This window comes from Buchnera aphidicola (Sarucallis kahawaluokalani) (assembly GCF_005080725.1).
GTDB classification, from domain to species: domain Bacteria; phylum Pseudomonadota; class Gammaproteobacteria; order Enterobacterales; family Enterobacteriaceae; genus Buchnera_L; species Buchnera_L aphidicola_AF.
The window spans coordinates 258,289-428,356 of record NZ_CP032999.1; the positions used below are offsets into that span (position 1 = coordinate 258,289).

Below are 170,068 nucleotides of genomic sequence, written 5' to 3' on the forward strand. Positions count from 1 at the left end.
CATAATTAAATCTAAATTACGCAAACCAACATCAAAGTCAATAACTATAGTTTTTTTTCCACATTGAGCAAGACCAGTTGCAATAGCTGCACTGGATGTAGTTTTTCCTACTCCTCCTTTACCAGATGTAATTACAATAATACGAGCCATATATCTATTTCCATCGTTTAAAAATTTATATCAACAAATGAGCATATACAACATGATTTTTCAAAAAAATATGTACACCATTTCCTAATAAATCATCAGATATTTGATCAAATAACAAATATTCTCCAGCAATAGAAACAATTTCAGCAAAAAATTTTGTACAAAAAATATTTCTTGTTTTATCTCCATGAACACCAGCTAAAGCACGTCCTCGCATAGCACCATAAACATGAATATTACCTCCAGCAATTAATTCTGCTCCTGTACTTACATTATTAATAACAATCAAATCTGAATGATTAACATAAATTTTTTGACCCGAACGTACTGGAGTAGTAATAATTTTTGATTGTAATTTTTTATATTTTAACGAATTATTTTTATCTATATAATTTATATTATTTAAAAAATTTTTTCCTTCTGGAAAAATTGGAAAACCAGATCGCATAATTATTTTTTTTAAAATAGAATCAATATATCCGGAAATTCCAATAATTCTTAAACCAGTCGATCTAATTGCGTATTGCATATCATTCCAATTTACTGATGAATTTAAAAAAGACACATTTAATATAATAGAAGCATTTTTAAAAAATTCAGGTGCTGATTGGATTTTTTTATATATTGCTTTTTTTACAACATCTATAGTATTATTTTTAATGTATAAAACTAAAAATGTAAATACACTTCCTCTAAATTCTATTGGATAATTTTCTAACATATAATTCAGTTGATTTCAAATATTTATACTAAGGTGTAATAAAAAAATATAAATATATTATTATAATTTATTAACTAATGTCTTATTCAAAATAAATAAAATATAAAATATATTTAATTAGTTCGAGAAAATATAATCATTATATAATACTTGTAATTTTTAATGAAATTTTTGGCAGAAAAGATTTTTATTTACTATGTAAGATCATTTCAGTGAAAAATATTTTTGTAATAAAAATATTCAGAATTACATTTAAAGATTTTTATTAAAAAATTTTTATGTTATTATTAAAATTAAATTTATAGAAGCATATAATACAATAAAAAAAAATATATATTTATTTAAAATTAATTATTTTTGATATTTATTATAAAAACGTCAATGCATAGAATATATATTTATAATATTTTTAAAAATAAAATAATTATGCGATATCTTATAAAAAATTTTTTTTAATAATATATTTATCTTAATAGAAATATAAATTTATAAAATATATTTTCTTAATATTTTTATATCTATAAAAATAATATCAAATTTATTATTAAAATTATAATACATTTAAAAAATCATTTTAAATTAAAAGTTTTTTCAAATACCAATAAAAGTATTTTTAATAAAAATTTATTTTTTAATATATTGATTTTATCGTATAGTTTTAAAAAACATTAATAGAATTAAATAATATGAAAATATTTTATAAAGATTGATACATAAAATTATACCTTACATAATAAAATTATATTAATTATTTTATATAAATCATGTATATAAAATAGTTCAAAATATTATGTATGTGTTACTAAAATTGATACACATATATTATTACCCAGAGCGGGAATCGAACCCGCAAAGCTGTTAAGCCGAGGGATTTTAAGTCCCTTGTGTTTACCTATTTCACCATCCGGGCAAAAATAAAATAAAAAAGGCGCGTTCTGGAATTGAACCAGATTATACGGATTTGCAGTCCGCCACATAAGCCAATCTGTCAACGCGCCAAAAGATTTTTATTAAATAATCTATATATCGTATACTTCGTATTAATTAATTATATTTTAATTAATTCATCTTATATATTATCATAACATAAAATATTATCAAAATAAATAAATAAAAACTTTACATATAATATTATTTATATTAGTATATAATAAAAATTATATTGATATAAATAAAAAAGTTTTTATATACATATCAGGAGGAGTGGCCGAGTGGTTTAAGGCAGCGGTCTTGAAAACCGCCGATGAGTAATACTCATCCGAGAGTTCGAATCCCTCCTCCTCCACAGATCTTTACATATTACATTAATAATTAAAAAAATTTATATAAGAATTATATTTATAAAAATATATTATCTATGATAAAATGCTCACATCATAATTAATGATATGTTTTTAAATATATTATTATATTATAAAATAAAAGTTTTTTAATCGAATCCCAAATATAAATAATACTAAAAAATATATTACCCAAGAAAACATAAATATTATCAATAAACTAAAAATTTTCCACCAAATAGTACCAATATTCCAGTTCGGAAATAATACGAAAAAAGTAATTAATACAATAAACATCACTAATGACGAAAATATTACTTTAAATAGAAAAACTGGCCAATCAGACTGTAATTTAAATAAGCCCTTGCGATGTAAATTCCAATACAATAAAATACAATTTAACCAAGCTGAAAAACTAATAGATAATGATAAACCTAAGTTACCAAGTTTCATAAATAAAAAAAATAAATTAATACCTTGTGTAAATATTATTGTTATTAATGAAATAACCATAGGTGTTTTCATATCTTGACGTGCATAAAATGCAGGAGATAGAATTTTTACTAAAATCAAACCCAATAATCCTATGGAGTATCCTACCAAAGATCTTTCTGTCATCATGGTATCAAATTTTGTAAATTTCCCATATTGAAATAATACTGTAATTAACGGGTGAGATAAAACATATAAAATAATTGAACTAGGTAATCCTACCATCACACTAATTCGAATACCCCAATTAATTAATTGACAAAATTGATTATATTTATTATTAACAATACTTTTTGTTAGAGAAGATAATAAGATAGTACCAAGTGAGATTCCTAATATTCCTACTGGAAATTCAATTAATCTATCTGCATAATACATCCAGGATACTGAACCTGAAATAAATAAAGATGATAATACGCTATTAATTAATAAAGAAATATGATTAGCTGAAATTCCTAAAATACCAATACCAATTTTCTTTAATAAGTTTGATATTTTTAATATTTTAAAATTTATTTGTGGTAAAACAAACATATTAATTTTTTTTAAAAACAAAAATTGGTATAAAAATTGCAATATACCGCCAAAAATTACAGACCAGGATAAAGCAAAAATTGGAGTATAAAAATATTTTGTAAAAAACAATGAAAATATTATCATACTACTATTTAATAAAATTGGTGAGCATACTGGAATAACAAAAAAATTCCAAATATTTAAAACAGCTGTCGTTAAAGATGATAACGAGATAAAAAAAATATAAGGAAAAGTTATTCTTAATAATTCTACAGTTAACTCAAATAATTTTTTTTTTTTTAAAAATCCAGGAACAATAATACAAATAATATAAGGAGCGCAATATATACCTATAATAGTTAAAAAAAACAATACTAAAATCATAAAACCTAAAATAGAAGAAAAAAACTTTCGGGTGAAATAAATATTTTTTTTTTTATATTGAATAAGAATAGGAATAATAATTTGTAAAAACGCTCCTTCTGCAAAAATTCTTCTTAATAAATTAGGTACTTTAAAAGCTATAAAAAATGCATCCGTTGATACAGATACTCCAAATGTATAAGCAATAATAAAATCACGAATAAAACTTAATATTCTTGAAAAGAAAGTCACTAAACTAATATTAATAAACGATTTTAAGAGATTCATATGTTAATAAAATTTTTAGATGAACGTAAAATTTAAAAATAAAGAGTTATCCCCTAAAATATATTATTATTTCACAACATCAAATAGAATAATTAATTTTTTAGATATGACAATATAAACTGTATAAAAATCTTACATTCATATATTTAATAAATATCTATATATAACAAATTTTATGACAACGCACAAAATTAAATTGAGTTAAATATCAAGGTATATGTAATGTAACATTTAAATATTATAAATCATTATTCAAATGATTTAATTTTAATGTTGCTAATTTATATATTTCAATATATTATATTTTACAAGATAATAAAATAAAATTACAATTTAACAATTAAGTATGAAATGTATAAGAAATAATATATAATAAAATATAAATATTAGAAAAGAATAAATTTAAAAATATATTTCAAAAAATGATATAATAGTTATAAAATTATTTTTATTAAATAATATCTTTGATAAAATTCATTTTATTATAACTAAAGCGTTTATTTTAACATAAAATTAGTAAATGATCAAGAAAAATAAAATTAAAAATATTAACTATAATACATTTGAAAAATGTAATACTATAAAAGGTACGTAAATGAATATTATTAATAGTATTAATATTAAAAAAATGTCTACTATTTATTTTAAAAATAAAAATATCATATCTCATTTAAAAAATACAATACAAAAAAAAAAAAATATTCAAGTATCAAATAAAAATATCTATGATCAAAAAATACAAAAAATAAAAAAAAACAATATATCTAAAAAAACAATAGATCAAGTCAGTCTAGAAAATAATCTAATTAATATTAATAATTCAACAATTTATAATATCAATGAAGAAAATTCTAATTTTTTAAATCTATCAGAATTAATTGGACATAATGTACTAATCCCTGGGTCTAAAATTACTTATATTAAAAATACCAATATAATATATGGTTATTTCTTACCTAAATATACAACATCGTTATTAATACAAATTAAAGATCAAAATCATCATTTAATTTTTTCGAATTTAATTAATACACAAAAACCTGGAAATTATACATATTACTGGAATGGAGAAGTTAATAATATATGTAATTTAAACTCAGGTTTATATGAACTTTCAATCCAAGCTGAAAACGAAAATGGACCATTTTATGTACAACCTTTAGTTCATGGTATCGTGAAAAGTATTGATTATGATCCGAATGCTAATGCATATAAAATTAATTTAGGTATTACTGGAAAAGTTGATATAAAAGATATTAAAAGAATATTTTAAAATATATAATCAAATAAGTGTTTTATTATCTTTTAATATAAAATTTAAAAAATTATTTTAAAAGATTTAATAAAATTATATAAAAAAATTTATTTAAAATATAAAAATCACTTTCAAAATTAATATATTCTTAAAAATAATTTTAATATTTAAAAAAAATATAAACATATTAATATACTAAAAAAAAATATATAATCTTTTTTATATCATATACAATTAAATACTTAAAAATTCGGAATATAATGCATAAAAAAAATATCTTCAATATAAAAATTACTTATGATGATCAAAAACAAAGAATAGATAACTTTGTACGTAAAAAATTTCATAAAATCCCGAAAAACGCATTATATAAAATGCTTAGAACAGGTGATATAAAAATTAATACAAAAAAAATTCAACCAGATTATAAGTTAGAAGTAGGAGATACTTTATCATATTATAAAACAATTAAATTAAAAAATAACAATAAAAATATTTTATTAAATAATACAATGAAGAAAAAATTTTTATCTTACATTTTATTTGAAGATAATCATTTGTTGATTCTTAATAAACCAACTGGCATACCAGTACATGGTGGCAGTGGGTTAAAATTTGGAATTATAGAAATATTTAGATTACTATACTCACATTCTCATTTTTTAGAACTAATACATCGAATAGATCGAAATACTTCTGGTATATTAATGCTAGCAAAAAAAAAATCTACTCTAAAAAATATACATCAGCAATTTAGAGAAAATAAAATTTTTAAAAGTTATACTGCAATTTTACATGGCATTCTAGATTATAATATAAAACACGTGTCTGTACCGATTTATAAAAATATGAAAAATGGAAAAAAAATCATTACAGTTAATCCATTAGGTAAACAATCTACTAGTACTTTTAAATTTAAAAAAAAAATTAATCAACATACCTTAGTAGAAATTATTCCTCGCACTGGTAGGACACACCAAATACGAGTACATGCTGCACATATCGGGCACCCAATTGTTTTTGATGATATATATGGTCATTGCAAATTAGATAATAATATTCAAGTGAAAAAAAAATATAAACAAATTTTATTACATGCATCTAAAATTATTTTTTATCATCCTGATAATAATAAAAAATACCACATTTATGCACCTTTAGAAGACAAATTTATAAAATTTTTTCAAAACATATAATTAAAATATATTCATATATTCCTTAAGGAGTTTTCTATATGGCAGTTCAAAAAAGTAAACCAACACGATCAAAAAGAGGTATGCGTAGATCTCATAGTAAATTAACACCAGTTATTCTATCGCAAGATAAATTTAGTAAAGAAATACATATTCGACATTGTATTACAAAAAAACTTTTTTATAAAGGTCAATTAATTATAAAAAAGAACCACAACAAATAAATATATCAATATTTGATGTAAGTAAAATAATTTTAAGTAAATATATTTAATAAATTACAATATAAAAATTATTTTTACAATATTAAGGTGAAAATTATCTTCTTGAAAATAGCAATGATTTTTCCGGGACAAAGTATACAAAATATTAACCAAATATTACATTTAAATAAATATAATCATGTTATTAAAAATACATTTGATGAAGCATCAGAATATTTACATTACAATATTTGGAAAAATATACAAAAAAAAAAATATATAATTAAAAAACAAGGGTATGCACAACCAATTTTAATTACTATCGCAGTAGCAATTTATAGATTTTGGAAAAAAATCAGCGGAAAAAATCCTCATATTGTATCAGGACATAGTTTAGGAGAATATTCTGCTTTAATATGTAGTGATGCAATAAAATTCTCAGAAGGACTTTTATTAGTGCAACGAAGAGAACATATGATGAAAAAAAATTCTTCATCATTAGAAATACAAATGCAAGCTATTATTGGATTATCAAAAAATATCATTGTAGAAATATTAAAAAAAAATCATTTAATTAAATTTATTAGTATTGCAAGTATAAATTCAAAAAATCAAGTCATTATTTCAGGATATAAAAAACCTGTAGAAAAAATCAATATAACATTAGAAGCACTTGGAGCAATAATTATCCCACTAAAAATTGATGTTGCGGCACATTGTTTTATTATGAAAAAAATTTATAGAAAATTTTCTAAACAAATAAAAAAAATTTTGATTAAAAAAACTAAATATCCAGTAATTAATAGTACAATCATAAAAAAACAAAATAAAAGCGATACTATTCAAAAAAATTTTATTAAACAACTTTCTCATCCAGTACAGTGGGAAAAAACAATGCATATAATTACATTAACATCGGATATTATTTTAGAAATTAGTACAAATAACGTCTTAAAAAAAATATGTAAAGATAATAATTATATTAATATTATATCAATCAATAATTTTAAAAATATTAAATTAACATTAAATTTATTAAAATGAAAATTATACAACCAAATAAACAAATTGCTTTAGTTACTGGTGCGAATAGAGGTCTTGGAAAAAAAATTGCAAAAGTATTATCTCAAAATAACATTTTGGTTATCGGAACTGCAACAAGTATACAGGGAAAAAAAATTATTGATCAAGAATTAAAAAATCATGGATTTGGTATTGTGTTAAATCTTAATAATTTATTTCAAGTGTCACAAATTATAAAAAATATTTATCATACATTTCAACGTATTGATATACTTATTAATAATGCTGCTATTAAAAAAGACCAATTATTAATTAATACAAACTTAGAAAATTGGATGTATACGTTACAAATTAATTTAACTGCTGTATTTTATATTACAAAACTTACTGTAAAAAAAATGATTAAAAAAAAATATGGGCGTATTATTACAATAGGATCAGTAATTGGAAATATAGGAAATATTGGACAGGTAAGCTATGCAACATCAAAATCTGGATTGATTGGATTTAATAAAACACTTGCATTAGAAGTTGCTACTCACGGTATTACCTCAAATATTATTGCACCAGGTGTAATTAAATCAGGAATGTTTAAAACAATGAAAAAATCTCACCAGGAAAAATATTTATCTAAAATTCCTATGAAACGTTTTGGTACACCTCAAGACATTGCATCTGCAGTGCTATTTTTAATTTCAAAAAATACATCTTATATCACCGGACAAACAATTCACATTAATGGTGGTATCTATATGAATTAACATAGATAACACATTACATATATTATTTAAATAAATATATAAAAATATGAAAAATATGAAAAATATTCAAAATCAAATAAAAAAAATTATTTCAAAAATAATGGATATCAAAAAAGAAGAAATTACGGAAACAGCAAATATATTTACAGATTTACAAGTTGATTCATTAGATATTATTGAAATTGCAATGGCTATAGAAGAAAAATTTAATATAGAAATACCAGATACAGTACTAGAAAAATTTAATACTATTACATTTATTGTAGAATATATTCAAAAAAATAAAAAATAAATATTTATGACAAACAATACAGAAAATATATTTCATAAAAAAGGAAAACTTATTATTGTAGAAGGTATTGATGGTGCAGGAAAAACTGATGCTTGTCAAATTATTAAAAAAATCTTAAAAAAATATAAAATAAAAAACACAATGATACGTGAACCGGGAGGAACTCCATTATCTGAAAAATTAAGAAATATTATTAAAAATTATAATCCATATGAAATTATAAATACAAAAACAATACTTTTACTCATGTATGCTGCACGTATGCAAGTAATACAAAATATAATTAAACCAGCTTTGAATAATAGCATCTGGATTATATCAGATAGATATGATTTATCATCATTTGCTTATCAAGGAGGAGGTTATAATATTAGTCAAGATATTATTATGATTTTAAGTAAAATTGTAGTACAATCGTACATACCAGACCTTACAATATATTTAGATATAATACCAAAACACGCACTACAACGAATCAATCTCCGTGGAAAATTAGATAATATTGAAAAAAACAATTTACTTTTTTTTGAACGTACAAGAAATGTATATTTAAAATATATTAAAAAAAATAAAAATAGTTTTACTGTCAATGCTAATCTAAAAATAGATATTGTACACAAAGAAATAAAAAATAAACTAAAAAAATGGTTAAAAAATGCAAAATAAATCATATCCATGGTTAAATTCAATTTATACAGAAATAATTAATAATTATAAAAAAAAAAAACTACATCATACAATTTTAATTGAATCATATAATATTAATAATACATATAAAATCATTTGGGCAATAAGCAAATGGATATTTTGTAAAAATAAATATCATATTAAAAATTGTGGAAAATGCACAGGATGTATTTTAATAAAACAAAAAAATCATCCTGATTTTTATATATTACATCCTAACAACACTAGTAAAATAATAGAAATTGAACAAATTAGAAATATATTGTACGCGATACAAAGCACATCACAATACAATAATGCTAAAGTTATATGGATTCCAAATTATAAAACATTAACAATTTTTAGTATCAATGCATTGTTAAAAGTTATTGAAGAACCGCCGAAAAATACATTTTTCTTTATTGGAAATACTTTTTATAAAAAAGTACATCTTACTTTTCAAAGTAGATGTTTATTGTATAAAATCAATATACCTACCACAAAAGTAGGATTATTTTGGATACAAAAAAATACAAAATTTAGTAAACAAAAATGCTTAATTGCGTTACATATTAATAATAATGATCCAGAATTAGCTAAAAAATTGTTAGAAAAATATTGGAAACAACGCAATCAATTATATCAAAATATTCAAATGGCTACTATAAAAAATAACTTTTTAATATTACTACCACAAATAAATACAAAAAATATTTTAAATAAAATTTATTGGATAATTGTATTATTATTAGACAGTTTGAAATTTAAAAAAAATATTTCATATCTAATGAATACGGATTACATAAATTTAATTCGTAAAATATCCAAAAAATATTCATTTGATAATTTACATAATATATTAAAATCTTGGATTATATGTAGATATTTATTAAGAAAAATAGAAAACATTGATAGTGAATTATTAATACTTAAACAATTACTAAAATGGCAAATTTTAAATTAAAAAATCAAAAAGAGAATATATGATGTATTTAATTGACTCACATTGTCATCTTAATATTATTAAAAATCAAAATAAAAATATTCATCATATATTAAAAAAAGCATATCAAAACTCTGTAAAATTAATTTTAAACATTGCAATATCAATTGACGATTATATAACATCTTATCAAGATTTTAAATATAATAAAAATATTTTATATAGCTGTGGTATTCACCCTTTACATACAAGTTTAAATGATAAAAATAATATTTCGGAATTAGAAAAATTAATTTCTTCTCAAAAACAAATTATTGCACTTGGTGAAACTGGTCTTGATTTTTTAAAAAAAGAAAACAAAAAAAATATCCAAATAGATAAATTTCAACAGCATATTTATTTAAGTATCAAGCATAAAAAACCAATTATCATACATACAAGAAATGCAGAATACGATACAATTAATATTTTGTCTAATAAAAATTTTCTATCCTGTAATGGGATCATACATTCTTTTACTGGTAGCATCAATCTAGCTAGAAAATTATTAAATTTAGGATTTTATATTTCTTTTTCAGGAATTATCACATTTAAAAATGCGTTGTATTTAAAAGAGATCATACAATTTATTCCAATAAATCGCATACTCATTGAAACTGATTCTCCTTATATATCTCCAGAACCATTTCGGGGAAAATATAATCAACCAGCTAATTTATTATATATTGCAAAACATTTAGCAAAAATAAAAAATATTAGTTTAATTGAAATATCTAGAATATTAAAAAAAAACTTTTTTCAATTATTTGATATATCAAAAAATCATACAAATTAATTTCAATAAAAAATTTATGTAGGAAATATGAAATATGTTAACAAATATGTTTGCAAATCTGCAAAAATTAGGAAAATCCCTAATGTTACCAGTATCAGTATTACCCATTGCTGGAATTTTTTTAGGTATAGGTACAGCAAATTTTCATATTATACCATCGGTAATATCAAATATTATGGTAGAGGCAGGAGGTGCAGTATTTAAAAATATACCATTAATTTTTTCTATAGGTATTGCTTTAGGCTTCACAAATAATGATGGTGTTGCAGCATTAGCTGCAGTCATTGGTCATGAAATTATGATTAAAACTACCACTATTGTTATTCCTATCATATTAAAAAATGAAATCATTTGTAAAAATCATCAATATTATTGTGATATCGGTGTTTTAGGGGGTATTTTTTCTGGTATAATTACAGCATATTTATTTAATAAATTTTCAAGAATTGAATTACCAGAATATTTAGGTTTTTTTTCTGGAAAAAGATTTATTCCTATGATTTCTGGATTATGTGCGATATTATTTGGATGTATATTATCTTTAATATGGCCACCAATTAGTCAAATTATTAAAATGTTTTCACAATGGGCTGCTTATCAAAATCCTATGCTAGCTTTTGCTATATATGGTTTTGTAGAAAGAATTTTAGTACCATTCGGTTTACATCATATTTGGAATGTTCCATTTCAAATGCAAATAGGTGAATATACTAATTCGTTAGGACAGGTATTTCATGGAGATATCGCAAGATATATGGCTGGTGATCGCACTGCCGGAAAATTAGCAGGAGGATTTTTATTTAAAATGTATGGATTGCCAGGAGCAGCTTTTGCTATATGGAATTGTGCACATAAAAAAAATCGTTCTAAAGTCGGAGGTATGATGATTTCTGCGGCTTTAACAGCATTTTTAACAGGAATTACAGAACCAATTGAATTTGCATTTTTACTTACTGCGCCTATCTTATATTTTATACATGCAATTTTAGCTGGTTTAGCTTTCCCTGTATGTATTTTTTTTGGAATGAATGCTGGAACTAGTTTTTCTCACGGGTTAATTGATTTTATTATCTTAAGTGCAAACGGAAAATCTATATGGTTATTCCCTATAGTAGGTACCGTATATGGAATAATATATTATGTGATATTTTATACTTTAATAAAATATTTTAATTTTATGACACCAGGTAGAGAAAATATTCAAAATAATATCACTATAAAGAATCCAAAAGAATTAGCACCGATATTAATTCAAGCTTTAGGTGGTGCAAAAAATATTCAACATTTAGATGCTTGTATAACAAGAATTAGAATCACTGTATATACAGTTGATGTAATAAATCAAGTACAAATTAAAAAATTAGGTGCATCTGGAATTATTATTTCAGGTTTAGGAGTACAAATAATATTTGGCACTAAATCAGATAATATAAAAAGTGCAATGGATGATTATATTAAAAATAATACTCAAAATAATAAATCATTTTAAATAACATTATATCCTACTACTATTATGCATAAATAAAAAAATAACATAATAGTAGAAAATATTGATATATGCTTTACATAAATATTATGCTAATCTTCTTAAGTAATTACATTATGAAAAAATAAAATATTTTAATAAAAATTATACATTTTTTAATAAAAAACCATACTATTAAATATGAAAAACAATTCAAATATCGAATGTAATAAATAAATTTCAAAAAATTATATTTTTATAAATTGATTTTTTTTAAATGATTAATTAAAAATTAAGGTAATTTTTTTATAAAAATAATTAAAATATTTATTAAAATATTTTTTAAAATTATATCTTTAAAAATTTTTATAAAATAATATACTACAATCTATATCATATAATCAAAATTAAATTTTATCATTTTGTAGAAATATATAATAATTATCAATCTAGAAAACATTTATAATAATGTATATTATGTATTATTATATTATGAAAGTTTATAAATATAAAAAATACTGATATCATACAGTAAATTAATAAATATTCAAAATAATTATCAAAATAAAAATACCTTTACTAAAAACATTCCAATTAATAAATTATTACAATAACCACAATTTACTTGATTGTTCTTACAAGACATATAAATTGTTTATTTGATATTACTTGATTATTAATAATTTGTATTATATATATAAAATGAATCTATCAACATATTCATATCGATAATAATAAAAATACTATATTATAAGACGTTATATATAAACTTATAGATACTTTTATATATTAAATTCTTTAATAAAAAAAATCTTTTTATGTCTTAAAAAATCTAATAGTTCATATTAAATCATATAAAAATTGTTTCAAAATATCTTTTAACATAACGCATGATTTACAGTACGAGGAAATGGAATTAAATCTCTTACATTACGAACACCTGTAATATATGAAAGTAATCTTTCAAAACCTAACCCAAAACCAGCATGAGGTACACTACCATAACGACGTAAATCAAGATACCAATCATAATTTTTTATATCTAATCCTGCTTCTAAAATACGGTTTTTTAATAATGCTTGTCGTTCTTCACGTTCTGATCCTCCAATAACTTCACCAATATTAGGTACTAAAAAATCCATTGCAGCAACAGTATTATTATCATGATTCATGCGCATATAAAATGCCTTTAAATGTTTAGGATAATTTGTAATAAATACCGGTGCACAAAAATATTTATCAACGAGATATTTTTCATGTTCTAAAAATAAATCTGCACCAAAACTTACTGCATGTTTAAAATTAATTTTTGCCGTTAATAAAATATCAATAGCATCCGAATATTCAATTTGTATAATTTTAGTATTTATAAACTGCTCTAATCTATAAAAAATATTCCTATCTCCTTGATTATAAAAAAACTCTATATCTAAAATATGGTATTGTAAAATATATTGAATAATATATTTTATAATATCTGTCGATAATTGTATAATATCTTGTAAATTTAAAAATGCACCCTCTATTTCTAACATCCAGAATTCTGCCAAATGACGTGTAGTATTAGAATTTTCGGCTCTAAAAGTTGGTCCAAATGTATAAACTTTTGTCATAGCACAAGCATACGCTTCTGCTGTTAATTGTCCAGATACTGTTAAAAAAGTTTCTTTTCCAAAAAAATCATCTTTAAAAACATTTATTCCCTTTTGTAAAAAGTTATTTTTATTGTTAATACTTAACATCGATACCCGAAACATTTCACCCGCTCCCTCTGAATTTAAACCGGTAATAATCGGAGTCGGAATCCAATAATAATGAAAATTATTCAAAAAAGTATGAATAGCATAAAACATGCCATTTCGAATTCGTGTAATTGCACTAAAAAGATTAGTACGTGATCTAAGGTGTGGTATAGATCGCAAATATTCACAAGTATGCTTTTTAGATGCAATAGGATAATTACCTGGACAATCTACCCAGCCAATCACTTGAATTTTATTAATTTTAATTTCATATTTTTGATTACCATTCATAGACCATATTACCATACCTTCAATACGTATTGAACAACCATTTGTTAATTTCAGTATTTCAGATTCATAGTTTAAAATATTATTTGTAATCACCCCTTGAATAGTTCTTAAACATGAACCATCATAAATATCAATAAAAGAAATTCCACATTTTGAATGTCTACGATTACGAACCCATCCAAATAAAACTACATTTTTATTGATTAAATTATATTGTGTATATATATCATAAATCGATATTTTTTTCATATAGTATATTACCTATTAAACTTGTATGATAAAATATTTTTAAAATCTCAAAATTAATTAAAAAATATATTATATGTTAAATAAATTATTATAGAAATATTCTAAAAATGAGTTTTATTAATTATTATAATTATTTCACGATAGAATATACTGGATGTTTTGTATCAAATTTTTTGCAATTTATCGAACAATATTTATTATATTTAATTTGACATACTGTACATTGAATAAATAAATCATGACATGTATCACGACGACAATTAATATAATCATCACAATCGATTTGACAAGTTTTACATTTTCCTAAAATATGCTTAGAGACTCGTTCCGACATTCTATGATCAAAAACAAAATTTTTTCCTTTAAATTTTATTGGAAAATTATTTTTCTGAGACTCATTAACATAATTTAAAATACCTCCTTGGATATGATAAACATTTTTAAAATTATGATATTTTAACCACGATGTAGCTTTTTCACAACGAATACCTCCGGTACAATATAAAACAAGTGTTTTCTCTTTGTATTTTTTTAAAAAACCCACTATACCTTTTAATTGATCCCTAAAAGTAGATCCAGGTACATGTACGGCATGTTCAAAATGACCAATAACGAATTCATAATCATTTCTCATATCAATAAAAACTACATTAGGATCATATAACATCTGATTTACATTTTTGATTTGCACATAAATACCAGTATCATGATGATCAAAATTTTTATTTAATAATCCATCAGAAACAATTTGTTTACGTACTTTAACTTGCAGCATCCAAAAAGATTGCTTTGTGTTTAATCCTGAATTAATATGAATATTTTTAAATTTTTTATTTATTTTATTTAAAAATTTTTTTAAACAAGAAATTTTATTATGTAAAATATTAATTTGTGCGTTAATCCCTTCTTTTGCAATATACACTCTACCAAAGATATTTAATTTTACAAAACTTGTATATATCATATCTCTAAAAATATACGGATTACGTATGTTAAAATATTTATAAAAAGAAAGTGTAATACGATGTTCATTTTTTTTTAGGATAGATAACTTCAATTTTTTTCTTGAATAAATATTATGTAGTATTGACATATAATATTTTGTTCCAAAATATATGTGATATAAAAAGATATAATATAATATTTATAATAATATATTTTTAAAAACTTATTAATGCATATAAAATATTATTACTATAATAATTCATTTTTATACATAGTTAATTTTTTTAATTTCTCTTTTTTAGCACGAATTACTTTTTTAGGTGCATTTTGTAAAAATTTTTTGTTAGATAAAGTCTTCTTTAAATTAAGAATTTTTTCATTTAATTTGTTTATTTTGTATACTTTCTTTTCAGAATTAATCAAATTGAATATTTTTATATTAAAAACAACAAATACCGTATGATGATTAATAATTTCTATAATTGCATTATCTGGAATGTGATTACCATTCGTAAAATTAATCTCTTCTAATATGCCTATTTTCTTTATCAAATTATAATTTAAAAATATGATTTTCTTGTATTCTATATCAAATTCAACAATAAATAAACGAAATAAAATATTACGATAATTTTTTAATTTAGAACGAATGTTTCTTAAAAATAAAACTATTTTTTGTAACCACTGCATTATTTCAATAATTTGATTTGATTGATTTTTAATATTAAACTTAGGAAATTTCTGTAACATAATAGTTTTAGTAGTAATATTAAAAAATTTTTTTAATTTTTTCCAAATATATTCTGTAATAAAAGGAATTACTGGATGAGATAAACGCAAAAATATCTCAAATATATAAATTAATGTAAATTTCATACTTTGTACTTCTTGTAAAGAACTCATCTTTAATGTTAACTTAAAAATCTCTAAATACCAATTACAAAATTTATTCCAAAAAAAATCATATAATATATTGATTGCAATGTCGAATCGATATGAATCCAAAGCAGTTCGATAAATTTTAATAGTATTATTTAATTCTAAAGATATCCAATTATTAAAAAAATACAAAGAATTATTATCACAATATAAAATAATATCTTCCAATTTAACATTTAAAAAAATTAATCGACTAGCATTCCAAATTTTATTACAAAAATTTCTATACCCTTGTAATTGTTTCTTATCTAAAATAATATCACGCGTTATAGAAGAAAATGAAGCTAACGTTATACGTAATACATCAGCACCAAATCCTTGAAAACCTTGAGGAAAAATTTTTCTAAAATTATCAGGAATTTTATCTACATTAATTGATTGTGCATCATTTAAAACACATGTATTTAATGTATTAAACCCAGAAATTCCATCTATAATATGTAATGGATCCAATACATTTCCATGGGATTTAGACATTTTTTTTCCTGATATATCTTTAATTAAACCAGTAATATATACATGCTTAAAAGGAACTTGAGGTATACCTATATCATCTTTGATACAATACAAAGTCATCATAATCATACGCGCTACCCAAAAAAATATAATATCAAATCCACTAACTAATACATTTGTTGGGTGAAATAATTGAATTAATTTATGACTTCTAGGCCAGTCTAATGATAAAAAACTCCATAAACTAGATGAAAACCATGTATCTAGCACATCTGATTCTTGAGTAAGATATACTTTATTAGATATATTATATTTTTTACGAATTTCAATTTCATTATTTCCAACATAAATATTACCTAATATATCATACCATACAGGAATACGATGCCCCCACCATAACTGTCTGGAAATACACCAATCTTGAATATTATGCATCCATGATAAATATAAATTTTTATATTGTTTGGGATAAAAAATGATTTTATTTTCTTGTACTACTTGAATAGCTATTTTCGATAATTTCTTAGTACGTAGATACCATTGATTAGTTAAAATACATTCAACTTCAGAACCGCTTCTATCTCCATATAAACGAGTAATATTAGAGTGAATCATAGAAACTAATAATTTATTTTGATTTAAAATACTAAATATTTTCTTTTTTGCTTCTGATCGTGTTAAACCTTGAAATTGAACAGGGACATCTGTATTATAAATATTTGTTTTATTACCATAAATATCATATATATCAAATGTATTAGATATTTTACAATCTTCTGTAAAAATATTAATCATAGGTATTTTATGTCGTATAGCAAAATTATAATCATTAAAGTCATGAGCAGGAGTAATTTTCACACAACCTGTACCCTTATTCATATCGACAAAATTATCACTAATAATAGGAATAATTCTATTTACAATAGGTACAGTTACAAACGATCCTACCAAAGATGTATATCTTGTGTCTTTAGGATGTACTGCAATAGCTGTATCACCGAATAAAGTTTCTGGACGGGTAGTTGAAATAACTAGATATGTATTGTGATTAATTTTTCCTTTTGCATCTGATAAAAAATATTTAATATTCCAGATATCACCTTTGACTGTACGATGCTCAATTTCTAAATCAGATAACACTGTTTTTAGTTTTATATCCCAGTAAGATAATTTTTTATTGCGATAAATAAAATCATTGTTATATAAATCTATAAAAACTTTTCTTACACCTTCTTGTGAAATATCATCTAATGTAAATCGTAATCTGCTCCAATCAACAGAACTACCTAATCTCTTTATTTGCGAAAAGATATTATGATCATTTTTATTTTTCCATTCCAAACATTTTTCTATAAAATTCTTTCTACCAAATTTTTTTAAATTACAATTATATTTTAATTTAATTTGTTTAGCAACTAACATTTGCGTTGCAATACCAGCATGATCAACACCCATTTGCCATAAAGTATTATATCCTTGCATACGATGATAACGAATTAAAATATCCATAATTGTTTGTTGAAATGCATGCCCTATATGTAGATTACCTGTAATATTAGGAGGTGGCATAACAATACAAAAATTTTTTGCATTAATATTTTTTTTAGGGATAAAAAATCCATTTTTTTCCCAAAACGTATATAATTTTTCTTCTATATCTTTTGGGTTATATTTTTTTTTCATATTAAAAATCTCATAAAAATTTTATTATCATATAAAATAAAAAAAATATTTATTAAAAAAAATTAATATAATTACATTAAATGTAATAATTTAATTATTATTCTATTCTCATTCTAAAAAATTTAATATGTATTATAATATAACTTATAATAATATTTTTAATAATATAAATAATTAAGAAAATAAATTTATTATTATAAAAATATAAAATTTCATTGAAAAATTAATATACTATAAAATATAATAATGTATACATTCCAATACATCAAAATTAAAATATAAATTATATTATTTTATAAGATGTAAAAAAAATTAAAAATATTATTAAATAACATTTAAAATATATACCAAGAATAAAATATACTTCGGAGGTTGATAAAAACTTATATATAATACAAAAATAATATTACTATCAAAATCAAATGTAATATCTTTAAAAAATGTTATTATATTTATAATATATCATGTAATAAAATTATTATTAAATATTAATTTAAAAAATCATTTCTATTATTTTTTATCATGTATACATAAATACTAAATTATTAACATATTTTCAAAATAATATGAATAGCTTATATAAAAAAAGTCTGTTAAAGATTACAGATTTTACAAAAGATGAAATAAAAAAAATTATTTCTTTATCTAAAATTTTAAAAAAAAATAGAAAAAATAAAAAAGAAGTAAAATATTTAAAAAATAAAAATATTGCTTTAATTTTTGAACAAGAATCAACTAGAACAAGGTGTGCATTTGAAATTGCAGCTTATGAACAAGGTGCAAATATTAGTTATCTTACATCTCATAATATACATTTGGGATATAAAGAATCTATTATTGATACAATTAAGGTATTAGAAAGATTGTATGATGGTATCGGATATAGAGGTATAAGCCATCAAACTATCAAAGTATTATCTCATAATTCAAACGTTCCTATTTGGAACGGTCTAACAAAAAAATATCATCCTACACAATTATTAGCAGATTTATTAACAATTGAGGAATACATACCCAATAAAAAAATATCTGAAATAAAATTAGCATATGTAGGTGATGCTTCTAATAATATTGCAAATACATTACTAGAATTATCATTTCTTATTGGATTTACATTACATATTGTAGCTCCAAAAAAATATTGGCCAAAATTAAATATTATGCAAAAAATATATCAAACGAACAAAAAAAAATTTTTATGTACAGAAGATATTAAAATGGGTGTACAAAATGTTGATTTTATATATACTGATGTATGGGTTTCCATGGGCGAAGAAAAAAGCGAATGGGATAAAAAAATTTCATTATTAAAAAAATATCAAGTAAATCAAAAAATGTTATCATATACTAAAAATGATGATATCAAAGTATTACATTGTTTACCAGCGATACATGATAAAAATACTAAAATAGGAAAAAAAATCTCAAAATTATATAATTTACACGAAGGTATTGAAATTACAAATGATATTTTTAATGCGAACAGTGAAATTATTTTTGATCAATCAGAAAATAAATTACATACTCTTAAAGCTTTAATGGTAGCAACTTTAAAAAAAGATATTTTTAAAATATAAAATAATTAAATCATGATATTAATCTTAGAAATAGCTTTCAATAATTTGTACTAAAAATCAATATTAAAATATTTCTAATAAATATGATATTTTTATACAATATATTATATAAGAATATTACTTTAAATAATATGACGAATATAATAAAATAAATATAATTATTAAACATAATATTATAAAATAAGATTTATAGATTATATGAAAATCATTTCAAACATGAAATGATATAATCAAAATATATAAAAATATCAAGATAAATAAAAAATATAAAAATAAATATAAAATTGTATTGAAAATTCATTAAAAATATGCCACACAGTGGCATAGAATGCTAAACATATTTTATACATTTATCAAAACTATTATATTATAGATAATTTACATTATCTTTTAATATAAAAATTTATCAAAACTCTTTATATTAACCTAAAATAAATTTATTTTTTATGCTGAAATAATGTAATTTTCATAGGTTTGTTCAAAACTCGTGTATGTAATAAGTGCTTAAAAACATCTTTTGATAAACTACTCGATAATTCTACAGTAGAATATTTAAGATAAATTTTTACATTACCAATCTTATAACTACTAATACGTCCTTCATTAGCAATCGCTCCAACAATATGTCTAACTTCAACACCATCATGATGTCCAACTTCGATACGATATAAATACATATTATCTTTAATTTTATTCCCTCTAAATGAAGATGTTATTATTTTTTTTTTATGATTTTTTATACTTGATCTACAATTTACAGAATTATTAATTTTAAAAAATAATGGGCGTCCTCCTTGAGCAATTTTCAATAATGCAGCAGATAACATATATATATCATATTTATTATCTATACTCCATTTTTTTAATAACGTACAATATTGATCTAAATCTTTACTTTCTAATTCTATTAATAATTTTTTATAAAATTTATTTATTCTATATTGACTTAATAATTTTATATTTGGTAATTCTACTTGTAATATAGGTTGCTTTATGTAACGTTCAATATTTTTTAATAATCTACGTTCATGATGTTCTACAAATAATAATGCACGTCCCATACGACCAGCACGACCTGTACGGCCAATACGATGTACATAAGATTCAACATCCATAGGAATATCATAGTTAATTACTAAATTAATTCTTTCTACATCCAATCCACGTGCAGCAACATCCGTTGCAATTAAAATATCTAACCTTCCATCTTTTAATCGCTCTAAAGTTTTTTCTCTGAGATTTTGATTCATATCACCATTTAAAGCAGAACTATTATATCCAAAACGTTCTAAAACTTCTGCAATTTCTAAAGTAGCACTTTTAGTACGTACAAAAATAATCGTAGCAGAAGAATCTTCTAATTCTAAAAATCGTATCAATCCGTCAGTTTTTTTTCCACGAACAATCCAATAACTTTGTTTAATATTTGGTTGTGTAGTAATACTAGATTTAATTTTTATTTCTTTAGGTAAAACCATGAATTTTCGAGCAATATTTTTAATAGCTTTAGGCATAGTTGCAGAAAATAATGCTGTTTGGTGTTTTTTTGGAATGTTCAGCATAATATTTTCAACATCTTCAATAAATCCCATCCTTAACATTTCATCCGCTTCGTCTAAAACTAAAGATCTCAAATGTGATAAATTTAAAGTACTTCTCTTTAAATGATCTAATAATCTCCCTGGTGTACCTACAATCACTTGTGGGCCTGTTCTTAATATTTTTAGTTGTATATCATACCTTTGACCACCATATAGTGCTAATACTTTAACATGGACCATATATTTTGAAAAAGATACAAACGCTTTTGCAACTTGTACAGCTAATTCTCTTGTAGGTGTTAATACTAATATTTGCGGACGTTTTAAGTTTATGGTAATATTATTCAATAACGGCAATGCAAACGCAGCAGTTTTTCCACTTCCAGTTTGTGCCATACCTAAAACATCCTTACCAAGCAAAAGATAGGGAATACACAATTTTTGAATAGGAGATGGTTGTATATATTTCATATCATTTAATGCTTTTATAATTGGAATATTTAAACCAAAATTTAAAAATGAATCATTATTTTGAATCATGTAATATACATACCTTATAAAATTTTAATAACATAATTTATATTAATAAATATAAAAACATTTTTATATATTAAAAAAAATTACACATGTATTTCATATAATTAATATAAAAATGTATTTTTTAATAATATATAAAAATCATATTTTTTAGAATTTTTGTTGTGCAGCTTTAATACTTAATCTTAATCTACCTTGTCGATCTACTTCTAGTACTTTTACTAAAACCTTTTGTTCAATACTTAAATAATCTGTTACCTTATCCACTCTTTTATTGGCTATTTGAGAAATATGTACTAAACCTTCTTTTCCAATACCAATGGACACAAATGCTCCAAATTCGGTAATACGTACAACTTTTCCACTATATATTTTTCCCGATTGAATTTCAGAAGTGATTTCCTGAATACGTTTAATGGCATTTTTTGCTTGTTTTTCAATAGTAGAAGAAATTTTAATAATACCATTATCTTGGATTTCAATAGTTGTACCTGTTTCTTCTGTTAGCATTCTAATAATTGAACCACCTTTTCCAATAACATCTTTAATTTTTTCAGGATTAATTTTCATAGTATGAATCCTAGGAGCAAATTCAGAAATTTTACTTCTTGGAATACTAATAGATTGTTTCATGATATTTAAAATATGTATTCTTCCTTTATTAGCTTGAAATAAAACATCATTTAAAATATCATATGTAATTCCTGTTGTTTTCATATCCATTTGTAATGCAGTAATACCAACCTCTGTCCCAGAAACTTTAAAATCCATATCACCTAAATAATCTTCATCACCTAAAATATCTGATAAAACAATATACCGATCTTTTTCTTGTATTAATCCCATCGCTATGCCTGAAACAGCTGATCGTATCGGAATACCAGCATCCATTAATGCTAAAGAGGCTCCACATACTGAAGCCATAGAAGATGATCCATTAGATTCTGTAATTTCAGAAACGATCCGAATTGTATATGGAAATTTTTCTACTTTTGGCATTACAGCTAACATACTACGTTTTGCTAACTTACCATGACCAATTTCTCTTCTTTTTGGAGATCCAACTATTCCAATTTCACCTACAGAATAAGGCGGAAAATTATAATGAAATAAAAAATTATCTATTCTATCTCCTAATAATTCATCTAAATTTTGCGCATCTCGTGTAGTACCTAAAGTTACAGATACTAAAGATTGTGTATCCCCTCTTGTAAACAACGCGGAGCCATGCACTCTAGGTAAAATACCAGTTCTAATATCTAAATCCCGAATCATATCGTGTTTTCTTCCATCAATTCGACATTCTTCATCTAAAATTCTACGACGAACAATCTTTTTTTCAATATGATATAAAATATTTTCCACTTCAGATATAATAAAAATAATACCTAGAGATACTAATTTCTGTAAAACATGATAACGAATGATCTCTAATCTATTACGTCTTTGTTTTTTATGAAAAATTTGATATGTTTGCAAAATATCAAATTTGCAAAATTTCAAAATATAATTAAATAATTCATGTTTTTCAATATCTTGAATTACAAAATCCCATGGCGTAATATTAACATCATTTGCAAATAAACAAATATTTTCAATCAATTTTTGTTGTTGTTGATGTCCAAATAAAATAGCATGTAATACCTGTTCCTCGTTCAATAAATTTACTTCTGCTTCCACCATTAAAATAGCATCTTTTGTTCCTGAAACAATTAGATCGAGTGTTGTATTCTTCATATCATCTATAGTAGGATTTAAAACATATTGATTGTTAATATATCCTACTCTTGCTGCCCCAATCGGTCCAAAAAATGGAATACCAGATAATTTTAATGCTGTTGATGCTCCAATAATTGCAACAATATCAGGATTAATTTGTGGATTCACCGATACTACTGTTGCAGTAATTTGTACTTCATGAAAAAATCCCTTTGGAAATAACGGTCGGATTGGACGATCAATTAGTCGTGCAGTTAATATTTCACTTTCACTAGGTCGTCCTTCTCTTCGGAAAAAACCTCCTGGTATGCGACCAGCAGCATATGTACGTTCTTGATAATTTACATTGAGTGGTAAAAACTTTTGATTTAAAGAATTTTTTTTATTTCCTACTACAGTTACAAATACAGTCGTATCGTCCATAGTAATCATAACCGAAGATGTTGCTTGTCTGGCTATCATACCTGTTTCTAAAGTAATAGTATGTTTACCATACTGAAATTTTCTAATAGTAGAATTTAACAAAGTAACAATCCTTATTTTTTATATCGAAATATTTAAAAACGCATAAAAAGAGCAGTAGCTCTTTTTATGAAATAATGTAATTATTTTGTATTTATTATTATCAAAATATTTTTTATAATTCAGTGTTTTTAATGACGTAATTCTAATTTTTTTAAAATATTATTATATCGAATAGTATTAGTATTTTTCAAATAATTCAATAATTTTCTTCTTTGAGATACTATTTTTAACAAACCTCTCTTACTAGAAAAATCTTTTTGGTGTATATCAAAATGTTTTTTTAAAAAATTAATTCGTGCGCTTAACATAGCAATTTGTACTTCTGATAACCCTGTATTTTTGATATTAGTACTATATGTTAATATAATTTTTTTTTTAAGGTTTTTCATAAATCTTTATTTCCTTTATTTTATTAAATACCGTATAAAAATATACTTTATGAAATATTTAATAATCTACATGAAATACATTTTCCTGTTTGATCTATTCTTCCTATAACAAATATTGTACTTTTATGGTAAAAAGTTATTCTAAAAATTTGAGAAATATTTATATTAAAAAAATAATTTATATTTTTGATATGTTTTATAATAATATTATTCGTACATATTACTTCAGGTAATTGAAAAAACAATTGCTTGAAAGGAATCAAATATTCATAAAATTTATAAAAATATGCATTTTTATAATATTTTTGAAATAAATAATTTAAATGTTTAAAAGTAATAGCATGCATGATACTATAATTGTGTACTTTTAATCTTCGTAATTCAACAATATGTGCACCACAACCTAATAATTCTCCTAAATCGTTTATGATAGAACGAATATAGGTACCTTTGGAACATACAATTTCTAACTTAATAAATTGATTATTATATTTTATACAATTTAATTGATTAATTTGAATACTACGTATCATCTTTGGTACAGACACATTTCTTCTAGCATAGGTATACAAAGGACGACCTTTATATTTGACAGCAGAATAACTAGGTATAACTTGAGTATTTTTATATCGCAATATATGCAATACTTTTAATAATTCTAATTTTGAAAAATTCACTTTTCTAGATTTTAATACTATACCTTCAGAATCATAAGTAGTAGTAGTTTCACCTAATTTAGCTACAGTATAATATTTTTTTTTAGAATTTGAAAAATATTCTGAAATTTTTGTACTTTCACCAAAAAAAATAGGTAGTAATCCTGTAGCTAGTGGATCTAAAGTACCAACATAACCTGCTTTTTTAATACAAAACATGTGTTTTATTTTTTGTAATACCTGGTTTGATGAAATACCTGAAGGCTTATCAAGTAATAACATACCATGAATATTTTGGATGATCATGATTAAATTTATATTTAATAAATATTTTATATAATTTATATTTTTTTGAGCAAAGTAGAAATTTTTATACCTTCTATTAAAGAAGTATCACTATAAAAAATTAATTCTGGTATTTTACGTAATTTTACTAATTTGCATAAAATACTACGAATATATCCAGATGATTTCTGTAAAACATCTAAAATTACCTGTGTATTACTAACTTGAATATTATTTTTTAAAAATTCATTGCAATTTATATAACTAACAAAAATTTTTGCACAGGATAAATCTTTCGACACCTGCACCATGGATACTGTAATAAAAAAACTAATTCTTGGATCGTGAAAATAATTTTGAAAAATCTTTGATATTGCCTTTTTTAATTCTTCAGATACACGTATCGACCGATACGAACGTTTTCTAGAACATCTATGCAATAATTTCATATGTCAATATATCAATAATAATTTTTATAATATTTAATGTACATGTTTTATTTTTATTACTTTAAAAGATTGTATAACATCACCAATAGAAATATTATTATAATTCTTTATAGCAATACCACATTCTTTTCCAGAACTTACTTCTTGTACATCTTCTTTAAAACGACGTAAAGAATCTAATTCACCTTTATATATTATTTGACTATTTCTTAAAATATGAATAGAGTATTTTCTCTTAATAATACCACTTGTAACCATACAACCAGCAACAAAAATAGATTTTCCTGGATTAAAAATATCTCTAATTTCTGCAGATCCTTTAATTAATGTTTTATATTGTGGAGTCATCATATTAGAAACCATTAATTTTATCGCATCAATTAAGTGATATATTACGGAATAATAGTATACTTCTACACGTTCTGTTTTTAACAATCGTTTAGCTAATACATTTGTATGTACATTAAATCCAATAATAATTGCATGCGTTGCAACCGCTAAAGAAACATCAGTTTCTGTAATATTACCCACATTAGAACTAACAATTTTAATATTAACTTTTTCATTAGATAGATAAAAAATAGCATTAGAAATCGCTTCTAAAGATCCTTTAACATCAGTTTTTAAGATAATGTGTAATATAGAGATATTGTTTTTATTTAACTGATTAAACATATTGTTTATATTTAATTCTTTTGGATCTAATAATTTATTATCTCGATATTTATTTTTACGATATAAAGCAATTTCACGAGCTTTTTTTTCACTGGACACAACATAAAAAACATCTCCACTCATTGGTATTCCAGATAATCCGGATATTTCTATAGGAATAGATGGACCAGAAGATTTAACTTTATTTCCAGAAGAATCTTTCATAGTACGTACTTTACCATAATGTAATCCACATAATATAATATCACCTTTTTTTAATTGACCAGATCGAATTAAAATAGTTAACATTGGTCCACAATGTTTATCAAGACGTGCTTCAACCACTACACCACTAGCTAAACCTGATGATACAGCTGATAACTCTAATATTTCAGATTGTAATAATATTGCATTTAATAAATTATCAATTCCTTCACCGGTAACACATGAAATATTAACAAAAATATTTTCACCTCCCCATTCCTCTGGCAAAATATCATGTTCTGCTAATTCTTTTTTAATTTTTTCAATATTTACTTCTTTTTTATCAATTTTATTAATTGCAACTAATATAGGAACTTTTGCTAATTTTGCATGTTGTATTGCTTCTATAGTTTGTGGTTTTACCCCATCATCTCCTGCTACAACTAATACAACAATATCAGTAATTTGCGCTCCTCTAGCTCGCATGGATGTAAATGCAGCATGTCCTGGTGTATCTAAAAAAGTAATAGTTCCATATTTGGTAGTTACATAATAAGCTCCAATATGTTGTGTAATTCCTCCAAATTCATTATTAACCACTCTTGTAGAACGAATATAATCTAATAAAGAAGTTTTACCATGATCAACATGTCCCATGATTGTAACAACAGGTGGTCTAGATTTTTTAACATAATTTTTATGGATAACTTGATGCTCTTGAAGTATCGATTCTTCTAAAGAATTATCTTTTATTAAAATTGCTTTATGACCCATTTCTTCTATAATAATTTGTGCAGTTTCTTGATCAATGATTTGATCTATTGTAACCGTATAACCCATTTCTACAATTTTTTTAACTAACTCAGCACTTTTTATTGCCATCTTATTCGACAATTCTGATATTGAAATCTGTTTATTAATTACAATATTTTTAGTAATAGATTGTTTTGGTTTAATAAAATTTTGATTTAAAAAAGTAAATTTTTTATTTTTTAAGAATTTCTTTTGATTTTTATTTTTAATGTTGTTTTTTTTGTAACGAAAGTTATTATATTTAATAGATTTATTTGCATCATCTAGTACACGTAAATTAGAATTTTTTTGTATATTATTTAAAGAAGAAAATTTTTGTATTGTTAATTGATTTGATAAATTAATTTTATTTTTTTTTGGCATGATAGTAATATTTTTTTTAGTATTTATAATAGTTTTATTCTTAATATTTTTGTTATCTAATTTTACAAACATATTTTTATTGTTTAAAACATTATTTTTAGAAGATTTATCATATTTAGAATGTAATAATCTATTACTTCCATCAGAAATAACTTGATAGCCGGATTGGTTGACATTATCCTGATGAAAATCTTTTTGTTGCAATTTATTTTTTTTAGATTGATCTTTTATAGTTTTCATTGCTCTATTAATTACATTAGATATTTTTTTTTTTTGAATCATGGATAATGACAGTTCATTTCTCGAAGATAAATAATGTAATAACAACTTTTTTTCCTGAAGACTGACATAATCATTTTTTTTTTTTATGACACCGAGATAAGCAAATTTTTTGATTAATTCAGAAATAGTAATATTCATTTCACATGATAAAGATTGTACAGTAATACTACTCATATAATTCCTTATAGTATACATCAATTTATATATTAAAAAATATAATAAAAAATCTCATAACAAAAATATTTCAATAAAATAGTAATACAAAAAAAATTTATTATACATATTTAAAGTAAATAAAATTTCATAATTTAAATTATTATATATATAACACTAAAAAATCCTATCAAAAAAACTACCATGACCTGTAATTAATGAATATGTTAAACAATTATCCGCCTGTTCTTGTACAGCATGTATAATCTTAAAATTCATTCCTTGAATTTTCATTAATACATGACATGGTGTACATACTAATTCTGGTAAAGAAGAAAAACCAGAGTATATTAAAATATTAATAATTCTATTATTTAAATTTAAAAATTTATTAAACAAAGCACGAATTTTATTAATCTCAGATTGACTCCTATTTTGCAAATCATTAATTGTCATAATATTTAACTCCCAACCACATAATTGTGCTGCAAGTCTAATATTTTGCCCGTTTCTACCAATAGCCTGCGCTAAATTTTTAGATTTAATTATAATATCCATAGCATGTACATTTTTATGTATAATAACAGAGACTACACGTACTGGAGCCATAGCATTGATGACAAATTGAGCTGGATCGTTACTCCATAAAATTACATCTATTCTTTCTCCACTCATTTCTTTAGATACAGATTGTACCCTTGCTCCCCGCATACCAACACATGCACCAACTGGGTCTATTATTTTATCGGTAGTTTTAACAGCCACTTTAGAACGTATTCCTGGTTCTCTAGCAATAGCCTGAATAATAATTAATTTTCGGTTAATCTCTGGTACTTCAATCCGAAATAATTCGATTAACATTTCAGCTCGGGATCGACTTAAAAACAATTGGACACCGTTTGCATTAGATCTAATTTCATATAACACTCCTCGCACACGGTCTCCAATTGCCCAATTTTCTTTTGGTAATAAATCTCTTTTTAAAAAAATTGCTTCAATAGAATTACCCACATCTAGAATCATAAAATCATGATTAATTTTTTTTACTGTACCTTGAATAATTTTACCCTTATAATCATGAAATTTATTTGATATCATACATCGCTCTACTTCTCTTACTTTATTAATAATAATTTGCTTAGCTTCTTGAGTAGAAATTCTATCAAAATCAATTGATTTAATTTTATTTTCTATAAACTCACTAATTTGTACAAATTGATTATTATAACGTGCTTCTTGTAAAGTAATTTCTCGTTCTGGATTAATAACGTAATCTACTATCATCCATCTACGAAATGTATTAATATCACCATTATTACGATCAATACTCACCCTAACATCAATATCATGTATATATTGTTTTTTAGTTGCTATAGTTAATGCAGTTTCCAACGCTTCAAATATTTTTTCACGGGGTAATGATTTTTCGCGTGATACTAATTGTACTACGGATAAAATTTCTCTACTCATTATATAAACCTCAAGATATACAATATTTTATAAAAATTTTTAGGTAAATTGTATTTATAAAATATTGTATTATACTCTTGTTAGTATCTCAAATATTATATGATTTAACGATTATTCAGAATTAATATATATATATCAACATGAAAAATTTTTCATATTTAATATACTAATTTTTAAATACAATATATAAAAATCATACCGAGAGTGGGATTTGAACCCACATGCTACAATTATAGCACTACCCCCTCAAGATAGCGTGTCTACCAATTTCACCATCTCGGCTTCACAAAATACATATAATTGTTATTATATCATACAAAAATTTTTCAATATATTATATGTTATATATTAGAAAATGTTATATATGAACAACGCATAAAATAATACTTAATATAAAAAATAATATAATAAAAATTTTAATAAATGTATTTAATATAGAATCACGATAAAAAAAATTTAGAATATTAAATTTCGTATTATATTTACTAAAATAGTATGAATGATTATAACTCACAGGATTTAACATAATTAAGATAACCAACGACAAACAAACAAAAATAAAAATAAATAAATATAATTGATACATTTTTGTAATTTTTCCCTAATGAAATAAAAATATATAAAAATGTAAAATAATATTTTTAAACTAAATTATTTACCTACTATTACTAATATTCAAAAAAAAAAAAAAAAAATAATAGTAGGTATTAATATAATCATAAAAAAATAAATATATGAATATATATTAAAAATTATTATAAAAATATTATTAAAAATATGTTGCAAATAATCACTAAACAATTTAATCAGTCTGGTCCCAATTAATAGGTGTACGTACTCTTTTTCTATTCATTAAATCATCAATTTGCATAGCATCTATTGTTTCATATTTCATTAATGCATCTTTCATAGCATGTAAAATATCTAAATTATCTTGTAATATTTTTTTTGCACGATTATAATTTTTATCAATCAATAATTTAATTTCTTGATCAATGATACTCGCTGTAAAATCAGAAATATGCCTTGCTTTGGGTAGTATGTTATTAAAAACCATATCATTATCATCATTATCCGTATATAATAATGGACCCAATTTTTCTGAAAATCCCCATTTTGTTACCATATTACGAGCTAATTTTGTCGCTATTTTAATGTCATTAACAGATCCCGTAGAAACTTTTTCTGTACCATAAATAATTTCTTCAGCTAATCGTCCACCATATAATGTTGAGATTTGACTTTCTATTTTTTCTCTACTTAAACTGATAACATCAGATTCAGGCAAAAAAAATGTTATTCCTAAAGCGCGTCCTCTAGGAACAATAGTAACTTTATGAGCAGGATCATGTTCGGGGACTAATCTCCCAATAATAACATGACCAGATTCATGATATGCTGTCAATTCTTTTTGTATTTCAGTCATTATCATAGAACGTCTTTCGGTACCAATTAACATTTTATCTTTTGCGTACTCAAAATGTAACATAGACACAACTTTTTGGTTAAAACGTGCAGCGTATAATGTAGATTCATTCACTAAATTTGCTAAATCTGCTCCAGAAAAACCGGGAGTACCACGAGCAATAACCATAATATCAACATCAGAAGATAAAGGAACATTTTTTGTATGTACTTTCAAAATTTTCTCTCTACCTCGAATATCAGGTAAAGATACTATTACTTGCCTATCAAAACGACCAGGTCTTAATAACGCCGGATCCAAAACATCGGGACGATTAGTGGCAGCAATTAATATAATACCTTCATTTCCTTCAAAACCATCCATCTCTACTAACATTTGATTTAATGTTTGCTCTCTTTCATCGTTCCCCCCACCAAACGCGCTGCCACGTTGTCGACCAACAGCATCAATTTCATCAATAAAAATTATACAGGGAGCAATTTTTCTTGCATGATTAAATACATCACGCACACGAGAGGCACCAACACCAACAAACATTTCAACAAAATCTGATCCAGATAATGTTAAAAATGATACCCTAGCTTCTCCTGCAATAGCTTTTGCAAGTAATGTTTTTCCAGTACCAGGAGGACCAACCATTAATATTCCTTTCGGGATTTTCCCGCCTAATTTTTGAAATTTCTTTGGTTCTTTTAAGTATTCTACTAATTCACGCACTTCTTCTTTAGCTTCATCACAACCAGCTACGTCTGAAAAAGTAATTTTAATATTTTTATCAGCAAATATACGAGTCTTACTTTTACCAAATGAACTGATCCCTCTACCAACATTATTTTTTACTTGACGCATAAAATATAACCAGACGCCTATTAATAATAACGTTGGAAACCAAGAGATAAATATAGAAAATAATATACTTGGCTGTTTTGGAGGTACGCCAGAAATAATAACATTCTTGGATAATAATTTATTTAATAATTTTGGATCATGTATAGGAATATACGTTGTATATCTACTATTATCTTTTTTAACTACACTAATATAATTCCCATTAATACGAACTTTCTTGATTTCATTTTTATTAATTACGGATAAAAAAGTAGTATAATCAATACTATGTGTTTTATTGATATTAATATTTAATCCAATTAATACACCAATACAACAAATGAATATTACTAACCAAAATAATAAACTCTTAAATATATCTCGCAAGATATTAACCTCATTACAATTGCAATTATTTTAAAAAAAACGAGTACATATTATTTTTTAAAATCCCGTGCTAAAATAAAAACTTCACGAGAACAATCACGCGAAGCATTCGGTTTACAGATTTTTATAATATTAAAAAAAACACTTAATTGTTTTAAAAAATCTTCAAAACCAATTCCCTGAAATACTTTTACTAAAAAAGTTCCACCTTTATGTAAAGTACGTATTGCTATGTTCATTGCTAATTGAGACAAAGCAATTGACTTAGGTATATCTATGGAAGATATACCAGTAATATTTGGTGACATATCCGACATAACTAAATTTATTTTTTTATAATTTTTTTTATCTAATAATTTTTTAAATATTTTTTTATCCGCAACATTGCCTTGTAAAAAATATACACCAGGAATAGAATGCATAAAATTAATGTCACATGCTATAATATATCCATTATTTCCAATAATATTTTTAGAATATTTGGACCAACTACCAGGAGCAGCACCTAAATCAATAACACACATACTACGAGTAAATAAATTATACTTTACATGTATATCATGTAATTTAAACCATGCACGAGAACGTAAATTATTGCGACGTGCAAGTTGTACAAACTGATCTTTAGAATTTCTAAACAGCCAACGTTTAGAACTTGAGGAATATCTTTTTTTCATATAAATAATTTTATGTAATATTTCTAATGATGTTATACCAAAATAAAAAAGAAAAATTATAATTTGTTCATATCATGTTTATAATAATCAAATATATTTTATATTTAATATTTCATATTTCATTTTACCAGAAGGAGTATTTACAATAACAACATCCGACACTTTATGACCAATTAAACTTCTTGCAATAGGTGAATTAACTGAAATTAAACCATTCTTAAAATTCGATTCATCATCACCAACAATACAAAAAACAAATTTTTGCTTTGATTTTAGATTTAATACACTTACAGTAGATCCAAAAACTACTGTCCCATTAAATTTAATATTTTTAATATCAATAACTTGAGCATGATATAATTTAGATTCAATCTCTTTAATACGTTTTTCACAAAATGCTTGTTCTTCTCTAGCTGCATGATATTCAGCATTTTCTTTTAAATCACCATGTTTTCTTGACTCTGCAATAGCATAAATAATTTTTGGACGAACAACATTTTTCAAATGTTTTAACTCTGCATGAAGTTTCTCAATTCCTTGTACTGTCATCGGAATTTTATTCATAAAATATATTTCCTTATAAATAATTTGATAATAAAAACCTATATAATAAATAAAATTAATAGTATATAAATAATTTTAAATCAGATATCGTGTTAAAATAAAACATCAACATTAATTACTTAATACAATAAGCACATGAACATAGATACTTTAAAATTACATCTTCAAAAACATGTACAACTCAAAGAATTGTATTTAACAGGTGATAAAAATTATATACATATCATTGCAGTAGGAGAAATATTTAATCATCTTACAAATCTTGAAAGACAAAAAATTATATACCAGCCATTAACATGTTATATTATAAAAAAAAAAATTCATGCTATTACCATAGACACATTTACACCGGAAGAATGGTATAAATCCAAAAAAAATAAAAAAAATGATACTACAAACATATAATATGTCATTTTATATAAAATTCTAAACTGAATAAATAAAATAATTCTAATAAAATATTATTTTTCATAAAGATAATATATTTTATGACTAAACATGTATAAATTTTTATATAGTATTGACATGATTTATATGATACAAAAATATTCATTTAATATTATTTTAATCATACAATAAAATTATTTAAAATATTTCTTATCCAGAATACTATTTAATAAAAATATTTTCAATTTACAAAAGGAATTTTTTATGTACGCAATTTTTGAGTATGGAGGTAAACAATATCAAGCACAACCAGGAAAAACAATACGATTAGAAAAAATTGAATGTGCAATAGGAAAAAATTTCAATATAAATAATATACTAATGATAGTAAAAAATAAAAAAGTAACCATTGGAACACCAAATATCTCAAAAAGTAGTATTATCGGAACAATTGTACAACATGGAAGAAAAAAAAAAATAAAAATTATAAAATTTAAAAGACGAAAACACTATAAAAAACAACAAGGACACCGTCAATATTTTACAGATATTAAAATTATTGATATTATTACTAAAAATTAAGAAATTCTAATAAGGTAAAATATGGCACAAAAAAAAGCAGGTGGTTCTACTAGAAATGGACGAGATTCACAGTCCAAAAGACTTGGAGTAAAAAAATTTGGGGGAGAGTATGCTTCTGCGGGATCAATCTTAATACGACAACGGGGTACAAAATTTCATCCGGGAAACAACACGAAATTAGGGAAAGATTATACAATATTTGCGCTTAAACATGGAATAGTACAATTTAAAATCGCAGGCAAAAAAAATAAAAAATTTATTAGTATTATTTCTAAAGATAATACAAATTGATAAAATATGATATTAAAATACTCCTTTATTAAAAATAAATAAAGGGGGGAGAACAGTCTAAACAATTATAATTAAAAAAAATAGTTTTTAAGAGATATTCGAAATGAAATTTATTGATCAAATAGAAATACAAGTAACAGCAGGTAATGGAGGAGATGGCTGTATACATTTTAGAAGAGAAAAATTTGAGCCAAAAGGAGGGCCAGATGGCGGAAATGGCGGAAATGGAGGAAATATATGGATTCAAACACACCAGAATATAAATACATTAATCGATTATAGATTTAAAAAAAGTATTTTTGCTGAAAATGGACAATCGGGACAATCGAAAAATAAATCGGGAAAAAAAGGATCCGATAAAATCATATATGTTCCATGTGGAACACGCGTTATTAATAACCTGACAAATGAAATTATCGCTGATTTAATTTATATCAATCAAAAAATACTTATTGCAAAAGGAGGGAAAAAAGGTGTAGGTAACACAAGATTTAAATCATCGGTGAATAGAACACCATATTACAAAACAAAAGGTACTACGGGAGAGACATTATATCTTAAATTAGAACTCATATTAATTGCAGATGTTGGAATAATCGGTATACCTAATTCTGGAAAATCAACTTTGGTAAGATCAATTACAAAAGCAAAACCAAAAATTGATACATATCCCTTTACTACACTTATACCTACGCTAGGTACTGTTACATTTGATAATAAAGATAGTTTTATTGTAGCAGATATTCCAGGTTTAATTCACGGAGCATCAAAAGGTATTGGTTTAGGAATAAAATTTTTACAACACATAAAAAGATGCCAAATATTACTACAGCTAATTGATTTTACAGATAATATACCTCAGATTATACAAAATATACATATAATAGAAACAGAATTAAAACAATATAGTAATAATATATTTAATAAACCAATATGGTTCATTTTCAATAAAATCGACAAATATAATACAAAAGATATAATAAAAAAAATTTTTTCCATAAAAAATAAAATTCAAATTAAAAGAAAAATATTTTTTATTTCCGCTAAAAAAAAAATCGGAACCAAGAAATTATGCAAATTATTATTGAAATATTTAAAAAAAAAATAAATCTAGCCAAATAAAAATAATATTTTTAATCAAACAATAAATCAAAATTTATAAATATAAAATCCGGATATCTATTCCGGATTTCAAAATATTAAAATATAAAAATAATAAAAAATTTTATCGTTTAGAAAATTGAGGTTTTTTTCTTGCTTTTCTTAATCCAACTTTCTTTCTTTCAACCTGACGTGAATCACGTGTTAAAAAACCAGAATCTCGTAATACTTTTCTAAAAATTTCGTCGTATTCAATTAAACCACGCGTAATACCTTGCCTAATTGCTCCGGCTTGACCAGACACTCCTCCACCTTTTACAGTAATATAAAAATTAAACTTATTTAACATATTTGTCACTTGTAAAGGTTGTAAAACTACCATACGAGCAGTTTCAAGAGGAAAATATTTCAATAAATCTTTTTTATTAATAATAATATTACCAGTGCCAAATTTAAAAAAAACACGCGCCGAGGAACTTTTTCGACGGCCGGTAGCATAATTTTGATAATTATTCATAATTAATGTCTCCTATTTATAAATTTAAAAATTTTGGTTGTTGCGCACTATGATTATGTGTGTTGTGGGCATAAATTTTTAATTTTTTTAACATTGAATTTCCTAAGATACCTTTAGGTAACATACCTTTTACAGCAATTTTAATAACTTTTGTTGGATTTTTTAATAACATATCTTGAAAAGAAAATTTTTTAATTCCACCAATATAACCAGTATGTCTATAATATATTTTTTGAATTTTTTTATTTCCAGTTACAATAACATCTTTTGCATTTAAAACAATAATAAAATCTCCAATATCTATATGAGGTGTATATTCAATTTTATGTTTACCTCGTAAATAATGTGCTATTTTTGATGCAAATCTACCTAATATTTGATTTTTAGCATCTACATAGTACCAATTCTTCTTAACAAAATTAGCATTAACTATAGGACTTTTCATATCTTTCCTTATACGTGAGGTACTATTAACAAACGAAATATATTAATATATTTTCAAAAAATAAAATATGTTATAATAATTTTACAATATGTAAAAATGTTACAAAAAAAACTGATAATCAATATTTTAAAATATGTAAAAAAATAAAAAAATACGATTTAATTACATGTATAAAAATATAATATAATTAATTAAAAAATATTTGGTATATGTATTATGCAAACAAAAAAAATATTATTAAAATTACGACATCAAATAAATGAAATTGATGAATTAATACTTCAATTATTATCTAAAAGAAGAAAAGTAGCAATAAAAATTGGAAAAAAAAAAATAATCAATAACCTTCCAATTAAAGACAAGATTAGAGAAAAGGAATTACTCAAAGAACTCTATCAAATTGGAAAAATGTATCAACTTCCTAAAGAATATATAAAACAAATATTTTATATTATTGTCACAGATTCTGTAATAATTCAAAATATAGTAAAAAAAAAATCAATACAACATCAAAATATACCAAAAAAAATATTTTGTTGTCTTGGTCCTTGTGGATCATACTCATATATTATAAGTATGAAATTTTTAAAAAAATATCAAAAAAATTATATTTTACATCAATATCATAATTTCCGAGACATGTTTTCTTCTCTTGAGAAAAAAAAATCTGAATATGCAATTGTTCCCATAGAAAATAGTTCTTCGGGATTTATTCATGAAGTATATAATTTATTATGTCAAAAAAAATTTAATATTGTAGGTGAATGTTATTTACCAATTCAGCATTGTTTGTTAGTAAAAAAAAATACTCAGATAGAAAATATTAAAAATGTTTATAGCCATCACCAAGCATTGCAACAATGTAGTAAATTTATTAAAAAATTTAACAAATGGAATCTTCGGTATACAAAAAGTACTGCTGAAGCCATGCAAATGATCTCTAATCATCATACAAATGATACTGCTGCAATTGGTGATCAATGTAATGCAAAAATTTATCAATTAAATATAATATTTAAAAAAATATCTAATTGTACTAATAATACTACAAGATTTTTAATATTATCTACAAAAAAAACTACTCTATTAAACCTTTCATGTAATAAAACAACATTACTTTTAAAAACCCAAGAAATTCTATTATTTCAAATTATTATGATATTATATATCCAAAAAATATCTGTCGTACAATTACAATCTGAATTATATAATAAAAAAAATTTTAAAGAAAAAATATACTTAGAAATTAACGAAAACATTGAACAAAAAAATGTTCAAAAAATATTAACACTACTACAAAAAAAAAATATATCAGTAAAAATTTTAGGGTGTTATCCTGTATATAACATATCATAATCTATTGAAGGAAAAATAATAAATAATCATAGTATTAATATTATCTACAAATTTAATAATATAATTCATTGAGATAATAATTATGTTTACTAACCTTGCAAAAAAATTTATATCAATTATTACAGATATTTCCGGATATGGAAGAATTACAGAAAAAAAATTACATGATATGTTAAAAAAAATTCGCATTACTTTATTAGAAGCTGACGTAGCATTAGCAGTAATCAACAAAATTATTAATCAAATTAAGACATCGATCATCGGAAAAAATATTAACCTACACTTGACTCCAGGACAAGAATTTATAAAAATATTAAAACAAGAATTAATATTCATTTTAAGTAATAACTATAATTGCATAAATTTACCTAAAAAACAACTCAGTATAATTTTAATCGTTGGGTTACAAGGATCAGGTAAAACAAGTGTAGTTGGAAAATTAGGTCATTTTATATCTTTAAAATATAAAAAAAATGTTTTAGTTGCATCTACTGATATTTATCGACCAGCTGCTATGGAACAATTAAAAACCATAGCAAAAAAAGCAAATATTCAATATTATAACGATAATCATATTAATGATCCATTAAAAATTTGCAATAATTCTATAAAAAAAGCAAAAAAATCATACGATGTACTAATATTAGATACTGCTGGTCGGGTACATACTGATGAATATATGATGCAAGAAATTCATCAAATACAAAAAATAACCAATCCAAACGAAACGTTATTTGTAATTGATTCCATGATGGGACAAGACGCAATTAATGCAGCAAAAACATTTAATCAATATTTAAATATTTCTGGATTAATACTGACAAAAATTGATAGTGATACTAGAGGAGGAGCTGCATTATCTGCAGGTTATATTACAAAAAAACCAGTGAAATTTATTAGTATTGGAGAAAAAATAAAATCATTTATTATATTTAACCCAGAAAAAATTGTTTCAAAAATATTAGGTATGGAAGATATTATTACAATCATTGAAGATGTAGATAAAAAGATATCTAATCAAAAAAAAAATACACTAATTAAAAATAAAACATTTGATTTAAATAACTTTAAATCACAAATTCAAAAAATAAAAAATATAGGAAGTATAAATAAATTTATATCTAATATACCTATAAAAAATTTAAATTATAAGAGTAATAAAAAACATGAAAAAAAAATAAAATGTATTACAGCTATTATCGAATCAATGACACCTAATGAAAGAAAAAATCCAAAAATAATAAAAAATTCAAGAAAAAAAAGAATTTCAAAAGGATCAGGAACAACTATTCAAGAAATTAATCAATTATTAAAAGAATTTTATGCCTTAAAAAAAATTATGAAAAAAATCAAAACAAACAAAACAAACAACTTATTTAAATATTTCAAAAATATTTTACCGAATATATTTTAATCATATTCATAATATATTTTAATATAAAATGTTTTATAATATTACAGAGGATTATATGGTAAAAATTAGATTATCTTTACAGGGTTCTAAAAAAAACCCATTTTATAAAATTATCGTAGCTGATAGTAAATGCCCTAGAGATGGAAAATTTATCGAAAAAATTGGTTTTTTTACTCCAAAAAAAAAAAATAAACAACAAAAAATATCTGTAGATTATCAACGAATAAATTACTGGATTAAACAAGGTGCACAATTAACTAAAACAATACAACAGTTAATAAAAAAACATAAAAAAATAGATATATAAAATACACTCACCATTTAACATATTAAATAAAATGGATAATTTATTAATTATTGGAAAAATTGGTTCTGTACATGGTATTCTCGGTTGGAATAAAATTTTTTCTTATACTGAAAAAAAAAAAGAAATTTTAAAATATCAACCTTGGTATATAAAACAAAACAATACATGGACAAAACATTTTTTAGAGTGTAAAAAAGTATACAATACAAAAATTATTGTTAAACTCAAAAATATTAACGATAGAAATACAGCTAAAATACTTACCAATAGTATGATTGCTATTCAAAAAAAACAATTACCTAAATTAACAGAATACGAATACTATTGGCATCATATTGTCCAGTGTAAAGTATTTAACAAAAAAAATATATATATTGGATTAGTAATTAAAATTATAAGAACAAAAAAAAATGACATATTAGTTATTCAAAAACCCAGCATAAAAAATCAAGAAATTTTAATTCCTTTTATAGAAAAAATTTTTATTAAAAAAATTAATATAAATATGCAAACTATTTTATTAAATATATAAATATAAAAAATTATGAATTTATATAACATAAATATAGGATAAAAATGTGGATCGGTGTTATTACTATATTTCCCAACATGTTTCATAATATCATAAATTATGGTGTTATTAAAAAAGCACTTCAAAAAAAAATCATTTCTATTAATATCTGGAATTTAAGAGATTTTTCTAAAAAAAAAAATAAAAAAATCGATGATCATCCTTATGGAGGAGGACCAGGTATGGTTATAAGTGCACAACCATTAAAATCTGCAATTCAAACAGCAAAAAAATTTTCTCCCAAAGATACTATTGTAATTTACTTATCTCCTCAGGGTAAAAAAGTTAATCAAAATATAATAAATAAAATAGCTAAACATATTGGTATAATACTAATTTGCGGTAGATATGAAGGAATAGATGAACGTATTATAAAAAATTATATTAATGAAGAATGGTCGATTGGAGATTATATTGTTTCAGGTGGAGAATTACCTGCAATGATTATCATCGATGCAATTACTAGATTGGTACCTGGATTATTAAATATATATTCTATACAGGAAGAATCATTTCATACAGGACTATTAGATCATCCTCATTATACACGCCCTGCAGATTTCGAAGGTCATACTGTTCCAAATGTACTATTATCGGGTAATCATAAATCTATAAAAAAATGGAAAACAAAGTATGCATTACAAAACACTTTGTTGAAAAGACCAGATTTATTGCAAAAAATTCATTTATCAAACGAACAAAAAAAAATTTTAAAGAAAATTAAAAAAAATAATTTATTTTGATCAATTAAATGGAATTCATTGTATGAAACCGAAAATTATTCAAAAAATTGAAAAAAAACACATAAAAAAAAATCTACCTACCTTTAGACCTGGAGATTCTGTTGAAGTTCAAATATGGGTAATAGAATCTACTAAAAAAAGATTACAATCTTTTGAAGGAATTGTTATTGCTATACGAAACAAGCAATTACAATCATCATTTATTGTTAGAAAGATATCTTATGGAGAGGGAACTGAACGTATATTCCAAATACATTCTAAAATTATTGAAAAAATTATAGTTAAAAAAAAAGGAATAGTAAGAAAATCAAAGTTATATTATTTGAGAAATAAAATCGGTAAATCTGCTCGTATTAAAGAAAAAATATAAAACATGTACATGCCTTACAAATAGCAGTCATATTATATTGACTGCAAAATTAATCAATATAAAACAAATACAATAATAAATATTTTAATAAAATTAAAAAATACATAAAAAACTTATTGCAAAACAGAAAATATTTTTCATTTATTAAATGAATATATATATAAAATTTTTATATGCTTTTATTTTTAAATATTACTTTTATTTATTAATATTAATTCTAAAACATAAACAGGTTTCAAAAATAAAATCAATTATTATATTTAATATATAAAGAAAAATATTTGTATAGTATTAATTATAATATAATTTAATATGAAACATAGAAGAATATAATTCATGTATTTACATAAAAATTTTAATAACTGTATTTGAAAAAATAATATTTATTAAAAATTATAAAATAAATTCCATAATTGTAACAATGAAACATAAGAAAAATAATATGGCTGACTATAAAATTTTATTACTTAATGGACCTAATTTAAACTTATTAGGAAATCGCGAACCAAATATATATGGTAAAGTTACTTTAGATACATTATTAGATCAATTAAAAAAAAAAGCTAAAAAAATAAAAACAAATATTACACATATCCAATCAAATCATGAACATATTTTAATTGAAGCAATACACCAATCAATAAAATATGATTACATTATAATCAATCCAGGTGCATTTACACACACTAGCATTGCCCTCAGAGATGCATTTTTATCAATTAAAAAACCATTTATAGAAGTACATATTTCAAACATTTATGCTCGTGAAAAATTTAGAAAACATTCTTGGTTATCTGATATCTCAAATGGGGTCATTTCTGGATTGGGAACAGAAGGATATTATTGTGCTTTAATTACTATTGTAAAAAGATTAAATCAAATGCATATATCCTAAAAATATATAATATAATATTATATATATAATAATTGTAATAAAATCATTAATAGATCTTAAATTAAATATAATTATTACATACATCTAATTAAATTACGTAATAATTATATTTTTAAATATAAATTTCAAATTATTACAAATAATTCATCAAATAAATCATATCTTTAGGTAAAGGTATATAACAATCTACTAAAATATTTGTAATAGGATGTAAAAATTTAATATGACTGGCATGTAACGCTTGACGATCTAATAAATTCATTTGATAAGCACATTTTGTAATATTTTTTGGAAAACTACATCCTAATTTATATACTGGATCTCCTAAAATAGGATGTTTAATGTGCAACATATGTACACGAATTTGATGCGTCCGACCCGTCTCTAATTTTAATCGTACATGAGTAGATGCATGAAATTTTTGAATAATTTTAAAATGTGTAATTGATGGTTTACCATTTTTATTACTCATCATACATACTCTTTTTTTTTTATTTCTACTAATTGGAATAGAAACTGTACCACCAGATACTACATTTCCAATAACAAATGCATCATATTCACGAATAATATTTCTATACTTTATTAAATTAACTAACTTAAAGTAAGTAAAAATATTTTTTGCAATAATCATTAAACCAGTTGTATTTTTATCCAATCGATGCACTATACCTGATCTTGGAATATTGATTAAGTATTTTTTTTTTAAAGATAAAATATCCATTAAAGTACCATTAATATTACCAGATCCAGGATGTACAACTAATCCAGCAGGTTTATTAATTATCAATATATATTTATCTTCATATACAATCTTTATAACATGATCGAATATGGAAAATATTTTATCCTTTTTTTTCCCTGACACAAATATTTTTCCTTATAATACTATAATAATATAAAATTAATGTACTTATTTAATAAAATCGATAAAATATTTTATAAAACATAAAAATATACTCATTAAGTATACTAAAACTAAAAATATATTTTTTAATGAATATAATATAATTCATTGATATAACTGACTAAAAAATTCATATAAATTAATAATTTTTGATATTATAAACTACGATGTGTATCATATTTATAGGAATCAAATGAAATATACAACAAAAATAATTCGAAAAATGTTTTTAAATTTTTTTAAAAATAATCAGCATAATACTCTTCCTAGTAGTTCTTTAATACCAGATACAACTTCTAATTTGTTATTTACTAATGCAGGCATGAATCAATTTCAAGATATTTTTTTAGGAAAAAAAAAACATCCATATTCACGAATAACAACCATACAAAAATGTTTACGTACAGGAGGTAAACATAACGATTTTGATCAAGTTGGATATAGCGAGTATCATCATACTTTTTTTGAAATGTTAGGTAATTTTAGCTTTGGAGGATACTGCAAAAAAGAAGCAATTTCATATGCATGGAAATTATTAACTCATCCAAAATGGTTTAATATACCAAAAAAAAAATTATTTGTTACAGTATACTATGAAGATTATGAATCATATAACATATGGAATCAACATATAAAACTATCTAAAAAGAATATTATTAAAATTTACGATAAAAATAATCAAACATACGAATCTGATAATTTCTGGCAGATGGGAAATACAGGTCCTTGTGGACCCTGTACAGAAATTTTTTTTAAGAAAAAAAAAAATAATGGAAATTATGATTTAAATGATAAAACACAATGTATAGAAATTTGGAATATTGTTTTTATACAATTTAATAAAATTACAAAAAACAAAATTATACCTCTAGAAAATATTTCCATAGATACTGGAATGGGACTAGAAAGAATTGCATCTATTTTACAAAACGTTTCTTCAAACTACAAAATCGATATTTTTAAAGAAATTATTAATTATATCTGTGAAAAAAATAATTTAAAATTCACTAATCATCCATCCTTAAATATCATGGCTGATCATGTAAGAGCTGCAGTATTTATTATTTATGAAAAAATTACTCCTTCCAATGAAGGTAGAGGATATATCCTGCGTAGAATTATTCGTAGAGCATTACTACACAGTAATAAATTAGGTATTCAAAATAATTTTTTACATAAATTAGTAAACATTGTTATACAAACTGCACACGAAAAAAAAAAAGATTTACAAATACAAAAAAAATATATTATGCATATATTACAAGAGGAAGAAAACCAGTTTAATACAACATTAAATAATGGAATAAATTTTTTAAAAAAAAAAATAAATAATTTAAAAGAAAAATATCTTGATCCTAAAATAATATTTTATCTTTATGATACATTAGGATTTCCGATCGATTTAACCCAAGATATATGTAAAGAACATCATATCTTAATTGATCAACATCAATTAAAAAATTTTATTCAAGAAATAAAACAAAAACGTAAAGAAGAAAATAAAAAATATACTCTGAAAAATATTATTTATACAAATTGTAAATCAAAATTTTGTGGTTACAAAAAATATAAAATAACAACAACTGTAAAAAAAATTTTTATTAACGGCGAAGAAAAAAAAAAAATATTACCTTTTGAGGAAGGAGTATTTATATTACATGAAACTCCATTTTTTGGAGAATCAGGTGGTCAAATTGGTGATACAGGTATCATCTATAATAATGAAAATATTTTCCAAGTAAAAAATACACAAAATTTCTCTGATACAATAGGACATATCGGTAAATTATCTTCTGGTAAGATATATGTTAATGATATTGTCACAGCTGAAATTGATATAAAAAAAAGGCTATATATCAAAAATAATCATACTACAACGCATTTATTGCATGCAACTCTCAAAAAAATACTTACATATCCCATTCAACAAAAAGGATCATTTATTGACTCAAAATATTTAAGATTTGATTTTACATATCCATACAAAATTCTACCGTCAATGATTGAAAAAATAGAAATTTTATTAAATCAATATATTCAAGAAAATATTCCAATTCAAGTTAAAGATATAAATTTTGACATAGCAAAAAAAAATTACATTTTTTTGCATAATAAAACTTATCCACCAATTGTTAGAACTATAACCATCAAGAATATTTCAAAAGAAATTTGTAAAGGGACACATGTTAAACAAACTGGAACAATAGGTATAGCACGTATCAGATTATATAAAAATATTTCTACTGGAATCAAACGTATTGAAGTGATAACTGGAATACACGCAATAAAAAAAATACAAGAACAAAATAAAAAAATGCAAAAAATACAATACATTTTAAAAACTGATAACAGCACATTAATTCCAAAAATACAGAAAATAATACAATATTATGAACAACTTAAAAAAAAATACCATCATCTTAATAAGATATTAATTCAAAACGAAATAAAAAAAATTATTGAAAAATTAAAGATAATCCAAAATAATAATTACATCATACAAAAAGTCAATGTTTTAGATAACAAATCATTGAAAATACTAATTAATCATATTAAATCAAAAATAGATTCTGGAATTATTATTTTATTTTATAAAAATTATGAAAAATATGTATTGATGATTAATATCACAGAAAATTTACTGCAAAAAATTCAAGCTACAAAAATTATTACACTATTAAAAAAATATACAAATACTGTAGGAGGAGGAAATTCTGAAATGGCACAGTGTATCATGCAAAATATAACTAACATAAAAAATATTATGAAACATATTGAATCTTGGATCATAAACAAAATTAAAAAGTGAAATATTCATCATTGCATAAGATATATCTATACATTATAAATATATGTAGTAATGAACACACATTCTAATAGGTATTAAAGCATAAAATTTTCAGGGATTAGAAAATGCTGATTTTAACTCGTAGAGTTGGAGAAACATTAATTATTGGAGATCATATTACCATTACTATCTTAGGAGTCAAAGGTAACCAAGTTAGAATTGGAATCAATGCACCAAAAAAAATATCAATACATCGTGAAGAAATATACCAAAAAATAAAATCTAAAAATATTTTTAATAAATTTAAATTATTAGAATTATTTTAATATGCAACAAATTAATATATAAATATTTTAATAAAAAAATGTAATATATAATAAAATTATATTAAAATGTTTTCTTTATCAATATACAAAATATATTACAATAAAAATACATTTGACTAAATATTTAAAAAAAAGTATTATGAAAAGTAGTAAGTAAATTATAGGTGAGATGGCCGAGTGGCTTAAGGCGTTCCCCTGCTAAGGGAATATATAGTTTTTCTGTATCGAGGGTTCGAATCCCTCTCTCGCCGAATAAAATATTTAAAAGCATCCGTAGCTCAGTCGGATAGAGCACTCAGCTACGAACTGAGAGGTCGGAGGTTCGAATCCTTTCGGATGCAAATTAATTTATTATTCATATAATACAATATATTAGGTAAATACAAATTATTTTTAAAATTCATAAATATTTATTGATAATATAAAATTTTAATATTATTTAAAAATTTTAATACCAGATTTAGTTCCCACTAATAATAAATTAGGTTTTTGTATGGAAAATAATCCAACAGTAACGATTCCAGGTATAGAATTAAATGTTTTTTCTACATTGATTGGACAATTTAAATTTAAACCATATACATCAATGATTATATTTCCTTGATCAGTTACAAAACCTTCACGATATCTGGGTTTACCGCCAAAATCGGTCATTTTTTTTGAAATATAAGAATAAGCAATTGGAACGACTTCGATAGGTAAAGGAAATACACCAAGTGTTTGCACTAATTTAGATTCATCTATAATACAAATAAATTTTTCTGACATTGCCGATATAATTTTTTCTTTAGTTAATGCCCCGCCACCGCCTTTAATCATTTCTAAAGAAAAATTTACTTCATCTGCACTATCTATATAGATTATTGGTTTAGTGATAGTATTTAATTCTAAAACAGTAATTCCATATTTTTTTAACATTATCGTTGTATGATATGAACTAGATACTGCACCGAAAAAATTCTTTTTTTTTTCAACTATTGCTTTAATAAAATGTATTACAGTTGATCCAGAACCAAATCCAACAATCGCATTATACGGAATATAATCTAGCACAGCTAGAGAAACTTGCTTTTTTAACTGATCATGTTTCATACATAAAAAAAATCATTTTCAAAGAAAAATAATATTCAATAGAAAGATAAATATACTAAAAAGTACTGTATTAAACAACGCTGATAATAATTTAATTGTAGTGTTGTTATAAAAAACTGGGGTACCTGGATTCGAACCAGGGATGCCGGTATCAAAAACCGATGCCTTTCCACTTGGCTATACCCCAAAATTAAAATACGGGAGGCGAGATTTGAACTCGCATACCTTAAGGCGCCAGATCCTAAATCTGGTGCGTCTACCCATTTCGCCACTCCCGTATAATAATAGCTACGAAGGGAATCGAACCCCTGACCTCAGCGTTATGAGTGCTGCGCTCTAACCAACTGAGCTACGTAGCCTTATTTTGAATTATACTATTTAATACGATTTTGTCAACAAATTGTTAAATAACGAAAAATAAGATATAATTAATTTAAAAAAATATAACAAATAAAATATTTACATCGCGATGAAAATTTCTCATTAAGGTTAAAATGATAATATCAAATAAAAAAACCAGTTTTATACATAAAATCATTGATAATTTTATTATACGAAATACAAAAAAAAAAATATGTACAAGATTTCCTCCAGACCCAAATGGATACTTACACATTGGACATGCTAAGTCATTATTCATAAATTTTGAAATTTCTGAAAAATATAACGGTCAATGTAATTTAAGATTCGATGATACTAATCCGGATAATAATCATCAAAAATATATTTCTGTAATTCAAAAAGATATTAAATGGTTAGGTTTTCGTTGGACAAAAAAAACTAAATATGCATCCATGTATTTTCAAAAAATATATGAATTTGCTATAGAACTTATTAAAAAAAAATTAGCATATGTAGATAAATTAAAAAAAAATGATATCCGAAAATACCGAGGTACATTAAATACTCCTGGGATAAATAGCCCATATAGAAATCAAACAATTGAAGAAAATATGTTATTATTTCAAAATATGAAATTAGGAAATTTTCCAGAAGGACAAGTATGTTTGCGTGCTAAAATTGATATGCAATCTCCATGTATTATTATGCGAGATCCAATATTGTATAGAATAAAATTTTCTAAACATCATCGAACGAAAAATCAATGGTGTATTTACCCTACATATGATTTTGCTCACTGTATTTCTGATGCCATAGAAGGTATTACACATTCACTATGTACACTAGAATTTCAAGATAATAAACAATTATATAATTGGATCATGAAAAATATTACTATTCATCATCAACCAAAACAATATGAATACGCAAGATTAAATATAGAATATTTTGTACTTTCCAAAAGAAAATTAAATACATTAATTCAAAAAAAAATTATTAAACAGTGGAATGATCCCAGACTACCTACACTTTCTGGTTTAAAAAGAAGAGGTTACACTGCATCTGCAATACGTAATTTTTGCAATAACCTTGGAATTACGAAAAAAAATAACTTAGTAGAAATTTCATCCTTAGAATCATGTATTAGAAAAGAATTAAATCTTACAGCATGTCGTACTATGGCAATAATAGAACCAATCGAAATTATAATATGCAATATTCCTATCAACTATCAACAAGAGATAAAAATATTCAATCATCCAAACAATCATGATATGGGTGAAAAAAATATTATCTTTTCTAAAGAACTATATATCGAAAAAGAAGATTTTCAAGAAAATATCAAAAAAAGATATCAAAAATTAACTCTAGGTCAAACAGTAAAATTAAAATATTCTTATATCATTACAGCACACTCCATTAAAAAAAATAAGGATAATAGTATTAATAAAATATTTTGTACTATACATATTAAGAATAAAAATCAAAAATATAAAATTATTCACTGGCTATCAAAAAAACATGCTCAAAGATCTGAATTTAGAATCTACAATCACCTTTTTACAACAAAAAATCCAAGTTCTAAAAAAAATTTATTATCTTATATTAATAATAAATCTTTAATTAAGAAATATGGTTTTATTAATAAATATATTGTATACAATTCCAAAAAAAATACATACCAATTTGAAAGACAAGGGTATTTTATCATTGATAATATATTATCAACAAAAAAAAATATTATATTTAATCAAATTATTTCTCTAAAACAAAACTGGAAAAATAAAATTTAATAAAAGTAATATTATTTTACATTTATTATAAAGTTATTATAATAAAAAATTATTTTACAAAGTTATCACTAATAATTATACGGAATGAATATGTCTACAATACAAAAAATATTTTCTAGAGAAATTATAGATTCTAGAGGTAATCCAACTATAGAAGCAGAAGTACATTTAAAAGATAATTCTGTTGGTATATTTTCATGTCCTTCAGGTGCTTCAACAGGTTCTGAAGAAGCATTAGAACTTAGAGATAATGATAAAGGTAGATTTTTAGGAAGAGGTGTATCAAAAGCTGTAAACATAATAAATACAATCATTCACAATACTTTAAAAGGGGAAAAGGCATCTCATCAAGATAATATTGATCAAATAATGATCAAATTGGATGGTACTAAAAATAAAAAACGATTAGGAGCTAATACTATTTTATCAGTTTCTATGGCTACAGCAAAAGCTGTTGCACAATCCCAAGGTATACCCTTTTATGAATATATTGCACAATTAAATAACACACCAGGAAATTTTTCTATGCCATTACCTATGATAAATATCCTCAATGGTGGTAGTCATGCTAATAATAATATAGATATACAAGAATTTATGATACAACCTATAACAGCCACTTCGATCAAAGAAGCAATTAGAATGGGATGTGAAATATTTCATAATCTAGGGCAGATTATTAAAAGAAATAATATGAACGTAGCAGTTGGAGATGAAGGAGGTTATGCACCCAACTTGAAAAATAATGAATCTGCACTGATGCTCATTAAATCAGCAATAGAAAAATCAAACTATACACTTGGAAAAGATATCACATTAGCAATAGATTGTGCCGCATCTGAATTATATGATGTACATACTCAATTATATCACTTAAAAGGTGAAAACAAAAAATTTACATCTAAACAATTTAGTCATTTCTTACAAGAATTAACATTAAAATATCCAATTGCATCTATTGAAGATGGTCAAAGTGAATTAGATTGGAATGGATTTGCATACCAAACAAATTTATTAGGAAAAAAAATACAAATCGTAGGAGATGATTTATTTGTAACTAACCCTAATAAATTAAAAAAAGGAATTCAAAAAAAAATAGCAAATGCTATTTTAATTAAATTAAATCAAATTGGTACATTAACAGAAACACTACAAGCAATAAAAATAGCAAAAAAATATGGATATAATACAATAATATCACATAGATCAGGTGAAACTGAAGATAATTCTATTGCTGATTTAGCTGTAGGAACAAAAGCAGGACAAATTAAAACAGGATCTATGAGTCGATCTGAACGTCTAACAAAATATAATCAATTAATTAGAATTGAAGAAAAACTAGGTAATAAAATTGCACCATTTTATGGAATAAAAGAATTAAGACAATATTATAATTATTCATGATATATAAAATCACATAACATGTATAAAAAAAAAATTGTTATCTTAATCGACGGAAATTCTTATCTTTATAGAATATATTATGCAAAATATAAAAAAATAAAAGAAAATATACTTTGCACAAAAGTTATATATAGTATGTTATATATTTTAAAAAACATATTTTTAACATATAAACCAAATAACTTAATTGTAGTTTTTGATAGTAAAAGTAAAAATTTTAGAAAAAAAATATTCAATGAATATAAAGCAAATAGAACTAGTATGCCTAATTTATTAAAATTAATTTCTTCAAAATTTAAAAAAATTTTAATTAATATAGGCATACCAATTATCAGTATACCTACATTTGAAGCAGATGATGTTATTGGAACTTTATCAAAAGATGCAGAAAAAAATAAAGAATTTGTACTAATTGCAACATGTGATAAAGATTTAGCACAACTAGTAAATAAAAATATTTATATTTTAAATCATTTAAATAATAAAATTTTTAATATTCAAAAAATCAAAAAAAAATATGGTGTTACACCAGATTTAATAATTGATTTTTTAGCATTAACAGGTGATCAATCAGATAATATTCCAGGAGTAAAAGGTATTGGAAAAAAAACAGCTATAATATTAATAAATAAAATCGGTGGTATAAATAAAATTTACAAAAATATTTCAAATATTGTAAATTATAACATAAAAGGTCAAAAAAATATTATCAAAAAGTTAATAAAAGGAAAAAAAATGGCTTTCTTATCATATCAACTATCAAAAATTAAATCTAATATCATCTTAAAACAAAAATATAAAACGATAAATTTATTATCAATATTTTGTCCTTGCAAATCATATAATATTCAATATATTCACATAATATATAAACTTAAAAATATTATTCTTAAAAATACAGAAAAATATTACAAATAAGAATTATCAAAATAATATATTTTTAAAAAATTACGTACTTATAAAACCAAAAATCAATAATTTTTAATACATTTATTAAACCAATACATTTCACAGAAGAAAATAAAATAATTTTTATATTTTTAGAAAAATAAAATAATTGTTTTTTTAATAGTTTTATTTGTCTATTTTGACATGAAACATTCATTTTATCACACTTCGTTAATAAAATAACAATATTTATACATTGTTTACAATATCTTAAAAATTTAATATCTGTATCACGTAATAATCTTCTAATATCAATTAATAAAAATATACCTTTTAAACAACTACGGTATTTAATATAATTAAATACTAACGAATAATTTTTTTGTTTATTTTTATGTACCTTGGAATATCCATAACCAGGTAAATCTACGATACGCAAATTCTCATTCACTGAAAAAAAGTTAATTAAACTCGTCCTACCGGGATATTTACTAAATCGGGATAATTTTTTATTACGTGTTAAACAATTTATCAAAGTAGATTTTCCAGAATTAGAATAACCAATTAATGCAATTTCAATACCACAATCTTTAACATCCATACACTTTGCATATATTGAACTAGTTAAAAAATGCGTCATATGAAAATTAATAATCATAAATAAAATCTCTTATAATCATATAAAATATATATAATAAATATATTAAAAATAAACATACTATTATAAATAGTATCTTTGATGTCATTTATTATAATCTATGAATTTAATACAGGGAATCCAATGACGACTATACAAATTAGAAATATCGCTATCATTGCACATATTGATCATGGAAAAACAACTCTACTAGATCAAATATTAGAACAATCAGGTTCTTTAAATCAGTATAAAGAAAAATGTAATAGAATTATGGATTCAAATATCTTAGAAAAAGAACGAGGGATAACAATATTTTCTAAAAATACTGCTATTCAATGGAATAACTACAAAATTAATATTATCGATACTCCAGGACATGCAGATTTTGGAGGAGAAGTTGAACGCATACTATCTATGGTAGATTCTGTATTATTAATTGTTGACGCTGTAGATGGACCTATGCCTCAAACACGATTTGTTACAAAAAAGGCTTTTGAATATAATCTTAATCCAATTGTTGTTATTAATAAAATTGATAGAAACAATGCTCGTCCCGAATGGGTTATAGAAAAAATTTTTGATTTATTTATTAATTTGAATGCTACAGATAAACAACTAGATTTTCCTGTAATTTACACTTCAGCTATATCTGGAAAATCGGGTAGTGATTTAGATCACATAAAAAACGATATGTCAGCATTATTGCAAGCAATTATTAAATATACACCACCACCGAAAGTCAATCCAAATAATAACCTAAAGATACAAATTTCACAATTAAGTTATGACAATTATTTAGGTAATATAGGAATTGGGAAAATACAACAAGGATCTATTCATGTTAATCAAAAAGTATCAATTATTGATCATATGAAAAATATAAAATATGGACGAATTGGAAAAATTTTAAAATATTTAGGTTTAGAAAAAATTGAAACAAAAAATGCATTAGCTGGTGAAATTGTTGCTATTACAGGACTACCTGAATTAAAAATTTCTGATACAATTTGTGATCTTAAAAATATTCAAGCATTACCCCCAATAAAAATTGAACCTCCAACAGTTAACATATTACTTGCTGTAAATACATCCCCATTTTGTGGGAAAGAAGGAAAATATGTTACTGCAAATAACATTTATAATAGATTAAAAAAAGAAAGAATACATGATATTGCATTATGCATCAAACATACTAAGAATTCCAATACATTTTCTGTATCAGGAAGAGGAGAATTACATTTATCTATACTTATAGAAAATATGCGTAGAGAAGGATTTGAATTAGAAGTATCACGACCTAAAGTAATTTTAAAAAATAAAAATAATGTCCAAACAGAACCTTTTGAAAGCGTTATTATAGAAATTGAAGAACGTCACCAAGGTATCGTAATGGAATATATGGGACAAAAAAAAGCTAAAATGATAAATATATATTCAAATATCTCTGGTAGAATTCAACTGGAATATATTACTTCAAGTCGTTCATTAATTGGATTTCGTAATACGTTTATGAATATTACATCAGGCACTGGAATTATCTATTCTTCGTTTTTACATTATGATATAGCACAAAAAGATCAATTCAATCAAAGAAAAAATGGTGTTTTAATTTCTAATGCAACAGGTTTAGCATCAGGATTTGCATTATATAATCTACAAGATCGGGGAAAATTATTTATAGAACATGCTAATAAAGTCTATAAAGGACAAATTATTGGTATTCATAATCGTACAAATGATTTAACTGTAAACTGCCTCACCGGAAAAAAACTAACAAATATGAGAGCATCGGGTACTGATGATGCAATTACTTTAATTCCAGTTATAAAAATGACTCTAGAAAAAGCATTAGGATTTATCAATGACGATGAATTAATTGAAGTAACACCAAAATCTATACGTATCCGAAAAAAATTTCTTGAAGAAAATGATAGAAAAGTTGAACAACGTAAATTAAATAAAAAATAATCAAATAATAATTTTCGATATAAAAATAACTTATAAATATATTTTTTTTATATTATATAAGAACGAAAAATAGAGAAAGAGCTGGATTGATCCACTGCAAGACGGAATTTATTATTTTGAACATATTTACAATGTAGAATACATTGTATTAAAAATATATCATCTTGAATACACATTGCAAATAATACATTACCAATTTTTCTCCAAATATATCCATCATATATCTCTAATACAGAAAAATAATGCATAGAAATATTTGTTGTACCAACTAAACAATATAATTTTTTATTATTTATGTTTTTAAAATACATTTTAGAAATTATTTCTTGACCACAATAACAACCTTTCTGCAAATTAATACCATCTAAAAAATCTAAATTTATTTCCTTTGGAAAAAATTTCTGAAATGCAGGTTTTTCAAGTATTGGTACACCATCAATGATATCTAAATATAACCAATAATTTTTTACCATTAATATTCTATTATGTAGTAATATTTTTTTTAAATATAAAAACTGTTTCTTGTCGATCATCAATAAAAAACGTTCAATGGGAGATCCCAACCATAATATACAAGCATTGTTATGAAATACAACTGATGTTATACAATTAGGTATATTATTAAAATATGATAATAAAAATTCTTTAGCATGCTTTCCTATAATTCCCAATAAAAAATAATTATCTAATTTTTTAATTTTTATTTTTGAAAATATAGTATATTTCTTTAATGCAAATAATTGAATATCACAAATACTACTGCGTTGTATATAAAAACAATTATCTTGATTATGAAATAATCTTAATACGCCATTTACTTTACCATTTGCATTACAATTCGCACATAAAATATGCTTTTCATATTGTAAATTGAATAAATCAATAGTTACATGATTTTGTAAATACTGTTTATGTTCTATATCTGATACTTTAATAATAGACCACTCATTTAAATCTTCAACAACAAAATTATTTTGTACAAACTTATTCATATATAAAAATTTCATATACGTTCACTTTAAAATTACAATATCAATAATATATTTTATTATAACAAATAAATTTATTTCATATTTTGGTAAATATAACAAATATCATGTTAAATTTTTATAATTTAAATATAATACATATAATCAAAATAAATCAAATTATAACAAAAATAAGGTTCAAAAACAATTTATAATGAAAAAATTATGTTATAAAAAAATTAATCAAATAGATCAAAAAATAAAAAATTTAAAAAATATGATATATTGTCAATATGAAAAAGTATTATATATAATAAAAAATAATAAAAAAAAAAATAATACAAAATCGGAAACATCTTGCACAAGTCAAATTATAAAAGTTAAAGAAAATATATTAAATATACAAGAATTATTAAAATTATCTGTTGAAACAAATGATAATAGTCTTTTAAATGAATTACAAAAAGAGTTATACAAAATCCAAAAAAAAATTATAAATATAAAATATAATAATATTTTTCGAAAAAAATATGATAACTGTAATTGTTATATTGACATACAATCCGGATCAGGTGGAATAGATGCGCAGGACTGGTCAAAAATGTTATTACGTATGTATTTGAAATGGTTACACAAAAAAAAATTCAAGATAAAAATTATTCAAGAATCCTTTGGAGAAATTGCAGGTATTAAATCAGCTACTATACATGTAATTGGAAAATATGCATTTGGATGGTTAAGAACTGAAACAGGAATTCATAGATTAGTACGAAAAAGTCCTTTTGACTCAGGCCACCGACGCCATACTTCATTCAGTTCTATATTTATATACCCTGAAGTAGACAATACCAGTACAATTAAAATTAATCCCACTGATCTTAGAATTGATGTATATCGTGCTTCAGGAGCAGGAGGACAACATGTTAATAGAACAGAATCAGCCGTTCGTATTACACATTTACCAACATCTACAGTTACGCAATGTCAGAATGAACGGTCACAACATAAAAACAAAGAACACGCGTTAAAACAAATGAAATGTAAATTACATAATCTTGAAATAAAAAAAAAACAAAATGAAAAAAAAATTATCGAAGATAGTAAATCCCCTATTGGATGGGGCAATCAAATTCGATCATATATTTTAGATCATTCGCGGATTAAAGATAATAGAACAGGTATTGAAACTCGAGATATTCAATCAGTACTTAATGGAAATCTTGATATTTTTATTAAAAAAAGTTTAAATATAGGATTGTAGAAATAATATTATGATAATAAAAAAAGATATAAACAAAAAAATGAACTTACATAGTGAATATCAAATTAGAAAAAAAAAATTAATTAATCTTTTGACAACAGGATTTAATTTTCCTAACCAATTTAAACCAAATACTACTTTAAAACAAATAAATAAAAAATATTTGAATTATACACGAAAAGAATTATTCAAAATACATATTAATATCAAAATCGCAGGCCGGATTATAAAAAAACGAATTATGGGAAAAGCTGCATTTATTATTATTAAAGAAATGAATTCAGAAATTCAAATTTATGTTACAGAACAAAAAATATCCTCGGATTTCTATCAACACCAATTTAAAACATGGGATATTGGAGATATTATAGCAATAATAGGTAAAATTTTTAAAACAAAAACTGGGCAATTATCCGTATATTGTGAACAAACTATACTCTTAGTAAAATCATTAAGACCATTACCAGAAAAATTTCATGGTTTAACAGATCAAGAAATTCGTTATCGCAAAAGATATTTAGATTTATTGTCTAATAAAAATAGTATGGAAAATTTTATCAAAAGATCAAAAATTTTAAAAATAATTCGTAACTTTATGCACTTAAAAAAATTTATAGAAGTTGAAACACCAATGATGCAAAACGTACCAGGAGGTGCTACTGCTCGACCATTTATCACAAATCATAACACATTAGATATTCAAATGTATTTGCGTATTTCACCAGAATTATATTTAAAAAAATTAATTATTGGAGGATTTACAAAAATATATGAAATTAATAGAAATTTTCGTAACGAAGGTATTTCATATAAACATAATCCAGAATTTACTATGATGGAAATGTATATTGCTTACGCTGACCATAATGACTTAATGCAATTTATTATTATATTTTTACAACACATAGTACACCAACTTACTGGAAAAAACATTATTCAATACCAAGAACACATATTAAATATTAATACACCATTTCAAAAATTGACTATACAAGAAGCAATAGTATGCTATAATCCAAGTATTTATATAGATGATCTTAAAAATATTCAAAAAATAAAAAAAATTGCTCAATTATATAATATACCTATCCAAGAAAATTGGAATATTAATAAAATAATAATGAAAATTTTTGAAAATACTACAGAAAATAAATTAATTCAACCAACATTTATTACAGAATATCCTACTGAAATTTCACCATTAGCACGTCGAAATGATAAAAACAAAAAAATCTCTGAACGATTTGAATTTTTTATGGGAGGAATAGAAATAGGTAACGGATTTTCTGAATTAAATAACCCGAATGATCAAAAAAAACGTTTCTTAAAACAATACAACGAACAAAAGAAAATAAAAAATAATATATCTTTATACGATGCAGAATATGTTGAAGCTTTAGAATATGGCATGCCACCTACCGCAGGATTGGGTATTGGCATTGATCGTTTAATAATGCTTTTAACTAATCAAAACAACATTCGGGATGTAATATTATTTCCAACATTACGTCCAATAAAATAATATCAATGGTGTAAATATGAAAAATTTTTTTGAAAAAACAAAATTATTTAATAAAAATACTATACTAAAAATATTGAAAGAATATAGTGGACCAATCTGGATATATCAAGATGATATAATAAAAAAAAAAATTCATCAATTAAAAAAATTCGATATTATTAGATTTGCACAAAAATCATGCTCAAATATTCACATATTAAAACGAATGAGAAAATTAAATATTAAAATTGATGCTGTCTCAATAGGAGAATTAACACGTGCACTTGTAGCAGGATTTAAACCAGAAAATGATGAAATTGTTTTTACGTCTGATATTATGAATAAAGAAACATTACAAAAAATCATAACTAATAAAATTACAGTTAATGCGGGATCATTAAACATGCTTGAACAGTTAGGTAAATATTCTCCAGGACATCGAATATGGATACGTATTAATCCTAAATTTGGGCATGGACATAACCAAAAAACAAATACAGGAGGTGAAAATAGTAAACACGGTATATGGAATCCTGAGTTAGCTATACCTATCATTAAAAAATATAAACTCAATTTAATAGGTTTACATATGCATATAGGATCAGGTGTAGATTATATACACTTAAAAAAAGTGTGCGATGCTATGGTAAATCAAGCACTGTACTTAAATCAAGATATTCAATATATTTCTGCAGGAGGAGGATTATCTATTCCGTATAAAACAACAGATATACCAATTAACACTGAAAACTACTTTACATTATGGAATAATGCTAGAAATATTATTTCTAAGCATTTTAAACATAAAATTCAATTAGAAATTGAACCTGGTCGTTTTCTAGTAGGAGAATCTGGTATTTTAATAACTAAAATCCATGAAATAAAAAAAGTTGGACAAAAAATATTTACTTTAATAGATGCAGGATTTAATGATTTTATGCGACCAGTTTTATACGGTAGTTATCATGACATATCTATTATACCGATTGATAATAGATCGCTCCATACTAATAAATATATAAAAACAATCATAGGAGGTCCATTATGTGAATCAGGAGATGTATTCACACAAGACGAAAATGGAAAATTATTAGAAATACGACTACCAGAGATTAAAATTGGTGATTATCTTATTTTTCATAATACAGGTGCTTACGGTTCTTCTATGTCATCAAATTATAATAGTAGACCATTAATACCAGAAATATTAATTAAAAATAACATACCTAAAATCATCCGGAGACGACAAACAATAGAAGAATTATTAAAATTGGAACTTGAAATAAAATAAAAATATACTATGAAGAATAGTAAATTAAAAATTAATTTATAAATTAATAATTTATATAAAATCACCTAAATAATTATATTACTATAAAATACGAAAAATGAATATAGAAAATAAAAAATTTTATATAAAAACATGGGGTTGTCAAATGAATGAATATGATTCATTAACAATTTCTAGTACAATAAAAAAACATACATCATATATTGAAACAAAAAATTTTATTGAAGCAGAAATCTTAATTTTAAACACCTGTTCTATCAGAGAAAAAGCACAAGAAAAATTATTTCACCAATTAGGAAGATGGAAAAAATTAAAAAAAAAAAATAAAAACATAATTATTGCTGTAGGAGGATGTGTTGCTAATCAAGAAGGATCTAAAATACTAAAACGAGCAAAATTTGTAGATATTATTTTTGGTACACAAACATTACATCGTTTACCAGAGATGATTGTAGAAAAAATAAAAAATAAAAAATTTATTATTGATATTAGTTTTCCAAAACTAGAAAAATTTAAAAAAATTGTACCACCTAAATTTAATTCTTATTCTGCTTCAATATCTATCATGGAAGGATGTAATAAATATTGTTCATTTTGTATAGTACCGTATACAAGAGGAAAAGAAATAAGTAGACCATTTTATGATATTATAAATAACATTTTATATTTAGCAAAACATGGAATTAAAGAAATCCAACTACTAGGACAAAACGTTAATTCTTATAAAAGTACCGGAAATAATAATACAAAACATACATTTTCAGAACTACTAAAAAAAATTTCTTCTATTCCTATGATAGAAAGAATTAGATTTATTACTAGTAATCCTATGGATTTTACTGATGATATTATAAAAATATATGCAGAAACTCCAAAGTTAGTTAGTTTCTTGCATTTACCAATACAAAGTGGATCAAATAGAATTTTAAAATTAATGAAGCGCCCATATTCTGTTGAAGAATATAAAACTATTATTAATAAACTGAAAACAGTAAGGCCAAATATACAAATTAGTTCTGATTTTATTGTAGGTTTTCCAGGGGAAACAGAAAATGATTTTTCAGAAACCATGAAAATTATTTCTGAAATTAATTTTGATATGAGTTTTAGCTTTATATATTCCCCTAGACCAGGTACTCCAGCAGCAAAATTAAAAGATAATGTTAATATATCAGAAAAAAAAAACAGATTACAAACACTACAAAAAAAAATTAAAGAACAAATATCATATTGGAATAAAAAAATAATACACAGTCAACAAAAAATTTTAGTAGAAAAATCTCTTCCAAACACAAAAAATCAATTTCTTGGAACCACAGAAAATAATAGAAAAGTCATATTCAATAGTCAAAATGATGTATTAGGTAAAATTATCACAGTGAAAATTATTAAAAAAAAAAATAATTTTTTTGAAGGTATACAACAAATAATGTAATTTTAATATATGAAAAATATTACGCTGAATATAAAAAATAAAATTTATACGAATGTTTTTATCCCAAAAAAAAAAAAAATTCAAAAATGGATAAAAAAAATATTAAATAAAAAATTCGAAATTACCATTTGTATTGTAGATATTCAAAAAATTCAAGAAATAAATTTTATGTATCGAAAAAAATATCAACCAACTAATATATTATCTTTCTTATATCAAAAAAAATATAAAAATCATTTTTTATTAGGCGAATTAGTCATCTGTGAACAAATTATCACAGACGAGGCATATCTCCAGAAAAAATCTATAGAAGCACACTGGGCGCACATTATTATTCATGGAACACTACATTTGATAGGATATCATCATAAAAATAAAAAACAAAATAATATTATGCAAAAAATAGAAATTAATATAATGAAACAATTAGGTTATAACAACCCATATAAAAATTAAAAAATTATAGTGTATATAAAAATTTTAAACATATCAAATTATGAAATATAAATCATACAAATAATTTATTAAAATAATATAATTTAAAAAAAATATAAATAAAATAATCTCATTATATTAAATAATTCTTTCTGATAATTTACCTAAATCAAAAATATAAAATAAGATGTTATATTAAAAATAAAGAAATTATATTAAAAAAACCTATAATAATCAAATTATACTATTATCATAAAATCATTTATTATAAATATTTACTTTATATGAAAAAAATATATCAACCAAAAATATTAGAACCAATAGTACAAAAACACTGGGATCAAAATAAAACTTTTCAAGTTACCGAAAAAATTAATCAGAAAAAATATTATTGTTTATCTATGTTACCTTACCCTTCCGGGAAATTACATATGGGACATGTGCGCAATTATACAATAAGTGATGTAATTGCACGATACCAAAGAATGCTTGGAAAAAATGTATTACATCCCATGGGATGGGATGCTTTTGGGTTACCTGCAGAAGAAGCAGCAATAAGAAATAATACTATACCATCGCAATGGACTTTTAATAATATTAAATATATGAAAAACCAATTAAAAAAATTAGGTTTTAGTTATGATTGGACACGCGAAATTAATACATGTGATTCAAAATATTATCATTGGGAACAATGGTTTTTCAAAAAATTATATTCGTTAAATTTAGTATATAAAAAAACTGCTCTTATTAACTGGTGTAAAAGAGATAAAACAGTATTAGCAAATGAACAGGTTATTAATGGAACATGCTGGAGATGTCAAACAAAAATTACTCAAAAAGTAATACCACAATGGTTTATTAAAATTACCGAATATGCTGAAACTTTATTACAAGATTTAAAATTACTAAAAAAATGGCCAAAAAAAATCATAAAAATGCAAAAAAATTGGATTGGTCAATATTCAGGATTTAAAATTATATTGAATTTATATAATTCCAAAAAAAAAATAACAACATATACTACAAGACTAGATTTATTCTTTGGAGTAACATATATTGCAATATCTCCGCTACATAAATTAATAAAAAAAGAACTAACATCTTACGAAAGAAAAAAAATTATTCAAAACAATTACACCTTACATAATAATAAAGATAAAATAAAATATATAGGAAAACAAACATCAAGATATGCTGTACATCCCATAACAAAAAAAAAAATCCCAATATGGATTACTAATTATGTAAATATAGAATATAATATAAATAGTAAAATATGTTGTCCAGCACATAATCGTTATGATTGGGAGTTTGCAAAAAAATACAACATAAAAAAAAAATATGTCATATTTACACGCAAAACAAAAAAATCAATTAACACAAGTAATCCTATAGAAGAGCTAGGTAATCTATACAATTCATACGAATTTAATGGATTAAGTAGCCCAATCGCTACAAAAAAAATATTTAATATATTAAAACAAACTATTATCATTGAAAATATATATATATATCGATTACAAGATTGGAGTATATCACGTCAAAGATATTGGGGCACACCAATTCCAGTAGCATATAATAATAAAAAAATTACTCTAATACCAGATAATAAATTACCAGTATTATTACCTCCAATTAAAACAATAAATGACCTGCAAAATATTAATATAATATATAAAGAATGGTCAAAAACTAATATTAATGATACCTTTGCAAAAAAAGAAACAGATACATTCGACACTTTTATTGAATCGTCCTGGTATCACATACGATATACTGATCCAAATTATCCAGGTATGATTAATAAAAAAGCAGCAAATTACTGGTTACCAGTCGACCAATATATCGGAGGTATTGAACACGCTACAATGCATTTAATATACTTTCGTTTTTTTCATAAAGTATTATATCAATTAAAAATGGTGAATTCTCCAGAACCTGCTAAAAAATTATTATGTCAAGGAATGGTATTATCTGATACTTTTTACTATATCAATCCTAAAGGACAAAAAGAATGGATTCACCCGAAAAATATAATAATAAAAAAAAACAAACTAGGAAAAATCAAAAAAATTATTACAAAAGATAAGAAAGAAATTCAATATGCGGGAATGATGAAGATGTCTAAATCCAAAAATAATGGTATTGACCCCGAAGAGATGATTAAAAAATACGGATCTGACACTATTAGATTATTTATTATGTTTGCTGCGCCAGTACAATCAGATATAGAATGGAATGAATCAGGTGTAAAAGGTATGTATCGTTTTCTGCAAAAAATTTGGAATATGGTATACAAATACATCAATAATATTTATCAGAAACAGATCAAAAAAACATGCATCATCGCAGAAATTTTATCAATTGTACATAAAACCATTTTAAAAGTTTCAGAAGATATTCACCACCGGCAATCATTTAATACAGCAATATCTGAAATTATGAAATTTACCAACTACATAAATACTGTTTTTAATAAAACAGATATCAAAAAAAAAGAAATGAAAAATATATTAAATACTATTATTAAGATGTTACATCCATTCACACCACATATTACTTTTACTTTATGGAAAATATTAAATAATAATACTAATATTGATAATGAATCATGGCCAAAATATAATAAAAATCTTATTATTAATAATAATGTTAAATTCATTATTCAAATTAATGGAAAAAAAAAAGATATTTTAACAATACCATATGATACAACACAATATACAATACTTAAAATCATAAAAAAAGATTCAAAAATTTCAAAAATTATAAAAAATCAACTCATTAAAAAAACTATTTTCATATCCAATAAACTAATTAACCTGGTAATATAAAATATTATGGCTAATTACATTGAATATGATATGATTAAAAAAATATCAATTAAAAAACAAAATTGCTATTTCATAATAGAAGAAGACTTTTTTTTATCCAATGAAATTCAAAAAATAATACTCACACAATACAAAAAAGAAACATATCATATAATTAAAATACATATCAAATTACATGTTGATTGGAATATGGTATATCATGAATATCAACAAACAGAATTATTTTTTAAAAAAAAAGTACTAATTATTACTATTGATAAAAATAAATGTAATCATGAAACGATTTTTCATATAAAAAATATCATTCAACAAAAAAATAAAGAAATAATATTTATATTACATTATATAAATTTTTCCTATAAACACGATATAATTTTTTTTAAAAATATTATTGGATCAAATCAAATAATTATCAACTGTCGATATCTTAATATTAAAAAAACAAAATTATGGATTCAAAAAATAATATTAAATATGAAAATTAATTTAACAGAAGATATTATTGATTTATTATCAAATTTTTACGAAAAAAATTTACTAATGTTATTTAAAATGTTACAAGTATTAAAAATAATTAATACAAATAAAAATCTAACAAAAAAATATATAAAAAATATTTCAGTGAATCATATACAATTTAATATAAATCACTGGATATATGAATTATTTTCAAATCATAAACTACAAGCAATAAAAATATTAAATTATTTTAAAAAAAATAAATATAAAATACTATATTTATTACAAGCTATAAAAATTAATTTAATATATTTAATTCATATGAAATTAAATTACATTGATCAAAATTATTTCCATAAACATCAAAAAAAAATTATATTTTTTGAAAAAAAATTAAAATATAAAATACACATCAAACATATTAACTATAAAAAAATATATAAAATCATAAATTTTTTACAAAAAATAGATATATATTATAAAACCTTTCATCATCAATTATTATGGGAAAAACTTAAAATATTAATTATTATATTTTAATAATTCATACAAAATATCATATAAAAATATTTATGGCTCTTACAATATTAAATCTTACACAATTTAAATGTCCTGATACAATTTTTATGTTAAAAAAAAACATAAGAAATTTAAATAATAAAAATATTATATTAATTCTTACATGCGATATTTCTACAAAATGGGAAATACCACTATTTTGTAAATTTATGAAATATCAATTAATCACCAAAGAAATTACTTATCAACCATACAAATTTTTAATTAAAAAAAATAAAAAATAATATTTTTTATTATATTTAAGTATTTAAAATAATCATTAATGTTCTACGTAATGGTTCTGCTGCGCCCCATAATAATTGATCACCAACGGTAAAAATAGATAATAAATTTGAATCTATATTTAATTTTCTAATTCTACCAACAGCAATATTCAATGTTCCTGTTACAGCATACGGAGTTAATAAATTAATAGTTGATTCAAAATCATTGGGAATAATTTTTACCCAACTATTTTGTTCTTGGATAATATTAATAATATTATTATACGATAAATCTTTTTTTAATTTTATAGTAAATGACTGACTATGACACCGAAACGCACCAATTCTTACACAAGTACCATCAATTGGAATCATTTGATTTTTTTGTAATATTTTATTAGCTTCTGCTTGCACTTTCCATTCTTCTTTTGTTTGATAATTTTTCATACCATAATCAATCCACGGTAATACATTACCTGCTAAAGGCGCACGAAATTCTTTTTTAGGAAAACATTTATCGTAAATAGATTGTGACATTTTCTTCTCAATATCTATAATAGATTTTTCTATATTATTACAATCATTTTTAACTATATTATATAAATAACCCATTTGTTTTATTAATTCTAAAATATGTTTAGAACCTGCTCCAGATGCAGCTTGATATGTAGAAAATAATATCCAATCAATTAAATTATTAAAAAATAATCCACCTAAAGCCATTAACATTAAACTAACAGTACAATTACCACCAACAAAAGTTTTAATACCAGACTGAATAGCAAAATATATATCTTGTAAATTAATCGGATCTAACACAATTAACGCATTCTCATGCATTCTTAAAACAGAAGCTGCATCTATCCAATATCCATTCCAACCAGACTGACGTAATTTATTATATACATGATTAGTATACTCTCCACCTTGACATGATAAAATGATATTCATATTTTTTAAACAATCGATATTATATGCATCTTGTAAAATGTTTTCACCTTGAATATTTGGACCACTTGTACCTATTTCTGATGTTGAAAAAAAAATAGGATGCATTTTTTTAAAATCACCTTCATCAAGCATTCTTTGCATCAATACAGAACCAACCATACCTCTCCATCCGATAAAACCAACATTCATTTTCATAATATTATACTCGCAACAATGAAATTAATCGTATTATATCAAAACATCATATATTTATTTTTTTTATTATTTAAATAATAAATAATATATTTATATTATACATAAACAAATAATTTCAGAAAATTATTTTCTATAATATAAAAAATATTATTTCAATAATATCATTTACTTAACACCATAATAAATAATCATATAATACAGTAGAAATTTATTTGAAGATAAAAATTATAAATAATATACTTAACTTTTCATAAATATAAAAAAGGAAATATAATGAATGAAATGATTTCAACTACTATACTTTTAATATTAATTATGGACCCATTGGGCAATCTACCAATTGTTATGTCAATTTTAAAAAATTTGACACCAAAAAGACGTATTTTTGTACTATTGAGAGAAATGGTTATTGCTTTATCGATCATGTTTTTCTTTTTATTAGCCGGAGAAAAAACTTTATCAATACTTGATTTAAAAGCAGAAACAGTATCAATTGCAGGAGGAATTATTTTATTTTTAATAGCAATAAAAATGATTTTTCCAGATGATCAAACAAATGATAAAAAAAACGATTTAACAGAACCATTTTTAGTACCTTTAGCTATACCTTTAGTAGCTGGACCATCATTATTAGCAACATTAATGTTATTATCTCATCAATATTCAAACCAGTTATTATCGCTATCATTATCGCTATTTATTGCCTGGAGTACAACTGTAATCATTCTCGCATTATCAGATATATTTTTAAAATGTTTAGGTCCAAAAGGGGTAAATGCATTAGAAAGATTAATGGGATTAATATTAATTATGTTATCAACACAAATGTTTCTAGATGGAATTACAACATGGTGTAAACTATAAATTTAAAAGATCACAATCAATAATACATTGCAAATATTATAGTTTATATAAAACATGATTTTTTAAAAATATATTAATTAAATATACTATATAAAAAATGAAAACTTAATATATAAAAAATAAAAATTTTTATCACATAAAATATTTCTAATAATTTATAAAAAATGAGTATTCTATGCATAGCATACATAATAAAAATATTATTCATATGACAGATTTAGATTTAAATAAAAAAAAAGTATTAATCAGAGTTGATTTTAATGTTCCTATCAAAAATAACCAAATATTATCAGATGATCGTATCCAAGCAAGTATTCCAACAATTAATTTTGCATTAAAAAAAAATGCTAAAGTTATTTTAATGTCACATATTGGTAGACCAAAGGAAGGTCAAATCAACCATAATTTATCCATTACACCCATTGTAAAATATTTAAAAAAAATATTTCATAAATATAATGTATATTTTAGTAAAAGTTTACAACACGTACCAATTAAACCGGGTGAATTATTAATATTAGAAAATGTTCGATTTAATATTGGGGAAAAAACTAATGATAGTCAACTATCTAAAAAATATGCAGAATTATGCGACATATTTGTTATGGATGCATTTGGTAGTGCTCACAGGAAAGAAGCTTCTACTTATGGAGTAGGGTTATATGCTAAAATAGCATGCGCTGGACCTTTATTAGTATCTGAAATTAATGCCTTAACAAAAGCTTTACAAAATCCCCAACGACCCATGGTTTCTATTGTAGGAGGCGCAAAAATATCTACAAAATTTCAATTATTAAAAAAATTATCTATGATTTCAGATATTGTAATCGTTGGAGGAGGTATTGCAAATACATTTTTAGCTATTGATTACAATATTGGAAAATCTCTACATGAAAAAAAATTTATTCCATTGGCTAAAAAATTACGCGCGAGAAATAATATATTAATACCAGTTGATTCAAGAATAGGCACAGAATTTTCAGATAAAAGTATTGCTATAAATAAAAAACCATCTGAAATTAAAGAAAACGAAGAAATTATGGATATTGGTAACAAAAGTATTAAAAAAATCACTCAAGTGATTCAAACAGCAAAAACTATTTTATGGAATGGACCAATGGGTGTATTTGAATTTAAAAATTTTTCTATAGGAACAAGAAAATTAGCAAAAAGTATTGCTATTAGTAAAGCATTCTCCATAGCAGGTGGAGGAGAAACAATTAACGTCATCAATATGTTTGATATTAAAAATAATATATCTTATATCTCAACAGGAGGAGGTGCCTTTTTAGAATTTGCAGAAGGTACAAAACTACCTGCAATACATATGTTAGAATTATCAAAAAAAAAACATAATATAAATAATACAATCTAAAAATATTAAAATAAAATAAAAATTTATAAAAAGGAAAAGTATGTTAAATAATATTAAACCGGGAGTAATTTTTGGAAAAGATATACATAAAATATTTAAATTAGCAAAAAAAAAAAAATTTGCAATACCAGCCATTAATTGCACTAATATATATACTATTAACGTAGTACTAGAAACTGCTGCTAAAATGAAATCTCCAGTTATAATTCAATTCTCTTACAGTGGATCTATGTTTATAGCAGGAGAAAATATACATAGTATATCAAATATTCAAAAATCAGTTTTAGGTGCCATTTCTGCAGCAAAACACGTACATTTAGTATCAAAATATTATGATATACCAGTAATATTAAGTACCGATCATTGCCACATCGATATATTACCTTGGATTGATCATCTCATTCATCATAGTGAAAAAAATTTCAAACAAACAGGACATCCAATTTTTTCTTCTCATATGCTGGATTTATCAAAAGAAAGTATCGAAAAAAATATAAAAATATGCAAAAAATACCTACATAAGATGCAAAAAATAAATATATTTTTAGAGATTGAATTAGGTTGTACAGGAGGTGAAGAAGATGGTATCGATAATAGTAATATAAATACCGAATTATTATACACTCACCCTAAAGACGTAAATTATGCATATAAAAAACTGATTAATATTAGTCCCGATTTCACTATAGCAGCAGCATTTGGTAATGTTCATGGAGTATATCAACCGGGAAATGTACATTTAAAACCTAAAATTTTATATAACACACAGAATTATATCAGAAAAAAAAACAATCTTAAATCTAAAAAACCAATTAATTTCGTATTTCATGGAGGATCTGGGTCATCTGTAAAAAATATTGCCGAAGCTATTGAATATGGAGTAGTTAAAATGAATGTTGATACTGATATACAATGGGCATCCTGGAAAGGTATTTTAGAATATTATAAAAAAAATCGGTTATATTTACAAACACAATTAGGTAATCCTAAGGGATTACATCATCCAAATAAAAAATATTATGATCCAAGAAAGTGGATAAAAGAATCAAAACTTTCTATATCTAAACAACTAATCCAAATATTTAAAACATTAAACGCATATAACTTATGGTAAATATATATTCTGAAAAATAAATTAGTCTTTAGGAGTAAAACATGCAAGAATGTAACGTAATTAATAATATGAATTATATAAGTCACTGGATTATACTACATCAAAAAATATTAATACAATATATTATTAATATAATATCAGCGATTATTATTATGTTAACTGGTATTTTTACTTCTAAAGTCATTGCTAAAACATTTAAAAAAATCTTATATCATCGAAAAATCGATACTACAATATCAGATTTTCTTACTATCATTACACGATATATTGTCATCACTATTAGTACAATTATTGCTTTAGGTAGATTAGGAGTACAAACAACATCAGTTATAGCTATTTTAGGCGCTGCTGGTATGGCAATTGGATTAGCATTACAAGGTTCTTTATCGAATTTTGCAGCAGGAGTTTTGTTAATTATATTCAGCCCACTACGCGTAGGAGAATATGTAGTTTGTAAAAATGTTGCGGGTACTGTATTAAATATACACGTATTTTATACTACATTAAAAACATTAGATGGAAAAATTATCGTTGTTCCAAATGGTAAAATTACATCTAATAATATTATAAATTATTCTAGAGAACCATGTCGAAGAAATGAATTCATAATTAATGTTACCAATAATACTAATGTTGATTTAGTAATTAAAGTTTTAAAAGATGTAATGTATAATGAACCTAGAGTTTTAAAAAATAAAGATATCATAGTTGGACTCAATAAATTAGAACCGTACTCGATGAATTTTATTGCTCGCTGTTGGAGTAATACAAATATTTTAAATACAGTATATTGGGATCTAATGGTACAATTCAAAAAAGCGTTAGATGATAATAAAATAAAATCACCTTGTAAGAAATTAAAAATATATATTAAAAAAACTAATTATGTTACATAAAATTAAATAACCAATTGTTTATACCTTTGCGGGAGCTGGACTTGAACCAGCGACCTTCGGGTTATGAGCCCGACGAGCTACCATACTGCTCCACCCCGCTACTTTTTATATTGTATACTATAACAATATAAAAATCAATATTAAAATACAAAAATATTATATATTATAATTATCAATAAAAATCAAACGAAAAATATTATGAACAACAATACAAACAACAATAAAGAAAATAAAATAAAAATCATTCAAAGTGATATCATTTCTAAAGATGCAAAAATAGCGATTATAGTACCTCGGTTTAATAATTTTATCAATATAAATCTATTAAATGGTGCTATTGATATCTTAAATAGAATGGGTCAGGTAAAAAATGAAAATATTACAATTATAAAAATTCCTGGATCATATGAAATCCCAATTATTGCAAATATTCTTACACATAAGTGTAAATACCATGGTATCATTGCGTTGGGAACAATTATAAAAGGAGAAACAATTCATTTTCATACCCTTTCATCTGATATTACTACAAAAATATCTAATATTAGTATAAAAACAAACATACCCATTGCATTAGGAATTCTAATGACAGAAAATATTGAACAAGCAATACATCGATCAGGAGCAAAATTGGGTAATAAAGGCAGCGAAGCTGCATTAACAATATTAGAAATGATTAATGTGATAAAAAATATTACGAAATAATAAATTTTTTATATATCAAATGTAATATTATAAACAATTAAATTTCATTTTAAAATATAACATACAACAACGAATGAATGAATTTGTAAAAAATAATATACAATACTTGAAAGATCAGTATTATATGAATAAAGCAATTCAATTAGCTAAAAAAGGAATGTATACCGCACGTCCTAATCCCATAGTGGGATGTATCATTACTAAAAAAAATAGAATCGTAGGTACTGGATGGCATCAAAAATCAGGTGAATATCATGCAGAAGTATATGCTATTAATATGGCAGGATTATTATCAAAAAATGCTACAGCATATATTTCCTTAGAACCTTGTAATCACTTTGGTAAAACACCTCCGTGTTGTGATTTAATTATTTCATCTGGAATTAAAAGAGTAGTTGTTGCCATTTTAGATCCAAACCCAATTATGTCTGGTAAAAGCATTGAATATTTAAAATCAGCAGGAATATCAGTAACAATTGGAATCATGTCAGAAGAAGCTAAGAAAATTAATTTAGGATTCTTTAAGAGAATGACAACAGGAATTCCATGGATACAATTAAAAATGGCAATTTCTATTGATGGAAAAATAGCTATGGAAAGTGGAGAAAGCAAATGGATTACTGGAATCCATGCAAGAAAAGATACACATCAATTTCGTGCATTAAGCTCAGCTATTTTAAGTACTAGTAAAACTATTTTAAATGATAATCCCACACTAACTGTAAGATATTGCATTGAAAAATTTCATCAAAAAAAATACGTACAACCCGTCAGAATAATTATCGATAGCAAAAACCAAATACAACCAAAACATAAAATTATAAAAGATGATACAAGTGAAATATGGCTAATTAAATTACATCAAGACCAAAACATTTGGCCTAAACATGTTAAACAAATTATAATATCAAAATACAAAAAAAATATTAATTTAAAAGAACTTTTTAAATTATTAGGTGTATATCAAATAAATACAGTATTTGTAGAATGCGGTGCACATTTATTTAGTAGTATGATTCAATTAAAATTAGTTGATGAAATAATTTTATATATTGCACCAAAAATGCTAGGAAATGTAGCACAACCATTATATTATGAATTACAGAAATTTACTTTAGATAAAGTAAAAAAATTTATTTTTACACATATTAAAAAAATTGGATCCGATATACGTATAATATTAAAACCAATATTTTAATATATACAATTTTAAAATGTTTGTATACAATTAAAATGTAAAGAATAAAACAATTAATCCAGGATAATAAAGATGACCCCTAAATTTAGAAAACGTACAAGAAAATATGTAATACAGGCTCTTTATACCTGGGAAATTTCAAGAAGTAGTATTTCAAATATCAAAAAACAATATCTAGAAAAAATTAACATACAAAAAATAGATATTGAATATTTTAATAGTGTTATTACAAATATAATTAATAATTATAAAGAATTAGATATTCTAATAAAATCATGTCTCCATAGAAAATTACAAGAAATAGGACAAATTGAAAAAGCAATATTAAGATTATCTTTTTATGAATTATATAATAGAACAGATATTCCATATAAAGTATCAATTAATGAAAGTATTGAATTAGCTAAATTGTTTGGTACAGACAATAGTTATAAATTTATTAATGGTGTATTGCAAAATGCAGCTAATAAAATTCATAACAAAACATCATAAAAATATTATTCTGGTATTTTAATATAATAAAAATACATCAGTTTCAATAAATAACATATAACAATAAAAATTATAATTTAATACTTATAAATTTTAATAATATTTAATACAAAGAATCATCATATAACAATCAATCTTTTTTAAAAATAATATTAAAACTCTCATAATATTACTTTATGAAAAATATAATATATTTAAATCAATTATAGAATATATTTATCATCTGATAAAAAATATATAATAAAAATTTTTATCACAAGATGTACCAAATTCATTTTTATATCACTAAGTTTCATATTTTCATATTAAATATATATATTTTATAAAAATATATCATATAAAATCAAATATTTAAGAAATCTTATATAAATTATGCTCATACTTATAAAGTAATCTTATTAACACTAAAAATATTATTAATAAAATATCTCAATTATAAAATCATCATCTTTCATTAGTAAATATAATAATAAATAATACCAGAATTAAAAATTAACTAATATGATTTTGTAAAAACATAAATAATAACATTATCAATGATAATTGATACAAAATAAAAGATAACTATGGAATATAATATACAAATTATCTTACTAAATAAAATATTTCATTTATGGAAAAATATATCTTTCAATTATAATAAAATTAATACTTAATAAAATATTTTCCTCACATCATTAATATTCGTTTTTAAATTCATATATTTTTGATATAATTAATAATTATTTTCTACATAAATATATAAAAATTTATCATTATAAATATTTCAAATAACTCATCGCTTATATTTTTATTTACCTAACATTCTCTGCGTATTAAAAAATACACTCATAGAAGTAAATATCATACAAAAATCTTATACAATACAAAATAATATGAAAAAACAAACATGGAATATAAAAATTGCCCAGGATATTGCAAAAAAAGAATCCATTACCTTAACACCTGACCATTGGGAAGTTATTTATTTTATTAGAAAATGCTATACAGAATTTCATGTTATCCCACCTAACAGAATGTTGTTAAAGTTAATGAAAAATTTTTTTACAATTGAAAAATGTAATAATAAATATTTATTATCTTTATTCCCAAAAGGTATACGACAACAAGCAAATAAAATTGCAGGATTACCAAAATCTAAAATATGTTTATAAAAAAATATAATTTATAATAAATGAAAAATTTATAACAAAAATAACTATAATAGACCAAAAAAATAATAATTTTAAAAAAAATAAATTATTCGAAAAAAGATAATATATGTAGGATATTATCATCCAGAATAAAGAACTTATAAAAAATAATATAAAATATACGATATTAATGTAATTTAAGATGTAAAAAAATAAAATCACTACCATAAAAATCATAATATAGTAAAATATATTTTTTAGAGTAGTAATTTTTCCGTTTTTTATAACAATAGTTGGTATTTTAGCAATTTTATAATCATTGTGATGTATGATAAAAATAGTATAAGAATGTGGAATCTGCCAGATAAAATATAAAAAAAATAATAGTATTGCCTTAAAATCAATATAATTAGTTACTGAACAATACCCAATTAATGGAGGCATAGCTCCTGCAATACTACCTGTTATAATATCATAAATTGAAATACGTTTCATATATGTATATATTATTACGTAAAATATAAATCCTATAGTAGCTAAAAAAGCTGATAATATGTTTACAAAAAAAACAAATGTTACTATACTTAATAAAAATAATAAACATGCTACTATTTTAGCATATATAATGAAATGCTTTTTATGTATTAAAATTCTATCTTTAGTACGAAACATTTTATGATCAATGCTAATATCAATAATATTATTAAATATACAACCAGAAGCAATCATCATTGCTGTCCCTAACAATACACATAATAAAAAAATAAAACTAAATTTTTTTTTTACAGCAAAAAAAAAACTTCCAATTACTGCAATTAAATTGACTAAAATAATCCTTGGTTTTATTAATTGAAAAATTTTTTTCATTATGTAATATGATGACTATGGTAATAAAAATGATGATTCAAATTGCACATAATCCATATTGAACCTGAAATAATAATCAAAATAATTAAGAATGTGAAAAGTAAAAAAATAAAATTCCAATAATTTTTCGAAGAGTAACTCAAATGTAAAAAAATTTTTAAATGTACAACACACTGTATGACAGCACAAAATATTATTATCATTAATGCAACATATACTTTAAAAATATGCGAAAATACTATAAAAAAGGGTATTGTTGTTAAAAAAATAGAAAATAAAAATCCAAAAAAATATAATTTTATTTCTTTTAAAAAACAGCTTAACGATAAAGTAGAATTATTCATAATATATTTCCAGATAAATATACTATAGTAAAAATACAAATCCAAATTATATCTAAAAAATGCCAGAATAAACTAAAACATAAAATGTTCACATAAAATTTATTACTTGTACGCAACTTATTTGCTTGAAATAACAATCCTATTATCCAAAACAAACCACATGCAATGTGTATACCATGCATACCAATTAATGTAAAAAAAGAAGAAAAGAATCCATTTTTTTGCGGTGTATATCCCAAGTTTACTAAATTAAAAAATTCATTTAATTCGAAATATAAAAATAAGCTACCCATCAAAAAAGTTAATATCAAAAATATATATGTAAATAATATTTTTTGATATTTTACACTAAGAACTACTACTCCGCAAAAAATAGAACTAATTAATAAAATAATTGTTTCTAAAAAAACTATTTTTAAGTCAAAAATATTATGATTGATCTTAACATTAATGCGTACAACACAATACACTGCAAACATAGTTGCAAATAATATACAATCACTCATTAAATATAACCAAAATCCAAACGTATTATTACTTTGTAAAACATTACACTTATCTAAAATGTTTTTATGCTTATGTATCATATGATGCATTATTTATTTTCCTTTCAAGATTAAAATAATGTATTTTGTTCTATATTTTGCACTTCAATATGTGTAATATAATAATGATCAATATAAAAACTATATACAAAAAAAACTAATATGCTCAAAATAGAAAAAAATATACACATCCACCAAATATGCCAAACCATAGAAAAACCAATAAAAAAAGAAAAAATACCTAATAAAATTCCCAAAGAAGTATTTTTTGGCATATGAATATCTTTATATACATTATTTTTATATAACACGCCTTTTTGTTTATTATACCAAAAATCATCTATGCTACTTACATTTGGAATGCATGCAAAATTATAAATCGGTGGAGGAGATGTAGTACTCCATTCTAATGTTCTTCCATCCCATGGATCACCAGTGTCATCATAATTCAATCTTCTATTTTTAATAGAGATATATAATTGTATCATTTGACATAATATGCCCAATGAAATGAATCCTACACCAATCATAGATATAGACAACATAAAATGAAATTTATAAGTAATATTTTGACTAATCCTACGTGTCATACCCATTAAACCTAAATAATATAAAGGCATAAAAGTAACAAAAAATCCTATTATCCAGAAAAAAAAAGATAATTTCCCCCATTTTTCATTTAATATAAAACCAAATAATTTTGGAAACCAATATGTAATACCTGCAAAACATCCAAAAACAACACCTCCAATAATAACAGTATGAAAATGTGCTACTAAAAATAAACTATTGTGTAAAATAAAATCAATAGCAGGTATCGATAAAATCACTCCAGCCATACCACCAATTGTAAAAGTAATTAAAAATCCAATAGTCCACAACATAGCAGAATGAATACGAATTCTTCCTTGATACATTGTAAAAAGCCAATTAAATATTTTTACACCTGTTGGAATTGCAATAATCATAGTAGTAATTCCAAAAAAAGCATTTACATTTGCACCAGAACCCATAGTAAAAAAATGATGTAACCATACTACGAAAGATAATATCGTAATAGAAATCGTTGCCCATACAAGAGATACATAACCAAATAATCTTTTTTTAGAAAAAGTAGATACTACCTCGGAAAATACACCAAATGCAGGTAAAATTAAAATATATACTTCAGGATGTCCCCAAATCCAAATTAAATTAATATACATCATAGCATTTCCGCCAAAACTATTAGTAAAAAAATGAAATCCACAATAACGATCTAAACTTAATAATATTAATGTCATTGTAAAAACAGGAAACGCAGAAATAATTAAAATATTTGAACACAGTGCAGTCCATACAAACACTGGCATTTTAAATAAATTCATACCAGGAGCACGCATTTTTAAAATTGTAACAATAAAATTTACTCCACTTAACGTAGTACCAATTCCAGCAATTTGTAAACTCCAAATCCAGTAATCTACACCCACTCCTGAACTATACTGCATTTCAGATAAAGGAGGATATGCTAACCATCCTGTTTGTGCAAATTCCCCAATAACCAAAGATACATTTACTAACATTGCACCACTGACAGTTAACCAAAAACTTAAATTATTTAAAAATGGAAATGCTACGTCTCTGGCACCAATCTGTAAAGGTACTGCTAAATTCATTAATGAAGTAATTAAAGGCATAGCAACAAAAAAAATCATAATTACACCATGTACAGTAAAAATCTGATCGTAATGATGTGGTGTTAAAAAACCTGTACTTTTATTCGAAACATAAAATTGTTGCAAACGCATCATACAAGCATCAATAAATCCTCTAAATAACATCACAAATGCTAAAATTAAGTACATAACTGATATTTTTTTATGATCAACAGAAGTAAACCATTGCGACCATAAGTATTTCCATTGTTTCAAGTAAGTGATTACAGATACTATCATCAAAATAACAAAAGAAATGATAGCAAACGTTACCATAATAATAGGTTCATTATACGGAATACTATTAATAGTTAATTTTCCAAACATTTTATTTCCTCTAATATAACTTGAATGCATTTTTCATAGTAATTAATAAATAATTAAGATAACATTCTATACATCACTCTGTTAAATAAATTAGGGTACACAGAAGAAAAATACTTCACTGAATGCAATAAACTTGGTTGTGCTATTAACTGAAACTTATGAAAAGTATTTAATTTTTCAGGAACATGTTGTACTCGTTTCACCCATTTATGAAAAATATAATTATTTGGCACAACAATCGTATTAAATTTCATATTTGAAAATCCTTGACCATTATAATTTGAGGACAAACCGTGGTAAACACCAGGAAACTTTGCCATCAAATTTAATACACTATTCATTTTCGGCATAGCATAAATCTGACTTCCTAATTTTGGAATAAAAAACGCACTCATTACAGAACTAGAAGTAATATTAAAATGAATTGGAGTATTATTTGGTATGACAATCTCATTCATAGTAGCAATATGTGCTTCAGGGTATACAAATAACCAATTCCAATCTAATGCAATTACATTAATAATTACAGGTTTACGTACCGATATTATCTTTTTTCTTGGATCTAATCCATTAGATGTTTGCCAAGCTAAAGCTGCAAGAAAACAAACAATCATCACAGGAATAAACCAAACCATTAATTCAACTTTTGTAGAATAAGACCAGTTAGGAGTATAAGTACTCATCTTAACATGACGATATTTATATACAAAAAATAAAGTCATCAGAATTACAGGTATTACTAATGTTAACATAGCAACAAAAGCAATGAATATCAATTGATACTGTTTTATTGCTACAATACCTGCAGGATGAAAAATAGTTCTATGACAACCAACTAATAAAAATATTCCTAACATTAATATAACCTTTTCAAAAATATTTCTGTTATTCATGCAATTTATATAATCCTCAATAACATTTTATTATTTAATCAAATATTGATGTAATCTATTATTAATATAATATATTATAGAAAGTAATATAAAATCATTACTGATAAAATATATTAAGAAAATAATGAATTATTATTTTAAATATTATAGGAATAGAATAATTATGTTATCCAAAATAAAAAAATACTTTAATACTGAAATTGTTAAAATATATGATAATAGTATGTATCATAAAAATAATAATTCTAAAAAACATCTAACAATACTAATTGTTAGTAACGCCTTTGTTCAAAAAAGTATTCTAAATCGACACCGACAAGTATATCAAGCTTTGTCAAAAGAAATAAATAATACAATTTATGCACTTTCTATACATACGTATACTTTCCATGAATGGAAAAAAAATAATATAATAAATATCAAAAAAAATATATGTAAATTTATGTAATATTTTACAATGATATTACTGCAAAATACATTATACTACAATGTACTAATCAGTATAAATACCAATTTTAAATATATTACAATTATTTAATACGATTCAAAAATACATATTGAAAAATATTTTTATTAAAATTTATTTTAATACTATATTAATCAAGATAGGAAAAACCATGAAATTTTTTTTAAACAAAAATAACGATTTTGAGCAAGAATTAAAAATTAAAGTCCCAAATACAGAAATAAATATAGTACGTAAAAAGGTAATTGTAAATATTAAAAAAAAAATAAATATACCTGGGTTCAGGAAAAATAAAATTCCAATTGAAATAATACAACAAAAATATAACAATCATATAGAAAACAAGACTATTCAAAATACTATATATAATAATTTAAAAAAAATTCTTTTAAAAAAAAAAATACATATTATCAATGAACCAAAAATTATTATCCATCAATATCCAAAAAATACTGATTTAATTTACTCAGTATATTTCCAGTCTATTCCAGAAATTAATTTAAATACATTTAAAACATTGCACATCCAAAAAAAAACAATTATCATAGATGATTTAGATGTTACAAATTATATTAATCAAAATCAAAATCAAAAAATTAATTGGAAAAAAAACTACAATCAAATTCAAGACAATGATAAAGTAACTATATATTATCAAATTGAATCTAATAATACATTTAAAAATACAAAAATCAACAAGTTAACATTTACAATAAAAAAAAAAGAAATTATTACACAAATAGAAAAACAATTAATAAATAAACAATTAAATAATATCATTATTGTGCAAATAAAAATACCAGCACAACATCCCGACATAAGATACAAAAACAAAACATTAAAAATAAAAATTCACATTGGGAAAGTATTAACGCCTTACATAACATACTCAAAAAATACATTTAATAATGTATTAGAAAAAAAAAAAAAATTATATAATGAGAATTTAAAAAATACTATAAAAAACAAATTAAAACAATATGCTCTTAGATTAGAATATACAGAATTAAAAAAACAAATTATACAAAACATTAAAAAAAATCACATCATTAATATACCAGATATTTTTTTACAAGAAAAAATAAAAAAAATGCAAGATATATATATAAAACAATATATACAAAAATCAAAAAATATATTTTATCCAAAATATTATAAAAACCTTACAAAAAAAATTATCAATGATCTTCAAATTGAATTAATTATAAAATCTATTACACATCAAAAAAACATTCGTGTAACAGAAAAAGAAATAGACCAATACATTCAATGGGAAAAAAAAAATAATTTACAATTTCAAAAAATTATGCAAATACCACAACACAAAAAAAATATACTGAACTACATACATAACATTATTTTAGAAAAAAAAATCATTCATAATTTATCATCTTATTTTACAATCCAACACAAAACATATAATTTAAGAGATATAATAATACAAAAAAAAATACAAAAGAACATATAAAATATTTAAATAATCTTGAAAATATTCAAAACAGGAAAAATAATGTTTAAAAATAAAAAAAAAAATATTTTTAATAAAAATTTAATACCTATGGTTGTTGAAAAAAATAATACCGGAGAAAGATCGTATGATATATATTCTCGGCTTTTAAAGGAGAGAATTATTTTTATTACAGGTAAAATTGAAGATTATATGTCTAATACTATTATTGCACAAATGCTATTTCTAGAATCAGAAAATCCAAAAAAAGATATTTTTTTATATATTAACTCTCCAGGAGGGATAGTTACATCTGGTATGTCTATTTATGATACAATGCAATTTATTGAACCAGATATTAATACAATTTGTATTGGACAAGCATGTTCAATGGCAGCAATACTTTTATGTGCAGGAACAAAAAATAAAAGATTCTGTTTAAAACACTCAAGAATAATGATCCATCAACCTATCGGTGGTTATCAAGGGCAAGCATCAGATATTATGATACATACTCAAGAAATTATTAAAACAAAAAATATAATTAATAAAATTTTGTCTTTACATACAGGACAAAAAATTACAACAATAGAAAAAGATACTGAAAGAGATTGTTTTTTTAATGCAAAAGAATCAAAAAAATATGGATTAATTGATAAAATATTATATTATCGTAAGGAAAAAAATTCTGTATAACATATCAATTGATGTAAAATTACGTGATAAAAAAATTTGCATAATACCCACAATTTTAGATGCTGTACTATTTGATATTATAATCATCGCAATATAGGAGAAATATATCTAATATGAAAAATCATGAAAATATACAATTCAAATTAACACCAAAAAAAATAAAAAAAGAATTAGATCAATATATAGTAGGACAAAATTTTGCAAAAAAAATATTATCAGTAGCAGTTTATAATCATTACAAGCGTATTTTATATGAAAATTATCCAACAAATACAGAAAAAATTGAAATTAAAAAAAGCAACATATTAATGATTGGTCCTACTGGATGCGGAAAAACATTATTAGCTGAAACATTAGCAAAAATTCTCAATATTCCATTTGTGATTGCTGATGCAACTACATTAACCGAAGCAGGATATGTAGGTGATGATGTTGAAAATATTTTACAAAAATTATTACAAAAATGTCAATATGAAATAATTAAAGCCGAAACAGGAATTATATACATTGATGAAATTGATAAAATTGCTAAAAAATCAAATAATATTTCAATCACACGAGATGTTTCAGGTGAAGGAGTACAGCAGGCGTTACTAAAAATTATTGAAGGTACAATTGCTTCTGTACCACCACAAGGTGGAAGAAAACATCCCAATCAAAATTGTATACAAATTGATACGTCAAAAATATTATTTATTTGCAGTGGAACATTTGATGGATTAGAAAATATTATTCATAATAGGTACAAAAAAAAAAAAAATATTGGTTTTAATAAAAATATTAATGTTACACATGCATATCAACACAAAAAAAATATTTTACAATATATCGAATCAAAAGATTTAATAAAATTTGGTTTAATTCCGGAATTTATCGGTCGTCTACCAATTATCACAACTTTGAATGCACTTGATCAAAATATGTTAACTGATATTTTGTTTATACCAAAAAATGCATTACTAAAACAATACCAAAAGTTATTTCATTTAGAAAATGTTATATTGCATTTTGAACAAAGTGCAATTATAGAAATTGCAAATCAGGCATTAAAAAAAAAAACTGGAGCAAGAGGACTACGAACAATTTTAGAAAACCTTCTATTAGATACAATGTATAATATTCCTTCAATAGATAATGTACATAAAGTCATAATTAATAAATCAGTGGCACAAAAAAAAATTAAACCAATTATGATATATCATAAAAAATAAGAAACAAAATTTAAATTTATTTAACTATAATGAGAATATTTTATCATAAATTTCAAAAATTATTAAAAATTAAAAAATATAAGAATTGTAATCTATTGATGAAAATACTAAAAATAATTATAACAAATTAAGAGAATTATATGAATTCTGAATGTTCTAAGAATATCGTTCTTCCTATATTACCATTAAGAGATATAGTAATATATCCAAATATAATTATACCATTATTTGTAGGACGTAAAAAATCTATTAAATGTATTAAATTTTCTATGAAAAATGATAAAAAAATTATATTAGTAACCCAAAAAATATCAAAAATAGAAAATCCAAATTCTGATGAATTATTTAAAATAGGTACAATAGCAACAATCTTACAAATATTTAAATTGCCTGATGGAACAATAAAAATTTTAGTAAAAGGATTAGAGCGTGGTAAAATAAATAAAATATATAATGATAATAAATTCTTAACAGCAGAAACTGAAATCATTCATTCTTATGAAACAAACAAAAAAGACATCACAATTTGTATGAAAATGGCAGTAGAAAAATTTGAAAAATATTTAAAATTCAATAAAAATATTCCAATTGAAATACTAAAATCTTTATACGATATACATAACTCATCAAAACTATCAGATATTATATCATCGCATATCACACTAAAATTATACGATCAACAAAAAATTTTAGAGATGTTAAACATTAATACAAGATTAGAATATTTAATTCAAACAATGATATCAGAAATCAACTTATTTAAATTAGAAAAGAAAATAAGACATCGTATACAAAATAATATTGAACGTAATCAAAAAGAATATTATTTAAATGAACAAATCAAAGCTATTCAAAAAGAATTAGGTGAAATAGACGGTACTACTAACGAATATGATATTTTAAAAAATAAAATTCAAAAATTAAAAGTACCAAAAAATATAAAAAATAAAGCATTAACAGAATTAAAACGATTAAAAACGATGTCAACAATTTCAGCCGAAGCATCAGTCATACGGAATTATATTGATTGGATTATTCAAGTACCTTGGTCTAATAAAAGTAAAATTAAAAAAAATATTACTCAAGCTAAAATAACTTTAGATAATGATCATTATGGTTTAAAAAAAGTAAAAGATAGAATATTAGAATATTTAGCAGTACAGTCTAGAACAAAAAAAATTAAAGGACCAATTTTATGTTTAGTAGGTCCTCCAGGAGTAGGAAAAACATCGCTAGGAAAATCTATCGCGCGATCTACAGGAAGAAAATATATCAGAATGGCTCTTGGAGGTATACGTGATGAAGCAGAAATTAGAGGACATCGCAGAACTTACATTGGGGCACTACCTGGACGTATCATCCAAAATATGGCTAAGGTAGGGGTAAAAAATCCATTATTTTTATTAGATGAAATTGATAAAATATCACATGATATACGAGTAGACCCTATTGCAGCATTATTAGAAGTATTAGATCCAGAACAAAATACAAATTTTAATGACCATTATTTAGAACTAGATTATGATCTATCACATGTTATGTTTATTGCAACTGCAAACTCAACAAATATTCCAGCGCCATTATTAGATAGAATGGAAATAATTTACTTATCTAGTTATACTGAAGATGAAAAATTTCATATTGCAAAAAAATATTTAAAACCTAAACAAATTCAAAGAAATGCATTACAAGAAAATGAAATAAAAATTTCAGATAATGCTATTAAAGATATTATTCTTTATTATACACGAGAAGCTGGAGTTCGTGGACTTGATAAATCTATTGCTAAAATATGCAGAAAAGTAGTAAAAAAAATCATCACACATCATACAGTTAAAAGTATCACAGTCAATCAAAAAAATTTAAAAAAATATTTAGGAATAAAAAAATTTCATTACGGAAAAATAAAAAAAAAAAATCAAATTGGGCAAGTTAATGGATTAGCTTGGACAGAAGTAGGAGGAGATTTATTAACAATCGAAACAGCTTGTGTACCTGGAAAAGGAAAATTAATATATACAGGATCATTAGGTGAAGTAATGCAAGAATCGATACAAACAGCACTAACTTTTGTTCGTTCGGAAGCAAAAAAATTAAATATTACAAAAAATTTTCACGAAAAATATGATATACACGTACACATGCCAGAAGGTGCAACACCGAAAGATGGACCAAGCGCAGGTATTGCAATTTGCACTTCTATAGTATCAATGCTAACAAATAATCCTGTGCGATCAGATATTGCAATGACCGGAGAAATTACACTCAATGGAAATATATTAATTATTGGAGGATTAAAAGAAAAAATACTTGCAGCACATAGAGGAAAAATCAAACATATTATTATCCCTTACCAAAATAAATATAACCTAGAGGAAATACCAAAAAACATATTATCAAATTTAAATATACATCCGGTTAAAAAAATCCAAGATGTATTACGGTTATCATTAAGCAATAAACCATATGCTATATAAAATATATTTTTGACATAATATTTAGCTGGAAAATATAACTTACATCCAGCCTAAATAACATTTAATATATAATATAAATTATAATCTCCTGAATAAATAAAAATATAAATCATTATTTATAAAATCATTAATCATAATTTTAAATAAAATATTAAATAATATTTCATAATAACATATGAATAAAACTCAAACTAAATTTAATAAATAGGATTTCTGTGAAATTATTTCATAAACTGCGTTGGTATTTTTTACAAGAATGGAAAAAATATTTAGGATCAACAATATTGTTAATTTTTATAGCAATTTTACAACTCATACCACCAAAAATAGTAGGAGTATTAATAGATTCTATAATAATAAAAAAGAAATATGAAAACAAATTATTTTATTGGATTATTTTAATATTTTTAATATCTTTTGTCATATATATTCTCAGATATATCTGGAGAATATTACTGTTCAGCGCAGCTTACAAATTAGCAATTATTTTAAGAGTAAAAATATATCATGCTTTGAGTACAAAAAATACCAACTTTTATCTTCAATATCGTACAGGTGATTTAATGGCGCGATCCACGAATGATATTGATAAAATAGTTTTTGCGGCGGGAGAAGGAGTACTTACATTAGTTGATGCAATTATTACTAGTAGTTCTGTATTAACTATGATGATCGTTTATATTAGTTGGAAATTAACAATAATATCATTAATTCCAATGCCGATTATGACAATTATTCTCACTCAGCATGGAAAAAAATTATACAATATATTTCAGCAAGCACAACAAACATTCTCTAATTTAAATAATCATATACAAGAAAGTATAAAAAATATTTACATGATTAAAAATTTTGGATTAGAAAAATATATAATGAAAAAATTTAAACAAATTAACAAAGATAATACCATAAAAAATGTTAAAGTATCTAAAATAGATGCAAAATTTGACCCAATCATTTATTATACAATTACTTTTTCGAATATGCTTGCCATTTGTAGCGGTAGTTATTTCATTTGGAATAATTACTTATCCATTGGAACACTTACTAGTTTTATCATGTATTTAGGATTAATGACTTGGCCAATGCTTGCTTTTGCATGGATGTTTAATATTATGGAAAGAGGTCATGCCGCTTGGAACCGCATCCAAGAAATTATAAAAAAAGATCTTACTATACAAAATAGTAAATCTTTCCTGTTATTATCTAATAATAAGAAATTAAAAATTCAAATAAAAGAATTTAAATATCCAAATACTATTACTCCAGTATTATATAATATTTTTATTAATATTAAATTTAATGAAGTCATAGGACTTTGTGGTCCAACTGGTAGTGGAAAAAGTACATTACTTAATTTAATTCAAAGAAATTTTGATATTTCAAAAGGAGATATTTTATACAATAATATATCAATTAAAAAAATTAATTTATTCCATTGGAGAAAAAAAATAACATATGTTAATCAGAATATATTTTTATTCTCAGATACCATCAGTAACAATATTGCTTTTGGAAATATCAATGCTACACAAAAGAATATAGAAAATGTAGCGAAATTATCAAATATTCATCATGATATTTTACAATTTCCTCATGGATATCAAACCAAATTTGGAAGAAATGGTATCATGTTATCTGGAGGACAAAAACAAAGAATAGCAATTGCTAGAGCTTTATTAATGAAGTCGGAAATTTTGATATTAGATAATGTATTATCTGCAATGGATATACTAACTCAACATCAAATCCTGAAAAATATATTATCCTGGGGGAAAAACAAACACACAATTATTCTTGTTACACATGAGTTACATATTATGAAAAAATTAAATAATATACTTATTATTCAAAAAGGTAAAATTACAGATCACGGTAAACATAATCAACTGATAAAATACAATAATTGGTATAGTCAATTATACCAACAACAAAAAAAAATTATCAAAATATAATTAATTCAAATAAGGGAAATATATGGCTGATTTTTTACAAGGTTGGCCAACATTAAAACGTTTATTGAAATATAGTCTAAATTATAAAAAAACAATCAGTATAGCATTTTTAATATTATGTATTGCTTCTTACTTAGAAGTATTAGCACCAATATTAGTCAGTTATTTTATTAATAATATCCTTACAAAACATAAATTTAATAAAACAATCATCATAATAATTCTTTTTATGTATTTAACTACACAAATACTATCAACAATATTAAATTACTTACAAGTAATATTATTTAATAACATAGCAATTCAAGTTATACAACAACTAAGAATAGAAATATTCTCCACAATATTAAAACAAAAATTGAAATTTTTTAAAAATCAACCAATTGGAAAAATTGTTTCTATCGTTACGAACGATACAGAAGTCATTAAATTACTGTATGATACAGTATTAACTACAATATTTAAAAACACTGTATTGATATGTATTATACTATCTACAATATTTATTGTACAATGGAAAATGGCAATAATTGTTGCTACAATGTTCCCATGTATAATATTCATTATAATACTTTATCAATACTATAGTATACCTATAATTAGAAAAATGAGAATATATCTTGCTAATATCAATCATACATTTTATGAAATTATTAATGGTATCGCTACTATCCAACAATTTTCACAAGAACATCGTTTTCAAACATACATTCAAAAAATTAGCCAATTACACTATCAAACTAAAATACAAATTTTGAAAATTGATAGTGCTCTTTTACGTCCGTTGATTAGTTTATTATTTGCAATGGTATTATGTGGTTTAATGATATTATTCATATTTTCACCAATTAATACAATTACTATAGGTGCTATATATGCTTTTATTAGTTATTTAAACCGATTAAACGAACCGTTGATTACAATAGCTACACAACAATCAATATTACAGCAAGCTATAGTTGCTGGCGAAAGAATTTTTAAAATTATCGATTCTAAAAAAAAACAAAAATATGGAAACGATACAAAACCTATTCAAACAGGTACAATAAATATTAAAAATGTTAGCTTTCAATATAAAAAAAAAGGGCCAAAAATACTTCATAATATTAATTTAAATATTGTATCCAACAGTTTTATTGCTATTATAGGAAAAACTGGCAGTGGAAAAAGTACATTAATAAATTTACTTATGGGTCACTATACTCCCACTACGGGTAATATTTATATTGATAATCGTTTATTATCTGCATTAAATTATCCAGTACTGCGTAATGGAATATATATGGTACAACAAGAACCAACCATATTTATAGGCACTATTAAAGAAAATATTACCTTAGGAAAAAAAATTTCTACAAAAAAAGTATGGGATGTTTTAAAAAAAGTACAATTATACTATTTTATACAATCCTTGCCTAAAAAAATCAATTTTAAATTAAACGAAAAAGGAGATAATTTATCGATTGGACAAAAGCAATTATTGTCTATAGCGCGAATTTTAATCTTAAAACCAAAAATACTAATATTGGATGAAGCAACAGCAAATATAGATACTACAACAGAGAAAATCATTCAAAAAACTTTAAATCAAATTAATAAAACAACAACTATTATTGTTATTGCACATCGATTATCAACAATTATTCAATCAGATAATATAGTTATTTTAAAAAATGGTAAAATTGTAGAAACTGGAAATCATAAAAAATTAATAAAAAATAAAGGAATATATTACAATATGTGTCATATTAAATGATTTAATATTACAAGAGTTGCTAGCTCCACAATACCTGCTTTTATTTAATTTAGCTGCTTCCTTCCGGACCTGACTAGTTATTTAAACTATGACAGTATTGGAGCTAACAAATTTAATACATTATAAAAATTACTTTATATATCATTATAATCATACATAAAAATAAAAAAAAATACAATATTATCCTGATTATAAATCCTCAAAATACAAATTATTTAAAAATTTATAATATAATACCTTAAAATATTAAAAATAAAAAAGCGATGAATTACAAAATTTTAGCAAGGAAATGGAGACCAAAAAATTTTTCTGAAGTTATTGGTCAACCCCACATTATACAAACTATTAAAAATAGTTTTCTATTAAATAAAATACATCAATCATGGATTTTTTATGGTACACATGGTACCGGAAAAACAACTATAGCTCGATTGTTATCACAAGTTTTAAACTGTACAAACAAAAAGGAAATTTATCAAGCATGTCATACATGTACAAATTGTAAAGATATAGAAAATAAATGTTTTCCTGATTTATTTGAAATAGATGCTGCTTCTAAAACTAAAATAGAAGATATTAAAGAATTATTAGATACAATAAAATATATTCCTATACAAGGAAAATTTAAAATTTATTTAATTGATGAAGTACATATGCTGTCTAAATATAGCTTTAATGCACTATTAAAAATTTTAGAAGAACCACCAAAATATGCAAAATTTATTTTAATTACTACTGAAATTCAAAAAATACCAAAAACTATTATATCAAGATGTATTTTTTTACACTTTAAGTTAATCAATAATATAGAAATTGAAAAATATTTAAATAAAATATTAAAATTAGAAAAAATTATTTTTGAACCATCAGCTTTAAAAATTCTTGCTACATATGCTAATGGCAGTATACGAGATGTATTAAATTTAACTGAACAAATGATATTATTTAGTAATCAAAATATTACAAAACAAAAAACATTAAATATGTTAGGAATGTTAGATAAAAATCAAGTATTAAAAATTATAATCTCTATTCTACAAAAAGATTCTTTAAAATTAATTAAATTATTACAAAAAATTTATAATACAAACATATCATTAGAACAAATTTTTACCAAAATATTAAAAATATTGTATGATATTATTATATTACAAAAAATACCAGAATATTATAATATAGATAGATCATCTGAATATTATAATACAATATTCAAAATATCTCAGAACGTCAATTATGAAGAATTAAAAAAATATTATAAAATAATTTTATACGGAAAAAAAAAAATACATCTTTTTCCTAATATGCGTATTGGAATAGAACTTACTTTATTACATCTATTACATATAGTACATGATAAAATTGATTTTGTAAAATATTAAAGTATAGTAAAATGATAAATAAAAATGTATTTTTAATTCGCATTAATAAATATTTATATGAGGTTACAATATATGTTTGATGCAAACAACATTAATAATTTTATGAAACAAGCAAAAGAAATACAAGAAAAAATGAAAAACGTACAAAAATCAATTAATATTATGAAAATAACAGGAGAATCTGGAGCAGGACTAGTACAAATTACGCTCAATGGTAAATATCATTGTATAAAAGTAAAAATTGACAATAGCTTATTAAAAAAATCCGAAAAAAATATACTAGAAGATTTAATAACAGCAGCATTTAATGATGCAAATAAAAAAATTAATGAAGAACGAAAAAATAAAATATCCAATATTAACCCAGGAATTCCACTACCTAATGATATTAATCTCATGATATAAATTGTCATAAAAAAAAATAAATAAAAAATATTAGGAAATAAATATGAAAAAAAATACAAAAGAAAAATATCAATTTCAATCTGAAACAAAACAATTATTACATTTAATGATACATTCTTTATACTCTAACAAAGAAATTTTTATTAGAGAACTAATTTCTAATGCATCCGATGCTATCAATAAAATGAAATTTAATATTTTATCTAATAAAATTCATAAAACAAATTATAAAGAATATATCAGAATCATTATCAATAAAAAAGAAAAAAAAATTGTTATTTCTGATAATGGTATAGGAATGACAAAAGATGAAATTATTAACAACTTAGGTATGATTGCTAACTCAGGAACAAAAAAATTTTTAAGCGAACTACCAAAAGAACATTCCAAAATAAATCAATTAATAGGGAATTTTGGTGTTGGGTTTTATTCAACATTTATAGTATCTCAAACAGTTATTGTAAAAACAAAACATATCGATGAACAAGAATCAAATTATGGTGTTTTATGGGAATCTCAAGGACAAGGAGAATATTTTATTGAAAAAATAAAAAAAGAAAATCATGGTACAGATGTTGAAATATATTTAAAAGAAACAGAAATAGAATTTTTAGAAGATTGGAAGATAAAAAGTATTATTAAAAAATATTCAGACCATATTTCAGCGCCAATAGAAATTCAAGAATATAATCAAAAAAATAAAACTTTTTCATGGATACAAGTAAATAAAGGAAAAGCGCTATGGAAATTAAAAAAAACTGATATTACAAAAAATGAATATCAAGAATTTTATAAAAATCTTACAAATGATATTCATGAACCAATCAGTTGGATGCATAGCACAATTGAAGGAACATATGAATATACTTATTTATTATATATACCAAGTAAATTAACATGGAATATATTAGACCCCGAAAATAAAAAAAGTGGATTAAAATTATATATTAAAAAAATTTACATTATGGATGATGTAAATCAATTCCTGCCAAATTATTTACGTTTTATTAAAGGAGTGTTAGATACTAACAGCTTACCAATTAATATTTCTAGAGAAATTTTACAAAATAATAATATTACACAAAAAATAAAAAACACGATCACAAAAAAAATATTAAAATTTATTCATCAATTATCATTAAATGATGATCAAAAATACAAAATATTTTGGAAAGAATTTGGATTAATTTTCAAAGAAGGAATAGCAGAAGATATTCAAAATCAAGAAATTATTGCAAGTTTATTACGATTTTCATCTATCCAAACAAATTCTGAACAACAAACTTTATCACTAGAAACGTATATTCAAAATATGCATGAAAAGCAAAAAAAAATATATTTTCTTATTGCTGAAAACTATGAAGCAGCTAGTACGAGTCCTCATTTAGAAATATTTCGAAAAAATAATATTGATGTTTTATTACTATCAGAACGTATTGATGAATGGATGATGAATTATTTAACTACTTTTAAAAATAAAACATTTCAATCTATTAACAAAATTGATCAAGAATCTGAGAAATTATTTTATACAGATCAAAATATTAAAATTACAACAAAAATAAAAACTTTATTACATGATATTGAAGAAATTTTAAAAAAAAATATTATTTCTGCCCAAATTAGTCAAAGATTGACTGAAAGTCCTGCAATACTACTCTCAGATAAAAATTCTGTTAGCTCTCACATGTTAAAATTATTTGCTGCAACAGGAAAAAAAATACCTGCAATAAAATATACTTTACAAATTAACCCTAAACATCCTTTAATTAAAAAAATAATTCAAATTACTGAAATTAAAAAACGTAAATTATGGATTCAAATGTTATTTGATCAAGCATTGCTTTCTGAACAAGGCTCATTAAAAAATCCAAATCATTTTATCAAAACTATCAATAAATTACTAATAGAACAATAAATCCTGATATGAAAATAATAATTTTTGGACCTCCGGGGTCGGGGAAAGGTACACAATCTAAAATGTTAATGAAAAAATATAATATTCCAATCATTTCTACCGGAGAAATATTAAGAAAAGAAATGTCTCGAAACAATCAATTAGGTATTTTAATTAAAAATACTATACAAAAGGGTAAATTAATAGACGATAATATAATAACTAAATTAGTAATAAAAATAATCAAAACAAAATACATTAATAAATTTATTTTAGATGGATTTCCAAGAACAAAACAACAAATAGAATATATACAAAAAAAAAATATTTTTATAAAATATATTATTGAATTAGTTCTTTCAAAGAAAATCATTTATGAACGTATTTTAGGTAGAAGAATACATGTTAATTCAGGAAGAACATATCATATCAAATATCATCCTCCAAAAATATCTAATCAAGATGATATTACTAATGAAAAATTAACTACTAGAATAGATGATAATATAGAAGCAATTAATCAAAGATTAATTGAATATAAAAAAATACATCATATCATTTACAAATTTTTCCAGCATGACATTGAAAATAAAAATATAAAATATATACAAATCAATGCTGCACTGCCGATAAAAGAAATTTTTTCTAAAATAGAAGAGTTTCTTTATAGAAACTAATTACAATAATACTTGAAATCCATTTAAATAATATTTACAATACGCTCTATAGGATTCGAACCTATGACCTACGGCTTAGAAGGCCGTTGCTCTATCCAGCTGAGCTAAGAGCGCTATCAAATATATGAAAATAAAATTCACAATTGAACAAGTAATATTATACTATATAAAAAAATTAAAATCCACATTTTAAAAAAAAATAGGTAATAATATGCACTTACAACATAAGATTATTGATGGTGTATCACTAGCTAATAAAATTATTCAAACAATCAAAAAAAAAGTACAATATGAAATTAGATACAGGAAAAGACCACCAGGACTAGCAGTAATATGGATGGGGAATAACCCATCATCTAAATTATATATTCAAAAAAAAAGAATGGCTTGCCAACAAGTTGGTTTCTTTACAGAAGAGTGGAAATTAAAAGAATCAACTACAGAAATTGAAATAATTAATTTAATTAAAATTTTAAATCAAAATACAAAAATTGATGGCATATTAGTACAATTACCATTACCTGCAATAATTAATACTAATCATATTATTGAAACTATTGATCCTAGAAAAGATGTCGATGGATTCCATCCTTATAACATTGGATGTTTATGTCAAAAAAAACCTAAACTTAGACCTTGTACTCCAAGAGGAATTATTACTATGCTTAAAGAGTATAATATTAATATGTACGGTATGAATGCAACAGTAATAGGAGCGTCGAATATTGTTGGACGACCGATGAGTATGGAATTATTATTATCTGGTTGTACAACAACTATTGCACATAGATTCACCTTGAATTTACCAGAATATATTAATCGATCCAATTTAGTTATTGTTGCAGTAGGGAAGCCAAAGTTTTTAACTGATCAATACATTAAAATGGGTAGTATTATAATTGACGTGGGTATTAATAATATACCACATACAAAAAAAATTGTAGGAGATGTAGACTTTACAAAAGTATTAAAAAAAGTATCTTATATTACCCCGGTACCAGGAGGGGTTGGACCCATGACTGTAGCAACATTATTAAAAAATACACTAGAAGCGTATCAAGAAAAATACCAATATAAAGAATAACTTAAAAATAAAACATATAAGTATAAAATTTTATATAGTATGTTCACGACATTTTGTATTTTTTAAAAAAATACTTGGTACTTGATATAGTAATCCAATTATATTAGATAAGTATTTTAGCTGATATAATAACTGCATGGCAGTATCATCATCATTTTTCTTAAATGATATGTTAATTTTTTTTAATAAACTAAATAAAACCGCTATTGCAGCAGGGGTGTTAAAATCATCGTTCATTGCATTACAAAAATTTGTACAAAAAAACTGATATTTTAAAGAAAATTTTTTTTTCAGTACAATATGTAAAAGATCAAATTTTTCTAATGCAAGATATAACTTTCTTAATGAAATGATTGATTTGGATAGATTTTCAGTATTATATAAAATTGGTTTTCGATAATGAGTTAAAAGAAAAAAATATCGTATAACTTCTGCATCATATATATTTAATAATTTTTTTAAAAAAATAGTATTATTTAATGATTTAGACATCTTTTTATTATCAACTAATAACGAACCAACATGCATCCAATATTTACCATAATTTTTTATTTCATATAAACATGTAGATTGTGCTCGTTCGTTTTCATGATGTGGAAAAAGTAAATCTATCCCGCCTCCATGAATATCAACATCTTTGCCAAAATATTTATCATTAATAGCAGAACATTCTATATGCCAACCAGGACGACCAACTCCCCAAGGAGAATTCCAATTCGGAGTATCTAAAACGTTTAATTTTTTCCATAAAACAAAATCATGTTTAAAATCTTTCTGAGAAATATTGATACGATTATTATTTTTTAATGCATATAAATTTTGTCTAGACAATATACCATAATTTCTATATTTTTGGATAGAAAAAATAACATCACCATTTTTTGCAATATAAGCATATTCTTTTTTAATTAATTCTTTGATAATTACAATAATTTCTTGTATATGTTCTGTAACTTTAGGTTCAATATCAGGCTGTAATAAACCTAATTTTAAAAAATCATGCTGCATAGAAGTAATAATTCGATTTGTTAAACAAAAAACATTTTCATTATTTTTATGTGCGGATTTTATAATTTTATCATCAATATCAGTAATATTACGAATATATCTAACTGTATATCCACAATATTTTAAATATCTTATAATGGTATCAAAAATCGTAAAAGTACGAGCATGACCAATATGACAATGATCATATACTGTTACACCACATACATAAATATTTACCATATTAGAATTAATTGGCAAAAATTTTTCTTTTTCTTTTTTTAAAGTATTAAAAATTTTTAACATTAATAACTCTTACATCAAATATTGTAAATTATTTGGAATAAAATATAAAAATATAACTACAGGTTTATATCATATCATAATATAAAGTACTATCATTCACCACAGAACTATCATAAAATCAAAAAAAAAAAAAAAAATAAAAATACTTGTACTGTGGCGAATATAGCATATTAAATGTATATATCCTAAATTAATGGACTATAAACTAACAACATTAGCTGCTGATGGTCCTTTTGCTCCTTCAGTAATTTCAAATTCAACACTTTGACCTTCGGATAAAGTTTTGAATCCATTACTTTGTATCGCGGAAAAATGTACAAAAACATCTTTACTGCCATCTTCTGGAGTAATAAAACCAAATCCTTTGGATTCATTAAACCATTTCACATTACCTTTGATCTTCGACATCAAAATTACCTTATAACCAACAAAAAACACTGTAATAATAATTTCAAATGAATATTAACACAATATAATTATATAAAGGTTTATAAATTCACCACTAAAAATTTTTTTAAAAAATTACCACTTCGTTTACCATGATAAAAATCAATTATAATTTCAAACAATTATGAATATTATAAAAGATTTACATCTCATGAATTAATTATCTATGAAATTAGAAAATATAACAGTTTTAAAATGTATTATTATAAATATTTTACTAGAGGAATATTTTTAGGTTACTTGTGATAAGATAAAATACAATATATCGAAAAAACAAGGAGGGAGAGAGAGAAAAATATAAAAGCAGATTAACTTTTTTTTACATTAAGTACATTAATAAGATAAATTTTTAATTCTAATTATATACCCTGGCAATTTCCTACTCTTGCACGAGGAAGCCTCGTACTACCATCGGCGTTATAATATTTCACTTCTGAGTTCGGTATGGATTCAGGTGGTACCATTACACTATTTTTACCAGGGTATAAAATATAACATTAAACTTAAAAATACTTTATAAAAATATAAAATTAATAAAAAACAACTATAGTATTGAAAAATCAAGCCTCTTGGGTCATTAGTACTAGTTAGCTCAACATATCACTATGCTTACACACCTAGCCTATCAACGTTGTAGTCTTCAACGTCCCTTCAGTAGATTTTCATCTCAGGGAAGACTTATCTTGGGGAAAGTTTCGTGCTTAGATGCTTTCAGCGCTTATCTTTTCCGCATGTAGCTACCGGGCAATGCCATTGGTATGACAACCCGAACACCAGTGATGCGTCCACTTCGGTCCTCTCGTACTAGAAGTAGCCCCCCTCAATCTTCCTTCGCCCACGGCAGATAGGGACCGAACTGTCTCACGACGTTCTAAACCCAGCTCGCGTACCACTTTAAATGGCGAACAGCCATACCCTTGGGACCTGCTTCAGCCCCAGGATGTGATGAGCCGACATCGAGGTGCCAAACACCGCCGTCGATATGAACTCTTGGGCGGTATTAGCCTGTTATCCCCGGAGTACCTTTTATTTGTTGAGCGATAGCCCTTCCATACAGAACTACCGGATCACTAAGACCTGCTTTCGCATCTGCTCGCGTTATCACGCTCGCAGTTAAACTGGCTTATGCCTTTACACTAACCTCACGATTTCCGACCGTGATTAGCCAATCTTTGTGCTCCTCCGTTACTCTTTGGGAGGAGACCGCCCCAGTCAAACTACCCACCAGACACTGTCTCTATACCGGGTTACGGTATTAGGTTAGAATACTAACTTTTAAAGGGTGGTATTTCAAGGGTGATTCCATTAAACCTGGCGATTTAACTTCTTTATCTCCCACCTATCCTACACATTAAAAATCAATATCCAGTATCAAGCTATAGTAAAGGTTCACGGGGTCTTTCCGTCTTGCCGCGGGTATACTGCATCTTCACAGCAATTTCAATTTCACTGAGTCCCAGGTGGAGACAGTCTGGCCATCATTACGCCATTCGTGCAGGTCGGAACTTACCCGACAAGGAATTTCGCTACCTTAGGACCGTTATAGTTACGGCCGCCGTTTACCGGGGCTTCGATCAAAAGCTTCGAGTTTCCTCTAACTCTCTCAATTAACCTTCCGGCACCGGGCAGGCGTCACACCGTATACGTCCACTTTCGTGTTTGCACAGTGCTGTGTTTTTAATAAACAGTTGCAGCCAGCTGGTATCTTCGACTAATCTCGGCTCAAAGAGTAAATCTCATTACCTAACATTAGTGTGCCTTCTCCCGAAGTTACGGCACCATTTTGCCTAGTTCCTTCACCTGGGTTCTCTCAAGCGCCTTAGTATACTCTACTTAACCACCTGTGTCGGTTTTGGGTACGATTTAATATTTACCTTTAGCTTAGAGGATTTTCTTGGAAGTGTGGTATAAATTACTTCATTACCGTAGTAATTCGTCATCACGCCTCAACTTAAAAATAACCGGATTTTCCTAGTTATTATATCTACACGCTTAAACCAGGGATATCCGTTACCTGGATAATCTAACCTACTTCGTCCCCCCTTCGCAGTAAAATTAAGCACAGGAATATTAACCTGTTTCCCATCGATTACGCCTATCGGCCTCACCTTAGGGGTCGGCTTACCCTGCCCCGATTAACGTTGGACAGGAAACCTTGGTTTTTCGGCGAGCAGGTTTTTCACCTGCTTTATCGTTACTCATGTCAGCATTCGCACTTCTGATACCTCCAAAGGATTTTACAATCCTTCTTTACAGGCTTACAGAACGCTCCTCTACCCAATAAAAAAATATTTTTTATTGCCACAGCTTCGGTATATAGTTTTAGCCCCGTTAAATCTTCCGCGCAGGCTGACTTGACCAGTGAGCTATTACGCTTTCTTTAAATGATGGCTGCTTCTAAGCCAACATCCTGGTTGTCTATGACTTCCCACATCGTTTCCCACTTAACTATAATTTTGGGACCTTAGCTGGTGGTCTGGGTTGTTTCCCTTTCCACAACGAACGTTAGCACCCGCTGTGTGTCTCCCGTGATAACATTCTTTGGTATTCGGAGTTTGCATCGGATTGGTAAGCCGGTATGGCCCCCTAACCGAAACAGTGCTCTACCCCCAAAGATGAATTCACGAGGCGCTACCTAAATAGCTTTCGAGGAGAACCAGCTATCTCCCGGTTTGATTGGTCTTTCACCCCTAGCCATAGGTCATCCGCTGATTTTTCAACATCAGTCGGTTCGGTCCTCCAGTTGGTTTTACCCGACCTTCAACCTGCCCGTGGCTAGCTCACCGGGTTTCGGGTCTGTATCTTGCAACTTAACGCCCATTTAAGACTCGGTTTCCCTTCGGCTCCCTTAAAAACAGTTAACCTTGCTACAAAATACAAGTCGCTGACCCATTATACAAAAGGTACGCAGTCACCTGATAAATTAGGCTCCTACTGCTTGTACGTATATGGTTTCAGGATCTATTTCACTCCCCTAACCGGGGTTCTTTTCACCTTTCCCTTACGGTACTAGTTCACTATCGGTCAATCAGGAGTATTTAGCCTTGGAGGATGGTCCCCCCGTATTCAAACAAGATTTCTCGTGTCCCGTTTTACTTTTTGAGTTCACTAGTTTAATTTTTTTAATATACTGGGCTATCACCATGTATCGCTATTTTTTCCAAAATATTCTAATAAAAATTAAAAAGATTATAACTCTAGGCTGTTCCCTTTTCGCTCGCCACTACTAAGAGAATCTCAATTGATTTCTTTTCCTCAAGATACTTAGATGTTTCAGTTCTCTTGGTTCGCTTTGTTAACCTATGTATTTAGCTAACAATGGCATAAAAATGCCGGGTTTCCCCATTCGGACACTACCGGTTAATAACGCTTCTTATCAGCTTACCGATAATTTTCGCAGATTAGCACGTCCTTCATCGCTTCTGATTGCCAAGGCATCCACCATATACGCTTTTTTGCTTGATTTGACAATCTATAGTTGTTTTTTATTAATTTTATATTTTTAAAGAACATTTTTAAATTTTATTTTCTATCAAAAGATAAAAAATAAAATTTAGTACATATTAAATAAATAATAACATAAAAACTTTTTTTTGCATACATATTTTTTTATTTTTTTTATGTCCCCTAGGGGATTTGAACCCCTGTTGCCGCCGTGAAAGGGCGACGTCCTAACCTCTAGACGAAAGGGACAAAAATAAAAAGTAAATATGTATTTTAAATATACTAAAATATATTTTTGTAATTATGAAATATTATTTTTACAAAACATGCAAAAATAGTCAACATATTTTTACATATTCCAAAAAATTAATTAATTAAAAAATATTTTTTATTTTTATTTAATTTATAAATCACAGATGTGACATCTGGAAAAACACCATTCCATAAATAAAAAGAGTATGCTGCTTGACTAACTAACATACCAATACCATCAGAATAATACATACCACCATAATCTTGATACCATTTTAAAAAAACAGTCAATTGATCGTTATAATATAAATCATAAAAAACTGTACGTTCAGGATAAAAGATCATATTAGAAAGAAAAAAATTACGTTCTTGAGACATACCAGATGATGTAGCATTAATCACAATATGATAATTAAGGATTTTTATTTTATCGATATTAATCGCTTGAATTTTACCAAAATTTTTAAAATATAAAGCTAAATCATTTGCTGTGCTAAAAGTTCTATTTACAATATCAATTGAACAATTTAAAGATAATAAATTTGGTATAATACCCCGTGCTGCACCCCCTGCTCCGATCAATAAAATTTTTTGATTCATTTTAATAAAACGTAATCTTTGTAAATCATAAATACAACCGATACCATCTGTATTATCACCTAAGATAATTTTATTGTTTATTTTTTTCAATACATTAACAGATTTAGTAATTAATGCTCTTTTAGTAACAACATTTGCTAATTTATATGCTTCTTCTTTAAAAGGAACGGTAATATTTGCACCCTTTCCATCTTTACTAAAAAAGTCTAACAAAGTTTGTGCGAAAATATCCTTAGTAATACATTTCACATCATAATTACACTTGACATTCGTTTGTTTGGAAAAATATTGATAAATTATGGGTGATTTAGAATGATTGACAGGATTTCCAAATAATAAATAATTATTTTTTAATATCATCGCGAATATATTCTCCAGTTATAATATTAACAATTCTTGATGGATATAAAAAATTACCAATTTTACCATGTAGTATTGGAAATTTATATCCAAAATATTTTGATACATCACTTTTTTTGCGTGCAGCTGGCATACCAGAAATATTAGCACTGGTAGAAACAATAGGTTTTCCAAAAAAACAACATAAATCACTCAATAAACTATGTGAGGTAATTCGTACTGCAACTAAATTAGAACCACCGGTAATATATATTGAAAGTTCTGGTCGAGCAGGTACTAAAAAAGTAATAAATCCAGGCCATACAGATAATATTGTTTTTTTTTGTCTCACAGATAATTTAAATTCATCAATATATGGTAACAATTGCACATAAGAAGCAGCTACTAAAATGAAACCTTTTTTTTTATTTCTATGTTTTAAATTTATTAAATTTATTAATGCTATATCACTATCAGGATTACAACCTAATCCAAAAACTGCTTCTGCAGGATAAGCAATAATATTATTTTGATGTAAATTATTTATACAATTAATAAATGATACACTAAAATTTTTTTTTAACATAATATTATTTATTATTACATCCTAAAATATAAAAATATCAAATAAAAAACAATGTATTATTAATTTTATATTCAAAAATCTTATAGAACATAATATAATAAAATTAAACATATCTTGCAAAATAACATACATATATGGTAATCTTAAAAATATTAAAATATCCTGACAAAAGATTAAGATTAATAGCTAAACCAGTAAAAATAATCAATCAAAAAATAAAAAATATTATACATAATATGTTTGAAACAATGTATCATAACCATGGAATAGGGTTAGCTGCTACACAAGTTAATATTCATCTTAATATTATTGTTATTGATTTAATGCATCAAAAATATCCACCAATAACATTAATTAATCCAAAAAAAATTTACGCGAAAGGAAAAATTCTTACCGAAGAAGGCTGTTTATCTGTTCCAGAGACCAATCAAAAAGTTACACGATTTAAAAAAATAAAAATTCAAGCGATAAACTATCATGGGAAAAATATTGTCATAAAAGCACACTCGTTGTTATCTATATGCATACAACATGAAATGGATCATTTAAACGGTAAACTATTTATTGATTATACAAAATAATAATATTTAATATATTACAATTTATTTAAAAATATGAATAATAAACCATTAAAAATTATTTTCGCAGGCACATCTGATTTTTCAGCAGAACATCTTAAAAAAATACTATCTACACATCATAAAGTACTAGGTATATTAACACAACCAGATCGTCCAAACCACAGAAATAAAATAATTATAACATCTGCGGTAAAAAAAATTGCTATAAAAAACAATATTCCAGTTTTTCAACCTGATAACATTCAAGACCAAAAAAACTGTCATAATATATTAACATTAAAAGCAGATATTATGGTTGTGATTGCATACGGATTAATATTACCAAATTTCTTATTAAGAGCATTTCCTATGGGGTGCATTAATTTACATGCTTCTTTATTACCCCGTTGGAGAGGTGCTGCTCCTGTACAATGGGCAATATTACATGGTGATAAAAACACAGGAATCAGTATAATTCAAATGGAAGAAACATTAGATACTGGAAAAATATTATACCAAAAACCATGTAATATTGCACCAAAGGATACAACAAATAGCTTACTTAAAAAATTATGTCAGTTAGGAAAACAAGCAATATTATATATACTACAAAAAATACAATATAAAAATATCATTCCTAAAAAACAAAATATCAAACAAATTACATATGCAAAAAAACTATCAAAAAAAATGGGAAAGATCAATTTTAAAATTGATGCAATCACCATAGAACGTATGATTAGAGCATTAAATCCATGGCCAGGTACTTACATTAATGTTAATAACACTACAATAAAAATTCATCAAGCAGAGGTTATACCATCATTAAACAAACATATCACTGGTCAGATTATTGAAATTAATACACAAGGTATATATGTTCAAACTAAACATGATGTTTTAAATATTCAAAAAATTCAAATTCCTAGTAAAAAAATTATTACAATATCTCAGTTTATACAACAAAATCACCATAAAATATTACAAGTGAATCAAATACTTTAAACTATAAAATAATATATAACGGCAATACAATGCCGTCATTTTAAAAATTTTCAAAAAATTATTTTTTATGTACTATACGATCAACAAATTTTATATATGCAACATCTGCTTTATCTCCATTCCTGAAGCCACATTTAAAAATTTGAGTATATCCTCCTGGACGATTTAAAAAATATGGACCAATTTCAGTAAATAACTTTAATACACCATTTTTATCTCGAATTCTTGAAAAAACCAGTCTTCTATGCGCAATAGAATCAACTTTAGCAATAGTAATTAATGGTTCAATAATAGTACGTAATTCCTTTGCTTTAGACAAAGTAGTTTTTATAATTTCATGTTTTAATAATGAACACGTCATATTCATAAACATGGATTTATAATGACTGGAAGTACGATTTAAATAGCGACCACTTTTTCTATGCCTCATTACTACTCCTTAATTTTATTATCAAAATATATTAACTCTCACTAATGTTATATATTTTTTGGTGGCCAATTTTTAATACGCATACCAAGCGACAAACCTTTTGCTGACAACACATCTTTAATTTCCGTTAAAGATTTTTTACCGAGATTTGGTGCTTTTAATAATTCCGATTCAGATTTTTGTACTAAATCACCAATATAATTAATCATTTCTGTTTTTAAACAATTTGCAGATCGAACTGTTAATTCTAAATCATCAACTGATTTTAATAATATAGGATCAAATTCTGGTTTTTTTTCTTTTACTTCTACAACAGGTTTTGTTGTTGAAAAATTTAAATCAACAAAAGCTGATATTTGTTCAGATAAAATAGTTGCAGCTCTACGTACTGCTTCTTCTGGATCAACAGTACCATTTGTTTCTAATTCTATAATCAACTTATCCAAATCAGTACGTTGTTTTAAACGTGCAGGTTCTACGAAATATGCAATACGCTCAATAGGACTGTAAGATGTATCTAATGATATAAACCCAATATTCTTATTTACATCATTTGAAGACATTCTGGCAAATGCAGGAACATACCCAATACCTTTATCTACTTTCATAATTATTTCAATAGATGCTGCCGGATCAGTTAAATGACAAATTACATGTTCAGGGTTCATAATAATAGCGCTACCATTGTGAACAATATCGGATGCTTTGACAGCACAAATTCCAGATTTACGAATTGTTAAAATTGCTTTATCTGTATTATTAAGCTTAATAGCCAGTTCTTTAAGATGTAATAGTATATTAAGTACATCTTCTTGAACGCCTGATTTAGCACTATATTCATGTAAAATGCCTTTAATTTGCACTTCAGAAACAGCATACCCTGGTATTGAAGAGAGTAAAATCCTACGTAACGCATTGCCAATAGTATGACCAAAACCTCTTTCTAAAGGTTCAATAACAACTTTAAAATGTGTTTTATGTAATTGCTCAATATCCACTATATTTGGTCGCAGTAAACCCGTCGACAAACTTTGCATTTAACTCTCCCCAATCATTTTATTTTTTTTTTTTTTAAATTTATTTTGAATAAAGCTCAATAATTAGGTGTTCATTAATATCTGATATTAACTCAGAACGATCAGGAACTTGTGTAAATGTACCTTCCAAAGTATCTTTATTAAAGTTTAACCAAATTGGTTTTTCTCGTTTTTCTGAGAATTCTATTGCAGACTGAATTCTTTTTTGATCCTTAGATTTTTTACAAACTTTAATAATATCATTTGGATATAATTGATAAGAGGCAATATTAACAACTTTATTATTTACCATAATTGTTTTATGATTAATTAATTGCCTAGATTCAGCACGAGTAGTTCCCAAACCTAATCGATATACCACATTATCTAATCTGCTTTCTAATAGTATTAATAAATTATCTCCAGTATTACCCTTCATTTTAGTAGCACGTTTATAATAATTATGAAATTGACGTTCTAGTATACCATATAAACGACGTACTTTTTGTTTTTCTCGCAATTGTAATCCATATTCAGACAATCTAGATCGTCTTGAACCCTGTTGTCCAGGCAATTGATTAATTTTACATTTAGAATCAATAGTACGACAACCTGATTTTAAAAATAGATCAGTATTTTCTCGACGACTTAATTTTAATTTTGGTCTCAAATATTTTGCCATATTAATCTCTCAAAGTATCAAATTATACACGTCTTTTTTTAGGAGGACGACAACCATTATGAGGAATCGGTGTAATGTCAATAATATTTGTAATTTTAAAACCGGCAATATTTAAGGCACGAATAGTTGATTCTCGACCAGGACCAGGACCTTTTACCATCACTTCTAGATTCTTAATACCATAGTCTTTAATTAACTCAACACATCGTTCAACAGCAACTTGCGCAGCAAAGGGTGTAGATTTACGAGATCCTCTAAAACCTGAACCTCCAGATGTTGCCCAACCCAAAGTGTTACCTTGACGATCAGTAATCGTTACGATTGTATTATTAAAAGATGCATGAATATGTGCAATACCATCTAAAAATCTTTTTTTTACTTTCTTTTTTGTACGATGGATAGATTTTATCATTGTAAATACTCTGTAATTATTTTTTAATTGGTTTACGCGGACCCTTTCTAGTACGAGCATTAGTTTTTGTTCTTTGACCCCTGACAGGTAATCCTCTACGATGACGAAAACCTCGATAACATCCAAGATCCATAAGTCGTTTAATATGTAAAGTTTTTGCCCTACGTAAATCTCCTTCAATAATAAATTTAGAGATCGTGCTTCGTAACAAATCTAACTGTTTTGTACTCAATGATTGAATTTTTTGATGTTCAAGTATACCACAATTTACACAAATATTTTGAGCACGTGATTTACCTATACCATATATTGAACACAACGCAATCAATGTATGCTTATTGTTAGGAATATTAATTCCTGCAATACGAACCATGATATTCCTCAATATGTATATTCATAAAAATAACATCTTTATTATAAATAAAATACTATAAAAATAAATTTTAAAAAATTATCCTTGACGTTGTTTATGTTTTGGATAAATGGTACATATTACACGTAAAACATTTTTTCGTTTTAATATTTTACAGTGACGACATAATTTTTTTACCGAAGCTCTTACTTTCATATTATCACCATATGTTAAAAAAAATAAATATAAAAAAATATATTTATAAAATATTTTTACCTAAAGTTGTTTTTTTTAAAAAAGTATTATATTTATTAGAAATCATAAATGTTTGAAATTGTGATATTAAATCAATGATTACAACAGAAATAATTAATAATGACGTACCATTAAAGAAAACAAAAGGAATGTTAATTGTTTTTTTAAGTAATTCTGGTATTAATACAATACAAATAATATACAATGAATTTATAAAAATCAATCGTATCATAATTTTACTAATATATTGTGATGTTTGTATTCCAGGACGGATTCCGGGAATAAAAACACCAGATTTTTTTAAATTTTCGGCAATATCTCTAGGATTACATATTAAATTAGAATATAGAAAACAAAAATAAAAAATTAGCATAGTATAGATTATTATATATAATAATTGACCTGGTTTCATATAATATTCAATTATCGATACAGTATAATAAAAACAATGTATTTTTAACCATGAACATATAGTAGATAAAATAATCATCGTACTCGAAGTAAAAATTATTGGTATGACACCAGAAGTATTAATTTTTAAAGGTAAATGTGTATGCTGCATCACATAAATTTTATGTAAATTACGTTGTTTAGAATGATATAAAATAATTTTTCTATAACTACTCTCAATATAAGAAATAAAAAATAACATTAAAAAAATAACACAAAAAATTAATAAAATAGGAAATATGGAAAATTTATGAGAAAAAATATGATATATAATACCTATTATAATAGAAGGTAATTTAGAAATTATTCCAATAAATATAATTATTGAAGTACCATTACCAATACCACACTCGGTAATTAATTCACTTAACCACATTAATAATACTGTTCCAGTAGTTAAACTTAATATTGTAGTTAAATAAAACAACCAATCTAAGTGTAATATAGCTTTTTCCAAAGTTATTATATGGGTTAAAGTTAACGATACACCCAAAGATTGCACTATTGCTACTAATAAAGCAATATATCTTGTATATCTTGTAATTTTTTTTGCTCCTATTTCCCCTTCTTTTTTAATATTTGCAAAAAAATTTATCGTTAACGTTAATATTTGCATGATAATTGAAGCAGAAATATATGGCATAATACCTAATGAAAAAACTGAGGCGTGACTTAATGCACCACCAGAAAACATATTAAATAAATCAACTACTGTACCATTTTGTTGTTTTAAAAAATGAGATAATACTGTACAATTAATACCAGGAATAGGTATAAAAAAACCAATACGAAAAATTATTATCGCAAAAATCACAAAAATAATTCTCTTTTTTAATTCCAATACAGTATTACTCACATTGTTTAATTTTTTTTTTATATAATTAATCATGTTCTAATAATATACCTTTCACTAAACCACCTACATTCCGAATAGCTAAGTATGCTCCCTTACTAACTTGAATACCTTGTACAATAATTTTTTTTGTTAAAACACCTGTATTAATGATTTTAACATATTTAATATTTTTATTAATAATATTAAATTTTTTTAATGTTTGTAAATTAATATTTTTCTCTTTCAATTTATTTAAATCTGATAATCGTACTTCTGATTTAAAACGTTTTTTACGAGACAAAAAACCAAATTTTGGAATACGTCTATATAAAGGCATTTGCCCTCCTTCAAAACCTCTTCTAATACTTGCACCTGTTCTTGATGTTTGTCCTTTATGACCTCTTCCACATGTTTTCCCATGACCGCTGCCAATACCTCGGCCAACACGTCTATGTTTTTTTTTTGCACCTTTCATAAATTTTAAAGTATTTAAATACAATTTATTTATCCTCTATAATTTTTAACATATAAGATATTTTAGAAATCATACCACGAATACTAGGCGTATCTTCTCTAATAACAGTATGACCAATACGTCGTAAGCCTAATCCTATTAGTATTGCTTTATGTTGAGGTAAACGACCAATCCGACTTTTAATTTGTGTAATAAAAATTTTTTTAATCATACAAAAATTTATCCTAAAATTTCAAAAACAGTTTTATTTCTTTTTGCAGCAATCATCTCTGGTGATTGCATATTTTTTAAACCATGTATAGTTGCTCGAACAACGTTAATAGGATTAGTTGAACCATATGTTTTTGCTAACACGTTATGTATACCTGCAACTTCTAATACTGCACGCATTGCTCCCCCAGCAATAATTCCAGTACCTTGCGATGCAGGTTTCATAAATACCGTCGAACTGGTATGAACACCTTTTACTGCATGTTGCAAAGTACCATTTTGAATTTTCACATCAATCATATTACGACGTGCTTGCTCCATAGCTTTTTGTATAGCTGCAGGTACTTCACGAGCTTTTCCATATCCAAAACCAACCTTTCCTTTAGAATTTCCAACAACAGTCAAAGCAGCAAATGAAAAAACTCTACCTCCTTTAACAGTTTTAGATACACGATTCACAGTAATTAATTTTTCTTGTAATACATTATTGTTTTTTTTATCATGGTATATCATATTATTATATCCTTAAAATTTTAACCCTGATTTTCTTGCGGATTCTGCTAAAGATTTTATTCGACCATGATATTTAAAACCGGAACGATCAAAAATAACAGAATCAACACCTTTTTTTAATGCTCGTTGTGCTATCATTAAACCAATGAAACTTGCAGATAATTTATTACCAGTATAAGACGATAACTTAGATTGAATATTTTTTTCCAATGTTGATGCTGTTGTTAATACCGTTGCAGTTTTTGTATTAATAATTTGTGCATATATATGACGTGAAGTACGATGCACTACTAATCGCATAGCATTTAAATTTTTAAATTTACATCGAATTTTTAAACTACGACGTATTCTGAAAAATTTTTTATTGTTATCAATATACATTATTTTTTCTTAGCCTCCTTGATACGTATAAATTCACCTAAATAACGAACACCTTTGCCTTTATATATTTCAGGTTTACGTTTTGCGCGTATATTTGCGGCTACTTGCCCCAATAGTGGTTTATTCATACTTTTTAAAACTATTTCTACTGTAGAAATACTTTCTGCTATTACATCTTTAGGTAAAACATATTGAATTGTATGCGAATATCCTAAAGACATATTAATAATATTATTCTTTTCAATATTAATTTTATAACCTACACCAACTACCTTTAATGTTTTTGAAAAACCAACTTTCACACCAATAATCATAGAATTTACCAATGATCGTTCAGTACCTGAATACATCCATCCAGCACATGTATTAAATTTAGGTTTAAAAAATATCTTATTATCAATATATTCAACAATAACAGATTCATGTACTTTACGTGTAATACAGTTTTTTTTATGATTAATAATAATAGTATGACCTTTAAATGTAATATCTATATCATCTGGTACACAAATTGGTTTTTTTGCAATACGTGACATATCCACTCCTTATTAAGAAACTATACAAATAACTTCTCCACCTATTCCAATTTTAATAGCTTGTTTATTACTAATAACACCTTTTGAAGTAGATAAAATCGCAATTCCTAAACCATCCATCACAACAGGTAAATTTTTTTTTTTTTTATAAACACGTACACTGGGTTTACTAATACGTTTTATTACATCAATTACAGACTTTCCGTTAAAATATTTTAAAAAAATATTTAACATTGACTTATTTTTTTTTTTTTTTACTATATAATCAACAATATAACCCTCTTTTTTTAAAACATTTGCAATAGCAATTTTAATATTCGAAGAAAATATACAAACTTCAACTTTATTAGCTGCTTGACTATTACGAATACTAGTTAACATATCTGCTATTGGATCTTGCATACTCATATTATCTACTCCTGTGATTTTTTCAATAATAATATATTAATTTTTACCAACTAGATTTTCTTAAACCGGGAATTTCACCGCGCATTGCTGCCTCGCGAACTTTTATTCTACTTAATCCAAATTTTCTTAAAAAACCATGAGGTCGACCGGTTTTAAAACACCTATTACGTTGTCTAGATAAACTAGAGTCACGTGGAAAAGTTTGCAATTTTAATACTGCATCCCACCGAGTTTTTTTTGGTAACAATATATTAGAAATAATATTTTTTAAATTTTTTCGTTTAACAAAAAATTTTTTTCCTAATTTAATACGTTTTAATTCACGTGCTTTCATCGATTCTTTAGCCATATTAATCCTAACTGGTTATAATTGAAAAGGAAAATTTAAAGAAGATAACAAGAATAAACTTTCAATATCAGAATTTGCAGTTGTAGTAATTGCAATATCCAATCCTCGTACTTGATCAATGGTATCATAATTAATTTCAGGAAATATAATTTGTTCAGATATTCCCATATTATAATTCCCTCGACCATCAAAAGATTTTTTTGAAAAACCTCTAAAATCACGAATTCTTGGTATTACAATTGTAATCAATCGATGCAAAAAATCCCATTTACGCGTACCTCGTAAAGTCACTTTACAACCAATAGGATAGTTTTGTCTAATTTTAAAACCAGCAATAGATTTTTTAGATTTTGTAATAAATGGTTTCTGACCTGAAATTACAGTTAAATCTTGTATTGCTTTTTCCAAAAATTTTTTATTATGAACTGCTTTTCCAATACCCATATTTAACGTAATTTTTTCTATATTTGGTACTTGCATCACAGAAACATATTTAAATTTTTCCATTAATTTTTTTACTACTTTTGATTTATATAAATCATATAACGACATCATATGTTGTACCTACTTATATGAAATAATTTTATTATTAGATTTGAAAAATCTCATTTTTTTTCCATTAATAAATTTAAACCCAATACGATCTGAACGATTAGTTTCAGGATTTAAAATAGCTATATTAGAAATATGTATCCAAGCTTCTTTTTTTAGAATACCTGCAGTAATATTTTTTTCAGGAATAGCTTTTTGATGTTTTTTAACAATATTAATACCTTTTACAATCACTTTAGATTTATCAGGAGAAATAGATTTAACTGTACCAGTTTTCCCTTTATTGCTACCAGATATAATTATTACTGAATCTAAACACCTAATTTTCATAGTCATATTTATTTTCCTTTAATAATTATAATACTTCAGGTGCTAAAGAAATAATTTTCATAAATTTTTCTGTACGTAACTCACGTGTAATTGGTCCAAATATACGAGTTCCAACTGGTTGATGTAAATTATTTAAAATAACACATGCGTTCTTATCAAAACGAATTAACGATCCATCAGAACGATGTACACCTTTTTTAGTACGTACAACAACTGCTTGAAATACTTCTCCTTTTTTAACTTTTCCTCTCGGAACTGCATCTTTTATAGCAACTTTAATAATATCACCAATTTTTGCATACCTTTTTTTAGAACCGCCTAACACTTTAATACACATAGCAGATTTTGCACCAGAGTTATCAGCAACATATAATACTGTTTGCTCTTGTATCATAAATATATATTTTCCTCAAAAATTATTATATTATATATAAAAGAATATATTATATTACTGTTAGAATAAAAAAACAAGGAAGACATGCTCATATTCATGTCTTCAAATTATTATATTAGTTTATAAAGAATTTTTAATAACTTTCACTAATTTCCAAGATTTAGTTTTAGAAATTGGCCTACATTCTGATATTTCTACTATATCTCCATTTATACATTCATTATATTCATCATGAATATGCAATTTTGTCTTTTTTGTAATAAATTTTTGATACACCGAATGTTTAATCATACGCTCTATTAACACTACAGCAGATTTATTCATTTTATTACTTACTACTGTACCTTTTATAGTACGAATCCTCTTAGTATTCATACATGATCCTTACTCTTTAACGTAATAATTGTTTTAATACGAGCAATTTTTTTACGTACTACACGTAACATATGATTTTTCTTTAATTTACCAGTAGAAAATTGCATCTTTAAACTAAACTGTTCACGAAATAAATGTACTAATTCAGTATGTAAATTATTTATTGTAGTTTTGTGCCATTTAACTAATTTCATTTTTATCACCGCTTACTTATAAATGTTGTTTTCACAGATAGTTTCGACGTTGCTAATTTAAATGCTAAACGAGATTCATTTTCTGAAAGACCATCAATTTCATATAATATTTTCCCTGGCTGTACTAAAGCAACCCAATACTCAACATTTCCTTTCCCTTTTCCCATACGTACCTCTAAAGGTTTTTGTGTAATTGGTTTATCCGGAAAAACCCTGATCCATAGTTTACCTTGCCTTTTCATAGATTTAGTAATTGCACGTCTTGCAGATTCAATTTGACGTGACGTTAATCTACCACGAGTAATTGCTTTAATTCCAAATTTACCAAAACTAATCTTCGAAGTTAAAATTAAACCTCTATTTTTTCCTTTATGCATTTTTCGAAATTTAGTACGTTTAGGTTGCAACATAAATACAATAATCTCCCAGGTTTATTTAATACTTGATATTATTTTTTTTTGGATGTAAAAAATTCTTATTTTCATTTTTTAAACATTCCATACCATCAAGAATTTCACCTTTAAAAACCCATACCTTCACTCCAATAATACCATAAGTGGTATGTGCTTCTGATAAACTATAATCAATATTTGCACGTAAAGTATGCAATGGTACACGTCCTTCACGATACCATTCCCTACGTGCAATTTCTGTACCACCTAATCTACCGCTGACTTCTACTTTGATACCTTGTGCTCCATGTCGCATCGCATTTTGTACTGCACGTTTCATAGCTCGTCTAAACATAATACGTCGTTCAAGTTGCAAAGTAATATTATCTGCGATTAATTTAGCATCTATTTCCGGTTTTTTTACTTCTGCAATATTAATTTGTGTTGGAAATCCAGTAATATTAGATACAATTAATCTTAATTTTTCAACATCTTCTCCTTTTTTTCCAATCACAATACCCGGTCGGGATGTATAAATTGTTACACGGACATTTTTAGCAGGTCTTTCAATCACTACACGTGAAACAGAAGCTTTTATAAGTTTTTTTTTTAAAAAAGTTCGTATTTTAAAATCACTATGTAAGTATTCAGAAAATTCTTTCTTTTGTGCAAACCAAGTAGAATTCCAAGTTTTAATAATCCCTAATCTCATGCCATGGGGATGTACTTTTTGACCCATAATTACTCTATTCTCCTAAAATTTATTGATCAGATAAAATCACAGTAATATGACTCGTTCTTTTTAATATTCTATCGGATCGACCTTTAGCTCTAGGCATCATACGTTTCATTACCGGACCTGAGTCTACAAAAATTTTTTTTATAATTAAATTATGCACATCAATTCCATAATTATGTTCTGCATTAGCAACAGCTGATTTGAGTAATTTATATACAAAAAAAGCTGACTTTTTTTTATGAAAATTTAGTATATCAAATACTTGAATTACTTTTTTACCCCTTATCATATCTACTATTAATCTTACTTTTTGAGCAGGTGATTTTGCTTTTCGGTACTTCGCTATAATTTCCATAAAATCATCTTATACCTATTTTTTTTTAATTTTTTTATCGGAAATATGCCCTCTGTAAGTTCTAGTGAGTGCAAATTCTCCTAATTTATGACCAACCATTTCTTCAGTAATAAAAATTGGTATATGTTGTTTACCATTATGTATTGAAATAGTTAATCCAACCATATTTGGAAAAATTGTTGATCGTCTGGACCATGTTTTTATTGGTTTTTTGTTATCATCTAAAACAGATTTTTCAACTTTTTTCAGTAAACTAATATCAATAAAAGGGCCTTTTTTGAGCGATCTAGGCATAAAACATCCTTAAACTATTTATTATAATTACGATGCCGTAAAATAAATCGTTCAGTACGTTTATTTTTACGAGTTTTTTTTCCTTTCGTTTGCTGTCCCCAAGGTGTAACAGGGTGTTTACCAAAATTTCTACCTTCTCCACCACCATGAGGATGATCAATTGGATTCATAGCGGTACCTCGAACAGTAGGACGAATACCTCTCCAACGCGATGCCCCTGCTTTACCTAACATACGTAACATATGTTCAGAATTACTAATTTCTCCAATGGTTGCTCTACATTTAGCATTTAATTTACGGATTTCACCCGATCGTAATCTTACACTAACATAATTATTTTCATGAGCAATAATTTGTGCAGAACTTCCGGCAGTACGAGCAATTTGTGCGCCTTTACCAACTTTCATTTCAATATTATGAATTAATGTACCAACTGGAATATTACACATTGGTAAATTATTACCAATAGTAATTGGTACTTGCTCTCCAGAAATAATTTTTTCACCCACAGATAAACCTTTCGGTGCTAAAATATAATTCCTAGTACCATCTTCATATAAAATTAAAAATATATTTGATGATCTATTAGGATCATATTCTAATCGTTCTACTTTAGCATACATGTTATCTTTTAATCTCTTAAAATCAATAATACGATAAATCCTTTTATGCCGACCCCCAATATGTCGTGTAGTAATACGACCACGGTTATTTCTTCCCCCGCTTTTATTATTATTTTGTAATAATAAATGAAAAGGACGTCCTTTGTATAATTTTTTATTAATTACTTTAATAACATGGCGACGACCTGGAGAAGTAGGATTACATTTAATAATTACCATAATAAACATTTACCTTTAAACTTATTTAGACAACGTTATTTATAAAATCTAAATTTTGTCCTGATTTTAATTGAACATATGCTTTTTTCCAATGATTAGAACGAACATTAAATTTACCTTTTTGTTTTACCTTACCCTTTACAACAATGGTATTAATATTTTTTACTATCACTGAAAATAATTTTTGTACTGCACATTTAATTTCATACTTTGTAGATTTTACCGATACCTTAAATATTATAGTATTACTTTTTTTTAAAAGTACTGTAGATTTTTCAGATACATGAGGAGAATATAGTACTTTAAATAATTTATCATCAGTAATCATAATAATCTCTCTTCAATTTTTTTTAATGCTTGAACAGTAATAATAGTATTTTTAAAATTAATCAAACTTACTGGATCAATTGATTTCACATCTTTTACACATATTTTATATAAATTCCGAGAAGCTAAAAATAAATTATTATCTATAATATCTGTAATAATACATACCTCTTTTAAAGACATACCTGTTAATTTTTTTAATAAAATTTTCGTTTTTGGCTCTGCAATAGTAAATTCTCTACACAAAATGAGACGTTCTTGTTGTATTAAAGTGGAAAAAATACTTTTTAATGCCCCACGATACATCTTTTTATTAATTTTTTGAAAATATGATTTTGGTTTCGATGCAAAAGTTACCCCACCGGATCGCCAAATCGGACTACGAATAGATCCTGCACGAGCACGACCTGTTCCCTTTTGACGCCAGGGTTTTTTACCAGACCCTGACACTTCCGATCTATTTTTCTGCGCGTGACTACCTTGTCTAGCACCAGAAAGATAAGCAGTTACCACTTGATGAATCAAAGCTGAATTAAATTTTTTTTTAAACACAGTATCTGCAACAGAAATGTATGATTGATCATCTTGTACAATTAATTGCATATACAACTCCTTATATTTTTATTGCTGGTCTAATAATAACATTTCTGCCATTTGGACCAGGTACTGAACCTTTAATAAACATTAAATCATTTACAATATCAATTTTCATAACTTTTAAATTCTGAATTGTTACACGTTTATTACCTAAGTGGCCAGACATTTTTTTTCCTTTAAATACTCTTCCTGGAGTTTGATTTTGACCAATAGATCCCGGAGCTCTATGTGATAACGAGTTTCCATGTGTAGCATCTTGCATACTAAAATTCCAACGTTTGACAGTTCCTGAAAATCCTTTTCCTTTAGATATGCCAGAAATATCTACTTTTTTAATAGTATTAAACAATGTTACATCAAGAATTTGACCTAACTTAAATTGTTCATTACTAGATACCCTAAATTCCCATAAACCAGATCCAACTAATACTCCAGATTTAGAAAAATGTCCCACTTCTGTTTTTAATATTTTTTTCTTTTTTTTAACACCTGTAGTTACTTGAATTGCATTATAAGAATCAGTTGTAATATTTTTAATCTGCGTAATATAATTTTTTTTAACTTCAATTACAGTAATTGGAGTTGATATACCATTTTTATGAAAAATACAAGTCATACCAACTTTCTTACCAACAAGTCCAATCATAGAATTTTACCAATTATAAGATGATAGTTTTAATCTAAACTAATTTGAACATCAACTCCAGCAGCTAAATCAAGCCGCATTAGTGCATCGACGGTTTTTTCAGTTGGTTTAACAATATCAATTAATCGTTTATGTGTACGAATTTCGTATTGGTCACGGGCATCTTTATCAACATGAGGAGAAATTAACACTGTAAATCGCTCTTTTTTTGTTGGTAAAGGAATTGGACCTTTCACTTTTGCACCTGTTCTTTTTGCAGTTGCAACAATTTCAAATGTAGATTGATCAATTAAATGATGATCAAATGCTTTCAATCTAATCCTAATTCTCTGGTTCTGCATATTATCAATATTCCAATAATATAATAAGAAAAATACATCGCATAATAATTAGCGATTCGAAATAGAAATTTATATATTACGATTTCATTATATAAGTATAATTATACGATAATATATTATAAAAAAAATAATAATTCAAAATATATTGAAATAATATAGTAAATCAAGAAAAGAGAATATATTTATCCTCCTTCTTGATAATAATTAAACTAATAGTACAAACAATATTTCAATTAATTTATAACTTTAATTACTACACCAGCACCAACAGTTTTTCCACCTTCTCGAATCGCAAATCGTAAACCATCAGCCATAGCAATCGGATGAATTAATGTAACAATCATTTTAATATTATCACCAGGCATAACCATTTCTACACCATCAGGTAATTCAATAAATCCTGTAACATCAGTTGTTCTAAAATAAAACTGTGGTCGATAACCTTTAAAAAATGGTGTATGACGTCCACCTTCTTCTTTCGATAAAATATATACTTCTGATTCAAATTTTGTATGAGGTGTAATACTTCCAGGTTTAGCTAACACTTGACCTCGTTCAATTTCATCACGTTTTGTACCACGAAGTAATATTCCAACATTTTCTCCAGCACGACCTTCATCTAATAATTTTCTAAACATCTCAACACCGGTACAAATCGTCTTCACGGTTGGTTTTATACCAACAATTTCTATCTCTTCACCTACTTTTACTACACCTTTTTCAACCCGACCAGTTACTACAGTACCTCGACCAGAAATTGAAAATACATCTTCAATCGGTAATAAAAATGCTTGATCAATATCTCTTTTTGGAGTTGGAATATAATCATCTAATGCATTCGATAAATCTAATATTTTTTGCTCCCAATGGGAATCTCCCTCTAGTGCTTTTAATGCAGAACCTCGAATAATTGGAGTATCATCTCCTGGAAAATCGTATTGTGTTAATAAATCTCGCACTTCCATTTCAACTAGTTCTAATAATTCCTCATCATCTACCATATCACATTTATTCAAAAAAACTACTATATGAGGTACACCAACTTGTCGAGCTAATAAAATATGTTCTCGAGTCTGAGGCATAGGACCATCAGTTGCTGCAACAACTAAAATAGCACCATCCATTTGAGCAGCACCAGTAATCATATTTTTAATATAATCGGCATGTCCAGGACAATCAACATGTGCATAATGTCTACTTTTGGTATCATATTCAACATGTGATGTATTAATAGTAATACCTCTTGCCTTTTCTTCAGGAGCATTATCGATTTGATCAAAAGCACGTGCTGAACCACCATACTTCTTAGATAAGACAGTTGTAATCGCAGAAGTTAATGTAGTTTTACCATGATCTACATGACCTATTGTTCCAACATTAACATGTGTCTTTAATCTTTGAAATTTTTCCTTAGACACAATTTTTCCCTTTATTAAAGATTTTTGATAAGTGTATAATATATTTAAATATTTAAAAATTATTTATCTTTTTTTTCAATAATATTTAATGCAATACTTTTAGGAGTTTCTAAATAATGCAAAAACTCCATAGAATAAGAAGCTCTTCCTTGAGTCTGAGAACGTAAATCAGTTGCATACCCAAACATTTCGGACAATGGCACTTTAGAAGAAACTAATTTACCTAATGGCAAATCTTTCATACCTTCAATAATACCTCTTCTACGATTTAAATCCCCTATAACATCTCCCATATATTCTTCTGGAGTTTCTACTTCAACCTTCATAATTGGTTCCAATAAAACAGGTTTTGCCTGTTGAAAACCATTCTTAAAAGCTATGGAAGCAGCAAATTTAAATGCAAGCTCAGACGAATCTACATCATGGTAAGACCCAAAATGTAATCGTATACCAAGATCAACTACTGGATATCCTGCAAGAGGACCTGATTTTAATTGTTCTTGAATACCTTTATCTATTGCAGAAATATATTCATTAGGAATGATACCACCTTTAATATCATTAATAAATTGATACCCTACTTTAGAATCAATTAAAGGAAATATATCAATAACTACATGTCCGTATTGACCTCGACCACCTGTTTGTTTAATATACTTACCTTCAATATTTTTTACTACATTACGAATTGTTTCTCTATATGCAACCTGAGGTTTACCAATATTTGCTCCAACATTAAATTCGCGTTTCATCCGATCTATAATAATCTCTAAATGCAATTCACCCATACCTGAGATAATAGTTTGATTAGATTCATGATCTATTCGTACATGAAATGATGGATCTTCTTTTGCTAGACGACTCAAAGCCAAACCCATACGTTCTTGATCTGTTTTAGTTTTTGGTTCTATTGCAATTGAAATAACTGGTTCTGGAAATTCCATTTTTTCTAATATGACAGGTTGATTTAAATCACATAAAGTATCTCCGGTAATAACATTTTTCAATCCAATTGCTGCAGCAATATCACCAGCACGTACTTCTTTAATTTCTTCTCTTTTATTAGCATGCATTTGAACAATTCGACCAAATCGTTCTTTTTGCATCTTAACTGAATTTAATATTGTATCACCAGAAGATACAACTCCTGAATATACCCTAAAAAAAGTTAAATTTCCGACAAATGGATCAGTAGAGATTTTAAAAGCCAGCGCAGAAAAAGATTCTTTATCATCTGGAAGACGTGTAGTAGTTGATTTATTTACTCCTGAAATACCCTGTACAGCAGAAATATCAATAGGAGAAGGTAAATATTCAATTACAGCATCTAACAAAGATTGTATACCTTTATTTTTAAACGCTGAACCACATGTTACTAAAATAATTTCGTTTTTTAAAACTCGCTGACGTAATGCAAGCTTTACTTCTGATTCTGATAAATTATCACCGTTCAGATATTTTTCTGTAAGATTTTCATCGCATTCTACTGCAGATTCAATTAAAATTTGATTCCATTGTTTTGCAATAGAAAGCATATTATTGGGAATTTTCTCGTATCGAAAAGTAATACCCTGATCTTTTTCATTCCAATATATTGCTTGCATTTTTAATAAATCTACTATACCAACAAAATTCTCTTCAGTCCCAATAGATAATTGTAAAGGAATTGGAGTAACTTGTAAACGTTTTTTCATTTGATCTAAAACTTTAAAAAAATCCGCTCCAGTACGATCCATTTTATTTATAAAAGCAATACGAGGCACCTTATATTTTTCAGCTTGTCGCCAAACAGTTTCTGATTGAGGTTGTACCCCACCTACAGCACAATATACCATAACAACTCCATCTAAAATACGCATCGATCTTTCTACTTCAATTGTAAAATCTACATGACCGGGAGTATCAATAATATTAATTCTATGAGATGGAAATTGATTCCTTGTACCAGACCAAAAAGTAGTTGTTGCAGCTGATGTGATTGTAATACCTCGTTCTTGTTCTTGCTCCATCCAATCCATTGTAGCAGTACCATCATGAACTTCACCAATCTTGTGATTAATTCCTGTATAAAACAAAATGCGTTCTGTAGTAGTTGTTTTACCAGCATCAATATGTGCACTAATCCCAATGTTACGATAGTGTATAATTGGCGTTTTACGAATCATGATCTCTCCTTATATATAAATAAATACAATTAACTAATATACATATATTATAGAACTATATAAATTTTATATTGTAATTATTATTCTTTAATATATTTATATTATTTTTTTAAATTTTCTACCATCGATAATGTGCGAACGCTTTATTTGCTTCTGCTAGACGATGTACTTCATCCCTTTTTTTTATAGCAGCACCTTTTTTTTCTAAAATATCTACAAATTCTTTAAATAATCTCATAAACATAGAATGATCCTGACGCTTACGTGCTGCATGTACAATCCATTTCATAGCTAGTGTGTTTCTTCTCACCGGTCGAACTTCTACTGGTACTTGATATGTTGATCCCCCTACTCGACGTGATTTCACTTCTACAGTTGGACGAACATTTTCTAAAATTATTTCAAAAACATCTAATTCGCTCTTCTTTGTTTGTAAAGATATTTTTTCTAACGCAGAATACACTATAAATTCTGCAATAGATTTTTTTCCATTAACCATAAGTATATTAATAAATTTTGATAAGATTTCAGAAGAAAATTTAGGGTCAGGTAAAATCTTTCTCTGTTGAATCATACGACGTCGAGACATATCAAATATTTTCCTTATAAATAAATAAATGTATAATTATATATTATAAAATTATTTCTTTATTTTTTTTACACCATACTTTGATCGGCTATTCTTTCTATTTTTAACTCCAGCACAATCTAATGCCCCCCTGACTACATGATATCTCACACCAGGTAAATCTTTAACACGTCCTCCTCGGATTAAAATTACTGAATGTTCTTGTAAATTATGCCCTTCACCTCCAATGTAAGCAGTCACTTCAAATCCATTAGTTAATTTTACACGACAAACTTTCCGTAAAGCAGAATTAGGTTTTTTAGGAGTAGTAGTATATACTCTGATACATACACCTCTTTTTTGAGGACATCCTTCTAATGCAGGAACATTATTTTTTATTATTCTTTTCACACGAGGTGTTCTTACTAACTGATTTATAGTAACCATATATCCTCTTCTTCATTAAATCAATCAAAAATATAAAAATTACACTTTAAAAAACTACCAATTAATACATTTATCATGCATTTCTGTTAAAACAACAAAATCAGAATAATTAATTAACTTAAAATTATGTGAAATATATTCCGAAATACCGCGAGCAAATACATCTTCTTGTAATACGTATAAATTTTTTGAATGTTTAATTAATTCATTTAATAAAAAGTTTTTACTTATAGAAATTAAAGTGCCATCTTGTAATGCAATAACACTATCCTGAGGTAACAACATTTCAAACATTGAATAGATATCTACTTTAAAAGGAGAATTTGATAATATATGTAACATAATATTTTATAGATTTTAAAAGTTTAAAAGAACATCAAAATTACATATTTGATTTCTTATATTTGAAAAATTACAAATATGCACATTTAAAGAATAAAAAACATTTGCACTTAAACCATGTTGTAATAAAGATTCATAACATAAATAAAAATTATGCATATTATATAAATTAAACATCTTAAAAGTAGGAAAATATGATTTAGAAAATATATGATTTGGTTTTTGATAATCCAAAATCTGTAATACTCCATCTCCAACAAAAAAAAATCCTATATTTTCTATATAACAAGTCATAGATAAAACAATATTTAAACCTTCTAATCCTAAATTACTACCATAAGGTGCATTCGAGAATATAATAGCTACTTTTTTCATATAATTAAAACTGTAAAAAACGATCTGTATTTAATATTGCATATATCAATTGTCCTAAACCTGCTAATTGAAATCCATGACGTATATTTTCATGTAAATCAGTACATTGTTTAATGTGTGACGGTATTATACCACGATCTTGTGCAGCAGTAGAACAAATATATAGATTAATTGAAAATATTTTACTTAATTTATACCACTTCTCTGAAAGATCAATTTCATCTATTTTTATCATTGTAGTCCCATTAAACGCCCCATTACTATAAAAAAAAATGCTATGAATAGAATGCGATGTATTATGCAATAAAGAATTTACAAATAAAAATGCACTCCTAGAATTTTGAGATTCTAATACAGAACTTGTCACTAAAATTGTGTATACTAGCATAATACTTTAATTAATCAAAAAATACAGATATATAAAGTCCATCTTACCATATAATAAAATAAAAGTAAAAACGTTTTATTCAAAATTCAAATTTTGTAAAATCATATTACATACGATATATCAAAATAAATATATAATATAATTAAGTATTATTTAATATAAATATTTAAAATAAAATAGGAAAATATGAAAAAAAAAGACAAACTTGGCTTAACTATTATTAGCTTTTTATCATATTATTTAACAGGAGCAATGATTGTTATTACAGGAGTAATTATAAGAAATATTGCACAATATTTTAAATTATCCATTTCGGATATTAGTAACACTTTTACTTTTTTAAATGCTGGAATATTAATTTCTATTTTTTTAAATTCATGGATTACAAAAATAATTTCACTAAAAAAACAAATTATTATTGGTTTTATATTAATAATCACAGCAATTATAGGATTTATCAATTTACATAGTGTATTATTCTTATGCGTTAATATGTTCATACTTGGTATGGTTGGAGGAATAACTATGTCTATAGGAACATTTTTAATTACAAACATTTATCATGGTGAAGAAAGAACATCTAAATTATTAATCACAGATTCATTTTTTAGTATGGCTGGAATTATTTTTCCAATAATTACTGCATTTTTATTAAATAATCATGTATTATGGTATTGGATTTATTTTATCATTGGTACAATATATTTTATTATTTTTTTAATAACTATAAATGTACAATTCCCGATTTACCAAATAGAATCTGAGGTTCCTAATATAAAAAACAAGACTTACCAATTAAGTGTATTAATTTTATGCTTTACAGCATTATGTTATATTTTAGGACAATTAGGATTTATATCCTGGATACCGGAATATGCAAGACAAACTATCGGGATGAATATTAAATCCGCAAGTCATTTAGTCAGTAATTTTTGGTGTTCATATATGATAGGTATGTGGTGTTTTAGCTATATATTAAAATTTATCGATCTACAAATCGCACTAACTACATTAAGTGGTATTTCTACATTTCTAATGTATCTTTTTATCCATAACCACTCAATAAAATTGTTTAACTTCATTATTCTTGCATTAGGTTTTTTTTCAAGTGCTATTTATACAATAATTATAACTCTGGCGTCACTACAAACAAAACAACCATCACAAAAAATTATTAACTTAATACTTGTATGTGGTACAGTCGGTACATTATTAACATTTATTATTACTGGACCGATTGTTTCTACAATGGGAATAAAAGACGCTTTAATGATTCCAAATATATTATATAGCATAGTCTTTATATTATGTGGGATATTATATTTTACCAGTAAACATAAAAAACATTTTTAATTATATAACATAATAATACTTATATACCTATCGCATGATAAATTCTATCAATAGTTTTTTGAGCTTTCATTTTTGCTACACATGCGCCATCATTTAAAATATCACGCAAATATAATTCTTTATTTCTAAAATAATAAAATTTTTCTTGTAATTGATACAATTTTTTTGATACTATTTTCGCAACTAAAAATTTAAAATCTTTATATGTTGTTTTTTCAAACATAACTTCTAGTTCTGAAATACTTACACCTGTTAAACTAGAATAAATATTTAACAGGTTTGAGATTCCTGCTTTTTTATATACATCGTAAAATATTTTATTACCTGAATCAGTAACTGCTTGTGTAATTTTTTTTACAATACATTGAATACTATCTAATAAAAAAATTACATTATTTTTGTTTACATCTGATTTAGACATTTTATGCATCGGATTTAATAATGACATAATCTTTGCACTATATAAATTCGGTATATATACTTCAGGTGTTTTCATAATCTTACCATATAAAAAATTTATTCGACGAGTAATATTACGAACTAATTCAATATGCTGTATTTGATCTTTACCAATTAATACTTTATCACTCTGGTATAATAAAATATCTGCAGCCATTAAAACAGGATAACTAAATAAACCAATATTTACATTTTTTGTATTTATTTTAGATTTACTTTTAAATTGTGTCATGCGCATTAATTCACCAAAATATGTACAACAATTTAATATCCAATATAACTGACAATGCTCTTTCACTTCTGATTGTAAAAATATAATACTTGACTTAGGATGAATCCCTGCAGCTAAATACATAGCTAATGTATCTAAAACTTGTTTTTTTAAAACCTTTTTTTCCTGTTTTACAGTAATTGCATGTAAATCAGCAATGGAATACATACAATTATACATTTTTTGCATATTTGACCAATGCGATATTACACCAATATAATTACCTAATGTAAGTTTCCCAGACGGTTGTACGGCACTAAAAATAACTTGCTTTGATCCCATCGTACTTTATCCTTTAATAAATTTATACTATATGCATAAAAATAAAATTATATATGTAATACATTAAGTTTATTTTTAATAATACTGATCGTTTTTTTATAATCTTTAGATTGAAAAATAAAAGAACCCATAACAACAATATCTACTCCTAAAGATACAACTTCTATAATATTATTAATATTAATACCACCGTCAACCTCTAATAATATATTAGAATTACAACGATCAATTTTTTTTCTCACATGATAAATTTTATTTAAGGTAGAAGAAATAAATTTTTGATTAGAAAAACCAGGAGCAACACTCATTAATAAAATAATATCTATCTGATCCATAAATTCATCTAAAATAGATAAAGATGTCCCGGGATTAATTGCTAAACCAGACTTACAACCAAATGATTTAATTAATGATAATGTATTTTTAATATTATCACTCGTCTCAGGATGAAAAGTAATAAAATTTGCTCCTGCTTTTGCAAAAGAGGGAATAATACTATCAACAGGTTGTATCATTAAATGCACATCAATAGGTGCTGTAATTTTATACTCTCTTAAAGATTTCAAAACCATGGGACCAAAAGTTAAATTTGGTACATAATGATTATCCATAACATCAAAATGAATTATATCACTACCTGCTAATAATACTTCTTGAACTTCTTGACCTAATTTTGCAAAATTTGCCGATAAAATTGAAGGAGCAATAAAAATTTTTTTCATTTTCATCCCGTATTATTCAATAAATAGAATTTTTAATTTAAACATTTTTGTATCGCTGAAAAAATAATATTTTGATTCACATCTTTTAAGATTTTAACTTTACCAATAGCGGAAGGTATAATTAATTTTATTTTCCCAGAGTGACTTTTTTTATCACGCATCATGTATGATAAATAACATTTAGGAGACATATTTCGTGGTGCATATATAGGTAAATCAGCATTTTTAATTAAACTAATCATACGTTTCCCGTCATGAAAGCTTATTATACCTAATATTTGAGATGTATAAATAGACATAACCATACCTATAGCAACTGCTTCTCCATGTAACCAATTAGTATATTTAAAATATGCTTCAATAGCATGACCATAAGTATGTCCTAAATTTAAAAATAACCGACAACCTTTTTCATGTTCATCTAAATTAACTATCTTAGATTTTATTTTACAACACTTTTGGATACAATATAATATTGTTATTGGATCTAATGATAAAATTTTTTTTATATTTTTTTCTAACCATTCAAAAAACATATAATCAAAAGAAATAGCATATTTAATAACTTCAGCAAGGCCAGATATTAACTGTTGGTACGGTAAAGTATTTAAAAACTCAATATTAGTAATAACTGATTCTGGTTGCCAAAAAGTTCCAATCATATTTTTACCTAATTCATGATTTACACCTGTTTTACCACCTATAGCTGCATCAACTTGAGATAAAAAAGTCGTAGGAAGTTGTACAAAACGTATACCTCTTTGATAAATAGAAGCAGCAAATCCGGTAATATCACCTATTACTCCACCACCGAATGCAATTAATATAGAACGACGATCATGTAATTTTTCTAGCAAAAAAGTTAATAATAAATTTATAGAATATAATGTTTTATGATTTTCACCATCAGCTAAAATAAATGTATCTACAGTAATTTGATGATTAGAAAAATACTGTAATATTTTTTTTTTCCATATTTTAAAAATAGTTTGATTAGTAACTAAAATGCATCTATCACCTGTCTGAAAAGGATAAAATTTATATTCAAACTTATTAAATATATTATTTCCAAGGTAAATATCATAAGAATGATTTTTCGTAATTACAGGTATTTTGTGTATAATCATAGTATTTCGGTCTCAAAAAAATAAAATGTTATTTAAATTTTTGTTAAAGTTTGGATAATATAACTTACAATAGATCTTGCATGTTTGTTATTCGTATTAATTGTAATATCAGATATTTCATCATATAAAGGATTTCTGATTTTTGCTAATCTTTTTAAAACCATCTCTGATGATTCTGCTGTATTTAATAATGGTCTATGTTTCGATCGATTTGTTCGTAATAATTGCTTTTCAATTGCTACTTTTAGATATATTATTGTACCTCTTGCAGCCAAAATATTTCTTATATTTTTTGATAAAATAGAACCACCTCCTGTAGCTAAAACAATTTTGTGCATCTGAGTTAACTCATTAATCACTTTCTCTTCACGTAATCTAAAACCCGATTCTCCTTCAACATCAAATACCCAACTAATATCTACTCCAGTACGTTTTTCAATTTCATTATCTGAATCATAAAACGACATACCCAGTTCTTTAGACAATTGTAAACCAACAGTACTTTTACCAGCACCCATAGGACCAATTAAAAAAATATTTCTTTTTGCAACCATATTTTTAATATTAATAATATAATTTTAAAAGATCTAATAGTAATCTATAACTATTAGAAGAAATAAAAATGTTTAATCACTACAAACAATACTACCAAAATCATCAAAATAAAATTATGTTTTATATCCGAAAAATAAAATTTTAAATAAAAAATTATAATATAAAAATAAAATTACTTGATTATATTTTATATTATGTATAATAATAATATGGTGAGATGTCCGAGAGGATTAAGGAGCATGCCTGGAAAGCGTGTATACGTTTTTTCAAACGTATCAAGGGTTCGAATCCCTTTCTCACCAACGATAAAAAAAATACATCCAATATACGATATTAAAATAACTACAATATAATTGTATTTAAAGCAAGTTTAATAATATTAGTTAAAGCATGTTCTCGTTCTTCAGAAGTTAACTTTTGCTTTAATGTTATATGATCCGACACAGTGCATACCGATAATGCTTGTATATTATATTCAGCAGCGACATTATAAATGCCTGCTGTTTCCATATCTATTCCTAATATTTTATATCTATTTAATAATTCAATAAATAAATTATTACGTGCATAAAAAATATCTGTAGTAAAAAAATTACCAATATGTACATTAATATCCATATTATACGCACATTTTTTTAAATGATACAATAATTCAAAATTTGCAATTGCAGAAAAATCATAATTATTAAATTTGATACGATTAAAATTTGAATCAGTACATGCTCCCATTGCAATCAAAATATCTTTCAAAAAAATATTTTCTTGTGTTGTACCACACGTACCTATTCTAATAATTTTCTTGACACCGTAAAACTTTACAAGTTCTTCAGTATAAATTGCCGCTGATGGGATACCCATACCATGACTCATAACAGAAATTAAAATATTTTTATAATACCCTGTATAACCTAGCATAGAACGCACATTAGTCACCTGTGTAATATCTTTTAAAAAATTTTTTGCAATATATTGTACACGTCTGGGGTCACCAGACATAATAACACGATCAGAAAATTCATTTTTTTGAGCATTAATATGAGGTGTAATCATAATGTTTATTACCTTTCATAAAGAGATATATTAGAAATAAAAACTAATTATTTAAATTATAAAAATGAATCAAATTTTTATAATATACTCACACCATATTTCATTGAAGACAATAAAAAATATTGTGCAATAGTTTGTGCAATATCAGAAAATGTTTTTCGATATCCTATATCACTACTTCGCAACAATTTATTATATAATAATATTGGTACATACTCTCTCGTATGATCTGTTCCTGGAAAAGTTGGATCACACCCATGATCTGCTGTAATAATTAATATATCCTCATCATGTAAAGCATGTAAAATTTTTGGTAACTGTCTATCAAACAACTCTAAACCATGAGCATATCCAGAAACATCTCTTCTATGACCCCATATAGAATCAAAATCAACAAAATTGACAAAAACCATGGTATAATCTAAAGAAATTTTAATCTGATGAATGGTTTTATCAATAAGATCACGTAATCCTACAGCATGAATAGATTTTGTAATGCCAATGTTAGCAAAAATATCTGAAATTTTTCCTAACGCAATAACATAACCATTCTTCTCTTCTATTAATTTTTGCAAGACTGTTATTGCATGTGGTGGTTTTGAAAAGTCTTTACGATTTCCTGTACGGATAAAATCAGATTGATTATCTCCTAAAAATGGACGAGCAATCACTCTAGTAATGTTCAAATTATATTGATCAAGTATTGATCTAATACCATAACACAATTTATATAAATTATTTAAACCAAAATATTTCTCATGACAGGCTACTTGAAGAACAGAATCAGCAGATGTATAAAAAATAGGTTGTTTTGTTTGAATATGTTGTTTACCAAAATTCTTCAACACTTCTATACCTGAAGCATGACAATTACCGAGTATGCCAGGTAATCTAAATTGTAAAATAATTTGATCTAGTATTTTTTGAGGAAAACTATTTTTTTGACATGGAAAATAATCCCATTGAAACAAAACTGGTATACCGGTCATTTCCCAGTGACCTGAAGATGTATCTTTTGCTGTAGAGATTTCACTTGCATAACCGTAACTACCAATAATTTTTTTTGGCGACATAATCCCAAGAGGAAAATGTCCTTTAATTTTATAATAAATATTACCTAATCCTAAAGAAATTAAATTTGGTATATTTAAATTACCTAACCTATTATAATTAGCTCTTCCAAAGTAACAATGTTCTGCAATATGTCCGAATGTATTTGCACCAACATCGTTAAATTTATCTGCATCAAAACTATAACCAACCCCAAATGAATCTAATACCAAGAGAAATACTCGCTTCATATCCAATACCTAATAATATTTTAATAATTAAAAATTTTTATAATATTTAAGATATTCAACATACATAATATATATGATATCTTATACAAAAGAATGTGAACCACGATGATGTTGTGTAATATCTTGCACACCTTTTAAATTTGGAAAATTTTTTAAAATTTTTTCCTCAATCCCTTTTTTTAAAGTAACTTTTGACATTGAACAACCATTACAACCACCTAGGAATCGTATCATAACATATCCTTGTTGTGTAACCTCCATTAAAATAATTTTTCCACCATGCATATTTAACATTGGATTAATATTATATGCGATAAAGTTTTGAACTTTACTGAATATAGAATCCTTCTGAATTGTATTTTTGTTATGATCGGCACTATTAATATTTTTTATAGCATGTGGTGCTAATAACATTAATTTCTGATTTATTAAATCACCTAATAAATCAATTTGGGCATCACGCAAATAGGGTAAAAATAATTTTTCTATATAAACATTAAAACCATTATATTTTAATTCAATATCTTCATTTTTTACTCGATGACATGTATCATAAGAAATTTTACATTGAGCAAATTTTGTACCTGGAGATGTTATGGATATTCTTAAGCTTTTATATTTATTTTGTTGTAATAATAAATTTTTTAAATATTTTTGTGCTTTTTTAGTAATATGAATCATATACTGACTATACAATTTTGTTAAAATAAATCATATTAATATAATATCATAAATATACCCCAAAATAATTTTTTTATTCATACAAAAATCATTATAAAATCAATTTATTAAAAAATGCAAAATAAAAATATCACTTATAGCAATATACATCATAATACAAAAAAATTTAAAAATATATAACATATATATATCACATCCTATATATATATAAATTTTATCATATTACAATTCGTATCTATCTATATAGATCAATAGAATATCTACGGTATATATTTAAAATGGTAACTCTTCATCAAATTCTACGTTAGATATATCTTCCTCTAATAGTTTATTTTTTAAATCTACATTTACTTTATTATCTGATTCTAAAGATTTATGAGTGGAGATATGATCAGTATTTAAATCATTTTTTTTTTCTGATACTAACTTAGTACCTAGCATTTGCATTTTACCATTCATATTGACTATCACTTCAGTTGTATATCGATTAATACCATTTTGATCTGTCCATTTTCTAGTTTGTAACGAGCCTTCAATATAAACCTGAGAACCTTTACGTAAATATTCATTTGCAATTTCAGCTAATTTTCCAAAAAATACAATTTTATGCCATTCAGTTTTTTCTTTCATTGTATTTGTATGTTTATCCTTCCAACTTTCTGAAGTTGCTAAAGTAATATTTGTGATTGCATTTCCATTAGACATATATCGTATTTCAGGATCTTTTCCTAAATTACCAATTAAAATCACTTTATTAATACCACGCGCCATTTTTTATTCCTTGCATAAAAATATAATATAAAAAATAAAAATATATAAAATATTTTGATTAAAATATGTTTTTTACGAAAAATTATATCATGCATATACAATATATAATATATAATAAAATTAAATAAAAATAATAAATATAAATAATTTATAAAAAATAAAATTTTATAAAAAAATATGTAAATCAATGAAAAAAAAAATTTTAATAAAAAATCATAATATAAAAAAAAATCCTCCATATTCTTTAGAAGCAGAACAATGTATATTAGGCGGATTAATGTTAGATAATACAAAGTGGGATATGATATCACAGCATATTTCTGAAGAAGATTTTTTTAATATACCACATAAAATAATTTTTCATGCAATGCAAAAATTAATAAATAATAATTGCCCAATAGATTTAATAACTTTATCCACATCACTAAAAAAACAAAACAGGTTAGATACAATAGGAAAATTTTCATACTTATCAGAAATTATTAAAAATACACCCAGTATTTCTAATATTACAGCATATGCAAAAATAGTTAAAGAATATGCAATATTACGGGAAATAATTACGATCGGTACTAATATTACAAATCTGGGATATAATACAAATGGAAAAACAAGTACAGAAATTTTAGATTATGCAGAATGTAATGTATTAAATATTTCTCAAAAAATAATAAATAAAAATCAATACCCTAAAGATATAAAATTTGTTCTTGATAAAACAATAACTACAATAGAAAAAATAATTAATTCTCCAAATGAAAATAATTTAACTGGACTAGATACAGGATATATCGATCTTAATAAAATTACATTAGGATTACAAAATTCAGAATTAGTGATTATTGCAGCACGACCCTCTATGGGAAAAACAACTTTAGCAATGAACATTTGCGAACATGTTGCTATTACATATCATAAACCAGTATTAATTTTTAGCTTAGAAATGCCTAGCGAACAAATTATGTTACGCATGCTATCTTCCCTTTCAAGAGTATACCAACATCATTTACGAACTGGAAAATTAACCGATGAAGACTGGTCATGTATTTCTAGTACAATTAATATTCTTTTGAATAAAAACAACATATACATAGATGACTCTTCGCAATTAACACCAAACGAAATACATTCCAAAGCAAAAAAATTATATAAAAGCAAAGGTTTAAATTTAATCATGATTGATTATTTACAACTAATACATGTACCACATTTATCCACACAAAGAACATTAGAGATATCTGAAATTTCTAGAACATTAAAATCCTTAGCAAAAGAACTTAATATACCTATTATTGCTGTTTCACAACTAAATAGATCATTAGAACAAAGATCAGATAGACGACCTATTAATTCAGACTTAAGAGAATCTGGAGCCTTAGAACAAGACGCAGATTTAATTATGTTTATTTATAGAGATGAATTATATAATGAACATACTACATCAAAAGGAATTGCAGAAATTATCATCGGAAAACAAAGAAATGGTCCAATTGGTATGGTGAAATTAATTTTTAACGGTAATTTATGTCGATTTGATAATTATTTTATATAAAAAATAATAGATAAAACATGTATAGAAAGGTAGTAAAATCATTCATACTATACAAATTATTGATTGAATTCATGCAATGTATAATATAAAATATAAAAAATTTTCATTTAATAAAAAATAAATTTATATAAAATAGTATATATTATTCAACTAATTATTGAGCATATTACGTGGAAAATACTTTACAAAATAATTTTTTAATTGCCATGCCGGGTATACAAAATCCTGTTTTTAAAAAGAGTGTAATATACATATGCGAACATAACAAAGAAGGTGCAATGGGTATTATAATAAATAAACCATTAAAAACACTTAAAATAAAACACCTTTTAAAAAAACTAAACATTAAAACATCTTCTTGTCTATGTGGACCAAAAATTCAAGATGCAGTTATTATGGGTGGACCCCAAGCTCAAGAAAGAGGATTTATATTACATTCATCCAATCAATTATTTTACTCTAGTATTCGAATATCAGAAAAAATTGTTATTACAACCTCTAGAGACATTTTGGAATCTATTGCAATGCTTGAACAACCAATGAATGTATTAGTTGCTCTTGGATATTGTACATGGGATAAAAACCAATTAGAACAAGAATTACTAAACAATTTTTGGTTAACAACAACAGCTAACCAAACGATATTATTTAATACACCAATGAAAAAAAAATGGATACAGGCATCTAAAATTATAGGTATTGATATATATAAATTATCCATTTATTTTGGACATTCTTAAATTATGTTAATATTATCATTTGATTTTGGTACAAAAAATATTGGTGCAGCTATTGGTCAAAATATTACATACACAGCACATGCATTAAATTCCATTAAAGTTATAAAAGGTATTCCTGATTGGAAAAAAATTTCATATCTCATTAAATATTGGATGCCTAAATTAATTATAGTAGGATATCCATTACATATGGACGGATCCAAACAAAAAATGACACAAAAAACCATCATTTTTTCTAAATTATTAAAAAAAAAATATCATATTGATGTACAATTACATGATGAAAGATTAACAACCATAGAAGCAAAATCCATACTTTATACAAACGGAGGATATAAAAAATTAAAAAAAAAAAATATTGATTCTTTATCAGCTGCATTAATATTAGAAAGCTGGTTTCAAAAAACAAAATTCAAAAAAATATAAAACCCTTTACTTCCGGGAAAGTAAAAATGTTTATACCTCCACTCAGTTTATATATTCATATACCATGGTGTATAAAAAAATGCCCATATTGTGATTTTAATTCATATAAACTACTACAATCTGATTCACAAGAAAAATATATCAAACATTTAATTCAAGATTTAAAAAATGATATACAGGTTATACACAATCGAAAAATTAATACTATTTTTATAGGTGGAGGTACGCCCAGTGTAATACATAATGATTTAATGAAATATTTTTTAAAAAAAATAAAAAAAATATTATCCATAACAAAAAAAATAGAAATTACTATTGAAGTAAATCCAGAAAATATTACTCTTGAAAAAATATTAGATTATATAACATGTGGTATTAATAGAATATCATTTGGTGTACAAAGTTTTAATACAAAAATATTGCAATCTATTGGTAGAACTCACTCTGTGCAAAAAACTATAAATATGCTACAAGAAATAAAAAAATACACCAACATAAATTTTAATATTGATTTAATGTATGGCTTACCAGAGCAAACATTACAACATTGTTTATCAGATTTAGAAGCAGCTATATCAATAAATCCAAATCATATTTCTTGGTATCAATTAAGTATAGAAAAAAACACTGTTTTTTATTATCAAACACCAAATCTACCTAAAGAAAATAAAATTTGGAAAATGTATCATCAAGGAAATAAATTACTTATAACATCCGGTTACCTAAGATACGAAATATCTTCATATACAAAAAAAAAAAATTTTTGTTTACATAATTTAAATTATTGGAAGTTTGGAGATTATATTGGTATTGGATGTGGCGCACATGGTAAATTAACTCAAAAGAATGGAGATATTATACGTATCACTAAAAAAAAAAAAATTTATCAATATTATAATAATCAAAAAAAATATGTTGAAAAAATACATAAAATTCAAGATATAGATAAACCAACTGAATACTTCATGAATGTTTTTCGATTATTTCAACCAATTAAAAAAAAAAATTTTAAATTATATACTAACTTAAATTTAAAATATATTAGTAAAAATATTCAAAAAGCAATATCGAAAAAATATATTTTCCAATCAAAGAAATATTGGTATGTTTCTCAAAAAGGAAAAAATTTTCTGAATAATCTAATTATGTTATTTATGTAAATATTGATATTACTGAAATCGAAAAATTAAATGAAAAATTTTATTTTTTTTTAAAATTGCTTTTTTCCCAAAACGAGTATTTTGTACAATATTTTTAAAATATACGTAATTAAATATATTTGATAGATTAATAACATTATTCATATTACTAATAATATTTGTAATATGCTGTACATATAATGTACAATCAGTTACTATATGTAGTATACCATTATAAATAAGCTTTTTTTGAATTAATTGAATAAATTCTAATTGTAGTATTCTTCTTTTATGATGACATCTTTTTGGCCAAGGATCAGGAAAAAATAATTGTATTATATGTATTGAACGATCATGAATCATAGATTGTAATACTTCCACAGCATCATGTACAATAATTTTTATATTATTAATCTTGATGTTTAATAAATAAATTTTTTCTATTAAAAAACTAACACCAGGTACATATACCTCAATTCCTAAAACATTATATTCTGGGTAATTTATAGCCGTATTAAGTAGATTTTCTCCATAACCAAAACCAATTTCTAAAATTATAGGTAGTTTTTTTTTATGAAATTCTGTATCTAAATCAATTAACCGATTTTTAAAACTAATACCAATAGTATACCAATTTTTTTGTAATATCTCTATAATATATTTATTTAAAGGTCTATAACGATTATTAAAACTATGAATTTGACGCAAAAAAGTACCTGCTTTATTATATTTAGGTGTAATAAATTTTTTAATCAGGATATTTTCCATAAACGGTTTATCGCCTTTTTTTAAAAATGTATTCTTAATCCTAAAATACATATACAATATATAATACTATATTATAATTATACAAAATACTTATATTATGCAACCTTGGAAGTTTTCTCAAATAATCATTAATTGGCAACATCAATTCGGCCGAAATAATTTGCCCTGGCAAAAAAATAATGATCCATATCGTATTTGGATATCAGAAATAATGTTACAACAAACACAAGTAATAACTGTTATACCATATTTTAAAAAATTTATACATATATTTAAAGATGTACAATCTTTAGCGCAAACAAATCTAAATCAAGTACTATATTTATGGAGCGGACTGGGTTATTATCATCGAGCATGTAATATTTATAAAACTGCACAAATTATACATAGTAAATATTATAATAACTTCCCAAAACAATTTATTGATTTAATCAAACTACCAGGTATTGGAAAAACAACAGCACACGCAATTTTATCTTTTGCATATAATTACTCTTTTCCAATCTTAGATAGTAATGTAAAACGTATATTAATACGATTTTATCAAATACAAACACACAACATAAATAAATACACACAAGAAAAAATATTGTGGAATATCATCAATTATATGTCACCTATTCACAATACTAAAAAATTCAATCAAGGTATGATGGATTTAGGTGCAATAATATGTATTCATAAGAATCCAAAATGTAGCATTTGTCCAATTAAAAATTCATGTAAATCTTATGTATATGCAAAAAATATACCATCCATAAATTTTATTAAAAAAAAAAATAAAAAAAAATGTTTTTTTTATATCATATTACAATATAAAAAATATATTTTTTTAGAATACCGAAATAAAAAAAATATTTGGAAAAATTTATTTTGTTTTCCTGAATTTTATAATTTACAAGAAATGCAATATTGGTTATATAAATATCAAATTAGTAATACAAAATATAAAAAATATTATTATATGAAACATCAATTTAGTCATTTCACATTAAAAATGGTATTAATTCATGTTATATTAAAAAAAAAAAATTATAAAAAAAAACATGATATTTGGTATAATTTAAAAAAAAATATAAAAATAGGTATACCTAAACCAATAAAAGATGTATTATTAAATCTTTATCACAATCCATATTTTTAATAAAATACAATAATATGAAAAAAATATTTTGTCAACACTACCAAAAAATACTAGAAGGTTTTGAAGAACAATTTTATCCTGGAAAAATAGGGAAAAAGATATATAAAAATATTTCAAAAAAAGGTTGGAAAAAATGGATAAAAGAACAAACAATTTTTATTAATGAAAACAACCTTAATATGACTAATCAAGAACATATCAAACAAGTTGAACAACATATGATAAATTTTTTATTTCATAAATCATTTCAAGATAAATCTTGAAATCAACGAGTCAACGTATTTTTTTAAATCAGATAATAAAATATACTCTTTATCTGTAGAATGATATTGATTTAGTAATTTTTGTAATTTTGCAAAGTATTTATCTAAGTTCTCTATTGAAAAAACTTTTTTAAGATGTATACTCCATTTTATACTTTCCGATTTATTTAATAATTCTGGAAAATTACGTGCGCGTAATCTAAAAAATATTTCTTCTAATTGATGATTATTAAAATTAAATTTAAATTTTTTCCAATGATCTACCTTTATACTATGTATTTTATGCATAATATTTCTTTCGTACTGAGAAAAAAAAGAATTATATATCTGTAAATCTACATTATTCGTAATATTTTTATAACTATAATTTTTGAAAACATGCATAATTTTTTCAAAAAATATGTTATTTCTTTTTATAATATCTATTGTGCGTAAACAGTTTTGTAAATTAATTCTGCATTTTAACAATTTCTTTTGAGTAAATAAACTCACTGGAAGTAAAAGAGGACACTTGCTAATATTTAACCAATTAACACCGAGATTATTTAATTCTGTAATAGTAATATCATTAATTTGAGTCACACGTAAATAATGTATTAACAAAGAAACATCTATGTACAAATCAAAAAATAATATACTATTATAATTATTCATATTCCAAAATAACGGAACAATACAAGTAGTATAATTTCTAAAACAACCAATAACAGGTGAAATATAAACCATTGGTTGATAAATATTTATATCAATCAGTTTTTTAATATTTTTTTTTAATCGATATTTAAAAAAAAAATTAAATAATTCTGGATTTTTTTTTTTGATAAAACGAATAATTTCAATTGTTGTATACACATCGGATAAAGCATCATGAGCATAATGATTAATATTATTACTTTTTGCTAAATCTTCTAACTTGAAACTAGTAAACCCAAACTTATTTTTAGGCCAAATAATACAATGAGGCATTAATACGTAACATGCCCTTACAAGACATATTAAATCCCATCGAGAATTAAAATTTTTCCAACTCCAAGAATAAGGGTCTAAAAGATTACGATAAAAAATATTTCTTGTGATTTCATCATCAAACTGCAAATTATTGTATCCAATAATACATGTATGACTACTATTAAAAATTTTAAAAATTTTTCTAGAAAAAAAAAATTCATTTAAACCATGCTTTTGAACATATTGAGGAGTAATACCGGTTAGTAAAATTGCTTCAGGGTGAGGTAAATAATCATTTGGAAGTGAGCAATAAAAATAATATTCCTTACCAAGAATATTAAAGTTTATATCAGTTCTTACACAGGCAAATTGAGATACTTTATCTAACGATGGATTTACCCCAAAAGTTTCATAATCATAAAATAAAAAACTAAAATTAGAACATGAATTATACACGATAAATTATTCAATATCAAAAATTGTTGAATTTAATATATGTTGTATTTTATCTCCCCCGACTGGACTCGAACCAGTGACATACGGATTAACAGTCCGCCGTTCTACCAACTGAACTACAGAGGATTATTAACACATAATAATATTATCATGTAAAAAAAATTTTGTCAAAAAAAAATAATTATACTATAATAATTATATTGTGTAAAATAAAAAAATGCACCGGCCCTTTAGCTCAGTGGTAGAGCACGCGACTCATAATCGCTTGGTCGCTGGTTCGAATCCAGCAAGGGCCAAAAAAATTCTATATATATATATATATATATAAATTGTTTCTTGATAATAAAATAAATGCATAAAAAAAAACAATCACACATGAAAATCCAAAAAGAAAAGTTCATTCAATTAATTTTTATAAAACAAGCTTTACAATTTGGTCAATTTAAATTAAAATCAAATCGCTATAGTCCATATTTTTTTAATTCACATTGTTTTTATAATGGTGCAGATATATTACAAATAGGTGAAATATATAGTGATATGATTTATGCATCTAAAGTTCATATTGATGTTATATTTGGTCCAGCATATAAAGGTATTCCATTAGCTACAGCAACAGTAATAGCTTTAAAAAACAAATATAATCTTGAAGTACCTTACTTCTTTGACCGAAAAGAATATAAACAATATAGCGATATTGGATATATTATTGGTAAAAAATACAATAAAAAAAAAATTGTTATTATAGATGATGTAATTACATCAGGAAAAACCATTCAGAAATCTAATAAAATAATTAACATTTTAAAAAATCAAAATAGTATTTCAGGAATATTTTTTTTATTCGATCGTGAAGAATTTGGAACATCGAATAAATATACTGCAAAAAAAGAATTACAAAAAAAATATAACTGTCCAATAATCTCTATGATTAGTATTACAGATATAATTAAATACTGTACTGAGCATAATATATATCCAACAGATTTATCTAAAATAGTTAAATATTATCAACAGTATAAGCCATCAAATAAAATAAATACATAAAAATGGTATATGATATTTATATACCAGAATGTCCAAAACCATTAGTATTTCGTATAGTCGGTATAAAATCAGACACAATATTAAAAATCGGTTTAACAATTGGAACAAATATTAACTGTGCAATTCTATCACCTGGATAAATATAAAAATCTTTTAACCCTCGATTCCAAATAGATATCATTAGTTGTCCTTGATAATCTGCATCGATTATACCAATTGTATTACCTAAAATAATACCATGATGATGACCTAAACCAGAACGAGGAACAATCATCGCAGTAATTAATGGATTTTTAATAAAAACTGCAATACCAGACGGTAATAATATTACTTGATTAGAACAAATTTTTATTTTTTTAGATACCATTGCTTTTAAATCTAAACCACACGATCCTTCAGTATAATATTTTAAAGAAGAAGCAGATAATCTTTTATCTAAAATTTTTATATCTATAATACACATAAATCATTTCACCATAAAATATAAATTATAAATCAATAGACTTTTAAAAATAAAGATGTATTATTTAAATAATACATCTTTTTTATTAAAAATATAACTAAAATACATATCGATAATACTTATAGAATCGTTAACTATATAATTACGATTTTTTAGAAATAATATTAATTGTTATATAACATGAAATATCTTTATAAGGCTGAAAAACAATATTATAATTCCCTATTTTACGAATCAAACCACCATATATAATTAACTCGTTTTTTTTTATAGATATACCCAATTCTTTAATTGCTTGTAATATTTCCTTTACACCAATAGATCCAAATAACTTTCCTGTCGATCTCGCTTGAGAAAATATACACACAGGCGTAATTTTTTTTATTTCTAAAATTCGTAATTGTGCATTTTGGATATCTACTTGCTCTTGTAATTGTATCTCTTTTTCTTGACGATCTAACTCCTTAATATTAACAAAATTTGCAAATGTAGCCATACCATATGGAACAAGATAATTTCTAGCGTATCCTGATTTTACTACAACGGTATGTCCAAATTGTCCTAATCCTGGAATATCTTTTAATAAAATAATTTTCATATTCATATTATAATATAGTCAAATTATCGATGCTGATCTGTATAAGGAATTAATGCAAGATATCTAGCACACTTAATTGCTTTAGATAATTGTTTTTGATATTTTGAACAAGTACCTGTAATACGACTAGGAACAATTTTGCTATTTTCTGTGATATAACTTTTTAAAGTTAAAATATCTTTATAATCTATCTTAACAACTTTTTCTGCAGTAAATCTACAGAATTTTCTTCTTCGAAAATATCGAACCATGACCACTCCGTATAAAAAAATCAATACATTTATAAAATTTTTTTCATATTAATAACATCTTATAACTTAACTACTTTTTTTTCATCTTTAATTTTTAACATCGGTGATATAGAATTAATTTTATTTTTTACATTTAAAATTAAATTCCGAATAACAAAATTATCAAAACGAAGTATTTTTTTAAATTGATCAATATTATGAGGTGATAACTCAATATTCATTAATATATAATATGCTTTACGTAACTTCTTCACAGAATACGCTAACTGTCTTCTTCCCCAGTCTTCAAAACGATGTATCAAACCATTATTTTTTAAAATAAATTGTTTATAAATATTAATAATTTTTATTAACTGCTCCGATGTTTGATCAGGATGTATCATGAGTACAATTTCATAATGACGCATAAAATTAAAAATCCTTTTGCACAATATTTTGACATTAAATCATTCAAAAAAAAAATAAAAAAACAATATATCATTGTATTCCAAAAAAGTATATACAATTGATCCTATAAAAAAAATTAAAAAACAATTTAATATAGAGATGTTTCTTTGCTCTATTCCTCCTAAAAAATTCTACATACTATTTGTATTGAATAAATTACGTACTATAATTGTTTCACTTCTTTCAGGACCAGTAGAAATTATATCAATATATACACCATTACCAATATAATTTTCAATATAATTAATATAATTTTGTGCAAAAAAAGGTAGTTTTGAAAATTCAGTAATACCTTTTGTAGAAATTTTCCAACCAGGAAAAACTTTATATACTGGTTTTAATATACTCCAATCTAAGTAATCAAATGGATTATTAATAATTTCAGCAGTATAAATATTTTCATATGCAATACACACTTTTATTTCTGATAATTCATCTAAAACATCTAATTTAGTTAAACACAAAGAAGAAATAGAGTTTATCATCACCATACGTAATAATAATACTAAATCTAACCAACCTGTTCTTCTTCTACGACCTGTAGTAGATCCAAATTCTTTACCTTTGTTACATAAATAATCATCAACTTCGTTTTTTAATTCCGTAGGAAATGGTCCATAACCCACTCTAGTACAATAAGCTTTAAATATACCAATAATAATATTTATCTGGTTTATATGAACACCTGATCCAGTAAATACCCCCCCAAGGGTACTATTAGAGGAAGTAACATAAGGAAAGGTACCATGATCTAAATCTAATAAAGCTCCCTGAGCACCTTCAAAAATAATACGTTTCTGATCACGATCTGCATTTTTTAAAATCGTTGGTATATCTTTAATTTTATCTTTGATAATACGTTGAGCACATAAAATATTTTCCCAAACAATATTATACTCCACTGGCTTAGATTTATAATAATGTACAAATTGAAAATTATAATAATCAAGAACACGTTTTATTTTTTCTTGTAATACAGATTCATTATATAAATCACAGATTCGTATACCATAACGAGCAACTTTATCCTCATATGCAGGACCAATACCTTTTTGAGTTGTACCAATACATAATTTACCAGATAATTTTTCTCTTAAAACATCCATCTTAATATGGTATGGTAAAATTAAAGGACAATTTTTTGATATAAATAAACGGCCAACAACTGAAATACCTAAACTATCCAACATTTTTATTTCATTAATTAAACTATTAGAAGAAATTACTACTCCATTACCTAACATACAAATCACATTTTGATGTAGTATACCTGAAGGAATTAGATGTAAAATAATCTTTTTTTTTCCTATCACAAGAGTATGGCCGGCATTATGTCCACCTTGATATCTCACTACATAGTTTGCTTGTATAGTCAGAAAATCTACAATTTTACCTTTTCCTTCATCACCCCACTGCATACCTAGTACAACAATATTTTTACTCACATATCCGCCTTATATAAAAATCAAGTCAAATCCTATAAATCAGAAAAATAAAATATGTCATGCATAATTAAACAATAAATACTATTTTGAAAATATGTATAATAAATATTATATAACATCTAGCCAAGAAAGAGTAGATTCAAGTAATTTACATCCATGTGTCGTCAAAATCGACTCAGGGTGAAATTGAAACCCACAAATCTTATCCTTGTTATTTCTAACTGCCATAACCATATTATTAAAAAAAGCATTAATGATTAATTTTTTTGGAATTTTCTGACAAATTAAGGAATGATATCTTGCTACTAATAATGGATTAGGTAAATTATAAAACATATCTTTTTGATCATGATAAATATACGATGTTTTTCCATGTATGATTTCTCCTGCGTACTCTACAGTACCACCATAATATTCCACAATAGCTTGATGTCCTAAACAAATTCCAATAATTGGTATTTTGCCAATTGTATAACGTAATAAATCTAACATACAACCAGAGTTTTTTGGTTGGCCAGGTCCAGGAGATAGTAATATCACTGGATGTTTCAGTTTTGATAAAGTACATAAAATAATCTGTATATCCACTGTATTACGATAAATAATTACATTATTTCCCGTTGCTCTCAATTGATCAACAATATTATATGTAAAAGAATCAAAATTATCTATTAGAAGAATATCTTTAGACATAATTTATAATATATCCTTATGATAATTTGATTGAATAATAGAATTTAAAACAACCTGCGCTTTGTTACGACTTTCAATTGCTTCTTCTATTGGTATAGAATCTAAAACTACACCTGCACCAGCTTGTATAGTAGCAATATTATTTTCTACATATGCAGATCTAATCACAATACATGTATCTAATACACCTGAAGCAGTAAAATAACCAATAGCACCACCATAACTACCTCGTTTAAAATTTTCTGCTTCATAAATTAATTCCATAGCTCTCATTTTTGGTGCTCCAGTTAAAGTACCCATGTTCATACAAGCAGAATATGCATGTAATGCATCTAAATCATATTGTAAAACACCAATTACTTTTGACACTAAATGCATAACGTGTGAATAACGGTCCACTTTAGTTAATTGAGAAACAAATCTTGTTCCTGGAACACAAATTTTTGCCAAATCGTTTCTTGCTAAATCAACCAGCATCAAATGCTCTGATAATTCTTTATGATTAGTACGCATTTCCAATTCTATTCGACTATCAAAATCAAAATTTAAATTTCCTGATAGATCAAATCCTCTTGGTCGAGTACCAGCAATAGGATAAATTTCAATCTTACGTGTAATAGGATTATATTTTAATGAACTTTCTGGAGAAGCTCCAAATAATGTAAAATCCGTATCTTGCATAAAAAACATATAAGGACTTGGATTATTCAATTTTAAAGTATAATATGCTAATAAAGGATATGGGCATGATAAAAAAAATTTTCTAGACGGTACAACTTGAAATATTTCGCCTTGACGTATATATCTTTGCATATTTTTTACAACATTTTGATATTCTAAATCATTCAGACTAATTTGCACTTTTGAAGGAAGAATTGTATTACATGGAATATTGGTAGGATCATTATATAACTTTTTTTGTAAATTATACAATCTATCAGTAATTCTTTTTTGTTCATAAAAATCTTTAAAAAAAATACTACCCTGAATCATACTATTTTTATTTAAATGATCAATAATTAGCAAAACTTCTGATAAATAAAAACAAAAATCTGGACATTTATAACAACCTTTTACTTTAGGTAATATTTCAAATGTATTAATTAAATCATATGAAAATAATCCTCCAAAAAAAATTGCATCAAGATCTTTTTCTTTTGCTTTAACTAATTGAAAAATAAATCGAAAAGCATCAAACACTGATAATGAACGTAATTTAACATCTTCATCTACATTAAAATCATTTTTTGGAAATATCAACTTAACTGTGTTTTTATAATAACTAATTCTTACTACTTTTGGAATTACAGTATGTATTTGATCTAATATATTCTGACCATTTTTTGTCATAGCTTCATAAATTACGATTTGTTTATATGCAGTAATACGTACTGCTGTATCTATAATCATCATACTTTTTAATTGATATTTTTTATTTATTTCAGCAGATTCTAATAATAAAGATATCTTTTTATTTCCACATAATTCATAAAATGTTGCTGCTGGATTACTTCGATATGGTGCATCTATTTGTACAGTCTGAAATATATTTTTATTCATTAGTATAATTCATTTTTATATTATAATTTTATAATAAATAATTTTACTATTATGTTACTAAAAAATTATGTTAATTAAATTTATATATGATTTAATATATATATATATATATAATAAAATATTAAATCATATAATAAGTGTAATATAAAAAATATTTAAAAGAAAAACCATATATTCCATGTAATTTCATTAATATATTTATACTTATTTATTTATCAAACAAAAACCAATCATACAATATAAAAATATTAAACCAAAGTATATAAATATCTACGATATACCAAATATAATATTTTTTCAGTTAACAAATTTAACTTTTTATCACATAAAATATGTACATTCGGCCAACGTTTTAACCAAGTCATTTGTTTCTTTGCAAATTTACGTGTTGCAATAATTGCATCATGAATCATCTGGTTATAACTAATCTCATGTAATAAGTATAACCACATATGACGATAACCGATACAACGTATTGCTGGAGATTCTATATTTAAATCTCCTCTATAAAATAATTTCCGTACTTCAAATTCTAAACCTTGATGCAACATATTGTAAAAACGATATTTTATCTTATTATATAAACATAATTTATCTGGTATTACAGCAAATTGTATTACATCATAAGGAAAAACATTAGATGTTTTTTTTTTTAATATACTCATTTTTTGACCAGTAATAAAATATACTTCTAATGCTCTAATAATTCTGTGAATATCGTTAGGATGAATAATCTTTGCTGCATCACTATCAATAATAGATAAATATTTATGCAAAAAATTTTTATCTCCTAGTACTTTACAATATAAAAATTTTCTACGTAATTTTAAATCTGCTTTAGGTAATGCTGATATACCATTTAATAAAATATGATAGTACAACATTGTACCACCGACTAATAATGGAATTTTATTCATATAAAAAATCTCTTGAATTGACTGTAAAACATCGCGACGAAAATTTGATACAGAATACCACTCTCCGGGATCGACTACATTTATCAAACGATGTGGATGTTTTGATAATTCTATACTACTAGGTTTCGCAGTTCCAATATCCATATGTTTATAAATTAATGCAGAATCGACACTAATAAGTTCAACAGGAAGATATTTTCGTAAATGCATTGCTAATGCGGACTTACCTGATGCAGTAGGTCCCATAACAAAAATTACAAATTTTTTATTTACAATACTATTAAACTTATCATATAATATATTACTTTGCATGACGTACACTATTATAAAAATTTAATAAACCCTGCGTTGAATTATCATAATCTAATTCATATTTTTTATTGGTTAAAGTGTTGTAAATACTATTAGATATATTCTTTCCTAATTCTACACCCCACTGATCAAAACTAAAAATATTAAAAATTACACCTTGAGTAAATATTTTATGTTCGTATAATGCAATTAATAATCCAAGCGAATATGGATCAATTTTTTTAAATAACAATGTATTACTAGGACGATTTCCTAAGAAACATTTAAATTTCTGAATAAATGCACTATCTACGCTTTTGATATCAGAAAAAAAACAACTACTATCATTATAAAAAGATTTTCCAAAAGCTAAAGCATGTGTTTGCGCAAAAAAATTAGACAATAAAATTTCATGATGATCCTGAATAGAATTATGAGATAATATAGGTGCAATAAAATCACAAGGAATTAATTTTGTTCCTTGATGTAACAACTGATAAAAAGAATGTTGCCCATTTGTTCCAACTTCACCCCAAATAATCGGACCAGTTTGCCAAGATACTGTATTACCATTACGATCAACGTTTTTTCCATTAGACTCCATGTTACTTTGCTGAATATATGCAGGAAAGCGATTTAAATATTGATCATATGGAAAAATAGCTTCTGTTTCAGAATAAAAAAAATTATTATACCAGATTCCTATCAATCCTAATAAAACAGGAATATTTTTTTCAAAAGTGGTATTTTTAAAATGCATATCCATAGCATATGCTCCATTTAATAACTCTTTAAAATTTTTAAATCCTACAGCTAATGCTATTGATAATCCCATAGCAGACCATATTGAATAACGCCCGCCTACCCAATCCCATATTTTAAAAATATTATCTGAAATAATACCAAAATCTTTTGCTTTATTTGTATTCATAGTAATTGCAAAAAAATGCTGATTCATATGTTTAGTACATCCCGCTTTTTTAAAAAAAGCTTTTTTAATAGTTTCAGCATTGACTATCGTTTCTTGTGTAGTAAATGTTTTAGATGATATTAAAAATATTGTAGTCTCAAAATCAATAATTTTAAATAAATGAAATAACTCTGTACTATCAATATTCGATACAAATTTAATATCTAAATGATTTTTATATGCTTTCAAAGCCTTCGTAACCATACTTGGCCCTAAATCAGAACCTCCTATACCAATATTAACAACAGTTGTAATCTTCTTTCCAGAATATCCTTTCCACTGACCGTTAATTACTTGATTTGAAAAAAATTTTATTTTCTTTAAGACTGCATAAATTTCTGGCATAATATCATTTCCATCTAAAATTATGGGATTATGATAATCATTTCGTAAAGCAGTATGCAATACTGCACGGTCTTCAGTACAATTAATTTTCTTACCAGAAAACATTTGTTGAATTGCTTCAGATAAATGCATGTCTTGAGCTAAACTTAATAATATTTTTAATGTTGTATATGTAATTCTATTTTTTGAAATATCTACCAATAATTTATCTTTTATAAAAAAAGAAAAATTTTTAAAACGATATTTATCTTTACGGAATAAATCATTTAAATGTATATTTTGCATATCTTGGAAATGTTTTTTTAAATTCTTCCAAGCAGTAGTCTGCGTAGGGACAATATTTCTCATAATATGTTCAACCTTGTAATATAATAAAATTTATTTTTTAAAAATATAATATAAAACTTGAAAAAAATATATTACCCCTCATATTATCAGATAAAAAGTATAAAAAATAAATTAAAAAATTCTTTAAATATAACAATTAACATATTATATACATACTGAGGTAATTTATTATGTCATATGATACTATTTCTTTCACACCAATGTTGTCAAACAATATTTTCTCAAATCGATTTAATCAAATTGATAAAATATTTAGTACACTAACAGGAGAAAAACCATTATCTGAATTACCCGATTATGACATTATTCAATGTGATGATACAAAATACTTATTAATAATTACTGTACCAGGATATCATGAAAATGAATTAGATGTTTTAATTCAAAATAACCAATTAAAAATTTCCGGAATGAGAAAAAAAAATAACGAAAAAACAAAAACTATAAAATATGTACATCAAGGAATTAAAAACAATAATTTTTCTATGCAATTTAATTTAAATCACCCAATTAAAATTCATCAAGCAAAACTAAATACGGGATTACTAGAAATATCATTCGAATATGATATTCCAGAAGCAAAAAAAATAAAAAAAATTAACATACAAAAAGTATAATAAACATCTAATACAATATATCATATAAAAATAATTTTAAAATCATTGTTATTATATAATAATATACATAAAATTCTGTATACAAAAATATTATAATAACAATGATTAACGAAAATCATTTAATTTGGATAGATTTAGAAATGACTGGATTAAATCCAGAAAAACATCGTATATTAGAAATTAGTACGATTATTACAAACAAAAACATTGATATTCTTGCAGTTGGACCATGTATACCAATTATGCAAAATGATAAAATTCTTGTATCCATGGATCAATGGAATACAATAACACACAAAAAAAATAATTTATATTACAGAGTTCAAAATAGCAATTATCATGAAATAAAAGCAGAAAAAGAAGTATTAAATTTTATCAAACAATGGGTTCCAAAAAAACAATCACCTATGTGTGGTAATACTATCAGTCAGGATAGAAGATTTTTACTAAAATATATGCCAAAATTAGAATCATATTTTCATTACCGACATATTGATGTTAGTTCAATTCAAGAATTAATAAAAAGATGGTATCCTCAGATATTCCAAAAACATAAAAAACAAAATCAACATATAGCACTATTTGATATTTATAATGCTATTAATGAATTAAAGTTCTATAAAAAATTTTTTATAAAAAAAAACATATAAAACATACTTAATTACTTGCAGTTTATATAAAATATGTTATATACTATATAGTAGTCGTAAAATTTATTAAAGCGGGAATAGCTCAGTTGGTAGAGTGCAACCTTGCCAAGGTTGAGGTCGCGAGTTCGAATCTCGTTTCCCGCTCCAAAAAAAAATATAATAATAATTAAAATATTATATATTAATTATAAAAATTTTTTATTAAAACGCTCAATACGACCCCCTTGTATTACATTTCTTTGTTTTCCAGTGTAAAAAGGATGACATTTAGAACATATATCAACATTTAAAGTATTTTTATTATAGGTAGAAAAAATTTCAATAACATTACTACAAGAACACGTAATAATAATTTTTTGATATTTAGGATGAATACCTTTTTTCATAAAAACCTCATATAATACAATAAAAATAAATTTAAAATTTATGTTAAAATAAAAATGATAATTCTTCAAATTAATAATAATTATAATATATTAAAATTTTATATTAAATAATATTTATAATTAATCAATGTAATATATTAATTTATACATTAAAATCAGAGATTGTTCTATGACCACAATACTCAGTATTAGATTAAATAATAAAGTAGTAATTGGTGGAGATGGGCAAGCAACACTAGGAAATACTATTATGAAAAGCAATGTAAAGAAAGTACGATCACTTTATCATAATAAAATAATTTCTGGATTTGCCGGAGGAACCGCTGACTCATTTACCTTATTTGAATTATTTGAAAAAAAACTAGAAACATTTCAAGGACAACTAAAAAAATCAGCCATAGAACTAGCAAAAGATTGGCGTAGTGATCGTATACTTCGAAAATTAGAAGCAATATTAGCTGTTGCTGATAAAAATACATCATTAATTATTACAGGTAATGGTGATGTCATTCAACCAGAAAATGATATCATCGCAATTGGATCTGGTGGAGCATATGCTAAAGCCGCTGCTTATGCATTATTAAAAAACTCTCAATTAGAAGCACGTAGTATTGTTAAAAAATCACTAAATATTGCAGCAAATATTTGCATATATACAAATCATATTTTTACTATTAAAGAATTATATTCAGAAAAATAACAAGGATTATTTTTATGCCAACTATGACTCCTCGAGAAATTGTAAAAGAACTTGATAAATTTATTGTTGGGCAAAAAAAAGCAAAAAAAGCCGTAGCAGTAGCATTAAGAAATCGATGGAGAAGGATGCAATTAAAAAAAGATTTACAATATGCCATCACTCCAAAAAACATTCTAATGATTGGACCAACAGGTATTGGAAAAACAGAAATTGCACGTCGATTAGCAAAATTAGCACATGCACCATTTATTAAAGTAGAAGCAACAAAATTTACAGAAGTAGGATATGTAGGTAAAGAAGTAGACTCAATTATTCGCGATTTAATAGAAATCGCAATTAAAAATATTAAAATTGAAACAACTAAAAAAAATAAACATCAGGCAAAAAAAATTGCTGAAAAGAGAATATTAGATATACTACTACCTACTATTAAAGAAAATGATCAAAAAAGTACACCAAAGACACCAACAAAAACTATGAAAATTTTTCAAAAAAAACTACATGCAGGAGAATTAGACGAAAAAGAAATCGAAATTAGTATTACCAATAATCCCATGGGTGTTGAAATCATGGCTCCACCAGGGATGGAAGAATTAACAAATCAATTACAACTACTTTTCCAAAATTTACATCAACAAAAAACAACGAAAAAGAAACTAAAAATTAAAGATGCTATGCGAATCTTACGAGAAGAAGAAGCATTAAAATTATTAAATCTCGAAACAATAAAAAAAGAAGCAATTTCATCCGTTGAACAAAATGGAATAGTATTTATTGATGAATTGGATAAAATCTGTAAAAACAGAGGTACAACAGGTCTCGACGTATCTCGAGAAGGTGTACAAAGAGACTTATTACCTTTAATTGAAGGATGTACTGTATCAACAAAATATGGTATGATCAAAACAGATCATATTCTATTTATTACTTCAGGAGCATTCCAAGTATCAAACCCATCAGATCTAATACCAGAATTACAAGGTAGACTACCTATTCGAGTAAATTTACATCCACTAAATATACAAGATTTCGAAAAAATATTAACAGAACCAAAAACAGCACTTATTACACAATATGTTGAACTGATGAAAACAGAAGGTGTAAAAATTCAATTTACAAAAGATGGAATATATAAAATTGCAGAAGCATCATGGAAAGTAAATGAAATCATGGAAAACATTGGTGCACGACGTTTATATACCGTATTAGAAAGATTAATGGAAGATATTTCGTTTATAGCTAACGAAATGAAAGATAAAACTATTATAATCGATGCTGACTATGTTAGTAAACATCTAGATCAATTAATGTTCGATGATGATTTAAGTCGATTTATATTATAAACAATACAAAATAATATTTCTTTACTGTATTCATAAGGTGTTAATATGACAAAATGGGTAAACGCAATAGTAATAAAAAATCATAAATATACAGACAGATTATTTAAATTAATATTACATGCACCAATATCACCATTTTATGCTGGACAGTTTGCAAAACTGGGTATAAAAATTTCTCCAACAAAATACATTAAGAAAGTATATTCGTTTGTAAATCCACCAAACAACAAAAATTTAGAATTCTTTATAACATTAATACATGATGGTATCATGTCTAATAAATTATATCATTTAATGTTAGGAGAACAACTATTAATTTCTAAAACATCTTCAGGGTTTTTTACTATCAATGAAATTCCACCATGCGAAATACTTTGGATGTTTGCTACTGGAACCGCTATTGGACCTTTTTGTTCCATATTACAAGATGGTTCAGGATTACAAAAATTTAAAACTATTATCTTAATATACGCTGTTAAATATACAAATGAGTTAGTATATTTACCATTACTTCACAATACAAAAAAAAAATATCCTAACAAAAAAATTATTATTCAAACTATTACAAGTAGAGAAAAAAACCTCCAATCATTATATGGAAGAATTCCTGAATTATTAAAAACAAAAAAAATAGAAAAAAATGTTGGTTACATCATACATCCAAATACATCCCATGTAATGTTATGCGGTAACCCGGGTATGGTCAAAGATACACAATCTATTCTTATTAAAGAATATAATTTACAAAAACATTTAAGAAGAAAACCAGGACATATTAGCAGTGAAAATTATTGGTAAAAATTAAATTTATTAATCTAAATATATTTTAATTCTAACAATCTTTAAAAGTAAAAGACATTACTTGACGAATATTACGTACATTACACATAATCATAATTATTCTGTCTAATCCAAATGCTACACCAGAACAAGTAGGCATGTATCTACTCTTAAGTGCACGTAAAAAACGCATATCAATAATTCTTTTCGATGTTTTTTTAATTTGTATGTCATCCATAAGAAATCTACGATATTGTTCTTTTTCATCAATTAATTCATAAAATCCATTTCCTAACTCTATTCCTTGAAAAAAAATTTCAAAACGATCGGCAATATTATGGTCATGTTTATTTACCCTAGCAAGCATAGCTTGATCTACAGGATAATGATATACAAAAATTGGTCGTTGTAAACCAATCTTAGGTTGTATAGCGATTAAAAAAATTAAATTTAACAAATCTGATATAGTATCTTTTTTATGAATTACATACATATAATTTATTTTTTTTAAAATATTATATAATATTTCTATATTAGTACATATTGGGTCAATATCTAATATTTTTCTAAAAACATCTCTATAAGAAATTTTATCACAACGTTTAATTAAAAATACTTTCTGTAAAAAAACTTCAACCACTTCCATCATATCAAACATATTATAAAACAATTGATACCATTCTAAAATAGTAAACTCAATATTATGTAAATCTCCAATTTCTTTATCACGAAACGCATGGCAAATTTGATAAATAGATCCCATTCCACGTGATAAAATTCTTTTCATATGAAGTTCTGGACTTGTAATTAACCACATATTTGATTGCAAGGAATCATTCAGATGATAAGGTACCTCTAATGGTATTAAGTGATTATCTGTTACTGTACATTTTGTTAATATCGGAGTCTCAATTTCTACAATACCTTTTTTAACAAAAAAATCACGAATATTTTTCATAATTTTTGATCGCTGATAAAACATTACATTATATTTTCTAAACATAAAATTACTCAAAACAGAATTTTAAAATACAAAAAAAAAGATGTTTTGCCCATATATTTATGGGCTGAATTACTTATAGTATTTCAAATATATAATATTTATATTTTTCTTAATTTATAAAATTAAAATATTGAATTTTGGGTAATTCATCTATAGATAAAATAATTGAAGCCCGAGCACCAAAATTCGTATATTGTTGACTTGTTTTGCGTGCTACAAGTTTAATTAAACGACCTAAATAGGTTACTGTTAACGTTATTGTCTTGTCTTGATTTGTTTGTATAACATAAAATACTGCAGCCTTTTCTGGTTTAAAATGCTCTATTTCTTTAGAATGATAAAAAATTTCTAAACAAGGCTGACTAGTTAAATCATGTTGAAAACATGATAAAACTAAATTTCTTAGTATAGTATTGGGAATAAATTGTTTTAAACTATCTAAAGTACTATAATGTAGTTCAGATGATAAATATTTACCATCAATAATTATACCGTTATTCGTGGGTATCTTAATATTTGATCCAAAAATATTTGTACAATTCTGAGCATCATGAAAAATTTTTTTACTTAAATCATCAATATTACTTATTTGATGCCTTGCATCTACAGTTACCCAATTCATTTTTTTAATATTTTCTTGTAAAAATATTACACTTATCTTAGAAAGATTAGTAACATTTCGATCAATTCGGATATGATTATTATCTATATGATAATAAACATTATCTATTCCAGATAGATATGGAAAATCTATAAAACTAAAATATTGATTTGCATGAAAAATATATAATTTTTGAAATAATTTTTTTATATTTAGATATATTTTATAATAATGATTATTTTTTGTAAAAATATTTGAAATATTTCGTTGAAAAGAAAAAATATTTTTTACTACTTTAACTGATTTATTCAAGATATTTATTAAACCCAAACTATTTAACTTAGATTTCATAATATCAATTTGATTTGGTATTATATTCGAAATAGTATCACTCATCTTATATATAGAGTTTATACATCCTTTCATAATATCACAAAAAAAAGAGGTAAAATTTTTATCATAAATTTTTTTAAAAGTATGTAAACATGAAATAGATACATTTTTTTGTATTTTTTTTTTAGAAACATCTTTTATCTTATGATATTTGATATTTACAATAGTATAAATTTTTACCTTACACATAGAATTCATGCTGAAAGCTTGAAAAGTATTAATACGCATAATATAAACTTAATTTGTAGGTTACATAAAAATATTCGTTATTTGATATAAATATATTATAAAAATTGTTTAATAATTACTTTTTATAAATTGATTTTTTATTATAAAACAATTGACTATCAATAAAAAAATAAATATCATAATATATAATTTCATAAATTATAATCAATATATTTTCATCATATACATTAATATTGTATATATTTTATATAGCATCGCTAATAATATCGTAAACTATGTTTAATAATATGTCCATCATAATACATTAAAATTTAATAAACATATGATATTCAAAATTAAAATTATCAATTATGCTAATCCAGAAAAATTAATTTTCATTAAAAAAATATGGAATATACAACATGATCATACTTCTCAAATATCATTAATCATTAAACCTCATCGTATTGAATTACAAAATAACTTAATTAATTCTAAGAAGAATATATGGGTTGATTTTAATATCAAAAAAATAAATTTATATAAATTAGATAAAAAAATTAAAATGATACAAGCAATAAAAATAAAAAATACATTTAATTTAAATATTTTAGATGCAACTGCAGGTCTAGGAAAAGATGCTTTTATATTCGTATCTTATGGATATAAAGTAACTATGATTGAAAGAAATCCAATTTTATCAATTCTGTTATATGATGGATTAGTCAGAGGTCTTCAAAATAATGATATAAAAAAATTAATTAAAAAAAATATTAATTTAATATATAATACAACTTTGAATATACATCAATTAAAAATCCAACAACCAGATATCATTTATCTGGACCCTATGTTTCCTACGCGAAAAAAATCATTATCTAAAAAAGAAATTAGAACAATCCAAAATATAGTCGGTTATGATACAGATGCTGATAATTTACTCTTAACATGTTTACCATTTGCTAAAAAAAAAGTTGTTGTAAAACGACCCAAAAAATCAAATTATCTAGCAAATATAAAACCAAATTATATTATTCCTACAAAAAATCATCGATTTGATATATACGTCAAATAAATAAAATATATAAATAATATAAAAAAAAAAAAAATAATATACATGTAAAGATATTTCATTAACATCAAAATTTCTTATTAATATCAATTTATTCCATAGAAATATTAATACGATATACAATTCTCATACCAAATAACAATATCATAACAATAAAAATTGAAATACCAACCCAGTTGCCAATAGACCAAAATATACCACCAAAAGTACCTAATATACTCGATCCAAGGTAATAACAACACAAATATAATGAAGAAGCTTGACCTTTTGCTATTTTCGATCGATAACCTATCCAGCTACTTGAAATAGAATGTGCAGCAAAAAAACCACTAGAAAATAACATTAATCCAAAAATAATAAAAACTAAAATATTCCACTGGGTAATAAAAATACCTATCACCATCATTAATAAAGAATAAATTAATACTTTTTTACGACCATATAATACAATAAATTCACTAGCTTTAGGTGAACTATACGCACCAGTTAAATAAACTATAGAGAGCAGTCCTATCACTACTTGATTTAAAAAAAAAGGTTTAATCATTAATCGATAACCAACATAATTAAATAAAGTAACAAAACTACCCATTAAAATAAAACCAATAAAAAATAATACAGATAAAACTTGATCATTACATTGTAAAAAAAAACTATGCATAATTTTATTTGGTTTCAAAGAAATACTATTAAAATTATTTGAATTAGGTAATAAAAATAAAAATAATAAAGAACCAGTTAAAGAAACTAATCCAATAATTAGAAGTGATTTTTCCCATGAAAAATAATTTACTAATACACTACTTAGAAACCTACCAGAAAAACCCCCGATAGTATTGCCACTAATATATAATCCTATAGCAAATGGTAATACATCAGGATGCATTTCTTCACTTAAATAAGTCATGGCTACAGCAGCAACACCACTTAACGTAAGTCCAGTTAACATTCGCAAAGTAATGATTTCTATCCAAGTATGCATAGCAGAACACAGAATAGTTAATGAAGTTGCTAATAATAATGATGTACTCATAACTATTTTACGACCAAAAGTATCTGATAAAGAACCTGTAAATAACATACCAATTGCCATAGATGCAGTAGCAGCTGATAAAGAAAGACTACTTTGTGCAGGTGTTAAATGAAATTCACTTGAAAAAGTCGGTAAAATAGGTTGTACGCAGTATAAGATCGAAAAAGTAGCTAATCCAGCTGAAAACAATGCTATAATAACTTTCTTAAATTTTATTGTTGTACGATCAATATACTTTTTCTCATTGTTGAACGTATTTACTACATTATTTTTATTGCAATTTTTACTAAAATCAGACAAAATACCTCCTTATTTATTGAACCGTCATCTTTTATTTGAAATATATCATATCAAAACAAAAATATAAAATATTTTACATTTGATATAAAATACTTTATCAATATCAATAACTAAGACTATAAAAATTGCATATTAATACATCCATCATATACATGTTCAGCTGGTCCTTTCATATAAACAGAATGCGAAAATCCATTCCACGTAATTTCTAAATCTCCACCTGGTAAAGTAACAACAACTTGATTATGTAAAATACCTTGAATAATACCAAAAACAACAGAAGCACATGCACCGCTACCACAAGCTTTAGTTTCACCAACTCCACGTTCATATACACGTAACAATATATGCTTTGAAGATACTACCTGCATGAAATTAACATTAATACCTTCTGGGAATTTATTATGAGTATTGAAAAATATACCAATATTATTTATATCACAATCATTAATATTATTAACTATTATGACAACATGTGGATTACCAATAAAAATTGCTCCAAATGTAATACAATCGTTATTAAAATTAATTGTAGTTAATTGAAAATTTTCATATTTAAATTTTGGAATATTTATTTCATTAAATAACGGTTTACCCATATTAACAATAATATTACTTTTGTTAATAAATTGAATAACAATATTACTATTCTTCGTTTCAAGAATATTTTTTTTTTTTTGAGAAATTTTTTTTAAATACAAAAAATATGCAAAACATCTTGCTCCGTTACCACACTGAGCTGCTTCAGAACCATCAGCATTAAAAATACGATAATAAAAATCATAACGTATATTATTTGCCTTCTCTACAAGCAATAATTGATCAAAACCGATTCCAGTATATCGATCAGACATTTTTTGTATGAACTTACAAGATAATGTAAATTCTTGATAGATTCCATCAATGATAACAAAATCATTTCCTAAACCATGCATTTTAGAAAAATATATTTTTTTATTTTTATTTAACATAATATATTTTACACAAATCAAAAATAGCAGTATTTCAAAAATATGTTATATATTAATATAATAAATATTATATTTATAGTTTATTAAATTATTGGAATTTTTATGTATATAAAAAATATACAATTTCACAATTTATATAACACTGTTTTATTAAATATTGAAAATTATCTCGATCATTTTAATAGTCAACACGATATAGATTATGAAGTTAATCATCAAATTATGACAATATTATTTGAAAATCAAAGTAAAATCATCATTACTAAACAAGAAGTTTTAAAACAGATATGGTTGGCTACAAAAAAAAATGGATATCACTTTAGTTATCAGAATAAAAATTGGATTTGTAATAGAAGTCAGGAGAATTTTTGGCACATTTTAGAAAAATCATTTTATCTACAAGGTGATGAAAAGGTTTCATTTAAACAATTTATTATATCATCATAAAAAATAAATTCGGCGAAAGAGGATTTGAACCCCTGACCTACTGGTCCCAAACCAGTTGCGCTACCAAACTGCGCTATTCGCCGGAATATAACATTATAAAAATAAATTGGGTGACTAATGGGATTCGAACCCATGACATCTGGAACCACAATCCAGGACTCTACCAACTGAGCTATAGTCACCAAAAAACGAAAAAATTATACTTAAAAATTTAGAATTATAATAACATATTTCTTATATTTAGTAAATATATTATATCATATATAAAATATCATTGCGCTCGACAGGATTTGAACCTGTGACTTCTACCTTCGGAGGGTAGTGCTCTATCCAACTAAGCTACGAGCGCTATAAAAAAATATCATTATGATAAAAAACACGTATAAAAAATTCAATTGAGATAGCATCAATACTTAATGAATATACTTATATGTATAAGTATATTCACTATGATATGTACTGCAAGAATAAATTTATATACGTTGCATCATATTAAAAAATTCATAATTAGTTTTTGTCATAGATAGTTTATTAATCAAAAAATCCATGGCGTCAATTTCATTCATTGGGTGAATAATTTTTCGCAAAATCCACATTTTTTTTAATTCTTCGGAAGAAGTTAACAATTCTTCTTTACGAGTTCCAGAACGATTATAATCAATAGCTGGAAAAACTCTTTTCTCGGCAATTTTTCTAGATAACAATAATTCCATATTACCTGTACCTTTAAATTCCTCATAGATTACTTCATCCATTTTAGAACCGGTATCAATTAAAGCGGTAGCAATAATGGTTAAACTTCCTCCTTCTTCTACGTTTCTAGCAGATCCAAAAAACCGTTTTGGTCTATGTAAGGCATTAGCATCAACACCTCCTGTTAAAATTTTTCCAGAAGCAGGTACAACTGTGTTATACGCTCGTGCTAACCTGGTAATTGAATCTAATAATATAATAACATCTTTTTTATGTTCTACTAAACGTTTAGCTTTTTCAATAACCATTTCCGCTACTTGAATGTGTCTTAAAGCAGGTTCATCAAACGTAGAAGCAATCACCTCACCTTTTACTAACCGCTGCATTTCTGTTACTTCTTCTGGTCGTTCATCAATTAATAATACCATTAATACACAATCCGAATGATTTTGAGCAATACTTTGAGCAATATTTTGTAGTAACATAGTTTTTCCTGCTTTTGGAGGAGCAACAATTAACCCTCTCTGACCTCTTCCTATAGGAGCAGCTAAATCTAAAACACGTGTAGTTAAATCTTCAGTTGATCCATTACCCTTTTCCATACGCAAACGAGAATTAGCATGTAATGGTGTTAAATTTTCAAATAAAATTTTAGTACGTGCATTTTCTGGTTTTTCATAATTCACTTTTTTCACTTTTAACAACGCAAAGTATCTTTCGCCTTCTTTTGGAGGTCTAATTTTACCCGCAATGGTATCACCTGTTCGCAAATTAAATCTACGAATTTGACTAGGTGATATATATATATCATCTGGTCCAGCTAAATACGAACTATCTGAAGAACGTAAAAAACCAAATCCGTCTTGTAATATTTCTAATACTCCATCTCCAAAGATATTTTCACCACCCTTTGCATGTTGTTTAAGAATAGTAAAAATAATATCTTGTTTACGCATTCGGGCTAAATTTTCTAACCCGATCTTATTACCAAGAATAATTAATTCAGAAACTAACATGTTTTTCAGTGTAGTAAGATTCATAAATATTGTTTCTTAATAAAAACTAATATTAACTATAAAAAATTATAAAAATAGAAAAAGGTGGAGTATCTTAAGAGAGGAAAGTAAAAAATCTAACTTAAATTTATAAAACATATAAATATTTCAATCATAATGATAACATGATACTCAAAAAATATCTAGCAGTTTAAATAATCATAAAAATATTTTAAATCATTAAATATTGAAATGCACACTTAATAATTTTTTTATTTCACTTTTTGAAATCACTCCAGAATTTCTTTCAATCAATTTTTTATTTTTAAAAAATAATAATGTTGGTATGCTTTGTATAGAATATTTTAACATAATTTCTTTACAATCATCCACATTTACTTTCGCAACTATTAATAAATCCTTATATTCTTTTGATATTTCTTCTAAAATTGGAACAAAAATTTTACAAGGTCCACACCAATCCGCCCAAAAATCTACAATCACTGGTTTTTGATCATTTAGCACAATACTATCAAAATTTTTGTTTGTTAAACTAATTAATGTATTACACATAAACTGTTTCCTTGATAAAAAATTGATATATATATATTTAAAAATATTATTATATCATGTTTTTAAAATTTAGTAATTTCATCATGAATAAACGATATATATATTAAATCCATAATGACTATTTAAATATTTTATTATAAAAATATATAATCAATTTATTTGAAATATCTATCAATATATTTACTAAGAAAAATTACTTAATAATATATCAAAAGCATGCAATAAAAAATAATTATAATTATACCTTACGATAAAATCTTATAATATATAAAAAATTAGGTATTTACCTAATAAAAAAAATAAATTATTAAACTCACTTAATATAATATTTTTACAATTGTTTTCAACATGTATATTATGCTAAACATAATAAACACATAAACTAACTATGAATAATATATTACATTAAAAAAAATATTATATAAATTTAAAATATTTTATTATATGTTATTAATATATTTTTAAAGATTAATATCATCAAAAATAATATGAAAAATTAATATAAACTATGATAAATATTTATGCTATACGTTTTTAATATTATAAAAATCATATTTATAAAATTATAAAAAATAATATTTAAAATATATATAAGAAAAATATTTCAAATAATAATTCTATTGTAAAAAAAAAAATAATTTTTAAAAATATTATAAAGATAAAAAATAATAATCGTACATATTTTTAAAAATATTTATAATTAGTAATATTAAAAATAATACCAGTTGCATTATAAAAAAAATACATATTATATATTATATTCTAAAAGATTAAGTGTATTAATAATTTATATAAAAAATTTTCTGTTATCTAAATAATACCAATTTTTGATCATATCTTAAACAAATCTTAGAAAATATACGTAATAATTTTTATGATATTATTACGAATATTCTATTCAAAAAAAATATTTCTTTATAAGTGATGTTAAATAAAAATAATTACCATATCACCTATTTTATATTTAAATATCATATATTAAAATCAATTTTCATACTCATAAAAAATATCTTATATTTATGAAATTAATTTTAAAAATATATTTTAATATTTATAGAAAAGTACATATTGATAAATTAATTTATTATATAAAATATATCAATAAAAATAAATATAAAAAATTTATTATTTTAATTCTTTTTCCAAAAATTCATGTAATGATCTTATTAGTATTCAATTCTTCCTCATTATATTTTAAACATACTCAAAAATATTCTGTGTTTATATCAAATACTTCAACCCTTGATTGAAAATAAAATATAACTTAAGAATCTAAAATGCTTTTCATATTTTTCATATAACTTCTTAATTTCCTACCAATTTTTTCAATATCATGATTATAGATTTCTTGATTAAGATTTTCTAATTGAATATTATTAATCTTAGTATTTGGATAAACCATACCAATATCTTCTTGACGAATATTTCTAATAAAATCATTTAACATTGGAATCGCTCGTTTTGTAAATAAGTAACTACCATATTCTGCTGTGTCAGATATTACTAAGTTCATTTCATACAAACGTTTTCTAGCAATTGTATTAGCAATTAAAGGCAATTCATGTAAAGATTCATAATAAGCTGATTCTGCTTTAATACCTGTAGATAACATAGTTTCAAAAGCTAATTCTACTCCAGCTTTTAATATTGCAACCATCAAAATACCTTTTTGGAAATACTCAATTTCTAAAATCATATCGTTAGATGGAGCAGCTTGTTCAAAAGCAGTATATTGAATTTTTTTACGCCATGTGAATAAATTCTTATCTTGATTATTCCAATCTATCACCATATTACGAGAAAAACTTCCAGAAATAATATCATCCATATGTTTTTCAAATAATGGTTTTAGTATTATTTTCAGATTATTTGACAACTCACATACTCGAAATTTTGCAGCATTAGATAAACGACTTAACATTAAATTAATTCCACCATGCTTAAGCGCTTCCGTAAGAATTTCCCATCCATACTGTAATAATTTTACTGAATAACTCGATGTATAACCATGTGAAATTAAATAATCGTAAATAACAATTGAACTAGATTGTAACAATCCACATAAAATAGTCTGTTCACCCATTAAATCTGATTTTACTTCAGCAATAAATGATGATTGTAATACCCCTGCACGGTGACTACCAATGGAAAATGCCCATGCTTTAGCAATTTCTAGACCTTGTTGTAAAGGATCATTTTCAGTGTGTACAGCAATTAATGCAGGAACACCAAATCCTCTAACATATTCTTCACGTACTTCAGTTCCCGGACATTTTGGTGCTACCATTACTACAGTAATATCTTTCCGAATAATTTCTCCGATTTCTACAATATTAAAACCATGTGAATAACCTAAAATAGAATTTTTTTTCATCAACGGTTGTATATTTGCAATAACTTGCGAATGTTGTTTATCTGGCGTTAAATTAATAACTAAATCTGCTTCTGGAATTAAACAATCGTAATCACCTACTGGAAAATTATTATCTATAGCATTTTTCCAAGATTGGTTTTTATTCATAATGCTTTCTTTTTTTAATGCATACGAAATATCTAATCCTGAATCACGCATATTTAATCCTTGATTTAATCCTTGCGCACCACAACCAATAATAACTATTTTTTTATTTTTTAAAATATCAATTACACCTTGAAATACTTTTTCATGTAATAATTTACATTGTTGTAATTGTATTATTTGATTACGAAAATTCAATATATTAAAATAATTCTTCATATTTATGATATTCCTCTGTAAAAAATAAAATGAAAAAATTCCTTTAATGGATAAAGTTATTCTTAAATAAAGTATTAATTTTTTTTTTATTTCTAGTTGCACCTTTATCAGCACTATTTGCAAATAATGAATATAATTTTAATGCTAATGAAACATTACGTGCACGATTTTTAGGTTGATAGGATTTTTCATGGTACTTTTCCTCCTGTATTCTATTCTTTAATTCTATTTCTGTAATATCTAAATGAATCAATCGATTTGGAATATCAATATGTATAACATCCTTATCTTTAACAAGTGCAATTAAACCCTGATTAGCAGCTTCTGGAGATACATGCCCAATAGACAAACCAGAAGTCCCACCAGAAAATCGACCATCAGTAATTAAAGCACAAAATTTATCTAATCCCATAGATTTTAAGTATGTACTAGGATATAACATTTCTTGCATACCTGGACCACCTTTTGGTCCCTCATAACGAATTACAACAACATCTCCAGCACAAACTTTATTATTTAAAATTGCTTGTACGGCAGAATCTTGACTTTCATAAACTCTTGCACGACCTGTAAAAGTTAACTGTTCTGTATTTAACCCGGCAGTTTTAATAATACAGCCATCTTTAGCTAAATTACCATATAATACTGCTAATCCACCATCTTGATTATAAGCAAATTCAGATGACCTAATACAGCCTAATTTACGATCATTATCAGTCATATCCCACCTAAATGATTGAGAATATGGTTGCGTTGTTCTAATACCACCTGGACCCGCCCGAAACATTTTTAACACATTCTGATCTTGAGTTTCTCTAATATTATATTTTTTTAACATATCATTCAAAGAAAGACCTAAAATGTTAATAACAGCACTGTGTAATAAATTTATATTATTTAATTCACCTAAAATACTCATCACTCCACCTGCGCGGTGTACATCTTCTACATGATAGATAGTACTACTAGGAGCAACTTTACATAAGTGAGGAGTAGTACGGGACAAGCGATCAATATCTTTCATAGTAAAATCAACATTTGCTTCTTGTGCAGCAGCTAATAAATGTAAAATTGTATTTGTTGATCCACCCATAGCAATATCTACACGCATAGCGTTTTCAAAAGCAAATTTACTTGCAATACTACGAGGTAAAATAGATATATCATTGTCATGATAATATTTTTTCGCCACTTGTGAGATAATATTAGCAGATTCAATAAATATCTTTTTTCTATCAACATGTGTAGCTAATAAAGTACCATTACCAGGTAATGCTAAACCTATTGCTTCTATTAAGCAATTCATAGAATTTGCAGTAAACATACCAGAACATGAACCACAAGTAGGACATGCTGATACTTCAATATCATATACATGCTTATTAGAAATATTAGGATTGGCACTATTACTAATTGCATCAACTAAATTAATTTTATTGTGATGATTTATATCTACCTTACCTGCTTCCATAGGACCACCAGAAACAAATATAGTAGGTATATTTAATCTTAAAGCAGCCATAAACATTGCTGGAGTAATTTTATCACAATTAGAAATACAAATCATAGCATCCACACAGTGTGCATTAATCATATATTCAATCGAATCAGCAATTAATTCACGTGAAGGTAAGGAATATAACATACCTTGATGTCCCATAGCAATTCCATCATCTATAGCAATAGTATTAAACTCTTTAGCTACAGATTCACCAGATTTGTTAATCACATTACAAATTAATTTTCCTACATCCTGTAAATGTATATGCCCCGGAACAAATTGTGCAAAAGAATTAACCACTGCAATAATAGGTTTTTCAAAATCATTATCTTGCATGCCTGTAGCACGCCATAATGCTCTAGCACCAGCCATATTTCTACCACTAGTACTAGTTTTAGAACGATATATCGGCATAATCTTCAATCTCAATCATAAACATGATATTATTGTGATATTTAATAAAAATTATTGTAATTAAAAATTTATTAAAAAATATTTTTATATTCATACAGGGATGAAGGGACTTGAACCCTTAACTTTCGGTTTTGGAGACCGATACTCTACCAATTGAGTTACATCCCTTAACATTAATAATATTATACTAATTTAAAAATATTTAGTCTATGTAAAAATATTTTGGATTATTTAAAAATATATTTTCAATTCAATATATAACACCATATTAAAATAAAAACATATGAAACGATATATTTATATTTTTATATTTTTATCAAACATAAAAACTTAAATGAAAAATCTTTTGTTATAAAATTTACTTCAAAGGTGTGAATAAATGAAATTTCCGATTTATTTAGATTATGCTTCAACAACTCCAGTAGATAAAAAAGTTGCTAAAAAAATGATAAATTATTTAACACATGATGGAACATTTGGAAATCCCGCATCACGATCGCACCAATTTGGATGGACCGCAGAAGAAGCAGTAGATATCGCGCGTGATCAAATTGCCGAATTGATTCATGCTGATGCAAGAGAAATCATATTTACTTCTGGTGCTACTGAATCTAATAATCTTGCAATCAAAGGTTGTTGTGATTTTTACCGTCATAAAGGTAAACATATTATTACAAGTAATACTGAACATAAATCTGTATTGGATACATGTCGATATCTTGAACAAAAAAAATACTCTGTAACATATATAAATCCAAAAAAAAATGGTATCATTGATCTCAATGAACTTGAAAAAAATATTACAAAACACACAATACTAGTTTCAATTATGTACGTAAATAATGAAACTGGAACCATGCAGGATATTAAAAAAATATCAAATATATGTCGTAATAAAAATGTTTTACTACATGTAGATGCAACACAAGCAATAAGTACAATACCTATTAATCTACAAAAAATACATATTGATTTAATGTCATTTTCCGCACATAAAATTTATGGCCCAAAAGGTATCGGTGTATTATACATAAAACGAAAACCAAGAGTTAGATTAACACCACAAATACATGGAGGTAGCCACGAACGAGGTATGAGATCCGGAACATTACCAGTACACCAAATTGTCGGTATGGGTACTGCATGTAATTTAATAAATAAGAATCTCTCGTATGATACAATAAAAATATTAAAGTTAAGAGATATTTTATGGAATGGTATTAAAAATATTGAAGAAATATATTTAAATACAAATTTAAAACATAGTGCTCCACACATCTTAAATGTCAGCTTTAATTTTGTTGAAGGAGAATCCTTAATTATGGCATTAAAACATTTAGCCGTTTCTTCAGGCTCTGCATGCACTTCTGCAAGCTTAGAACCTTCTTATGTATTAAAATCATTAGGTTTACAAGATGAACTAGCACATAGTTCTATTCGATTCTCCATAGGTCGATTTACAACACAAGATGAAATTAATTATACAATCAATACTATTCATCATGCCATTAAAAAACTAAGAGAATTATCTCCATTATGGGAAATGTTTAAAGATGGGATTGATTTAAATAAAGTAAAATGGCAACATAATTAATAAAAATTAGGAAAATAAATATGACATACAGTAAAAAAGTTATTGATCATTATGAAAATCCTCGAAATGTAGGATCATTTAAAAATACTAAATCAAAAAAAATTGGTAGTGGATTAGTTGGTGCTCCAGCTTGTGGAGATGTTATGAAATTACAAATAAAAGTTAATGATGAAGGTATTATTGAAGACGCGTGTTTTAAAACATATGGTTGTGGTTCTGCTATTGCATCTAGTTCTTTAATTACTGAATGGATTAAGGGTAAATCAATAGATGAAGCAGAAAAAATTACAAATACTACTATAGCTAATGAATTAGATTTACCTCCAGTAAAAATTCATTGCTCTATTCTTGCAGAAGATGCAATCAAAGCAGCAATTCAAGATTATAAAAAAAAAAAATAAGTAATTCATTCCTGATATATTTCAATAAAATAAAATTCAAATATTTCAGGAATAAAATATTAAAAAAATAAAAATAATTTTATATATAAAATATAAAAACACAGGATAGTAATATGTCAAAAATAATTTTTCTACCAAATAAAAATTTAATACCAAAAAAAAAAAGTTTTATTATGACTATCGGAAAAACAATTTTAGATATTGCTTTAAAAAATAACATCCATATGCAACATGCATGTGAAAAATCATGCGCTTGTAGTACTTGCCATTGTATTATCCGTAAAGGATATGACGCATTATCAGAAATTACAGAAAAAGAAGATGATGTATTAGATAAAGCATATGGTGTAGAATATTATAGTCGTTTAGCATGCCAGGCAAAAATCATTAATTTAAATACAGATATAGAAGTTGAAATACCTGATGTAAAATAAATATATATTAAAAATACTAACTATATTCAGTATATATTATATATACGGATTATGTTTATTTTTAAAGATAATTTTAATCTTTTGACCTGAAATATTCAAATGATTTTGAAAAAAACATTCTAAATAACGTTTATAATCCTTAGAAATATATAATAATCGACTACCATGTATTACAATCGTTAATGGATTATACCCTCCGGGATGTGCATATTGCAATTTAATTTGCTTACCTTTCACCATTTTCGGAGGATATTTTTGTAACGCTTGATACATAATTTCTGTAAGCTGCCTAGATCGCAACGCGTTATTACATTTATTATATAATTGAGATATTAAAAAAAATATTTTTCGAATGCCTTGATTATATAAAGCTGAAATAAAATGAATATCAAAGAAATTTATAAATTTATATTTGTATAATAAATCCTTTTTCAGTTTTTTTCTTTTTAATATAGATAATTTTTCTGATTTATTCATTAAAATTAATATTTTTTTTCCAGATTGAATAATAATATTTAAAATCCACATATCATTTTTAGTAAATCCATCATAACTATCCAAAATTATAATACAAATATCAACATTTACAATAGATTGAAATGTTTTTAATATAGGTAAAGATTGTATAGAATGATAATTTTTTTTTTTTATACCTGCAGTATCTACGATAGTATATTTTATTTGATCTAATACAATAGAATCTATAACACTATCTCGAGTCGTACCTGGTTCATCATAAACTACAGACCTATTTTTCTGCAATAATTTATTAAATAATGTAGACTTCCCTACATTAGGTCTGCCAATAATAGCAACAGAAATATCTTTTATTACCTTATCTGTGATATCATTAGTATTACTTTTTTGTATCAATACAAACTTCATATACCAACGTTTAATATATTTTTTTAACTGTGGGATACCATATGCTGTTAACGAAGAAATTAAAAAAATATTTTTAATTCCCAAAGAATAATATTCATGATATTGATATTGATTTTTACTCACTTGATCAATTTTATTTAATATCAAAAATATTCTTTTTGAAAACTTTCGCAACATTTGTATTAAAATTTTCCCTTCTTCAAACACACCTTTTTTTACATCTAAAACTAAGAAAATTAAATCAGCTTCTTGAATTGCAAAAAATGTTTGCTCTAAAATACGATTATATAGTATACTGATATTTTTACATACATCAATACCAGCAGTGTCAAAAATTGTAATATTAAATTCCTGAAAACTAATTATACCACATTTCCGATTTCTAGTAAAATGCATAGCATCATTTACAATAGCAATATTTTTTCCAACTAATTGATTAAATAATGTAGATTTACCAACATTTGTAGAACCAACTAAAACTATATTATATACCATAAAAAAACATACCTTGAAAATAAAAAAATTATCTATTGAAAATTAATGTAATATATATATAATAATAGATATATTAAATGAAAGATATTTTTTCATTTTAAAATATTAAAAACTACTGCAGTTAGATGATATAATTTAATTTCATACAAGAACTAAAGTTGAATGATACATAACTTTCATGCAAGTATTGACGTTG

The 170,068-nt window shown here is 24.7% G+C and carries 172 protein-coding genes, 19 tRNA genes, 2 rRNA genes and 1 other RNA gene (1 of these 194 cut by a window edge); 82 read left to right on the forward strand and 112 right to left on the reverse strand.

Annotated elements, in window-relative coordinates; all coding sequences use genetic code 11:
- From minD to D9V78_RS01160, 3 genes are all read right to left on the reverse strand, one after another.
- On the reverse strand, window positions 1-150 hold the 5' portion of the coding sequence (minD, locus tag D9V78_RS01150; RefSeq protein WP_158350618.1) for a septum site-determining protein MinD. 663 nt of this gene lie to the left of the window's left edge; only the first 150 of its 813 coding nucleotides appear in the window; it begins with the start codon at window positions 148-150; its stop codon lies beyond the left edge, outside the window.
- 25 nt (window positions 151-175) lie between these two features.
- Window positions 176-871 carry a septum site-determining protein MinC gene (minC, locus tag D9V78_RS01155; protein ID WP_158350620.1) on the reverse strand — a complete coding sequence of 232 codons (696 nt, stop codon included), beginning with the start codon at window positions 869-871 and terminating at the stop codon, window positions 176-178.
- A gap of 826 nt (window positions 872-1,697) precedes the next feature.
- A tRNA-Leu gene (locus D9V78_RS01160) sits at window positions 1,698-1,781 on the reverse strand.
- A 287-nt stretch (window positions 1,782-2,068) separates the two neighbouring features.
- Between D9V78_RS01160 and D9V78_RS01165 the strand changes: the two genes are divergently transcribed.
- Window positions 2,069-2,156: transfer RNA gene (locus tag D9V78_RS01165), tRNA-Ser, on the forward strand.
- Window positions 2,157-2,277: 121 nt separating this feature from the next.
- Here the strand turns inward: D9V78_RS01165 and murJ are convergent.
- Entirely contained in the window at window positions 2,278-3,810 is a 1,533-nt protein-coding gene (gene murJ, locus D9V78_RS01170; protein WP_158350623.1) for a murein biosynthesis integral membrane protein MurJ, read from the reverse strand.
- A gap of 595 nt (window positions 3,811-4,405) precedes the next feature.
- Between murJ and D9V78_RS01175 the strand changes: the two genes are divergently transcribed.
- The 10 genes from D9V78_RS01175 (at window position 4,406) to ptsG (ending at window position 12,470) form a co-directional block, all read left to right on the forward strand.
- Window positions 4,406-5,083, forward strand: coding sequence for an FLgD tudor-like domain-containing protein (locus D9V78_RS01175; RefSeq protein WP_158350625.1), 678 nt, complete (start codon window positions 4,406-4,408; stop codon window positions 5,081-5,083).
- Between the two features lie 242 nt (window positions 5,084-5,325).
- Window positions 5,326-6,261 (forward strand): RluA family pseudouridine synthase, encoded by a 936-nt coding sequence (locus D9V78_RS01180; RefSeq protein WP_158350628.1) that lies wholly within the window; start codon window positions 5,326-5,328, stop codon window positions 6,259-6,261.
- A gap of 38 nt (window positions 6,262-6,299) precedes the next feature.
- Window positions 6,300-6,482 (forward strand): 50S ribosomal protein L32, encoded by a 183-nt coding sequence (gene rpmF, locus D9V78_RS01185; RefSeq protein ID WP_158350630.1) that lies wholly within the window; start codon window positions 6,300-6,302, stop codon window positions 6,480-6,482.
- Between the two features lie 102 nt (window positions 6,483-6,584).
- On the forward strand, window positions 6,585-7,505 hold the full coding sequence (locus tag D9V78_RS01190) for an acyltransferase domain-containing protein (RefSeq protein WP_158350632.1): 921 nt from the start codon (window positions 6,585-6,587) through the stop codon (window positions 7,503-7,505).
- Window positions 7,502-8,245: a 3-oxoacyl-ACP reductase FabG gene (gene fabG, locus D9V78_RS01195; RefSeq protein WP_315984288.1), complete on the forward strand. Its 744-nt coding sequence runs from the start codon at window positions 7,502-7,504 to the stop codon at window positions 8,243-8,245. The genes D9V78_RS01190 and fabG overlap by 4 nt, the downstream gene beginning before the upstream one ends.
- A 46-nt stretch (window positions 8,246-8,291) precedes the next feature.
- Window positions 8,292-8,537, forward strand: coding sequence for an acyl carrier protein (acpP, locus tag D9V78_RS01200; protein WP_261978876.1), 246 nt, complete (start codon window positions 8,292-8,294; stop codon window positions 8,535-8,537).
- A gap of 6 nt (window positions 8,538-8,543) precedes the next feature.
- Window positions 8,544-9,203 (forward strand): dTMP kinase, encoded by a 660-nt coding sequence (gene tmk / locus D9V78_RS01205; RefSeq protein WP_158350634.1) that lies wholly within the window; start codon window positions 8,544-8,546, stop codon window positions 9,201-9,203.
- Window positions 9,193-10,167, forward strand: a complete 975-nt coding sequence (locus tag D9V78_RS01210) for a DNA polymerase III subunit delta' C-terminal domain-containing protein (RefSeq protein WP_158350636.1) — start codon at window positions 9,193-9,195, stop codon at window positions 10,165-10,167. Before tmk ends, D9V78_RS01210 begins: the two co-directional genes overlap by 11 nt.
- Window positions 10,168-10,189: 22 nt before the next feature.
- Window positions 10,190-10,981 carry a TatD family hydrolase gene (locus D9V78_RS01215; protein WP_158350638.1) on the forward strand — a complete coding sequence of 264 codons (792 nt, stop codon included), beginning with the start codon at window positions 10,190-10,192 and terminating at the stop codon, window positions 10,979-10,981.
- Between the two features lie 34 nt (window positions 10,982-11,015).
- Entirely contained in the window at window positions 11,016-12,470 is a 1,455-nt protein-coding gene (gene ptsG / locus D9V78_RS01220; protein ID WP_158350640.1) for a PTS glucose transporter subunit IIBC, read from the forward strand.
- Between the two features lie 854 nt (window positions 12,471-13,324).
- On the opposite strand, the gene asnS is transcribed toward ptsG, so the two are convergent.
- The 3 genes from asnS to D9V78_RS01235 form a co-directional block, all read right to left on the reverse strand.
- Window positions 13,325-14,728 (reverse strand): asparagine--tRNA ligase, encoded by a 1,404-nt coding sequence (gene asnS / locus D9V78_RS01225; protein ID WP_158350642.1) that lies wholly within the window; start codon window positions 14,726-14,728, stop codon window positions 13,325-13,327.
- 130 nt (window positions 14,729-14,858) lie between these two features.
- On the reverse strand, window positions 14,859-15,821 hold the full coding sequence (locus D9V78_RS01230; RefSeq protein WP_158350644.1) for a rhodanese-related sulfurtransferase: 963 nt from the start codon (window positions 15,819-15,821) through the stop codon (window positions 14,859-14,861).
- 101 nt (window positions 15,822-15,922) lie between these two features.
- On the reverse strand, window positions 15,923-18,751 hold the full coding sequence (locus tag D9V78_RS01235) for a valine--tRNA ligase (RefSeq protein ID WP_158350646.1): 2,829 nt from the start codon (window positions 18,749-18,751) through the stop codon (window positions 15,923-15,925).
- A gap of 566 nt (window positions 18,752-19,317) precedes the next feature.
- Between D9V78_RS01235 and argF the strand changes: the two genes are divergently transcribed.
- Entirely contained in the window at window positions 19,318-20,328 is a 1,011-nt protein-coding gene (argF, locus tag D9V78_RS01240; protein WP_158350648.1) for an ornithine carbamoyltransferase, read from the forward strand.
- Window positions 20,329-20,765: 437 nt separating this feature from the next.
- On the opposite strand, the gene D9V78_RS01245 is transcribed toward argF, so the two are convergent.
- The 11 genes from D9V78_RS01245 to greA all read right to left on the reverse strand — a co-directional run bounded on the left by D9V78_RS01245 (window position 20,766) and on the right by greA (window position 34,250).
- Entirely contained in the window at window positions 20,766-22,409 is a 1,644-nt protein-coding gene (locus D9V78_RS01245) for a DEAD/DEAH box helicase (protein WP_158350650.1), read from the reverse strand.
- Between the two features lie 147 nt (window positions 22,410-22,556).
- Entirely contained in the window at window positions 22,557-24,587 is a 2,031-nt protein-coding gene (gene pnp / locus D9V78_RS01250; RefSeq protein WP_410051745.1) for a polyribonucleotide nucleotidyltransferase, read from the reverse strand.
- Window positions 24,588-24,778: 191 nt separating this feature from the next.
- Entirely contained in the window at window positions 24,779-25,039 is a 261-nt protein-coding gene (gene rpsO, locus D9V78_RS01255; RefSeq protein ID WP_158350654.1) for a 30S ribosomal protein S15, read from the reverse strand.
- A 47-nt stretch (window positions 25,040-25,086) separates the two neighbouring features.
- Complete coding sequence (truB, locus tag D9V78_RS01260) at window positions 25,087-26,001, reverse strand: tRNA pseudouridine(55) synthase TruB (RefSeq protein ID WP_158350656.1); 915 nt, start codon at window positions 25,999-26,001, stop codon at window positions 25,087-25,089.
- A gap of 35 nt (window positions 26,002-26,036) precedes the next feature.
- Window positions 26,037-26,429 (reverse strand): 30S ribosome-binding factor RbfA, encoded by a 393-nt coding sequence (gene rbfA, locus D9V78_RS01265; protein ID WP_158350658.1) that lies wholly within the window; start codon window positions 26,427-26,429, stop codon window positions 26,037-26,039.
- A gap of 33 nt (window positions 26,430-26,462) precedes the next feature.
- Window positions 26,463-28,919 carry a translation initiation factor IF-2 gene (infB, locus tag D9V78_RS01270; protein WP_158350660.1) on the reverse strand — a complete coding sequence of 819 codons (2,457 nt, stop codon included), beginning with the start codon at window positions 28,917-28,919 and terminating at the stop codon, window positions 26,463-26,465.
- Window positions 28,920-29,075: 156 nt separating this feature from the next.
- The gene (gene nusA, locus D9V78_RS01275; RefSeq protein WP_158350662.1) at window positions 29,076-30,368 is read right to left on the reverse strand and encodes a transcription termination factor NusA; all 1,293 of its coding nucleotides are present in this window, start codon (window positions 30,366-30,368) and stop codon (window positions 29,076-29,078) included.
- A 196-nt stretch (window positions 30,369-30,564) separates the two neighbouring features.
- Window positions 30,565-30,650, reverse strand: a tRNA-Leu gene (locus D9V78_RS01280).
- 520 nt (window positions 30,651-31,170) lie between these two features.
- Window positions 31,171-33,009, reverse strand: a complete 1,839-nt coding sequence (gene ftsH / locus D9V78_RS01285; RefSeq protein ID WP_187306100.1) for an ATP-dependent zinc metalloprotease FtsH — start codon at window positions 33,007-33,009, stop codon at window positions 31,171-31,173.
- A gap of 50 nt (window positions 33,010-33,059) precedes the next feature.
- Window positions 33,060-33,686: an RlmE family RNA methyltransferase gene (locus D9V78_RS01290; RefSeq protein ID WP_158350664.1), complete on the reverse strand. Its 627-nt coding sequence runs from the start codon at window positions 33,684-33,686 to the stop codon at window positions 33,060-33,062.
- Window positions 33,687-33,773: 87 nt separating this feature from the next.
- Entirely contained in the window at window positions 33,774-34,250 is a 477-nt protein-coding gene (gene greA / locus D9V78_RS01295) for a transcription elongation factor GreA (RefSeq protein ID WP_158350666.1), read from the reverse strand.
- 135 nt (window positions 34,251-34,385) lie between these two features.
- Here greA and D9V78_RS01300 point away from each other — a divergent pair, with 135 nt between their 5' ends.
- The 4 genes from D9V78_RS01300 (at window position 34,386) to cgtA (ending at window position 36,618) form a co-directional block, all read left to right on the forward strand.
- A complete protein-coding gene (locus tag D9V78_RS01300; protein WP_158350668.1) occupies window positions 34,386-34,655 on the forward strand; it encodes a BolA/IbaG family iron-sulfur metabolism protein in 270 nt (89 codons plus the stop codon).
- Between the two features lie 246 nt (window positions 34,656-34,901).
- Window positions 34,902-35,219, forward strand: a complete 318-nt coding sequence (rplU, locus tag D9V78_RS01305; RefSeq protein ID WP_158350670.1) for a 50S ribosomal protein L21 — start codon at window positions 34,902-34,904, stop codon at window positions 35,217-35,219.
- 21 nt (window positions 35,220-35,240) lie between these two features.
- Window positions 35,241-35,510 carry a 50S ribosomal protein L27 gene (rpmA, locus tag D9V78_RS01310; protein ID WP_158350672.1) on the forward strand — a complete coding sequence of 90 codons (270 nt, stop codon included), beginning with the start codon at window positions 35,241-35,243 and terminating at the stop codon, window positions 35,508-35,510.
- 103 nt (window positions 35,511-35,613) lie between these two features.
- Entirely contained in the window at window positions 35,614-36,618 is a 1,005-nt protein-coding gene (cgtA, locus tag D9V78_RS01315; protein ID WP_158350674.1) for an Obg family GTPase CgtA, read from the forward strand.
- A gap of 117 nt (window positions 36,619-36,735) precedes the next feature.
- Here cgtA and rpsI read toward each other — a convergent pair whose 3' ends face one another.
- Together rpsI and rplM are read right to left on the reverse strand one after the other, a co-directional pair.
- Window positions 36,736-37,128, reverse strand: a complete 393-nt coding sequence (gene rpsI / locus D9V78_RS01320) for a 30S ribosomal protein S9 (protein WP_158350676.1) — start codon at window positions 37,126-37,128, stop codon at window positions 36,736-36,738.
- A gap of 16 nt (window positions 37,129-37,144) precedes the next feature.
- Window positions 37,145-37,573, reverse strand: a complete 429-nt coding sequence (gene rplM, locus D9V78_RS01325) for a 50S ribosomal protein L13 (protein WP_158350678.1) — start codon at window positions 37,571-37,573, stop codon at window positions 37,145-37,147.
- A gap of 216 nt (window positions 37,574-37,789) precedes the next feature.
- Here rplM and D9V78_RS01330 point away from each other — a divergent pair, with 216 nt between their 5' ends.
- From D9V78_RS01330 to aroQ, 7 genes are all read left to right on the forward strand, one after another.
- Window positions 37,790-38,929 (forward strand): chorismate mutase, encoded by a 1,140-nt coding sequence (locus D9V78_RS01330; protein WP_158350680.1) that lies wholly within the window; start codon window positions 37,790-37,792, stop codon window positions 38,927-38,929.
- An 82-nt stretch (window positions 38,930-39,011) separates the two neighbouring features.
- The gene (gene ffh / locus D9V78_RS01335; protein WP_158350682.1) at window positions 39,012-40,343 is read left to right on the forward strand and encodes a signal recognition particle protein; all 1,332 of its coding nucleotides are present in this window, start codon (window positions 39,012-39,014) and stop codon (window positions 40,341-40,343) included.
- A gap of 55 nt (window positions 40,344-40,398) precedes the next feature.
- Complete coding sequence (gene rpsP, locus D9V78_RS01340; RefSeq protein WP_158350684.1) at window positions 40,399-40,650, forward strand: 30S ribosomal protein S16; 252 nt, start codon at window positions 40,399-40,401, stop codon at window positions 40,648-40,650.
- A gap of 31 nt (window positions 40,651-40,681) precedes the next feature.
- Window positions 40,682-41,182: a ribosome maturation factor RimM gene (rimM, locus tag D9V78_RS01345; RefSeq protein ID WP_158350686.1), complete on the forward strand. Its 501-nt coding sequence runs from the start codon at window positions 40,682-40,684 to the stop codon at window positions 41,180-41,182.
- Between the two features lie 44 nt (window positions 41,183-41,226).
- Window positions 41,227-41,964 (forward strand): tRNA (guanosine(37)-N1)-methyltransferase TrmD, encoded by a 738-nt coding sequence (trmD, locus tag D9V78_RS01350; RefSeq protein WP_158350688.1) that lies wholly within the window; start codon window positions 41,227-41,229, stop codon window positions 41,962-41,964.
- Window positions 41,965-41,986: 22 nt separating this feature from the next.
- On the forward strand, window positions 41,987-42,334 hold the full coding sequence (gene rplS / locus D9V78_RS01355) for a 50S ribosomal protein L19 (protein WP_158350690.1): 348 nt from the start codon (window positions 41,987-41,989) through the stop codon (window positions 42,332-42,334).
- 442 nt (window positions 42,335-42,776) lie between these two features.
- The gene (gene aroQ, locus D9V78_RS01360; RefSeq protein ID WP_187306119.1) at window positions 42,777-43,229 is read left to right on the forward strand and encodes a type II 3-dehydroquinate dehydratase; all 453 of its coding nucleotides are present in this window, start codon (window positions 42,777-42,779) and stop codon (window positions 43,227-43,229) included.
- Window positions 43,230-43,362: 133 nt separating this feature from the next.
- Here the strand turns inward: aroQ and D9V78_RS01365 are convergent, their stop codons facing one another.
- Window positions 43,363-44,097 (reverse strand): RluA family pseudouridine synthase, encoded by a 735-nt coding sequence (locus D9V78_RS01365; protein WP_187306101.1) that lies wholly within the window; start codon window positions 44,095-44,097, stop codon window positions 43,363-43,365.
- Between the two features lie 232 nt (window positions 44,098-44,329).
- Between D9V78_RS01365 and alaS the strand changes: the two genes are divergently transcribed.
- The 4 genes from alaS (at window position 44,330) to D9V78_RS01385 (ending at window position 47,591) form a co-directional block, all read left to right on the forward strand.
- Window positions 44,330-46,945 (forward strand): alanine--tRNA ligase, encoded by a 2,616-nt coding sequence (gene alaS / locus D9V78_RS01370; RefSeq protein WP_158350696.1) that lies wholly within the window; start codon window positions 44,330-44,332, stop codon window positions 46,943-46,945.
- Window positions 46,946-47,049: 104 nt separating this feature from the next.
- Window positions 47,050-47,250 (forward strand): carbon storage regulator CsrA, encoded by a 201-nt coding sequence (gene csrA, locus D9V78_RS01375; RefSeq protein WP_158350699.1) that lies wholly within the window; start codon window positions 47,050-47,052, stop codon window positions 47,248-47,250.
- A 163-nt stretch (window positions 47,251-47,413) separates the two neighbouring features.
- Window positions 47,414-47,501 (forward strand) — tRNA-Ser (locus tag D9V78_RS01380).
- Between the two features lie 16 nt (window positions 47,502-47,517).
- Window positions 47,518-47,591, forward strand: a tRNA-Arg gene (locus tag D9V78_RS01385).
- Between the two features lie 94 nt (window positions 47,592-47,685).
- Here D9V78_RS01385 and rpiA read toward each other — a convergent pair.
- From rpiA to D9V78_RS01405, 4 genes are all read right to left on the reverse strand, one after another.
- A complete protein-coding gene (rpiA, locus tag D9V78_RS01390; protein ID WP_158350702.1) occupies window positions 47,686-48,342 on the reverse strand; it encodes a ribose-5-phosphate isomerase RpiA in 657 nt (218 codons plus the stop codon).
- Window positions 48,343-48,458: 116 nt separating this feature from the next.
- Window positions 48,459-48,529, reverse strand: a tRNA-Gln gene (locus D9V78_RS01395).
- Window positions 48,530-48,538: 9 nt separating this feature from the next.
- A tRNA-Leu gene (locus D9V78_RS01400) sits at window positions 48,539-48,620 on the reverse strand.
- 7 nt (window positions 48,621-48,627) lie between these two features.
- Window positions 48,628-48,701, reverse strand: a tRNA-Met gene (locus D9V78_RS01405).
- A 135-nt stretch (window positions 48,702-48,836) separates the two neighbouring features.
- Here D9V78_RS01405 and D9V78_RS01410 point away from each other — a divergent pair.
- The 3 genes from D9V78_RS01410 (at window position 48,837) to D9V78_RS01420 (ending at window position 52,799) form a co-directional block, all read left to right on the forward strand.
- Window positions 48,837-50,477 carry a glutamine--tRNA ligase/YqeY domain fusion protein gene (locus D9V78_RS01410; protein ID WP_158350704.1) on the forward strand — a complete coding sequence of 547 codons (1,641 nt, stop codon included), beginning with the start codon at window positions 48,837-48,839 and terminating at the stop codon, window positions 50,475-50,477.
- 90 nt (window positions 50,478-50,567) lie between these two features.
- Window positions 50,568-51,881 carry a phosphopyruvate hydratase gene (eno, locus tag D9V78_RS01415; RefSeq protein ID WP_158350706.1) on the forward strand — a complete coding sequence of 438 codons (1,314 nt, stop codon included), beginning with the start codon at window positions 50,568-50,570 and terminating at the stop codon, window positions 51,879-51,881.
- An 18-nt stretch (window positions 51,882-51,899) separates the two neighbouring features.
- Window positions 51,900-52,799, forward strand: a complete 900-nt coding sequence (locus D9V78_RS01420; RefSeq protein WP_158350708.1) for a 5'-3' exonuclease H3TH domain-containing protein — start codon at window positions 51,900-51,902, stop codon at window positions 52,797-52,799.
- A 22-nt stretch (window positions 52,800-52,821) separates the two neighbouring features.
- On the opposite strand, the gene yihA is transcribed toward D9V78_RS01420, so the two are convergent.
- Entirely contained in the window at window positions 52,822-53,427 is a 606-nt protein-coding gene (yihA, locus tag D9V78_RS01425) for a ribosome biogenesis GTP-binding protein YihA/YsxC (protein WP_158350710.1), read from the reverse strand.
- Window positions 53,428-53,550: 123 nt separating this feature from the next.
- Here yihA and typA point away from each other — a divergent pair, with 123 nt between their 5' ends.
- Window positions 53,551-55,377: a translational GTPase TypA gene (typA, locus tag D9V78_RS01430; protein ID WP_158350712.1), complete on the forward strand. Its 1,827-nt coding sequence runs from the start codon at window positions 53,551-53,553 to the stop codon at window positions 55,375-55,377.
- A 47-nt stretch (window positions 55,378-55,424) separates the two neighbouring features.
- On the opposite strand, the gene ygfZ is transcribed toward typA, so the two are convergent.
- A complete protein-coding gene (ygfZ, locus tag D9V78_RS01435) occupies window positions 55,425-56,369 on the reverse strand; it encodes a tRNA-modifying protein YgfZ (protein ID WP_187306102.1) in 945 nt (314 codons plus the stop codon).
- Between the two features lie 190 nt (window positions 56,370-56,559).
- Here ygfZ and prfB point away from each other — a divergent pair, with 190 nt between their 5' ends.
- From prfB to D9V78_RS01475, 8 genes are all read left to right on the forward strand, one after another.
- Window positions 56,560-57,606 (forward strand): peptide chain release factor 2, encoded by a 1,047-nt coding sequence (gene prfB / locus D9V78_RS01440; protein WP_158350716.1) that lies wholly within the window; start codon window positions 56,560-56,562, stop codon window positions 57,604-57,606.
- Window positions 57,607-57,616: 10 nt separating this feature from the next.
- Window positions 57,617-59,128, forward strand: a complete 1,512-nt coding sequence (lysS, locus tag D9V78_RS01445; protein WP_158350718.1) for a lysine--tRNA ligase — start codon at window positions 57,617-57,619, stop codon at window positions 59,126-59,128.
- Between the two features lie 16 nt (window positions 59,129-59,144).
- A complete protein-coding gene (gene lysA / locus D9V78_RS01450) occupies window positions 59,145-60,398 on the forward strand; it encodes a diaminopimelate decarboxylase (RefSeq protein WP_158350720.1) in 1,254 nt (417 codons plus the stop codon).
- 97 nt (window positions 60,399-60,495) lie between these two features.
- Window positions 60,496-61,833, forward strand: coding sequence for a tRNA (N6-isopentenyl adenosine(37)-C2)-methylthiotransferase MiaB (gene miaB, locus D9V78_RS01455; protein ID WP_158350722.1), 1,338 nt, complete (start codon window positions 60,496-60,498; stop codon window positions 61,831-61,833).
- 9 nt (window positions 61,834-61,842) lie between these two features.
- Window positions 61,843-62,289 carry an rRNA maturation RNase YbeY gene (ybeY, locus tag D9V78_RS01460; RefSeq protein WP_158350724.1) on the forward strand — a complete coding sequence of 149 codons (447 nt, stop codon included), beginning with the start codon at window positions 61,843-61,845 and terminating at the stop codon, window positions 62,287-62,289.
- A gap of 263 nt (window positions 62,290-62,552) precedes the next feature.
- Window positions 62,553-65,105 carry a leucine--tRNA ligase gene (gene leuS / locus D9V78_RS01465; RefSeq protein WP_158350726.1) on the forward strand — a complete coding sequence of 851 codons (2,553 nt, stop codon included), beginning with the start codon at window positions 62,553-62,555 and terminating at the stop codon, window positions 65,103-65,105.
- 6 nt (window positions 65,106-65,111) lie between these two features.
- A complete protein-coding gene (locus tag D9V78_RS01470) occupies window positions 65,112-66,104 on the forward strand; it encodes a DNA polymerase III subunit delta (protein WP_158350728.1) in 993 nt (330 codons plus the stop codon).
- A gap of 32 nt (window positions 66,105-66,136) precedes the next feature.
- Window positions 66,137-66,367, forward strand: a complete 231-nt coding sequence (locus D9V78_RS01475) for a sulfurtransferase TusA family protein (protein WP_158350730.1) — start codon at window positions 66,137-66,139, stop codon at window positions 66,365-66,367.
- A 15-nt stretch (window positions 66,368-66,382) separates the two neighbouring features.
- On the opposite strand, the gene asd is transcribed toward D9V78_RS01475, so the two are convergent.
- Window positions 66,383-67,492: an aspartate-semialdehyde dehydrogenase gene (gene asd, locus D9V78_RS01480; protein ID WP_158350732.1), complete on the reverse strand. Its 1,110-nt coding sequence runs from the start codon at window positions 67,490-67,492 to the stop codon at window positions 66,383-66,385.
- A gap of 273 nt (window positions 67,493-67,765) precedes the next feature.
- Here asd and D9V78_RS01485 point away from each other — a divergent pair, with 273 nt between their 5' ends.
- The 4 genes from D9V78_RS01485 (at window position 67,766) to mscS (ending at window position 71,741) form a co-directional block, all read left to right on the forward strand.
- Entirely contained in the window at window positions 67,766-68,356 is a 591-nt protein-coding gene (locus D9V78_RS01485; RefSeq protein ID WP_158350734.1) for a YhgN family NAAT transporter, read from the forward strand.
- A gap of 175 nt (window positions 68,357-68,531) precedes the next feature.
- On the forward strand, window positions 68,532-69,731 hold the full coding sequence (locus tag D9V78_RS01490; protein ID WP_158350736.1) for a phosphoglycerate kinase: 1,200 nt from the start codon (window positions 68,532-68,534) through the stop codon (window positions 69,729-69,731).
- A 40-nt stretch (window positions 69,732-69,771) separates the two neighbouring features.
- A complete protein-coding gene (gene fbaA, locus D9V78_RS01495) occupies window positions 69,772-70,845 on the forward strand; it encodes a class II fructose-bisphosphate aldolase (RefSeq protein WP_158350738.1) in 1,074 nt (357 codons plus the stop codon).
- A 41-nt stretch (window positions 70,846-70,886) separates the two neighbouring features.
- On the forward strand, window positions 70,887-71,741 hold the full coding sequence (mscS, locus tag D9V78_RS01500) for a small-conductance mechanosensitive channel MscS (protein WP_158350740.1): 855 nt from the start codon (window positions 70,887-70,889) through the stop codon (window positions 71,739-71,741).
- A gap of 26 nt (window positions 71,742-71,767) precedes the next feature.
- On the opposite strand, the gene D9V78_RS01505 is transcribed toward mscS, so the two are convergent.
- Window positions 71,768-71,841 (reverse strand) — tRNA-Met (locus D9V78_RS01505).
- A gap of 134 nt (window positions 71,842-71,975) precedes the next feature.
- Between D9V78_RS01505 and ribE the strand changes: the two genes are divergently transcribed.
- From ribE to D9V78_RS01525, 4 genes are all read left to right on the forward strand, one after another.
- On the forward strand, window positions 71,976-72,446 hold the full coding sequence (ribE, locus tag D9V78_RS01510; protein WP_158350969.1) for a 6,7-dimethyl-8-ribityllumazine synthase: 471 nt from the start codon (window positions 71,976-71,978) through the stop codon (window positions 72,444-72,446).
- 73 nt (window positions 72,447-72,519) lie between these two features.
- Complete coding sequence (gene ribD, locus D9V78_RS01515; protein WP_261978883.1) at window positions 72,520-73,644, forward strand: bifunctional diaminohydroxyphosphoribosylaminopyrimidine deaminase/5-amino-6-(5-phosphoribosylamino)uracil reductase RibD; 1,125 nt, start codon at window positions 72,520-72,522, stop codon at window positions 73,642-73,644.
- A gap of 72 nt (window positions 73,645-73,716) precedes the next feature.
- Window positions 73,717-74,136 (forward strand): transcription antitermination factor NusB, encoded by a 420-nt coding sequence (gene nusB, locus D9V78_RS01520; protein ID WP_158350742.1) that lies wholly within the window; start codon window positions 73,717-73,719, stop codon window positions 74,134-74,136.
- Between the two features lie 875 nt (window positions 74,137-75,011).
- Window positions 75,012-75,290 (forward strand): TusE/DsrC/DsvC family sulfur relay protein, encoded by a 279-nt coding sequence (locus D9V78_RS01525; protein ID WP_158350744.1) that lies wholly within the window; start codon window positions 75,012-75,014, stop codon window positions 75,288-75,290.
- Here the strand turns inward: D9V78_RS01525 and cyoE are convergent.
- The 5 genes from cyoE to cyoA are packed head-to-tail and all read right to left on the reverse strand — an operon-like array spanning window position 75,285 to window position 79,942.
- Window positions 75,285-76,136 carry a heme o synthase gene (gene cyoE / locus D9V78_RS01530; protein WP_158350746.1) on the reverse strand — a complete coding sequence of 284 codons (852 nt, stop codon included), beginning with the start codon at window positions 76,134-76,136 and terminating at the stop codon, window positions 75,285-75,287. The genes D9V78_RS01525 and cyoE overlap by 6 nt on opposite strands.
- Window positions 76,136-76,480, reverse strand: a complete 345-nt coding sequence (cyoD, locus tag D9V78_RS01535; protein WP_158350748.1) for a cytochrome o ubiquinol oxidase subunit IV — start codon at window positions 76,478-76,480, stop codon at window positions 76,136-76,138. Before cyoD ends, cyoE begins: the two co-directional genes overlap by 1 nt.
- Window positions 76,477-77,076 (reverse strand): cytochrome c oxidase subunit 3, encoded by a 600-nt coding sequence (locus D9V78_RS01540; RefSeq protein WP_261978884.1) that lies wholly within the window; start codon window positions 77,074-77,076, stop codon window positions 76,477-76,479. The genes cyoD and D9V78_RS01540 overlap by 4 nt, the downstream gene beginning before the upstream one ends.
- Before the next feature lie 20 nt (window positions 77,077-77,096).
- Complete coding sequence (gene cyoB / locus D9V78_RS01545) at window positions 77,097-79,049, reverse strand: cytochrome o ubiquinol oxidase subunit I (protein ID WP_158350750.1); 1,953 nt, start codon at window positions 79,047-79,049, stop codon at window positions 77,097-77,099.
- A 53-nt stretch (window positions 79,050-79,102) separates the two neighbouring features.
- Window positions 79,103-79,942, reverse strand: coding sequence for a ubiquinol oxidase subunit II (cyoA, locus tag D9V78_RS01550; RefSeq protein WP_261978885.1), 840 nt, complete (start codon window positions 79,940-79,942; stop codon window positions 79,103-79,105).
- Between the two features lie 163 nt (window positions 79,943-80,105).
- On the opposite strand from cyoA, the gene D9V78_RS01555 reads away from it, so the two are divergent.
- From D9V78_RS01555 to D9V78_RS01585, 7 genes are all read left to right on the forward strand, one after another.
- Window positions 80,106-80,390, forward strand: a complete 285-nt coding sequence (locus tag D9V78_RS01555; RefSeq protein WP_187306103.1) for a BolA family protein — start codon at window positions 80,106-80,108, stop codon at window positions 80,388-80,390.
- Window positions 80,391-80,559: 169 nt separating this feature from the next.
- Window positions 80,560-81,876: a trigger factor gene (gene tig, locus D9V78_RS01560; protein WP_158350756.1), complete on the forward strand. Its 1,317-nt coding sequence runs from the start codon at window positions 80,560-80,562 to the stop codon at window positions 81,874-81,876.
- Between the two features lie 42 nt (window positions 81,877-81,918).
- On the forward strand, window positions 81,919-82,551 hold the full coding sequence (gene clpP / locus D9V78_RS01565; protein ID WP_158350759.1) for an ATP-dependent Clp endopeptidase proteolytic subunit ClpP: 633 nt from the start codon (window positions 81,919-81,921) through the stop codon (window positions 82,549-82,551).
- A gap of 104 nt (window positions 82,552-82,655) precedes the next feature.
- Window positions 82,656-83,762 carry an ATP-dependent Clp protease ATP-binding subunit ClpX gene (clpX, locus tag D9V78_RS01570; RefSeq protein ID WP_410051746.1) on the forward strand — a complete coding sequence of 369 codons (1,107 nt, stop codon included), beginning with the start codon at window positions 82,656-82,658 and terminating at the stop codon, window positions 83,760-83,762.
- A 140-nt stretch (window positions 83,763-83,902) separates the two neighbouring features.
- On the forward strand, window positions 83,903-86,239 hold the full coding sequence (gene lon, locus D9V78_RS01575) for an endopeptidase La (RefSeq protein WP_158350763.1): 2,337 nt from the start codon (window positions 83,903-83,905) through the stop codon (window positions 86,237-86,239).
- Between the two features lie 215 nt (window positions 86,240-86,454).
- Complete coding sequence (locus D9V78_RS01580) at window positions 86,455-88,194, forward strand: ABC transporter transmembrane domain-containing protein (protein ID WP_158350765.1); 1,740 nt, start codon at window positions 86,455-86,457, stop codon at window positions 88,192-88,194.
- 22 nt (window positions 88,195-88,216) lie between these two features.
- Complete coding sequence (locus tag D9V78_RS01585) at window positions 88,217-89,950, forward strand: ABC transporter transmembrane domain-containing protein (protein WP_158350767.1); 1,734 nt, start codon at window positions 88,217-88,219, stop codon at window positions 89,948-89,950.
- A gap of 12 nt (window positions 89,951-89,962) precedes the next feature.
- On the opposite strand, the gene ffs is transcribed toward D9V78_RS01585, so the two are convergent.
- An RNA gene (ffs, locus tag D9V78_RS01590) (signal recognition particle sRNA small type) lies at window positions 89,963-90,061 on the reverse strand.
- 152 nt (window positions 90,062-90,213) lie between these two features.
- Between ffs and dnaX the strand changes: the two genes are divergently transcribed.
- The 4 genes from dnaX to D9V78_RS01610 are packed head-to-tail and all read left to right on the forward strand — an operon-like array spanning window position 90,214 to window position 94,308.
- The gene (gene dnaX, locus D9V78_RS01595) at window positions 90,214-91,329 is read left to right on the forward strand and encodes a DNA polymerase III subunit gamma/tau (RefSeq protein WP_158350769.1); all 1,116 of its coding nucleotides are present in this window, start codon (window positions 90,214-90,216) and stop codon (window positions 91,327-91,329) included.
- Between the two features lie 57 nt (window positions 91,330-91,386).
- On the forward strand, window positions 91,387-91,734 hold the full coding sequence (locus tag D9V78_RS01600; protein WP_261978886.1) for a YbaB/EbfC family nucleoid-associated protein: 348 nt from the start codon (window positions 91,387-91,389) through the stop codon (window positions 91,732-91,734).
- Window positions 91,735-91,777: 43 nt separating this feature from the next.
- Entirely contained in the window at window positions 91,778-93,652 is a 1,875-nt protein-coding gene (gene htpG / locus D9V78_RS01605) for a molecular chaperone HtpG (protein ID WP_158350771.1), read from the forward strand.
- An 8-nt stretch (window positions 93,653-93,660) separates the two neighbouring features.
- Window positions 93,661-94,308 (forward strand): adenylate kinase family protein, encoded by a 648-nt coding sequence (locus D9V78_RS01610; RefSeq protein WP_158350773.1) that lies wholly within the window; start codon window positions 93,661-93,663, stop codon window positions 94,306-94,308.
- 40 nt (window positions 94,309-94,348) lie between these two features.
- Here the strand turns inward: D9V78_RS01610 and D9V78_RS01615 are convergent.
- Window positions 94,349-94,422: transfer RNA gene (locus D9V78_RS01615), tRNA-Arg, on the reverse strand.
- Window positions 94,423-94,519: 97 nt separating this feature from the next.
- Here D9V78_RS01615 and folD point away from each other — a divergent pair.
- Window positions 94,520-95,392 carry a bifunctional methylenetetrahydrofolate dehydrogenase/methenyltetrahydrofolate cyclohydrolase FolD gene (gene folD, locus D9V78_RS01620; RefSeq protein ID WP_158350775.1) on the forward strand — a complete coding sequence of 291 codons (873 nt, stop codon included), beginning with the start codon at window positions 94,520-94,522 and terminating at the stop codon, window positions 95,390-95,392.
- 30 nt (window positions 95,393-95,422) lie between these two features.
- On the opposite strand, the gene cysS is transcribed toward folD, so the two are convergent.
- From cysS to D9V78_RS01655, 7 genes are all read right to left on the reverse strand, one after another.
- Entirely contained in the window at window positions 95,423-96,685 is a 1,263-nt protein-coding gene (gene cysS, locus D9V78_RS01625) for a cysteine--tRNA ligase (RefSeq protein WP_158350777.1), read from the reverse strand.
- Between the two features lie 198 nt (window positions 96,686-96,883).
- On the reverse strand, window positions 96,884-97,093 hold the full coding sequence (gene cspE, locus D9V78_RS01630) for a transcription antiterminator/RNA stability regulator CspE (RefSeq protein ID WP_158349571.1): 210 nt from the start codon (window positions 97,091-97,093) through the stop codon (window positions 96,884-96,886).
- A 405-nt stretch (window positions 97,094-97,498) separates the two neighbouring features.
- Window positions 97,499-97,614: ribosomal RNA gene (gene rrf, locus D9V78_RS01635) — 5S ribosomal RNA — on the reverse strand.
- 74 nt (window positions 97,615-97,688) lie between these two features.
- A 23S ribosomal RNA gene (locus D9V78_RS01640) occupies window positions 97,689-100,597 on the reverse strand.
- Between the two features lie 156 nt (window positions 100,598-100,753).
- A tRNA-Glu gene (locus tag D9V78_RS01645) sits at window positions 100,754-100,825 on the reverse strand.
- 117 nt (window positions 100,826-100,942) lie between these two features.
- Window positions 100,943-101,788: a shikimate dehydrogenase gene (gene aroE / locus D9V78_RS01650; protein WP_158350779.1), complete on the reverse strand. Its 846-nt coding sequence runs from the start codon at window positions 101,786-101,788 to the stop codon at window positions 100,943-100,945.
- A complete protein-coding gene (locus D9V78_RS01655) occupies window positions 101,772-102,353 on the reverse strand; it encodes a Sua5/YciO/YrdC/YwlC family protein (RefSeq protein WP_158350781.1) in 582 nt (193 codons plus the stop codon). The genes aroE and D9V78_RS01655 overlap by 17 nt, the downstream gene beginning before the upstream one ends.
- A gap of 134 nt (window positions 102,354-102,487) precedes the next feature.
- Here D9V78_RS01655 and def point away from each other — a divergent pair, with 134 nt between their 5' ends.
- Together def and fmt are read left to right on the forward strand one after the other, a co-directional pair.
- Window positions 102,488-102,934, forward strand: coding sequence for a peptide deformylase (gene def, locus D9V78_RS01660; RefSeq protein WP_158350783.1), 447 nt, complete (start codon window positions 102,488-102,490; stop codon window positions 102,932-102,934).
- A 33-nt stretch (window positions 102,935-102,967) separates the two neighbouring features.
- The gene (fmt, locus tag D9V78_RS01665; protein WP_158350785.1) at window positions 102,968-103,918 is read left to right on the forward strand and encodes a methionyl-tRNA formyltransferase; all 951 of its coding nucleotides are present in this window, start codon (window positions 102,968-102,970) and stop codon (window positions 103,916-103,918) included.
- Window positions 103,919-103,976: 58 nt separating this feature from the next.
- On the opposite strand, the gene rplQ is transcribed toward fmt, so the two are convergent.
- The 35 genes from rplQ to tusD all read right to left on the reverse strand — a co-directional run bounded on the left by rplQ (window position 103,977) and on the right by tusD (window position 123,303).
- Window positions 103,977-104,348 (reverse strand): 50S ribosomal protein L17, encoded by a 372-nt coding sequence (gene rplQ / locus D9V78_RS01670; protein ID WP_158350787.1) that lies wholly within the window; start codon window positions 104,346-104,348, stop codon window positions 103,977-103,979.
- Window positions 104,349-104,395: 47 nt separating this feature from the next.
- Window positions 104,396-105,385, reverse strand: coding sequence for a DNA-directed RNA polymerase subunit alpha (locus D9V78_RS01675; protein ID WP_158350789.1), 990 nt, complete (start codon window positions 105,383-105,385; stop codon window positions 104,396-104,398).
- 40 nt (window positions 105,386-105,425) lie between these two features.
- A complete protein-coding gene (gene rpsD, locus D9V78_RS01680) occupies window positions 105,426-106,046 on the reverse strand; it encodes a 30S ribosomal protein S4 (protein ID WP_158350791.1) in 621 nt (206 codons plus the stop codon).
- A gap of 22 nt (window positions 106,047-106,068) precedes the next feature.
- Complete coding sequence (gene rpsK / locus D9V78_RS01685) at window positions 106,069-106,458, reverse strand: 30S ribosomal protein S11 (RefSeq protein WP_158350794.1); 390 nt, start codon at window positions 106,456-106,458, stop codon at window positions 106,069-106,071.
- Window positions 106,459-106,474: 16 nt separating this feature from the next.
- Window positions 106,475-106,831, reverse strand: a complete 357-nt coding sequence (gene rpsM, locus D9V78_RS01690) for a 30S ribosomal protein S13 (protein ID WP_158350796.1) — start codon at window positions 106,829-106,831, stop codon at window positions 106,475-106,477.
- 78 nt (window positions 106,832-106,909) lie between these two features.
- Window positions 106,910-107,026: a 50S ribosomal protein L36 gene (gene rpmJ / locus D9V78_RS01695; RefSeq protein WP_158350798.1), complete on the reverse strand. Its 117-nt coding sequence runs from the start codon at window positions 107,024-107,026 to the stop codon at window positions 106,910-106,912.
- 43 nt (window positions 107,027-107,069) lie between these two features.
- The gene (secY, locus tag D9V78_RS01700) at window positions 107,070-108,404 is read right to left on the reverse strand and encodes a preprotein translocase subunit SecY (protein WP_158350800.1); all 1,335 of its coding nucleotides are present in this window, start codon (window positions 108,402-108,404) and stop codon (window positions 107,070-107,072) included.
- The gene (gene rplO, locus D9V78_RS01705) at window positions 108,397-108,849 is read right to left on the reverse strand and encodes a 50S ribosomal protein L15 (RefSeq protein WP_158350802.1); all 453 of its coding nucleotides are present in this window, start codon (window positions 108,847-108,849) and stop codon (window positions 108,397-108,399) included. Before rplO ends, secY begins: the two co-directional genes overlap by 8 nt.
- Window position 108,850: 1 nt before the next feature.
- Window positions 108,851-109,036 carry a 50S ribosomal protein L30 gene (gene rpmD / locus D9V78_RS01710; protein ID WP_261978890.1) on the reverse strand — a complete coding sequence of 62 codons (186 nt, stop codon included), beginning with the start codon at window positions 109,034-109,036 and terminating at the stop codon, window positions 108,851-108,853.
- 8 nt (window positions 109,037-109,044) lie between these two features.
- Window positions 109,045-109,548 carry a 30S ribosomal protein S5 gene (rpsE, locus tag D9V78_RS01715; RefSeq protein ID WP_158350804.1) on the reverse strand — a complete coding sequence of 168 codons (504 nt, stop codon included), beginning with the start codon at window positions 109,546-109,548 and terminating at the stop codon, window positions 109,045-109,047.
- Window positions 109,549-109,560: 12 nt separating this feature from the next.
- The gene (gene rplR, locus D9V78_RS01720) at window positions 109,561-109,929 is read right to left on the reverse strand and encodes a 50S ribosomal protein L18 (protein WP_158350806.1); all 369 of its coding nucleotides are present in this window, start codon (window positions 109,927-109,929) and stop codon (window positions 109,561-109,563) included.
- On the reverse strand, window positions 109,929-110,465 hold the full coding sequence (gene rplF / locus D9V78_RS01725) for a 50S ribosomal protein L6 (RefSeq protein ID WP_158350808.1): 537 nt from the start codon (window positions 110,463-110,465) through the stop codon (window positions 109,929-109,931). The genes rplR and rplF overlap by 1 nt, the downstream gene beginning before the upstream one ends.
- A gap of 12 nt (window positions 110,466-110,477) precedes the next feature.
- Entirely contained in the window at window positions 110,478-110,873 is a 396-nt protein-coding gene (gene rpsH / locus D9V78_RS01730) for a 30S ribosomal protein S8 (RefSeq protein ID WP_158350810.1), read from the reverse strand.
- Window positions 110,874-110,916: 43 nt separating this feature from the next.
- Window positions 110,917-111,222, reverse strand: a complete 306-nt coding sequence (gene rpsN, locus D9V78_RS01735) for a 30S ribosomal protein S14 (RefSeq protein WP_158350812.1) — start codon at window positions 111,220-111,222, stop codon at window positions 110,917-110,919.
- 15 nt (window positions 111,223-111,237) lie between these two features.
- Entirely contained in the window at window positions 111,238-111,777 is a 540-nt protein-coding gene (gene rplE / locus D9V78_RS01740) for a 50S ribosomal protein L5 (RefSeq protein ID WP_158350815.1), read from the reverse strand.
- A 9-nt stretch (window positions 111,778-111,786) separates the two neighbouring features.
- Window positions 111,787-112,110 (reverse strand): 50S ribosomal protein L24, encoded by a 324-nt coding sequence (rplX, locus tag D9V78_RS01745; protein WP_158350817.1) that lies wholly within the window; start codon window positions 112,108-112,110, stop codon window positions 111,787-111,789.
- A 19-nt stretch (window positions 112,111-112,129) separates the two neighbouring features.
- A complete protein-coding gene (gene rplN / locus D9V78_RS01750; RefSeq protein WP_158350819.1) occupies window positions 112,130-112,498 on the reverse strand; it encodes a 50S ribosomal protein L14 in 369 nt (122 codons plus the stop codon).
- Between the two features lie 120 nt (window positions 112,499-112,618).
- A complete protein-coding gene (gene rpsQ, locus D9V78_RS01755) occupies window positions 112,619-112,873 on the reverse strand; it encodes a 30S ribosomal protein S17 (RefSeq protein WP_158350821.1) in 255 nt (84 codons plus the stop codon).
- Window positions 112,870-113,067 (reverse strand): 50S ribosomal protein L29, encoded by a 198-nt coding sequence (gene rpmC, locus D9V78_RS01760; RefSeq protein ID WP_158350823.1) that lies wholly within the window; start codon window positions 113,065-113,067, stop codon window positions 112,870-112,872. The genes rpsQ and rpmC overlap by 4 nt, the downstream gene beginning before the upstream one ends.
- 5 nt (window positions 113,068-113,072) lie before the next feature.
- Window positions 113,073-113,477, reverse strand: coding sequence for a 50S ribosomal protein L16 (gene rplP, locus D9V78_RS01765; protein WP_158350825.1), 405 nt, complete (start codon window positions 113,475-113,477; stop codon window positions 113,073-113,075).
- A gap of 25 nt (window positions 113,478-113,502) precedes the next feature.
- Window positions 113,503-114,198 carry a 30S ribosomal protein S3 gene (gene rpsC / locus D9V78_RS01770; RefSeq protein WP_158350827.1) on the reverse strand — a complete coding sequence of 232 codons (696 nt, stop codon included), beginning with the start codon at window positions 114,196-114,198 and terminating at the stop codon, window positions 113,503-113,505.
- 22 nt (window positions 114,199-114,220) lie between these two features.
- Complete coding sequence (gene rplV / locus D9V78_RS01775) at window positions 114,221-114,553, reverse strand: 50S ribosomal protein L22 (RefSeq protein WP_158350830.1); 333 nt, start codon at window positions 114,551-114,553, stop codon at window positions 114,221-114,223.
- Window positions 114,554-114,568: 15 nt separating this feature from the next.
- Window positions 114,569-114,847 (reverse strand): 30S ribosomal protein S19, encoded by a 279-nt coding sequence (gene rpsS, locus D9V78_RS01780; protein ID WP_158350832.1) that lies wholly within the window; start codon window positions 114,845-114,847, stop codon window positions 114,569-114,571.
- A 14-nt stretch (window positions 114,848-114,861) separates the two neighbouring features.
- Complete coding sequence (gene rplB / locus D9V78_RS01785) at window positions 114,862-115,689, reverse strand: 50S ribosomal protein L2 (protein ID WP_158350834.1); 828 nt, start codon at window positions 115,687-115,689, stop codon at window positions 114,862-114,864.
- Window positions 115,690-115,714: 25 nt separating this feature from the next.
- Entirely contained in the window at window positions 115,715-116,017 is a 303-nt protein-coding gene (gene rplW / locus D9V78_RS01790) for a 50S ribosomal protein L23 (protein ID WP_158350836.1), read from the reverse strand.
- Entirely contained in the window at window positions 116,014-116,619 is a 606-nt protein-coding gene (rplD, locus tag D9V78_RS01795; protein ID WP_158350838.1) for a 50S ribosomal protein L4, read from the reverse strand. The genes rplW and rplD overlap by 4 nt, the downstream gene beginning before the upstream one ends.
- Before the next feature lie 10 nt (window positions 116,620-116,629).
- A complete protein-coding gene (gene rplC, locus D9V78_RS01800; protein WP_158350841.1) occupies window positions 116,630-117,259 on the reverse strand; it encodes a 50S ribosomal protein L3 in 630 nt (209 codons plus the stop codon).
- 29 nt (window positions 117,260-117,288) lie between these two features.
- The gene (rpsJ, locus tag D9V78_RS01805; RefSeq protein ID WP_158350843.1) at window positions 117,289-117,600 is read right to left on the reverse strand and encodes a 30S ribosomal protein S10; all 312 of its coding nucleotides are present in this window, start codon (window positions 117,598-117,600) and stop codon (window positions 117,289-117,291) included.
- A gap of 233 nt (window positions 117,601-117,833) precedes the next feature.
- Window positions 117,834-119,018 carry an elongation factor Tu gene (gene tuf, locus D9V78_RS01810; RefSeq protein WP_158350845.1) on the reverse strand — a complete coding sequence of 395 codons (1,185 nt, stop codon included), beginning with the start codon at window positions 119,016-119,018 and terminating at the stop codon, window positions 117,834-117,836.
- Window positions 119,019-119,077: 59 nt separating this feature from the next.
- Complete coding sequence (gene fusA / locus D9V78_RS01815) at window positions 119,078-121,183, reverse strand: elongation factor G (RefSeq protein ID WP_158350847.1); 2,106 nt, start codon at window positions 121,181-121,183, stop codon at window positions 119,078-119,080.
- Window positions 121,184-121,301: 118 nt separating this feature from the next.
- Complete coding sequence (rpsG, locus tag D9V78_RS01820) at window positions 121,302-121,772, reverse strand: 30S ribosomal protein S7 (RefSeq protein WP_158350849.1); 471 nt, start codon at window positions 121,770-121,772, stop codon at window positions 121,302-121,304.
- A gap of 51 nt (window positions 121,773-121,823) precedes the next feature.
- Window positions 121,824-122,198: a 30S ribosomal protein S12 gene (rpsL, locus tag D9V78_RS01825; RefSeq protein ID WP_158350850.1), complete on the reverse strand. Its 375-nt coding sequence runs from the start codon at window positions 122,196-122,198 to the stop codon at window positions 121,824-121,826.
- 54 nt (window positions 122,199-122,252) lie between these two features.
- Window positions 122,253-122,540, reverse strand: a complete 288-nt coding sequence (gene tusB / locus D9V78_RS01830) for a sulfurtransferase complex subunit TusB (protein WP_158350852.1) — start codon at window positions 122,538-122,540, stop codon at window positions 122,253-122,255.
- Window positions 122,541-122,555: 15 nt separating this feature from the next.
- Window positions 122,556-122,915: a sulfurtransferase complex subunit TusC gene (tusC, locus tag D9V78_RS01835; protein ID WP_158350854.1), complete on the reverse strand. Its 360-nt coding sequence runs from the start codon at window positions 122,913-122,915 to the stop codon at window positions 122,556-122,558.
- A gap of 4 nt (window positions 122,916-122,919) precedes the next feature.
- Window positions 122,920-123,303 carry a sulfurtransferase complex subunit TusD gene (gene tusD / locus D9V78_RS01840; protein ID WP_158350856.1) on the reverse strand — a complete coding sequence of 128 codons (384 nt, stop codon included), beginning with the start codon at window positions 123,301-123,303 and terminating at the stop codon, window positions 122,920-122,922.
- Between the two features lie 186 nt (window positions 123,304-123,489).
- On the opposite strand from tusD, the gene tsgA reads away from it, so the two are divergent.
- Window positions 123,490-124,656 carry an MFS transporter TsgA gene (tsgA, locus tag D9V78_RS01845; protein ID WP_158350858.1) on the forward strand — a complete coding sequence of 389 codons (1,167 nt, stop codon included), beginning with the start codon at window positions 123,490-123,492 and terminating at the stop codon, window positions 124,654-124,656.
- A gap of 19 nt (window positions 124,657-124,675) precedes the next feature.
- Here tsgA and trpS read toward each other — a convergent pair whose 3' ends face one another.
- From trpS to aroK, 4 genes are read right to left on the reverse strand one after another with little or no spacing between them, the layout of a single operon-like run.
- Window positions 124,676-125,668: a tryptophan--tRNA ligase gene (gene trpS, locus D9V78_RS01850; protein ID WP_158350861.1), complete on the reverse strand. Its 993-nt coding sequence runs from the start codon at window positions 125,666-125,668 to the stop codon at window positions 124,676-124,678.
- Between the two features lie 47 nt (window positions 125,669-125,715).
- On the reverse strand, window positions 125,716-126,390 hold the full coding sequence (gene rpe / locus D9V78_RS01855) for a ribulose-phosphate 3-epimerase (protein ID WP_158350863.1): 675 nt from the start codon (window positions 126,388-126,390) through the stop codon (window positions 125,716-125,718).
- A gap of 32 nt (window positions 126,391-126,422) precedes the next feature.
- On the reverse strand, window positions 126,423-127,517 hold the full coding sequence (gene aroB / locus D9V78_RS01860; RefSeq protein ID WP_158350865.1) for a 3-dehydroquinate synthase: 1,095 nt from the start codon (window positions 127,515-127,517) through the stop codon (window positions 126,423-126,425).
- Between the two features lie 32 nt (window positions 127,518-127,549).
- Window positions 127,550-128,071, reverse strand: coding sequence for a shikimate kinase AroK (gene aroK, locus D9V78_RS01865; RefSeq protein WP_158350867.1), 522 nt, complete (start codon window positions 128,069-128,071; stop codon window positions 127,550-127,552).
- 212 nt (window positions 128,072-128,283) lie between these two features.
- On the opposite strand from aroK, the gene D9V78_RS01870 reads away from it, so the two are divergent.
- Window positions 128,284-128,374 (forward strand) — tRNA-Ser (locus D9V78_RS01870).
- 40 nt (window positions 128,375-128,414) lie between these two features.
- Here the strand turns inward: D9V78_RS01870 and deoD are convergent.
- From deoD to ssb, 4 genes are all read right to left on the reverse strand, one after another.
- On the reverse strand, window positions 128,415-129,122 hold the full coding sequence (gene deoD / locus D9V78_RS01875) for a purine-nucleoside phosphorylase (protein WP_187306104.1): 708 nt from the start codon (window positions 129,120-129,122) through the stop codon (window positions 128,415-128,417).
- A 77-nt stretch (window positions 129,123-129,199) separates the two neighbouring features.
- On the reverse strand, window positions 129,200-130,423 hold the full coding sequence (locus tag D9V78_RS01880; protein WP_158350869.1) for a phosphopentomutase: 1,224 nt from the start codon (window positions 130,421-130,423) through the stop codon (window positions 129,200-129,202).
- Between the two features lie 81 nt (window positions 130,424-130,504).
- On the reverse strand, window positions 130,505-131,104 hold the full coding sequence (locus D9V78_RS01885) for a NifU family protein (RefSeq protein WP_158350871.1): 600 nt from the start codon (window positions 131,102-131,104) through the stop codon (window positions 130,505-130,507).
- A gap of 273 nt (window positions 131,105-131,377) precedes the next feature.
- Window positions 131,378-131,875: a single-stranded DNA-binding protein gene (gene ssb, locus D9V78_RS01890; protein WP_158350873.1), complete on the reverse strand. Its 498-nt coding sequence runs from the start codon at window positions 131,873-131,875 to the stop codon at window positions 131,378-131,380.
- Between the two features lie 187 nt (window positions 131,876-132,062).
- On the opposite strand from ssb, the gene dnaB reads away from it, so the two are divergent.
- From dnaB to hemW, 4 genes are all read left to right on the forward strand, one after another.
- A complete protein-coding gene (gene dnaB, locus D9V78_RS01895; RefSeq protein ID WP_158350875.1) occupies window positions 132,063-133,427 on the forward strand; it encodes a replicative DNA helicase in 1,365 nt (454 codons plus the stop codon).
- Window positions 133,428-133,597: 170 nt separating this feature from the next.
- Complete coding sequence (locus tag D9V78_RS01900; protein WP_261978892.1) at window positions 133,598-134,167, forward strand: YqgE/AlgH family protein; 570 nt, start codon at window positions 133,598-133,600, stop codon at window positions 134,165-134,167.
- A gap of 3 nt (window positions 134,168-134,170) precedes the next feature.
- Window positions 134,171-134,593 carry a Holliday junction resolvase RuvX gene (gene ruvX / locus D9V78_RS01905; protein WP_158350880.1) on the forward strand — a complete coding sequence of 141 codons (423 nt, stop codon included), beginning with the start codon at window positions 134,171-134,173 and terminating at the stop codon, window positions 134,591-134,593.
- A gap of 26 nt (window positions 134,594-134,619) precedes the next feature.
- Window positions 134,620-135,753 carry a radical SAM family heme chaperone HemW gene (hemW, locus tag D9V78_RS01910; protein ID WP_158350882.1) on the forward strand — a complete coding sequence of 378 codons (1,134 nt, stop codon included), beginning with the start codon at window positions 134,620-134,622 and terminating at the stop codon, window positions 135,751-135,753.
- Between the two features lie 9 nt (window positions 135,754-135,762).
- On the opposite strand, the gene trmB is transcribed toward hemW, so the two are convergent.
- Window positions 135,763-136,551 carry a tRNA (guanosine(46)-N7)-methyltransferase TrmB gene (trmB, locus tag D9V78_RS01915; protein WP_158350884.1) on the reverse strand — a complete coding sequence of 263 codons (789 nt, stop codon included), beginning with the start codon at window positions 136,549-136,551 and terminating at the stop codon, window positions 135,763-135,765.
- A 46-nt stretch (window positions 136,552-136,597) separates the two neighbouring features.
- On the opposite strand from trmB, the gene mutY reads away from it, so the two are divergent.
- Together mutY and D9V78_RS01925 are read left to right on the forward strand one after the other, a co-directional pair.
- Entirely contained in the window at window positions 136,598-137,644 is a 1,047-nt protein-coding gene (gene mutY / locus D9V78_RS01920; RefSeq protein ID WP_158350886.1) for an A/G-specific adenine glycosylase, read from the forward strand.
- A gap of 14 nt (window positions 137,645-137,658) precedes the next feature.
- On the forward strand, window positions 137,659-137,907 hold the full coding sequence (locus D9V78_RS01925) for an oxidative damage protection protein (RefSeq protein WP_158350889.1): 249 nt from the start codon (window positions 137,659-137,661) through the stop codon (window positions 137,905-137,907).
- Here the strand turns inward: D9V78_RS01925 and sbcB are convergent.
- Both sbcB and D9V78_RS01935 read right to left on the reverse strand, forming a co-directional pair.
- On the reverse strand, window positions 137,887-139,311 hold the full coding sequence (gene sbcB / locus D9V78_RS01930) for an exodeoxyribonuclease I (RefSeq protein WP_187306105.1): 1,425 nt from the start codon (window positions 139,309-139,311) through the stop codon (window positions 137,887-137,889). The two genes, D9V78_RS01925 and sbcB, sit on opposite strands and share 21 nt — an antisense overlap.
- A gap of 53 nt (window positions 139,312-139,364) precedes the next feature.
- A tRNA-Asn gene (locus D9V78_RS01935) sits at window positions 139,365-139,437 on the reverse strand.
- Between the two features lie 98 nt (window positions 139,438-139,535).
- Here D9V78_RS01935 and D9V78_RS01940 point away from each other — a divergent pair.
- Window positions 139,536-139,607: transfer RNA gene (locus D9V78_RS01940), tRNA-Ile, on the forward strand.
- Between the two features lie 55 nt (window positions 139,608-139,662).
- Window positions 139,663-140,358 carry an orotate phosphoribosyltransferase gene (gene pyrE / locus D9V78_RS01945; protein WP_158350893.1) on the forward strand — a complete coding sequence of 232 codons (696 nt, stop codon included), beginning with the start codon at window positions 139,663-139,665 and terminating at the stop codon, window positions 140,356-140,358.
- 16 nt (window positions 140,359-140,374) lie between these two features.
- Here the strand turns inward: pyrE and dut are convergent, their stop codons facing one another.
- From dut to pgi, 9 genes are all read right to left on the reverse strand, one after another.
- A complete protein-coding gene (gene dut / locus D9V78_RS01950) occupies window positions 140,375-140,821 on the reverse strand; it encodes a dUTP diphosphatase (protein WP_158350894.1) in 447 nt (148 codons plus the stop codon).
- A gap of 142 nt (window positions 140,822-140,963) precedes the next feature.
- Window positions 140,964-141,419: a 50S ribosomal protein L9 gene (gene rplI / locus D9V78_RS01955; RefSeq protein WP_187306106.1), complete on the reverse strand. Its 456-nt coding sequence runs from the start codon at window positions 141,417-141,419 to the stop codon at window positions 140,964-140,966.
- Between the two features lie 23 nt (window positions 141,420-141,442).
- The gene (gene rpsR / locus D9V78_RS01960) at window positions 141,443-141,670 is read right to left on the reverse strand and encodes a 30S ribosomal protein S18 (RefSeq protein ID WP_158350898.1); all 228 of its coding nucleotides are present in this window, start codon (window positions 141,668-141,670) and stop codon (window positions 141,443-141,445) included.
- Between the two features lie 59 nt (window positions 141,671-141,729).
- A complete protein-coding gene (rpsF, locus tag D9V78_RS01965) occupies window positions 141,730-142,077 on the reverse strand; it encodes a 30S ribosomal protein S6 (protein WP_158350900.1) in 348 nt (115 codons plus the stop codon).
- 171 nt (window positions 142,078-142,248) lie between these two features.
- Complete coding sequence (locus D9V78_RS01970; protein ID WP_158350902.1) at window positions 142,249-143,562, reverse strand: adenylosuccinate synthase; 1,314 nt, start codon at window positions 143,560-143,562, stop codon at window positions 142,249-142,251.
- Window positions 143,563-143,670: 108 nt separating this feature from the next.
- Window positions 143,671-144,255 (reverse strand): aminodeoxychorismate/anthranilate synthase component II, encoded by a 585-nt coding sequence (locus D9V78_RS01975; RefSeq protein WP_158350904.1) that lies wholly within the window; start codon window positions 144,253-144,255, stop codon window positions 143,671-143,673.
- Window positions 144,256-144,258: 3 nt separating this feature from the next.
- Window positions 144,259-145,821 (reverse strand): anthranilate synthase component 1, encoded by a 1,563-nt coding sequence (locus tag D9V78_RS01980; protein WP_410051747.1) that lies wholly within the window; start codon window positions 145,819-145,821, stop codon window positions 144,259-144,261.
- A 242-nt stretch (window positions 145,822-146,063) separates the two neighbouring features.
- Entirely contained in the window at window positions 146,064-147,044 is a 981-nt protein-coding gene (miaA, locus tag D9V78_RS01985; protein WP_158350907.1) for a tRNA (adenosine(37)-N6)-dimethylallyltransferase MiaA, read from the reverse strand.
- A complete protein-coding gene (gene pgi, locus D9V78_RS01990; protein WP_158350909.1) occupies window positions 147,034-148,686 on the reverse strand; it encodes a glucose-6-phosphate isomerase in 1,653 nt (550 codons plus the stop codon). Before pgi ends, miaA begins: the two co-directional genes overlap by 11 nt.
- A gap of 170 nt (window positions 148,687-148,856) precedes the next feature.
- On the opposite strand from pgi, the gene D9V78_RS01995 reads away from it, so the two are divergent.
- The 3 genes from D9V78_RS01995 (at window position 148,857) to D9V78_RS02005 (ending at window position 150,100) form a co-directional block, all read left to right on the forward strand.
- The gene (locus D9V78_RS01995) at window positions 148,857-149,303 is read left to right on the forward strand and encodes an Hsp20 family protein (RefSeq protein WP_158350912.1); all 447 of its coding nucleotides are present in this window, start codon (window positions 148,857-148,859) and stop codon (window positions 149,301-149,303) included.
- A 101-nt stretch (window positions 149,304-149,404) separates the two neighbouring features.
- A complete protein-coding gene (gene orn / locus D9V78_RS02000) occupies window positions 149,405-149,953 on the forward strand; it encodes an oligoribonuclease (protein ID WP_158350914.1) in 549 nt (182 codons plus the stop codon).
- A 71-nt stretch (window positions 149,954-150,024) separates the two neighbouring features.
- Window positions 150,025-150,100, forward strand: a tRNA-Gly gene (locus D9V78_RS02005).
- A gap of 38 nt (window positions 150,101-150,138) precedes the next feature.
- On the opposite strand, the gene rpmE is transcribed toward D9V78_RS02005, so the two are convergent.
- Window positions 150,139-150,339, reverse strand: a complete 201-nt coding sequence (gene rpmE / locus D9V78_RS02010; RefSeq protein ID WP_158350916.1) for a 50S ribosomal protein L31 — start codon at window positions 150,337-150,339, stop codon at window positions 150,139-150,141.
- A 169-nt stretch (window positions 150,340-150,508) separates the two neighbouring features.
- On the opposite strand from rpmE, the gene hslV reads away from it, so the two are divergent.
- Genes hslV through D9V78_RS02025 form a run of 3 tightly spaced genes read left to right on the forward strand, consistent with a single transcriptional unit; the run spans window position 150,509 to window position 153,180 of the window.
- Window positions 150,509-151,039: an ATP-dependent protease subunit HslV gene (gene hslV / locus D9V78_RS02015; protein WP_158350918.1), complete on the forward strand. Its 531-nt coding sequence runs from the start codon at window positions 150,509-150,511 to the stop codon at window positions 151,037-151,039.
- A 14-nt stretch (window positions 151,040-151,053) separates the two neighbouring features.
- Entirely contained in the window at window positions 151,054-152,382 is a 1,329-nt protein-coding gene (gene hslU, locus D9V78_RS02020; RefSeq protein ID WP_158350920.1) for an ATP-dependent protease ATPase subunit HslU, read from the forward strand.
- 45 nt (window positions 152,383-152,427) lie between these two features.
- Window positions 152,428-153,180: an FAD-binding oxidoreductase gene (locus D9V78_RS02025; RefSeq protein WP_158350922.1), complete on the forward strand. Its 753-nt coding sequence runs from the start codon at window positions 152,428-152,430 to the stop codon at window positions 153,178-153,180.
- Window positions 153,181-153,214: 34 nt separating this feature from the next.
- On the opposite strand, the gene epmA is transcribed toward D9V78_RS02025, so the two are convergent.
- Together epmA and D9V78_RS02035 are read right to left on the reverse strand one after the other, a co-directional pair.
- On the reverse strand, window positions 153,215-154,165 hold the full coding sequence (epmA, locus tag D9V78_RS02030; protein WP_158350924.1) for an elongation factor P--(R)-beta-lysine ligase: 951 nt from the start codon (window positions 154,163-154,165) through the stop codon (window positions 153,215-153,217).
- Window positions 154,166-154,274: 109 nt separating this feature from the next.
- Entirely contained in the window at window positions 154,275-155,357 is a 1,083-nt protein-coding gene (locus D9V78_RS02035; protein ID WP_158350926.1) for a hypothetical protein, read from the reverse strand.
- Window positions 155,358-155,670: 313 nt separating this feature from the next.
- Between D9V78_RS02035 and D9V78_RS02040 the strand changes: the two genes are divergently transcribed.
- A complete protein-coding gene (locus D9V78_RS02040) occupies window positions 155,671-156,402 on the forward strand; it encodes a class I SAM-dependent methyltransferase (RefSeq protein ID WP_158350928.1) in 732 nt (243 codons plus the stop codon).
- 88 nt (window positions 156,403-156,490) lie between these two features.
- On the opposite strand, the gene D9V78_RS02045 is transcribed toward D9V78_RS02040, so the two are convergent.
- Window positions 156,491-157,732: an MFS transporter gene (locus D9V78_RS02045; RefSeq protein WP_158350930.1), complete on the reverse strand. Its 1,242-nt coding sequence runs from the start codon at window positions 157,730-157,732 to the stop codon at window positions 156,491-156,493.
- A gap of 116 nt (window positions 157,733-157,848) precedes the next feature.
- Window positions 157,849-158,703, reverse strand: a complete 855-nt coding sequence (gene dapF / locus D9V78_RS02050; protein ID WP_158350932.1) for a diaminopimelate epimerase — start codon at window positions 158,701-158,703, stop codon at window positions 157,849-157,851.
- 102 nt (window positions 158,704-158,805) lie between these two features.
- Between dapF and cyaY the strand changes: the two genes are divergently transcribed.
- Complete coding sequence (gene cyaY / locus D9V78_RS02055; RefSeq protein ID WP_158350934.1) at window positions 158,806-159,150, forward strand: iron donor protein CyaY; 345 nt, start codon at window positions 158,806-158,808, stop codon at window positions 159,148-159,150.
- Window positions 159,151-159,159: 9 nt separating this feature from the next.
- On the opposite strand, the gene D9V78_RS02060 is transcribed toward cyaY, so the two are convergent.
- The 8 genes from D9V78_RS02060 to D9V78_RS02095 form a co-directional block, all read right to left on the reverse strand.
- Window positions 159,160-159,233: transfer RNA gene (locus D9V78_RS02060), tRNA-Pro, on the reverse strand.
- 26 nt (window positions 159,234-159,259) lie between these two features.
- Window positions 159,260-159,332: transfer RNA gene (locus tag D9V78_RS02065), tRNA-His, on the reverse strand.
- Window positions 159,333-159,425: 93 nt separating this feature from the next.
- Window positions 159,426-159,499: transfer RNA gene (locus tag D9V78_RS02070), tRNA-Arg, on the reverse strand.
- A 124-nt stretch (window positions 159,500-159,623) separates the two neighbouring features.
- Window positions 159,624-160,883: a transcription termination factor Rho gene (rho, locus tag D9V78_RS02075; protein WP_158350936.1), complete on the reverse strand. Its 1,260-nt coding sequence runs from the start codon at window positions 160,881-160,883 to the stop codon at window positions 159,624-159,626.
- A 195-nt stretch (window positions 160,884-161,078) separates the two neighbouring features.
- The gene (trxA, locus tag D9V78_RS02080; protein WP_158350938.1) at window positions 161,079-161,411 is read right to left on the reverse strand and encodes a thioredoxin; all 333 of its coding nucleotides are present in this window, start codon (window positions 161,409-161,411) and stop codon (window positions 161,079-161,081) included.
- 1,264 nt (window positions 161,412-162,675) lie between these two features.
- Window positions 162,676-164,148 carry a ketol-acid reductoisomerase gene (ilvC, locus tag D9V78_RS02085; protein ID WP_158350940.1) on the reverse strand — a complete coding sequence of 491 codons (1,473 nt, stop codon included), beginning with the start codon at window positions 164,146-164,148 and terminating at the stop codon, window positions 162,676-162,678.
- A 43-nt stretch (window positions 164,149-164,191) separates the two neighbouring features.
- Window positions 164,192-166,063 (reverse strand): dihydroxy-acid dehydratase, encoded by a 1,872-nt coding sequence (gene ilvD / locus D9V78_RS02090; RefSeq protein WP_158350942.1) that lies wholly within the window; start codon window positions 166,061-166,063, stop codon window positions 164,192-164,194.
- A 95-nt stretch (window positions 166,064-166,158) separates the two neighbouring features.
- Window positions 166,159-166,231: transfer RNA gene (locus D9V78_RS02095), tRNA-Trp, on the reverse strand.
- A gap of 211 nt (window positions 166,232-166,442) precedes the next feature.
- On the opposite strand from D9V78_RS02095, the gene D9V78_RS02100 reads away from it, so the two are divergent.
- The 3 genes from D9V78_RS02100 to fdx all read left to right on the forward strand — a co-directional run bounded on the left by D9V78_RS02100 (window position 166,443) and on the right by fdx (window position 168,492).
- Window positions 166,443-167,657 (forward strand): IscS subfamily cysteine desulfurase, encoded by a 1,215-nt coding sequence (locus D9V78_RS02100; RefSeq protein WP_158350944.1) that lies wholly within the window; start codon window positions 166,443-166,445, stop codon window positions 167,655-167,657.
- A gap of 20 nt (window positions 167,658-167,677) precedes the next feature.
- Window positions 167,678-168,058: a Fe-S cluster assembly scaffold IscU gene (gene iscU, locus D9V78_RS02105; protein WP_158350946.1), complete on the forward strand. Its 381-nt coding sequence runs from the start codon at window positions 167,678-167,680 to the stop codon at window positions 168,056-168,058.
- 113 nt (window positions 168,059-168,171) lie between these two features.
- Window positions 168,172-168,492, forward strand: coding sequence for an ISC system 2Fe-2S type ferredoxin (gene fdx / locus D9V78_RS02110; RefSeq protein WP_158350948.1), 321 nt, complete (start codon window positions 168,172-168,174; stop codon window positions 168,490-168,492).
- Window positions 168,493-168,528: 36 nt separating this feature from the next.
- Here fdx and der read toward each other — a convergent pair whose 3' ends face one another.
- The gene (der, locus tag D9V78_RS02115) at window positions 168,529-169,872 is read right to left on the reverse strand and encodes a ribosome biogenesis GTPase Der (protein WP_158350950.1); all 1,344 of its coding nucleotides are present in this window, start codon (window positions 169,870-169,872) and stop codon (window positions 168,529-168,531) included.
- Window positions 169,873-170,068 lie beyond the last annotated feature (196 nt).

Excerpts from the sequence above, each read along its gene's own strand:
- rpsP (WP_158350684.1), top strand. The coding sequence starts at position 40,399 with ATGGTAAAAATTAGATTATCTTTACAGGGTTCTAAAAAAAACCCATTT.
- eno (WP_158350706.1), top strand. The coding sequence starts at position 50,568 with ATGTCTACAATACAAAAAATATTTTCTAGAGAAATTATAGATTCTAGA.
- rplN (WP_158350819.1), bottom strand. The coding sequence starts at position 112,498 with ATGATACAAGAGCAAACAGTATTATATGTTGCTGATAACTCTGGTGCA.
- ruvX (WP_158350880.1), top strand. The coding sequence starts at position 134,171 with ATGTTAATATTATCATTTGATTTTGGTACAAAAAATATTGGTGCAGCT.
- D9V78_RS01235 (WP_158350646.1), bottom strand. The coding sequence starts at position 18,751 with ATGAAAAAAAAATATAACCCAAAAGATATAGAAGAAAAATTATATACG.
- D9V78_RS01490 (WP_158350736.1), top strand. The coding sequence starts at position 68,532 with ATGCATAGCATACATAATAAAAATATTATTCATATGACAGATTTAGAT.
- iscU (WP_158350946.1), top strand. The coding sequence starts at position 167,678 with ATGACATACAGTAAAAAAGTTATTGATCATTATGAAAATCCTCGAAAT.
- D9V78_RS01330 (WP_158350680.1), top strand. The coding sequence starts at position 37,790 with ATGCAAACAAAAAAAATATTATTAAAATTACGACATCAAATAAATGAA.
- lon (WP_158350763.1), top strand. The coding sequence starts at position 83,903 with ATGAATTCTGAATGTTCTAAGAATATCGTTCTTCCTATATTACCATTA.
- miaB (WP_158350722.1), top strand. The coding sequence starts at position 60,496 with ATGAATATAGAAAATAAAAAATTTTATATAAAAACATGGGGTTGTCAA.
- D9V78_RS01925 (WP_158350889.1), top strand. The coding sequence starts at position 137,659 with ATGAAAAAAATATTTTGTCAACACTACCAAAAAATACTAGAAGGTTTT.
- rpiA (WP_158350702.1), bottom strand. The coding sequence starts at position 48,342 with ATGAAACATGATCAGTTAAAAAAGCAAGTTTCTCTAGCTGTGCTAGAT.
- ilvD (WP_158350942.1), bottom strand. The coding sequence starts at position 166,063 with ATGCCGATATATCGTTCTAAAACTAGTACTAGTGGTAGAAATATGGCT.
- D9V78_RS01675 (WP_158350789.1), bottom strand. The coding sequence starts at position 105,385 with ATGCAAAGTTTGTCGACGGGTTTACTGCGACCAAATATAGTGGATATT.
- aroK (WP_158350867.1), bottom strand. The coding sequence starts at position 128,071 with ATGGTTGCAAAAAGAAATATTTTTTTAATTGGTCCTATGGGTGCTGGT.
- mutY (WP_158350886.1), top strand. The coding sequence starts at position 136,598 with ATGCAACCTTGGAAGTTTTCTCAAATAATCATTAATTGGCAACATCAA.
- D9V78_RS01230 (WP_158350644.1), bottom strand. The coding sequence starts at position 15,821 with ATGTCAATACTACATAATATTTATTCAAGAAAAAAATTGAAGTTATCT.
- truB (WP_158350656.1), bottom strand. The coding sequence starts at position 26,001 with ATGATCATCCAAAATATTCATGGTATGTTATTACTTGATAAGCCTTCA.
- rpsM (WP_158350796.1), bottom strand. The coding sequence starts at position 106,831 with ATGGTTCGTATTGCAGGAATTAATATTCCTAACAATAAGCATACATTG.
- cyoE (WP_158350746.1), bottom strand. The coding sequence starts at position 76,136 with ATGAAAAAAATTTTTCAATTAATAAAACCAAGGATTATTTTAGTCAAT.
- folD (WP_158350775.1), top strand. The coding sequence starts at position 94,520 with ATGCACTTACAACATAAGATTATTGATGGTGTATCACTAGCTAATAAA.
- rpsG (WP_158350849.1), bottom strand. The coding sequence starts at position 121,772 with ATGTCTCGACGTCGTATGATTCAACAGAGAAAGATTTTACCTGACCCT.
- fdx (WP_158350948.1), top strand. The coding sequence starts at position 168,172 with ATGTCAAAAATAATTTTTCTACCAAATAAAAATTTAATACCAAAAAAA.
- rplF (WP_158350808.1), bottom strand. The coding sequence starts at position 110,465 with ATGTCACGTATTGCAAAAAAACCAATTTGTGTACCAGATGATATAGAT.
- rpmA (WP_158350672.1), top strand. The coding sequence starts at position 35,241 with ATGGCACAAAAAAAAGCAGGTGGTTCTACTAGAAATGGACGAGATTCA.
- rho (WP_158350936.1), bottom strand. The coding sequence starts at position 160,883 with ATGAATCTTACTACACTGAAAAACATGTTAGTTTCTGAATTAATTATT.
- ptsG (WP_158350640.1), top strand. The coding sequence starts at position 11,016 with ATGTTAACAAATATGTTTGCAAATCTGCAAAAATTAGGAAAATCCCTA.
- trxA (WP_158350938.1), bottom strand. The coding sequence starts at position 161,411 with ATGTGTAATACATTAATTAGTTTAACAAACAAAAATTTTGATAGTATT.
- rpsE (WP_158350804.1), bottom strand. The coding sequence starts at position 109,548 with ATGATATACCATGATAAAAAAAACAATAATGTATTACAAGAAAAATTA.
- rplD (WP_158350838.1), bottom strand. The coding sequence starts at position 116,619 with ATGCAATTAATTGTACAAGATGATCAATCATACATTTCTGTTGCAGAT.
- ribD (WP_261978883.1), top strand. The coding sequence starts at position 72,520 with ATGAATGAATTTGTAAAAAATAATATACAATACTTGAAAGATCAGTAT.
- def (WP_158350783.1), top strand. The coding sequence starts at position 102,488 with ATGGTAATCTTAAAAATATTAAAATATCCTGACAAAAGATTAAGATTA.
- D9V78_RS02100 (WP_158350944.1), top strand. The coding sequence starts at position 166,443 with ATGAAATTTCCGATTTATTTAGATTATGCTTCAACAACTCCAGTAGAT.
- rplS (WP_158350690.1), top strand. The coding sequence starts at position 41,987 with ATGAAACCGAAAATTATTCAAAAAATTGAAAAAAAACACATAAAAAAA.
- alaS (WP_158350696.1), top strand. The coding sequence starts at position 44,330 with ATGAAATATACAACAAAAATAATTCGAAAAATGTTTTTAAATTTTTTT.
- fusA (WP_158350847.1), bottom strand. The coding sequence starts at position 121,183 with ATGATTCGTAAAACGCCAATTATACACTATCGTAACATTGGGATTAGT.
- aroQ (WP_187306119.1), top strand. The coding sequence starts at position 42,777 with ATGGCTGACTATAAAATTTTATTACTTAATGGACCTAATTTAAACTTA.
- rpsS (WP_158350832.1), bottom strand. The coding sequence starts at position 114,847 with ATGCCTAGATCGCTCAAAAAAGGCCCTTTTATTGATATTAGTTTACTG.
- rpsQ (WP_158350821.1), bottom strand. The coding sequence starts at position 112,873 with ATGAATACTAAGAGGATTCGTACTATAAAAGGTACAGTAGTAAGTAAT.
- rpsJ (WP_158350843.1), bottom strand. The coding sequence starts at position 117,600 with ATGCAGAACCAGAGAATTAGGATTAGATTGAAAGCATTTGATCATCAT.
- D9V78_RS02040 (WP_158350928.1), top strand. The coding sequence starts at position 155,671 with ATGATATTCAAAATTAAAATTATCAATTATGCTAATCCAGAAAAATTA.
- D9V78_RS01485 (WP_158350734.1), top strand. The coding sequence starts at position 67,766 with ATGAATGAAATGATTTCAACTACTATACTTTTAATATTAATTATGGAC.
- rplV (WP_158350830.1), bottom strand. The coding sequence starts at position 114,553 with ATGGAAATTATAGCGAAGTACCGAAAAGCAAAATCACCTGCTCAAAAA.
- rpsH (WP_158350810.1), bottom strand. The coding sequence starts at position 110,873 with ATGAGTATGCAAGATCCAATAGCAGATATGTTAACTAGTATTCGTAAT.
- rpsK (WP_158350794.1), bottom strand. The coding sequence starts at position 106,458 with ATGATAAAATCTATCCATCGTACAAAAAAGAAAGTAAAAAAAAGATTT.
- ygfZ (WP_187306102.1), bottom strand. The coding sequence starts at position 56,369 with ATGAATAAGTTTGTACAAAATAATTTTGTTGTTGAAGATTTAAATGAG.
- asd (WP_158350732.1), bottom strand. The coding sequence starts at position 67,492 with ATGAAAATGAATGTTGGTTTTATCGGATGGAGAGGTATGGTTGGTTCT.
- lysA (WP_158350720.1), top strand. The coding sequence starts at position 59,145 with ATGAAAAATTTTTTTGAAAAAACAAAATTATTTAATAAAAATACTATA.
- rpsC (WP_158350827.1), bottom strand. The coding sequence starts at position 114,198 with ATGGGTCAAAAAGTACATCCCCATGGCATGAGATTAGGGATTATTAAA.
- secY (WP_158350800.1), bottom strand. The coding sequence starts at position 108,404 with ATGATTAATTATATAAAAAAAAAATTAAACAATGTGAGTAATACTGTA.
- argF (WP_158350648.1), top strand. The coding sequence starts at position 19,318 with ATGAATAGCTTATATAAAAAAAGTCTGTTAAAGATTACAGATTTTACA.
- rpsL (WP_158350850.1), bottom strand. The coding sequence starts at position 122,198 with ATGGTTACTATAAATCAGTTAGTAAGAACACCTCGTGTGAAAAGAATA.
- acpP (WP_261978876.1), top strand. The coding sequence starts at position 8,292 with ATGAAAAATATGAAAAATATTCAAAATCAAATAAAAAAAATTATTTCA.
- rpsR (WP_158350898.1), bottom strand. The coding sequence starts at position 141,670 with ATGGTTCGATATTTTCGAAGAAGAAAATTCTGTAGATTTACTGCAGAA.
- dnaX (WP_158350769.1), top strand. The coding sequence starts at position 90,214 with ATGAATTACAAAATTTTAGCAAGGAAATGGAGACCAAAAAATTTTTCT.
- rpsO (WP_158350654.1), bottom strand. The coding sequence starts at position 25,039 with ATGAAAAACCTTAAAAAAAAAATTATATTAACATATAGTACTAATATC.
- rpmD (WP_261978890.1), bottom strand. The coding sequence starts at position 109,036 with ATGATTAAAAAAATTTTTATTACACAAATTAAAAGTCGGATTGGTCGT.
- nusB (WP_158350742.1), top strand. The coding sequence starts at position 73,717 with ATGACCCCTAAATTTAGAAAACGTACAAGAAAATATGTAATACAGGCT.
- D9V78_RS02025 (WP_158350922.1), top strand. The coding sequence starts at position 152,428 with ATGACAAAATGGGTAAACGCAATAGTAATAAAAAATCATAAATATACA.
- tig (WP_158350756.1), top strand. The coding sequence starts at position 80,560 with ATGAAATTTTTTTTAAACAAAAATAACGATTTTGAGCAAGAATTAAAA.
- cyoB (WP_158350750.1), bottom strand. The coding sequence starts at position 79,049 with ATGTTTGGAAAATTAACTATTAATAGTATTCCGTATAATGAACCTATT.
- cgtA (WP_158350674.1), top strand. The coding sequence starts at position 35,614 with ATGAAATTTATTGATCAAATAGAAATACAAGTAACAGCAGGTAATGGA.
- cyaY (WP_158350934.1), top strand. The coding sequence starts at position 158,806 with ATGTATATAAAAAATATACAATTTCACAATTTATATAACACTGTTTTA.
- cysS (WP_158350777.1), bottom strand. The coding sequence starts at position 96,685 with ATGTTAAAAATTTTTAATACTTTAAAAAAAGAAAAAGAAAAATTTTTG.
- D9V78_RS01245 (WP_158350650.1), bottom strand. The coding sequence starts at position 22,409 with ATGATTCAAAATAATGATTCATTTTTAAATTTTGGTTTAAATATTCCA.
- lysS (WP_158350718.1), top strand. The coding sequence starts at position 57,617 with ATGATAATAAAAAAAGATATAAACAAAAAAATGAACTTACATAGTGAA.
- rpsI (WP_158350676.1), bottom strand. The coding sequence starts at position 37,128 with ATGAATAATTATCAAAATTATGCTACCGGCCGTCGAAAAAGTTCCTCG.
- murJ (WP_158350623.1), bottom strand. The coding sequence starts at position 3,810 with ATGAATCTCTTAAAATCGTTTATTAATATTAGTTTAGTGACTTTCTTT.
- tusC (WP_158350854.1), bottom strand. The coding sequence starts at position 122,915 with ATGAAAAAAGTAGCTATTATATTCTCGAATGCACCTTATGGTAGTAAT.
- miaA (WP_158350907.1), bottom strand. The coding sequence starts at position 147,044 with ATGCAAAGTAATATATTATATGATAAGTTTAATAGTATTGTAAATAAA.
- D9V78_RS01585 (WP_158350767.1), top strand. The coding sequence starts at position 88,217 with ATGGCTGATTTTTTACAAGGTTGGCCAACATTAAAACGTTTATTGAAA.
- rpmF (WP_158350630.1), top strand. The coding sequence starts at position 6,300 with ATGGCAGTTCAAAAAAGTAAACCAACACGATCAAAAAGAGGTATGCGT.
- leuS (WP_158350726.1), top strand. The coding sequence starts at position 62,553 with ATGAAAAAAATATATCAACCAAAAATATTAGAACCAATAGTACAAAAA.
- trmB (WP_158350884.1), bottom strand. The coding sequence starts at position 136,551 with ATGTATTTTAGGATTAAGAATACATTTTTAAAAAAAGGCGATAAACCG.
- hemW (WP_158350882.1), top strand. The coding sequence starts at position 134,620 with ATGTTTATACCTCCACTCAGTTTATATATTCATATACCATGGTGTATA.
- tusD (WP_158350856.1), bottom strand. The coding sequence starts at position 123,303 with ATGCTAGTATACACAATTTTAGTGACAAGTTCTGTATTAGAATCTCAA.
- pnp (WP_410051745.1), bottom strand. The coding sequence starts at position 24,587 with ATGATAGCCAGACAAGCAACATCTTCGGTTATGATTACTATGGACGAT.
- der (WP_158350950.1), bottom strand. The coding sequence starts at position 169,872 with ATGGTATATAATATAGTTTTAGTTGGTTCTACAAATGTTGGTAAATCT.
- rplC (WP_158350841.1), bottom strand. The coding sequence starts at position 117,259 with ATGATTGGACTTGTTGGTAAGAAAGTTGGTATGACTTGTATTTTTCAT.
- rpmE (WP_158350916.1), bottom strand. The coding sequence starts at position 150,339 with ATGAAAAAAGGTATTCATCCTAAATATCAAAAAATTATTATTACGTGT.
- rpsN (WP_158350812.1), bottom strand. The coding sequence starts at position 111,222 with ATGGCTAAAGAATCGATGAAAGCACGTGAATTAAAACGTATTAAATTA.
- D9V78_RS01525 (WP_158350744.1), top strand. The coding sequence starts at position 75,012 with ATGAAAAAACAAACATGGAATATAAAAATTGCCCAGGATATTGCAAAA.
- D9V78_RS01600 (WP_261978886.1), top strand. The coding sequence starts at position 91,387 with ATGAGGTTACAATATATGTTTGATGCAAACAACATTAATAATTTTATG.
- D9V78_RS02035 (WP_158350926.1), bottom strand. The coding sequence starts at position 155,357 with ATGAATTCTATGTGTAAGGTAAAAATTTATACTATTGTAAATATCAAA.
- D9V78_RS01475 (WP_158350730.1), top strand. The coding sequence starts at position 66,137 with ATGGCTCTTACAATATTAAATCTTACACAATTTAAATGTCCTGATACA.
- hslU (WP_158350920.1), top strand. The coding sequence starts at position 151,054 with ATGCCAACTATGACTCCTCGAGAAATTGTAAAAGAACTTGATAAATTT.
- aroE (WP_158350779.1), bottom strand. The coding sequence starts at position 101,788 with ATGATATTAAAAAATAATTATTTATTATTTGGAAATCCTGTCAATCAT.
- deoD (WP_187306104.1), bottom strand. The coding sequence starts at position 129,122 with ATGATTACACCTCATATTAATGCTCAAAAAAATGAATTTTCTGATCGT.
- pyrE (WP_158350893.1), top strand. The coding sequence starts at position 139,663 with ATGCATAAAAAAAAACAATCACACATGAAAATCCAAAAAGAAAAGTTC.
- D9V78_RS01655 (WP_158350781.1), bottom strand. The coding sequence starts at position 102,353 with ATGTTAAAAAAAAATTTTAGTGTATCATTTATTAATTGTATAAATAAT.
- orn (WP_158350914.1), top strand. The coding sequence starts at position 149,405 with ATGATTAACGAAAATCATTTAATTTGGATAGATTTAGAAATGACTGGA.
- aroB (WP_158350865.1), bottom strand. The coding sequence starts at position 127,517 with ATGATTATACACAAAATACCTGTAATTACGAAAAATCATTCTTATGAT.
- rimM (WP_158350686.1), top strand. The coding sequence starts at position 40,682 with ATGGATAATTTATTAATTATTGGAAAAATTGGTTCTGTACATGGTATT.
- fmt (WP_158350785.1), top strand. The coding sequence starts at position 102,968 with ATGAATAATAAACCATTAAAAATTATTTTCGCAGGCACATCTGATTTT.
- D9V78_RS01555 (WP_187306103.1), top strand. The coding sequence starts at position 80,106 with ATGTTATCCAAAATAAAAAAATACTTTAATACTGAAATTGTTAAAATA.
- rplQ (WP_158350787.1), bottom strand. The coding sequence starts at position 104,348 with ATGAGGCATAGAAAAAGTGGTCGCTATTTAAATCGTACTTCCAGTCAT.
- htpG (WP_158350771.1), top strand. The coding sequence starts at position 91,778 with ATGAAAAAAAATACAAAAGAAAAATATCAATTTCAATCTGAAACAAAA.
- ybeY (WP_158350724.1), top strand. The coding sequence starts at position 61,843 with ATGAAAAATATTACGCTGAATATAAAAAATAAAATTTATACGAATGTT.
- rpe (WP_158350863.1), bottom strand. The coding sequence starts at position 126,390 with ATGAAAAAAATTTTTATTGCTCCTTCAATTTTATCGGCAAATTTTGCA.
- pgi (WP_158350909.1), bottom strand. The coding sequence starts at position 148,686 with ATGAGAAATATTGTCCCTACGCAGACTACTGCTTGGAAGAATTTAAAA.
- fabG (WP_315984288.1), top strand. The coding sequence starts at position 7,502 with ATGAAAATTATACAACCAAATAAACAAATTGCTTTAGTTACTGGTGCG.
- D9V78_RS01880 (WP_158350869.1), bottom strand. The coding sequence starts at position 130,423 with ATGAAGCGAGTATTTCTCTTGGTATTAGATTCATTTGGGGTTGGTTAT.
- typA (WP_158350712.1), top strand. The coding sequence starts at position 53,551 with ATGACGACTATACAAATTAGAAATATCGCTATCATTGCACATATTGAT.
- hslV (WP_158350918.1), top strand. The coding sequence starts at position 150,509 with ATGACCACAATACTCAGTATTAGATTAAATAATAAAGTAGTAATTGGT.
- rplX (WP_158350817.1), bottom strand. The coding sequence starts at position 112,110 with ATGACTATGAAAATTAGGTGTTTAGATTCAGTAATAATTATATCTGGT.
- mscS (WP_158350740.1), top strand. The coding sequence starts at position 70,887 with ATGCAAGAATGTAACGTAATTAATAATATGAATTATATAAGTCACTGG.
- D9V78_RS01470 (WP_158350728.1), top strand. The coding sequence starts at position 65,112 with ATGGCTAATTACATTGAATATGATATGATTAAAAAAATATCAATTAAA.
- rplW (WP_158350836.1), bottom strand. The coding sequence starts at position 116,017 with ATGATTACTGATGATAAATTATTTAAAGTACTATATTCTCCTCATGTA.
- rbfA (WP_158350658.1), bottom strand. The coding sequence starts at position 26,429 with ATGAAATTATTGCATAGATGTTCTAGAAAACGTTCGTATCGGTCGATA.
- ffh (WP_158350682.1), top strand. The coding sequence starts at position 39,012 with ATGTTTACTAACCTTGCAAAAAAATTTATATCAATTATTACAGATATT.
- rplM (WP_158350678.1), bottom strand. The coding sequence starts at position 37,573 with ATGAAAAGTCCTATAGTTAATGCTAATTTTGTTAAGAAGAATTGGTAC.
- rplB (WP_158350834.1), bottom strand. The coding sequence starts at position 115,689 with ATGGTAATTATTAAATGTAATCCTACTTCTCCAGGTCGTCGCCATGTT.
- rpmC (WP_158350823.1), bottom strand. The coding sequence starts at position 113,067 with ATGAAATTAGTTAAATGGCACAAAACTACAATAAATAATTTACATACT.
- D9V78_RS01975 (WP_158350904.1), bottom strand. The coding sequence starts at position 144,255 with ATGTCTAAAGATATTCTTCTAATAGATAATTTTGATTCTTTTACATAT.
- D9V78_RS01410 (WP_158350704.1), top strand. The coding sequence starts at position 48,837 with ATGATAATATCAAATAAAAAAACCAGTTTTATACATAAAATCATTGAT.
- rplR (WP_158350806.1), bottom strand. The coding sequence starts at position 109,929 with ATGTATATTGATAACAATAAAAAATTTTTCAGAATACGTCGTAGTTTA.
- D9V78_RS01175 (WP_158350625.1), top strand. The coding sequence starts at position 4,406 with ATGAATATTATTAATAGTATTAATATTAAAAAAATGTCTACTATTTAT.
- rplU (WP_158350670.1), top strand. The coding sequence starts at position 34,902 with ATGTACGCAATTTTTGAGTATGGAGGTAAACAATATCAAGCACAACCA.
- rpmJ (WP_158350798.1), bottom strand. The coding sequence starts at position 107,026 with ATGAAAGTAAGAGCTTCGGTAAAAAAATTATGTCGTCACTGTAAAATA.
- dnaB (WP_158350875.1), top strand. The coding sequence starts at position 132,063 with ATGAAAAAAAAAATTTTAATAAAAAATCATAATATAAAAAAAAATCCT.
- ilvC (WP_158350940.1), bottom strand. The coding sequence starts at position 164,148 with ATGAAGAATTATTTTAATATATTGAATTTTCGTAATCAAATAATACAA.
- D9V78_RS01215 (WP_158350638.1), top strand. The coding sequence starts at position 10,190 with ATGTATTTAATTGACTCACATTGTCATCTTAATATTATTAAAAATCAA.
- trmD (WP_158350688.1), top strand. The coding sequence starts at position 41,227 with ATGTGGATCGGTGTTATTACTATATTTCCCAACATGTTTCATAATATC.
- tusB (WP_158350852.1), bottom strand. The coding sequence starts at position 122,540 with ATGTTACATATATTATCAAATTCTCCTTTTAAAGTAGATATCTATTCA.
- ssb (WP_158350873.1), bottom strand. The coding sequence starts at position 131,875 with ATGGCGCGTGGTATTAATAAAGTGATTTTAATTGGTAATTTAGGAAAA.
- rpsD (WP_158350791.1), bottom strand. The coding sequence starts at position 106,046 with ATGGCAAAATATTTGAGACCAAAATTAAAATTAAGTCGTCGAGAAAAT.
- rplP (WP_158350825.1), bottom strand. The coding sequence starts at position 113,477 with ATGTTGCAACCTAAACGTACTAAATTTCGAAAAATGCATAAAGGAAAA.
- infB (WP_158350660.1), bottom strand. The coding sequence starts at position 28,919 with ATGAGTAGTATTACTGTACAATCTTTATCATGTGAAATGAATATTACT.
- rpsF (WP_158350900.1), bottom strand. The coding sequence starts at position 142,077 with ATGCGTCATTATGAAATTGTACTCATGATACATCCTGATCAAACATCG.
- D9V78_RS01300 (WP_158350668.1), top strand. The coding sequence starts at position 34,386 with ATGAACATAGATACTTTAAAATTACATCTTCAAAAACATGTACAACTC.
- epmA (WP_158350924.1), bottom strand. The coding sequence starts at position 154,165 with ATGTTTAGAAAATATAATGTAATGTTTTATCAGCGATCAAAAATTATG.
- csrA (WP_158350699.1), top strand. The coding sequence starts at position 47,050 with ATGCTGATTTTAACTCGTAGAGTTGGAGAAACATTAATTATTGGAGAT.
- fbaA (WP_158350738.1), top strand. The coding sequence starts at position 69,772 with ATGTTAAATAATATTAAACCGGGAGTAATTTTTGGAAAAGATATACAT.
- D9V78_RS01610 (WP_158350773.1), top strand. The coding sequence starts at position 93,661 with ATGAAAATAATAATTTTTGGACCTCCGGGGTCGGGGAAAGGTACACAA.
- dapF (WP_158350932.1), bottom strand. The coding sequence starts at position 158,703 with ATGTTAAATAAAAATAAAAAAATATATTTTTCTAAAATGCATGGTTTA.
- D9V78_RS01540 (WP_261978884.1), bottom strand. The coding sequence starts at position 77,076 with ATGCATCATATGATACATAAGCATAAAAACATTTTAGATAAGTGTAAT.
- asnS (WP_158350642.1), bottom strand. The coding sequence starts at position 14,728 with ATGAAAAAAATATCGATTTATGATATATATACACAATATAATTTAATC.
- cyoD (WP_158350748.1), bottom strand. The coding sequence starts at position 76,480 with ATGAATAATTCTACTTTATCGTTAAGCTGTTTTTTAAAAGAAATAAAA.
- yihA (WP_158350710.1), bottom strand. The coding sequence starts at position 53,427 with ATGATTATTAATTTTCATATGACGCATTTTTTAACTAGTTCAATATAT.
- rplI (WP_187306106.1), bottom strand. The coding sequence starts at position 141,419 with ATGAAAATTATTTTATTAAAAGATATTCCAGGATTAGGACAATTTGGA.
- D9V78_RS01210 (WP_158350636.1), top strand. The coding sequence starts at position 9,193 with ATGCAAAATAAATCATATCCATGGTTAAATTCAATTTATACAGAAATA.
- trpS (WP_158350861.1), bottom strand. The coding sequence starts at position 125,668 with ATGGGATCAAAGCAAGTTATTTTTAGTGCCGTACAACCGTCTGGGAAA.
- D9V78_RS01885 (WP_158350871.1), bottom strand. The coding sequence starts at position 131,104 with ATGATTCATATTACTAAAAAAGCACAAAAATATTTAAAAAATTTATTA.
- minC (WP_158350620.1), bottom strand. The coding sequence starts at position 871 with ATGTTAGAAAATTATCCAATAGAATTTAGAGGAAGTGTATTTACATTT.
- prfB (WP_158350716.1), top strand. The coding sequence starts at position 56,560 with ATGAAAAAATTATGTTATAAAAAAATTAATCAAATAGATCAAAAAATA.
- D9V78_RS01180 (WP_158350628.1), top strand. The coding sequence starts at position 5,326 with ATGCATAAAAAAAATATCTTCAATATAAAAATTACTTATGATGATCAA.
- D9V78_RS01420 (WP_158350708.1), top strand. The coding sequence starts at position 51,900 with ATGTATAAAAAAAAAATTGTTATCTTAATCGACGGAAATTCTTATCTT.
- tmk (WP_158350634.1), top strand. The coding sequence starts at position 8,544 with ATGACAAACAATACAGAAAATATATTTCATAAAAAAGGAAAACTTATT.
- greA (WP_158350666.1), bottom strand. The coding sequence starts at position 34,250 with ATGAATAAAATTCCGATGACAGTACAAGGAATTGAGAAACTTCATGCA.
- dut (WP_158350894.1), bottom strand. The coding sequence starts at position 140,821 with ATGTGTATTATAGATATAAAAATTTTAGATAAAAGATTATCTGCTTCT.
- D9V78_RS01290 (WP_158350664.1), bottom strand. The coding sequence starts at position 33,686 with ATGAAAAAAAGATATTCCTCAAGTTCTAAACGTTGGCTGTTTAGAAAT.
- clpP (WP_158350759.1), top strand. The coding sequence starts at position 81,919 with ATGTTTAAAAATAAAAAAAAAAATATTTTTAATAAAAATTTAATACCT.
- rplE (WP_158350815.1), bottom strand. The coding sequence starts at position 111,777 with ATGATGTCGTTATATGATTTATATAAATCAAAAGTAGTAAAAAAATTA.
- tsgA (WP_158350858.1), top strand. The coding sequence starts at position 123,490 with ATGAAAAAAAAAGACAAACTTGGCTTAACTATTATTAGCTTTTTATCA.
- nusA (WP_158350662.1), bottom strand. The coding sequence starts at position 30,368 with ATGAGTAGAGAAATTTTATCCGTAGTACAATTAGTATCACGCGAAAAA.
- cyoA (WP_261978885.1), bottom strand. The coding sequence starts at position 79,942 with ATGAATAACAGAAATATTTTTGAAAAGGTTATATTAATGTTAGGAATA.
- cspE (WP_158349571.1), bottom strand. The coding sequence starts at position 97,093 with ATGTCGAAGATCAAAGGTAATGTGAAATGGTTTAATGAATCCAAAGGA.
- D9V78_RS01995 (WP_158350912.1), top strand. The coding sequence starts at position 148,857 with ATGTCATATGATACTATTTCTTTCACACCAATGTTGTCAAACAATATT.